This is a genomic window from Bradyrhizobium sp. BR 10289 (genome assembly GCF_019455385.1).
Classification (GTDB): Bacteria; Pseudomonadota; Alphaproteobacteria; order Rhizobiales; family Xanthobacteraceae; genus Bradyrhizobium.
This window is the reverse complement of the sequence record NZ_JACOFR010000003.1, coordinates 113,320-341,715: the sequence shown is the minus strand read 5'-3', so window position 1 is coordinate 341,715 and position 228,396 is coordinate 113,320. Positions and strand designations below refer to the sequence as shown.

208 protein-coding genes, 1 tRNA gene and 1 pseudogene (2 of these 210 cut by a window edge) are annotated in these 228,396 nt (G+C 64.3%); 106 read left to right on the top strand and 104 right to left on the bottom strand.

Going from position 1 to position 228,396, the window contains the following annotated elements:
- Window positions 1-494 carry the 3' portion of a hypothetical protein gene (locus HYH08_RS08215; protein ID WP_220009259.1) on the top strand. The gene continues 721 nt to the left of window position 1, outside the view, so 494 of the gene's 1,215 nt are visible here — the last part of the coding sequence; the start codon falls outside the window, past its left edge; its stop codon occupies window positions 492-494.
- A gap of 149 nt (window positions 495-643) precedes the next feature.
- Here the strand turns inward: HYH08_RS08215 and HYH08_RS08210 are convergent, their stop codons facing one another.
- Window positions 644-943, bottom strand: coding sequence for a hypothetical protein (locus HYH08_RS08210; protein WP_220009397.1), 300 nt, complete (start codon window positions 941-943; stop codon window positions 644-646).
- A gap of 194 nt (window positions 944-1,137) precedes the next feature.
- Between HYH08_RS08210 and HYH08_RS08205 the strand changes: the two genes are divergently transcribed.
- The 5 genes from HYH08_RS08205 (at window position 1,138) to HYH08_RS08185 (ending at window position 6,294) form a co-directional block, all read left to right on the top strand.
- Window positions 1,138-1,617, top strand: coding sequence for a hypothetical protein (locus HYH08_RS08205; RefSeq protein ID WP_220009258.1), 480 nt, complete (start codon window positions 1,138-1,140; stop codon window positions 1,615-1,617).
- Between the two features lie 182 nt (window positions 1,618-1,799).
- Window positions 1,800-2,747 carry a TAXI family TRAP transporter solute-binding subunit gene (locus tag HYH08_RS08200; protein WP_220009257.1) on the top strand — a complete coding sequence of 316 codons (948 nt, stop codon included), beginning with the start codon at window positions 1,800-1,802 and terminating at the stop codon, window positions 2,745-2,747.
- A gap of 158 nt (window positions 2,748-2,905) precedes the next feature.
- On the top strand, window positions 2,906-5,017 hold the full coding sequence (locus tag HYH08_RS08195) for a TRAP transporter permease (RefSeq protein ID WP_220009256.1): 2,112 nt from the start codon (window positions 2,906-2,908) through the stop codon (window positions 5,015-5,017).
- Window positions 5,014-5,391, top strand: coding sequence for a DUF1850 domain-containing protein (locus tag HYH08_RS08190; protein ID WP_349631405.1), 378 nt, complete (start codon window positions 5,014-5,016; stop codon window positions 5,389-5,391). Before HYH08_RS08195 ends, HYH08_RS08190 begins: the two co-directional genes overlap by 4 nt.
- A gap of 96 nt (window positions 5,392-5,487) precedes the next feature.
- Window positions 5,488-6,294: an SDR family NAD(P)-dependent oxidoreductase gene (locus tag HYH08_RS08185; protein WP_220009254.1), complete on the top strand. Its 807-nt coding sequence runs from the start codon at window positions 5,488-5,490 to the stop codon at window positions 6,292-6,294.
- A 175-nt stretch (window positions 6,295-6,469) separates the two neighbouring features.
- Here the strand turns inward: HYH08_RS08185 and HYH08_RS08180 are convergent, their stop codons facing one another.
- On the bottom strand, window positions 6,470-7,240 hold the full coding sequence (locus HYH08_RS08180) for a hypothetical protein (protein WP_220009253.1): 771 nt from the start codon (window positions 7,238-7,240) through the stop codon (window positions 6,470-6,472).
- Between the two features lie 71 nt (window positions 7,241-7,311).
- The gene (locus HYH08_RS08175; RefSeq protein WP_220009252.1) at window positions 7,312-8,889 is read right to left on the bottom strand and encodes a cation:proton antiporter; all 1,578 of its coding nucleotides are present in this window, start codon (window positions 8,887-8,889) and stop codon (window positions 7,312-7,314) included.
- Between the two features lie 80 nt (window positions 8,890-8,969).
- Here HYH08_RS08175 and HYH08_RS08170 point away from each other — a divergent pair, with 80 nt between their 5' ends.
- The 10 genes from HYH08_RS08170 to HYH08_RS08125 all read left to right on the top strand — a co-directional run bounded on the left by HYH08_RS08170 (window position 8,970) and on the right by HYH08_RS08125 (window position 21,011).
- Window positions 8,970-9,734, top strand: a complete 765-nt coding sequence (locus HYH08_RS08170) for a tetratricopeptide repeat protein (RefSeq protein ID WP_220009251.1) — start codon at window positions 8,970-8,972, stop codon at window positions 9,732-9,734.
- A 247-nt stretch (window positions 9,735-9,981) separates the two neighbouring features.
- On the top strand, window positions 9,982-11,364 hold the full coding sequence (locus tag HYH08_RS08165) for a tetratricopeptide repeat protein (protein ID WP_220009250.1): 1,383 nt from the start codon (window positions 9,982-9,984) through the stop codon (window positions 11,362-11,364).
- A gap of 305 nt (window positions 11,365-11,669) precedes the next feature.
- Window positions 11,670-13,580, top strand: coding sequence for a propionyl-CoA synthetase (locus tag HYH08_RS08160; RefSeq protein WP_220009249.1), 1,911 nt, complete (start codon window positions 11,670-11,672; stop codon window positions 13,578-13,580).
- Between the two features lie 223 nt (window positions 13,581-13,803).
- Window positions 13,804-14,073 carry a hypothetical protein gene (locus HYH08_RS08155; RefSeq protein WP_220009248.1) on the top strand — a complete coding sequence of 90 codons (270 nt, stop codon included), beginning with the start codon at window positions 13,804-13,806 and terminating at the stop codon, window positions 14,071-14,073.
- 180 nt (window positions 14,074-14,253) lie between these two features.
- Window positions 14,254-15,012: an OmpW/AlkL family protein gene (locus tag HYH08_RS08150; RefSeq protein WP_220009247.1), complete on the top strand. Its 759-nt coding sequence runs from the start codon at window positions 14,254-14,256 to the stop codon at window positions 15,010-15,012.
- 307 nt (window positions 15,013-15,319) lie between these two features.
- A complete protein-coding gene (locus HYH08_RS08145) occupies window positions 15,320-15,589 on the top strand; it encodes a GlsB/YeaQ/YmgE family stress response membrane protein (RefSeq protein WP_220009246.1) in 270 nt (89 codons plus the stop codon).
- Between the two features lie 252 nt (window positions 15,590-15,841).
- Entirely contained in the window at window positions 15,842-17,590 is a 1,749-nt protein-coding gene (locus tag HYH08_RS08140) for a type I secretion system permease/ATPase (protein ID WP_220009245.1), read from the top strand.
- On the top strand, window positions 17,587-18,921 hold the full coding sequence (locus HYH08_RS08135) for an HlyD family type I secretion periplasmic adaptor subunit (protein ID WP_220009244.1): 1,335 nt from the start codon (window positions 17,587-17,589) through the stop codon (window positions 18,919-18,921). The genes HYH08_RS08140 and HYH08_RS08135 overlap by 4 nt, the downstream gene beginning before the upstream one ends.
- Window positions 18,922-19,189: 268 nt before the next feature.
- Window positions 19,190-20,659: an AMP nucleosidase gene (locus HYH08_RS08130; protein WP_220009243.1), complete on the top strand. Its 1,470-nt coding sequence runs from the start codon at window positions 19,190-19,192 to the stop codon at window positions 20,657-20,659.
- Window positions 20,660-20,735: 76 nt separating this feature from the next.
- A complete protein-coding gene (locus HYH08_RS08125) occupies window positions 20,736-21,011 on the top strand; it encodes a DUF1488 family protein (protein ID WP_220009396.1) in 276 nt (91 codons plus the stop codon).
- Between the two features lie 167 nt (window positions 21,012-21,178).
- Here HYH08_RS08125 and HYH08_RS08120 read toward each other — a convergent pair whose 3' ends face one another.
- The gene (locus tag HYH08_RS08120) at window positions 21,179-21,661 is read right to left on the bottom strand and encodes a CinA family protein (RefSeq protein WP_220009242.1); all 483 of its coding nucleotides are present in this window, start codon (window positions 21,659-21,661) and stop codon (window positions 21,179-21,181) included.
- A 138-nt stretch (window positions 21,662-21,799) separates the two neighbouring features.
- Between HYH08_RS08120 and HYH08_RS08115 the strand changes: the two genes are divergently transcribed.
- Genes HYH08_RS08115 through HYH08_RS08105 form a run of 3 tightly spaced genes read left to right on the top strand, consistent with a single transcriptional unit; the run spans window position 21,800 to window position 24,406 of the window.
- On the top strand, window positions 21,800-22,858 hold the full coding sequence (locus HYH08_RS08115; protein ID WP_220009241.1) for an amidohydrolase family protein: 1,059 nt from the start codon (window positions 21,800-21,802) through the stop codon (window positions 22,856-22,858).
- Between the two features lie 25 nt (window positions 22,859-22,883).
- Window positions 22,884-23,993, top strand: a complete 1,110-nt coding sequence (locus tag HYH08_RS08110) for an amidohydrolase family protein (RefSeq protein ID WP_220009240.1) — start codon at window positions 22,884-22,886, stop codon at window positions 23,991-23,993.
- Complete coding sequence (locus tag HYH08_RS08105) at window positions 23,993-24,406, top strand: Rieske (2Fe-2S) protein (RefSeq protein WP_220009239.1); 414 nt, start codon at window positions 23,993-23,995, stop codon at window positions 24,404-24,406. The genes HYH08_RS08110 and HYH08_RS08105 overlap by 1 nt, the downstream gene beginning before the upstream one ends.
- A 56-nt stretch (window positions 24,407-24,462) precedes the next feature.
- On the opposite strand, the gene HYH08_RS08100 is transcribed toward HYH08_RS08105, so the two are convergent.
- Together HYH08_RS08100 and HYH08_RS08095 are read right to left on the bottom strand one after the other, a co-directional pair.
- Window positions 24,463-25,797, bottom strand: coding sequence for an MFS transporter (locus tag HYH08_RS08100; protein ID WP_220009238.1), 1,335 nt, complete (start codon window positions 25,795-25,797; stop codon window positions 24,463-24,465).
- A gap of 142 nt (window positions 25,798-25,939) precedes the next feature.
- The gene (locus HYH08_RS08095; protein ID WP_220009237.1) at window positions 25,940-26,839 is read right to left on the bottom strand and encodes a transcriptional regulator GcvA; all 900 of its coding nucleotides are present in this window, start codon (window positions 26,837-26,839) and stop codon (window positions 25,940-25,942) included.
- A 110-nt stretch (window positions 26,840-26,949) separates the two neighbouring features.
- Here HYH08_RS08095 and HYH08_RS08090 point away from each other — a divergent pair, with 110 nt between their 5' ends.
- Both HYH08_RS08090 and HYH08_RS08085 read left to right on the top strand, forming a co-directional pair.
- Entirely contained in the window at window positions 26,950-27,153 is a 204-nt protein-coding gene (locus tag HYH08_RS08090; protein WP_220009236.1) for a DUF1127 domain-containing protein, read from the top strand.
- Between the two features lie 78 nt (window positions 27,154-27,231).
- Window positions 27,232-27,855, top strand: coding sequence for a GNAT family N-acetyltransferase (locus HYH08_RS08085; RefSeq protein WP_220009235.1), 624 nt, complete (start codon window positions 27,232-27,234; stop codon window positions 27,853-27,855).
- Window positions 27,856-27,910: 55 nt separating this feature from the next.
- Here HYH08_RS08085 and HYH08_RS08080 read toward each other — a convergent pair whose 3' ends face one another.
- Window positions 27,911-28,741 (bottom strand): enoyl-CoA hydratase, encoded by an 831-nt coding sequence (locus HYH08_RS08080; protein WP_220009234.1) that lies wholly within the window; start codon window positions 28,739-28,741, stop codon window positions 27,911-27,913.
- 117 nt (window positions 28,742-28,858) lie between these two features.
- Entirely contained in the window at window positions 28,859-29,560 is a 702-nt protein-coding gene (locus tag HYH08_RS08075) for an SDR family NAD(P)-dependent oxidoreductase (RefSeq protein ID WP_220009233.1), read from the bottom strand.
- A gap of 231 nt (window positions 29,561-29,791) precedes the next feature.
- On the opposite strand from HYH08_RS08075, the gene HYH08_RS08070 reads away from it, so the two are divergent.
- Both HYH08_RS08070 and HYH08_RS08065 read left to right on the top strand, forming a co-directional pair.
- A complete protein-coding gene (locus tag HYH08_RS08070) occupies window positions 29,792-31,576 on the top strand; it encodes an acyl-CoA dehydrogenase family protein (RefSeq protein WP_220009232.1) in 1,785 nt (594 codons plus the stop codon).
- Window positions 31,577-31,757: 181 nt separating this feature from the next.
- A complete protein-coding gene (locus HYH08_RS08065; protein WP_220009231.1) occupies window positions 31,758-32,846 on the top strand; it encodes a Zn-dependent alcohol dehydrogenase in 1,089 nt (362 codons plus the stop codon).
- A gap of 112 nt (window positions 32,847-32,958) precedes the next feature.
- Here HYH08_RS08065 and HYH08_RS08060 read toward each other — a convergent pair whose 3' ends face one another.
- From HYH08_RS08060 to HYH08_RS08015, 10 genes are all read right to left on the bottom strand, one after another.
- Window positions 32,959-34,431 carry an amidase gene (locus HYH08_RS08060; protein ID WP_220009230.1) on the bottom strand — a complete coding sequence of 491 codons (1,473 nt, stop codon included), beginning with the start codon at window positions 34,429-34,431 and terminating at the stop codon, window positions 32,959-32,961.
- A 90-nt stretch (window positions 34,432-34,521) separates the two neighbouring features.
- Complete coding sequence (locus tag HYH08_RS08055; protein WP_220009229.1) at window positions 34,522-35,052, bottom strand: cytochrome b; 531 nt, start codon at window positions 35,050-35,052, stop codon at window positions 34,522-34,524.
- A 29-nt stretch (window positions 35,053-35,081) separates the two neighbouring features.
- Window positions 35,082-35,261, bottom strand: coding sequence for a hypothetical protein (locus tag HYH08_RS08050; protein ID WP_220009228.1), 180 nt, complete (start codon window positions 35,259-35,261; stop codon window positions 35,082-35,084).
- Between the two features lie 45 nt (window positions 35,262-35,306).
- Window positions 35,307-36,278, bottom strand: coding sequence for an iron exporter MbfA (gene mbfA / locus HYH08_RS08045; RefSeq protein WP_220009227.1), 972 nt, complete (start codon window positions 36,276-36,278; stop codon window positions 35,307-35,309).
- Window positions 36,279-36,346: 68 nt separating this feature from the next.
- The gene (locus HYH08_RS08040) at window positions 36,347-37,489 is read right to left on the bottom strand and encodes an alpha/beta hydrolase (protein ID WP_220009226.1); all 1,143 of its coding nucleotides are present in this window, start codon (window positions 37,487-37,489) and stop codon (window positions 36,347-36,349) included.
- 116 nt (window positions 37,490-37,605) lie between these two features.
- Window positions 37,606-38,475 carry an MBL fold metallo-hydrolase gene (locus HYH08_RS08035; protein ID WP_220009225.1) on the bottom strand — a complete coding sequence of 290 codons (870 nt, stop codon included), beginning with the start codon at window positions 38,473-38,475 and terminating at the stop codon, window positions 37,606-37,608.
- 23 nt (window positions 38,476-38,498) lie between these two features.
- Window positions 38,499-39,683, bottom strand: coding sequence for a serine hydrolase domain-containing protein (locus HYH08_RS08030; RefSeq protein WP_220009224.1), 1,185 nt, complete (start codon window positions 39,681-39,683; stop codon window positions 38,499-38,501).
- Window positions 39,684-39,707: 24 nt separating this feature from the next.
- Complete coding sequence (locus tag HYH08_RS08025) at window positions 39,708-40,319, bottom strand: glutathione S-transferase family protein (protein WP_220009223.1); 612 nt, start codon at window positions 40,317-40,319, stop codon at window positions 39,708-39,710.
- Window positions 40,320-40,471: 152 nt separating this feature from the next.
- Window positions 40,472-41,314 carry a fumarylacetoacetate hydrolase family protein gene (locus HYH08_RS08020; protein WP_220009222.1) on the bottom strand — a complete coding sequence of 281 codons (843 nt, stop codon included), beginning with the start codon at window positions 41,312-41,314 and terminating at the stop codon, window positions 40,472-40,474.
- A gap of 241 nt (window positions 41,315-41,555) precedes the next feature.
- The gene (locus tag HYH08_RS08015) at window positions 41,556-42,404 is read right to left on the bottom strand and encodes an MBL fold metallo-hydrolase (protein ID WP_220009221.1); all 849 of its coding nucleotides are present in this window, start codon (window positions 42,402-42,404) and stop codon (window positions 41,556-41,558) included.
- A 123-nt stretch (window positions 42,405-42,527) separates the two neighbouring features.
- Here HYH08_RS08015 and HYH08_RS08010 point away from each other — a divergent pair, with 123 nt between their 5' ends.
- Window positions 42,528-42,959, top strand: a complete 432-nt coding sequence (locus HYH08_RS08010) for a DUF3775 domain-containing protein (RefSeq protein ID WP_220009220.1) — start codon at window positions 42,528-42,530, stop codon at window positions 42,957-42,959.
- A 182-nt stretch (window positions 42,960-43,141) separates the two neighbouring features.
- On the opposite strand, the gene HYH08_RS08005 is transcribed toward HYH08_RS08010, so the two are convergent.
- The 4 genes from HYH08_RS08005 to HYH08_RS07990 form a co-directional block, all read right to left on the bottom strand.
- Window positions 43,142-43,924, bottom strand: coding sequence for an SDR family oxidoreductase (locus HYH08_RS08005; protein ID WP_220009219.1), 783 nt, complete (start codon window positions 43,922-43,924; stop codon window positions 43,142-43,144).
- 204 nt (window positions 43,925-44,128) lie between these two features.
- On the bottom strand, window positions 44,129-44,641 hold the full coding sequence (locus tag HYH08_RS08000; RefSeq protein WP_220009218.1) for a CvpA family protein: 513 nt from the start codon (window positions 44,639-44,641) through the stop codon (window positions 44,129-44,131).
- Window positions 44,642-44,890: 249 nt separating this feature from the next.
- Window positions 44,891-46,471 carry a GMC family oxidoreductase gene (locus tag HYH08_RS07995; RefSeq protein WP_220009217.1) on the bottom strand — a complete coding sequence of 527 codons (1,581 nt, stop codon included), beginning with the start codon at window positions 46,469-46,471 and terminating at the stop codon, window positions 44,891-44,893.
- Between the two features lie 129 nt (window positions 46,472-46,600).
- On the bottom strand, window positions 46,601-48,058 hold the full coding sequence (locus HYH08_RS07990; protein ID WP_220009216.1) for a coniferyl aldehyde dehydrogenase: 1,458 nt from the start codon (window positions 48,056-48,058) through the stop codon (window positions 46,601-46,603).
- Between the two features lie 303 nt (window positions 48,059-48,361).
- Between HYH08_RS07990 and HYH08_RS07985 the strand changes: the two genes are divergently transcribed.
- Window positions 48,362-48,438 (top strand) — tRNA-Met (locus HYH08_RS07985).
- A 188-nt stretch (window positions 48,439-48,626) separates the two neighbouring features.
- Here the strand turns inward: HYH08_RS07985 and HYH08_RS07980 are convergent.
- Window positions 48,627-49,373: an SDR family NAD(P)-dependent oxidoreductase gene (locus HYH08_RS07980; protein WP_220009215.1), complete on the bottom strand. Its 747-nt coding sequence runs from the start codon at window positions 49,371-49,373 to the stop codon at window positions 48,627-48,629.
- A gap of 160 nt (window positions 49,374-49,533) precedes the next feature.
- On the opposite strand from HYH08_RS07980, the gene HYH08_RS07975 reads away from it, so the two are divergent.
- Both HYH08_RS07975 and HYH08_RS07970 read left to right on the top strand, forming a co-directional pair.
- Window positions 49,534-50,103: a TetR/AcrR family transcriptional regulator gene (locus tag HYH08_RS07975; RefSeq protein WP_220009214.1), complete on the top strand. Its 570-nt coding sequence runs from the start codon at window positions 49,534-49,536 to the stop codon at window positions 50,101-50,103.
- Window positions 50,104-50,406: 303 nt separating this feature from the next.
- Window positions 50,407-50,985, top strand: a complete 579-nt coding sequence (locus tag HYH08_RS07970; RefSeq protein WP_220009213.1) for a hypothetical protein — start codon at window positions 50,407-50,409, stop codon at window positions 50,983-50,985.
- A 222-nt stretch (window positions 50,986-51,207) separates the two neighbouring features.
- Here HYH08_RS07970 and HYH08_RS07965 read toward each other — a convergent pair whose 3' ends face one another.
- Window positions 51,208-51,618 carry a hypothetical protein gene (locus HYH08_RS07965; RefSeq protein ID WP_228747627.1) on the bottom strand — a complete coding sequence of 137 codons (411 nt, stop codon included), beginning with the start codon at window positions 51,616-51,618 and terminating at the stop codon, window positions 51,208-51,210.
- A gap of 247 nt (window positions 51,619-51,865) precedes the next feature.
- Complete coding sequence (locus HYH08_RS07960) at window positions 51,866-52,360, bottom strand: hypothetical protein (RefSeq protein ID WP_220009212.1); 495 nt, start codon at window positions 52,358-52,360, stop codon at window positions 51,866-51,868.
- 276 nt (window positions 52,361-52,636) lie between these two features.
- On the opposite strand from HYH08_RS07960, the gene HYH08_RS07955 reads away from it, so the two are divergent.
- The 3 genes from HYH08_RS07955 (at window position 52,637) to HYH08_RS07945 (ending at window position 57,708) form a co-directional block, all read left to right on the top strand.
- A complete protein-coding gene (locus tag HYH08_RS07955; protein WP_220009211.1) occupies window positions 52,637-55,693 on the top strand; it encodes an ATP-binding protein in 3,057 nt (1,018 codons plus the stop codon).
- Between the two features lie 288 nt (window positions 55,694-55,981).
- Window positions 55,982-57,187, top strand: a complete 1,206-nt coding sequence (locus tag HYH08_RS07950; RefSeq protein ID WP_220009210.1) for an OpgC domain-containing protein — start codon at window positions 55,982-55,984, stop codon at window positions 57,185-57,187.
- 32 nt (window positions 57,188-57,219) lie between these two features.
- Window positions 57,220-57,708 (top strand): DUF2059 domain-containing protein, encoded by a 489-nt coding sequence (locus tag HYH08_RS07945; RefSeq protein ID WP_220009209.1) that lies wholly within the window; start codon window positions 57,220-57,222, stop codon window positions 57,706-57,708.
- On the opposite strand, the gene HYH08_RS07940 is transcribed toward HYH08_RS07945, so the two are convergent.
- From HYH08_RS07940 to HYH08_RS07925, 4 genes are all read right to left on the bottom strand, one after another.
- Entirely contained in the window at window positions 57,705-58,817 is a 1,113-nt protein-coding gene (locus HYH08_RS07940; protein WP_220009208.1) for an ABC transporter permease, read from the bottom strand. The two genes, HYH08_RS07945 and HYH08_RS07940, sit on opposite strands and share 4 nt — an antisense overlap.
- Before the next feature lie 2 nt (window positions 58,818-58,819).
- Entirely contained in the window at window positions 58,820-61,594 is a 2,775-nt protein-coding gene (gene rbbA / locus HYH08_RS07935; protein ID WP_220009207.1) for a ribosome-associated ATPase/putative transporter RbbA, read from the bottom strand.
- Window positions 61,591-62,658 (bottom strand): HlyD family secretion protein, encoded by a 1,068-nt coding sequence (locus HYH08_RS07930; RefSeq protein WP_220009206.1) that lies wholly within the window; start codon window positions 62,656-62,658, stop codon window positions 61,591-61,593. The genes rbbA and HYH08_RS07930 overlap by 4 nt, the downstream gene beginning before the upstream one ends.
- A gap of 196 nt (window positions 62,659-62,854) precedes the next feature.
- The gene (locus HYH08_RS07925; protein WP_220009205.1) at window positions 62,855-64,060 is read right to left on the bottom strand and encodes an ABC transporter substrate-binding protein; all 1,206 of its coding nucleotides are present in this window, start codon (window positions 64,058-64,060) and stop codon (window positions 62,855-62,857) included.
- A gap of 156 nt (window positions 64,061-64,216) precedes the next feature.
- Between HYH08_RS07925 and HYH08_RS07920 the strand changes: the two genes are divergently transcribed.
- Window positions 64,217-65,830 (top strand): acyl-CoA synthetase, encoded by a 1,614-nt coding sequence (locus HYH08_RS07920; protein ID WP_220009204.1) that lies wholly within the window; start codon window positions 64,217-64,219, stop codon window positions 65,828-65,830.
- Between the two features lie 48 nt (window positions 65,831-65,878).
- Here the strand turns inward: HYH08_RS07920 and HYH08_RS07915 are convergent, their stop codons facing one another.
- The gene (locus HYH08_RS07915) at window positions 65,879-67,075 is read right to left on the bottom strand and encodes an MFS transporter (protein WP_220009203.1); all 1,197 of its coding nucleotides are present in this window, start codon (window positions 67,073-67,075) and stop codon (window positions 65,879-65,881) included.
- Window positions 67,076-67,282: 207 nt separating this feature from the next.
- Between HYH08_RS07915 and HYH08_RS07910 the strand changes: the two genes are divergently transcribed.
- The 4 genes from HYH08_RS07910 to HYH08_RS07895 all read left to right on the top strand — a co-directional run bounded on the left by HYH08_RS07910 (window position 67,283) and on the right by HYH08_RS07895 (window position 71,754).
- Complete coding sequence (locus HYH08_RS07910) at window positions 67,283-68,086, top strand: MBL fold metallo-hydrolase (protein ID WP_220009202.1); 804 nt, start codon at window positions 67,283-67,285, stop codon at window positions 68,084-68,086.
- Between the two features lie 158 nt (window positions 68,087-68,244).
- Entirely contained in the window at window positions 68,245-69,261 is a 1,017-nt protein-coding gene (locus HYH08_RS07905) for an alpha/beta fold hydrolase (RefSeq protein WP_220009201.1), read from the top strand.
- Window positions 69,262-69,276: 15 nt separating this feature from the next.
- Window positions 69,277-70,242: a fatty acid desaturase gene (locus tag HYH08_RS07900; RefSeq protein ID WP_220009200.1), complete on the top strand. Its 966-nt coding sequence runs from the start codon at window positions 69,277-69,279 to the stop codon at window positions 70,240-70,242.
- 285 nt (window positions 70,243-70,527) lie between these two features.
- Window positions 70,528-71,754, top strand: a complete 1,227-nt coding sequence (locus tag HYH08_RS07895; protein WP_220009199.1) for an EAL domain-containing response regulator — start codon at window positions 70,528-70,530, stop codon at window positions 71,752-71,754.
- Between the two features lie 56 nt (window positions 71,755-71,810).
- Here the strand turns inward: HYH08_RS07895 and HYH08_RS07890 are convergent, their stop codons facing one another.
- Together HYH08_RS07890 and HYH08_RS07885 are read right to left on the bottom strand one after the other, a co-directional pair.
- Window positions 71,811-72,050: a hypothetical protein gene (locus HYH08_RS07890; RefSeq protein ID WP_220009198.1), complete on the bottom strand. Its 240-nt coding sequence runs from the start codon at window positions 72,048-72,050 to the stop codon at window positions 71,811-71,813.
- A gap of 138 nt (window positions 72,051-72,188) precedes the next feature.
- The gene (locus tag HYH08_RS07885) at window positions 72,189-73,172 is read right to left on the bottom strand and encodes a helix-turn-helix transcriptional regulator (RefSeq protein WP_220009197.1); all 984 of its coding nucleotides are present in this window, start codon (window positions 73,170-73,172) and stop codon (window positions 72,189-72,191) included.
- Between the two features lie 85 nt (window positions 73,173-73,257).
- Between HYH08_RS07885 and HYH08_RS07880 the strand changes: the two genes are divergently transcribed.
- Window positions 73,258-73,902 (top strand): glutathione S-transferase family protein, encoded by a 645-nt coding sequence (locus HYH08_RS07880; RefSeq protein ID WP_220009196.1) that lies wholly within the window; start codon window positions 73,258-73,260, stop codon window positions 73,900-73,902.
- 207 nt (window positions 73,903-74,109) lie between these two features.
- Here the strand turns inward: HYH08_RS07880 and HYH08_RS07875 are convergent, their stop codons facing one another.
- From HYH08_RS07875 to HYH08_RS07860, 4 genes are all read right to left on the bottom strand, one after another.
- Window positions 74,110-74,895, bottom strand: coding sequence for an enoyl-CoA hydratase/isomerase family protein (locus HYH08_RS07875; RefSeq protein WP_220009195.1), 786 nt, complete (start codon window positions 74,893-74,895; stop codon window positions 74,110-74,112).
- 12 nt (window positions 74,896-74,907) lie between these two features.
- Window positions 74,908-76,017, bottom strand: coding sequence for a cyclic nucleotide-gated ion channel (locus HYH08_RS07870; RefSeq protein WP_220009194.1), 1,110 nt, complete (start codon window positions 76,015-76,017; stop codon window positions 74,908-74,910).
- 153 nt (window positions 76,018-76,170) lie between these two features.
- Window positions 76,171-76,389, bottom strand: coding sequence for a hypothetical protein (locus HYH08_RS07865; RefSeq protein WP_220009193.1), 219 nt, complete (start codon window positions 76,387-76,389; stop codon window positions 76,171-76,173).
- A gap of 118 nt (window positions 76,390-76,507) precedes the next feature.
- A complete protein-coding gene (locus HYH08_RS07860) occupies window positions 76,508-77,956 on the bottom strand; it encodes a TAXI family TRAP transporter solute-binding subunit (protein ID WP_220009192.1) in 1,449 nt (482 codons plus the stop codon).
- 418 nt (window positions 77,957-78,374) lie between these two features.
- On the opposite strand from HYH08_RS07860, the gene HYH08_RS07855 reads away from it, so the two are divergent.
- Both HYH08_RS07855 and HYH08_RS07850 read left to right on the top strand, forming a co-directional pair.
- Window positions 78,375-78,722 (top strand): DUF3307 domain-containing protein, encoded by a 348-nt coding sequence (locus HYH08_RS07855; RefSeq protein WP_220009395.1) that lies wholly within the window; start codon window positions 78,375-78,377, stop codon window positions 78,720-78,722.
- Between the two features lie 315 nt (window positions 78,723-79,037).
- Window positions 79,038-79,436, top strand: a complete 399-nt coding sequence (locus tag HYH08_RS07850; RefSeq protein ID WP_220009191.1) for a hypothetical protein — start codon at window positions 79,038-79,040, stop codon at window positions 79,434-79,436.
- Here the strand turns inward: HYH08_RS07850 and HYH08_RS07845 are convergent.
- A complete protein-coding gene (locus HYH08_RS07845; protein ID WP_220009394.1) occupies window positions 79,433-79,747 on the bottom strand; it encodes a YkgJ family cysteine cluster protein in 315 nt (104 codons plus the stop codon). The genes HYH08_RS07850 and HYH08_RS07845 overlap by 4 nt on opposite strands.
- A 17-nt stretch (window positions 79,748-79,764) precedes the next feature.
- Window positions 79,765-80,463 carry a helix-turn-helix transcriptional regulator gene (locus HYH08_RS07840; RefSeq protein ID WP_220009190.1) on the bottom strand — a complete coding sequence of 233 codons (699 nt, stop codon included), beginning with the start codon at window positions 80,461-80,463 and terminating at the stop codon, window positions 79,765-79,767.
- A 113-nt stretch (window positions 80,464-80,576) separates the two neighbouring features.
- On the opposite strand from HYH08_RS07840, the gene HYH08_RS07835 reads away from it, so the two are divergent.
- Together HYH08_RS07835 and HYH08_RS07830 are read left to right on the top strand one after the other, a co-directional pair.
- Complete coding sequence (locus tag HYH08_RS07835) at window positions 80,577-80,837, top strand: hypothetical protein (RefSeq protein WP_220009189.1); 261 nt, start codon at window positions 80,577-80,579, stop codon at window positions 80,835-80,837.
- Between the two features lie 33 nt (window positions 80,838-80,870).
- Window positions 80,871-81,599, top strand: a complete 729-nt coding sequence (locus HYH08_RS07830) for a glutathione S-transferase family protein (RefSeq protein ID WP_220009188.1) — start codon at window positions 80,871-80,873, stop codon at window positions 81,597-81,599.
- A 201-nt stretch (window positions 81,600-81,800) separates the two neighbouring features.
- Here the strand turns inward: HYH08_RS07830 and HYH08_RS07825 are convergent, their stop codons facing one another.
- The 9 genes from HYH08_RS07825 to HYH08_RS07785 form a co-directional block, all read right to left on the bottom strand.
- The gene (locus tag HYH08_RS07825) at window positions 81,801-82,952 is read right to left on the bottom strand and encodes an ABC transporter substrate-binding protein (RefSeq protein WP_220009187.1); all 1,152 of its coding nucleotides are present in this window, start codon (window positions 82,950-82,952) and stop codon (window positions 81,801-81,803) included.
- Between the two features lie 77 nt (window positions 82,953-83,029).
- Window positions 83,030-83,449, bottom strand: coding sequence for an acyl-CoA thioesterase (locus tag HYH08_RS07820; protein WP_220009186.1), 420 nt, complete (start codon window positions 83,447-83,449; stop codon window positions 83,030-83,032).
- Window positions 83,450-83,632: 183 nt separating this feature from the next.
- Entirely contained in the window at window positions 83,633-84,394 is a 762-nt protein-coding gene (locus tag HYH08_RS07815; RefSeq protein ID WP_220009185.1) for an SDR family NAD(P)-dependent oxidoreductase, read from the bottom strand.
- Window positions 84,395-84,419: 25 nt separating this feature from the next.
- On the bottom strand, window positions 84,420-86,303 hold the full coding sequence (locus tag HYH08_RS07810; RefSeq protein WP_220009184.1) for a feruloyl-CoA synthase: 1,884 nt from the start codon (window positions 86,301-86,303) through the stop codon (window positions 84,420-84,422).
- Window positions 86,300-87,109: a crotonase/enoyl-CoA hydratase family protein gene (locus tag HYH08_RS07805; RefSeq protein ID WP_220009183.1), complete on the bottom strand. Its 810-nt coding sequence runs from the start codon at window positions 87,107-87,109 to the stop codon at window positions 86,300-86,302. Before HYH08_RS07805 ends, HYH08_RS07810 begins: the two co-directional genes overlap by 4 nt.
- Window positions 87,110-87,315: 206 nt before the next feature.
- A complete protein-coding gene (locus HYH08_RS07800; protein ID WP_220009182.1) occupies window positions 87,316-87,777 on the bottom strand; it encodes a DUF3237 domain-containing protein in 462 nt (153 codons plus the stop codon).
- Between the two features lie 12 nt (window positions 87,778-87,789).
- A complete protein-coding gene (locus tag HYH08_RS07795) occupies window positions 87,790-89,109 on the bottom strand; it encodes a TRAP transporter large permease (RefSeq protein WP_220009181.1) in 1,320 nt (439 codons plus the stop codon).
- A 2-nt stretch (window positions 89,110-89,111) separates the two neighbouring features.
- Window positions 89,112-89,621, bottom strand: coding sequence for a TRAP transporter small permease (locus HYH08_RS07790; protein ID WP_220009180.1), 510 nt, complete (start codon window positions 89,619-89,621; stop codon window positions 89,112-89,114).
- Between the two features lie 298 nt (window positions 89,622-89,919).
- Window positions 89,920-90,936 carry a TRAP transporter substrate-binding protein gene (locus HYH08_RS07785; RefSeq protein ID WP_220009179.1) on the bottom strand — a complete coding sequence of 339 codons (1,017 nt, stop codon included), beginning with the start codon at window positions 90,934-90,936 and terminating at the stop codon, window positions 89,920-89,922.
- Window positions 90,937-91,190: 254 nt separating this feature from the next.
- Between HYH08_RS07785 and pobA the strand changes: the two genes are divergently transcribed.
- Entirely contained in the window at window positions 91,191-92,360 is a 1,170-nt protein-coding gene (gene pobA / locus HYH08_RS07780) for a 4-hydroxybenzoate 3-monooxygenase (RefSeq protein ID WP_220009178.1), read from the top strand.
- 218 nt (window positions 92,361-92,578) lie between these two features.
- Window positions 92,579-92,998, top strand: a complete 420-nt coding sequence (locus tag HYH08_RS07775; protein WP_220009177.1) for a PaaI family thioesterase — start codon at window positions 92,579-92,581, stop codon at window positions 92,996-92,998.
- 123 nt (window positions 92,999-93,121) lie between these two features.
- On the opposite strand, the gene HYH08_RS07770 is transcribed toward HYH08_RS07775, so the two are convergent.
- Window positions 93,122-94,006: a LysR family transcriptional regulator gene (locus tag HYH08_RS07770; protein WP_220009176.1), complete on the bottom strand. Its 885-nt coding sequence runs from the start codon at window positions 94,004-94,006 to the stop codon at window positions 93,122-93,124.
- Window positions 94,007-94,127: 121 nt separating this feature from the next.
- Here HYH08_RS07770 and HYH08_RS07765 point away from each other — a divergent pair, with 121 nt between their 5' ends.
- Window positions 94,128-94,751 carry a pyridoxamine 5'-phosphate oxidase family protein gene (locus tag HYH08_RS07765; RefSeq protein ID WP_220009175.1) on the top strand — a complete coding sequence of 208 codons (624 nt, stop codon included), beginning with the start codon at window positions 94,128-94,130 and terminating at the stop codon, window positions 94,749-94,751.
- A 201-nt stretch (window positions 94,752-94,952) separates the two neighbouring features.
- Here HYH08_RS07765 and HYH08_RS07760 read toward each other — a convergent pair whose 3' ends face one another.
- From HYH08_RS07760 to HYH08_RS07750, 3 genes are read right to left on the bottom strand one after another with little or no spacing between them, the layout of a single operon-like run.
- A complete protein-coding gene (locus HYH08_RS07760) occupies window positions 94,953-95,684 on the bottom strand; it encodes an ABC transporter ATP-binding protein (protein ID WP_220009174.1) in 732 nt (243 codons plus the stop codon).
- Window positions 95,681-97,450 (bottom strand): branched-chain amino acid ABC transporter ATP-binding protein/permease, encoded by a 1,770-nt coding sequence (locus HYH08_RS07755; RefSeq protein ID WP_220009173.1) that lies wholly within the window; start codon window positions 97,448-97,450, stop codon window positions 95,681-95,683. Before HYH08_RS07755 ends, HYH08_RS07760 begins: the two co-directional genes overlap by 4 nt.
- Before the next feature lie 7 nt (window positions 97,451-97,457).
- Window positions 97,458-98,498, bottom strand: coding sequence for a branched-chain amino acid ABC transporter permease (locus HYH08_RS07750; protein WP_220009172.1), 1,041 nt, complete (start codon window positions 98,496-98,498; stop codon window positions 97,458-97,460).
- A gap of 178 nt (window positions 98,499-98,676) precedes the next feature.
- Between HYH08_RS07750 and HYH08_RS07745 the strand changes: the two genes are divergently transcribed.
- Window positions 98,677-99,198, top strand: coding sequence for a MarR family winged helix-turn-helix transcriptional regulator (locus HYH08_RS07745; protein WP_220009171.1), 522 nt, complete (start codon window positions 98,677-98,679; stop codon window positions 99,196-99,198).
- Window positions 99,199-99,328: 130 nt separating this feature from the next.
- Here the strand turns inward: HYH08_RS07745 and HYH08_RS07740 are convergent, their stop codons facing one another.
- The 9 genes from HYH08_RS07740 to HYH08_RS07700 form a co-directional block, all read right to left on the bottom strand.
- Window positions 99,329-100,612, bottom strand: a complete 1,284-nt coding sequence (locus tag HYH08_RS07740) for a glycerate kinase type-2 family protein (RefSeq protein WP_220009170.1) — start codon at window positions 100,610-100,612, stop codon at window positions 99,329-99,331.
- A gap of 190 nt (window positions 100,613-100,802) precedes the next feature.
- Window positions 100,803-102,032 carry an ABC transporter substrate-binding protein gene (locus HYH08_RS07735; RefSeq protein WP_220009169.1) on the bottom strand — a complete coding sequence of 410 codons (1,230 nt, stop codon included), beginning with the start codon at window positions 102,030-102,032 and terminating at the stop codon, window positions 100,803-100,805.
- 348 nt (window positions 102,033-102,380) lie between these two features.
- Window positions 102,381-103,607 (bottom strand): ABC transporter substrate-binding protein, encoded by a 1,227-nt coding sequence (locus tag HYH08_RS07730; RefSeq protein ID WP_220009168.1) that lies wholly within the window; start codon window positions 103,605-103,607, stop codon window positions 102,381-102,383.
- Between the two features lie 125 nt (window positions 103,608-103,732).
- A complete protein-coding gene (locus HYH08_RS07725) occupies window positions 103,733-104,962 on the bottom strand; it encodes an ABC transporter substrate-binding protein (RefSeq protein ID WP_220009167.1) in 1,230 nt (409 codons plus the stop codon).
- A gap of 29 nt (window positions 104,963-104,991) precedes the next feature.
- Entirely contained in the window at window positions 104,992-106,011 is a 1,020-nt protein-coding gene (locus tag HYH08_RS07720) for a branched-chain amino acid ABC transporter permease (protein ID WP_220009166.1), read from the bottom strand.
- A 2-nt stretch (window positions 106,012-106,013) separates the two neighbouring features.
- The gene (locus HYH08_RS07715; protein WP_220009165.1) at window positions 106,014-106,892 is read right to left on the bottom strand and encodes a branched-chain amino acid ABC transporter permease; all 879 of its coding nucleotides are present in this window, start codon (window positions 106,890-106,892) and stop codon (window positions 106,014-106,016) included.
- A gap of 222 nt (window positions 106,893-107,114) precedes the next feature.
- Window positions 107,115-107,828 (bottom strand): ABC transporter ATP-binding protein, encoded by a 714-nt coding sequence (locus tag HYH08_RS07710; RefSeq protein ID WP_220009164.1) that lies wholly within the window; start codon window positions 107,826-107,828, stop codon window positions 107,115-107,117.
- Complete coding sequence (locus tag HYH08_RS07705; RefSeq protein ID WP_220009163.1) at window positions 107,825-108,622, bottom strand: ABC transporter ATP-binding protein; 798 nt, start codon at window positions 108,620-108,622, stop codon at window positions 107,825-107,827. Before HYH08_RS07705 ends, HYH08_RS07710 begins: the two co-directional genes overlap by 4 nt.
- 66 nt (window positions 108,623-108,688) lie before the next feature.
- Complete coding sequence (locus HYH08_RS07700; protein WP_220009162.1) at window positions 108,689-109,555, bottom strand: IclR family transcriptional regulator; 867 nt, start codon at window positions 109,553-109,555, stop codon at window positions 108,689-108,691.
- A 129-nt stretch (window positions 109,556-109,684) separates the two neighbouring features.
- Here HYH08_RS07700 and HYH08_RS07695 point away from each other — a divergent pair, with 129 nt between their 5' ends.
- The 6 genes from HYH08_RS07695 to HYH08_RS07670 all read left to right on the top strand — a co-directional run bounded on the left by HYH08_RS07695 (window position 109,685) and on the right by HYH08_RS07670 (window position 118,294).
- Window positions 109,685-111,781 carry a 3-hydroxyacyl-CoA dehydrogenase NAD-binding domain-containing protein gene (locus HYH08_RS07695; RefSeq protein ID WP_220009161.1) on the top strand — a complete coding sequence of 699 codons (2,097 nt, stop codon included), beginning with the start codon at window positions 109,685-109,687 and terminating at the stop codon, window positions 111,779-111,781.
- 145 nt (window positions 111,782-111,926) lie between these two features.
- Window positions 111,927-113,609: a dicarboxylate--CoA ligase PimA gene (gene pimA / locus HYH08_RS07690; protein WP_220009393.1), complete on the top strand. Its 1,683-nt coding sequence runs from the start codon at window positions 111,927-111,929 to the stop codon at window positions 113,607-113,609.
- The gene (locus HYH08_RS07685; protein ID WP_220009160.1) at window positions 113,606-114,793 is read left to right on the top strand and encodes an acetyl-CoA C-acyltransferase; all 1,188 of its coding nucleotides are present in this window, start codon (window positions 113,606-113,608) and stop codon (window positions 114,791-114,793) included. Before pimA ends, HYH08_RS07685 begins: the two co-directional genes overlap by 4 nt.
- 49 nt (window positions 114,794-114,842) lie before the next feature.
- Window positions 114,843-116,033, top strand: a complete 1,191-nt coding sequence (pimC, locus tag HYH08_RS07680) for a pimeloyl-CoA dehydrogenase large subunit (protein WP_220009159.1) — start codon at window positions 114,843-114,845, stop codon at window positions 116,031-116,033.
- Between the two features lie 191 nt (window positions 116,034-116,224).
- On the top strand, window positions 116,225-117,367 hold the full coding sequence (gene pimD / locus HYH08_RS07675; protein WP_220009158.1) for a pimeloyl-CoA dehydrogenase small subunit: 1,143 nt from the start codon (window positions 116,225-116,227) through the stop codon (window positions 117,365-117,367).
- A gap of 153 nt (window positions 117,368-117,520) precedes the next feature.
- Window positions 117,521-118,294 (top strand): SDR family NAD(P)-dependent oxidoreductase, encoded by a 774-nt coding sequence (locus HYH08_RS07670; RefSeq protein ID WP_220009157.1) that lies wholly within the window; start codon window positions 117,521-117,523, stop codon window positions 118,292-118,294.
- A 104-nt stretch (window positions 118,295-118,398) separates the two neighbouring features.
- On the opposite strand, the gene HYH08_RS07665 is transcribed toward HYH08_RS07670, so the two are convergent.
- Window positions 118,399-119,280: an SGNH/GDSL hydrolase family protein gene (locus HYH08_RS07665; RefSeq protein ID WP_220009156.1), complete on the bottom strand. Its 882-nt coding sequence runs from the start codon at window positions 119,278-119,280 to the stop codon at window positions 118,399-118,401.
- A gap of 2 nt (window positions 119,281-119,282) precedes the next feature.
- Entirely contained in the window at window positions 119,283-120,641 is a 1,359-nt protein-coding gene (locus HYH08_RS07660; RefSeq protein WP_220009155.1) for an MBOAT family O-acyltransferase, read from the bottom strand.
- Window positions 120,642-120,841: 200 nt separating this feature from the next.
- Here HYH08_RS07660 and glpK point away from each other — a divergent pair, with 200 nt between their 5' ends.
- Complete coding sequence (gene glpK, locus HYH08_RS07655; RefSeq protein ID WP_220009154.1) at window positions 120,842-122,344, top strand: glycerol kinase GlpK; 1,503 nt, start codon at window positions 120,842-120,844, stop codon at window positions 122,342-122,344.
- 235 nt (window positions 122,345-122,579) lie between these two features.
- Window positions 122,580-123,173, top strand: coding sequence for a GNAT family N-acetyltransferase (locus tag HYH08_RS07650; protein WP_220009153.1), 594 nt, complete (start codon window positions 122,580-122,582; stop codon window positions 123,171-123,173).
- A 219-nt stretch (window positions 123,174-123,392) separates the two neighbouring features.
- Here HYH08_RS07650 and HYH08_RS07645 read toward each other — a convergent pair whose 3' ends face one another.
- Window positions 123,393-123,806 (bottom strand): DUF6636 domain-containing protein, encoded by a 414-nt coding sequence (locus HYH08_RS07645; RefSeq protein WP_220009152.1) that lies wholly within the window; start codon window positions 123,804-123,806, stop codon window positions 123,393-123,395.
- 148 nt (window positions 123,807-123,954) lie between these two features.
- Between HYH08_RS07645 and HYH08_RS07640 the strand changes: the two genes are divergently transcribed.
- Complete coding sequence (locus HYH08_RS07640) at window positions 123,955-124,584, top strand: glutathione S-transferase family protein (RefSeq protein ID WP_220009151.1); 630 nt, start codon at window positions 123,955-123,957, stop codon at window positions 124,582-124,584.
- Between the two features lie 82 nt (window positions 124,585-124,666).
- On the opposite strand, the gene metH is transcribed toward HYH08_RS07640, so the two are convergent.
- A complete protein-coding gene (gene metH, locus HYH08_RS07635) occupies window positions 124,667-128,524 on the bottom strand; it encodes a methionine synthase (RefSeq protein WP_220009150.1) in 3,858 nt (1,285 codons plus the stop codon).
- 6 nt (window positions 128,525-128,530) lie between these two features.
- Window positions 128,531-129,451, bottom strand: a complete 921-nt coding sequence (gene metF, locus HYH08_RS07630) for a methylenetetrahydrofolate reductase [NAD(P)H] (RefSeq protein WP_220009149.1) — start codon at window positions 129,449-129,451, stop codon at window positions 128,531-128,533.
- 394 nt (window positions 129,452-129,845) lie between these two features.
- Here metF and HYH08_RS07625 point away from each other — a divergent pair, with 394 nt between their 5' ends.
- Window positions 129,846-130,859 carry an LLM class flavin-dependent oxidoreductase gene (locus HYH08_RS07625; RefSeq protein ID WP_220009148.1) on the top strand — a complete coding sequence of 338 codons (1,014 nt, stop codon included), beginning with the start codon at window positions 129,846-129,848 and terminating at the stop codon, window positions 130,857-130,859.
- A 126-nt stretch (window positions 130,860-130,985) separates the two neighbouring features.
- Here the strand turns inward: HYH08_RS07625 and HYH08_RS07620 are convergent, their stop codons facing one another.
- Together HYH08_RS07620 and HYH08_RS07615 are read right to left on the bottom strand one after the other, a co-directional pair.
- Entirely contained in the window at window positions 130,986-131,843 is an 858-nt protein-coding gene (locus HYH08_RS07620; protein WP_220009147.1) for a prephenate dehydratase, read from the bottom strand.
- A gap of 21 nt (window positions 131,844-131,864) precedes the next feature.
- The gene (locus HYH08_RS07615) at window positions 131,865-132,605 is read right to left on the bottom strand and encodes a 3-deoxy-manno-octulosonate cytidylyltransferase (RefSeq protein WP_220009146.1); all 741 of its coding nucleotides are present in this window, start codon (window positions 132,603-132,605) and stop codon (window positions 131,865-131,867) included.
- 236 nt (window positions 132,606-132,841) lie between these two features.
- On the opposite strand from HYH08_RS07615, the gene HYH08_RS07610 reads away from it, so the two are divergent.
- The 6 genes from HYH08_RS07610 (at window position 132,842) to HYH08_RS07585 (ending at window position 141,335) form a co-directional block, all read left to right on the top strand.
- Window positions 132,842-133,399 carry a c-type cytochrome gene (locus HYH08_RS07610; protein WP_220009145.1) on the top strand — a complete coding sequence of 186 codons (558 nt, stop codon included), beginning with the start codon at window positions 132,842-132,844 and terminating at the stop codon, window positions 133,397-133,399.
- 211 nt (window positions 133,400-133,610) lie between these two features.
- Complete coding sequence (locus HYH08_RS07605) at window positions 133,611-135,512, top strand: extracellular solute-binding protein (protein ID WP_220009144.1); 1,902 nt, start codon at window positions 133,611-133,613, stop codon at window positions 135,510-135,512.
- A gap of 13 nt (window positions 135,513-135,525) precedes the next feature.
- Window positions 135,526-137,400 carry an extracellular solute-binding protein gene (locus HYH08_RS07600; RefSeq protein WP_220009143.1) on the top strand — a complete coding sequence of 625 codons (1,875 nt, stop codon included), beginning with the start codon at window positions 135,526-135,528 and terminating at the stop codon, window positions 137,398-137,400.
- A gap of 2 nt (window positions 137,401-137,402) precedes the next feature.
- Window positions 137,403-138,512, top strand: a complete 1,110-nt coding sequence (locus HYH08_RS07595) for a microcin C ABC transporter permease YejB (protein WP_220009142.1) — start codon at window positions 137,403-137,405, stop codon at window positions 138,510-138,512.
- The gene (locus HYH08_RS07590) at window positions 138,512-139,690 is read left to right on the top strand and encodes an ABC transporter permease (RefSeq protein WP_220009141.1); all 1,179 of its coding nucleotides are present in this window, start codon (window positions 138,512-138,514) and stop codon (window positions 139,688-139,690) included. Before HYH08_RS07595 ends, HYH08_RS07590 begins: the two co-directional genes overlap by 1 nt.
- Before the next feature lie 7 nt (window positions 139,691-139,697).
- Window positions 139,698-141,335, top strand: a complete 1,638-nt coding sequence (locus HYH08_RS07585; RefSeq protein ID WP_220009140.1) for an ABC transporter ATP-binding protein — start codon at window positions 139,698-139,700, stop codon at window positions 141,333-141,335.
- A 680-nt stretch (window positions 141,336-142,015) separates the two neighbouring features.
- On the opposite strand, the gene HYH08_RS07580 is transcribed toward HYH08_RS07585, so the two are convergent.
- Window positions 142,016-142,858: a C40 family peptidase gene (locus HYH08_RS07580; RefSeq protein WP_220009139.1), complete on the bottom strand. Its 843-nt coding sequence runs from the start codon at window positions 142,856-142,858 to the stop codon at window positions 142,016-142,018.
- Window positions 142,851-144,224: a leucyl aminopeptidase family protein gene (locus HYH08_RS07575; protein ID WP_220009138.1), complete on the bottom strand. Its 1,374-nt coding sequence runs from the start codon at window positions 144,222-144,224 to the stop codon at window positions 142,851-142,853. Before HYH08_RS07575 ends, HYH08_RS07580 begins: the two co-directional genes overlap by 8 nt.
- Window positions 144,225-144,418: 194 nt before the next feature.
- Between HYH08_RS07575 and HYH08_RS07570 the strand changes: the two genes are divergently transcribed.
- The 3 genes from HYH08_RS07570 (at window position 144,419) to HYH08_RS07560 (ending at window position 147,318) form a co-directional block, all read left to right on the top strand.
- Window positions 144,419-144,622, top strand: coding sequence for a hypothetical protein (locus HYH08_RS07570; RefSeq protein WP_008132239.1), 204 nt, complete (start codon window positions 144,419-144,421; stop codon window positions 144,620-144,622).
- A gap of 293 nt (window positions 144,623-144,915) precedes the next feature.
- Window positions 144,916-146,406: a metallophosphoesterase family protein gene (locus tag HYH08_RS07565; protein ID WP_220009137.1), complete on the top strand. Its 1,491-nt coding sequence runs from the start codon at window positions 144,916-144,918 to the stop codon at window positions 146,404-146,406.
- Window positions 146,407-146,493: 87 nt separating this feature from the next.
- Entirely contained in the window at window positions 146,494-147,318 is an 825-nt protein-coding gene (locus HYH08_RS07560; RefSeq protein ID WP_220009136.1) for a tetratricopeptide repeat protein, read from the top strand.
- A 54-nt stretch (window positions 147,319-147,372) separates the two neighbouring features.
- Here the strand turns inward: HYH08_RS07560 and HYH08_RS07555 are convergent, their stop codons facing one another.
- The 10 genes from HYH08_RS07555 to HYH08_RS07510 form a co-directional block, all read right to left on the bottom strand.
- Window positions 147,373-148,347 carry a type II secretion system F family protein gene (locus HYH08_RS07555; protein WP_220009135.1) on the bottom strand — a complete coding sequence of 325 codons (975 nt, stop codon included), beginning with the start codon at window positions 148,345-148,347 and terminating at the stop codon, window positions 147,373-147,375.
- Window positions 148,348-148,356: 9 nt separating this feature from the next.
- Window positions 148,357-149,334, bottom strand: coding sequence for a type II secretion system F family protein (locus HYH08_RS07550; protein WP_220009134.1), 978 nt, complete (start codon window positions 149,332-149,334; stop codon window positions 148,357-148,359).
- Window positions 149,335-149,350: 16 nt separating this feature from the next.
- Window positions 149,351-150,814, bottom strand: a complete 1,464-nt coding sequence (locus tag HYH08_RS07545; protein WP_220009133.1) for a TadA family conjugal transfer-associated ATPase — start codon at window positions 150,812-150,814, stop codon at window positions 149,351-149,353.
- Window positions 150,815-150,835: 21 nt separating this feature from the next.
- A complete protein-coding gene (locus HYH08_RS07540) occupies window positions 150,836-152,104 on the bottom strand; it encodes a CpaE/TadZ family protein (protein WP_220009132.1) in 1,269 nt (422 codons plus the stop codon).
- Entirely contained in the window at window positions 152,101-152,835 is a 735-nt protein-coding gene (locus HYH08_RS07535; RefSeq protein ID WP_220009131.1) for a CpaD family pilus assembly protein, read from the bottom strand. Before HYH08_RS07535 ends, HYH08_RS07540 begins: the two co-directional genes overlap by 4 nt.
- Before the next feature lie 20 nt (window positions 152,836-152,855).
- The gene (locus HYH08_RS07530) at window positions 152,856-154,331 is read right to left on the bottom strand and encodes a type II and III secretion system protein family protein (RefSeq protein WP_220009130.1); all 1,476 of its coding nucleotides are present in this window, start codon (window positions 154,329-154,331) and stop codon (window positions 152,856-152,858) included.
- 11 nt (window positions 154,332-154,342) lie between these two features.
- Window positions 154,343-155,140 carry a Flp pilus assembly protein CpaB gene (cpaB, locus tag HYH08_RS07525; RefSeq protein WP_220009129.1) on the bottom strand — a complete coding sequence of 266 codons (798 nt, stop codon included), beginning with the start codon at window positions 155,138-155,140 and terminating at the stop codon, window positions 154,343-154,345.
- 126 nt (window positions 155,141-155,266) lie between these two features.
- Window positions 155,267-155,791, bottom strand: coding sequence for an A24 family peptidase (locus tag HYH08_RS07520; protein WP_220009128.1), 525 nt, complete (start codon window positions 155,789-155,791; stop codon window positions 155,267-155,269).
- 104 nt (window positions 155,792-155,895) lie between these two features.
- The gene (locus tag HYH08_RS07515) at window positions 155,896-156,042 is read right to left on the bottom strand and encodes a hypothetical protein (protein WP_220009127.1); all 147 of its coding nucleotides are present in this window, start codon (window positions 156,040-156,042) and stop codon (window positions 155,896-155,898) included.
- A 70-nt stretch (window positions 156,043-156,112) separates the two neighbouring features.
- Window positions 156,113-156,277 carry a Flp family type IVb pilin gene (locus tag HYH08_RS07510; protein ID WP_220009126.1) on the bottom strand — a complete coding sequence of 55 codons (165 nt, stop codon included), beginning with the start codon at window positions 156,275-156,277 and terminating at the stop codon, window positions 156,113-156,115.
- A gap of 268 nt (window positions 156,278-156,545) precedes the next feature.
- Between HYH08_RS07510 and HYH08_RS07505 the strand changes: the two genes are divergently transcribed.
- From HYH08_RS07505 to HYH08_RS07490, 4 genes are all read left to right on the top strand, one after another.
- Window positions 156,546-157,373 carry a sterol desaturase family protein gene (locus HYH08_RS07505; protein ID WP_220009125.1) on the top strand — a complete coding sequence of 276 codons (828 nt, stop codon included), beginning with the start codon at window positions 156,546-156,548 and terminating at the stop codon, window positions 157,371-157,373.
- 150 nt (window positions 157,374-157,523) lie between these two features.
- On the top strand, window positions 157,524-158,021 hold the full coding sequence (locus HYH08_RS07500; RefSeq protein WP_220009124.1) for a pilus assembly protein N-terminal domain-containing protein: 498 nt from the start codon (window positions 157,524-157,526) through the stop codon (window positions 158,019-158,021).
- Window positions 158,022-158,251: 230 nt separating this feature from the next.
- Window positions 158,252-158,830 carry a TadE/TadG family type IV pilus assembly protein gene (locus HYH08_RS07495; protein WP_220009123.1) on the top strand — a complete coding sequence of 193 codons (579 nt, stop codon included), beginning with the start codon at window positions 158,252-158,254 and terminating at the stop codon, window positions 158,828-158,830.
- A 15-nt stretch (window positions 158,831-158,845) separates the two neighbouring features.
- Complete coding sequence (locus HYH08_RS07490) at window positions 158,846-159,469, top strand: TadE/TadG family type IV pilus assembly protein (RefSeq protein ID WP_220009122.1); 624 nt, start codon at window positions 158,846-158,848, stop codon at window positions 159,467-159,469.
- 196 nt (window positions 159,470-159,665) lie between these two features.
- Here HYH08_RS07490 and HYH08_RS07485 read toward each other — a convergent pair whose 3' ends face one another.
- From HYH08_RS07485 to HYH08_RS07475, 3 genes are all read right to left on the bottom strand, one after another.
- Window positions 159,666-159,875 carry a cold-shock protein gene (locus HYH08_RS07485; RefSeq protein WP_220009121.1) on the bottom strand — a complete coding sequence of 70 codons (210 nt, stop codon included), beginning with the start codon at window positions 159,873-159,875 and terminating at the stop codon, window positions 159,666-159,668.
- 275 nt (window positions 159,876-160,150) lie between these two features.
- Window positions 160,151-160,441 carry a translation initiation factor IF-1 gene (gene infA, locus HYH08_RS07480; protein ID WP_220009120.1) on the bottom strand — a complete coding sequence of 97 codons (291 nt, stop codon included), beginning with the start codon at window positions 160,439-160,441 and terminating at the stop codon, window positions 160,151-160,153.
- Between the two features lie 23 nt (window positions 160,442-160,464).
- Window positions 160,465-162,063 (bottom strand): DEAD/DEAH box helicase, encoded by a 1,599-nt coding sequence (locus tag HYH08_RS07475; RefSeq protein WP_220009119.1) that lies wholly within the window; start codon window positions 162,061-162,063, stop codon window positions 160,465-160,467.
- Between the two features lie 480 nt (window positions 162,064-162,543).
- Here HYH08_RS07475 and urtA point away from each other — a divergent pair, with 480 nt between their 5' ends.
- The 15 genes from urtA to HYH08_RS07400 all read left to right on the top strand — a co-directional run bounded on the left by urtA (window position 162,544) and on the right by HYH08_RS07400 (window position 176,525).
- Window positions 162,544-163,866, top strand: a complete 1,323-nt coding sequence (gene urtA, locus HYH08_RS07470; RefSeq protein ID WP_220009118.1) for an urea ABC transporter substrate-binding protein — start codon at window positions 162,544-162,546, stop codon at window positions 163,864-163,866.
- Between the two features lie 84 nt (window positions 163,867-163,950).
- Entirely contained in the window at window positions 163,951-165,558 is a 1,608-nt protein-coding gene (gene urtB, locus HYH08_RS07465) for an urea ABC transporter permease subunit UrtB (protein WP_220009117.1), read from the top strand.
- Entirely contained in the window at window positions 165,555-166,715 is a 1,161-nt protein-coding gene (gene urtC / locus HYH08_RS07460) for an urea ABC transporter permease subunit UrtC (RefSeq protein WP_220009116.1), read from the top strand. Before urtB ends, urtC begins: the two co-directional genes overlap by 4 nt.
- A 4-nt stretch (window positions 166,716-166,719) precedes the next feature.
- On the top strand, window positions 166,720-167,481 hold the full coding sequence (urtD, locus tag HYH08_RS07455; protein WP_014498216.1) for an urea ABC transporter ATP-binding protein UrtD: 762 nt from the start codon (window positions 166,720-166,722) through the stop codon (window positions 167,479-167,481).
- A 3-nt stretch (window positions 167,482-167,484) separates the two neighbouring features.
- Complete coding sequence (gene urtE, locus HYH08_RS07450; protein WP_220009115.1) at window positions 167,485-168,180, top strand: urea ABC transporter ATP-binding subunit UrtE; 696 nt, start codon at window positions 167,485-167,487, stop codon at window positions 168,178-168,180.
- Between the two features lie 36 nt (window positions 168,181-168,216).
- Window positions 168,217-169,047, top strand: coding sequence for an urease accessory protein UreD (locus HYH08_RS07445; protein WP_220009114.1), 831 nt, complete (start codon window positions 168,217-168,219; stop codon window positions 169,045-169,047).
- Between the two features lie 36 nt (window positions 169,048-169,083).
- Complete coding sequence (locus HYH08_RS07440; RefSeq protein WP_007605424.1) at window positions 169,084-169,386, top strand: urease subunit gamma; 303 nt, start codon at window positions 169,084-169,086, stop codon at window positions 169,384-169,386.
- Window positions 169,387-169,395: 9 nt separating this feature from the next.
- Window positions 169,396-169,701, top strand: a complete 306-nt coding sequence (locus HYH08_RS07435; RefSeq protein WP_220009113.1) for an urease subunit beta — start codon at window positions 169,396-169,398, stop codon at window positions 169,699-169,701.
- 57 nt (window positions 169,702-169,758) lie between these two features.
- A complete protein-coding gene (locus HYH08_RS07430) occupies window positions 169,759-170,298 on the top strand; it encodes an HD domain-containing protein (RefSeq protein ID WP_220009112.1) in 540 nt (179 codons plus the stop codon).
- 34 nt (window positions 170,299-170,332) lie between these two features.
- Window positions 170,333-172,048: an urease subunit alpha gene (ureC, locus tag HYH08_RS07425; RefSeq protein ID WP_220009111.1), complete on the top strand. Its 1,716-nt coding sequence runs from the start codon at window positions 170,333-170,335 to the stop codon at window positions 172,046-172,048.
- Window positions 172,049-172,228: 180 nt separating this feature from the next.
- On the top strand, window positions 172,229-172,528 hold the full coding sequence (locus tag HYH08_RS07420) for a putative quinol monooxygenase (protein WP_220009110.1): 300 nt from the start codon (window positions 172,229-172,231) through the stop codon (window positions 172,526-172,528).
- 14 nt (window positions 172,529-172,542) lie between these two features.
- The gene (gene ureE, locus HYH08_RS07415) at window positions 172,543-173,184 is read left to right on the top strand and encodes an urease accessory protein UreE (protein ID WP_220009109.1); all 642 of its coding nucleotides are present in this window, start codon (window positions 172,543-172,545) and stop codon (window positions 173,182-173,184) included.
- Window positions 173,165-173,893: an urease accessory protein UreF gene (locus tag HYH08_RS07410; protein WP_220009392.1), complete on the top strand. Its 729-nt coding sequence runs from the start codon at window positions 173,165-173,167 to the stop codon at window positions 173,891-173,893. The genes ureE and HYH08_RS07410 overlap by 20 nt, the downstream gene beginning before the upstream one ends.
- 39 nt (window positions 173,894-173,932) lie before the next feature.
- The gene (gene ureG, locus HYH08_RS07405) at window positions 173,933-174,556 is read left to right on the top strand and encodes an urease accessory protein UreG (protein ID WP_220009108.1); all 624 of its coding nucleotides are present in this window, start codon (window positions 173,933-173,935) and stop codon (window positions 174,554-174,556) included.
- 310 nt (window positions 174,557-174,866) lie between these two features.
- Window positions 174,867-176,525, top strand: coding sequence for a CHASE domain-containing protein (locus tag HYH08_RS07400; protein ID WP_220009107.1), 1,659 nt, complete (start codon window positions 174,867-174,869; stop codon window positions 176,523-176,525).
- Between the two features lie 110 nt (window positions 176,526-176,635).
- Here HYH08_RS07400 and HYH08_RS07395 read toward each other — a convergent pair whose 3' ends face one another.
- Together HYH08_RS07395 and HYH08_RS07390 are read right to left on the bottom strand one after the other, a co-directional pair.
- Complete coding sequence (locus tag HYH08_RS07395) at window positions 176,636-177,244, bottom strand: TetR/AcrR family transcriptional regulator (protein ID WP_502787555.1); 609 nt, start codon at window positions 177,242-177,244, stop codon at window positions 176,636-176,638.
- A gap of 178 nt (window positions 177,245-177,422) precedes the next feature.
- On the bottom strand, window positions 177,423-178,565 hold the full coding sequence (locus tag HYH08_RS07390; protein WP_220009105.1) for an OpgC domain-containing protein: 1,143 nt from the start codon (window positions 178,563-178,565) through the stop codon (window positions 177,423-177,425).
- A 377-nt stretch (window positions 178,566-178,942) separates the two neighbouring features.
- On the opposite strand from HYH08_RS07390, the gene HYH08_RS07385 reads away from it, so the two are divergent.
- From HYH08_RS07385 to HYH08_RS07375, 3 genes are read left to right on the top strand one after another with little or no spacing between them, the layout of a single operon-like run.
- Window positions 178,943-181,264 (top strand): TonB-dependent siderophore receptor, encoded by a 2,322-nt coding sequence (locus HYH08_RS07385; RefSeq protein WP_349631404.1) that lies wholly within the window; start codon window positions 178,943-178,945, stop codon window positions 181,262-181,264.
- A gap of 5 nt (window positions 181,265-181,269) precedes the next feature.
- Entirely contained in the window at window positions 181,270-182,484 is a 1,215-nt protein-coding gene (locus HYH08_RS07380) for a PepSY-associated TM helix domain-containing protein (protein WP_228747624.1), read from the top strand.
- Window positions 182,481-182,663 (top strand): hypothetical protein, encoded by a 183-nt coding sequence (locus HYH08_RS07375; protein WP_220009103.1) that lies wholly within the window; start codon window positions 182,481-182,483, stop codon window positions 182,661-182,663. Before HYH08_RS07380 ends, HYH08_RS07375 begins: the two co-directional genes overlap by 4 nt.
- Window positions 182,664-182,674: 11 nt before the next feature.
- Here HYH08_RS07375 and HYH08_RS07370 read toward each other — a convergent pair whose 3' ends face one another.
- From HYH08_RS07370 to HYH08_RS07360, 3 genes are all read right to left on the bottom strand, one after another.
- The gene (locus HYH08_RS07370; protein ID WP_220009102.1) at window positions 182,675-183,130 is read right to left on the bottom strand and encodes a hypothetical protein; all 456 of its coding nucleotides are present in this window, start codon (window positions 183,128-183,130) and stop codon (window positions 182,675-182,677) included.
- Window positions 183,131-183,206: 76 nt separating this feature from the next.
- Complete coding sequence (locus HYH08_RS07365) at window positions 183,207-183,578, bottom strand: ElaB/YgaM/YqjD family protein (protein ID WP_220009101.1); 372 nt, start codon at window positions 183,576-183,578, stop codon at window positions 183,207-183,209.
- Window positions 183,579-183,657: 79 nt separating this feature from the next.
- The gene (locus tag HYH08_RS07360; protein WP_220009100.1) at window positions 183,658-184,770 is read right to left on the bottom strand and encodes an AI-2E family transporter; all 1,113 of its coding nucleotides are present in this window, start codon (window positions 184,768-184,770) and stop codon (window positions 183,658-183,660) included.
- Window positions 184,771-184,975: 205 nt separating this feature from the next.
- On the opposite strand from HYH08_RS07360, the gene HYH08_RS07355 reads away from it, so the two are divergent.
- Together HYH08_RS07355 and HYH08_RS07350 are read left to right on the top strand one after the other, a co-directional pair.
- Window positions 184,976-185,761, top strand: a complete 786-nt coding sequence (locus HYH08_RS07355; protein WP_220009099.1) for a L,D-transpeptidase — start codon at window positions 184,976-184,978, stop codon at window positions 185,759-185,761.
- Between the two features lie 29 nt (window positions 185,762-185,790).
- The gene (locus tag HYH08_RS07350) at window positions 185,791-186,426 is read left to right on the top strand and encodes a DUF2865 domain-containing protein (RefSeq protein ID WP_228747621.1); all 636 of its coding nucleotides are present in this window, start codon (window positions 185,791-185,793) and stop codon (window positions 186,424-186,426) included.
- Between the two features lie 221 nt (window positions 186,427-186,647).
- Here HYH08_RS07350 and HYH08_RS07345 read toward each other — a convergent pair whose 3' ends face one another.
- Window positions 186,648-188,741: a methyl-accepting chemotaxis protein gene (locus HYH08_RS07345; RefSeq protein WP_220009097.1), complete on the bottom strand. Its 2,094-nt coding sequence runs from the start codon at window positions 188,739-188,741 to the stop codon at window positions 186,648-186,650.
- A gap of 201 nt (window positions 188,742-188,942) precedes the next feature.
- Window positions 188,943-191,036: pseudogene (locus HYH08_RS07340) on the bottom strand (methyl-accepting chemotaxis protein).
- Between the two features lie 274 nt (window positions 191,037-191,310).
- Here HYH08_RS07340 and HYH08_RS07335 point away from each other — a divergent pair.
- Window positions 191,311-191,466, top strand: a complete 156-nt coding sequence (locus tag HYH08_RS07335; RefSeq protein ID WP_008546817.1) for a Thivi_2564 family membrane protein — start codon at window positions 191,311-191,313, stop codon at window positions 191,464-191,466.
- A gap of 68 nt (window positions 191,467-191,534) precedes the next feature.
- Here HYH08_RS07335 and HYH08_RS07330 read toward each other — a convergent pair whose 3' ends face one another.
- Window positions 191,535-193,700, bottom strand: coding sequence for a malate synthase G (locus tag HYH08_RS07330; RefSeq protein WP_220009096.1), 2,166 nt, complete (start codon window positions 193,698-193,700; stop codon window positions 191,535-191,537).
- A gap of 215 nt (window positions 193,701-193,915) precedes the next feature.
- Entirely contained in the window at window positions 193,916-195,193 is a 1,278-nt protein-coding gene (locus HYH08_RS07325; protein ID WP_220009095.1) for an MFS transporter, read from the bottom strand.
- An 80-nt stretch (window positions 195,194-195,273) separates the two neighbouring features.
- Between HYH08_RS07325 and HYH08_RS07320 the strand changes: the two genes are divergently transcribed.
- Window positions 195,274-196,275, top strand: coding sequence for an AraC family transcriptional regulator (locus tag HYH08_RS07320; RefSeq protein WP_220009094.1), 1,002 nt, complete (start codon window positions 195,274-195,276; stop codon window positions 196,273-196,275).
- A 123-nt stretch (window positions 196,276-196,398) separates the two neighbouring features.
- On the opposite strand, the gene cysC is transcribed toward HYH08_RS07320, so the two are convergent.
- A complete protein-coding gene (cysC, locus tag HYH08_RS07315; protein ID WP_220009093.1) occupies window positions 196,399-198,321 on the bottom strand; it encodes an adenylyl-sulfate kinase in 1,923 nt (640 codons plus the stop codon).
- Between the two features lie 19 nt (window positions 198,322-198,340).
- Window positions 198,341-199,135 carry a sulfate adenylyltransferase subunit CysD gene (gene cysD / locus HYH08_RS07310; protein WP_220009390.1) on the bottom strand — a complete coding sequence of 265 codons (795 nt, stop codon included), beginning with the start codon at window positions 199,133-199,135 and terminating at the stop codon, window positions 198,341-198,343.
- 235 nt (window positions 199,136-199,370) lie between these two features.
- Here cysD and cysG point away from each other — a divergent pair, with 235 nt between their 5' ends.
- The 12 genes from cysG (at window position 199,371) to HYH08_RS07250 (ending at window position 210,603) form a co-directional block, all read left to right on the top strand.
- Complete coding sequence (gene cysG, locus HYH08_RS07305; protein ID WP_220009092.1) at window positions 199,371-200,795, top strand: siroheme synthase CysG; 1,425 nt, start codon at window positions 199,371-199,373, stop codon at window positions 200,793-200,795.
- Window positions 200,792-201,109 carry a DUF2849 domain-containing protein gene (locus HYH08_RS07300; protein WP_220009091.1) on the top strand — a complete coding sequence of 106 codons (318 nt, stop codon included), beginning with the start codon at window positions 200,792-200,794 and terminating at the stop codon, window positions 201,107-201,109. The genes cysG and HYH08_RS07300 overlap by 4 nt, the downstream gene beginning before the upstream one ends.
- A gap of 11 nt (window positions 201,110-201,120) precedes the next feature.
- Window positions 201,121-202,776 (top strand): nitrite/sulfite reductase, encoded by a 1,656-nt coding sequence (locus tag HYH08_RS07295; RefSeq protein ID WP_220009090.1) that lies wholly within the window; start codon window positions 201,121-201,123, stop codon window positions 202,774-202,776.
- A complete protein-coding gene (locus tag HYH08_RS07290; RefSeq protein WP_220009089.1) occupies window positions 202,763-203,278 on the top strand; it encodes a DUF934 domain-containing protein in 516 nt (171 codons plus the stop codon). The genes HYH08_RS07295 and HYH08_RS07290 overlap by 14 nt, the downstream gene beginning before the upstream one ends.
- Window positions 203,275-204,006: a phosphoadenylyl-sulfate reductase gene (locus tag HYH08_RS07285; RefSeq protein WP_220009088.1), complete on the top strand. Its 732-nt coding sequence runs from the start codon at window positions 203,275-203,277 to the stop codon at window positions 204,004-204,006. Before HYH08_RS07290 ends, HYH08_RS07285 begins: the two co-directional genes overlap by 4 nt.
- 112 nt (window positions 204,007-204,118) lie before the next feature.
- On the top strand, window positions 204,119-205,132 hold the full coding sequence (locus HYH08_RS07280; RefSeq protein ID WP_220009087.1) for a sulfate ABC transporter substrate-binding protein: 1,014 nt from the start codon (window positions 204,119-204,121) through the stop codon (window positions 205,130-205,132).
- 37 nt (window positions 205,133-205,169) lie between these two features.
- The gene (cysT, locus tag HYH08_RS07275; protein WP_220009086.1) at window positions 205,170-206,006 is read left to right on the top strand and encodes a sulfate ABC transporter permease subunit CysT; all 837 of its coding nucleotides are present in this window, start codon (window positions 205,170-205,172) and stop codon (window positions 206,004-206,006) included.
- Between the two features lie 10 nt (window positions 206,007-206,016).
- A complete protein-coding gene (gene cysW, locus HYH08_RS07270) occupies window positions 206,017-206,940 on the top strand; it encodes a sulfate ABC transporter permease subunit CysW (RefSeq protein WP_220009085.1) in 924 nt (307 codons plus the stop codon).
- Window positions 206,930-207,967 (top strand): sulfate/molybdate ABC transporter ATP-binding protein, encoded by a 1,038-nt coding sequence (locus HYH08_RS07265; RefSeq protein WP_220009084.1) that lies wholly within the window; start codon window positions 206,930-206,932, stop codon window positions 207,965-207,967. Before cysW ends, HYH08_RS07265 begins: the two co-directional genes overlap by 11 nt.
- A gap of 92 nt (window positions 207,968-208,059) precedes the next feature.
- The gene (locus HYH08_RS07260; RefSeq protein ID WP_220009083.1) at window positions 208,060-208,560 is read left to right on the top strand and encodes a CAP domain-containing protein; all 501 of its coding nucleotides are present in this window, start codon (window positions 208,060-208,062) and stop codon (window positions 208,558-208,560) included.
- Window positions 208,561-208,637: 77 nt separating this feature from the next.
- Window positions 208,638-209,813 carry a DUF3734 domain-containing protein gene (locus HYH08_RS07255; RefSeq protein WP_220009082.1) on the top strand — a complete coding sequence of 392 codons (1,176 nt, stop codon included), beginning with the start codon at window positions 208,638-208,640 and terminating at the stop codon, window positions 209,811-209,813.
- Window position 209,814: 1 nt separating this feature from the next.
- On the top strand, window positions 209,815-210,603 hold the full coding sequence (locus HYH08_RS07250; protein WP_063694203.1) for a 3-hydroxybutyrate dehydrogenase: 789 nt from the start codon (window positions 209,815-209,817) through the stop codon (window positions 210,601-210,603).
- A gap of 54 nt (window positions 210,604-210,657) precedes the next feature.
- Here the strand turns inward: HYH08_RS07250 and HYH08_RS07245 are convergent, their stop codons facing one another.
- From HYH08_RS07245 to HYH08_RS07225, 5 genes are read right to left on the bottom strand one after another with little or no spacing between them, the layout of a single operon-like run.
- Window positions 210,658-211,362, bottom strand: a complete 705-nt coding sequence (locus HYH08_RS07245; protein ID WP_220009081.1) for an ABC transporter ATP-binding protein — start codon at window positions 211,360-211,362, stop codon at window positions 210,658-210,660.
- Window positions 211,349-213,226, bottom strand: coding sequence for a branched-chain amino acid ABC transporter ATP-binding protein/permease (locus tag HYH08_RS07240; RefSeq protein WP_220009080.1), 1,878 nt, complete (start codon window positions 213,224-213,226; stop codon window positions 211,349-211,351). The genes HYH08_RS07245 and HYH08_RS07240 overlap by 14 nt, the downstream gene beginning before the upstream one ends.
- Window positions 213,223-214,098 carry a branched-chain amino acid ABC transporter permease gene (locus HYH08_RS07235; RefSeq protein ID WP_220009079.1) on the bottom strand — a complete coding sequence of 292 codons (876 nt, stop codon included), beginning with the start codon at window positions 214,096-214,098 and terminating at the stop codon, window positions 213,223-213,225. Before HYH08_RS07235 ends, HYH08_RS07240 begins: the two co-directional genes overlap by 4 nt.
- Window positions 214,099-214,107: 9 nt before the next feature.
- On the bottom strand, window positions 214,108-215,427 hold the full coding sequence (locus HYH08_RS07230; protein ID WP_220009078.1) for a substrate-binding protein: 1,320 nt from the start codon (window positions 215,425-215,427) through the stop codon (window positions 214,108-214,110).
- A gap of 33 nt (window positions 215,428-215,460) precedes the next feature.
- Window positions 215,461-216,483, bottom strand: a complete 1,023-nt coding sequence (locus tag HYH08_RS07225; protein ID WP_220009077.1) for a carbon-nitrogen hydrolase family protein — start codon at window positions 216,481-216,483, stop codon at window positions 215,461-215,463.
- Between the two features lie 137 nt (window positions 216,484-216,620).
- On the opposite strand from HYH08_RS07225, the gene HYH08_RS07220 reads away from it, so the two are divergent.
- Window positions 216,621-217,595 carry a LysR family transcriptional regulator gene (locus tag HYH08_RS07220; protein ID WP_220009076.1) on the top strand — a complete coding sequence of 325 codons (975 nt, stop codon included), beginning with the start codon at window positions 216,621-216,623 and terminating at the stop codon, window positions 217,593-217,595.
- 6 nt (window positions 217,596-217,601) lie between these two features.
- Here HYH08_RS07220 and HYH08_RS07215 read toward each other — a convergent pair whose 3' ends face one another.
- Window positions 217,602-218,978: an oligosaccharide flippase family protein gene (locus tag HYH08_RS07215; RefSeq protein WP_220009075.1), complete on the bottom strand. Its 1,377-nt coding sequence runs from the start codon at window positions 218,976-218,978 to the stop codon at window positions 217,602-217,604.
- Between the two features lie 226 nt (window positions 218,979-219,204).
- Window positions 219,205-220,044 (bottom strand): protein-disulfide reductase DsbD domain-containing protein, encoded by an 840-nt coding sequence (locus tag HYH08_RS07210; RefSeq protein ID WP_220009074.1) that lies wholly within the window; start codon window positions 220,042-220,044, stop codon window positions 219,205-219,207.
- Window positions 220,045-220,186: 142 nt separating this feature from the next.
- On the opposite strand from HYH08_RS07210, the gene HYH08_RS07205 reads away from it, so the two are divergent.
- Entirely contained in the window at window positions 220,187-220,831 is a 645-nt protein-coding gene (locus tag HYH08_RS07205) for a YqgE/AlgH family protein (protein WP_220009073.1), read from the top strand.
- 166 nt (window positions 220,832-220,997) lie between these two features.
- Here HYH08_RS07205 and HYH08_RS07200 read toward each other — a convergent pair whose 3' ends face one another.
- Window positions 220,998-221,885 (bottom strand): TauD/TfdA dioxygenase family protein, encoded by an 888-nt coding sequence (locus HYH08_RS07200; RefSeq protein ID WP_220009072.1) that lies wholly within the window; start codon window positions 221,883-221,885, stop codon window positions 220,998-221,000.
- A gap of 115 nt (window positions 221,886-222,000) precedes the next feature.
- Window positions 222,001-222,780 (bottom strand): SDR family NAD(P)-dependent oxidoreductase, encoded by a 780-nt coding sequence (locus HYH08_RS07195; protein ID WP_220009071.1) that lies wholly within the window; start codon window positions 222,778-222,780, stop codon window positions 222,001-222,003.
- Between the two features lie 99 nt (window positions 222,781-222,879).
- Here HYH08_RS07195 and HYH08_RS07190 point away from each other — a divergent pair, with 99 nt between their 5' ends.
- Together HYH08_RS07190 and HYH08_RS07185 are read left to right on the top strand one after the other, a co-directional pair.
- The gene (locus HYH08_RS07190) at window positions 222,880-223,617 is read left to right on the top strand and encodes an SDR family NAD(P)-dependent oxidoreductase (RefSeq protein WP_220009070.1); all 738 of its coding nucleotides are present in this window, start codon (window positions 222,880-222,882) and stop codon (window positions 223,615-223,617) included.
- Window positions 223,618-223,719: 102 nt separating this feature from the next.
- Complete coding sequence (locus tag HYH08_RS07185) at window positions 223,720-224,094, top strand: CsbD family protein (protein WP_220009069.1); 375 nt, start codon at window positions 223,720-223,722, stop codon at window positions 224,092-224,094.
- A gap of 157 nt (window positions 224,095-224,251) precedes the next feature.
- Here the strand turns inward: HYH08_RS07185 and HYH08_RS07180 are convergent, their stop codons facing one another.
- Together HYH08_RS07180 and HYH08_RS07175 are read right to left on the bottom strand one after the other, a co-directional pair.
- On the bottom strand, window positions 224,252-225,943 hold the full coding sequence (locus HYH08_RS07180) for an SGNH/GDSL hydrolase family protein (protein WP_220009068.1): 1,692 nt from the start codon (window positions 225,941-225,943) through the stop codon (window positions 224,252-224,254).
- A gap of 149 nt (window positions 225,944-226,092) precedes the next feature.
- The gene (locus tag HYH08_RS07175; protein WP_220009067.1) at window positions 226,093-227,478 is read right to left on the bottom strand and encodes a lytic murein transglycosylase; all 1,386 of its coding nucleotides are present in this window, start codon (window positions 227,476-227,478) and stop codon (window positions 226,093-226,095) included.
- 205 nt (window positions 227,479-227,683) lie between these two features.
- Here HYH08_RS07175 and galU point away from each other — a divergent pair, with 205 nt between their 5' ends.
- Window positions 227,684-228,396: the 5' portion of a UTP--glucose-1-phosphate uridylyltransferase GalU gene (gene galU, locus HYH08_RS07170; protein WP_220009066.1), read on the top strand. It continues 166 nt past the right edge of the window; the window shows 713 of its 879 coding nt (coding positions 1-713); the start codon lies at window positions 227,684-227,686; the stop codon falls past the right edge of the window.

Here is a 228,396-nt window from a genome sequence, read left to right as displayed (position 1 = left end):
ACAAGGTTGCGAAGACCTCAGGCCCGCCGCGGCAGGCACTCGAGCACAAGCTCGCCGTGCTGAAGAAGATGGTGGCGCATGCCAAGGCGGTGCCCGACACCTGGTCGGAGCACGAGAAGATCGGCAACACCGCGCAGGGCTGGGCCATGCATGCGATGGTGCTCGACATCGACATCGGCCCGATGCTGCAGACCCACAAGCTCTTGACATCGGTGCTGTTCGCGCGCGCCAAGGGTTACATGCGCCCGCTCACCGCCGCCGAGCTCGAGATGATGAACCTCACCGGCGACGGCACCGGGCTCGACATGGTGACGATGCCGCAGGCGATGCGCGAGCAGGTGCCGACCTCAAACTTCTTCCAGCGCGGCGGCTACGAGCGCAACCCGGTCGCGATCCGCCACAACACGGTGGCGAAGCTGCTCGCGGTGACGGACGAGCGGATGGACTTCAACAGCAGCAAGCCCGGCGCGAAGGAACTGACGGCGGCGTTTTAGCCCTTCGCCCTGCCAAATCCTCCGCCGTCATGCCCCGGCTTGACCGGGGCATCCAGTACGCCGCGGCTTCTCGGTTCAATCACAACGGCCTCTGGAATACTGGATCGTCCGCCTTCGCGGACGATGACACCGAGAGCGTGGCGCTCTTGCTAATTCGACCCGAACTTGAACGTGCCGTCGCCTTCGAGATACGGGCCGCTGCGCATGTAGAGCTGGCCGTTCTGGCCGATGAAGAACAGCGTGCCCTTCGGCACCTTCTTGGCGCCCTTCAAGAGATCGCCGGCATTGTTGGTGCCCATCTTGTAGGAGAAGGTCTTGCCGTCCTTGTCATAGGCATAGCCGGTGTCGGGCTTGAGCTCCCAGGGCGTCGCCTGGGCTTGCGCCGATGCAGGAGCCGCGAATGCGCCCAGCACCAATGCGAGTGCAAATGTCTTCGTTGAAAATGCCATCATCCATCCTCCCCGCCATTGCGGCTTCCCGCCTTGAACAAATCACGAACGATGTTTCCGGGTCAATTCGCAAAACGCCGCAGCGCTTCACGTCTTGCCTCACAGTTTGTGATTTTCCCTTCGTCCCCTCGCGACTATGTTCCGCTTTCCGTCTAGAACGCAATTCGACAAAAAGATTGGTAGGGGCGATTCGAATGATCCATGTCATTAAAACCTGCTGGGCTGCCGCGCTGCTGTGCATGGCGCTGGCGCCCGCGGCCAGGGCAGATGATTACCAGCTCAGCCACAACCAGCGCATTTCGTGCAGCCGCGGCCTTGCCCCGGGCAAGCTGAACACCGCGACCTGCAAGTCCTACACTTATCTCTTCAACACCAGGACCTCGGAATATTTCCGCTGCCAGGTCTCGCTGGCGCTGACCCGCGACAACAAGGAAGTCATCAACGTCCAGACCGACGGCGGCTGCACCAAGAAGCCGCGCATCTTCGAGACCGACGGCCATTACGACTTCGACGCCACCGAGACCGAGCCGCCGAACACCAATTCGTTCTTCGGCCCCGGCGGCTACTCGATCTGGGCCGCCGACATGGCCGCGCAGAAGATCCGCGGCTGCATCACCATCTCCTCCGGCCTCGGCTCCGACATCTCCAAGTGCCTGGACATGACGTTCCAGTGATGGCTTGCCGGCGACGGCGAGGTGCGCGCCGCGGCTTGACTGCGCCACCTCGCCGCACCCGTGGGGTTCCAAAAGTCGAGCCGCGACAGCCGTTTACCGCAGTCCTGTTTTGACTATTGGACGGGTTGACCCGCATCCCTCATCCGGCCAATTTCGCCGCCGGTTTGGGGAGTAAAACAACCATGAAACGGACGATTTTCGGCGTGGCCGCGGCGCTTGCCCTGGCGGCGTCGGCACCTTGCGCGCAGGCGCAATCCTTCATCAACGTGCTGACCGGCGGCACCTCCGGCGTCTACTATCCGCTCGGCGTCGCGATCGGGAAGATCTACGGCGACAAGATTCCGAACGTGAAGACGCAGGTGCAGGCCACCAAGGCGTCGGTCGAGAATCTGATCCTGCTGCAGCAGGGCCGCGGCGAATTGGCGTTCACGCTGGGCGACTCGCTCAAGGCCGCCTGGGACGGCGAGGAGGAGGCGGGCTTCAAGACCAAGCTCGACAAGCTCAGGACCATCGGCGCGATCTATCCGAACTACATCCAGATCGTTGCGACCACTGAGTCCGGCATCAAGACGCTGGCGGACCTCAAGGGCAAGAGCCTGTCGGTCGGCGCGCCGAAGTCGGGCACCGAGCTGAATTCCCGCGCGATCCTCGCCGCCGCCGGCATGAGCTACAAAGACCTCGGCAAGGTCGAATATCTGCCGTTTGCCGAATCCGTCGATCTCATGAAGAACCGCCAGTTAGGGGCGACGCTGCAATCGGCCGGCCTCGGCGTCGCTTCGTTGAAGGACCTCTCGACCTCGAGCCCGATCACGGTGGTGTCGGTGCCGAAGGAGACCGTCGACAAGATCGGCCCGCCCTTCATCTCGGCGATCATCCCGGCCAACACCTATACCGGCCAGGACAAGGACGTGCCGACCGCGGCTGTCGTGAACTATCTCGTGACCAGCTCCGCCGTCTCCGACGACCTCGCCTATCAAATGACAAAGCTGGTCTATGAGTCGCTGCCGGAACTGCAGAACGCGCACGCCGCCGGCAAGGAGATCAAGCTCGAGACCGCCGCCACCGGCAGCCCGGTTCCGCTGCACCCCGGCGCGATCCGCTATTACAAGGAAAAGGGGCTGATCAAGTAAGATCGGCTTCCTTCGTATCGTCATGCCCGGGCTTGTCCCGGGCATCCACGTTCTTGGAGACACCGTAAGCCGTGGATGGCCGGGACAAGCCCGGCCATGACGTGTGCGGAGGCGGCGTCGGTGTTATGTTTGCGCTTACGGGGCTGAGGACGATTAAGATGCTGGAAAAGGCAGAGGGCACCGCAGAGCCCATCAAGGTCGAGTTCGACAATTTCGAGCACGGTTTCCCCGAGGGGTTCGGCCCGGGCTGGTGGGGCGCGCTCGCCTATTGGATCGGCATCGCCTTTGCGACCTTCCAGCTCTATGTCGCCGCCTTCAACTATCTGCCGAGCCAGGTGGTGCGCGGCGTCCATGTCGGCTTCCTGGTGCTGCTCACCTTCGGCCTGATCGCGAACTTCACCGCGAAGAGCAACGCCGGCCGTGCGCTCGGCTGGGTGATCGGCGCGGCCGGTTTCTTCTGCGGCCTCTACCAGTGGATCTTCTATGCAGACCTGATCGCGCGCGACGGCGATCCGACCAGGCTCGATCTCGCCGTCGGCACGCTGCTCGCGGTGCTAATCTTCGAGGGCACGCGGCGCCTGATGGGCGCGGCGCTGCCGCTGATGTGCGGCGCCTGCCTGCTCTATTGGTTCTTCGGCCAGTACCTGCCGTCGCCGCTGAATCATCGCGGCTATGATTTCGACCAGATCGTCACGCATCTGTCGTTCGGCACCGAAGGCTTCTACGGCGTGCCGATCTACGTCTCGGCGACCTACATCTTCCTGTTCATCCTGTTCGGCTCGTTCCTGGAGCGCGCCGGCATGATCCAGCTCTTCACCGACGTTTCTCTCGGGCTATTCGGCAGGACCCGCGGCGGACCTGCCAAGGTCGCGGTGTTCGCCTCGGGCATGATGGGCACGATCTCGGGTTCGGGCGTCGCCAACGTCGTCACCGTCGGCCAGTTCACCATTCCCCTGATGATCAGGTTCGGATATCGCCGCGCCTTCGCGGCGGGTGTCGAGGCCACCGCGTCGATGGGCGGCCAGATCATGCCGCCGGTGATGGGGGCGGTCGCCTTCATCATGGCGGAGACGCTCGGCGTCCAGTATTCGGAGATCGTCAAGGCCGCGGCGATCCCTGCAATCCTCTATTTCGCCTCCGCGTTCTGGATGGTGCACCTCGAAGCCGGCAAGCACGGCCTCACCGGCATGAAGAAATCGGAGACGCCGAGTGCCTGGCGCGCGCTGGTGAAGGGCTGGTATCTCGTGCTGCCGCTCGCGGCGCTGGTCTACATGCTGTTCGAAGGTTTCACGCCGCTCTATGCCGGCAGCATGGGCCTCGCGCTGACGGTGGCGCTGATCCTTGGCACCGCCATCACGACGGGGGCCTCCTCGATGGTCGTCCGTTCCATCTTCTGGGTCGGGCTCGCCCTGGTGGTCGCCGCATTGTCGCGTGACGGTCTCCAGATCGTGCCGGTCGCGAGCGTCGTCGTCGCCCTGATCGTGATCACCGCGTTCGTCCGCGGCGGCATCAAGGCCTTGCGCGACTGCCGCGATGCGCTCGCCGAAAGCGCAAAGTCCGCCATCACCGTCGGCATGGCCTGCGCCATCGTCGGCGTCATCATCGGCATGATGTCGCAGACCGGCGTCGGCACCATCTTCGGCGGCTGGGTGATCGGGCTCGGCGAGAAGAGCCTGTTCCTGGCGCTGATCATGACCATGCTGCTGTCAATCCTGCTCGGCACCGGCATTCCGACCATCCCGACCTACATCATCACCGCCGCGCTGGCCGCGCCGGCGCTGGCGAAGTTAGGGGTACCCCTGATCGCGAGCCACATGTTCGCGTTCTATTACGGCATCATGGCCGACCTCTCGCCGCCGGTCGCGCTCGCCGCGCTCGCGGCGGCGCCGATCGCGAAGGAGAACCCGGACAAGATCGGCTGGGAGGCGATGCGCATCGCGCTCGCCGGCTACGTCATTCCCTTCATCTTCGTCTATTCGCCGGCCTTGATGCTGCAGGCCGGCGATCCCATGGCCGTTAAACTCGGCTTCTACGGCGCGGTGGCGCTGGCGAGCTTCAAGGCGCTGGTCGCGATCGCGCTGTTCGGCATGGTCGCGATCGGCTTCCTGTTCACGAAGCTGACGCTGCTCGAACGCGCCGTTGCGCTCGGTGCTGCGTTCTGCCTGCTCGGCGACTTCGCCTTCAGCGACACCGCGGGCTTCGTGCTCGCGGCAGCGCTGGTGCTGTGGCAGTGGCGGCAGCGTCCGCCGGCCGTCGCCGAAGCCGCGTGAGCCTCTGCTTCGCAACGATGGGAGGCGTGAAGGCGCTGTCGCTCACCGCCTTCACGCTGGTCTGGACGCATTCGATCGCGAAGGTGGACTGGCAGGAAGACTGGCGCGTCACGCCCGCCGGTCTCGAACTGGTCGCTGCCCGCGTCAAGGGCACCGGCCCCGGCATGGAGCCGCCGCCCGAGGCGCGGCTGGTCGATGGCTGGTTTCAATGGCAGCCGCAGCGCGCGCCGATGCCGGAGGTGGTGCTGGGGAATTCCGGCGAGGCCGGCGAATGGCGATTATGTCACGATGGGAAGTGCCAGACGCTTTCGGAGATTGTCGGGCATCCCGTCGGTGCTAACGTCACCACGATGAAGATTTGTAGCGATCCGTAGCCCGGATGGAGCGAAGCGTAATCCGGGACCACTGCCCCCGGATTGCGCTGCGCTCCATCCAGGCTACAAGAAGAACAACAACACGGGAGACACGCGATGGATCGGCTCAAGGGCAAGGTTGCGATGGTGGTGGGGGCCGGCTCGATCGGACCCGGCTGGGGCAACGGCAAGGCCACGGCGGTGACCTTCGCGCGCGAGGGTGCGCAGGTATTTTGCGTCGACCGCAACGGCACCGCGGCCGAAGAGACCGCGAAGATCATCACCGGCGAAGGCGGCAAGGCGACCGCGTTCACGGCCGACGTCGCGCGACATGCCGAGATCGAGGCGATGGTGGCGGCGTGCCTGAAGGCCTATGGCCGCATCGACGTGCTCGACAACAACGTCGGCATCGCCGAGATCGGCAGCGTCGTCGATCTCGACGAGGAGCGCTGGGACCGCGTCTTCACCGTCAACCTCAAGAGCGCTTATCTCGCCATGAAGCACGTCATTCCGGTCATGGTGAAGCAGGGCGGCGGCTCGATCATCAACATCTCCTCGATCGCGTCGATCCGCCATGTCGGTATTTCCTATGTCAGCTACAACGCCAGCAAGGCGGCGATGAACCAGCTGACGCGCTCCACCGCGATCGAGTTCGCGAAGAACCATGTCCGCGTCAACGCGATCCTGCCCGGCCTGATGAAGACGCCGATGGTCGAGCATTCCGCTGGACTTGCCAACAGCTACGCCAAGGGCGACGTCGAAGCGATGTGGCGCGCCAGGGATGCGCAGGTGCCGATGGGCCACATGGGCGAGGCCTTCGACGTCGCGAATGCCGCGCTGTTCCTGGCGTCGGACGAGTCGAGATATGTCACGGGGATTGAGCTCGTGGTGGACGGTGGGATCACGTGCAAGGCAGGGGCTTGATACGCTGTGAGACCCGTCATCCTGAGGTGCGAGTGACGGGGCGCAAAGCGCCCCATCGGGAGCCTCGAAGGATGAACGGCCGAGATGCAGCCGGGCCGTCGCCCTTCGAGGGCCGCTGAAGAAGCGGCCACCTCAGGGTGACGGTCTTTGCGCTGGTGTTTCCGCTACAGATAGTTCACTGCGCCAGCGCCAGAATCCCTCCGGCGAACGAATGCCACGCCGCCGTCTCGCTGATCGGCCAATTCAAAAACTTCACCGCCAGCAACGCAAGCGTGCCGTAGATATAGACCGGATGCACGCGGCCTTCGCTGCGCCAGTCGCGCACCATGGCGACGACGAGCAGGAGCGAGGCGACCACGGCCGGGGCGATCGTCACCGGCACCGGCGGCGGGCCGGGCGGTCCAGGAGGGGCGAGGAAGGTGAGAAACCAGCGCGCGATCGCGGCGTCGAGGATCGAGACCGCGGCGAGCACCATCAGGCGCTTGTGAGTCTCGGGCTTGCGCGCGTTCATGATCGCGAGCACGAATACGACTGCAAAGAACGCGATGCCGCTCATCGGCACGATCGAGAAGGCGATGCCGGCCTCTTTCTGCCCGAGTGCGGCGGAATGCTGCATCACATGCACGGAGGCGAGGAAACCGAAGATGGTCATCGCGGTCGCGAGCGAGACGCCGGCGATGCCGAGTGCGCGGTGATTGACCAGGCGGCCCGAGGCCGCGAGCCAGGTCTGGATCACGAAATAGATTGACCAGCTGAAGAACAAGAGTCCGTGAAAATGAATCACCGGGCTTGCAGACAAGGTCCGGTGAGCGAGCGGCACGAAATAGGTCGGTGCGAAGCCGAGAAACGCCGTGGCGGCGCAGGCAAGGGCCATGTGCAGATAAAAATATCGTGCAGGCGACGCATCACGCGCGCGGACACGACGGTCGTCGATCAAGGTTGTCATCAGGGGTGAGTCTATGAGCAAACGATCCGGTTCACCCCCTGGACAGTCTTGTGTGACCTAGCGCACGTAACTCATCCGCCAGCGCTCAATTCCGCGAGATCGAGCTCGCCCTCGAGCCGGTGAAACGCATCGTCGCCGATCACCTCGGTGGCGCGGAGGTGGAAGATCGATTTGCGGGCGGCCGCGATGGCGCGGCGGCGCAGCGGATCGGCGGGCAGCTCGCCATTGGTGATGCCGCCATGGGGATCGTCGTCCGCCTGCATCAGGATGGCGCGATATTCGAGCCGCAGGATCTCCGCTTCCTCCGACGGATCGTCCTCGATTGCATCGAGCGCCGCGCGATAGGCGATGGCGCGGGCCCGCGCCACCTCGATGCCGACCGGGTCATCATCCTTCAGACCGAAGGCGAGGATCAGCGGCCGCAGTGTCAGGCCCTGGACGATCAGCGACCCCAGCACGACCGCAAACGCGATGAAGACGATGAAGTCGCGATAGGGAAAGTTCTCGGGCAGCGCGAAGGCGGTGGCGAGCGTGACGAGGCCGCGCATGCCGCACCAGGCGATGACGAAGCCGCCCTTCGGCGAGACGACGGCCTTCGGATCCTTGGGGTGATAGAGGTCGCGTGCGATCAGCACGCGCAATATGGTGCGATAGAACATGATCCAGAGTATGCGCACCAGCACCACCGTGAGCAGGATCCATGCCGCGGCCACGCAATATTCCCAGCGCACCTCCGCATCCAGCCTTGTCCAGATCGGCCGCATCTGCATGCCGATCATCATGAAGGCCAGCACGTTGAGCACGAACACCGTCGTCTCCCACACCGCATAGGACGGCACCCGCAGCCTGGCCGGCATGCGCTCTCCTGCCGTGCGCGCAAGGGTGATCGCGTAGACGACGATGGTGAGGATGCCGGAGAGGCCGAGATGCTCGGCGGCGATCCAGATCACGAAGGTGGTGCCGAACTGCACGATGATGGCGCTCGGTGCCTCCGTCACGCGTTCCAGAAACAGTGGGATGATGCGTGCGGCGAGAAGTCCGGCAAGCACGCTGCCGACCAGCCCGAGCGCGATCGTCGGCGCGACCTCGCTCCATTTCAGGTGCTCCATCACCACGGCGCCGACGGCGATGCGATAGATCAGCAGCGCGCTGGCGTCGTTGAGCAGGCTTTCGCCCTCGAGCACCTTGACCATGCGGTAGGGCAGCTTGACCTGGCTGAGGATCGCGACGGCGGCCGCCGCATCCGGCGGCGCCACGATGGCGCCGAGTGCAACCGCAGCGGCCCAGGGCATGTCGGGCATCAATCGGTGCGCGACATAGGCAACGCCGGCCGCGGTCAGGCCGACCGCGACGACGACCAGGGTCGAGACCGGAACCCAGTTTTTGCGCAGGTCCCGCAGCGAGGTGTCGAACGCGGCATCGAGCAGGACCGGTGCGACAAAAAGCGCCAACGCCAGGTCCGGCTCCAGCGTCCAGGTCGGGCTATCAGGCACGAAAGCGATCAGCGCGCCGCCGATGGCGAGAAAGGTCGGGTATGGGACCTTGATCCGCCGCGCCAGCGCCGATAATGCAACGGCGCCGAGCAGCAACGCGATGATCCATTCGAATGTCGACACGATAGTCCCCGAAACCGATTTTGGCCTTGCCACACGCTAGCACCAATCGGGCCGTATGATGGATAGTGCAGCCCCAAGGCAAGAGTGAAGAAGACTTTCCGACCGCAGCCAGCATGCGTTTTCAAAAATTCATTCGATTGTCGGGGGCCGTGGTGTTCTCCGCGCTTTCGCTCCAAGCGGCCCATGCGGCGACCGGCGGCGAGCCCGCCGCCGTCGTGCAGGTCGATATCGCGCCGTGCCTCGCCGCGACCGCGGCCGACGACATCGACAAGGCCGCCACCGCCTGCGCCACCGTGATCGACAATGAGAAGACGGCCAAGGCGGAGCTGGTCAAGGCGCTGATCGCGCGCGGCGCGCTTTATGCGCGGCACGATCAGGTCGACCGCGCCATCGCCGACGACAGCCGCGCTCTTTTGCTCGATCCCGGCCTTGCGGATGTCTTCAACGCGCGCGGCGAGCTCTGGCTGAAGAAGGGCGACAAGCCCAAGGCGGTGCAGGATTTCGGCGCGGCGTTGAAAATCGATCCCAACCATGAGAAGGCCAGGGCCAATCACAAGGCGATGGCGCGCGAGCTGGAGCGGATCGGCGCGCAGATGGCGGTCGCCGGCAAGCCCAGCTTCAATTGCCGGAGTGCGGCCCGTGCCGTGGAGAAGGCGATCTGCGGCAATCGCGAGCTCGCCGATCTCGACCGCGAGATCTTCGGATCGAATGCGCGGGCGATCCGCGAGGCGCGCAATCCCGCGGAAGCCAGGGCGCTTCAGCGCGAGCAGGACGAATTCATCGCCCGCCGCAATGCCTCCTTCGGCCGGCCGGGATACGACCTGAAGAAGGCGATGCAGGAGCGCCTGCAGAAGATCAACGGCGTCGAAGGGTATTGAGTTCTTCGCCTCTCCCCGCGTGCGGGGAGAGGCCGGAGCGCATCGGAGATGCGATCCGGGTGAGGGGGAGTCTCCGCGAGTCCATCTCTCACCGTCTCCCGCGGAGACTCCCCCTCACCCCACCCTCTCCCCGCAAGCGGGGCGAGGGAGTGCAGGCACCGTCCGCCCCTCACATCAAACCCGAAATTGAACCGATCCGCTCGCGCCCGCGACAATGGTGAAAACCTGATGTCACGGAGCCTTCCCGATGTGCGGCACGCGTTCTTCCGCGCAAATGTTCCCGTTTGCCAAAATCCCGCTGCGCGCCTTGCTGCTCAGCGCCGCCATGAGCCTTGTTCTCGCCGCTCCGGCCTCGGCCGCCGATTGTGTCTCCGGCAGCAAGGCTGCTCCCGCCGAACTGATCGCGGCATGCAGCGCCGTCGTCGACCAGACCTCGAATTCGCCGTCGGATCGCGCCGCGGCGCTGCTGCTGCGCGCCGACGCCCATGCGCGGACCTCGGGCGGTCTCACGCAGGCGCTGCGCGACATCGACCGGGCCATCGCGCTCGACGGCAAGAACGCAAAGGCCTGGCGCCTGCGCGGCGACCTCTTGCGCGAGGCCGGCGGTGATCTCAGCCGTGCAGCGGCGGACCTGACCAAGGCGATCGAGCTCGATCCTGAGGATTCGGAGGCCTATGAGTTGCGCGGCGTCGTCTACACCAATCAGCGCCGGCTCGACCGCGCGCTGGCCGATTACGATCGGGCCATCAAGCTGAAGCCGGATGATGCGCAAGCCTGGTCCGACCGCGGCGTCACCTATTATCTCGGCGGCGATAACGAGAAGGCGATCCGCGATCTCAGCGAAGCCTTGCGGCTCGATCCGAACCGGGCGCGCAGCTACACCAATCGCGGCGCGGCCTACAAGAAGCTCGGCCAGCTCGACAAGGCGGTCGCCGATGACGGCGAGGCGATCAGGCTCGATCCGAAGGTTCCCGAATATTATGACAATCGCGGCCTGACGCTGGCTGCGATGGGCAAGTACGACGAGGCAATCGCCGATTACGACCAGGCGCTGCGGCTGGCACCGAAGCCGAACTTCTTCACCAACCGCGGCGATTCCCATCAGCTCAAGGGCGAGCTCGGTGCCGCGCTGAGCGACTACGAGGCTGCACTGAAGCTCGACCCGAATTTCGCGCAGACCTACAACAACCGCGCCGTGCTCTACAAGAAGATGGGCGAGCGCAGGAAGGCACTGGCCGATTACGAGGCCGCGCTGAAGCTCGATCCCGGCAACGACAACGCGGCGGGCGGCCGCCGCACCATGATCGCGGAGATCGCGAAATTCGGCGATGAGCCGCGGCGCCCGCTGGCCGCCAATTCCGGCAACGGTCCGTCCTTCGATTGCGCGACGGCGAGGCGGGAGGTCGAGAAGGTGATCTGCGCCGATCCGCAGCTCGGCGTGCTCGACCGCCAGATCGCGGAGACCTATGAGCGCGTGTTGAAGTCGGCGAGCAAGCGCTCGGCCGGCGATTTGCGCAAGACCCAGCGCGATTTCCTCGCCACGCGCAATGCGAGCTTCGGCCGGCCTGGCTATGATCTCCGGAAGGTCATGCAGGAGCGCTTGCAGAAGCTGAATGCGATAGAGAGCTGATGCGGGAATCTTCGCCTCTCCCCGCCTGCGGGGAGAGGCCGGAATTTGCGCGAGCAAATTCCGGGTGAGGGGGACTCTCCGCGAGTCCAGCTGCCACCGTCTCTGCGGAGGCAGCCCCTCACCCCGACCCTCTCCCCGTAAGAACGGGGAGAGGGAGCAGATAACTTCTTTTCAGCTTGAACCGCGCCCCGATCCCTTCGAAAATACCGCTCAAACAACGCCGGCCTTTGATCCCTGTCATGGCGGGACGCTCGTCCTGTCGGTCAGGTCAAGACCAGGCGAATAAAGGGAACGGGAGCGCGGGAATGAATGTCCAGGGCAAGAGTCTCTATCACGAGGTCCATGCGCGCTCGCTGGCCGACCCCGAGGGCTTTTGGGCCGAGGCGGCGAAGGAGATCGACTGGATCGAGCCGCCGAAAAAGATCTTCGATCCCACGCAGGGCGTTTACGGCCGCTGGTTCGCCGGCGGCGTCGTCAACACCTGCTACAACGCGCTCGACCGCCATGTCGAACGGGGCCGCGCCGACCAGCTCGCGCTGATCCATGATTCGCCACTGACCAATTCGGTCACCAAATTCACCTATGCCGAGCTGCTCGCTGAGGTGCAGGCGCTCGGCGCCATCATGCAGGATTTCGGCGTCGCCAAGGGTGACCGCGTCATCCTCTATATGCCGATGGTGCCGGAGGCCGTGGTCGCGATGCTCGCCTGCGCCCGCATCGGCGCGGTGCACTCGGTGGTGTTCGGCGGCTTTGCCGCCAAGGAGCTTGCCAGCCGCATCGACGATGCCCAGCCAAAGCTCATTCTGTCGGCGAGCTGCGGCATCGAGCCCGGTCGCATCGTGCAGTACAAGCCGCTGCTCGACGAAGCGATCAAGCTGGCGAGTGCGAAGCCGAAGGCCTGTATCGTGCTGCAACGTCCGCAGCTCACCTGCGATCTCACGCCGGGCCGCGACTACGATTGGGCGAGCCTGCGCCGCAAGGCGATGAATGACGGCAAGAAAGCGCCTTGCGTGCCCGTCGCCGCCACCGATCCGCTCTACATCCTCTACACATCAGGGACCACAGGCATTCCCAAGGGCGTCGTGCGCGACAATGGCGGCCATCTCGTTGCGGTGAAATGGTCGATGTTCAACCTCTATGGCGTCAAGCCGGGCGAGGTCTGGTGGTGCGGCTCCGACATCGGCTGGGTGGTCGGCCACAGCTACATCATCTATGGCCCGCTGCTGCACGGCGCGACCTCGATCATGTATGAGGGCAAGCCGGTCGGCACGCCCGATGCCGGCGCGTTCTGGCGCGTCATCTCCGAGCACAAGGCGGTGGCGCTGTTCACCGCGCCGACCGCTTTCCGCGCGATCCGCAAGGAGGATCCGGACGGAAAGTTCATCCGGCAATACGATCTCTCCAAATTCCGCACGCTGTTCCTGGCCGGCGAGCGCGCCGATCCGCCGACGGTGGAATGGGCGGAGCAGCAGCTGAAGGTGCCCGTCATCGATCATTGGTGGCAGACCGAGACCGGCTGGTGCATCGCCGGCAATCCGGTGGGCCTTGGACTGCTGCCGGTGAAGCACGGCTCGCCGACGGTGCCGATGCCGGGCTATCAGGTCGACGTCGTGGATGAGGCGGCAAAGCCCGTCGGTCCCAACACCATGGGCTCGATCGTCATCAAGCTGCCGATGCCGCCGGGCTGCCTGCCGACGCTGTGGAATCAGGATGGGCGCTTCAAGGAAGCTTATCTGAGCGAATTCCCCGGCTATTACAAAACCTCGGATGCCGGCTACAAGGACGAGGACGGCTATGTCTTCGTCATGGGCCGCACCGACGACATCATCAATGTTGCCGGCCACCGCCTCTCGACCGGCGGCATGGAGGAGATCCTGGCCTCGCATCCCGACGTCGCCGAATGCGCCGTGCTCGGCGTCAAGGACGCGATCAAGGGCGAGGTGCCCTGCGGCTTCCTGGTGCTCAAGGCCGGGGTGAAGCGGTCGCCCACCGAGATCGAGAAGGAAATCATCGCGCTGGTGCGCGACAAGCTCGGCCCCGTCGCCGCCTTCAAGCTCGCCATCACCGTGGGACGCCTGCCCAAGACGCGCTCGGGCAAGATTTTGCGCGGCACCATCAAGAAGATCGCGGACGGCGAGAGCTGGACCATGCCGGCCACGATCGAGGATCCCAAGGTGCTCGACGAGATCGGCGAGGCGTTGAAGGGGCGGGTGTGAGGTTTGCTCAGTAACGCGTCGCGCTAGCGTACCAATTACGGTGTCATCACCCGCGCAGGCGGGTGATCCAGTACGCCGCGGCCGGAGTTGTGATCCAATGACCGCCGCGGCGTACTGGATTCCCCGCCTTCGCGGGGAATGACCGTGGGTGCGGGAGCGCCTTCCGGGGACTTACATTCTCCTCATTCCGCGCTAAACAGGGCCGGCCAACAGGGGACCTTGTATGCCACTCGCCACCGCGCCGCGCCTCCTTGCAGTCGTAGCTCTCGCAACCGCTCTCTCCGCCTGCTCGGCGCGCTACCAGACGCCGGTGGCGTTGGGGGGCGATGATGACGATGCGGTGTGCCAGAGCCGCGGCTATGTGGTGGGCTCACAGGAATATGTGGCCTGCCGCAAGGACCGCGACGTCCAGCGCAACGCCGCCACCGCGCGCGCCGACCGCCGTCAGCGCGATCTCGGCGAGTATATGCTGAACCATCCCGAGCGGCCGTAGGCCGCGGACGGTATTATCCGGTGTCATTCACGGGCGCCGGTCGTGACACATCTGCAACGCTTGATCCAAATCGTGTCGCGCCAGTCCTGATTTGATCGAGGTCAAATCCTTCACCATCCCCTTTCTGCTCTGACGCTGATGTCGCGCAACGATGCGCAGATATGGCTGAAGGGGATTGGTATGGACGGAACGATCAGAAATCTGGCGCGGCGCGCGGCGCTTGGAGCGGTTTTCGGCACGATGCTCGCGGGGGCCTTTGCATCAGCGCAGGCCGCGGATCTGCCGGTTTACAAGAAGGCCCCGCCGCCGGTGGAGGCGTTCAATCCGTGGATGATCCGCCTGCGCGCGCTTGGCGTGTTGCCGGATACCGGCGGCAGCACTGTCAATGTCGCGGGCGTGCCCTCGCTGTCGTCGCCGAATTCGGGCCTTTCGATCAGCAACCAGGTCGTGCCCGAGCTCGACATCAGCTATTTCTTCACGAAGAACATCGCGGCCGAGCTGATCCTCGGCGTCACCCGGCATTCGATCAGCGGCACCGGCTCGCTCGCCAATCTGCCGATCGGCAAGACCACGCTGCTGCCGCCGACGCTGACGCTGCAATATCATTTCGATCAGTTCGGCGCGTTCAAGCCGTATGTCGGCGCCGGCGTGAACTACACCGTGTTCTTCAACAATTCCGCGGCCAATGTGCCGGCCGCAATCGCCGGTCCGCCTGCGATCGTCGCCACCACCACGAACCTGCATGTGAGCAACGCCTGGGGCGGTGCCGTGCAGTTCGGCTTCGACTACATGCTCGACCGGCACTGGGGCCTCAACTTCGACGTCAAGAAGCTCTGGCTGCGGCCGGATTATTCCGCGACCGTTTCCGGCCTGCCGGTCACCGGCACCGCGCATATCGATCCGTGGCTGGTCGGCGGGGGCGTGACGTACAAGTTCTGAGGCCGTCGCCTGCCTGCGTGACGTGCCCCCGCGGGGGCACCCACCTCTCATTCCCTCCCCGCAAGGGGAGGGAATGAGAGGAAGCTCGAAAGCGAACGCAGCGCGCCCTTCAGCTGCAATCTCGCGCGTCTTCGAAATTCCTCCACGACAATAGCAGCTTGTCACAGCTCACCGCGCGCCGACGGCTGGGCCCGCTTCTACTGTGCATGGGGTTGTTTTCGACCTTTTAGGTCCGAGCCGGCCATTCAGACCCTATTCATCCCGGTTCCGGTTCCATGGCCCCGTTCATGGAGAGGGACTTCGACTTATGTACATTTCTGGCCAAGGCCTCATCGTCATCCTGTTCGTCGGCCTGGTTGCCGGCTGGCTCGCCGGCAAGGTGGTGCGCGGCAGCGGGTTCGGCATCATCGGCGATATCGTGATCGGCATCGCCGGCGCGTTCGTCGCCAGCTTCCTGTTCCCAAAGCTCGGCATCCATCTCGGCGTCGGGCTGGTCTCGGAGATCATCTATTCCGCGATCGGCGCCATCATCCTGCTTCTGGTGGTCCGCCTGGTCCGCGGCGGCGGACGGCTCTAGCGCGGTCGATCGATCGGAACCTTCGCCTCTCCCCGGAGCCGGGGGGAGGCATCGTTGTCTGCCATAAAAAGCCGCAAAGACTGTGAAATACCGGACTTGCGGATCAGGCCGTCCCGGGTAGATGTGACGGGGCCTGGATTAATTCGATCACGTTGCGCGCGGGGGAGAACCCGATATTAATCCCGGGCGGGTACCCCTCGATTTGCCTTTGAATTCAGGGGCCTTGCCCCTTACCTGAAAGAGATCAGACTGATGGCAGCCATACCCGGCGTCCGCCGCTCGGAGCTCGGTGACGCCTTGCGCGCCTGTCGCATGGCTTTCGTCGGCGTCGGCTTGATCAGCTGCATGATCAACCTGCTCTATCTGACCGGGTCGATCTTCATGCTGGAGGTCTACGACCGGGTGCTGCCGAGCCGCAGCGTTCCGACCCTGGTCGGCCTGATCATCCTGGCAAGCTTCCTCTACATGGCCCAGGGCGTGCTCGACATGATCCGCAACCGGATCTTAGGGCGCGTGGGCACCGCGCTGGACGAGGCCCTCAACAAGCGCGTGTTCGACACCGTCGTGCGCTTGCCGCTTCTGGTCGGCAGCCGCAACGAGGGCCTGCAGCCGCTGCGCGACCTCGACAATGTCCGCTCCTTTCTCGGCGGCATGGGTCCGAGCGCGTTCTTCGACCTGCCCTGGCTGCCGCTCTACCTCGCCATCTGCTTCGCCTTCCACGTCATGATCGGCGTCACCGCGCTGGTTGGCGCCATCATCCTGGTGGGCCTGACGCTGGTCACCGAATTCATGTCGCGCCAGCCGGCCAAGGAGGCGATGGGCCTTGCCGCCCAGCGCAACGATCTCGCCGCCGCCAGCCGCCGCAACGCCGAAGTCATGGTGTCGATGGGCATGGCGGGCCGGATGAACGCACGCTGGAGCGAGGCCAACGAAAAATACCTCGCCGGCAATCAGCGCGCGAGCGACGTCTCGGGCGGTCTCGGCGCGGTGGCAAAAGTGCTGCGCATGATGCTGCAATCGGCCGTCCTCGCCGTCGGCGCCTATCTCGTCATCAACCAGGAAGCGACCGCCGGCATCATCATTGCCGGCTCCATCCTGTCCGCCCGCGCGCTGGCGCCGGTCGATCTGGCCATCGCGCATTGGAAATCCTTCGTCGCGGCCCGCCAGAGCTGGCAGCGCCTCACCCGCCTGCTGGAGCAGATGCCGGCCCAGGCCACGCCGACGCAGTTGCAGGCGCCGACCAGCCGCCTCTCGGTCGAGGGCGTCGCCATGGTGCCGCCGGGCGACCAGCGCCTGATCGTGCAGGACGTCACCTTCGCGCTTCAGGCCGGCAACGGCCTCGGCGTGATCGGGCCGAGCGGCTCGGGCAAATCGTCGCTGATCCGCGCCCTCGTCGGCGTCTGGCACCCCGTCCGCGGCAAGGTGCGGCTCGACGGCGCGGCGCTCGATCAATGGTCATCCGATAGCCTCGGCCGCCACATCGGCTACCTGCCGCAGGACGTCGAGCTGTTCGGCGGCACCATCGCGCAGAACATCAGCCGTTTCGATCCCGAGGCGACGTCCGACGCCATCATCGCTGCGGCGAAGGAAGCCGGCGTGCACGAGATGATCATCAAGATGCGCGAGGGCTACAACACCCAGGTCGGCGAGCAGGGTACGGCGCTCTCCGCAGGGCAGGCCCAGCGCGTGGCGCTGGCGCGCGCGCTGTACGGCAATCCGTTCCTGGTCGTGCTCGACGAGCCGAATTCCAATCTCGACACCGAAGGCGACGAGGCGCTGACCCGCGCCATCCGCAGCGCCCGCGAGCGCGGCGCCATCGTCATCGTGGTGGCGCACCGTCCGATCGGCGTCGAGGCGGTCGACCAGATCCTGGTGCTGCGCGACGGCCGCATGCAGGCCTTCGGTCCGAAGGAGCAGGTCCTCTCCCAGGTGCTCCAGCCGCGTGCGACCCCGCCGGCACCGATCAAGGTCGTCAGCGAAGGCGGAGTGGCAAAGGCATGAGCACGATGGCGATCGGCGGCGGCAAGCCCGCTGCAAAGAAGACCGTGCGGGACTCCATCAGGTTCCATCTGATCCTCGGCATCGCGATCGTGCTGGTCCTGGCCCTCGGTCTCGGCGGCTGGGCCTCGACCGTGCTGATCTCGGGCGCGCTGATCGCGCCGGGCCAGATCGTGGTCGAATCCAACGTCAAGAAGGTGCAGCATCCGACCGGCGGCGTGGTCGGCGAGCTGCGCGCCCGCGACGGCGACGTGGTCAAGGCCGGCGACATCGTGGTGCGGCTCGACGACACCGTCACCAAGGCGAACCTCGCCATCGTCGTCAAGAATCTCGACGCCGCGCAGGCGCGCACGGCGCGGCTCCAGGCCGAGCAGCGCGGTCTCGACAAGATCGAGTTCCCGCAAGCCCTGCTGGATCGCGCCAGCGATCCCGACGTCAAGGCGCTGATCGATGCCGAGACCAAGCTGTTCGAGGTCCGCGTCAACGGCCGCGCCGGCCAGAAGGCGCAGCTGCGCGAGCGTGTCCTCCAGCTCAACGAGGAGATCGAGGGCCTGTCCGCGCAGGAGAAGGCCAAGGACAAGGAGATCGCGCTGGTCCAGAACGAGCTCACCGGCGTCCGCGACCTCTACGACAAGCGCCTTGTGCAGATCTCGCGCCTGACCCAGCTCGAGCGCGACTCGGCCCGCCTCAACGGCGAGCGCGCGCAATACATCGCCTCGCGCGCACAGGCCAAGGGCAAGATCACCGAGACCGAGCTTCAGATCATCCAGGTCGACAAGGACATGGTGAGCGAGGTCTCCAAGGATCTGCGCGAGACCACCGACAAGATGGGCGAGCTGATCGAGCGCAAGGTCGCCGCCGAGGACCAGCTCCGCCGCGTCGACATCCGCGCGCCGCAAGACGGCATGGTGCTGCAATCGACCGTGCATACCGTCGGCGGCGTCGTCACCGCCGGTGATGCCTTGATGCTGATCGTGCCGCAGGCCGACGACCTCCAGGTCGAGGCCAAGGTCAATCCGGTCGACATCGACAAGCTCCAGATCGGCCAGAAGACGCTGCTGCGCCTGTCCGCCTTCAACCAGCGCACCACGCCCGAGCTCAACGGCGTCGTCAGCCGCGTCTCGCCGGACGTCACCACCGACCAGCGCACCGGGCAGAGCTACTACACGATCCGCGTCTCGCTGCCGGCAGAGGAAGTCGCCCGCCTCGGCGCATCCAAGCTGATCCCCGGCATGCCCGTCGAAGCCTTCGTCCAGACCGGCGACCGCACCATGCTGTCCTACCTGATGAAGCCGCTGCACGACCAGCTGATGCGCGCGTTCAGAGAGAAGTGACGCGCGAAAGCGCGGCATTCCGGAGCGCACTTAGCGCGCATCCGGGATCTCGGGCGGCATACTCGCTGTCATCGCCCGGCTTGACCGGGCGATCCAGTATCCCAGAGACGTCAGTGATTGAACCGAGAGGCCGCGGCGTACCGGATGCCCCGGTCAAGCCGGGGCATGACAGCGGTACGTGGGGCGTACGAATCTGCACTTCGCTGACGCGTCTCCCTGTTCTTGCTATAGTTCGACTTAAAGCTCCAGCTCATCCGGCGGTCGAACCATGCAATCTCCTCCCACCATCGCCACAAAGTCCTTCACTGACGCGGGCCTTGCCGTCGCGCGGCTCGAAGAGATTTATGAGCGCAACACAAAATTCCTGCGCGACCGGTTCGAGGCCTATGTCAACGGCGAGGCGGTCACGACGCGGGTGCGGGCCTATTACCCGTTCGTCCGCCTCACCACCGCGACGCATGCGCGGCTGGATTCGCGTCTCGCTTACGGCTTCGTCGCAGGCCCCGGCGTGCACGAGACCAGCGTGACGCGGCCGGACCTGTTTCGCGCCTACCTCACCGAGCAGATCGGCCTGCTGATCCAGAACCACGGCGTTCCCGTCGAGATCGGCGAGTCGTCCGAGCCGATCCCGATCCACTTTGCCTATCGCCGCGACATCAACATCGAAGGCGCCATCACCACGAGCGAGAACTCCACGGTGACGCGGTCGCTGCGCGATGCGTTCGACGTGCCTGATCTCGCCACGATGGATGATTCCATCGCTGACGGCACGTTCGAGCTTCAGGCGGGCGCGCCCGAGCCGCTCGCGCTGTTCCGCGCCGCCCGCATCGATTACTCGCTGCGCCGGCTCTATCACTACACCGGCACCGATCCCGAGCATTTCCAGAATTTTGTGATCTTCACCAACTACCAGTTCTATGTCGACGCCTTCGCGCAAGCCTGCCAGCAGCGGCTTCAGGCGGGCGAGGCCGGTCTCGAAGCCTTCGTCGCGCCCGGCAATGTCATCACGCGCAGCGGCGGCACGACGACCGGAGATGCGCCGACGCGCATGCCCCAGATGCCGGCCTTTCATCTGAAGATGCCGGGCTATCGCGGCATCACCCTGATCAATATCGGCACCGGCCCGTCCAACGCGCGCAACGTCACCGACCACGTCGCCGTGCTGCGCCCGCATGCCTGGCTGATGCTCGGCCATTGCGCGGGCCTGCGCAACACGCAGCGCCTCGGCGACTACGTGCTGGCGCATGGTTATGTGCGCGAGGACCATGTGCTCGACCGCGAGCTGCCGCTGTGGGTGCCGATCCCGGCGCTGGCCGAGATGCAGGTCGCGCTCGAGCAGGCGGTCGAGGACGTCACCGGCCTCGAAGGCTTCGAGCTCAAGCGGCTGATGCGCACCGGCACCGTCGCCAGCGTCGACAACCGCAACTGGGAGATCTCGGGCCCGGAGGTGATCCGCCGCATGTCGCAATCGCGTGCGGTCGCGCTCGACATGGAATCGGCCGCGATCGCCGCCAACGGCTACCGCTTCCGTGTCCCCTACGGCACGCTGCTCTGCGTCTCCGATAAGCCGCTGCATGGCGAGATCAAGCTCGCCGGCATGGCCAGCGAATTCTACCGCCGCCGGGTCGGCCAGCATCTCGAGATCGGCCTGAAGGCGCTGGAGCGGCTCAAGCAGCAGGAATCCGAGCGTCTGCACTCGCGAAAGCTCCGCAGTTTCGCCGAAGTCGCGTTCCAGTAGGACGAGGCACCCCTCCGCGGCTGACAGGCCGGGGAATCCCGACATGATCGGCGCGGAGCCGACCGGACCTTCTTCAATGCCGCTCTTGCGCGACAGGATCATCGGCCATGACCGCGAACGGCTGGCCTTCCGCTTCACGATGATGCGTGAAGACGAGGTCGTGCAATGCCAGATCTCCGACGCGGCCATGGATGAGCTGGCGGGCATGCAGGGCACCGAGAGCAGCGCGCGGCAGGCGCAATTCCTGTCCCTGCGCGAGACCATCGAGCGCATCGCGTCGGACCTCTACGACGAGGCGCCGCGGGTGCAGGGATACGTCGTGCGGATATTCATGCGGCATCTGGGAAGGTAAGGCCACCACCCTCTCCGCTGTCATTCCCCGCGAAAGCGGGGAATCCAGTACGCCGCGGCCTAACGGTTCAATTACAGCCGCCTCGGAGTACTGGATCGCCCGGTCGAGCCGGGCGATGACAGCTGTGTTGGTGGATAGATTGCGTCGACTCACTCACACGGCCGCAATCACCCCTCCAGCTTGCCCAGCAACAGCTTCAGCGCCGCCGCCGCGAACACCTGCATGTTCGAAAATCTGTCACTGCTCCCCGTCTCCAGCGTCATCACCTCGGCCGCGGGACCCGCGACCGCCATGCAACTGTGACCCGCGGCATCGCCATAGCGATTGCCGGTGGGCCCCGCCGCTCCCGTCTCGGACAGGCCCCAATCGGAGCTGAAGCGGCTGCGCATCTGTTCGGCCAGCAGCTTTGCATAGGGCTCTGACGAGGAGCGAAAGCCTTTCATTCCTTCGTCCGAAATATCCATCAGCACGCGCCTGGCATCGCGGGTGTAGACGACGGCGCCGCCGAGGAAATAGGCCGACGCCCCGGGCACCGCGAGCAGGCTGGCCGCGATCAGGCCGCCGGTCGAGGATTCCGCCACCGCGATGGTTTGTTTGCGCGCGATCAGTCTGGCCGCGACCTGTTCGGCAATGCCGACGAGCTCTTTCATCCCAACACCCCTTGTTCCCTCGCAACCGAGCTGCGCCTTCCTAGCATATGACGGAAGCGTTGGCCGAGTTGCGGGCGACGGGCAGGCCTGCTTGAATGGCGGCACAAGAAGATCCAGAGGAAACGTGAAGGAGACGTGATGGCGTCCCTGATCGCCGGCGGCATCGATTGCGACGTGCATCCGTCCGTGCCGCATCTGACCAGCCTGCTGCCCCACCTGAACGACTATTGGCGCGATCAGGTGACGACGCGCGGCATGGTCGATCTGGTCTCGCAATCCTATCCGCAGAATTCGCCGATCACGGCGCGGCCCGACTGGCGCCCCGAGAGAGGCAAGCCGGGCGAAAGCCTGGAGGACATGCAGCGCCATGTGCTCGACCCCTTCCAGCTCAACTTCGCCATCTGCAATCCGCTCTACGGCGTGCAAATGGTGTTCTCCGAGGACATGCAGGCCGCGTTCTGCCGCGCGCTGAACGACTGGCTGGCGAAGGAATGGCTCGATCGCGATTCACGCCTGCGTGGCTCGATCGTGATCCCTTCGCAAAGCGTCGAGAAGGCCGTCGCCGAGATCGAGCGCTGTGCGCAAGACGAGCGTTTCGTGCAGGTCCTGATGCTGGTGATGGGCGATACGCCGCTCGGCAAGCGCGCGCTGTGGCCGATCTATGAGGCGGCGGAACGGCTGAACCTTCTGATCGGCGTCCACGCCGGTTCCGCCTATCACAATCCGCCGACCGCGGTGGGCTGGGGTTCCTACCACATCGAGGATTATGTCGGGCAGGCCCAGGCGTTCCAGACCCAGCTCACCAGCCTGATCGTCGAGGGCGTGTTCGCCAAATATCCTGGGCTGAAGATGGTGATGCTGGAATCCGGGGTCTCCTGGATCTCGCCCTATCTCTGGCGGCTGCACAAATTCTGGCGCGGGGTGCGGATGGAGACGCCTTGGGTCGATCGCGCGCCGCTCGAGATTGTGCGAAGCAACATCCGTTTCTCGTTACAGCCATTTGATGCACCGCCCGATTCCGAGACATTAATTCGCCTGTTTGATCATATGCAGTCCGACGAATTGGTCCTATTCTCGACGGACTATCCGCACTGGCAGTTCGAAGGCCAGGATGCGCTGCCCGAGGGCCTGTCGCCCGATCTCGTGCGCAAGATCATGATCGACAATCCGCATGCAACCTATCCCCGACTGACATGAGCCCGCTGCCAAAGGAGGCAAGGCGATGAATATCCAGTTCCGCGAAGGTCTAGAGGCCGCTTCCCCGCAGACGACGAAAACCGCAATCGCGGACTGCGACATCCATCCGGCGCGCGCCACCCGCACCGAGCTCTATCCCTATCTCGCCAAACGCTGGCAGCATCATCTCGAGGTTTACGGCGTCCACGCTTATCAGGGCATGATGGAAGGCCCACCCTATCCGAAGGCCCAGCCCAACGCCTCGCGCCGCGATGCTTATCCGCCGGAAGGCGGTCCGCAGGGCTCCTCGCTCTCCTTCATGCAGAAGCAGCTGCTCGATCCCAACAACGTGCAGTTAGGGGTGCTCAATCCGCTCAACACCGGGCAGGGCATCCGTAATCACGAACTGTCGGCTGCGCTGTGCTCGGCGATCAACGACTGGCAGATCGACAAATGGACCAGCAAGGACAAGCGCCTGAAGGCGTCCATCGTCGTCGGCAATGAGGATGGTCTCTCGGCCGCCGCCGAAATCCGCGAGCGCGCCGGCGACAAGAACTTCGTCCAGGTGCTGCTGCTCAGCCGCAATGTCGAGCCGCTCGGCCAGCGCCGCTATTGGCCGATCTATCAGGCTGCGGAAGAGGCGGGTCTTCCGGTCGGCGTGCACGCTTTCGGCTTCGGTGGCAATCCGATCACGCCCTCGGGCTGGCCGTCCTATTACATCGAGGAGATGGTCGGGCATTCACAGTGCCAGCAATCGGCGTTGGCGAGCCTGGTGCTGGAAGGCGTGTTCGAGCGCTTCCCGAAACTGAAGATGGTGATGATCGAGGCCGGCTTCGGCTGGGCACGGTCGCTGGCGTGGCGCCTGGATAAGGTCTGGCAGCGGCTCAGGAGCGAAGTGCCGCATGTCAAACGGCCGCCGTCGGAATATATCCGCGAGCAGGTGTGGTGGACGACGCAGCCGATGGAGGATCCGGAACGGCGCGAAGACCTGTTCGACGTGATCAAATGGATCGGCTGGGACCGCCTCTTGTTCGCGACCGACTATCCGCATTGGGATTATGACGAGCCGACGCGCGTGCTGCCGGCCGGCGTCAGCGAGGCCAATCGCGAGGCGTTTTATCTCGGCAATGCCAAGAAGCTCTACGGCGTTTCCTGATGGCAAGACACGTGATTGCGCCCGTGGACGAGCTTCCGCCGGGTACACGAAAATTCCTGGAGATCGATGGGCGGCCGATCGCGGTCTTCAACATCAAGGGCGAGTATTTCGGTCTGATGAACCGCTGCCCGCATCAGGGCGCGGCGCTGTGCGAGGGCCCGCTGATCGGCCTCGCGCAATCGCGCGATCCCGGCGAGATCGAATACACCAAGTTGGGCGAGATTATCCGCTGCCCATGGCACGGCTGGGAATTCGACATCCGCACCGGCCAGTCCTACTGCGACCCCCGCCGCTTCCGCGTGAAGGCCTATCCGGCCCATGTCGAGCCGGGTGCAGCCGTGGTGAAGGGCCCGTATGTCGCCGAGACGATTCCGGTGAAGATCGAGAGCGATTACGTGGTGGTGGAGCTGTAAGCCTCTGCCGTCATTCCGGGCTCACCTCTTCGAGGCGCCCCGGAATGACACTGCCCTTAATGCCCCGCCACAGGCTCCGCCGCCGTATCATACGTCGGCACCGCCTTGCCGCCGCCGCGATAGACGATCAGCGCGGCGATGATGCCGAGCGCGGCTGCGAACATCAGCCAGGCGCCGGGCATGGCCTTGTTGCCGGTCTGATCGATCAGCCAGGTCGAGGCGAACGGGGTGAAGGTGCCGAACAGCGCCGCCGCGAGCGCGAAGGCCAGCGAGAAGCAGGTGGTGCGCACATGCGCCGGCACGATCTCGACAAGGGCGCCGAGCATGGTGCCGCTGTACATGCCGAAATAGAACGAGAACATCATCTCGACCGCGAGCAGCTTGCCGAAGGTCGGTGCGGCCACCAGCCAGCTCAGCGCAGGATAGGCGGTGAGCAGCGCCAGGGTGGCGATTCCGATCAGCACCGGCTTGCGGCCGATGCGGTCGGACAGCGCGCCGCCGACCGGATTCCAGATGAAGTTGGTGACAGCGACGAGCAGCGTCACCAGCAGTGCATCCTGCGTCGACAGTTTCAGCACGGTCTTGCCGAAAGTCGGCGTGTACACGGTGACGAAGTAGAACGTCGTCGTGGTCAGGATCGCGATCATCATGCCGAGGATGACGATGCGCCAGTTGGCGAGCGCGGAGGCGAACACTTCACGCGCGGTCGGGTGCTTCTTCATGGCGAGGAAGGCCGGCGTTTCCTCCAGCGTGCGACGCAGGAAGAAGATCAAGGGGATGATCAGGCAGCCGACGAAGAAGGGAATGCGCCAGCCCCAGGACGCGACCGTGTCGGCCGGCATGACTTCGGACAAGAGATAGCCGAGGATCGAGGCGACGAAGATCGCGACCTGCTGACTGGACGACTGGAACGAGGTGTAGAAGCCGCGATTGCCCGGTGTCGAGATCTCCGCGAGATAGACCGACACGCCACCGAGCTCGACGCCGGCGGAAAATCCCTGCAAGAGGCGTCCCATCAGCACGATCACGGGGGCTGCGAGACCGATCGTGGCGTAGCTCGGACAGAACGCGATGACGACGGTGCCGACCGCCATGATGCCGAGCGTGACGATCAGGCCCTGGCGACGGCCGATGCGATCGATGTACGCGCCGAGCACGATGGCGCCGACCGGCCGCATCAACGCGCCGAGCCAGAACACACCAAACGTGTTGAGCAGCGACGCGGTCTCGTTGGTCGAGGGGAAGAACGCCTTGCCGATCGCGGCGGCATAGAAGCCGAACAGGAAGAAGTCGAACTGCTCGAGGAAATTGCCGCTGGTCGCGCGCAGGATCGCGCCGATGCGCGACTTGATGGCGGGCGGATTGGATGAAGCTGCTGCTGGTCCAGCCATGAATTGACTCCCCTGGAAGACGCGGCCGGACCGGAATTCATTTCGCGGCAAGGCGACAGATTGATGCTGTGACAATCTGTCTACCCCTTCCCGCGCGAGACGGTACGAGTCAATCGAATTTGCCGGGGAAGTTGATGATTTTTCAGGCCTTATTTTGCGTTGCAGCAACGATCCATTGTCGGAAGGCAGCGAGTTTCGGCGCCTCACGGCGGCCCTCCGGCGAGACCAGGTAGAAGCCGGCATCGGCCGGCAGCGCGATCTTGAAGGGAACGACGAGCCGGCCCTTGGCGATGTCGTCCTGCACGTAGGAGGTTCGGCCCATCGCCACGCCAATGCCGTCGATCGCGGCCTGGATGGTCATGAAGATCATGTCGAAGGTGATGCCGGGTTGCCGCGCGATGTCGGCCGGCAGGCCCGCCGCGGTCAGCCACAGCCGCCAGTCGTCGCTGTTGGCGTTGGAGGTGTGCAGCAGCGGGTAGCCGCGCAGATCTTCCGGCTGCCGTAGCGGCTTGTCGCCGCGCAGCAGCGACGGGCTGCACACGGGAAACAGCTCATCGGCCATCAGCCAGTCCGCACGCAGCCCCGGCCATTGGCCGCGGCCGTAGCGAATGGCGGCATCGACATCGTCGCGCTGGAAATCGACGAGGCTGGTCGAGGTGGTGATGCGGACATCGATGCCGGGATGTTGCTCTTGGAAATCCGTCAGCCGCGGCAGCAGCCATTTCGCCGCGAGCGAGGCCAGGGTCGAGACGGTCAGCACCTTGTCGTCGTCCTTGCGCAGCAGCCGGTCGGTGGCGAGCCGCAGATCGTTGAAGGCCGCGCGGATGCCGGGAAGGTAGTCGCGCGCCTCCGGCGTCAGTGCCAGCGCGCGGTTCTGCCGGATGAACAGGCGGATGCCGAGCTCCTCTTCCAGCCGCCGGATCTGATGGCTGATCGCAGTCTGCGTCACGTTCAGCTCGCTGGCGGCCAGCGTGAAGCTGAGATGGCGCGCGGCGGCCTCGAACGCCCGCAAGCCGTTCAGGGAGGGCAATCTGGCAGTCATCTGGCAGCAGGATACATGACGTTATTTCATGCGAAAGGGTACAAATTGTCGTTTGTCGCAGCGCACCCGGAGGCAGATACTGGCCGTCAAATTAGCTCCAGGAGCTGAAGATGTCTACTTTGACCCACAATTCGATGACAAATCATCATGCACCGGGCCTCCTCTACCAGATCGGCGAGACCCTTCACGTCTGGCACGAGCGCTACCGGACCCGTCGGGAGCTCGCCCATTGGACCAACCGAGACCTCCAGGACGTCGGCCTGTCCTGGTCCGACATTGCCTTCGAAGCCGAGAAACCCTTCTGGCGGGCCTGATTGGCCGCCAGGCCGGCGCCGCCTGACTTTGGGGCGCCGGCGGTCCCTTTCGCCTTTGATCCCTCTGGGGCACGTGTCATGACCACCATTCGCCTGGAAGATCTGAAGCAATATTCGGACGTGCTGCGGACCCGTGACGGCGAGACGGTGAACGTCCGCTTCATCGAGCCGCGCGACACCGAGGAGCTTCAGCATTATTTCCGTTCGCTCACGACCCGCTCCCGCTACAACCGCTTCTTCGGCGCGATCAGCGAATTGCCGAAGGGCCTCTTGAGCGAATTCCTCGACGTCGGTGCGCGCGAGCGTTTCACCGTGGTTGCGACCAAGATGGTCGATGGTTTTGAAACCATCGTAGCCGAAGCGCGCTATGCGCTCCATGCCGAGACGTCGACGCTCGAGTTCGGCCTGTCGGTTGACGACCGTTGGCAGGGCCATGGCATCGCAACCGCGCTGATGAAGAATCTCGAATGCCGCGCCGCGGCGCTGGGCGCCGAGCACATGTTCGGCGACACGCTGCGTTCCAACGTCACCATGATCTCGCTCGCGCGCAAATCCGGTTTTGCCTTCGTCAACCATCCCGACGACTGGAAGCTGGTGCGCTTCGACAAGGAGATTTCAGTCGCGCCGAACGACATTCCCTGCGCGAGCTGGCGTCTCGCCGCCCTTTCCCGTCAGGCCGAAAGCCCCTCAGCCTCGGCCTGACGCCACTCCGAGCCCGGCCTGGCAAAGCCAGTGCCGGGCACTTTTTTTCTACTTCCTACTTCCCCGTGAACACGGCTTTCCGCTTCTCGATGAAGGCCTGCACTGCCTCCTTGTGATCGGCGGTCGTGGTCAGGCGCACAAGCCGTTCGGCCTCATGATCCCGCGCCGTCTCGAAATCGAACAGCAGGGCCTCGTCGAGATTGTCCTTCATGTAGCGCAGTGCGAGACGCGGGCCTTCGGCGAGGGATTTTGCCAGCGCGAAGGCCTCGGCTTGCAGCTTGTCGTCGGGAACGACGCGGTTGACGAGGCCGATGGCCTCGGCGCGCGAGGCATCGACGCGGTCGCCGGTGAACAGCAGCTCGCGGGCCCGTGCGGTGCCGACGAGGCGCGTCAACAGCCAGGCGATGCCGTAATCGCCGGACAGCGCAATGCGCGCATAGCCGGTGGCGACGAAGGCCGATTGCGCGGCGATGCGGATGTCGCAGGCCATGGCAATGGCGAGCCCGGCGCCGACCGCGGGGCCGGGCAGGGCGGCGATGGTCGGCTTGCGCACCGACACCAGCGCGCCTGTCAGTAGCCGCTGCCGCTCCTGGAGATCGGCGACCTTGTCGTCAAACGACATTTCGAGTTTCTTCGGATCGCGATGCGCGCCCATGCCCTTGACGTTGCCGCCGGCGCAGAATGCTTCCCCGGCGCCGGTGATCAGCAGCGCGCCGACATCGGGGCTCTCGCCGCAGGTCCGGATCATCGTCCGCAGCGCCGGCGTCAGATTTTCCGACAGCGAATTGCGCGCCTCCGGCCGGTTCAGCGTGATCACGGCGACGCGGTCGCGGATGACGCAGAGGAGCTCGCTGGTGCCGGTGTCGATGGTGGTTTCCGTGGTCATTGATCCTCCCTGCTCTGGTCGGGTGGGCAAAACGAAAACGTGCCCACCACCTTTGTTCGCATTCGTGAGATCGTGGGCACGGCGCTTTGCGCCTTTGCCCACCCTACGGCAGCTTCTTCAAAACTTTTCCACCCAGGGCCGCAGCTCCAGCTCCCAGCTCCAGGCGCTGCGCGGCTGCTGCAACACGTTCCAATAGCTCTCTGCGATCGCGTCGGGATCGAGCATCGAATCCGGCTTCTCCGGTGCTTCCGTGCGCGCCGCACTGCGGATGCCGCCATCGATCACGAAATGCGCGATGTGGATGCCCTGCGGCGAGAGTTCGCGCGCCAGGCTCTGCGCGAGGCCACGCAGCGCGAACTTGCCCATCGCGAAGGACGCCGATTGCGCATAGCCCTTGACGCTGGCCGAAGCGCCGGTGAACAGGATCGCGCCGTGCTTGTTCGGCAGCATGCGTTTTGCCGCCTGCTGCGCCACCAGGAAGCCGCCATAGGCGCTGACCGCGATCGCGTTTGCGACGTCGGCCGGAACGAGATCGACGAACGGCCCGCGGGTGCGGCCGCTGGCATTGTAGACGACGATATCAGGCGTGCCGATCTCGCGTTCGATGAGGCCAAACAGGCGCTCGACCTCCTCGGGCTCGGTGGCGTTGCAGGCATAGGCCTTGGCGCCGGTCTCGCTACAGAGCGCGCCAAGCTTCTCGACCTTGCGCGCGGCGAGCGCGACGCGAATGCCTTGCGCGGACAGCAGCCGTGCCAGCGAGGCGCTCAGGCCCTCGCCGGCACCGACGATGAGGGCAATCTTGTATTTTGGATGTTCCATGACGTGATCTCTTGAGACGGGAAGTTGTTGATCTAGGCATCCGCCGCGCCGACAACCAGCCGGCGCGATCACAATTCCGCAGAGCGAATTGCTCCTTCACGGCGATCATGCCTCCCTGACGATTTGCGGCTTTATCGCGCTTCCTGACTGGAGCATGATCGACATCATTCAACGCGGCAAGCGCCAAAACAGCGCAAATGTTCGCGAGGCGAGGAAACGAAGAGGACGATCATGCACAAGCCGGTCACAGCGCAGCCGAAACATGGCGCGGCCGAGCAGCCGGGCCTGCTGGCGCCCGATACGTCAGGCATGAATTTCTACCGCGCCGATCCGGCGCTGACGGATCTCTTGCGCATCCATCTGCCGGACAATCTGTTCCGTCACATTGAGCCGCATCTCGATCGCCTCGGCGAGCTCGCCGGCGGCCGTCTCGACGAATGCGCGCGGCTCGCCGACCGGCATCCGCCGGTGCTGCACCAGCGTGACAAGTTCGGCCGCGACGTGCAGTCGATCGAATATCACCCGGCCTATCGCGAATTGGAGAACGCCGCCTTCGGCGAGTTCGGCATCCACGCGCTCTCGATTCGGAAGGGCATCATGGGCTGGCCGGACAAATATCCGGTCGTGGCCAAGCACGCCTTCACCTTCCTGTTCAACCAGACCGAATTCGGCATGGGCTGCCCGATCAACGTCACCGACGGCTGCGCAAAACTGCTGGCGAATTTCGGCGACCAGGCGCTGAAGGCAAAATATCTGGACGGTCTGACCTCGACCGACATGAGCAAGCTGACCCAGGGCGGCCAGTTCATGACCGAGAAGGAAGGCGGCTCCGACGTCGGCACCCTGACCACGCGCGCGGTGCAGGAGGGCGACCATTGGCGCCTCTATGGCGAAAAATGGTTCTGCTCGAACGCCGACGCGAAAGTCTTGATGCTGCTGGCGCGTCCGGAAGGCGCCGGCCCCGGCACGCGCGGCATCGGCCTGTTCCTGATGCCGCGCTTCCTCGACGACGGCGCGCAGAACCACTACCGGATCGTGCGCCTCAAGGACAAGCTCGGTACGCGCTCGATGGCCTCGGGCGAGATCAAGCTCGAAGGCGCGATCGCCTACGCCGTCGGCAAGCTCGACCGCGGCTTTGTGCAGATGGCCGAGATGGTGAACTCCTCACGGCTGTCCAACGGCGTCAAATCCACCGCGCTGATGCGCCGCGCCTATCACGACGCGATGACGGTGGCGAAAAACCGCGTGGTGTTCGGCAGCCGCATCATCGATCTGCCGCTTGGACGACGGCAGATGCTGAAGATCATGCTGCCGGTCGAGCAGGCGCTGTCGATGAGCTTTCTCACGGCCGATGCGCTCGACCGCGCCGAGGCCGGCAGCCAGGATGCCGCCGCGCTGCTGCGCATCCTCACGCCCACGCTGAAATTCCGCGCGACGCGCGATGCGCGAAAAGTCTGCGGCGATGCGCTCGAGATGCGCGGCGGCATCGGTTATATCGAGGAATTCGCCACGCCGCGCCTGTTGCGCGATGCGCATCTCGGCTCGGTCTGGGAAGGCACCGGCAACATCGTTGCCATCGATGCGCTGCGGCGCGCGGTCGGGCGCCACGGCGCCGAAGCCGCGCTCGCGGCCGATCTGCATGCGCGGCTGGACGACAGTGCGTGCGTTCCGCAGGCCTGGCGCGATCGCTTGCGTGGCCTCGTCGATCGCGCCGTCGGCTTTGCGCGCGAGGTCGCGCGCAAGTCCGAGAACGAAGCCGATGCGCGGCGGGCGACGAGCCTGCTCTATCATGTCGCGAGCGCCGTCGCGCTCGCCTGGGAGGCGCATCGCATCCACGCCATGCGCGGCGATGCGCGCCGCCTGCTGCTCTCGCGCCTCGTCATCGACCATCGGGTGTCGCCGGGCGATCCGTTCCGGCTGACGGAAAATGCCGTGCAAGCGAAGATCGCGGCGCTGCTGCTCGGCGACAGCTCAGCCGGCATGAGCGAGGTTGGCGAACTGGTTCTGGCAGCGTAGGGTCTCTTCACCTCTCCCATAGGGAGAGGTCGGATCGCGCGAGCGATCCGGGTGAGGGGTTGCGCTCTATTGGGGATCTAATCCCCTCACCCGGAATCGCATCTTCGATGCGCTTCCGACCTCTTCCTTCGGGAGAGGTGCAGACCGCGCCAACGAAAATCATAACAACGAGGAAACACCGATGAAGGCCGCCGTCCTCTATGAAGTCAACAAGCCGCTGGTCATCGAGGATGTCAGCCTGCCGAAGCCGGGCCCGCGCGAGGTGCTGATCCGTACTGCGGTCGCCGGCCTCTGCCACTCCGATTTGCATTTCATGGAAGGTCTTTATCCGCACCCGCTGCCCGCGGTGCTCGGGCACGAATCCGCAGGGATCGTCGAGCAGGTCGGCTCCGACGTGACTTATGTCAAGCCGGGCGATCACGTCGTCACCTGCCTCTCCGTGTTCTGCGGCACATGCGACAATTGCACCACCGGCCGCACCGTGCTCTGTACCGACACCACCGTGAAGCTGCTGCCGGGCGCGTCGAACCGGATGCAGTGGAACAGGCCGGAGAAGCTGAACCAGTTCCTCAACCTGTCGTCCTTCGCCGAGCAGATGCTGGTGCACGAGAACGCGATCGTCAAAATCCGCAAGGAGATGCCGCTCGATCTCGCCGCGCTGATCGGCTGCGGCGTCATCACCGGTTACGGTGCGGTGGTGAACACGGCGAAGGTGACGGCGGGCGAGACCGTCGCCGTGATCGGCTGTGGCGGCGTCGGCATGGCCGCGATCAACGGCGCGCAGATCGCGGGTGCCGGCCGCATCATCGCCATCGACACCAATCCGGCAAAGCTTCAGCTCGCGACCAAGCTGGGCGCCACCGACATCATCAACCCTGCCGACGGCGACGTGGTGAAGCAGGTCCGCGACCTCACCAATGGCGGCGTGCAGCATTCCTTCGAGGTGCTCGGCCGCAAGGAAACCGCCGAGCAGGCCTTTGCCATGCTCGCCTCAGGCGGCACCGCCACCATCGTCGGCATGATCCCGTTCGGGCAGAAGATCGAGCTGCACGGCTTCGACTTCCTGCGCGAGCGCCGGATCCAGGGCTCCTCGATGGGCTCGAACCATTTTCGCGTCGACATGCCGCGGCTGGTCGATTTCTATCTGCGCGGCCGGCTGCACCTCGAGGACTGGATCTCGGCCAAGCTGAAGCTCTCCGAGATCAACGAGGGCTTTGCCAACATGAAGGCCGGCAAGACGCTGCGGAGCGTGATCGTGTTTGATAGTTGACTGCAGCAATTTTGCTCCGTCCTTGTGAGGAGCTCTTGCGACGAAGCAATCCAGACTGTTTCTGCGGATACATTCCTGGATTGCTTCGCTTCGCTGGCAATGACGGCGACGGCTAATCGTCGAACATCTTCGGCGGCACGAACCCGCCGAACTCGCGCTCGATCAGCTCTGCGAGCTTGAGCGGCGTACGGTCCTCCAGCCACGGTCCGACGATCTGGACGCCGACCGGCAGGCCGTCCGGCGCAAAGCCGGTGGGAATCGCGGTCGAGGGCAGGCCGGGCAGCGTGGCGATGCCGGGCCAGGCGAGCTGGTCGGGATAGACATGCTCCTTGCCGTCGATGGTGATGCGGCGTTTCTCCTGTTCCGGTGAATGATCGTGCGGATAGGCCGCCGTCGGCATCACCGGGCAGATCACCGCGTCGAAGGTCTTGAACAGCTCGCGCCATTGCGCCCGCAGCCGCGTGCGTCCGCCGTTCGCCATCTGCCAGTCGCGATGGCTGAGCGCGATGCCGCGCAGCCGTTCCGCGGCGAGGCTGTTGTCGCTCTCGGGCAGCGCGGCCGCGGCTGCTTTCGCGCCGGCGTAGACATCGGGCGCGAAGCTGGCGGCGAGGAACGACATCAGCATGCGCATGTACAGCCGCGAGGAGGCCGCGAAATCCGGCAGCAGGGGAGAGCTGCGCGCGATCTTCACGCCAGCCTTGGCGAGGTTGTCGGCGAGCGTGTTGATGGTGCCGCGCACGGCGGTATCAGTCGGCAGCACCGGATCGGTGTCGATCACCAGCACGCGGAAATCCTTGAAGCTCGTGTGCCGCGCCGCGGGAAGATCGAGCTTGTAGGCAATGCCCGCCTCGATCGGATCCGGCCCTGCCATGACGTCGAGCACGAGCGAAAGATCAGCAGCGCTGCGCGCCATCGGGCCGATCACCGAGAGGTCGCGCTCGAACGGCAAAGGCGGCAGCGGCGGCGGTGTGTGGCCGCGCATCGCCACGAGATTGAAGGTCGGCTTGTGCGCATAGACACCACAGTGGAACGCCGGCACGCGTAGCGAGCCGCCGATGTCCGAGCCGATCGAGAGCGGACCATAGCCGGCAGCAAGCGCCGCCGAGGAGCCGCCGGACGAGCCGCCCGGGGTGCGGCCGAGATCGTAGGGATTATTGGTGGTGCCGTAGATGTCGTTGTAGCTCTGCCAGTCGCCGAGCCCGAGCGGCACGTTGGTCTTGCCGACGATGACGGTGCCGGCGTCCTTCACCCGCGTGACCGGCAGCGCGTCTTCGGTGGCGATGAAATCCTTCTGCGCGGGAATGCCCCAGGTCGTGGGAAGGCCGGCGATATTGTAAGATTCCTTCACCGTCATGGGCAGGCCGAGCAGCGGCTTGCGCTCACCGCGGGCAAGTGCCGCGTCGGCATCGCGCGCCGCACCGAGCGCGCGATCGAAATCCCGCACGCAGATCGCGTTGATCTTGCCGTCGTGGCGTTCGATGCGGTCGATCGCATCCTGCGTGAGTTCGACCGCGGAGACCTTCTTCGCGCTCAACGCGGCCGACAGCTCGACCGCGCTCTTGAAACTCCATTCCGATTTCGCCACGGCATGCTCCTGTTCTCACTGCGCGAGATGATGCGCAGTTTGACCTGAGATCGCAACTGCCGTTTGACGGCTTTTATCCTGTTACAATTGCTACCGGTGTAGCATTCGCTGCATCACGCCGTCCCGATAGACGAATACGTGCGCAAGCGCGGCAGCGATGTGGATGCCGATGGCGAGGAGCAACGCCCATTCCGTCGCCTGGTGGAGACCGTCGATGGTCCTGCCGGCGCCTGCGTTGCCGGAGGCCAGCATCGGCAGCGGCACGAGATAGAAGAACGAAAGCGACCATCCGCGGAAGGACGCAAACAGCCAGCCCGAAATCGTCGTGGCCAGCACCAACACGTAGAGCAGCCAGTGGACGGCCTCTGAGGACAGGCGCTGCCAGGCAGGGAGTGAGCTTTCAGGCGCGACGGGGTGCGTAACGCGCCAGAGCAGGCGGAATGCCGTCAGGACCAGGATCGCAATTCCAATCGACACGTGAAAAGACATGCTGGCACCCGGGCTCATGCCGGGGTGGATATCGGGCATGAGCCAGCCGATCGGGTATTGCACGGCCAGCAGCGCGACGATGAGCCAGTGGAAGATCTTGGCAGGGGTGCCGTATTGAAGGCGAGTGGTCATGAGGATCCCGGCGTTGAGGTCCGCGTTGGTCAGGGCTGCAAGGTTCGCGTTGCGGCGTGGATGAACGGATTGACGGGGCCGCTGCTCATCCCCGTGTTGCCGTCCGGTTTCTGTCCGGGCACGGGAAAGGCGTAGCCGCCGGCGCTGTAGACCTGGATCTCGTCGGTGGCGTGTGCGGTCGATCCAAGCAGGATCAATGCGCCGGCCATGCTCGCGGCTGCAGCGGTGTTTGAACAATACCGCTTCATCGTCGCCTATGCCGCCCCGATCAATATCCCCACCGCCAGCACGATTGCGCCGCCGAGCACGATCTGGAACACGGCCTGCAGGAACGGCGTGTCCATGTAGCGCGAGCGGATGAACGCGATCGCCCAGAGCTCGAAGAACACGACGACGCCGGCGATGGCAGTCGCGATCCAGAATGCATTGGCCCAATGGTCCGGCACGAGATAGGGCGCGGTGTGGCCGAGCCCGCCGAGCGTCGTCATCGCGCCACAGGTGATGCCGCGCAGCCAGGGCGAGCCGCGCCCGGTCAGAGAGCCGTCGTCCGAGAGCGCTTCGGCAAAGCCCATGCTGATGCCGGCGCCGATCGAGGCGGCGAGGCCGACAAGGAACGTCTGCCAGTTCTGGTGCGTGGCAAATGCCGCGGCGAACAGCGGCGCCAGCGTCGAGACCGAGCCGTCCATCAATCCGGCGAGGCCCGGCTGCACATATTGCAGCACGAACATCCGCCGCCGCGTGCGGTCTTCTTCCGCGCGCACGTCAGGTTTCAAGATCTCGTCGGTGAGCTTTGCGGCGGTCTGCTCGTGGCCCTTTTCGGCTTCGGCGAGATCGCCCAGCAGCCGGCGAACATTGACGTCCTCCGCCTGCTCGGCAGCCTTCGCGTAGAAGCGCTCGGCCTCGAGCTCCATGGTCTCGACCTCCTTCCGGATCGTGTCGAGCGGCAGGTTCTTGGTCAGCCAGATCGGTCGGCGGCGCAGGAAGCCCTTCACATCCTCGCGTCGGATCGGCGGCAAATGCTGGCCGAAGCGCTGCTCGTAGATTTCCAGCAGCATGTGACGATGGCCGCGCTCTTCTTCGGCCATCTGCTCGAACAGCTTGGCCGAATCCGGATAGCGTTCCTTCAGATCCTCGGCGAAGGTCATATAGATGCGGCTGTCCTCCTCCTCGGAGGAAATCGCGACCGCAAGCACCTCGCGTTCGGTCAGATCGGCAAAATTCTTCACGACGGCCCTGTTTTACTCAGTTTAGAATGATTCTAAACTATATAGGCCGCCGCGCCTCCCGGGTCAAATCACGCGGTTTCCGCGAGGAATTCCAGCAGCAGCCGGCTCACCTCGGCCGGCTGCTCCTGCTGGACCCAATGGCCGGCGCCGTCGACGAAATGGCATCCGAGCATCCTGGTGCAGCCGCGCCCCTGCATCGCCTCGAACACGCCGGGCCGCTGATGGGTGCCCCAATCCTGCCTGCCCGAGATGAAGCAGGAGGGCACGTCGATGCTGCGTCCTGCAAACAGCTGCATCTCGCGGTTGAGCATGCCCGACGTGCCGTAGCGGTACCATTGCAGCCCACCCTGGAATCCGGTGCGGCTATATTCGGCGCTGTAAAAGGCAAGGTCACTGTCCGGCAGCCACCGGTTGGCGGCGATTGCGGCGGGCGAGGGCATCTCCTTGGCGACCGTCTCCGGCATGGTCTCGCCAGCGTCCATCACGTAGTAGGTCGGCATCTTCGCGAGCTCACTCGCCGACCACGAAGCCAGCGGATACGGCTTGTTGTCGGTCCAGTCCGCACTCTTGTGATGATAATAGGCGCGCAGGAAATCATGTACGCCCTGGGGCGCGTGCTGCATGTCGGCATTCGCGGAGCGCGTCGCGTAGTACCATTGGTAGTGTTTGCGCGGACGCGGCAGCGCGGCGAGTTCGCGATGCACCGGGTCTTCGACCGCAGGCTTCGCGGGATTGTCGACCGTGTTGAAGGGCATCGGCGGCGCGCCGCCGAACGGAGCGCTCATCAGCGTTACCGAACGAAACACATCGGGACGGATCAGCGCGCACCAGGCCGCGACCGGGCTGCCGAAATCATGCCCGGCGAGATCGACCTGCCTGTAGCCGAACGCCGACACCAGTGCGAGCGCATCGCGCACCAGGTTCGGAAGCGAGAACGGCGTGAGATCGTCGTCGTAGTCGGCGGTCCATCCGGTGGTGCGGCCGTAGCCGCGCTGGTCCGGCGCCAGCACGTGATAGCCGGCCGCAGCGAGTATCGGCATCACCTTGCGCCAGGAGAAGGCAAGCTCCGGAAAGCCGTGCAGCAGCAGGATGCAGCGGCGGCCCTTGGTCTCGAAGCCGGCTTCGAGCACATGCATGCGCAGGCCGTTGATGCCGTCGACATAACGCGAGCGGATGCCGGCGGGCAGGGGGATATCGGGAAGTGTGATCATAGTGTTTCCTCGTCATGGCCGGGCTTGTCCTGGCCATCCACGTTCTTGGTTTGACGTTGATTGTAAGAACGTGGATGCCCGGGACAAGCCCGGGCATGACGGAAAGGAAGGGCGCGCTAAATCGGCTCACATACGAACGCATTGCCCTTGCGCCTGATCTTCCCCACCGACGGTGACGGAAAATGCGCGGTGCAGCACAGCGTGTCGGTGTCGCAATAGCGCTCCAGGAAACTGCGGCGCGTTTTCGCGGCGGCAGCCGGATCGGCGTCGAACTTGATCGACAGCTCCGGATACAGCGTTTGCAGCGGCGAGTGCATGAGGTCGCCGGAGAACACCGCGTCATCCTTGCCGCGGCCCATCGTGATGGCGATATGGCCTGGCGTGTGACCCGGTGTCGGCAGGATGCGGACGTGGTCGCCGATCTGGTGATCGTTGCCGACGAGCTCGTGGCGCCCGGCCTCGACCACGGGCAGCACGCTGTCGACGAAGGGCGGGACCTCCGTCTTCGCGTTCTGCGCGAACCAGTGATCGTATTCCTGCTTGGCGAACACATAGCGCGCGTTGGGGAAGGTCGGCACCCAGCGGCCGTTTTCCAGCCGCGTGTTCCAGCCGACGTGATCGACATGCAGATGCGTGCACATCACGAAGTCGATGTCGCCGGGCGAGAATCCGGCGGCGTCGAGGCCGCGCAGATATGTGTCGTCGGTCTTCATGTTCCATTTCGGCCGCTGCGGCCGCGGCTTGTCGTTGCCGATGCAACTGTCGACCAGAATGGTGTGGTGCGGCGTCTTCACCACATAGGACTGAAAGCATAAGAGCAGCACGTCCTGGTCGTCCAGCGCCTTGGCTTGTCGCATCCAGGCCCGGTTCTCGGCGAGCACCTCGGGCGTCAATCCCGGCAGCATCTCCAGCGCCGGGACGAACGAAGTCTCCTGCTCGATGACGCGGTGGATGGTGAGGTCGCCGACGGAATATTTCAGACTCATGCTCGCTTCCTTCGTGATCAGTGCTATTCGCGCACCGATGGAATGAGGATATTGGAGAGGATGTCGATCGCGGCCAGGCCTTCCTTCGGTTGGCCGTATTGCGCGGCGGTGGTCATCATGACGAGATCAAGGTCGGGCACGATGAAAATGCGTTGTCCGCCCCAGCCGAAGGCGCCAACCCATTTGATTTCCTTGCCGCCGGCGAGCGAGCGGCCCATCCACCATTGATAGCCGTAGAACAGCGTGCCGCCGAAATAGCCGACCGCCTGGAAGCGCGGCGCGATCGATTGCGCGATCCAGTCGGCCGGGACGATCTGCTGCCCGTTCCACCGGCCGCGATTGAGCACGAGCTGGCCGATCTTCGCCGCATCGCGCGGCCGCAAGCGCAGGCCCGCCGCCGCCGCGATCTTGCTGTTCTTGTAGGCCTTCCATTCGATATCGGAGATGCCGAGCGGCTGGAACAGCACCTCGCGCGCGAACACCTCCAGCGACTGTTTCGAGGCGCGCGCGATGATGTTGCCGAGCAGCTCGGTGCCGCCGCCATTATAGGTCCATAGCGTATCGGGCGGTGCTGCGATCGGCCGCGACAACACGTAGCCAAGTGGATCCGGCTCGGTGACGAGATGCGGCTCGTCGTTGTCAGGATCGGTCCAGGCCCGCGCCTCGTCCCATTTGAAGCCGGAGGACATCGTCAGCAGATGGCGCAGCGTGATGGCGTCCCATCCCGGCTGCTTTACCGCGGCAAAGTCGGGGAAGAATTTCAGGACGGGCTCATCGACGCCCGCGATGAGCTTGCGGTCGATCGCGATTCCGACCAGCAGCGAGGTCACGCTCTTGGATGCCGAGCGCATGTCGTGCTTGGTCGTTGCGTCGAATTCGTACCGGCCGTCAGGCTGTCCCCAGGGTTGGTCGTAGCCAGGGAAATATTGCTCGAAGACCAGCTTGCCACGCCTGACGACGACGACGGAATGGACGGCGGTTGCCCGTTGTGCGAGGCGCGCCGCGATCGTGCAAAGCTGCGCGCCGTCCATGCCGACACTGTCGGGCGAGGCGATCTCCCAGCCGTCGTCAATCCCTGCAGGCGTTCCGCAGGCCTGTTTGGTCTGTCCCGGCGACATGCTCTCGGCCCGCAGATGAGTGGCTGAGACCAACAACGCGAGCACGAGGCTCGCGCCGAGGATTGTGAACCGGGAGGATCGATTGTGCATCGTCATTCTCCCGGCCTATTTTCCCTAGGCCGCGGGCGGAACCGAGATCTTCACGGAGGGCCGCTCCAGCATCTTCTGGTGGAAGGCGTCGAGCTTCGGATAGGCCTTGCGCCAGCCGCAATCGGCGAAGCGGAAGTCGGCATAGCCAAGCACGCAAACAAGGCCGATCTGCGAGATGTCGAACGGGCCGTTCAGCACGTCGGGCATGTTCTCGAAGCGCGCCATGCCGGTCCAGGCCCGGTTCCAGTGGTCGTCCGACCAGGCCTGCCACTGCAGGCCCTGCGGTCGCACCATCTTCTCGTAGCGGCACAGCAGCATGGAATCGAGCATGCCGTTGATGAGGGAATGATTGGTCTTGGCCTTCCAGCGCCGCGGGCCGTAATCCGGGATCAGGCTGCCGCCGGCCATTTCGTTGAGATATTCGACGATGACGTAGGAGTCCAAGATCACGTCGCCGTCATTGGTGATCAGCACCGGCAGCTTCTTCAGCGGCGTGATCTTCGAATAGTCCTCGTTGGCCGTGCCCGGCGCGACGGTCGCCGGCGTGAACTCGATCTTGTCGATCAGCCCGAGCTCGATCGCGGCGATGCGGACCTTGCGGGCAAAGGGCGAGGCGGCGGAGAAGGAGAGTTTCATCTGACGATTTCCTGCGGTCAGTCTTGAGCGAACGGTGTCTCCTCCGTCATGGCCGGGCTTGACCGGGCCATCCACGCGTTTCCAAGTGGCGAGACTGCGAGACGTGGATGCCCGGGACACGCCCGGGCATGACGACAAGTGGTGATCGCAGCTTACGCCGCCACGATCTCCTGACGCTGCTCGCCGAGGCCCTCGATGCCGAGCGTCACGACGTCGCCGACATTGAGGAAGGTCGGCGGCTTCATGCCGAGGCCGACGCCGGGCGGGGTGCCTGTCGTGATGATGTCACCCGGCAGCAGCGTCATGAACTGCGAGACATAGGAGACGCACTTGGCCATCGAGAAGATCATGGTCTGGGTCGAGCCGGTCTGGCGACGCTGGCCGTTGACGTCGAGCCACATCGACAGGTTCTGCACGTCCTTGATCTCGTCCTTGGTCGCGAGCCATGGGCCGACCGGGCCGAACGTGTCGTGCGACTTGCCCTTGGTCCACTGACCCAGGCGCTCGATCTGGAAGGCGCGCTCGGAGACGTCGTTGCAGACGCAATAGCCGGCGACGTAATTCAGCGCGTCGGCTTCGGAGACATATTTGGCGCGGGTGCCGATGATGCAGGCGATCTCGACCTCCCAGTCGAGCTTGGTCGAGCCACGCGGCTTTTCGACGTTATCGTTCGGGCCGGACAGCGAGGTGTTGGCCTTCATGAAGATGATCGGCTCGGTCGGGATCGCTGCTCCCGTCTCCTTGGCGTGGTCGCTGTAGTTGAGGCCGATGGCGACGAATTTCGAGATCCCGGTGACGGGCGCGCCGAAGCGCGGCTTGCCGGAAACGGCGGGCAGCGAGGCGGGGTCGATGGCCGCCAGCTTCTTGAGCGACTCCGGCGAATAGGCCTCGCCCGTGAGGTCCTTCACATGCGCCGACAGGTCACGCAACTGGCCGGATTTGTCGATCAGGCCGGGCTTTTCCGCACCCTTTTCGCCGTAACGAACAAGCTTCATTCTCGTTTCTCCCTTGGGATGGACTGATCGGTTAAATAGCTTCATGGAACAGCGCGGCGGGAAATTCAACCGCGGAAAACGGGGCGCATTGCAGGCTTCTGGATTCGGGAGGTGACGGCGTGTCCCGGACGCGACGCAGCGCGAAGCGGTACGGCGCAGAGCCGGGACCCATGTCGCGGCATTCTCGTGTCCCGGCTCAGCGGCGCAACGTTACACGTTGCACCGCGTCCGGGACACAAGATCATTCCAGCGCCACAAACCTGAACACATCCCCGTCCCGCCTGATGTGCCCGCCCGAATAATGTCCGCCGATTACCAGCGTCGGGGTGTCGGCAAAGCGCGAGAACAATTTGCGCCGGGACTCGGCGGATTGGGCGGTGTTGGTGTCCACGACCGAGCACCAGTCGAGATGGGCCATCTGGCAGGGGTGATGGGCGACGTCGCCGGTGAGCAGGGCCTGCTCGCCATCGGACTCGATCAGGACGCTCATGTGCCCGGGGCTGTGGCCCGGAGTCGGGATCAGGCTGATCTCCTCGCAGAGCCGGTGATCGCTCGGGATCAACTCGGCGCGACCGGCATCGACGACCGGTTTCACGGAATCCTCGAACACCGCGACCTTGTCGGGCTCGGCCCTGTAATCGCGCCAGTAGTCGTACTCGGTCTTGCCGAACAGATAGCGCGCATGGGCGAAGGTCGGCACCCATTTGCCGTCCACCAGCTTCGTATTCCAGCCGACATGATCGACATGGAGATGCGTGCACAGCACGGTGTCGATGCTGTCAGGCGGAAAGCCAGCTTCCGTCATGGTCTCCAGAAACGGCGTGCTGCGGTTATTCCAGACCGGGACGCCGCGGCCCTGCTTGTCGTTGCCAAGGCCGGTATCGACCACGATGCGGCGTGTCGGCGTCTCCACCACCAGCGAGTGGATCGACATTTTCAGCCGGCCCTCCTCGGTGGCGAAATGCGGGATCAGCCAGGGCAGCTTGCGGATCTCGTCATTGGTCGCGGCCGGCAGGATGAAGCGGGTCGAGCCGACCGTCTCCATTTCGACCAGCCTGGTGATCCCGACTTTGCCGACCTTCCATTGCATCGGGCGTTTTCCCATTTACATGCTTTCGCGAAAGATGCGGGTTTCCGCCATCGAACACAATGGATCATCTGCTCCGATGTCGCGTTATCGGAGGAACCCGGCAACAGTTTTAGGGGCAAACCCATGCCAGAGCTTGCGATTTCTGCCGACAAGGTCGCCTTCATCATCGAGAAGGCCCGCGAATTCGACGTCAAGGAAGCGGCTTCCGATTCCGACTCGGGCTCCAATCCGTCCGACGATGACGAGATCGACGTGCTCGAGGACACGGCGTCCGATCCGGTCGCTGCCGAGCTCTCCGGCTTCATTCATGCGCTGAACGAGGACGAGCAGCTCGATCTCGTCACGCTGATGTGGCTCGGCCGCGGCGATGGCGATGTGGAGGAGTGGGACGATCTGCGCGGTCGCGCCGTCGAGGCGCGCGGCGAATACAAGAATCCGCGCCGCGAAACGGTGCAGTATCTGCTGGGCGAGCCGATGCTGGGCGACCTGTTGGCCGACGGCATGGACGAACTCGGCATCGACTGGAGCGACGAGCGGACGACGCCGGTTTCCTAAAGCGCGTTGTATTGAATCGATCGGTCCGCGGCGTCGGTGCAACCCCTCCCGCTTGCGGGAGGGGTTGGCGCGTAGCGCCAGGTGAGGGGCTACGCTCTCTCGTATTGCAGCACCCCCTCACCCGATTTGCTGGTGCAAATCGACCTCTCCCCGTTGGGGAGCGGTGAGGAGCGTCGCCGCCCTCACAGCGTGCCGGGGAAAGCACCACCATCGAGCAGGATGTTCTGGCCGGTGATGAAGCCGGCCTTGGCACCGCAGAGGAAGGCGCAGGCATAGCCGAACTCGTCCGGCTGGCCGAAGCGGCCGGCCGGATTGAGTTTTGCGCGCTCGGCCAGGATCGCCTCCGGCGTCGTGCCGCGCTTGTCGGCCTCGGCCTTCGCGGTGCCGGTCAGGCGATCCGTCTCGAACGGGCCCGGCAACAGGCCGTTGATGGTGACGTTGTTGATCACCGTCTTGCGCGACAGGCCGGCGATGAAGCCGGTGAGGCCGGCGCGGGCGCCGTTGGAAAGGCCGAGAATGTCGATCGGCGCCTTCACCGCGGCCGAGGTGATGTTGACGATGCGGCCGAACTTGCGCGCCATCATGCCGTCCACGGTCGCCTTGATCAGCTCGATCGGGGTGAGCATGTTGGCGTCGATCGCCTTGATCCAGTCGTCGCGGGTCCAGTTGCGGAAATCGCCGGGCGGCGGGCCGCCGGCGTTGTTGATGAGAATGTCGGGCTCGGGGCAGGCCTTCAGCACGGCCTCGCGGCCGGCCGGCGTCGTGATGTCGCCGACGATCTCGGTGACCTTCACATCAGGATAGGCTTTGCGGATCTCGTCCGCCGTCTTCTTCAGCGCCTCGGCGCCGCGCGCGGTCAGCGTGACGTCAACGCCGGCTTCCGCCAGCGAGATGGCGCAGGCGCGGCCGAGGCCCTTGCTGGATGCGCAGACGATGGCGCGGCGACCTTTGATCCCAAGATCCACTGTTTCACTCCCGAAAATAGCAGGCAGGTTTTGGATGGGGCGCACTCTAGCCAACTGTGACGCCGCTGATAAGGGAGGGGCCCGCGTCAAAATGCATGGCGCGGGCTGCGGCGATGCAAATGCGCGGGCATGATCCGGACCCAAAGGGCGCGTTAGCGAAAAGTGTGCAGCGGTTTTCCGAAAAGATCATGCCCAGCCAATAAGCTAAATATGCCGCTCCTGCTTGAGACGGTCGATCGCGGACGTCGCCTCCGGCGGCAATGACTTGAATCCCATCTGGCCCGCCGCCGAGAACAGCGGTCGCAGATGCGAGCCGGCGAGGAACGGCGGCTGGCGGTTGGCCGGCACGATCTGGTCGAACACCAGCACCAGCGTGGTGGCGACGAGGCAGACCCTGACCGCGCCGAGCGCGGCGCCGCCAAGCCGGTCGCCGATGCCGGCGTCGCGGATGGTGTCGTTCAAGGCCAGGCGGCCGATATATCCGAGCAGCATGCCGACCACCACGAAGATGCCGAAGAACCAGATCCAGTTCTGCAGCAGCGGCGGATTCGGATTGCTGGCGAGCTGCGGCACGATCAGCGGCATCAGCGCAACCGCGATCGGGGCGGCGAGCAGATAGGCGAGGATGGTCATGGCGCTGCCGAGCAGGCCGGTCCTGAACCCGAAGCCGATCGCGATGGCGAGTGCGGCATAGACAGCAAGATCGAAACTGTTCATGAGCGAAACCCTGCCGATGGAACGAATGGAACCCCGAACCGATCGATCCGGTTTCAGATCGATAAAATCGTCCGTATTTTTGTCGCTCCAGTGGCTGGAATGCTGCGCCCGCTCCATGACTATTCAACGTCAGTAAAGAAAACATCGTCGCGGTTGCGAGGTTGTCGCCGGCTTGAACTCCGCTGTCGTCCCGGATCTGCGCTTACGCTTGTCCGGGACGACAGCGGAGTTTGCAGAGAGAGATTTGCGCTACCTTATCTCCGCCCGGATCATATCGGCCGCCTTCTCCCCGATCATGATCGTCGGCGCGTTGGTGTTGCCGCCGATCAGCGTCGGCATGATCGAGGCATCGACGACGCGCAGGCCCTCCACGCCATGCACCTTCAGCTTCGGATCGACCACGGCCATCGCGTCCGTGCCCATCTTGCAGGTGCCGACCGGGTGATAGACGGTGTCGACGCGGCCCCGCAAGATGGCGCGGATGTCGTCGTCTGTTTTCACATCGGACGTGAACATATCCTTCTTCTGCAACGCGCGCAGCGCAGGCGTCTCCATCAGCCGCCGCGTGGTCTTGAAGCCCGCGACCATGGACTCGAGATCCTCCGCCTCGCCCAGAAAATTGGGATCGATCATGGGCGCGGCGAGCGGGTCGGCGCTTTTCAGCCAGACGCTGCCGCGGCTGTTCGGCCGGAGCAGGCAGACATGGCAGGAGAAGCCCGCTTCCTTGTGCTTCTTCCGGCCATGGTCGTCGAGCATCGCGATGACGAAGTGCAGCTGGATGTCGGGCACTTCGAGGTGGGCCTGCGTCTTCAGGAAGCCGCCGCATTCGGCGAAATTGGTGGTCATCAGGCCGCGTCGTTCCCGGCGGTAGCGTTGGATGGCGCGGAGCAGCGACGGCAGCCGACCGAGCGAGGCGTGCACGAAGTGCGGATAGTCGGAGGCAAAGACGAACACGAAATCCGGATGGTCCTGCAGATTGCGCCCGACACCCGGCAGATGACGCACGACGCCGACGCCGTGCTTGCCAAGCGCATCGCCATCGCCGATGCCCGACAGCATCAAGAGCTGCGGTGACTGGAAGGCGCCGCCGGCGAGGATCACTTCGCGGCGGGCGCGCAGCTGCTTCTTTTGCCTGCCCTGCACATAGTCGATGCCGACGGCGCGCCCGCCTTCGAACAGGATCTTCGTCGCCTGTGCTCCCGTCTCGACGCGCAGGTTCGCGCGGGGCTGCAGATAGGCGCGCGCCGCGCTCCAGCGCTCGCCTCTGTGCTGCGTCACCTGGTAGCTGCCGAGCCCTTCGTGGTCCGCTTCATTGAAATCCTCGCGGATGCGGAATTGCGCCTCGCGTGCGGCCTGATGGAAGATGTCGTGGACCGGATTGTCCGACCGCAGCCTGTTGACATGGAGCGGCCCGTCCTTGCCGTGATATTCGCCGTCGAAATCGGAATTGTTCTCCGACCGCTTGAAATAGGGCAGCACGTCCGCATACGACCAGCCTTGATTGCCGAGCGAAGCCCAATGGTCGTAGTCCCATTTGTGACCGCGGATATAGACCATCGCGTTGATCGCCGACGAGCCGCCGAGGCCCTTGCCGCGGGGCTGATAGCCGATGCGGCTGTTCAATCCTTTCTGCGGCACGGTCTCAAAGGCCCAGTTGGCCGCTTTGTACGGCAAGGCCAGCCCGAACGGCGTGGTGATCCGCCAATTGTCGTTGCGCCCGCCCGCGTCGAGCAGCGCCACGGATGTCCCCGCATCCTCCGACAGCCGCCCCGCCACCGCGCACCCGCCGGAGCCCGCGCCCACGACGACGAAATCGAATGTGTCAGTCACTTGTGCTTCCCTCTAGTGAGTCTTTGTATTGTTTTCGTCATTGCGAGCGCAGCGAAGCAATCCAGAATCCCTCCGCGGTGGCAGTCTGGATTTGCTTCGCTGCGCTCGCAATGACGGTGCTCGTAGCAGCTACGACATGAACCGCATCATCTTCTCCAGCCGCGCGATCTTGCCGCCATAGGGCGGATAGAGATCGGCGAGGCGATTGAATTTTGAGCGATAGAACACCGGCTTCAACTTGCTGAAGGTGCGAAAACCCCATTCGCCGTGATAGGCGCCGGTGCCGGATGCGCCGACGCCGCCCATCGGCTGGTTCACTTGCGCAAAATGGAACAGGCAGTCGTTGATGGTGACGCCGCCGGAGATGGTGCGCGACAGCACCTCGTCGCGCGCGCTGCGGTCCTTGCCGAACCAGTAGAGCGCCAGCGGCCGGTCGCGGCCGTTGACGAAGGCGATCGCCTCGTTCGCATCGCGCGTGCCGAGCACAGGAAGCACCGGCCCAAAGATTTCCTCCTGCATCACCGCCATCGCCTCGTTCGCGCCGAGGATCAGCGTCGGCGGGAATTTGCGATGCGCTTTCCAGTTGGGATCGTCAGGCCTGGCCGGTTGCAGAATCCTTGCGCCGTGTCGGGCGGCATCCGCAACGAGCTCCTCCAGCCGCGCGTAATGCCGGTCGGAAATCACGGACGTATAATCCTTGTTGGAAGGATCGGTGCCGAACATGCGCCGCATCTGCGCGCGCACTTTTTCGGCGAAGGCCTGCACCAGGTTCTCCGGCGCCAGCACATAGTCCGGTGCGATGCAGGTCTGCCCGGCATTGAGCAGCTTTCCGTAGGCGATGCGTTCGGCCGCCTCATTGAGATCGGCCGAAGCATCGATGATCGCCGGCGACTTGCCGCCGAGCTCGAGCGTGACAGGCGTCAGATTGCGCCCCGCGGCCTCCGCGACCAGCCGGCCGACCCGGGTCGAGCCGGTGAAGACGAGATGATCGAAGGGGAGGTTCGCAAACGCCTTTGCGACCTCCTCCTCAACGCCGGTGACCAGCACTTCCGTGGCATCGAACCTTTCGGCCACCGTCTCCTTCAGCAGCGCGGAGAAATGCGGCGAGAGCTCGCTCGGCTTGATGATGACGCGGTTGCCGGCGGCCATCGCGCCGATCGCCGGCGCCAGCGTGAGCTGGAGCGGATAATTCCAGGGCGCGATGATGCCGACGACGCCGAGCGGCTGCGGGATCAGCCGGTTTCGCGCGGGCAGGAATTGCAACGCGGTGGCGATGCGCTGCGGCGCCATCCAGCTCTTCAGGTGTTTTGTCGCGTGCCGGATCTCGCCATAGACCATCATCGCCTCGGCGATGGTGGTCTCGACCGCCGAGCGGTGGCCGAAATCGGCCGAGATCGCTTGCCGGAAACGTTCTTCGTTGTCGGCCACCACTGTGCGTAACCGAGCCAGCCGGTCGAGCCGCCCGGCGAGGTCGGGCGCCGCCTCGGCCCGCGACCGCGCGATCATGGCATGGAAGGCGTCTGCGAGGGCGTGACACGCCGCGCTCGCCGGGAATCGGTCCGGGGTCTGGTCCAAAGCGCGGTCCATGCCATCCTCCCAAGATAGGCGTCTGCCCCCGAGTTTTATTGCCGCAAGCTGGCCGTTTGTGGAACTTCTGGCAAGAGTGCGGGAAACCGGCCGGAAATCCGCCCGCAGGGCTGTCATAAAGTCGAAAAAAACGTTCCCGCAGCCCTTTCCAAAGCCACCCCGTGTTGATACATACGCCCCGCACCCGACGGGCTTTGCGCCGGGGTTGCCTTCCAAGGAAGTCTTTGGGACGGACCAAGCAAGCCACGCGCACCGCGTCGGCCAACCGTCCCCGGCACTCCGGCGAAGGCGTGCACAAGTTAACGCGGGGTGGAGCAGCCCGGTAGCTCGTCAGGCTCATAACCTGAAGGTCATAGGTTCAAATCCTATCCCCGCAACCAAATTCGGATTTCACCGGATCCGATGTGAAAATGGCCCGCGAAAGCGGGCCATTTTTGTTCGGGGCGATGGTCGCTGAGCTGAGTTGGACTCTGGTCGCCGGTGAATTGAGTGCACTGTCGCCACGTTGCGAGAGGGGCTGACGCATCGAAGCGTGAGAGCTCGCAATCTCCAGCCTGTAGCGGGCGAATCAAATCTGGTTCGCGCCCCCATCGACGTTAAGCTCGACGCCGTTGACAAAGCTGGCCTCGTCGGAAGCAAGGAACAGTGCGGCTTGCGCCACCTCGCGCGGCGAGCCAACACGACCGAGAGGAACGGTGCCGGAGAGATGGCCGAGGAAGCCGTCCTTGTGATCGGCGGGAACGAGGCCGGTTAGACCAGGCGTTTCGGTTGGGCCAGGGCTCACGACATTCACGCGAATTTTGCGGGCCTTGAGGTCCATCAAAAATGTGCGCGCAAAACTGCGGATGGCCGCCTTGGTCGCGCTATAGACGCTGAAGTTTTCGAGACCTTTGTAACCGGCGCCCGATGACGTCAGAATGATCGAACCACCATCTCTGAGGAGCGGTAGCGCTTTTTGGACGGTGAACAGCGTGCCCTTAACATTGATGTCGAAGATGCTGTCGTAGTGGTCTTCGGTCACAGCTGAAAGCGGGCGGAATTCCGCAATACCCGCGTTCGCGAATACGACATCGAGGTGGCCCGCTTCCCTCTGGATACGGCTGTAAAGCGCGTCGAGATCGGAAAGTCTGGAGATGTCGCAACGGACGGCGACAGCGCCGTGAGCGATCGTTTTGACCGCCGCGTCAAGTTCGGCTTGACGACGCCCGGTGATGAACACCTTTGCACCCTCTTCGGCAAATAGCTTGGCCGACGCGAGCCCGATGCCGGTGCTGCCGCCCGTGACCAGGGCGACTCTGTTTTGGAGCTTATTCATTTCACTACCTTCCATTTGTTGTCGGCCGATCGCGGCCCATCAATTGTCATCCTCATCCGAGCGTGATAATGATGATGACCAACATTGATACGGCCAACAATGATGATCATCATCATTATTGTCAAGGGCTGTCCAACTGGAATTCGTGGGAGTCCTGGCTGTGCGTTTGACCAAGGAAAAAGCTGAGCAAAATCGTGCTGTTATTCTAGAAACAGCGTCCCGGCTGTTTAGAACGCAGGGCATTCAGAACGTCTCTGTTGCCGACATCATGCAGGCGGCAGGCTTTACCCATGGCGGTTTCTACAACCACTTCGCATCAAAGGAAGAGCTTGCCGCCCAGGTCGTCGCCAGTTCTTTCCACAACGCGGCAAAACATCTCTCGGATAAAATCACTATGGGGAGTGAGAAGGGGTTGAAGACCGCAATTTCGGAGTATCTCAGCCCTACGCATCGCGACGCGTGTGCGGGCGGATGTCCGGCGTCCGCTCTCCCCGTTGACGCCGCAAGGAACGGTGAGGACGTTCAGGGGGCTTATGCGGATGGTATCGAGGCTTACATTGATATTTTTTCAGCCCAGATGAACGGCGACAAAAAACAAGCGCGCCAAGAGGCCATCGCCGTGCTCAGCGGTATGGTGGGAGCGATGGTCCTCGCTCGGGCGGTGAGGAAAAGCGAGCCGAAATTATCTGACGAGCTGCTGAGCGCTGCTCGCAAACATTTCGCGAAGTAGACGGCAATGTGCGAGCACGTAACCTGCTACGTTGCTGCTCGAAGGTGCCGCTAGGAAGATTGTCTTCGAGACCCGGGCCTGACGCCTTTCAAGCGAGCACAGGGGGGAACTTCCCCCCAACTCCGCAAGGCTGCGCGCGAGCAAGCAGCCACCGCTTCAACGAACGACGCCGATCGGGCCCATACCTTTCCCTCATTCCATCGGAGGACGACGTGTGCGCTGCGTCACGGATGTCCGCGTCGCGCCCGGCTATCACTCATCCCACGACGACAATCTGCTGCAAAACAAACAAACAGGTGGACCATGACGAAGACGGCGATGATCACGAAGATGGCGGCCGCGATGGTGTTGGCGAGCGTGGCTGCAGGTATCACGAGCAACTCGGCCCAGGCCGGCTGGGGCTCGGAAGGACAGTATGGCAATGCGCCCCAGGGCCGCCCTCAAATCGGTCCCCACTTCGGCGGCTATGGCGGCAACGGCGGTGTGCGCCCTGCCATCCTGGTTCCCGCTCCGCGGCCGATGCCGCCGCAGGTCGCGGTCTATCCGCGCCCCGCACCGCCCCCGGTGTATGTGCCGCCGCAGGTGGTCGTCAGGCCGGTGCCCGTGCCGGTCGTCGTCAACAAGCCGGTGTATGTCCCGACCGCGCCGGTGGTGAAGGAGACGGTCGTCGTCCAGCGGCCCGCGACCGTGGTTGCGAGCACGCCGGCGCCCGTCGTGGCGGCAGCCCCGGCGCCGGTCGTCAACAACAATTGCAACTGCCTCGTGAAGGAATATCCCCAGGCCGGCGTCGTGGTGTTCAGGGATATCTGCACCAAGGAGAGCGCGACCTACAGCAACCTGCCGCAGCAGACCTCGCAGGTCGTGCTGCCGCCGACCCAGTAATCCCCAAAAGGTCGCAAGCGATCACGACGAACGCGGCAACACCTGTTGCCGCGTTCAACTGACTCACCAGCACCCTTGGCCGCTTCTGCAGGCGTCCACCGTCGAGGTGAAAGTGCACTCGCCAGCCTGCAGCGCTCAGGAGCTCGTCAAGTGCACAGCCGTCGTATGCAAAAATGGCCCGCGCTACGCGGGCCATTTTTCTTTTTGACGGTTCGCGCAGCCCTAAAACGCCTTGATCGGTGTCCCAGCCGCCCCGACCAACGTCGACGGCGCTTCGCCGAACACCAGCCCATCCGGCTGAAACTTGATCGTCTTCCCGCCCTCGACGAGCTCGGCAAAATTCCTTGGCGACGCCGAGTGCACGCCATTCTCCAGGAAGTCGTCGGTCTCGTAGCAGGTATCGGGCTTGCCGCCGGAGCCCTCGGCCAGAAACTTCTCGAAATTCTGGCTCGTGATCTTCGCCTTCTTGCGCGCGGACCAGTTGGTGTAGCGGCGATAGAGCTTTGGCAGGATCACCGCGCCCTTGTCGGTCGCGAGCACATCGGTCTCGCCCGCCTTGGGTTCGCGCAAGTCGAAATTGAAGGCCCCGATGGTCTTGGCAAAGCGGATCGCATCGGGCGCGACTGTCGCCACGACGTTGGAGATATCGGCATCCGACCGGCCCTCCGGCCAGAACTGTCGACTTCGATCGTGCCTTCGAGCTCCAGCAGTCCCACGGTCATCGGCCGCTCCTGTTAACGGCGCGGCCCGCGATATAGTGCAACGCGGCCTTCGAGAGGGGCGGGGCGGCGAATGATCGGTCCGTCGTGCAACGTATGCTGTGGCGACGACGGACCATCCTCGATTGGTGCGGAAGCTTCCGCGTTGCTCCCGCTCGGAATCAGGGTCGATACGGACAGACCATCGTCAGGCGAAGCAGCGTCGGCGGCTGGTCCTCGCCGTTGTCGTATTCCCACTCCAGCCGGATTTCGTGCCGGTCGGCATAGGCGTCGCTCGCCGCGTGGGTGATGATGTTCGTCTTCATCGGGATCGGCGGCTCGGAATTAAAGCATTTCCGCACGCAGGCATCGAGCAACGCGCATCGCGTCAGCGGGATCACGCCGGGCTCGTCCTTGGACAGCGGGACCGTGTTCAACTGCGTGGTGAGGTCGACGCGAGCCCGTCCCTTCTCCTTGTGCCAGTACGCCGCGCTCCCGTCCGGCCATTTGTCCGCCGGCGTCAGGATCAGGTGGTACTGGCCGTATTCCAGGGTCGGCAAGTGGATGTCCGGCGACGCCTTGAGGATGTCCACGCTCCTCTTCATGTTCTCCAGAGGGAAATAATTGTCATTCATCAAATCTTTGAATGGCTCTTCGTTGTAAACCCTAGCGCCCATCGTCCTAATCCTCCAAAATCCGGCTGCCAGCCGGGCGTAATATTCGGCTGTCGTGCTGGTCGATCAGAAAAAACACCCACCCAGCCACCGCGTGGCGTAGAATCAAACTACCACCCAGAAGTGTATTCCGTCCATCCGGGGATCGTTCTTCAACGGCGATCTGTCGAGCGTGGTTGGCGCGCCGATTGCTTAGCAACGTCCATTGAGTAATCTTACATTTCGTTGCTAGCGGCCCATTGCTCGAACAGGGGCCGAGCCCCTTTTGAAGGCGCCGGAATGCAGTGCTTCACTTGCCAGTCGACCATCACTCTGGGTGATAGCTGGTGCGCCAAATGCGGGACGCCCGTGAGCCAACGCGTCGATCCCGACAGCGAGCGAAGGTTTGTGACGATCCTTCGCGCAGACGTGGTCGACTCTACCGGTCTTGTTGCCGACCTGGAGCCGGAGGAGGCGGTGTCCCGTCTAGAGCCGGCTTTGGCCGCCATGAGGGGGGCCGTGCGTCAGTTCGGCGGCATCGTCAGCAAGGAGCTGGGCGATGGGTTGGCCGCGGTGTTTGGGGCCCCTATCGCGGACGACAACCATGCGCCGCTGGCCTGTCATGCCGCCATTGAGCTCGTTCGGCGCGTTGGAAGCCTGGGCGATCCCGGGCTTCAAGTCCGGGTCGGCCTCCACTCCGGCCACGTCGTTGCCTATATGGTCGCCAGCGAATTCTCCAAAGTCTACGAGATCGGTGGCGCTGCCCAGCATCTGGCCGCCCGGCTTGAATCCGTTGCTGGCGCAAATCAGATATTCGTATCGGAAGCTTGTCAGAAACTTGCTGATGGGCACGTTCGCTTCGAGTCGATCGGCCGGAAATCTCTGCGTGGCTTCGGTGAGCCGCTGCCGATCTATCGGATCGTAGGCGCGAGCGACCTTTCCAGCTGGCGGGTGCGACGCGCGCGCAGCATCTCCCGGTTCGTCGATCGGACGACCGAGCGAGCGCTGTTGAGGCGCGCGGCGGCGAGTGCAGGGACCAGCCGGCAAACCGTTCTATTGTTGGGCGATGCCGGCATCGGAAAGTCGCGCCTTGCGCATGAGTTTGCCCAAGACCTCAAGGCCGAGGGGTGGCGATTGATCGACGCTGAGTGCAGCCCGAATTTAGAGGGAGCGTCGTTCAGTGCGCTCAAGCGGTTGCTGCTTTCAATTTTGGAGATGGCCGCAAAAGATCCGGGTAGTGCGGGCGATCTGCGAAGGGAATTGCCGACGATTCAACGGTGTGCCATCGATGCGGTGCTGGATCTGTCGATATCCGACCCGCGATGGGACGAACTCGAGCCTCATGCGCGCGGACGCGCCATTTCCGACGCAAGCTGCGCGATCGTCGAGAGCGTGGTACGTGGTCAACGCACCGTGCTGCTCGTTGAGGATTTGCACTGGATTGATCGAGCAAGCGATACAGTTGTGGCCGCCCTTGCGGGGCTGCAGGTGCCAAATCTGCTCGTGCTTCTCACGGCCCGTCCCACTGGCATGCCCGTTTGGATAGCGCGCTGCCACGCGGAAATTGTCGCGATGCGTCCTCTTGACGACGATTCCGGACGGACCATGCTCGCCGATATGCTCGGCCCGTCCGACAATAACGCGGATCTCAAAGACCGGATCATCTCTCATACAGCCAACGTACCCCTGTTCATCGAGGAAGTCTGCCGCAGCCTGAAGGATAGCGGGATGCTTCGCGGTCAATGGGGCGATCTTGCCCTTATACGGCCCGTTGAGGAACTTGGAATCCCTACCAGTATCCAGGGGGTGATTGCCGCGCGCCTGGACCGTGTGTCGAGGAATGAACGACTGGTCTTGCAGATTGCAGCCGCTCTGGGTCCGCGATCGAGCGAAGCCATACTGCGGAAAGTTGCGGTACTGCCGGAGGAAATCTTCGTGGATTGCCTCGCGATGCTGGATCGTGCCGAGTTGCTCGTGAGGATCGATAGCGAGTTGGAGGATGCACTCGCGTTTCGGCACGAGATGGTCCGGCAGGTGACCTATGATTCGATGGTCGAAAAGGTACGTGAGAGCATCCATGCGCGCGTTCTTTCGGCCTTGGAAGGTAGCGAAAGCGCCGCCCACGATCCCGACAAGCTCTGCTATCACGCTACCAGAGCGAAGGATTGGGACAGGGCGTTCACCTACGGCAGAGCCTCGGCCCAGAAATGTCTGGCCCGTTCTGCATTTTGCGACGCGGCCAACTATTTCGAGACCGCGATGAAATCGTTGGACATGATGCCGGCAACCCAATCAAGGGAGGCTCGTGCGGTGGATATTCGCATTGAGGCGCGCTCGGCGTTTATGGCGTCCGGCCAGATTGCCGAATGGTTCGAGCTCGGAAAGGAGGCCGAGCGGCGCGCCAATGCCATTGACGATATAGGGCGAAAGATTGCCGCCATGACTGTCAGGGCGGCTGCGCAGAACTTCTACGGCACCCCGATAGAAGCGGTGGCCATCGGCGAGCAGGTCGTCGATCTCGCGGAGAAGGGAGGCGAGGCAGGTTGGCTCAACGTTGCGCAATATGGTCTGGGACAGGCCTATTTCCTGGCGGGACGCTATCAGGAGGCCGGGCAGGCATTTGCCCATGCCTGTTCTCGTCTGATGAGCCCCAATGCCGAAGCTCCCAGGAGTACGGCCCCCAAGTATGTGCTCCTCCTGTGTTGCATGATGAAGAGCTTCACCCACATCGTCATGGGCGAGCTCGATCGCGCCGCGCAGCTCCAGCAACAGGCCGCTGCGATCGCGGAGGAGACCAATCGACCCTATGACCGCGTCGCCGCGGCCTATAGCGGCGGCTGGCTGAAGCTCGGCCAGGGCGATCCGGCGGCGGCCGCGTCCATTCTCGAAGACGGCTTCGTGCTGGCGCAGAAGCACGGCATCCGGCTGTTCGTGCCGGTGCTGGCCTGCCACCTCGGCATCGCCTATCTGGAGCAGGGGCTGTTCGACCGCGCGCGCGGCATGCTGAGCGAGGCGCGCGAGGAGGCGAAGGCGGTCGGCTATACCTCGGCGGTGCTGCGCTCATCGATCTATCTGGCGCTCGCCACCCACCGCCTCGGCGACGTCCAGGCCGCGCAGAACATGTTGCGCGAGGCGCGCAATACCGCCCGGCAGCAGGGCTTTGCCGGGCTCGAGGCCGAGGCCCTGTTCGGCGAGGCCGTGGTGACGCCGCCGACGGATGCGGCGAACAAGGCCGCGATCATCGTCGCCCTGCGCGCCGCCATCGCAATCGCCTCCGACAGCGGCGCGCGACCGCTCCAGTACAAGGCCGAGGCGATGCTGAACGAGGCGCTCGCGAAGGGCGATCAGCTGACCTGAGCTTGAGTGCGGGAGGCGCGCCGTTGGACTGGTTTCTGCCCGACGGGCCGTTTGAATTTCCTAGGGAAAGCAATAGCTTACAAATGCGGTTCTACTGTGCATGGGGTTGTTTTCGAACTTCGATGGGGAGCTCGTCTCGCCGATCGTGATGACGAAGCCCTTGCACGGCGTCCAAGGTTGGCTACCGTTGTCACTAGCCTGAAGGTCAGGTGACTTTTGATCCACATTTTTTAGCATCCGATTTTTCGGCGCCGCATTGGCGCGACGCCCACCACAAGAGGCGGGGCCATGATCACACGGGACCAGTCAGCGTTGCTCGCACCGGTCGAGCGCGATTTGCGGCTCGATCTGTTTCGCGGCATCGGGTTGTGGATGATTTTCCTCGATCACATCCCGCACGACGTCGTGGCCTGGCTCACCTTGCGCAATTACGGCTTCAGCGACGCCGCGGAGTTCTTCGTCTTCATCTCTGGCTACCTGGTCGGCTGGATCTACGGGCCGATCGTCGCCGGCGGTTGGTTTCTCGCCGCGCTGAAGCGGCTGTGGCGGCGCGCGGGCGAGATGTATGTCGCCCACATCATGCTGTTCCTCCTGTTCACCGCGCAGATCGCCCGCACCGCGCGCCGCTTCGACAATCCGATGTACGAGCACGAGTTCAACGTGTTCAATTTCCTGTCGCATCCGGACGAGCTGATCGGGCAGGCGATCGTCCTGAAGTACAAGCCGGTCAATCTCGACGTGTTGCCGCTCTACATCACGCTGGTGTTGGCCTCGCCGTTCATCGTCTGGTGCCTGGTGCGGCGTCCAAACCTGACGCTGGCGGCGTCCGTGGTGCTCTATATGCTGTCGCGCTGGTTCGACTGGAACATCGCCTCCTATCCGCCCGGCACGACCTGGTACTTCAACCCGTTCTGCTGGCAACTGATGTTCGTGTTCGCGGCCTGGTGCGGCATCGGCCAGATCGCGAAGATCGCGGCATGGGTATGGTCGAAGGCGGTGATGAGCCTGGCGGCCGCCTGGCTGGTCTTCGCGCTCATCATCGTGATGACCTGGCACATTCCCCCGCTCGAGGCCTTGATCCCGAAATGGATGATCAAGCTGATCTACCCGATCGACAAGACGGACCTCGACATGCTGCGCTTCACCCACTTCCTGGCGCTGGCGGTCTGGGTGACCCATTTCGTCTCGCGCAAATGGTGCGCGCTGCATGCGCCCTGGATGCGGCCCGTTATCCTCTGCGGCCAGCATTCACTGCCGATCTTCTGCCTTGGCGTGTTCCTGTCGTTCTCGGCGCATTGGATCCTGACCCAGTACACCAAGGGCGTCTGGGAGCAGCTCGCCGTCTCCGTCGTCGGGATCGTCATCATGATCGGCGCGGCCTGGCTGCTCGGTCGCGTCGAACGGGTGCCGAACCTGTTCGTGAAGGTGACCGAGGTCGAGGAGGCCGATACGGCATTGGACCGCGCGCCGGCAACCGTGCCCGCAAGGCCCTAAGCATGCCAGCCATCACCCGCATGGAGAGGCTCATGTCCAGACGTTTGCTCACGATCGCCGGCGCCCTCCTGCTGCTGGTTTGCACGGCATCAGCGCAGGCGCCGTCACCCGAGGCGATGGCGGCGGCGCGCGAGCTCGTCGTCACCTTGAAGATCGCCGACCAGTACCGCGCGCTGCTGCCGCAGCTGCTGCTCAAGCTCCGGCCGGTGGTCGCGCAGGACAGGCCGGAGATCGAGCGCGACTATGATGTGATGACAGCGCCGGGCGCCGAGATCTATGCCCCATATCTCGCCGCGATGACCGACCAGATCGCGGCGAGGTATGCCCAGAGTTTTACCGTCGATGAGCTGCGTCAGATCAAGTCGTTCTATGCCGGGCCGGCGGGCCGGAAGTATCTCGAGAAGTCCTCCGAGCTGGCGCAGGCCGCTGCGCAAGTCAGCCAGGACGTCGGCCAGCAGGCCGCCGACGAATTGAAGCAGCGCCTGATCGAGTCGCTCAGGCAGAAGGGGCACAAGCTCTAGGCCAGGAACGCGCGGAAACGCCGCAGCGCGATCAGGAAGAAGACGACGCCGATCAGCGTCAGCGCGGCGAGCTGCGGCCAGACCGCCTCGAGGCCCGCGCCGCGGAACAGGATGGCCTGCGCCAGCATCACGAAATGCGTGTTGGGCGCGGCCAGCATGATGTCCTGGACGAATTGCGGCATGCTCTCGCGCGGCGTCATGCTGCCCGACAGGGTCTGCAGCGGCAGAAGGGTCATGATCAGCAGCAGCCCGAATTGCGGCATCGAGCCGGCGACGGTGGCGAGGAAGATGCCCATGCTCGTGGTGGCAAACAGCTGCAGCGCCGCGCCGACGAGGAACAGCGCCACCGATCCGTCGATGGTCACCGCCAGCCATCCCTTGACCACGAACAGGATCGACAGCGCGGATGCGATCAGCACCACCGCACCCATCGACCAGATCTTGCTCACCATGATCTCCAGCGGCGTGACCGGCATCACCAGCAGGTGCTCGATCGTGCCGTGCTCGCGCTCGCGGATCAGCGCCGCGCCGGTCAGGATGATCGAGAGCATGGTGATCGAGGTGATCACGTGGTCGATGGCACCGAACCAGGATTTCTTCAGCTCCGGGTTGAACCGGGCGCGCAGCGCCAGGTCGATCGGCGCGGCCTGCGCATCGCGCGTGCGGGCCAGGAACTCGGAGATCTCCGCGCCGACGATCTGCTCGACATAGCCGCCGCCGTTGAAGGCCTGCGAGATCCGCGTCGCATCGACGTTGAGCTGGATCTCCGGCGACTTCCGCGCCAGCAGGTCGCGCTGGAAGTCCGGCGGGATGTCGAGCGCGAATGTGTCGAGGCCGGCGTCCATCCTGCGGTCCATTTCGTATTGCGAGATCAGGCGCGGCACGGAGAAATAGGGCGCGGTGAACGCCATCCCGATGCGGGTCGAGACCTGAGAATGATCCTCGTCGACGATGGCGATCGCGGCGCGGTTCAAGGTTTCCGGCAGTGCCCTGGCGCCGGCATAGACCGCCAGGGTGAAGGAATAGACGATGAGCACGAGCAGCATCGGGTCCCGGACGAGACCGCGCAGTTCCTTGATGCCGAGCTGAAGCACGTTGTCGATGCGCATGGTCAGCGGGCCTGTTTCTTCAGCAGCATGGCCCCGGATGCCACCAGCACCGGGACCATGATGGCGAGGGCCAGAAGGTCGTTGTGAAGGGTCTCGAAACCGAGGCCCTTGGAGAAGGTGCCGCGCGAGATCGTGACGAAATAGGTGGTGGGATAGAGCTGCCCGATCAGAGCGCCCAGTCCCTGGAGCGATGAGACCGGATCGATCAAGCCGGAATACTGGATGGCCGGGATCAGCGTGATCAGCACGGTGCCGAACAGGGCCGCGATCTGGCTATTCATGAAAGCGGAGATCACTAGGCCCATGCCGGTCGTGGCCGTGACATAGAGCAGCGCGGCCAACGCATAGGTCGGAAAGCTGCCGGTGAAGGGCACGCCGAACACAGTGAGGGCGAAGGCGACCAGCAGGAGGAAGTTTCCGAATGCCAGCACGACATAGGGCAGTTGCGTGCCGAGCAGGAATTCCAACCGCGTCACCGGTGTCACATAGAAATTGACGATCGAGCCGAGCTCCTTCTCACGCACCACCGCGAGCGCGGCGAGCACGGCCGGAATCATGATCAGCAATAGCGGGATAATTCCGGGCGCCATCGCGACGACGCTCCTGACGTCGGGATTGTAGCGGTAGCGCAGTTGGAGCTGGTAGGAGCCGGCGATCGCCGCCTCGCCATAGAGCTCGCGGCCCTTCTGCGCCAGCCAGGTGGCATGGATCGCCTGGGCATAGGAGCGCAACGTCTCGGCGCGGGTCGGATTGGCGCCGTCGACCCAGGCGCCGATCTCGACATGGCGGCCGTGGCTGACGTCGCGACCGAAACCGGGCGGCAGCTCGATGGCGAGACCGATCTCGCCGGCGCGCATGCGGCGATCGAGGTCGGCATAATCGGTGATCGGCGACTTCTGGGTGAAGTAGCGCGATCCCGCGATCTGAAGACTGTAGTCGCGGCTGATGGCGGTGTCGTCGCGGTCGAGCACGGCGAAAGTCAGGTTCTCGACGTCCATGCTGATGCCGTAGCCGAGCACGAACAGCAGCAGCACGCTGCCGAGGATCGCGAGCGTGGCGCGGATCGGATCGCGCTGCAGTTCGAGCGCCTCGCGGCGGGAGTAGGCGAGCATGCGCGTCGGACTGAGTGAGGCGCTCCGCCTGCGCGGGACCGCGGCGGTCCCTGCCGCAGTCGCAGGCGAGACAATCGCAGGCTGGACGGTCGATACTCCGGTGTCGGCGATCGCCTCTTCGAGGTAGGCGATGAAGGCCTGCTCCAGCGTGGCGGCGCCGCGCGCGGCCACGATCGCCGCCGGCGCGTCCGACGTCAGCACCTTGCCTGCATGCATCAGCGAAACGCGGTCGCAGCGCTCGGCTTCGTTCATGAAGTGGGTCGAGACGAAAATGGTGACATTGTCCTTGCGCGAGAGCTCGGCGAGGATCTGCCAGAAGCGGTCGCGGGCCACCGGATCGACGCCGGAGGTCGGCTCGTCGAGGATGAGGATGTCGGGGGCATGGATCATGGCGACCGCGAGCGACAGCCGCTGCCGCAGCCCGAGCGGCAGCGCCTCGGGCATGGAATCGGCGACGCCGGCGAGATCGAACCGAGCGATCATCTCGTCAATGCGCGTGGCAATGGTGTCCGCCGGCAGCTCGAAGAGCCGCGCGTGCAGGTCGAGATTTTGCGTGACTGTGAGCTCCGAATACAGCGAGAAGCCTTGCGACATGTAGCCGATGCGCCGTCGCACCGACATGTCCGCCGCGTCGATCGGCTTGCCGAACAGCCGCGCGGTGCCTTCGCTGACCGGCAACAGGCCGGTGAGCATCTTCATGGTCGTGGTCTTGCCGCAACCGTTCGAACCGAGGAACCCGAAGATCTCGCCCTTCCTGATGCGGAAGCTGACGTCGTTCACGGCGACGAAGTCGTTAAAGCGCCGGGTCAGGTGGTCTGCCTCGATCGCGATCTCGTCGTGCTCCGCGCTGCGCGGCGGAATGACGACACCGGTATGATGGCTGCGATCGGTCTCGGGCAGCAGGCGAATGAAGGCGTCGTCGAGCGTGTCGGCGCCGGTCTGCCGCTTGAGCTCGGCCGGCGTTCCCGTCGCCAGCACGCGGCCGGCGTTCATCGCGATCAGGGCGTCGAACTGCGCGGCTTCTTCCATATAGGCGGTCGAGACGATCACGCTCATGCCCGACCGGGTGTGGCGGATCGAGGTGATCAGCTCCCAGAACTGACGCCGTGAAAGCGGGTCGACGCCGGTGGTCGGCTCGTCCAGGATCAAGAGTTCGGGATCGTGGATCAGGGCGCAGCACAGGCCGACCTTCTGCTTCATGCCGCCGGAGAGATTCGCCGCCGGCCGGTCGGCAAAGGGCGCGAGCCCGGTGTCGCGCAGCAGGCCGGCGATCCGCCTCGTGCGTTCCGCCTTGTCGTGTCCGAACAGGCGGCCGAAGAAGTCGATGTTCTCGAACACCGACAGCGTTGGATACAGATTCTTGCCGAGCCCCTGCGGCATGTAAGCGATATCCGGGCAGACGTTGCGCCGGTGGCGCGCGCTCGCCATGTCGCCGCCGAGCACATGGATGCGGCCTTCCTGGATCGCGCGCGCGCCGGAGATCAGTGCGAGCAGGCTGGATTTGCCGACGCCGTCGGGGCCAATCAGTCCGACCATGCAGCCCGACGGCAAGTCGAGCGTGATGGCATCGAGCGCCCGGGTCTTGCCGTAGCTCAGGCCCACGCCGTCGAGTTGCACGACGCTGCCGGCGGCGGCCGGCGCATCGGCTGTGGCCGCCGTGCTCATCGGGTCAGCTTGATCTTGAGATTGTCGGGCCATTGTGCGGCAGGATCGAGCTGCACATAGGCCATTCCAGGCAGACCGGTCTTCACATGCTCGATGTGCTGGCGCAGCAGCTCGGGCGCGATATGGGCCTTGATCCGGAACATCAGCTTCTGGCGCTCCTCCTCGGTCTCCACAGTCTTGGGCGTGAACTGCGCGACGTCGGCGACGAAAGTGGCCTTGGCGGGAATTACATATTGCGGGATGGCGTCGAGCACGAGGCGGACCTCGGAGCCCATCGCGACGCGTCCGGCATCCGCCGTCGGCAGGAAGAACGTCATGTAGACGTCGCCGAGATCAACCATGTTGAGGACGCGGCCTCCGGCGGCGAGCACCTCTCCCGGCTGCGACACGCGATATTGCACGCGGCCTTCGCGCGGCGCCTTCAGCACGCTGTCGTTGAGATCGGCGTTGATGCTCTCGATCGCGGCCCTGACGGCGTCGACCGCAGCCCCGGCGTCGATCACCATGGCGCGGGCGGAACTGATCGCGGCCTCCGATGCCGCGACCTGCGCTTTCGAAGCGGCAAGCGCCGCTTTCGCCGTGGCGTTGGCGGAGCGGTCGTCGTCCAGTACCTGCTGCGACACCGCGCTCGTCCTGATCAACTGCTCGGAGCGATCGAGCTTGCGGCTCGTCGTATCGAGCTGGGCGAGCCGCTGGTCGACCACGGCCTCGGCGGCCGTGCGCTCAGCCTCGCGCTGGTTCACCAGGCTCTTCGCGGTATCGACATTGATCGACGCGCGCTGCAGCTGTGCTTCGGCTTGGCGGTGCTGGGCCTGCAATTGCTCGGTGTCCATGCGCGCCAGAATCTGGCCTGCGCGCACGAAGTCGCCTTCGTTGACCAGGATCTCGCGGATCCGGCCCGGCGTCTTGGTGGCGATGTCGATCTCGACCGCCTCGATGCGGCCGTTGCCGCGGGCGAAGCCCGCCGGCAGCGGATTGGAATCGCGATGAGTCCAGTAGTAATAGCCGCCGCCCGCAAGCAAAATGACGATCGCGCCGATGACGCGACCCGGAGAGAGATTCATCTGTTCATTACGCCGTGCAGCGGCGCCCGCATGTTGAGACACGAACGCCCGGCCGCTCTTTGCACGGACGGGCAGGCTCAACATTGCCGCGATTTTTGCATCGCAACTTGATACAGATCAGATCGCGGCGCGAGGCTTCGCTGCCCAATTGCGAGGCATCGCGTCGCTTTTTCTCCGTTGGCGGCCGGGACGGGCCTCACTTCACCAGCGGGCAGCCACCATCCTTGAGCGGGCGGAACGCCTGGTCGGCCGGCACTTCGGCGAGCAGCTTGTAATAGTCCCACGGGCCCTTGGACTCCTCGGGCTTCTTCACCTGGAACAGGAACATGCTGTGCACCATGCGGCCGTCCTCGCGTAAGGTCCCGTTGTCTGTGAAGGCATCCTTCACCGGCATCTCGCGCATCTTGGCCATGACTGTCTTGGTGTCCTTGGTGCCGGCGGCCTGCACGGCCTTGAGATAGTGCAGCGTCGCGCTGTAGGTCGCGGCCTGGTTCATCGTCGGCATCCGCTTGATACGCTCCTGAAAACGCTTGCCGAAGGCGCGGGTCCTGTCGTTGAGGTCCCAATAATAGGCCTCGGTGATGATCAGGCCCTGCGCGAGCTTCAGCCCCAGGCTATGCACGTCGGAGATGAACATCACGATGGCCGCGAGGTTCTGGCCGCCGGCGACGATGCCGAACTCGCCGGCCTGCTTGATGGCGTTGATGGTGTCGCCGCCGCCATTGGCGAGGCCGATGATCTTGGCCTTGGAGGCCTGCGCCTGCAGCAGGAAGGACGAGAAGTCCGCCGTGTTGAGCGGATGCTTGACGCTGCCCAGCACCTTGCCGCCGGCCGCCTTCACCACGTCGCCGGTGTCGCGTTCGATCGAATGGCCGAACACATAATCCGCGGTGAGGAAAAACCAGCTGTCACCGCCGTTCTTGACGATGGCGCTGCCGACGGTGTGGGCGTTGGAATAGGTGTCATAAGTCCAGTGCGCGGTGTAGGGCGAGCAGGACTTTCCGGTGATGTCGGAGCTCGCCGCGTCGGTGACGATCATCACCTTCTCGTACTGCTTCGACAGCTCCATCACCGCAAGCGCCGTTGCCGAGGTCGGCAGGTCGATGATCATGTCGACGCCTTCGCTCTCCCACCATTTGCGGGCGATGGTGGAGGCGACGTCGGGCTTGTTGAGCACATCGGCCGAGACCATGTCGATCGGCTTGCCGAACATCTGCCCGCCAAAATCCTCGATCGCCATCTTGGTGGCTTCGACATTCCCCTGGCCACCGATGTCGGAATAGACCGAGGAGAAATCGGAGAGCACGCCGATTTTGAGCGGGGTTTGCTGGGCGGATGATGGATGGATGAAAAACGCAGACAGCAGCCCGGCCGCCAAGGCGGCGTGCGCGATCCGAGACATGACACTTCCCCCGGTTTTTATAGTTGGTGCACCGGCCCAGATTTGCCCCGGCGAAGTGGCAATTCTTGCGTCATGACGCCGGCGCGCCGTCGATTTGACGCGGCCGGCAGCGCCGACTACGGTTTGCGAAAATTGCAAATCCCGGGGGGAATGGAAATGTCGAGCGACATCGCAGCAACCATCTCGAAAGCGCGCGAGCATTCCATCGGCGATCTCTTGCGCCGCTCGGCAGGCCGTGAGCCGAACAAGCTTGCGGTGAGCTGTGGCGACGTGAGCTGGACCTTTGCCGAGATGGATGCGATCTGCAACCGGCTCGGCCGCGGCCTGCTGGGCCTCGGGGTGAAGAAGGGCGACCGCCTTGCGGTGCTCTCGCGCAATTCGCACGCGTTTGCCGCGCTGCGTTTCGCGGTTGCGCGGATCGGCGCCGTGCTGGTGCCGATCAACTTCATGCTCAATCCGGATGAGATCCATTTCATCCTCAAGAGCTCCGGCGCAAAGCTGCTGGCGACCGGACCCGACTTCGTCGAGCCTGCGAAGGCCGCGAGCGCCAGGGATTGCGCGGTCGAGAAGATGATCTGGCTGCCGGGCGAGGATCGCGCCCCCGGGCCTGCGGGCCTCACCACCTTCGACGATCTCCTTGATGCCTACGGCTCGTTCCTGGAGGCGTCCGTCGACAGCCGCGATCTCGCGCAGATCGTCTACACCAGCGGCACGGAATCCCTGCCCAAGGGCGCGATGCTGACCCATGAAGCCGTGATGTGGCAATATGTCAGTTGCATCATCGACGGCGGCATGAGCATGGACGACAAGTTCTTGCACGCGCTGCCGCTCTATCACTGTGCGCAGCTCGATGTGTTCCTCGGCCCGCAAATCTATCTCGGTGCCTCCGGCGTGATCACGGGCAAGCCTACCGCCGACAACATCCTGGCCCTGATCCAGGCGCACAAGATCACATCCTTCTTCGCGCCGCCGACGATCTGGATTGCGATGCTGCGCTCGCCGAATTTCGACAAGACCGATCTGTCGACGCTCCAGAAGGGCTATTACGGCGCCTCCATCATGCCGGTGGAAGTCCTGCTCGAGCTCCAGCGCCGGTTGCCCAATGTCAAGTTCTGGAACTTCTACGGCCAGACCGAGATCGCGCCACTGGCGACCGTGCTGCGGCCGGAGGATCAGCTGCGCAAGGCCGGCTCGGCCGGCAAACCCGTGCTGAATGTCGAGACGCGCGTGGTCAACACCGCGATGGAGGACGTGAAGGTCGGCGAGGTCGGCGAGATCGTGCACCGCTCGCCGCATCTGCTCTCCGGCTATTACAACGATCCCGTCAAGACCGCGGCGGCGTTCACCGGCGGCTGGTTTCACTCCGGTGATCTCGCCACCGTCGATGACGAGGGTCACATCACCGTGGTCGATCGCGTCAAGGACATGATCAAGACCGGCGGCGAGAATGTCGCCAGCCGCGAGGTCGAGGAGATGGTCTACCGCATCCCCGCGGTCTCCGAGGTTGCGGTCGTCGGCCTGCCTGATCCGCGCTGGATCGAGGCGGTGACCGCGATCGTGGTGGTCAAGACCGGCGAGACGCTCGACGAGGAGGCTGTGGTGAAACACTGTGCCGGCCAGATGGCGCATTTCAAGGTGCCCAAGCGCGTCATCTTCGTCGACAGCCTGCCGAAGAACCCGAGCGGCAAGCTGCTCAAGCGCGAGCTGCGCCAGCGCTTCGTCGGCGGCGAGACGCTCGACAAGGCGGTGCAGAAGAGTTTTGGCACCTGAGCTCCTCGGCCTCTCGTCATTCCGAACGGTTCGGTTGCCAGGTGCGCCTCAGTACTTCTTCACCGCCGCCCCGAACGCCAGCCACAGCGCGATTGACGCGAGACCGAAGCCGCCGAGCAGCAGGAAGGTCGGGCCGTAGCCGATCCACTGGGCGATCCAGCCGCCGAGCGCGGGACTGAGGCTCGCGCCGACGCCTTGCACGGTGATCACCGCCCCCTGACCGAGATTGATGCGGCCGGTGCCGTCCAGCGACCGTGCGACCATGCCGGGGACGGCAACCGTCTGCAAGCCGGTGCCGATGCCGTCGAGTACCTGCATCGGAACCACGCCCCACCATCCCGTCACGAAGAACGCGAGCACGCCGCGGACCGGCAAGAACATGAAGGACACCAGGATCACCGGCCAGTAATTGCGCTTGCTCGCGGCCTTCATGGCGACCAGCGAGGTCACGACCATGACGCCCTGCGCGATGACGACAGTGGTCGCCACGAAGCTCGGTCCGTTGGCCTGTCCCTCGGCCACCGCCGCAAGGCCATAGAGCGGGACGATCGCGGCATTGCCGAGATGGAAGATGGCGAGCGCGAGCGCCAGCACCAGGAGCGGCTTGTGCTTGAGCAGGACGGTCATGGCTACCGGCGGATTCTTGCTCTCGTCCTCCTTGCTGCCGCGGGCCTGGCGATCGTCGATCGACTTGGCCGGGATCATCAGCACGCAGGCGATCGCGATGGCGCCGAAGACGGCCGCCAGCACGAACACCGCGACATAACCGAACTTGTAGCCGAGATAGCCCGAGAGCGCCGCGCCGACCATGTTGCCGGCGTGGTTGAAGGCCTGGTTCCGGCCGTTCAGCGCGTTGAAGCCTTTTTGTTTGGCGATGCCGAGCGTGATTCCGGTGACGGCCGGAACGATCGCGGCGCTCGCCAGCGATTGTGCCACTTGCGAGAACGTCACCGCCCAGAAATTCTGCGAGACCAGGATGATCGCGGAGGCCAGCACCACGCAGATGCCGGGAATGACGACCCACAGCCGCTTGTTGCGGCTGGAGTCGATGAAGCCGCCGATCGGCGTCGTCACCAGCATCCCCGCGACATTGCCGATTGTCAGCGCCGTGCCGATCAGTCCCGTCGCCCAGCCCCGCTCCTGCAGGAACACGCCGACGAACGGCCCGATGCCCGACTGCATGTCGGCCATGAAGAAATTGACGCCGTAGAGAGGCCAGATGCGGGAAGGGGAGCGCGATGTCATCGAGACGCTGAACGACTTCCGGCAGAAGGGTCTCGTTCAGGCAGGGCTGACAAGACGGGCTGACAAGACGGGCTGACATGACCGGCCAACTGGCGCGGGAGCGGACCCGAGACTAACATGCACGCATCGCGTTGGTTCCTCCAGACCGCCGATGGGGCGCCGCGATGTCACCTGGTGAGTGTCCGCTCTTCTTTTCGGATCATGGCCATGCCTCTCTGGACCTGCGAAACCTGCGGCGCCCAATTTCCGGACAGCGAAAAGCCGCCGGCATCCTGTCCGATCTGCGAGGACGAGCGGCAGTTCGTGAACTGGAAGGGGCAAACGTTTCTCGCGCGCGAAGCACTCGCGGAGCGCCACCGGCTGGTCTGGCGCGACGATCTCGGCCTCACCGGCATCGCGCTCGAGCCGAGTTTCGCGATCGGGCAGCGCGCGCTGCTGATCCCGCTGGCAGACGGCTGCATGATGTGGGACTGCATTCCCCTGGCGACACCGGAGGCGATCGCGCATGTACGTTCGCTCGGCGGGCTGAAGGCGATCGCGATTTCGCATCCACATTACTATGGCGCGCTGGCCGACTGGAGCGAGGCGTTCGGCGGTGCGCCGGTCTATCTGCATGCCGACGATCGCCAATGGGTGACGCGTCCGCATCCCTCCATCCAGCACTGGACCGGCGATCGGCAGCGCATCTCCGATGATTTGCTGCTGCTCCGCACCGGCGGCCATTTCAACGGCGCGACCATGCTGCACCATGCGCGCGGCGCGGACGGCAAGGGCGCGCTGCTCACTGGTGACATCGCCCAGGTGACGATGGACCGCCGCTTCGTCAGCTTCATGTACTCCTATCCCAATTACATGCCGCTCGGTGCTGCCGCGGTACGCAGGATCGCGGCGGCGGTCGAGCCGCTCGCCTTCGACCGCATCTATGGCGCCTGGTGGGGCCGCAACATCACTAGCGGCGCCAAGGCCGCGTTCGCGGCCTCGGTGGAGCGGTACATCGCGGCCATCAGTTGACGCGGAGGGGGCGGAATTCCCGTTGCCTACCACAAATAACTGTACTATAAGTACAGTTATTGAGCGCGGCGCAATGGGGCGTTAGCCGGTCCGGCATGATCGATGCATCGTCGTTGCGGCGGTCGCATGCTGCGGCCGCGTGGGTGGGAATTGGGTTCATGGCGACGGAGCGTGATTACGAGATCTTCGAAGCCGGCGACGTCACGCTTCAGTCCGGCGCCGTCTTTCCGGCGATGAAGCTCGCCTACAAGACCTACGGCACGCTCAGCCCCGCCAAGGATAACGTCATTCTCTATCCGACCTCCTTCAGCGCCCAGCATATCGACACCGAGTGGCTGATCGGGCCGAACGGCGTGCTCGATCCCACGCGTTACTTCATCATCATCCCGAACCTGTTCGGCAATGGCCTTTCGTCCTCCCCGTCCAATACTGCGGGCTGGTTTCCTGAAATCAGCTATCACGATGCCATCTCGGTCCAGCACTGGCTGCTCACCGAACGCTTCGGCATCTCAAAACTCGCGCTGGTCTATGGCTGGTCGATGGGCGGCATGCAGGCCAATCACTGGGCAGCGCTGCACCCCGACATGGTCGAGCGCGCCGCCGTGGTCTGCGGCAGCGCGCGCTGCGCGCCTTACAATTACGTTTTCCTCGAAAGCGTGAAGGCGGCTCTCACAGGCGATCCAGCCTTCCGTAACGGCCGCTTCGTCGAAAAGCCCGTTGCCGGCTACCGCGCCATGGGCCGCGTCTATGCCGGCTGGGCGATGTCGCACGGTTTTTATCGTGACGAACTCTGGCGCGAGGCCGGATTTACATCGTTGGAAGACTATCTGGTCCGTGCATGGGACACGGTGTTCGCCAAGCGCGATGCCAACGATCTGCTGGCACAGATCGGCATCTGGCAGCGCGGCGACATCAGCTCCTGTGTCGCATTCGGCGGCGATCTCGATCGCGCGCTCGCCGCGATCAGGGCGCATATGCTGCTGATGCCCGGCGCGACCGATCGCTATTTCGACATCCGCGACAATGAGGCCGAGCTTCCCAGGCTGGTCAATGCGCGCTCGGCCGTGCTGCATCCGATCCCCTCGCTGCACGGCCATCGCGCCGGCAATCCCATCAGCATTCCGCGCGATCAGGCCTTCCTCAAGGCCGAGATCGCGGAGCTGCTTCGCAAGTAGGACAGGTACCCGATCATGACTGACGCGACCGTTTCAGAGCCCGGCCACCGTCTGAAGCCGCTGACCCCCGCCATGCTGCGCGAATTGTCGGTCCGCTCCAATCTCCGCGGCGCGATGCAGAGCCTCGGCCATTACGGATTGATCGGGCTGCTCGGCGCGCTGATCTGGCTGGTGACGTCCCGCTATGGCGTGCTCTGGGCGTTGCCGCTGATGGTGGCGCAGGGTTATCTCGTCGCCTTCCTGTTCATGGCGGTACACGAGACTGCGCACAAGACGGCCTTCAGGAGCCGCGGCCTCAATCTCGCGGTCGGCTATCTCTCGGCTTTCATCATCGGATTGCCTTACGAATATTACTGCCTGTTCCACTGGGATCATCACCGCTACACCCAGGATCCCGACAAGGATCCCGAGCTGATCGTCGGCGTGAAGCCGAAATCCGACACGCAGCTCGCAATCGCCTATAGCGGCCTGCTCCAGGTCGCCGGCCGCCTCCGGCTGATGCTTGGCCATGCCGTTACCGGCAAGGTGGTCGTGCCCTGGATCCCCGCGAACAAGCGCGGCGTCATCGTGACCGAGGCGCGAACCTATGTGGCGCTCTACGCGCTGCTGCTCGCGCTCTCGCTGTGGTTCTCCTCCGCGCTGCTGCTCTGGGTCTGGATCGTGCCGCTGATCATCGGGCAGTTCTTCCTGCGGCCTTATCTCTATGCCGAGCACACCGGTTGCGACCATACCCGCAGCGCGTTCCAGAACACGCGCACCACCTATACCGGCGCGCTGGTCAAGTGGTTCGCGTGGAACATGCCCTACCATGTCGAGCATCACGCCTATCCCTCGATCCCGTTTCACGCGCTGCCGAAGCTGAACGAGATCGTCGACGGCGAGATCGTCTATCGCGGCCAAGGCTACATCCGGACGACGCATGAGACCTGGAGCTGGTTTCGACGGCATCTGAGCGGCGGTTCGCCAAAGGTGCCGGAGTAGAGGTTCATTCGAAGCCCGTCGTCCGTCTGCCGACTTTCGATAGCCCGCTTTACGACGCGTTCATCGCATGCGCCGATGGCGCGGATCACTCCGGTACCGTCCGGCCGCGCCGCCCGGCGCGGCGTGGAAACATCAATCGAAATCAATCGCTTGGCCGCAGATGGAACGTGGCTAACGAATCCTTGCCGATCGAGACAGTTTTAGCAGTCTTGTATTCACGACGAGGTGAGCCGTCCGCCTTAGCTCTGCGCGCATCAACGCCGCGAACGTGAGGAGAGGTTGGCAATGAGCGCGACGAGAAGCCGTCTTCTGGTGGTCGATGACGATCTGGTGCAGCGGGTTCTGATCAGCAAGATCGCAGCGAAGCTCGGCTACGACAGCCTCGTTGCTCCCTCGTTCGAGGCTGCAACCGAGCTGCTGGCGCGTGAGGCCTTCGAGATCATGGTGCTCGACCTGTCGCTCGGCGAGCGGGACGGTGTCGAGCTGATGCGCTTCGTTGCCGAACGGAACCTCCGCGCGATGTCGATCGTGATCATCAGCGGCTGCGATGATCGCATCTTGAAGGCAACGCGCCGGGTCGCGACCGGCCTGAAGCTGTCGATCGGCGGTTGTCTGACCAAGCCGCTCGATCTCAACCGGCTGCGCAGCGCGCTCGAATTGCCTGAGCGGTCGCAGCTCGCGACGGCCTCCGCCTCGCCCCTGCTTCAGATCACGCCGGACAGAATCGCGCGTGGTCTCGCTGACGGCGAGTTCTTCGTCGAATTCCAGCCGAAGATCGCGCTTCAGACCGGAAAGGTCGTCGGCGCCGAGGCGCTCGCCCGCTGGCAGACGGCTGAATTCGGCATGATCTCGCCGCTCGTCTTCATTCCGATTGCCGAACAGGCCGGTCTGATGCGCGAGGTGACCGATTGCGTCCTGTCGTCGGCCCTGTCGCAGGGCCGCAAACTGATCGAGCGCAATCCGGGCTTCACCATCGCGGTCAACATCTCGGGATCGTTGATGTCCGATCTGACCCTGCCCGAGCGGATCGAGGAGATCTTGCGCCACGAGAACGTGCCGCCCTCGGCGCTCACCGTGGAGATCACCGAGACCATTGCGATGGCCGACGTCGATCGCGCCAACGACATCCTGGTGCGACTGCGGATCAAGAAGATCGGCGCTGCCATCGATGATTTCGGCACGGGTTATTCGTCTCTGGCGGCGCTGGCGCGGCTGCCGTTCAGCGAGCTGAAGATCGATCAGTCCTTCATCAAGGGCTGTGAAAGCGACGAGGACATGATGAAGATCGTCGATGCTTCCGTCGCACTGGCGAAGGCGTTCAACATGAAAGTGGTAGCCGAGGGCGTCGAAAGCCCGGAGGCGCTCGAGATCATTCGCCGGATCGGTTGCGATGTCGCGCAAGGCTTCTTCTTTGCACCCTCGCTGCGGCGTTCGCGCGCGGAGCGATGGATTTCGCAGCGCAATTCCAGCGTGGACGAACAGGCCGCAACGGCGGCGGCCCTCGCGAGCTGAGACGACGAACCCCGGCCGCGCGGCGGCCGGGGTTGCGCCAATCAGCGGAGCCGGGCTCAGTAGATCCCGTAGGCGCAGACGTTCACGACGCGGACACGCAGGCCGTGGCGGGTCTGGACGACGCGCTCCTGGTAGCAGTTGCTGACGCCGGTGTTGACGTAGAGGCCGCCGTAACCGAAGCCCCAGCCGGGACCCCAGTGGTGGTGGAAGCCGTGAGCCGAAGCGGCGGTGGGCACGAGAGCGGCAGCGCCGAGCGAGGTGGCGGCGATCAGACCAAGAGCAAGCTTACGAAACATCGTCATTCTCCAGTGTGGCGCAAGGGCCGTTGTTGTGTCCCTGCTTCTCGGTCGGGTCGACGCGTGATTACGTTCACACGGGGTGATGAGAATCGTGTTTCAGGATTGTTTCGTGCGCCGTGGTGGGACGCGCCAATATCAGGCTTTCCGCGCCGCGACGCGATAGCGCGCGGCCATCGCCTGAATCATCTCGGCCATCTTCTCGCGGAGATCGGCGGGCTCCAGCACTTCCACCTCGGAGCCGAGCCGCAGCAATTCGGACGCGGCGTGCCATGAAGTCTTGCCGGTCGGCACTCTCGCGATCCGCCAGCCGTCGGCATCCGTGATGTCTTCGATCTCGGTGCGCGCCTTGACGTAAGGCTGGCTCAATGCGTCGAGCAGCTTGACGCCGACCGGCGACAGCCGCACGACCGCGACATTGGGATGCATCTCCGCTTCGAGGCGCAGCGTTGCATCGCGCCAATAGGTGGCGAGATCGAAATCGACGGGACGATCGAAACGGTCGTCGAGCGCGGCGCACTCGAGCACGCGCGCGACGCGATAGGTGCGCACGCTGCCGTCGACTTGGCCTGCGAGATACCAGCTGCCGCCCTTCAGCACGAGCCCGAGTGGCGCGAGGCGTCGCTGCTTCTCGGCGCGCCAGCTCTGATAGCGGATCTTGATCATTGTCCCGCGCAGGGCCGCCCCGGCAATGGTGCGCAGATGTTTGGGCTCCTCCGCCTCGCCGAACCAGCCGGGCGCGTCGAGGTGGAAGCGCTCCTGCATCCGCCCGGCATCCTCGCGCAGATTTGCCGGCAACGCGGCCATCAGCTTGTTCTGCGCGGCGATCATCGCCGCATCGAGGCCGAGCGCGGCGGCCGGGCCGGGAAGGCCCGCGAGGAACAGCGCTTCTGCCTCGCTCTGCGACAACCCGTTCAGCCGCACCCGATAGCCGTCGAGGAGGCGGTAGCCGCCCTCCGCGCCGCGGTCGGCATAGACGGGGACGCCGGAGGCCGCGAGCGCGTCGATGTCACGATAGATCGTGCGCACCGAGACCTCGCAGGCGGTAGCGAGCTCGGGAGCAGTGACCTGCCCTCGTGCCTGCAGGGTGGTGAGGATCGACATCATCCGGCTCGCGCGCATGATCCCTTAAACCATACCTGACACAGGATGTCAGGTATGGTCCGCTACAAGTTGCCATCGCCAGCCGGCCAGATGGAGAAGAGCCATGACCGACCAAAACCGCATCACGCTGTATTATTCGCCGCAGAGCCGCGCCACCGGCACGCGGGTGCTGCTGGAGGAGCTGGGGGCGCCTTACGATCTCCATGTCCTCAACATGAAGGCCGGCGAGCAGCGCAAGCCGGCCTATCTCGCCATCAATCCGCTCGGCAAGGTGCCGGCGGTCCATCACCGCGGCGAGCTCGTGACCGAGCAGGTCGCCATCACCATCTTTCTCGCCGATCTCTTCCCGCTGGCCGGCCTGACTCCCGCCCTGGACGATCCGCTCCGCGGCCCGTACCTCCGTTGGATCGCCTATTATGGCGCATCCTTCGAGCCGGCCCTGATCGACAAATTCATGCAGCGCGAGCCGGCGCCGATCACGCAGTCGCCCTATGCCGATTACGACACCATGCTCGGCGCACTGGAGACGCAGCTGTCGAAGGGGCCGTATCTGCTCGGCGAGCGCATGACGGCCGCGGACGTGTTGTGGGGCGTCGCGTTCAGCTGGACCATGATGTTCGGCATCGTGCCAAAGAAGGAGGTGTTCGTCCGCTATGCCGAGCGAATGACGGCGCGGCCGGCGTTCCAACGGATCACTGCGGCGGATGACGAGATGGCCGCGCAGCATGCCAAGGCGGTTGGGGGCTGAGCGAGCGCCTCAATGTCCGCCGTCGTCCCGGGCAAGCGTCAGCGCAGACCCGGGACCCATAGCCACAGGGAGGAGTTTTGCGGAGATTCGGAGTTACCAGCTCTGCCTCATACCAACGCGCTGTGGTTATGGGTCCCGGATCGGCGCTCCGCTTCGCTGCGTTTGTCCGGGACGACACTGAATGTGGGGCTGATCCCTCCAAACCCATCAAAACCGCGGCGGCCGCTTCTCCGCGAACGCCTTGATGCCTTCCTTGATCTCATCACCGCGCATGCTGTCGCGGTGGCGCTGGTCGGCGGCCGCTTCATCGAGCTCGCCGCGGGCGAATTCGTTGATGGCGCGCTTCATGCCGGCCATCGCGCGCGGCGCGTTGCCGGCGAGGATGGCGGCGAGCTTGTCGACCTCTTCGTCCAGGAGCTCCTCCGGCACCATGGCGGTGAGATAGCCGATCCGCAACATCTCCGGCGCGCTGATCTTCTGCGCGGTCAAGAACAGCTTTTTCGCATTGTCGAGGCCGAGCCGGGTGACGTAGCGCTTGATGCCGCTCCGGTAGTAATGCAGCCCCAGCCGCGCCGCCGGCATGAACATCTCGGCGGTGTCGACGCCGATGCGGAAGTCGCAAGCGAGCGCGAGGTCGGTCGAGCCGCCATAGACGCCACCATTGAGCCGGCAGATCGTCGGCACGCCGAGATCTTCCAGCCGGTTGACGACGACCTCGAACGCCGAGCCCGCGCTCTGCTGCTCGTTCGCGCTGACCGCGCGTTCGGCCACCGAATTCAGGTCGTAGCCCGCGGAGAAAGCGCGCCCGGTACCGGTCAGCACCAGCACGCGGATGGCGGGATCGGCTTCGACCGCGTCGAACAAGTTGACCAGCTCACCGAGATCCTCGGCCTGCAGTCGGTTGAGATGTTTGGGCCGGTTGAGGCGGATGGTGGCGCGGGCACCGTTCATTTCGAGCAGGGGGCTGGATGCCGCATCGGCTGTGTCGGACATTCTTGTCTCCTTTTATTTGTTTTCGAGCGCGCGGCGTTTTGCTTCCGCATCGATGGTCTCGGCGAGATCGGGATGCCGTGCCATCAGCACCCGGAAATCGACGAGATCGAGCACCAGCAGCCGCGACACTTTCGTGGTCGAGACATTGGCGCCGCGCATGTTGTTGCCGAGCAGCGCCATCTCGCCGAAGAAGGCGCCTTCGCCGAGCTGCACCTTCTTGCCGGGCAGATCGACCTCGACCGCCCCGGCGGCGATGAAATACATGCAGTCGCCCTGTGTGCCCTTGCGGATGATCATGGTGCGCGCCGGCAGCTCCATGGTGCGCAGCATGTGGGTGACGTCGGCGATGGCGGCTGGGCCCAGCGCCGCGAAGAACGGCACCTTGCTGACCGATTCCCAGGTCTTGAGGAAATTGTCGCGCCGTGTCTCGGCGGCAAAGCCGGTCGCCAGAATACCGGTCCAGAGGCCGAACACGCCGAGCCCGGAGATCATCACCAGCGCCGCCACCATGCGGCCGAGCGGCGTCACCGGCACGACATCGCCATAACCCGTGGTGGTCAGCGTCACGACCGCCCACCACAGCGCGGCGGGCACGCTGCCAAAGGTTTGCGGCTGCACGTCCCGCTCCAGGAAATATTCGGCGACGGACGCGAGGAAGACCACCATCAGGAAGATCACGAGCACGCTGACCAGGGGCCCCGATTCCAGCACCAGCACGCGGCGGAGCTGGCGCAGGCCCGGAATGCCCGGCACCACTTTCAGGACCCAGAGCACGCTCAGCAGCCAGGCGGTCCGGGATTCGATGCCGAGAAGCAGCGCGACCGGCACGGCCAGCGCTCCGATCGCGTCGACGATGCCGGCGGCTGAGGACATGTAGAGCGCAAGGCGGCCCGTTCGCGCCATGTGGCGCAGCCGAACGACCCATTCGAACACGAAGTAGGCGAGGCAGGCCCAGAGCAGGATATCGACCCAGCGATGCGCGGCCTCATAGGCCGGGCCAATGGTCAGCAGCACCATGCTGAGCACGCCGACGCTTACGGCGATATAGGCCGCCTTGGTCATGTTGCGGCCGGCCGTAGCGGCCACGAACTGGGCCAGAGCGGAGATCAGCGGCTGGGACATGGGGGAGGGCAGCTCGGTCGAGGGTCTCGCGGTCCCGGCTGGGACCTCGCCCCAAAGTGCCCGCCCGGGCAGGAGCCGTCAACGACGGCTGCGGCTCGCCGGTCATGCCGTCGAAGGGGAACGCGGACGCCCGGTGCAGGATCGGCCGGGTCGCTACCTGAAATGCGGGGGCTCGTCGTAGCCGCGGCGGCTGCTGAAAAACAGCAGCATCATCAGGCCGATACCAACGAGGATGGAGAACCCGGCCCCCAGAGCCAGTGCCACATAGCCCTCCGTCGGGATAGGCTCGCCTTCGACAGCAAATGCGGAATAGGCAAAGTAGCCGGCGGCGGCCAGCATCCCCACGAGGACGATAATGAGGAGTGTGCGCATGGCGCGTTCTCCGATTGTATCGGAAACCAACGGTTGCAGATGGGCAGGGTTCCTGCGTTCCGTCCGTCGATCAATCCGGAAGACAGCCGTCGGCCTGGAGGGTGCTGGCCGGGGCGGGTCAGGCGCTTTGCGCGGTCTTCACCACCACGACGTTGCTGTCCTCGGGCGGAGGGAGGGCGGCAGGAGCGGGGATCGTCTCGGCCTCGCTGCAATGGCGCTTGAGATAGTCACGGCGCATGGCGACCTCGTCACGGACGAACTCGTAGCCGAGCTTGAAGGTGTCGAGCCCGTCGGTGCTGATCGTGCCGTCCCTGAGGCCGATGACGGCGCCGCGCAAAATGCCCTCCAGCTCGTCCTGCAGACATTCGAGCTGGTCCAGCGAATGCGCGTGCTCGATGCGCTCGCCGATGTCGAGCACGGCGGTGGACAACTCGCCGGCCTTCTCCGGTGCGATCCGCGTGATCTTGGCGTAGATGGCGGCGAAGATCGAGCCGATGACGCTGAGCGCGGCGGCGCCCAGATACATCATGTCGCTGTACTTATCCATGAACGACTTGGTGTCGTCGTTGATGTAGTCGGCCGCGCCCTGGTGCGCCATCACGAAGGCGTCCTTCTCGACCGAAGCCGGCTCGATCCTGGTGGCAAAGCCGTTGTCGAGCCCGAGCGCGGGCTTGTTCTCGTAGACGATGCGCGCGAGGTCTCCGGCGGTAGTTGCCGACATCTTCGACTGCGCGACCAGCAGCCATTCGAGCCCGATCGTCTCGAGATCGTCGTCGGGAATTTCAGGCGAGGCCGACAACGTACCCGCCGTCAGCGTCTCGTCGGAAATACCCGGGAATTTGCGCGCCAGCGCCTTGGTCTCGTCGATCGCGTTCAGTGTGAAGCCGCTGCGCCTGGCGACCTGCTCATAGGCCTTGTCGCGCACCGCCTTGGAGGCGTGAACGATGGCGATCACCGCGCCGAAGCCGCTCGCCGGAGCGAACAGCTTGTCCAGCGTTGCGCCCTGCGGCGCCATCTGGATCATCTTGGCGGCATCCGGCCCGTCGGGAATGTCGAGGATGCTGCGCACGAAGGCGAGCGAGGAATCGTTGTCGGCGAGGACGGCGACCTTCTTCTTCTTGAGCTCGGCGAGCGACTTGATCTTCTTGTTGCCGGGGCCGAGCAGCAGCACCAGATCGTGCTCGAGGATCGCGAGCGCGCGTGCCTTCAGCGGCACCTTGGCGTCGGTGCGCAGCACGGCGAGATCGGCCTGCTTGCGGTCGAACTGCGCCAGCGCTTTGGCGTTGTCGGGGTTGTTGACGACCTTGATCCGGAAGCGCGAACCGTTGGTCTTGAGCAGCGTGGCGAGCTTGGCCGCGAACAGCGCCTCATCGCTGTTGGCCGCGCCGACGGCAAAGGTCAGCGTCTCCGAATTGTGCAGCCAGGTGCGACCGCCCCACACGGTGGCGAGCGACAGCAAAAGGGTCAGCACGACGTAGAGAAAGACCTGCTGCTGATTGGTCTTGATCACCTTGGGGCGCCGCGGTGGCGGCTCGATCGACGATAGCGAGGGGCCCTCAGTACTCATGGCAGCACTCTTGGCCTTATTCCTGGGTGACTGGCGGCTCGCGAATGTGATCGCGGCGAGTGCCCATGTAATTCGTAAACGTCTGAAAAAAGAACGATATTCTCTGCCGTCGATGATACCGCGACGATCACGGAATGCAAATTTCGAGCCGAAGGTAACCTTACTCGGCTCGGTCGCGTCGTTTGGTCATCCTATCACCGGTTAGCCACAGTTGGCGATTTTCCGGTTCCCCCCGGCTGCATTCCGCCGCGGGAGATGTCATAAATCGCAGGTCCCGGCGATTTGACCGGTCCAAGAACTGGTCCAAGAAGAAGTTGCGCTGAACGCTCCAATCTTTCTTGTCACGTCAATGAGGGCGTCAGCTTTGTCGTTTCCACCCTTGTCATCGGCGGTTCCGGTCGAGGCGCTCATTGGCTGGATGTTGCTGCTCACCTTCAAGCACATCATCGCCGATTTCGTTTTGCAGACTGCCTGGATGGCGCAAGGCAAGGATCAGAAGCACGGCTGGGCCCTGCCGCTTCTGGTGCACTGCCTGATCCACCTTGCGGTCGCTCTGCCGCTGATCCTGATCGTCGCGCCAAAATTCTGGTTCGTGGCGTTCATCGATTTCGTGATTCACATCACCATCGATCGCGCCAAGGGACTGGTCTCCGCCAATTTCGGTGTCGACCTGCATCATCCCTGGTTCTGGACCCTGATCGGTGTCGACCAGGCGCTGCATCATCTCACTGGGTTCGGCCTCTCCATCTTCATGGCGGCGAATTAAGGCCTCCGATTCCGTAGCCCGGATGGAGCGAAGCGTAATCCGGGATTCTTTGCCACACGGACGGTCGACCGATGCGACTGGTCCGGCCCCGGATTGCGCTTCGCTCCATCCGGGCTACGCAGCTTCACCGGAAACAAAACCTCATCCTGAGAAGCCCGCCGCAGGCTGGCATCTCGAAGGATAGCTGGGGGAAAGCTACGTGCGGCACACTGATTCGCGGATACCGCGCAAGCACCCCGGGTGACTACCGCCCAGGGTGGTTAACCTTTCGTTAGAGAATTGCGCTGCATCTTCCCGACACGAGGGAGAACTGCAATGTTTTCAAGCCGTGACGCCTTTGAAAGCGATTTCTGCCCGGTCCAGGACGAGCTCCTTGGCGAGATGTACCGCGCCAGCGAGAGTGGCCTGCCGAGGCTGGTTGAGAGTGTTTCCCCTGACGCCCGCGCCAAGCTGGCGCTGTTTTGCTATCGCCGCAGCCACCTGCATTCGCTGGCTGTCGCGATCGCAGCCAGTTGCAGCGAGCGCGACCTGATCGAGAACGGAGGCCGTGTCGGCTCCACGCTCTACGCGCTGTCGCGCGAGGGCTCGGCCAAATCGTCGCCGTCGCTGTCGGGGGGCCGCAAGCCGATCACATTGTCGACCAAGCCGCTCTCGGTGCTCGCACCGATTGACGACGAGATCGACGACGACATCAGCGAAGCCGTTCTTGCCTAGATAGACTCGATCACCGGCAGCCCGAACTTCCGCCGGGCCATCGCGCATTCGGCGTCGCCAGGCATGCAGGTGCGGCACACCTCCGGCCGCACCGCGTAGATGCCGCACGCGGTCGCCTCGCCGATCTCTCCCTGCAACGCCGAACAGCGATCGCCCTCGCAGCGCATGCCGGATTGGCGCGCGTTGACGAGCGCCTCAGGGATGGCTGCAAGCTCCTCGTCGCTCTCGATCGAGAAGCGCGGCCAGTTCTCCGAATAACCGCAGCAGGCGCCGCAGCTCTGGCAGCAGCTCGACAGGTCGATCTCTTGCATCGTCGTCACGTGTCCATTCACGTATCCTTGGGCGGACCCCAGACCAGGCTTTGCCGCCATCGCGCGCGCAGCACGTCGCGCCTCTCCGGATATCTTTCGTCGAGATAGGTCGCGTCGACGACGCGGTCGGTGCGGAAGCTGCGAAAATCGCTGCGCAGCTCGCACCAGGCCGCGAGCAGGCGCACGGCTTCGAGATAGCCGACCGAGATCGGCCAGATCATGCGCTCGCTCGGGCGGCCCTGCTCGTCGCGATAGCGCAGCATGATCTTCTTGCCCTCGTGGATCTGGGTGCGCGTGCGCGCCATGTCGAGGCGATCCGGCTCCCTGTTCCAGCTCGGTCGCGCCCGGCTTGCCGGCTCCAGCACAAAGGGGCGCAGGCGCTCGGGGACCGTGTCGGCGATCTTGGCCATCAGATCTTCGGCCGCGCGCGCTAGCGCGGAATCGGCGTGACCGGCGACCCATTGCGCGCCCAACACCGCGGCTTCGATCTCGTCGGGCGTCAGCATCAAGGGCGGCAGGTCAAAACCCTTTTCCAGGATGTAGCCCATGCCGGCTTCGCCGCGGATCGGCACGCGCTGGCCGATCAGGGTTGCGATGTCGCGATAGATGGTGCGCTTCGATGTCTCGAGCTCGGCGGCGATCGCGTCCGCCGTCAGCGGCTTCCGCGTCCGCCTCAGCACCTGGATGATCTGAAACAGCCGGTCGGCGCGTCTCATGACAATTCTCTTCTCGAACGACGGATCAGAAATCGGCGCGCGGCTGCTGACAGGATGTTGGCAGCAGCAGGGTTCTATACCGGGACAACACATCGACTGAAGAGGGTTTGTCCATGATCACTCCACTCCATCTCGGCCTGGCCGGCCCGCTATGGCGGGCGCAGCTTTGGAACGCCTTCTCGTCTGGCCGCCTCGTTCCGCTCGATTTCATGGCCATTGATCTCCGATTTGCACTCGCAAGCGTGGTGGCACGCTCGCTGACCCGGACCGCGGACGCTGTGGTCCGCCATGTCATGAGCCGGGCCTGGCGAGGGGCCCGTTTCGCAGAAGATATCACGGCTGCTGCCACCATGGTGGCAGCAGCCCGGCACTAGGTTCCATCAAACCGCAGGTTCAGGAGAGCTCGCATGATCACGCTTTACGGCTTTGGCGCCGGCTTCGGCCTGCCGGAAATCAGCCCCTTCGTCACCAAGACCGAGGTGCAGCTCAAGATGGCAGGATTGCCCTACCGGAAGGAGCGGGCGATGCCACCGGCCTCCCCCAAGGGGCAGCTGCCGTTCATCGACGACGGCGGCGAGGCGGTCGCCGATTCCACCTTCATCCGCGCCCATATCGAGCGCCGCTACGGCTTCGATTTCGATGCCGGCCTGTCCTTGCAGGAGCGGGCACAGGCCTGGGCGTTCGAGCGCATGATCGAACATCACGTCTATTGGGCGCTGATCGGCGCGCGCTGGGTCGATCCGGACAATTTCGCCAAGGGGCCGGCACATTTCTTCGATGGCGCGCCGGAGCACAATCGCGAGAAGCTGCGCGAGGACGCGCAATTCCGCGTCGCCGAGAACTATCTGCTCTCCGGTCTCGGCCGCCACGCGCCCGATGATGACGTCGATCTCGCGGTACGCTCGCTGTTCGCGCTCTCGGTGCAGCTCGGCGACAGGGCGTTTCTGATGGGCAACAAGCCCTGCGGCGTCGACGCCACCGCCTTCGGCGCGCTCGCCGGGATTCTGACGCCGTTCTTCGAGTCCGGACTGCGGCAGCGTGCGGAAGATTTTGGCAATCTCACCGCTTATGTCGACCGGATGATGGACAGCTATTATCCGGAATTCGCCTGGACTCCGCTACGGCAGGCGGCTTAATGCGCTCATCCGTTGCCAGCGTGTAGGGCACCGAGCTTCCACACGTCATGGCCGGGCTTGTCCCGGCCATCCACGCCTTGCCGCACGGTTCGAAGAACGTGGATGCCCGGGACAAGCCCGGGCATGACGATCTGAGAGTTTGGAGCAAAAGAGCCGGCCCATTGGGCCGGCTCTCCTGGTCTCAAAACTTGTCGCCGCGCCCTACTTCACCAGCGTGTACTTGCCGTTCTTCACCGTCAGCAAAATGCGTGAGCGGTCGTCGAGGCCGTAGCGGTCCTTTTCGGTGAAATTGTAGACGCCCTGGCTCGCCGCCAGCTCCTTCTCCGACAGCAGCGCCTGACGGATCGCTTCGCGGAATTCCGGCGTGCCGGGTTTTGCGGTCTTCAGCGCCGCCGGGATGACGCGCTTGAGGATCTCGAACGCATCGTAGGAATGTCCGGCGAATTGGCTGCGGCTGTTCGGGCCGTACTTGGCTTCATAGGCCGAGTTCAGCGCGAGGCCCGGCTTCTTGGTGGCGGCTTCGTCCGGCTGGTCCTCGGGGTCCATGACAGGGCCCGAGGCCATCAGCACGCCCTCAGCCGCTTTGCCGGCGATGCGGATGAAGTCCATGCTGGCGGCGCCATGGGTCTGGTAGATCAGGCCCTGATAGCCGCGCTCGCGCAGCTCGGTCTGCGGCAATGCGGCCGCGGTGCCGGAGGCGCCGACCAGGATGGCGTCGGGATTGGCGGCCACGAGCTTGAGCACCTGTCCGGTCACCGACGTATCGGGACGGGCGAAGCGCTCCTCGTCGACGATGGTCATGCCCATCGGCACGGCCTGAGCTTTCAGGTCGTTGAACCAGAGGTCGCCATAGGAGTCGGAATAGCCGATATAGCCGAGGGTCTTGATCCCCTTCGACTTCATGTGATCGTACAGCACCTTGCCGACGATCGGGATCGGCTGTGGCATCGCCACCGACCACTTCATGCGCTCCGGCGTGATCGGGAAGGGTGCGAGGCCGAAATGCGGAATGCCGGCTTCGTTGGCGACGTTGGAGACCGCAATGGTCGGCGGCGTCAGCGCCGAGCCCATGATGATGTCGGCCTTCGACTCCGTCACGAAGCGGCGGGCGTTGGTGGTCGCCGTGGTGGGATCGCCGCCGTCGTCGAGCACAATCACCTTCAACGGCACGCCGCCGATCTCCTTCGGCACGAACTCCAGCGCGTTGCGCTCGGGGATGCCGAGGGCGGCACCCGGGCCGGTCGTGGTGGTGGTGATGCCGATGGTGATTTCGGCGGTCTGGGCCAGCGCGGGCAGGGCCGGCAGCGCCAGCACGGCCGTGGTGATGGCGGCGGTCAAATAAAAGCGTTTCATATGTTCCTCCCTTGACGTGTTTCTTTGAAAGCAGAAATCGGGGGGTAATTCAGCCCCCTCTTTTGGTGATGCGGCGATTAGCTTCCCGTGAATTTGGCGACCATCTCCGGCGGGAACGGTGCCGATTTCAGCCTGTCGGGGTTGTTGGGATCGCGGCCGACCAGAACGCGGGTCTCGAAACCTTCGATCGCCAAGGCCTCGCCCTTGTAGACGTTGTGCTTCACCTCGAAGCTCGAGCGCTTGATGCTCTCGATCCTGGTCTCGATGGTGATCCAGTCGCCATAGGTCGAGGGGATGTAGAATTTTGACCGCGTGTCGACCATGGGGATACCCACCAGGCCATATTTGCGGACCAGGTCCTGCTTGGAGAAGCCGGCGACCTCGAACAGCGTCGAGGTCGAATCGTCGAACATCGCGAAATAGCGCGGGTAGTAGACGATGTTGGCGGGGTCGCAGTCGCCCCACTGGATCTGGACCTCGCGCCGGTTCACGAACATGCGATTTCGAGCCTCCGGTGCCGCTTCCCACCTCTCCCGGAGGGAGAGGTCGAATTGCGCAGCAATTCGGGTGAGGGAGTACAGTCCCTCGATAAACCAGAACCCCTCACCCGGCGCTTCGCGCCGACCTCTCCCAACGGGAGAGGTAAGCTCGAGATCGCTGCTGTCATATCGAGCATCAACCTACTTCGGGGCCATGCGCAGCGAGCCGTCGAGGCGCACCACTTCGCCGTTCAGGTAGGAATTCTCGACCATGTGCAGCGCGAGCGCGGCGAACTCGTCGGCATTGCCGAGCCGGCGCGGGAAGGGGATGGCGGCGGCGAGCGAGTCCTGGGCTTCCTGCGGCAGATTGGCGAGCAGCGGCGTCAGGAACAGGCCGGGCGCGATCGTCAGCACACGGACGCCGAACTGCGCCAGCTCGCGCGCGATCGGCAGGGTCATGCCGACGATGCCGCCCTTCGAGGCCGAATAGGCGGACTGCCCGATCTGGCCGTCATAGGCGGCCACGGAGGCGGTGTTGATGATGACGCCGCGCTCGCCGGTCGCCTGCGGCTCGAGCTTGGACATCTCGGTTGCGGCAAGCCGCAGCATGTTGAAGGTGCCGATGAGGTTGACCCTGATCACCTTGTCGAAATCGGCGAGCGCCATCGGGCCGTCGCGGCCGACCACGCGTTTTGCAACGCCAATGCCGGCGCAATTGACCAGCACGCGCGGCGCGCCAATGGCCTTGGTCGCCTGCGCGATCGCGGCTTCAGCCGAGGCGGCGTCGGAGACGTCGCAGGTCACGGCAACGCCCTTGATCTCGGCGGCAACGCTCTCCGCCAGCTTGGCATTGAGGTCGAACACGGCGACTTTGGCGCCCTGCGCCGCCAGTTTTCGCGCGGTCGCCGCGCCAAGTCCCGATGCGCCGCCGGTGACGATGGCTGCCTGATCCTTCAACAACATGGCGTTCTCCTTTGGCGATGACTTCTTAGCCGACCGATATCACACGGTCCGACGGATTGGCAGCGTAGAGCTCGTCGATCAATTCGGCGCGATGCTCCAGCACCGCGCGCTGGTTGACCGAGCCCTTGTCGGTGACCTCGCCCTTGTCGATCGACAGCGGCGCATCCAGCAGGATCGCGCGCGTGATCCGCGTCGAGGATCCCGTGGCCTGGCCGAGGAAGCGGGTCAGGCGCTCGCGAAACGCTTCGCGCACCAGCCGGTCGCGCGCGGTGACGGTGAGATTGTCGGCCGGGAGCGTCGGGTTGATCAGGCGGCAGCCGTCGAGATCGAGCAGCACCAGCGCTGAAATCTCGTCGCGGTTGATGCCGGCGATGACCACGTCGCGCACCAGCGGCGCGCAGGCCGCGACGAACCGCGCGCGCAGCGGGCCGACGCTGACCCAGGTGCCGCTGCCGAGCTTGAAATCCTCGCTGACGCGGCCGTCGAAATCGAAGCCGGCGTTGAGATCGTCGGGGTCGGAGGGCTTGAGCGCGTCTCCCATGATGTAGAATCCTTCTTCGTCGAAGGATTTTGCAGTGATCTCCGGCTGACGCCAGTAGCCGGGCATCACGTTCGGCCCCTTGGCGCGCACCTCCAGCTTGCCGTTGTTCGGCACCAGCTTGGCCTCGTTGCCCGACACGGGCAGGCCGACATGGCCGGAGCGGCTGGTGCGCGGATTGACCGACATGAAGAACGGCGCGGTCTCGGTGGCGCCAAGCCCGGTCAGCATCGGCACGCGATAGCCCTTCTCCTTCACCGCGAGCTCGTCGAGGCTGTCCCAGATGAACGGCGAGAGCGCCGCGCCCGAGAAGAACATCGCATGCAGCCGGTCGAAGAATTTTGCGCGCAGGCCCTGGTCGTCGCGCAAGTACGGCAGTAGCGATTCATAGCCCTTCGGCACGTTGAAATAGACCGTCGGCGAGATCTCCTGGAGATTGCGCACGGTCTCCTCGATGCCGCCGGGCACCGGCTTGCCGGCGTCCAGATACATCGAGCCGCCATTGTAGAGCGTCAGCCCGATATTGTGGTTGCCGCCAAAAGTGTGATTCCACGGCAGCCAGTCGATGATGACGGGCGGCTCGTCCTTGAGGAAGGCGAGCGTCTCGCGCAGCATCACTTGGTTGGCGCAGATCATGCGCTGGGTGTTGATCACGGCCTTGGGATTGCCGGTCGAGCCCGATGTCAGCAGGAATTTCGCGATGGTGTCGGGGCCGATCCTGTCGTGCACCGCATCGAGATCGTCGCGGATCGGCGTCGCCATGAGATCGGCGAGCAAGGTGACGTCGCGGCCCGGCACATGGCCATAGGACGCGGCGATCTCGGTGCCGAGCGAGACGTTTGCGGCCAGCGCATCGGCGAACTTGTCGGCGTCCTCGGCGAAGACGAGGCCCGGCGTCAGCAGCTTCATCAGGTATGAGAGCTTGCCGTAATCCTTCGACACCAGCGAATAGGCCGGTGACACCGGGCAGAACGGCACGCCCGCATAGAATGCGCCGAACGCCAGCAGCGCATGGTCGATCGAATTGCCGGAGAGGATGACGACGGGCCGATCCGCCGACAGGCCGCGCTGGATCAGCGCGGAGGCAATGTGCCGGCTCGCGGTGAGCAGCTCGGCATAGGTGATCTTGCGCCAGCCGCGGCCGCCCTCACGCTCCGCCATGAAGATGCGGTCCGGCGTCGTCGTCGCCCAATGATGCAGGCGAACGGTGATGCGGGCGGGATAATCGCCGAGCGGCTGCTTCGGCCGCAGGTAGATGGTGCCGTCGTCGCGGCGCTCGATGTCGACGACGGGATCGCCGAACGAAATGGGCCGCAGCGGGGAAGTGCTCGCGCCGCGCTCCATGCTGGAAGAGGACGGCTGCGCGCTCATGACTTCGGCTTTACCTTCGCGGTCTTGTGCTCGAGGAATTCGCGGATCCTGCGCTTGGCCTCTTTGTCGCTCTGCGCCACAGTCGCCATCAGCGATTCCATCAAAAGGCCGGTCTGCGGATTGGCCTCCGCGATCATCGGCAGCGCCTGCAGCACGGCGAAATTGGTCAGCGGCGCGTTGGAGGCGATCTTGGTGGCAAGCTCCAGCGCCTTGCCTAGCCCGTTGCCGGCCTCCGTCAGATATTGCGCAAAGCCGTAGGAGGCGCCTTCGGTGGCGCTGTAGACGCGCCCCGTCAGCATCATGTCCATCATCCGGGCGACGCCGATCAGCCGCGGCAGCCGCACCGAGCCGCCGCCGCCGACGAAGATGCCGCGCTGCCCCTCCGGCAGCGCGAAATAGGTCGAGGGTTCGGCGACGCGGATATGCGCCGCACAGGCAAGCTCCAGCCCGCCGCCGATCACCGCACCCCGGAGCGCCGCGATCACGGGGACGCGGCTGTACTGGATGCGGTCGAACACCCGGTGCCACATCTGGGAATGCAAGAGGCCGCCGGTGGCGTCATGGTCCGTGAGCTCGGACAGATCGAGGCCAGAGGAGAAATGATCGCCGATGCCGTGAATGACCACCGCGCCGACGTCCTCGGGCAGTGACGCAAAACATTCGCCGATTTCCAGGATAATGCCGTCATTGAGCGCATTGCGCTTGGCCGGCCGGTTCAGACCCACGGTCAGAACCCGGTCCGCCCGCTCGATCCTCAAAAGCCCGGAGGCCCCCGCCTCAGCGGTCTCGGCGTTTCCCTGTGTCATTTGCGTCCTTATCAGAATAGTTATGTTGTATAACGAATTTGGGCGGAGTCAAGGAGGTGGTGGAGCAGGACGGTTAAATGGATTGTGGAGCGCAACTGTTGCAGCATATCTCGTCATTGCGAGCGGAGCGAAGCAATCCAGGATTTTCCCGCGGAGGGACTCTGGATTGCTTCGCTGCGCTCGCAATGACCTGGGATGGATCGGTCTTACACCACCTGGTGCACGTCGATCACCACGCGGTCCGCATGCCGCGCGGCCGAGCCGACGAAGATGTGCTCCATCAGCCAGCGATAGTTTTCGTGCCCGGTCTCGAACTTCGGTACCGTGCGGAAATAGATCAGTTTTGGATCGACCGGCTCGCCGCGCTTGAGCTTCTGCAACAGTTCGACCGGGCCGAAGCGCATGCCCTTGTTCTCGACATAGACGGTCGCACCATCGTCGGTCTCGAAGGCGTATTTGGCCTCGAGATCGATCAGCTCGTTGGGACGGATGGTCTGGAAGTCGGCGCCGAACGGCAGCACCTTGCCTGATATCGCACCCTTCACCTCGCCGCCAATGATCGGGATGATGCGACGGACGCCGATCCCGGTCTCGCCGACGGTGACAACATCGCCAATGCGGGCGGTGATGGTGAAGACGTATTTGGTCTCTAACGTCGGTATGGTCATCGCGTCACCTCATCAATGCGCCATCATCCTTGTCGGCAGCCAGGTCGCCAGCAACGGGAAGGCGATCAAAATCACCAGCCGCACCAGGTCCGTTGCCACGAACGGAATCACGCCCTTGAAGATGGTGGAGAACGAGACGTCCTTCACCACGCTCTTGATGACGAAGACATTCATTCCAACCGGCGGATGGATCAGGCCGAGTTCGACCGTCATCACGATGATCACGCCGAACCAGATCGGGTCGAAGCCGAGATGCGTGATCACGGGGAAGATGATCGGCACGGTCAAAATGATCATCGCCATCGCGTCCATCAGGCAGCCCAGCACGAGATACATCACCATGATCAGTGCCAGCACGCCGTAGGGGCCGAGGCCAAGGCCGGTGAGGAACTCGGTCACCTTCTGCGGCGTCTGCGTCACGGTGAGGAAATAGCCGAAAATCAATGCGCCGATCAGCACGGTGAACACGGCGGCGGCGGTGCGGGTCGCCTGCAGCAGCGAAGCCAGAATCTTCTCGCGGTCGAGGCGCCGCGTGACCACGCCGATGATGAACGCGCCGGCGGCGCCGACGCCGCCGGCCTCGGTCGGCGTGAAGCGCGGCAGGAAGGGCAGGCCGTAGAGGCCGCCGATCACGAACACGAAAAGCAGCACCGGCGCCCAGATCTCCTTGAGACCCGCAAAGCGCTCGCGCCACGGCATCACCTTGCCCTTGGGCAGGAAGTCGGGCCGGAAATAGCCGATCAGGAAGATGGTGATCATGTACATGGTCATCGCCAGCAGGCCCGGGATGATGCCGGCGATGAACAGCTTGCCGATGTCCTGCTCAGTGATGATGCCGTAAACCGCGAGCACGGTGGAGGGCGGCAGCATCGCACCCAAGGTGCCGCCCGCCGCGATCACGCCGGTGGCGAAGGACTGCGGATAGCCGAACCGGCGCATCTCGGGATAGGCGACGGCTGAGAAGGTCGCGGCGGTCGCGACCGAGGAGCCGCAAATCGCGGCAAAGCCGCCGCAGGCGCCGACGGTCGCAATGCCGAGCCCGCCGCGCAAATGGCCGACGAAGCCGTTGGCGGCGCGGAATAGCTCGCGGCTCATGCCGGAATTGGACACGAACGAGCCCATCAGCAGGAACATCGGGATGACGCCGAACGTGTAGTCGGTGACTGTGCGCATCGAGGTTTGGCCGACCAGCTTCAGCGCCGCTGTTCCGTTGACGAGATAGGCGAAGCCCGACACGCCGACGAGGCCCATTGCCATGCCGACGGGGACGCGCAGCAGCATCAGGACAAACAGGGAGACGAAGCCGATTAAGGCGACGGCATCGGTGCTCATGGTTACTCCGTCGCCTTCAACTTGGGATCGTGCATGTCTTCGGGATGGAAGATCAGGCGGTAGGTGCGGATCGCGATCAGCAGCACGGCCGAGGCGTCACCGACCCAGGCGACCGCGAAGAACGGCCAGGTCGGCATGTGCATGTCGAAGGTCTGGACGTTGTCGTTGTAGGTGCCGCGCACCTTGTCGAACAGCGTCCAGGTCTGCACGGTCACAACGAACAGCAGCACCAGGGTCGCGAACACGTCGATCCAGCGCTGGTAGCGCGGCCCGACATTGCCCCAGACGAGATCGACCGTGATGTGGGTACCGCGGTAGGAGGTCGCCGCGATGCCCCAGAAGATCAGGATGCCGAGCAGCATGCGGCCGATGTCGAACGAGTCGGGGATCGAGTAGTTCAGCGTGTTGCGCAGCAGCACCGACAGGAAGATGTCGAGCGCGACGATGCCGACGAAGCCGGCCGCGATCCATTCGATCGTGTCGATGATGCGGTCCATCCAGGAGCGCTTCATGGGGTGGTCCTTAATGATGTCATCTTCGTTCTCGATCCGGCGTGCTCTTCGCCTCTCCCCGCATGCGGGGAGAGGCCGACACGCGAAGCGTGGCGGGTGAGGGGGACTCTCCGCGAGTCCGACTGTCACCGCCCTCGCGGAGACTCCCCCTCACCCCAACCCTCTCAGCGCGAGCGAAGCTCGTCGCGCCCCCGCAGGCGGGGAGAGGGAGAATAAGCACCGCGCGCTCCGGACAGCGCGCTGGGCAGGACAACGGCGGCGAGATGCCCCTCGCCGCCGCCTTTCGCGCGACAGAAGGCTACTCCGCCAGCGCGTTGTACTTCTTCAGCGAGGCCTTCAAATCCGCCAGCGCCGCGTCCGGATCGGCGCCGGCCTTCTTCGCGCCGTCGCCCCAGGTCTTGACCAGCGGCTCGGATGCCTTCTTCCAGGCGGCGGTCTGCTCGCCCGTCAGCTTGTAGACGTCGTGATCGGTCTCCGCCTTCACCTTGTCGACGCCCGCGTCCTCGAACTTGCCCCAGTGCTCGCCGACCACGCCCGCCATCTCGACCGAGCAGTTCTTGTCGATCGCAGCCTTCTGCTTGTCGGACATCGCGTTGTACTTGTCCTTGTTGATCACGAACACGAAGGTCGTTGTGTAGAGCGGCGCCTCCATGTCGTACTTGGTCACCTTGTCGATGCCGAACAGCACCAGGGAGCCCCAGGGGAAGGTGACGCCGTCGGCGACGCCGCGCTCGATGATGTCGCGCACTTCGGGCGCGGAGGACTGCACGTTGGTGCCACCCAGCGCGGTGACGAAGTTCGCCATGGTGGCGTGTGCGGGGCGGATCTTCAGCCCCTTCACGTCCTCCGGCATCACGATCTTCTTGGTCCTGGAATGGAAAGAGGAGGGCGAGTGGACAAAGGCAAGGCAGTATTTGACGTCCTTCATCTCCTTCTCGGCATACTTCCGGTACCAGGCGTCCAGCCCCATCGAGCCGCCCTTGGCGTCGGAGATCAAAAACGGCAATTCGCCGGCGCCGATCACCGGGAAGCGGCCGGGCTGGTAGCCGGGATTGACGTAGGTGACGTCGGCGATGCCGTCGCGCGCCATGTCGTAATGGTCGAAGGCCTTGCCGAGCTGCTGGGCGGGAAACACCTTGCCGGTGATGGTGCCGCCGGAATCCTTGTTCACCGCGGCCACCCAGTCTTCCAGCGACTTCTGCAGCGGATGCGACGCCGGCACCCAGTGCGAGACCTTCAGGTCGACGGTCTTGTCCTGCGCCAGCGCAGGCGTCACGCTTGCTGCGAGCAGCAAAGCCAGACAGGCCTTTCTCATCACGCGTCTCTCCCTCTTTGTGACTGCGGGCTTCGATGGCCCGGTCGCATTAATTAACATGTTATCTAATTGGCCGGCGCATTCAAGCCGGAACTGGCGTGACATCTAAGTCAGCCATGTCGCATGGATTTGTCGCTGCTGGTGCGACGCCAACTCCCCCTTTTGCCCAACCGTTATATGATATAATTAACTTGCGTGGACCCTCGCGACAAGCGAGCCGCGACGAAAGCCTACAGGATCGGGAGGAGCAAGTATTGCGGACAAAAGTCGCAATCATCGGGGCGGGACCGGCTGGATTGTTGCTTGGGCAACTTCTGCACCGATACGGCATCGACAATGTCATTCTGGAGCGGCAGAGCCCGGATTACGTGCTCGGACGCATCCGTGCGGGCTTGCTCGAGGAAGGAACCGTCGCGCTGCTCGACCAGGTCGGCGCCGGCGCACGGGCGCATGCCGAAGGCCTCGTGCATGAGGGTATCGAGCTCGCCTTCGCCGGCCGCCGCCACCGCATCGACATGAAGGCCGCGACCGGCAAGACGGTGATGATCTACGGCCAGACCGAGGTCACGCTCGACCTGATGAATGCGCGGAAAGCCGCCGGCCTCACCACCGTCTACGAGGCCAGGGACGTGCAGCCGCACGATTTCGACGGTGCTCACCCGCGCGTCACCTACGCCAAGGACGGCGTCACCCACTCGCTCGATTGCGATTTCATCGCCGGCTGCGACGGCTTTCACGGCGTCAGCCGCGCCAGCGTGCCGGCGTCGGCGATCGAGCAGTTCGAGCGGGTCTATCCGTTCGGCTGGCTCGGCATCCTCTCGGAGACGCCGCCGGTCAGCCATGAGCTGATCTATTCCAACCACGCGCGTGGCTTTGCGCTCTGCACCATGCGCTCGATGAAGCGCAGCCGGCATTACGTGCAGTGCTCGCTGGACGACCATGTCGATCAGTGGCCGGACGACCGCTTCTGGGACGAATTGAAAAGCCGGCTCGACCAGGAGGCGGCCGACAGCCTGATCACCGGCCCGTCGATCGAGAAGAGCATCGCGCCACTGCGCAGCTTCGTCGCCGAGCCGATGCGTTTTGGCAAGTTGTTCCTGTGCGGCGATGCCGCCCACATCGTGCCGCCGACCGGCGCCAAGGGCCTGAATCTCGCGGCCAGCGATGCGCATTATTTGTCGAGCGCGCTACGCGAATTCTACGACGAGAAATCCAGCGCCGGTATCGACGCGTACTCCGCCAAGGCGCTGGCGCGGGTCTGGAAGGCCGTGCGCTTCTCCTGGTGGATGACCTCGATGCTGCACAAATTCCCCGACAACGGCAGCATCGGCGCGCGGATCCAGATCGCCGAGCTCGACTACGTCACGCAGTCGCAGGCCGCGATGACGTCGCTGTCGGAGAACTACGTGGGGCTGCCGTTTTAGGGCAGCGACTTTGCCACATATTCGTCATTGCGAGGAGCCCTCGCGACGAAGCGATCCAGGCTGTTCCCGCTGAGGGATTCTGGATTGCTTCGCTGCGCTCGCAATGACGGCGCCGCCCGTTTCAAACACCCGCGCAAATCCCGTTTAAAACTTTGTAGGCGGTGAAACCGTCATCGACATCGCGTTGAATGCCGCCAGCGCAGCAACGCGAGACAGCCATGACCTCCACCGACATCCCCGCCGGCTTCGAGCCGCTCTTCCGCAAAAGCCCGCTCACCGAACCCTGGGAGCCGCTTTACTCCAAGAACACCGACAAGGCGGTCATCATCGGCTTGCGGCTGGCGAGACCGCACACCAATGGCCGCGGCCTGATTCATGGCGGCCTCATTACCGCGCTCGCCGACAACGCCATGGGCTATAGCTGCGCGCTGCTGACGAACTGGACCATTTCGTTCGTGACGGTTTCACTCTCGATCGATTTCGTCGGCTCGGCCGAGATCGGCCAGTGGTGCGCGATCGAGAGTGACGTGATCAAGACCGGCAAGACGATCTGCTTCGCGCAGTGCCTGATCAAGGCCGACGACGTCGTGATCGCAAGAGCGAGCGGCACGTTCCGGGTGGTGCCGAAGAACGGCTGATGCTCTCGTGTCCCGGACGCGGTGCGGCGCGAAGTGCCGCTCCGCAGAGCCGGGACCCAGCCGGCGTGGGCCCCGGCTCTGCAGCGCATCACTATGTGCTGCGCTGCGTCCGGGGCACGAGACCTACCCAAACCGCCAATCCGCCGTCTCCACCACGAGATCGACGAACGCCCGCACTTTCGCGGAGAGCAGGCGCGAGGTCGGATAGACGATGTGGATCGGCAGCGCCGGCTGCTCGTATGCCGCCAGCACGATTTTCAGCCGTCCGCGCTTCAGGCCTTCGGCGGCCTGATAGGCCAACACACGCGTGATGCCGCCGCCGCTCTCGGCATATTGCAGGGCGGCGTCGGCGCTGTTGCTGGTGAAGCGTGGCGTCGGCGTGATCTCGATCTCCTGGCCTTCACGCAGGAAGCGCCACGCGATCGAAGGCCCGAACGCGATGGTCTGGTGCTCGCGCAGCGCTTCCGGCGTCTTGGGCTCGCCGTGGCGTTTGAGATAGCCCGGGGTTGCTACCGTGATCCGGCGCATCTCGCCGACCTGGCGCGCGACGAGAGAGGAGTCCGCGAGGTGGCCGATGCGCACCGCGGCGTCGACGGCGTCGTCCACCAGATTGACGAGGTTGTCCGAGAGCCTGAGCTCGGCGGCGACCTCGGGATAGCGCTTGAGATAAGCGGTCATGACCGGGGCGACATGCAGCCGTCCGAAGCCGACCGGCGCCGACACAACCAGCCGTCCGCTCGGCCGGTTGCGCTCCTCTCGTGCCGAGCCGTCGGCCTCCTCGACATCGGCGATGATGCGCCGGGCGCGTTCCAGATAGCGCGTGCCGACGTCGGTCAGCCGCACCTGCCTCGTGGTCCGTTGCAGCAGCCGGGCACCGAGATGCTCCTCCAGCGCCGCGATCAGCCGCGTCACCGCCGAGGGCGAAAGCCGCAATTTTCGCGCCGCCGGCGCAAAGCCGCGCAGATCGGCGACGGTGACGAAGACGTGCATGGCTTCGAGGCGGTCCATTCTATTATTGCATATACTGCAATGATGAAGTGTCAAGAAGGCCGATTGTTTTAGACGTAGGAAGGTCCATGTTGAACAGCGAGAGACGCAGCAATGCGCCGGAATTCCAGGAGATATTCCGATGACGGCAACCCATACCTATGCCAGCGATGTGGCCTTCTCGCCGGCGGTGAAGTCGATCCAGGCCCGAAAGGGATCGCGCGAAGGCTATGCTCATGCCGAGCAGCGGGGATGGCGCACCGAGGTCGACGAGAACCTAGCCGCGTTCCTGGCTGACGCCAACAGCTTCTATTTTGCGACGGCCTCGGCCGACGGCCAGCCCTACATCCAGCACCGCGGCGGCCCGAAGGGTTTTTTGAAGGTGCTGGACAAGCAGACGCTGGCCTTCACCGACTATTCCGGCAATCGCCAGTACATCACGCAAGGCAATTTGTCTGAGAATCCCAAGGCCTACATCTTCGTGATGGACTATGCCCATCGTCGCCGGGTGAAGATCTGGGGCGAGGCACGTGTGGTCGAGGACGACGAGGCGCTGACGACATCGCTGATGCCGAGAGGTTACCGCGCGAGGCCGGAGCAGGTGATCCTGTTCAACATCGCCGCATGGGACACCAACTGCCCGCAACACATTCCGCAGAAGTTCGACGCGAGCGATGTGGCGGCGGCGCTGGCGGCGAGGGATACGAGGATTGCTGAGCTGGAGGCTGAGCTCGCGGCGTTGAAGGGAAAGAAGGCTGCGGATTAATTTCGATCCGCGCAATCGGTCGACCCTCTCCACTTGTGGGAGAGGGTGGATTCGATGCGAAGCATCGAATCCGGGTGAGGGGTTCTCTCCTCACGAATACTGTCGTAAGTGGAAAGAACCCCTCATCCGGCGCTTCGCGCCACCTTCTCCCACAAGGGGAGAAGGAAAGGAGATGCCGTCGTGGCGTCTGCAGTCGCGGAATCAGATCACACTCGCGCCTTCATGCTGAAATCCGAGATAGCTCGCCGCGACCCGCTCATTCGCCGCGATCTCGCTCGCCTTGCCGCTCAGCACGAACTCGCCGAGCTCCATCACATAGGCCTGGTCGGCGATCTTCAGCGCGGCCTGCGCGTTCTGCTCGACCAGCAGCACCGAGACGCCGCTGGCGCGCAGCTCGGTGACGATGCGGAAGATGTCGGCGACGATGATCGGGGCGAGGCCGAGGCTCGGCTCGTCCAGCATCAGCAGCTTCGGCTTGCCCATCAGCGCGCGTCCCATCGCGAGCATCTGCTGCTCGCCGCCGGAGAGCGTGCCGGCGAGCTGCTTGCGGCGCTCCTTCAGCCGCGGAAAAAGCGCGTAGATCTTCTCCATCGAGGCCTTGGCTCTGCTGCGCTCGATGCGGAATGCGCCGAGCTCGAGATTGTCCTCGACATTCATGGTCACGAACAATTCGCGGTGCTCCGGCACGAGACCGAGCCCCATCGCGACGCGGTCCTCGATATCGAGCCGGGCGAGATCCTGGCCGGCGAAGGCGACGCGGCCCTTCAGGGGCAAAATGCCCATGATGGCTGACAAGAGCGTGGTCTTGCCGGCGCCGTTGGCGCCGACGATGGTGACAATCTGGTCGGCGCCGACCTCGAGCGAGACCGAGCGCACCGCTTCCACCTTGCCATAGGCGACATGGGCGTCGGTGACGGACAACAGCGTGTTCATGCCGCCACTCCGAGATAGGCCTTGATCACTTCGGGATTGGTCTTGATCGTGGCGGGCGTGCCTTCCGCGATCTTGGTGCCGAAATCGAGCACCACGATGCGGTCGGCGAGGTTCATCACGAAGCCCATGTCGTGCTCGACCAGGAGCACGCTCATGCCGCCGTCGCGCAACTCGCGCAGCAGTGTTGCGAGCCGCTGCTTCTCCATGTGGCGCAGGCCCGCGGCCGGCTCGTCGAGCAGCAGCAGCATGGGGTCGACACATAGCGCACGCGCGATCTCGACGATGCGCTGCTGGCCGAGCGAGAGCGAGCCTGCGAGCTGGTGCATCTGGTCGGCAAGGCCGACGCGCTCGATCTGCCGGGCGGCTTCCGCGAGCAACTTCGCCTCGTCGGCACGGTCCAGCCGCAACATCGAGGAAATCGGTCCGGAATGGCCGCGCAGATGCGCGCCGATCGCGACATTCTCCAAAACCGTCATGTCAGGTACCAGCTTCACGTGCTGAAAGGTCCTGCTGATGCCGAGCTTGACGATCTCCTGCGGCGGCGCGTTGTCGACCTTCTTGCCGAGCACGGAAATCGAGCCTGAGGTTGCCGACAGCACGCCGGTGATCAGGTTGAAGGTGGTGCTCTTGCCGGCGCCGTTCGGTCCGATCAGCGCGACGATCTCCCTGGCCTGGACGTCGAAAGAGACGTTGTTGACCGCGACCACGCCGCCGAACTGTTTTCGCGCTTTCTCCACCTGGAGCAGGACGCCGGATTGAACGGGCGAGCGGGTGCGCTGCTCCAGCTTCAAGGACGTATCCGGCTTCCTGCCGCCGGTCCGCTCGGGCAGGAACGAGATCAGCCAGGGCCAGAGGCCGCCGGGCGCGAGCTGCAGCAGGGCCACCAGCATGATGCCGAACACGATGGTCTCGACCTGGCCGGAGCCGGGCAGGATCAGTGGCAGATAGCTCTGCAGCACCTCTTTCAGCACCACGACGATGGCAGCGCCGAGCACGCCGCCCCAGACATAGCCCGCGCCGCCGACCACGGCGATGAAGAGATATTCGATGCCCGCCTGCGCGCCGAACGGCGTCGGGTTCACCGCGCGCTGAAGATGCGCGTAGAGCCACCCTGAAAGGCCGGCGAGCACGGCGGCGTGAATGAACACCAGCAGTTTTGCGCGCGGGGTGTGCACACCGAAGGCTTCGGCGGCGACATGGCCGCGGCGCAGTGCACGGATGGCGCGGCCGGTGCGGGAGTCCAGCAAGTTCATCGTCAGCAGGGCCGAGAGGATCACCGCGACCCAGATCGCGTAATAGATCGAGCCGGGCGAGAGCATCTTGAAGGACCCAATCGACAGCGGCGGGATCGCCGAGATGCCGTCGTTTCTTCCCAAGAATTCCAGCTTGCTGAAGAGATAGAACAGCCCGAGCCCCCAGGCGAGCGTGCCGAGCGGCAAATAGTGGCCGGAGAGGCGGACGGTGACGAGGCCGAGCAGCACCGCCAGCAATCCGCTGACCAGCAGCGATAACGGCAAGGTCAGCCACGGCGACAGGCCATAGGCCGTCGTCAGCACCGCCGTGGTGTAGGCGCCGAAGCCGACAAAGGCGGCCTGGCCGAACGAGGTCAGGCCGCCGACGCCGGTCAGCAGCACGAGGCCCATCGCGACCAGCGCGGCGAGGCCGATATTGTCGAGCAGCACGATCCAGAACGGCGGCATGCCAGGCAGATGCGGGATCGCCGCCATGAGAGCTGCGAAGACGAGGATGGGAAGCCGGCTCTGCATCTTCGCCTCAGTCCTTCTCTTCTTCGACGGCGGGCGCGGCGAGCGAGCGCAGCAGCAGCACGGGGATCAGCAGCATGAAGACGATCACCTCCTTGTAGTTGGAGGCATAGAAGGACGAGAACGCCTCGACGATCCCGACGAACAGCGCCGCGATCGCCGTGAGGGGATAGCTGACGAGTCCGCCGATGATGGCGGCAACAAAGCCCTTCAGGCCGATCAGGAAGCCTGAATCGTAATAGAGCGTCGTGATCGGCACGATCATGATGCCCGACAGCGCCCCGATCACGGAGGCCAGCAGGAAAGCGATCTGGCCGGACAGCGTGGTGCGGATGCCGGCGAGCCGCGCCCCGAGCCGGTTCACGGCGGTCGCGCGCAGCGCCTTGCCGTACAGCGTCAGCCCGAAGAACAGCCAGAGGCCGACGATGAAGGCGATGGTGATGGCATAGACGGTGATGCTCTGCCCGGTGAAGCGCAGCGCGCCGGCGGTGAATGCGCCCGACAGCACCGCGGGTCCGCGCTGGCCTTCGGCGCCGAAGAACAAGAGGCCGAGACCCTGGAGCGCGAGATGCACGCCGACCGAGGCGATCAGCAGCACCAGCACCGAGGTGTGCGCCAGCGGCTGGAACGCGACGCGGTAGAGATAGAGGCCGATCATCGCCACGATCACCAGCGACAGCGCGATGCAGATCGCGACCGGCGGCTTCTGGGCGGCGAAGTAAATCGTCAGCGCCAGCACGATGCCCGGCAGCACGACATTGGTGAGGACGCTGCGCAGGATCAGGCGGCCATGCAGCGACTTGCGCGCCACGAACAGATCGAAGGCGAAGGCGCCGATGCCGAGCGCCAGCGCCAGCTTGGCCGTGCCCGGCATCTGGCCGGCGGCGAGCGAGGCATAGGTCAGCGCGCCGTAGGTGACGAATTCGCCCTGGGGAATGAGGATGACGCGGGTGACGGCGAACACCAGCACCAGCGCCAGGCCGAGCAGCGCGTAGATCGCGCCATTGGTGATGCCGTCCTGCACCAGGAACAGCATGATGGTGGTGTTCAAGACCCGACGCTCCCCCTCAAGATTGCGGACCGGTCTCCGCAATTGCGGTGGATGGTCCGCTCACAGCCATTGTCATACGACGGCAATATTTGGTATGGTCCATAACAATTATAAGTCATAACATCAAGAGTGGGGGAGCGACCCGCCCCGATTTTAGCGGGATCACGAGCACGAGGCGATGAACGTTTCCAAAACCGCTGAAAAGTCCTCTGAAAAACCCGGCGACGCGGCCAAGGGCCGCAAGGACGTAGCCGAGGTGCTACCGGAGGCGCTCCAGCTCGGCGAATTGTCCGAACAGCTCGGCTATGTCCTGAAGCGGGCGCAGCTCAAGGTGTTCGAGAATTTCCTGCGCTGCATGGCCTCGCTCCAGCTGACGCCGGCGCAATTCTCGGTGCTGCTGCTGGTCGAGAAGAACCCCGGCCGTAACCAGACCGAAATCGCCTCCACCCTCGGCATCCTCAGGCCGAACTTCGTGGCCCTGCTCGACAACCTCGAGAGCCGCGACCTCTGCGCGCGGATCCGCTCCACCAACGACCGCCGCTCGCACATCCTGGTCTTGACCGACAAGGGTAAGGCGGTCCTGGCGCGCGCCAAAAAGCTCGTCGCGACCAAGCACGAGGCACGGCTGAACGAACTGCTCGGCCAGGCCAACCGCGAAGCGCTGCTGGAGATGCTGTCAAAGATCGCGAACGAGTTTTGAGGCCCGGCTGTCATCGCCAGCGCAGGCGGGCGATCTAGTATTCCAAAGACGTCAGTGGGATACGGAGAGGCCGCGGCGTACTGGATTCCCCGCTTTCGCGGGGAATGACAGCGGAGTACGGGCCGCGCTCTCAATCCACCAGGATCACGCGGATATCGTTCACATTCGTCAGCGTCGGGCCGGGCTGGAGCAGATCGCCCGTCGCTTCGAAGAAACTCGTCGCGTCGTTGTTGTCCAGATAGGCCTGCGGCTGAAGCCCTAGCGCCTTCATCTTCGCGAACGTCGCAGCATCGATCAGCGCGCCGGCGGGATCGGTGGGATGGCCGGCGCCGCCGTCGGCGCCGTCGGTGTCGCCGGCGAGCGCCGAGATGTCAGGCGTATCCTTCAACAACGAAGCCAGCGCCAGTGCGTATTCCTGGTTGGGGCCGCCACGCCCCTGGCCGCGCACGGTCACCGTGAGCTCGCCGCCGGAGAGGATCGCGAGGCGCTTGCCTTGCGCGCGCGCCTCCAGCGCCAGCTTCGCATGGCTGGCTGCGACCTCGCGGGCCTCGCCCTCGAGATCGGCGCCGAGATCGATGGTCTCGTAGCCGGAGTCCCTGGCGAGCTTCACCGCGGCGTCGAGCGACTGTTTCGGACGCGCGATCAGCTCGAACGACGCGCGGGCGAACGCGGCTTCGCCCGGCTTGGCGCTCTCATTGGCGGGATTGTCGAGCGCGCGGGCCACGGCCTCGTCGATGGCGAGCTTGTATTTCGCGACGATCGCGCGCGCATCGGCCAGCGTGGTCGGATCGGGCACCGTCGGGCCGGAGGCGATCGCGGAAGCGTCGTCATGCGGCACGTCAGAGATCGCGAGCGTCACGATCTCCGCGGCGTTTTTGCCGGCGCGGGCCAGACGGCCACCCTTGATCCGCGACAGATGCTTGCGCACGACATTCATCTCGCCGATCGGCGCGCCCGAACGCAGCAGCGCCTTGTTGACCGCCTGCTTCTGCGCGAAGCTGATGCCGTCCACCGGCGCGATCCAGTTGGCCGAGCCGCCGCCGGTGAGCAACACCAGCAGGAGATCGTCAGGGCCGGCTTCGCCCGCGAGCGCGAGCGTGTCGGCGGCGCCCTTGAGGCCGGCCTCGTCTGGCACGGGATGGCCGGCTTCGACGACGCGGATGCGGCGTGTCGGCACGCCATAGCCGTGGCGGGTGGTGGCGATGCCGACGAGGCGCTCCGGCGCGAGCTTCAGCGTGTCGAGATAATGCCGCTCGGCGGCCGCGGCCATTGCGCCCGCGCCCTTGCCGGCAGCAAGGCAGATCACGCGCCCCTTCGGCACGGGCCGCAAATGCGGCGCCAGGATCGTGCTCGGATGGGCGGCGGCAACGGCGGCGTCGTAGAGCGCGCGGAGCAGGGGACGGCGGTCGGTCATGACGATGACTTTCGGCAGACGGAACAGACTGGCGGCACATGCGCCGGGTCACATGCCTAGCGCATCGGGCGCCAAAGCGTAAGCAGGCTTTACCATCATTCGATTGTGCAATCGCGTAACCATAATCGCGCAAGCAAAAGCCCCCTGCGATCATCTCGCAGGGGGCTCGCTATTGCGGACGCGCGCGTGGCTAACCGCCGGCGTCGGCGCTGATCACGTCGCCGAACAGTTCCCAGCGCTCGCCCTTGAACCGTTCGAGCTGAAGCTGGCTGATCGGCGCAAAGTCGGTCGGGCCGGTGTTGATCTGGATGCCCGGCAGCAGCGCCTCGGTGCGGAAGTTCTTCAGGCTGGCAGCCTGCTTCATGATGTTCTCGCGCGTGAGATCATCGCCGCATTGCTTCAGCACCTGGACCAGCGTCTGCGCCACGGCGTAGCCGACGATGGTACCCTTGTCGAGCTTGTCGCCCTCGGGAAAGTATTTGGTCATGAAGGCGAGAAATTCCTTCATGCCGGCGTCGTCCTTCCATGCGGGATCCGACACGTCCTTGAGATAGTCGGCCGAGATGATGTCCTTGCCGTTCTCGAAGCCGGCGGGCTTCATCACGCTGCCGACCGAGGCCGAGACGTTGTTGAGGAAATGCAGCGGCTTCCAGCCGATCTCGGCGACCTTCTTGATCGCCTGCGCGGCGAATTTCGGCGTCGTGATGTTCATGAACACGTCGGCGCCGGTCGATTTCAGCTTGACGATGTGGCTGTCGATCGTCGGCTCGGAGGTCTCATAGCTCTCCTCGATGACGATCATCGAGGTGGCCTTGGCGCCGAGGCCGTCCTTCAGGCCCTTGAGATAATCCTTGCCGTAGTCGTCGTTCTGGTAGAGAACGGCGATCCTGGCGTCGGGCTTGTTCTTCAGCAGCCACTTCGCATAGATCTGCGTCTCGCTCTGGTAGTTGGGCTGCCAGCCCATGGTCCATGGGAAGTTCTGCGGATCGTTCCATTTGGTGGCGCCGGTGGCGACGAACAGCTGCGGCACCTTCTTCGAGTTCATGTATTTCTGGATCGCCGAGTTCGGCGGCGTGCCGAGCGAGTTGAAGATGAACAGCACCTCGTCGCTCTCGACCAGCTTGCGCGCCTGCTCCACCGTCTTCGGCGGCGAATAGGCGTCGTCATAACTGATGTAGTTGATCTTGCGGCCGTTGATACCGCCTTCGTCGTTGATCTTCTTGAAATAGGCGGCTTCGGTCCGCCCGATGATGCCGTAGGCGGAGGCCGGTCCGCTGTAGGGCATGATGTTGCCGATCTTGATCTCGGTGTCGGTCGCGCCGGTATCGTATTTCTTCTGGGCCGAGGCGATGGAGGTCGAGGCCGCAATGAGCGCGAGCGCCAGTGACGCGGCCGCAAACTTGCCGGTGACAGCGGGCATTCCTATCTCCCTATTTTCTTGGTGTGTGTCCGTCCCTTTTCTTGTCTTGCTTGTTTTTGGCGACGCGACCGCAATTCAATACGATTTGCCAGGTGCCTTCAACAGAAAGCCCCTGCGATGGCGTCGCAGGGGCTGCTTCTTTAGTAGTCAAGGACGTAGCGCGGTCTCGTGTGCGAGTGCGAGAAGATGCGCTGCCTTTGATTGACGAATGTACTGAGCTCAATTCCCGGTTTCGTAGTTTTGTAGGATGGGCAAAGGCGCGCTCTTCGCGCCGTGCCCACGATTTGTCTCCATCGGATAGAGATCGTGGGCACGCTTCGCTTTGCCCACCCTACGAGTCATCGCTCGTCAATGTCCTATCTCGCTCGAGATGATGTCGCCGAACAGCTCCCATTTCCGGCCCTTGAAGCGCATCATCTGGAGTTGCTCGATCGGGGCGAAATTGTCCGGTGCGGTGTTGACCTTGATGCCGGGGAGCAGCGTGTCGGGCTCGAAATCCTTCAAGCTCGCGGCCTGCTTCATGACGTTGTCGCGGGTGAGGTCGTCGCCGCACATCTGCAGCACCTTCACCATGGTCTGGGCAGCGGCATAGCCGAACACCACGCCGGCATCGAGCTTGTTGGCCTTGGGGTCGTACTGCGCGAGGAAGTTATAGAATTTCTTCATGCCGTCGTCGGCATTCCATTGCGGGTCAGAGCCGTCCTTGGTGTAGCTCGCCGACAAAATGCCTTGCGAGATCTCGATCCCCGCGGGCTCCAGCACGCCGCCGACCGAGGCCGAGACGTTGGAGATGATGTGGACCGGATGCCAGTTGATCTCGGCCGCCTTCTTGATCGCTTGCGCCGCGAATTTCGGCGTGGTGATGCTGATGAAGACGTCGGCGCCGGCGGCCTTCAGCTTGACGACGTGCTCGTCGATCGCGGGCTCGGCGGTGTCGTAGCCGTCTTCCATGACGATCATCGACGCCTTGGCGCCGAGGCCGTCCTTCAATCCCTTCAGATAGTCCTTGCCGAAATCGTCGTTCTGGTAGAGCACGCCGATTCTCGCGTCCGGCTTCTCCTTCATGATGTACTTGGCGTAGATCTTCGCCTCGCTGGCGTAGCTCGGCTGCCAGCCCATGGTCCATGGATATTGCTTCGGGTCGTTCCACTTCGAGGCGCCGCTCGCCACGAACAATTGCGGCACCTTCTTCTCGTTCATGTATTTGCGGATCGCACCATTGGTGGAGGTGCCGAGCGAGCCGAAGATCAGGAGCACGCCATCGCTCTCGACCAGCTTCCGCGCCTGCTCCACCGTCTTCGGCGGCGAATACGCATCGTCATAGGAGATGAACTTGATCTTGCGGCCGTTGATGCCGCCCTCGGCATTGACCTTGTTGAAATAGGCTTCCTCGGTCTTGCCGATCACGGCATAGGCGGAGGCCGGGCCGCTATAGGGCATGATGTTGCCGATTCTGATCTCGGTATCGGACGCGCCGCTGTCGTATTTCTTTTGCGCCAGTGCCGGGCTGGCCACCGCAGTGCACAACGCGAAGGCGGCCGTAAAGGCCACAACCTGACAACGAACGGCGATCATTGTTCTCCTGCCCCGGCTGGATCGGTTGGATCGGCTGCATTGAACAAGATTGACGTCGGACGTCAACAAAAAGCCCCCGCAATCGCTTGCGGGGGCTTCGTGTTTCGGATCATTGCGTCAGCCGGTCACTCGGCGGCGACGTCACCGCTGATGATCTCGCCGAACAGTTCCCACTTCTCGCCCTTGAAGCGCTGCATCTGAAGCTGCGCGATCGGGGCGAAGTCGGTAGCGCTGGTGTTGATCTTGACGCCGGGCAGCAGGGTGTCCGGTGCAAAGTCCTTGAGCGAGGCGGCCTGCTTCATGATGTTGGCCCGGGTGAGATCGTCGCCGCTCATCTCCAGCACCTTGGCCAGCGTCGATGCTGCGCCATAGCCATAGACCATGCTGGTGTCGGACTTGTCGGCACCGGGCATGTACTTGTCGACGAATTCGTTCCACCTCTTCATGCCGGGGTCGTTGGCCCATTGCGGGTCCGTGGAGTCCTTGGCATAGGCCGCCGACAGCACGTTCTGCGAAGCTTCGAAGCTCGCCGGCTTCATCACGCTGCCCACCGAGATCGACACGTTGGTGAGGATCTGCAGCGGCTTCCAGCTCAGTTCGGCGGTCTTCTTGATGGTCTGGGCCGCGAACTTCGGGGTCGCGTAGATCAGCAGCACGTCGGGATTGGCGGCCTTGATCTTGACGATGTGACCGTCGATCGACGGCTCGGACACTTCATAGCTCTCTTCCATGATGATCATGGATGCGCCCTTGGCGCCGAGGCCGTCCTTGGTGCCCTTGAGGTAGTCTTTGCCGAAATCGTCGTTCTGATAGAGGATCGCGACCTTGGCGTCGGGCTTCTCCTTCATCAGCCACTTTGCATAGATCTGCGCTTCGCTCTGGTAGGAGGGCTGCCAGCCCATGGTCCAGGGGAAGTTCTTCGGGTCGTTCCACTTGGTAGCGCCGGTGGCGACGAACAGCTGCGGGATCTTCTTGGCGTTGAGGTACTTCTGGATCGCGCTGTTGGAGGGCGTGCCGAGCGGGTTGAACACGACGAGCACCTCGTCGCTCTCGACCAGCTTGCGGACCTGCTCGACCGCCTTCGGCGGCGAATAGCCGTCGTCATAGGTGACGAAGTTGATCTTGCGGCCGTTGATGCCGCCCTTGTCGTTGACCATCTTGAAATAGGCTTCTTCGGTCTTGCCGATGATGCCATAGGCCGACGCCGGACCGCTGTACGGCATGATGTTGCCGATCTTGATCTCGGTATCGGTCGCGCCGGTGTCGTATTTCTTCTGAGCGAGTGCTGCGCCGGAGGTGAGGGTTGCGACCGCCGTTACCAGCGCGGTGGTTCGCAGTATTCTTGCAAGAAACAAAATGAAGTCTCCTTCCTTGATGAGTGTTTTCAGTTCTTCCTGAGCTTACCGGCGAGTTGTTGGCCCAGGATCGCGACTTGCCTTGCGCCATGCGGCACCAGGTAGATGACGAGGAACAGCAGCACGCCGAACACGGCGCCGGAGAGGCCCTTGGAGATGCCCTCCGCGATGTTCGGCACGAAGATGATGAAGGCGGCGCCGACGATCGAGCCGGGCAGCCAGCCCACGCCGCCGACGACCATGCCGAGGAACAGCGAGATCGCGAGCGTGATGGTGTAGCTGTCGGGCGCCACGAACTGCACCGCGATGGCGCCGAGCGAGCCGGCGATGCCGGTGATCGCGGCGGAAACGCCGAAGGCCAGCGTCTTGTACAGCGCGACGTCGACACCCATGGCGGAGGCTGCGATCTCGTTGTCGCGGATCGCCATGAAGGCGCGGCCTGAGCGGGAGCGCAGCAGGTTCACCGCGAAGATGTAGATCGCGATCGTCACGACGAGCGTGAAGTAGTACAGCCACATGTCTTGCGACATCTTGAGGCCGAACGGGGCGTCCGGTTTTGTCACCACGAGGCCCTGCACGCCGCCGGTCCAGTGCTCCAGGAAGTTCAGCTTGAGCAGCTGCGGCATGGCGGTGGCGAGCGCGAAGGTCGCGAGCGCGAGATAGACGCCGGAGAGCCGCAACGCCGGCTGCCCGAACAGGAAGCCGAAGCCGAAGCAAACCACGCCGGCAATGGGTAATGTCAGCGCGTAATTGACGTTGAAGTGCTCCATCAGCACCGCGGTCGTATAGGCGCCGACCGCGTAGAACGCGCTCTGACCGAGCGAGAACTGGCCGCTTCCGCCGGTGAGGATGTTCAGCGCCAGCACCGCCAGCCCGTAGATCAGGAGCATCGTCATCTGGAAGATGATGAAGTTCTTGACGAACACCGGCGCGATGATCAGCGCGGCGAGCACCACCAGCGAGGTGCCGGTGCCCAACGTCATGGCCCGCTTCGGAACGGCCTCGACCGCCTCGTGGCCCTCTGCAACGACTTCTTCTGCAGCGCTCATGATCAAACTCGCTTGACGATGTGCCGGCCGAACAGGCCGGCGGGTTTGACGACCAGGACGGAGATGATCAGCGCGAGCGCGATCGGAAGTTTCAGCTCGTTGCCGACGCCGGGAATGTAGGTGCCGGCGAGGTTCTCGAAGATGCCGACCAGGAAGCCGCCGACCACCGCGCCGAACGGGCTGGTGAGGCCGCCGAGCACCGCCGCGGCAAAGCCGTAGATCAGCACGCCGCCCATCATGTTGGGCTCGAGGAATACGACCGGAGCGATCAGCATGCCCGCGATCGAGCCGATCGCGGTCGCCATGCCCCAGCCGAGTGCGATCATCCAGGAGGTGTTGATGCCGACCAGCCGGGCCGATTCAGGCACCGACGCGGCCGCGCGCATCGCAAGGCCGATGCGGGTGTACTGGAAGAAGAAGTAGAGGCCGAGCAGCAGCAGCACGGTGACGCCGATCATGCCGGCCTGGTGGGTCGAGATCAGCTGGCTGCCCAGGAACGGCGCGGAACCGAACGGGGTCGGGTACTGCTTGATGGTGAAGTCCCAGATCAGGCCCGCCGAGGAGTTGATGATCGCGAACAGCGCGATGAAGCCGGCGACGTTGGTCAGCACCGGTGCCTTCGCCAGCGGCTTGAACAGGATGCGCTCGATTGCGATGCCGGCAACGAAGGAGAAGGCCAGCGTGATGATGAAGGCGGCCCAATAAGGCACGCCCCACTGCATCAGCTGCCAGGAGATGAAGGTCGAGAACATCGCCATCTCGCCCTGCGCGAAGTTGAGATGGTCGATCGCCTGGTAGATCATGACCACGGCGAGCGCCATGCAGGCATAGATCGCGCCCGTGGCGATGCCGGCCAGGACCTGGTTGGTAAACAGCTCCATTGTCCCGGCTCCCTAAAACTTGCCTGATTGGGTTTGAAGTGCGGCTGCGTCGGCGGTGGTCCACCTCTCCCCAGCGGGGAGAGGTCGATTTGCGCAGCAAATCGGGTGAGGGGGCGCAGCCCCGATCTGAGACCGTAACCCCTCACCCGGCGCTACGCGCCGACCTCTCCCGAAGGGAGAGGTGAAGCGAGCGCGTGGACAGATCGAATCCATCATCTCACCTCAGTAACCCAGATAGGATTTGCGGATTTCTTCGTTGTTCGCGATGTCTTTGGCATTGCCCGACATCACGATGCGGCCGGTCTCGATCACATAGGCCTGGTCGGCGAGCTCGAGTGCGAGCTGGGCGTTTTGCTCGACCACCAGGATCGACACCTTGTCCTCGCGATTGATCTTGCCGAGGATGCTGAACAGGTCGCGTACGACCAGCGGCGCGAGGCCGAAGGAGGGCTCGTCGAGCAGCATCAGGCGCGGCCGCAGCATCAGGGCGCGGGCGACCGCTAGCATCTGCTGCTCGCCGCCGGAGAGCGTGCCGGCCTGTTGGGTGTGGCGCTGCTTCAGCACCGGGAAATGCGCATACATGCGCTCGATGTCGGAGACGATGCCGGCGCTGTCCTTGCGGGTGATGGCGCCCAGCTGCAGGTTCTCCTCCACCGTCATGGTAGTGAATGTGCCGCGGCCCTGCGGCACATGGGCGATGCCGAACCGCACGATGCTCTCGGTCGATTTATTGTTCAGCGGCTTGCCATCGAACTCGATCCCGCCGGTGGAGCGCACCATGTTGCAAATCGCGCGCAGCGTGGTGGTCTTACCGGCGCCGTTGGCGCCCAGCAGCGTCGTCAGGGAGCCCTCGTTGAGCGAGAAGGACAGGCCATGGAGCGCCTGGACCTGGCCGTAATAGGCGCGCAGGTCCTTGACGTTGAGCAGCGTCGTCATTGGTCCTTGCTCCCGAGATAGGCCTTGATGACGTCGGGGTCCGCCTGCACCTGGCTCGGGGTGCCTTCTGCGAGCTTCTTGCCGAAATTCAGCGCGACGACGTGGTCGGCGATCGACATCACGAGGCCCATATGGTGCTCGACCAGCAGCACGGTCATGTGGCGCTCGTCGCGGATGCGGCGGATGAGGTCGCCGAGCACGTAGACTTCCTCGTGGTTGAGGCCGCCGGCGGGCTCGTCGAGCAGCAGGATCTTCGGATCGGCCGCAAGCGCACGCGCCAGCTCGACGCGCTTCTGCGTGCCGAAGGGCAGGCCGGAGACCGTGGTGTGGGCAACATCCTCGAGGTCGAGATAGCTGAGGATCTCGTGCACCTTCCTGTTCATGTCGGTCTCGCTTCGGCGAACCCAGGCGAGACGCAGCGAATCGCTGATGATGTCGGAGGAGGTGCGGGCATGCGTGCCGACGCGGACATTGTCCATCACCGACAGGTTCGGAAACAGCGCCACGTTCTGAAAGGTGCGGCCGATGCCGATCTCGGCGATCCGGTGCGGCGGCCGCCTCAGGATGCTCGCGCCTTCCATCAGGATGTCGCCGGACGACGGCTGATAAAGCCGCGACAGACAGTTGAAGAGCGTGGTCTTGCCGGCGCCGTTGGGGCCGATCAAGCCGAGGATCTGGCCCTTGTGCATGTCGAAGGATATGCCGTTGAGCGCGACAATGCCGCCGAACACGACGCTGACGTCGCGAACCGCGAGCAGGGGCGATGTTCCCTGCGCGAGCTGTGCCTGCGTCATCTCGTCTCGCCCACATCAGTCAGCGGGCGACGGGGCGATACGAACCGCTCCTGATGATGACTAAGGCTATCTGATCCCCTCGGCCACACGAGCAACTTTTCCTCCTGATTTCAGCTTTTTGCTGATGTCTTTTTTGGATTGCGGCATCAGTCCCCCGAGTGCCGCTTCGATGTTCCTTACCATCGCAAGCAGACGCGGTCCAATGTCGTTGATCAAACGCTCTTCCGTGAAGCGGAATGCGGGCGCGCCGCAATTGAATGCGTAAGGTCCGGTTCCGTCGTTGAGCCTGAGCGCGACGCCGGCTGCGCCGATGTCATCGTGCCAGTCGCCGACCGAAATCGCAAAACCGTATTTCGCGACGGTCTCGCCGGAGCGCTCGAGGCCGTCGCGCATCTTCGGCCAGCGGCTGCCGTAATGTTCGCGCAGAAGACGCGACAGCTCGGCGCGATCCTCGTCGTCGAGCGCCCAGAAATAGGCGCGACCCATCGCGCTGGTTGCAATCGGCACGCGGGAGCCGACGTCCAGTTGAACGCCGACCGTCTCGCTGCCGCGGCTTTGCCCGAAATAGATCATGCTGTGACGGTCGCGGCCGCCGATCGCGACCGCGCCGCCGGTCGCGCGCATCAGTTCCTCGCGAAACGGTTCGGACAAATGCCGAACGCCGAGATTGGAGAGTGCCGCGTATCCGAGCGCCATTGCTGCGGGAGCGAGCTGATACTTCTCGAAGCGGGGAACCGGCGTCAGATAGCCGAGCTTGGTCAGCGTGTAGGTCAGCCGGGACACGGTCGGCTTCGGCAGGTTGGTGCGCGCTGCGATTTCCTGGTTGCCGAGCAGGCCGTCGTTGGGCTGGAATGCGCGCAATACATCAAGTCCGCGGGAAAGCGCGACGACGAAATTCCGATCGGTCGCGGTCTTCTTTCCTGTACGCTTCATCCCTGATCTGCTTCTTGCGCGGAGTCGTTGACAACGTCCGTGCTTCAAAATAACCCTGCCGTCAAGATGCGGAATTAAATTCCGCACCGCGAAATCGAACAAAAGTAATCCCCACCAAGGAGGGAAACCGTGAGCGAAGTGGTCAAGCTTGAGCGTCATGACGAAGTCGGGATCGTCACGGTCAATAGCCCTCCGGTCAATGCGCTGAGTGCCGCAGTCCGCGGCGGTATTCTGGAATGCATCAAGGCCGCGATTGCCGATCCCGCAATCAAGGGCATCGTGCTGACCTGCGCCGGCCGCACTTTCATTGCCGGTGCCGACATCACCGAATTCGGCAAGCCGCCGAAGCCGCCCGCGCTCAATGACGTCCTTGCCGAGATCGAGAATTCGCCCAAGCCCGTGGTCGCGGCGATCCACGGCACCGCGCTCGGCGGGGGCCTCGAAGTCGCGCTGGCGTGCCACTACCGGGTTGCAGTGAAGGAGGCCAAGCTGGGCCTGCCCGAAGTGAAGCTCGGCCTCTTGCCCGGTGCCGGCGGCACCCAGCGCCTGCCGCGCGCGGTCGGCCCTGAGCTTGCGGTGAAGATGATCGTCGGCGGTGACCCGATCGGCGCCGCTGAAGCGCTCAAGGCCGGCCTGATCGAGGAGATCATCGAAGGTCCGGCCTCGGGCGGCGAAGCCTTCGTGCGCAAGCTGATCGCCGAGAACCGTCCGCTGCGCCGCCTGCGTGACGACGATTCCAAGATCGCGGCTGCGAAGGCCGATCGCTCGATCTTCACCAATGCCGTTGCCGCCATGACCAAGAAGTCGCGCGGCCTGGAAGCGCCGTTCGCGGCGGCCGACGCCGTCGGCTATGCCATCGACCTGCCGTTCGACGAGGGCCTGAAGAAGGAGCGCGAGGGCTTCCTCAAGCTCGTCGCCAGTGACCAGTCCAAGGCGCAGCGCTACGCGTTCTTCGCGGAGCGCGAGGCCAACAAGATCGCGGGCGTGCCCGAAGGCACCAAGGCGCGGCCCGTCAACCGTGTCGCCATTCTCGGCGCCGGCACCATGGGTGGCGGCATCGCGATGTCGTTTGCCAATGCCGGCGTGCCCGTCACCCTGATCGAGACCGGCGAGGAACAGCTCAAGCGCGGCATGGGCATCATGCAGAAGAACTGGGAAGCGACCGCGGCACGCGGCGGCATCCCGGCTGACGCACCGGCCAAGCGCATGGCGCTGATCAACGGTGTCGTCGGCATCGAGAATGTCGGCGATGCCGACCTCGTCATCGAAGCCGTGTTCGAGACCATGGCGGTGAAGAAGGAAGTGTTCGGCAAGCTCGACCAGTACGCCAAGCCGGGCGCAGTGCTCGCCTCCAACACCTCCTATCTCAACATCGACGAGATCGCGAAGTCGACCAAGCGCCCGCAGGACGTGCTCGGCATGCACTTCTTCTCGCCGGCCAACGTCATGAAGCTGTGCGAGATCGTGCGCGCGGAGAAGACCGCGCCGGACGCGCTGGTGACCGCCGTCTCCATCGCGCGCAAGATCGCAAAAGTGCCGGCCGTGGTCGGCGTCTGCGACGGTTTTGTCGGCAACCGCATGCTGGCCCAGCGCGGCAAGCAGTCCGAGAAGCTCTTGTTCGAGGGCGCGCTGCCGCAGCAGGTCGATGCCGTGGTGACGAAGTTCGGCATGCCGATGGGGCCGTTCGCGATGAGCGATCTCGCCGGCCTCGACATCGGCTGGCGCTCGCGCAAGGACCGCGGCATCAAGTCGGAGATCGCGGACGCACTGTGCGAAGCCGGCCGGTTCGGCCAGAAGACCGGCAAGGGCTACTACAAGTACGAAGCCGGCTCCCGTGCGCCGCTGCCCGATCCCGATGTCGAGAAGCTGATCGATGAGACGCTGCTGCGTCTCGGCCGCAAGAAGCGCGTCGTCAGCGACGATGAGATTCTGGAGCGCATGATGTACCCGATGATCAACGAGGGCGCGAAGATCCTCGAAGAGGGCATCGCGGCGCGGCCCTCCGACATCGACGTGGTCTGGCTCTATGGCTATGGCTGGCCGATCTACCGCGGCGGCCCGATGTTCTGGGCCGACAGCGTCGGCCTCAAGCACATCGCCGATCGTCTTTCCTTCTACGCCAAGGAGACCAACGATCCGAGCCTCGAGCCCGCACCGCTGCTGAAGAAGCTCGCTGCGGAGGGCAAGACCTTCGCCTCGCTGGCGGCCGAGTCGAAGGCGGCTTGATGGAGGCGGCCTTTCCGCATGTCGTTCCGGGATGGCCCGAAGGGCCAAGCCCGGAATCCATTTCTCCTCTGAGCGCGCGGCCTGATGGATTCCGGGCTCGATGCTTCGCATCGCCCCGGAACGACGACTGAATGTGATGCAGAAAATGATCCATCCCGGTGAACAGTTTTACCCCGAGGGCGTGCATTGGGACGATCCCATCGCCCAAGGCACGCTGCCTGACCTGCTGTCGAATGCGGCCGCGAATTACGGCCCGCGTACCGCGCTGGAATTCCGCGATCGTCCGATCACCTATACCGAGCTCGCCGCGATGGCCGAGCGCGCGGCCGCGGCATTCCTGCGTGCCGGCATCGGCAAGAACAGCTCTGTCGCACTGTTTCTCGGCAACACGCCCGACCATCCCGTCAATTTCTTCGGCGCGCTGAAGGCCGGCGCCCGCGTCGCGCATCTGTCGCCGCTCGACGGCGAGATCGCGCTGACGCACAAGGTCTCCGATTCGGGCTCGCGCCTGCTCGTCACCTCCAACCTCGCCGCGCTGCTGCCAACCGCGCTGAAATTCCTGGAGAAGGGCCTGATCGACCGCCTCGTCGTCTGCGAGGACGACAATTGGGGCAAGGTCGGCACGCCGCAGGCGGTGATCCCCGACGACCCCCGCATCGTCACCTTCAAGACTTTTGTCGAGGGCGCAACAGCGCCAGTGGAGTGGCCGAAGGTCACGGCCGACGACGTCGCGCTGCTGCAATATACCGGCGGCACCACCGGCCTGCCCAAGGGCGCGATGCTCACGCATGGCAATCTCACCTCCGCAGTGTCGATCTACGACGTCTGGGGCAAGCCGGCGCGCGCGAGCCGCGGCGACGTCATCGAGCGCGTGATCTGCGTGCTGCCGCTGTTCCACATCTACGCGCTCACCGTCGTGCTCTTGTCCTCGCTCAGCCGCGGCAACCTCATCTCGCTCCATCAGCGCTTCGATGTCGAGGCCGTGATGCGCGACATCGAAGTCAAGCGCGCGACCTATTTCCCGGGCGTGCCGACGATGTGGATCGCGATCGCGGCACTTCCCGATCTCGACAAGCGCGACTTCTCCTCGCTGGCGACGATCGGCTCCGGTGGCGCGCCGCTGCCGGTGGAGATCGCCAATTTCTTCGAGCGAAAGGTCGGCAAGAAGCTGCGCAGCGGCTGGGGCATGACCGAGACCTGCTCGCCCGGCACCGGCCATCCGCCTACGGGGCCTGACAAGCCCGGCTCGATCGGGTTGATGCTGCCCGGCATCGAGCTGGATGTCGTTTCGCTGACGGACCCGTCCAAGGTGCTGCCGCCGAACGAAGTCGGCGAGATCCGCATCAAGGGCCCGAACGTCACCAAGGGTTACTGGAACAAGCCGGAAGGGTCGGCTGACGCCTTCGTCGACGGCCGCTTCCTCACCGGCGACATCGGCTATGTCGACAGCGATGGCTATTTCTTCCTGGTCGACCGCAAGAAAGACATGATCATCTCCGGCGGCTTCAACGTCTATCCGCAGATGATCGAGCAGGCGATCTACACCGTTCCTGGCGTGCACGAGGTGATCGTGCTCGGCATTCCCGACCCCTATCGCGGCGAGGCCGCCAAGGCGTTCATCAAGCTGAGGCCGGACGCAAAGCCGTTCTCGCTCGACGAGCTCCGCGCGCAGCTCGCCGGCAAGGTCGGCAAGCACGAAATGCCTGTCGAGGTCGAATTCGTCGACGATCTGCCGCGCACGCCGGTCGGAAAACTGTCGCGCCACGAATTGCGCCAGCAGCGCAAGCCATCACAATCCATCCCACTCGCATCAGGAGGTCGCCCTTGACCGACGCCGTCATCGTTTCCACCGCCCGCACCCCGATCGGCAAGGCCTATCGCGGCGCACTCAACGCTACCGAGGGCGCGACCCTGCTCGGCCACGCCATCGGCGAAGCCGTCGCCCGAGCAAAAGTCGATCCGAAAGAGATCGAGGACGTCGTGATGGGCGCAGCGCTCCAGCAGGGCGCGACCGGCGGCAACATCGCGCGCAAGGCGCTGCTCCGTGCCGGCCTGCCCGTGACCGTCGCCGGCACCACCATTGACCGGCAATGCGCCTCCGGCCTTCAGGCCATCGCGCTCGCGGCACGCTCGGTGATCTTCGATGGCGTCGAGATCGCGGTCGGCGGCGGCGGCGAGTCGATCAGCCTCGTGCAGAACGACAAGATGAACGGTTTTCACGCGCAGGATCCGGCACTGCTCAAGATCAAGGGCGAGGTTTACATGCCCATGATCGACACGGCGGAAGTCGTCGCCAAGCGCTACGGCATCTCGCGCGAGAAGCAGGATGAGTATTCTCTCGAGAGCCAGCGCCGCACGGCCGCCGCGCAGCAGGGTGGCAAGTTCAAGGACGAACTCGCGCCGATCACGACGCAGATGGCGGTCACCGACAAGGCGACCGGCACTGTCTCGATGAAGGACGTCACGCTGTCGCAGGACGAAGGCCCGCGTCCCGAGACCACGATCGAAGGTCTCGCCGGCCTGAAGCCCGTCCGCGGCGAAGGCTTTTCCATCACCGCCGGCAATGCCAGCCAGCTCTCCGACGGCGCCAGCGCTTCCGTCATCATGAGCGACAAGGAAGCCGCAAAGCGCGGCCTCAAGCCGCTCGGCATCTTCCGCGGCTTCGTCTCCGCCGGCTGCGAGCCGGACGAGATGGGCATCGGCCCGGTCTTCGCGGTGCCGCGCCTGCTCAAGCGCCACGGCCTCACCGTCGCCGACATCGGCCTGTGGGAGCTCAACGAAGCCTTCGCAGTCCAGGTGCTGTATTGCCGCGACAAGCTCGGCATCGACCCCGACAAGATCAACGTCAATGGCGGCGCGATTTCGGTCGGCCATCCCTACGGCATGTCGGGCGCGCGCCTCACCGGCCACGCCTTGATCGAAGGCCGTCGCCGCAAGGCGAAGTATGCGGTCGTCACCATGTGCGTCGGCGGCGGCATGGGTGCGGCGGGACTGTTCGAGGTGTTGCAATAACGGCCGTCGCCACAACGACAACATAAGAAATCGCTCACAGGAGGATCCGATGGATCTCGCATTCACGAAGGAAGAGCAGGCGTTTCGCGAGGAAGTGCGGGCATTCTTCCGCGACAACGTGCCGCCGGATACGCGGCGCAAGCTGGTTGAGGGCCGCCATCTCACCAAGGACGAGATGGTGACGTGGTGGCGCATCCTCAACAAGAAAGGCTGGGGCGTCAGCCATTGGCCCAAGCAATATGGCGGCACGGGCTGGACCTCCGTGCAGCATTACATCTTCAACGAGGAGCTGCAGTCCTACCCGGCGCCGCAGCCGCTCGCCTTCGGCGTCAGCATGGTCGGCCCTGTCATCTACACATTCGGCAACGAGGAGCAGAAGAAGAAGTACCTGCCGCGCATCGCCAATGTCGACGACTGGTGGTGCCAGGGCTTCTCCGAGCCGGGCTCCGGCTCCGACCTCGCTTCGCTCAAGACCAAGGCCGAGCGCCGTGGCGACAAGTGGATCATCAACGGCCAGAAGACCTGGACCACGCTGGCGCAACACGCCGACATGATCTTCTGCCTCTGCCGCACCGACGCGTCTGCCAAGAAGCAGATGGGCATCTCCTTCATCGTGTTCTCGATGAAGTCGAAGGGCGTCACCGTGCGCCCGATCCAGACCATCGACGGCGGCCATGAGGTCAACGAGGTGTTCTTCGACGATGTCGAGGTGCCCTACGAGAACTTGATCGGCGAGGAGAACAAGGGCTGGGATTACGCAAAATTCCTGCTCGGCAACGAGCGCACCGGCATTGCCCGCGTCGGCGTCTCCAAGGAGCGGCTGCGCCGCATCCGCGATCTCGCCGGCAAGGTCGAATCCGCTGGGCGGCCGATCATCCAGGACGCCGCGTTCCGCGAGAAGCTGGCGGCCTGCGAGATCGAGCTGAAGGCGCTGGAGCTGACGCAGCTGCGCGTCGTGGCCGATGAAGGCAAGCACGGCAAGGGCAAGCCCAATCCGGCGTCCTCGGTGCTGAAGATCAAGGGCTCCGAGATCCAGCAGACCACTACCGAATTGTTGATGGAAGTGATCGGCCCGTTCGCCGCGCCTTACGACGTGCACGGCGACGACGGCTCTAACGAAGCCATGGACTGGACCGCCCAGATCGCGCCGAGCTACTTCAACAACCGCAAGGTCTCGATCTACGGCGGCTCCAACGAGATCCAGCGCAACATCATCGCCAAGGCGGTGCTGGGATTGTGATGCTCTCTCCTCTCCCTCTCCCCGTCCTTACGGGGAGAGGGTCGGGGTGAGGGGCCTCTCCGAGCAATGATCGTCGCGAGAGCGGTACCCCCTCACCCGACGCGCTTCACGCGTCGACCTCTCCCCGCAAGCGGGGAGAGGTGAAGAGGCACCCCGCGCAACGCACACACTGATGACTTGAGGAAACAGAAATGGATTTTGATCTGAGCGAGGAGCAGCGGCTTCTCAAGGACAGCATCGACGGCCTGCTGACCGATTCCTACGATTTCGAGAGCCGCAAGAAATACATGAAGGAGAAGGGCGGCTGGAGCAAAACCGTCTGGCTCAAGCTCGCCGAGCAGGGCCTGCTCGGCCTGCCCTTCAGCGAGGCCGATGGTGGCTTCGGCGGCGGCGGCGTCGAGACCATGATCGTGATGGAAGCGCTCGGCAAGGCGCTGGTGCTCGAGCCGTATCTGGCAACGGTCGTGATCGGCGGCGGCTTCCTGCGCCACGCTGGCAGCGACGCGCAAAAGGCCGCGCATGCGCCCGGCATCATCGACGGCAGCAAGACGCTGGCGTTCGCCCAGCTGGAGAAGAACTCGCGCTATGATCTCTTCGACGTCGCCACGACCGCGAAGAAGAAGGGCGACGGCTGGGTCATCGACGGCGAAAAATTCGTCGTGCTGAACGGCGAGAACGCGGACACGCTGGTCGTCACGGCGCGCACTAAGGGCGACCGCCGCGACAAGACCGGCGTTGGCGTGTTCCTGGTGCCCGCGAACGCCAAGGGCGTGACCAAGAAATCGTATCCGACCCAGGACGGCCTGCACGCAGCCGACATCAGCTTCACCGGTGTTGAGGTCGGCGCGGATGCGGCGATCGGCAATCCCGACGATTCACTCGCGTTGATCGAGCGCGTCGTGGACGAAGCCCGCGTCGCGCTCTGTGCCGAGGCCGTCGGCCTGATGGATGAGTCGCTCAAGACCACCGTCGAGTACATCAAGACCCGAAAACAGTTCGGCGTCGCGATCGGCTCGTTCCAGTCGCTGCAGCACCGCGCCTCCGACATGTTCGTCGCGACCGAGCAGGCGCGCTCGATGTCGATGTTCGCGACCATGGCGAACGATTTCGAGAACGCCAAGGAGCGCAGCAACGCCATCGCCGCCGCCAAGGTGCAGATCGGCAAGTCGGCCAAGTTCGTCGGACAGCAGTCGATCCAGCTCCACGGCGGCATCGGCATGACCATGGAGGCCAAGATTGGCCACTACTTCAAGCGTCTCACCATGATCGAGAACACGTTTGGCGACACCGACTACCACCAGCGCCGCGTCGCCGATGCGGGCGGGTTGATCTGATCGTCGTATCGCGAGGCGTCAGCCACACAAAGATCGTCATGCCCGGGCTTGACCCGGGCATCCACGTCTTAACGGTACGAAGAACGTGGATGGCCGGGACGAGCCCGGCCATGACAGCGGGGCGAGCACGAAACACAAGAGGGAGCCATTAGGATGAAAAACACCCCGTTCGATCTCACCGGAAAAGTCGCCGTCGTCACCGGCTCCAGCCGCGGCATCGGCCGCTCGTCGGCCGAACTGCTCGCAAAACTCGGCGCCAAGGTCGTCGTCTCCTCCCGCAAGGCCGACGCCTGCAAGGAAGTCGCCGACGGCATCAACGCTTCGGGTGGGGACGCCACCGTCATCCCCTGCAACATCGCGCGCAAGAACGAGGTCGAGGCGCTGATCTCGGGCGCGACGAAGCATTACGGCAAGATCGACATCCTCGTCTGCAACGCCGCGGTGAACCCCTATTACGGCCCGCTGCTCGACATCACCGACGAGGCCTTCGACAAGATCATGGGCTCAAACGTCAAGAGCAACATCTGGCTCTCCGCGCTCGCGATCCCGCAGATGGCGGAGCGCGGCAACGGCTCCGTCGTCATCATCTCCTCGATCGGCGGCCTGCGCGGCTCGACGGTCATCGGCGCCTACGGCATCTCCAAGGCCGCCGATTTCGCGCTGTGCCGCTCGCTCGCCGGCGAATGGGGCCCGAAAGGCGTCCGCGTCAATTGCATCGCGCCCGGCCTCGTCAAAACCGATTTCGCCCGCGCCCTGTGGGAAGACGAAGCTCTGCTGAAGCGCCGCACTGCCACCACGCCGCTGCGCCGCATCGGCGAACCCGACGAAATCGCGGGCGCGGTCGCGTATCTGGCTTCGGATGCCTCGAGCTTCATGACCGGCCAGACCATCGTCATCGACGGCGGCGTCACGACGGCGGCGGTGTAGCCGCCAGAGCATGATCCGGAAAAATGCGCAGCGGTTTTCCGGAAAGATCATGCTCGAACAATAACCCAAAGGCGCGATGACTATGCATCCTGATCGCATCGCGCTTAGCGGCCGCGCTCTGCCAAGGCGTTCTCGATGGCACGCGCGATAAGCAGGGCGGATCGCTCGTCGAGATGCACGCCATCGGCCCAGCGCAATTCGTCCAGCCGCGGATGGATCGTCAGCCAGCTCGCGGGGTCCGGGAAGGCTGCGTGGATGATCGCCTTGCTCGTCCTGACCATGCGCGAGTCCTCGATCTCGGTTGCGAAGGGAATCTCGAGCAGGAAGGCGCTTGATCCTCGGCGTTCGAGGTCGTCGATGAGCGCCCGGATCCGCGCCGCGTTCGCGTTCGTCGGAGCGGTCGGGTCCTCGTCGTTCATCTGCTCTACGGCCCGATCGAGATAGACCTTGTTGTCGAAATTGCTCGGCGGCTCGCCGAGCAGGCGATCCCGTCCGGCGCGCGCCTCTGCGGAATCGGGCGGAGCGTGATTCCACGTCTCGTAGGCGGCAACCGCCGTTCGCACCGGCCGCAGGAATAGCGCCTCGTTTCCCGCGCCGCCGGAGAATTTGCTGACCAGCGCCGGGTCGGGCAGGCGCGTGAGAACATTGGTCTCGATCAGGACGATCTTCGGCACGCTTCTCTGCTTCGCGATGATCTCAAGGCCGGTGACGGGGGAGCCGCCGGCGAGAGCAAGATTGCGGACGCCTGGCCGCGAGAAATAGTCCTCTTTTACACGCCAGGCGACCGAGCTGCCGACCAGCACGAGGTCGGGCGCGGGCTGCTTGATGTAGCGGTTGAGCGTGACGATGGAGCCGTCGCGCGTCGTGACGGTTGGCTGTTGGAGCGCGGCGCCGAAGCGCGCCGTGGCAAGGCCGCATGCAAGCAGCAGCACTGCCGCGGCGCCCGCGCATCTGATCAGCCATGGGAAGCCGGAGATCTCTGCCATCGTCAGAACTGGAAATAGATGAAGGCGGCATCAGGCCCGGCTTCGAGCCAGGCCATCGCCGCGAGTGCGCCATAGAGATACGGCTCCCACCGCCGCAATTTGCCGTCGAGCAGCGCGCCGATGCCGAGGTGCTGGATCAGGACAGGGAGGGCATAGAGTAGGGCCATATTGCGGAACAGTTTGGTCGGATTTGGATTGTCCGTCGGGGCGAACATGCCCGAGAGATAGCCGAGCGCGTGATCGAAGTTCGGCAGCTTGAAGAAGATCCAGAGCATAGTCACGCAGAAGAACACGGCGCTCATGCGGAGGACCCGCACAGCGGGACCGGCTTCGCCCAGCACCTTCAGGAACGGCCGCTCGACGACGAGCAGCAGGCCATGCAGCATGCCCCACAGCGCGTAGCTCAGGCTCGCGCCGTGCCAGAGTCCGCCGAGCGTCATCACGATCATCAGGTTGAGGCAGGTCCTGACAGGCCCATTTCTGTTGCCGCCGAGCGGGATGTAGAGATAGGTCCTGAGCCAGGTGGACAATGAAATGTGCCAGCGCGTCCAGAACTCGGAGAACGATGTCGAGATGTAGGGCAGGTTGAAGTTGACGGGCAGGCGGTAGCCGAACAGCAGGGCGAGGCCGAGCGCGATGGCCGAATAGCCGAAGAAGTCCGCATAGATCTGGTAGCTGTACAGGAACAGCAGTAGCCAGCGGTCGGGCGTGGCCACCGTCTCATAGAGCGGATAGTCCATGTAGGACGTCATTTCGTTGAGATTGTTGGCCACGTACAGCTTGAAGAAATAACCGGTCAGGACCCACTTGGCCGCCTCGACGAAGTCGACGTCGGCAAGCCGCTTGGGTGCGATTTGCGGCATGAACTGGCCGGCGCGAGTGATCGGTCCGGATACGAGCTGCGGAAAGAAGATGATGTAGAGGAACACGTCCCGCAGCGGCGGCGGCCGCTTCTCCCGCGTCAGGTCGACCAGCATGCTGATGTTGTGAAACACGAAGAACGAGATGCCGATCGGCAGCGGCAATCGCAGCAGCACGTCCAGCGGCGCTAGGCCGGTCGGGTGCATTGCGGCCGGATCGATGAACAGCAGCTTGTATTTGAAGAACGCCAGCAGTGCGAGGTTGAAGGCGATGCCGGCAGGCATCCACACCGCGCGATTGTCGAACGCCAGCACCAGGCAGAGATGGGTTCCGAGCACGGCGAGCAGCAGCAGCGGCAGCAGAGTCGGCTGGCCGGAGCCGTAGAACACCAGGCTTGCAAGCACGAGCAGCTGGACCTGGAAGCGGCGCAGTGGCGGCCAATAATAGGCGCCGAACACGACCGCAACGAACACGCCGAACTGAAAGGAAGTGAATGTCATGCCGAACCGAACTGCCGTCCGGCATGTACCATCTTCGCCGCCGCTCTCCTAGTCTCCCGGGTTGAACTGGACGTGTGCCGCCCACCCGGTTCGCCCTCCTCAACCTCCACCTTGACCTTCCGCCTCCAATCCGCTCCCTTTGGCGCGACACAATGATCCCCTCCAGGGGAAACACCGAAAAAACGCCAAGGTAAGCCACCATGTCTTTCGTCCTCGCCATCGACCAGGGCACCACCTCCTCGCGCGCGATCGTTTTTCGCAGCGACATCTCGATTGCGGCCCGCGCGCAGCAGGAGTTTCCGCAGCATTTTCCGGCTTCGGGCTGGGTCGAGCATGAGCCGGAGGACATCTGGACCTCGACGGTGATGGTCTGTCGCGAAGCGATCGAGCAGGCCGGCATCTCCGCCAAGGACATCGCCGCGATCGGCATCACCAATCAGCGCGAGACTACCGTGGTGTGGGACCGCGCCACCGGGCAGGCCGTGCACCGCGCCATCGTCTGGCAGGACCGCCGCACCGCCGATATCTGCGCAAAATTGAAAGCAGACGGCCGCGAGCCTGTCATCTCCGAGAAGACCGGCCTGATCATCGATCCCTATTTCTCTGGGACGAAAGCCGCCTGGATCCTCGACCACGTTCCCGGCGCGCGGGGCCGTGCCGCGCGCGGCGAATTGATGTTCGGCACCATCGACTGCTACCTGCTCTGGCGCCTCACCGGCGGCAAGGTGCACGCCACCGACGCCACCAACGCCTCGCGCACGCTGCTGTTCAACATCCACACCGGTGAGTGGGACGACGAGCTGCTGGAGATCATCGGCGTGCCGCGCTCGATGCTGCCCGAGGTGAAGGATTCCTCGGCCCGCTTCGGCGAGAGCACGCCCGATCTGTTCGGCGGCACTATTTCCATCTCCGGCATCGCCGGCGACCAGCAGGCCGCGACCATCGGCCAGGCCTGCTTCCGCCCGGGCATGATGAAATCCACCTACGGCACCGGCTGCTTTGCGCTGCTCAACACCGGCACGACGCCCGTCGTGTCCAAGAACAAGCTGCTCACCACCGTCGCCTACCAGCTCGATGGCAAGCGCACCTACGCGCTCGAAGGCTCGATCTTCGTCGCAGGCTCGGCGGTGCAGTGGCTGCGCGACGGTCTCGGCATCATCAAGCACGCCGCCGAGACCGGGCCGCTCGCCGACCAGTCGGACTCCCTGCAGAGCGTCTATCTGGTGCCTGCCTTCGTCGGCATGGGCGCACCCTACTGGAATCCGCGGGTTCGCGGCGCGCTCTTCGGCCTCACCCGCAACACCGGCCCGGCCGAGCTCGCCCATGCCGCCCTGGAAAGCGTCTGCTACCAGACCTTCGACCTCTGGGCTGCGATGCGCGCGGACTGGCCGAGCTCGGAGGGGGCGAGCGTCGTGCTCCGCGTCGACGGCGGCATGACCGCATCGGACTGGACCATGCAGCGTCTCGCCGATCTCCTCGACGCCCCGGTCGATCGTCCCGTGATCCAGGAGACCACGGCACTCGGCGCGGCCTATCTCGCCGGCCTGAATGCCGGCGTCTATCCCGAGCCGACCAAATTCGCCGACAATTGGCGCCTCGAGCACCGCTTCAAGCCGAACATGAGCCAGGCCACGCGCGAGCGGAAGCTGGCGGGCTGGGCGAGGGCAGTGAAGGGCGTGCTGGCGAGTGATGAGGGGGAATAGCAAGCAAAAAGCCTCCTTCGTGTAAGGTGCGCACGAACGTCCGGCTCCCTCTCCCGCTTGCGGGGGAGGGCTGGGGTGGGGGTCTCTCCGCGGCGGGATGGTCGAGAAATGCCGAGAATGTCCCTGGGTGGCGAGAGCCCTCACCCGCCGCGCTCTGCGAGCGCGTCGGCCTCTCCCGCAGGCGGGAGAGGCAAAGAAGGCAGACTTGGTCGTTTCAGTGAGTGGGCCACATCGCATGATCCTCCCCGACGGCTATTCCGATATCCCCGCCGGCAAGATCGCCGCCGTCGTCACCCATCTGGAGATGACCGCACCTCCCGTGGGGCGCGATGATCCGCCAGGCAGCTGGTCCCTGCGCAAGGTCGATACACCCGCGCTCCCCTGGTACCGCGACCTCTTCCGCCGCGTCGGCGAGGAGTGGTTGTGGTTCTCGCGCCCGCGTATGAATGACGCGGCACTCGCCGCCATCATCCACGCGCCTGACGTGGAGGTCTACGCGCTGACGGTTAACGGTCGCGACGAAGGCCTGCTCGAACTGGATTTCCGCGAGCCCGGCCAGTGCGAGCTGGTCTATTTCGGCGTCACCGCCGGCCTGATCGGCACCGGCGCCGCCCGCTTCCTGATGAACCGCGCGCTGGAGCGCGCATGGTCCGGCGACGTCCGTCGCGTCTGGGTGCACACCTGCACCTTCGACCATCCCTCAGCCGTCGCATTCTACCAGCGCTCCGGCTTCCGCCCTTTCCGCCGCCAGATCGAGGTGGCCGACGATCCGCGCCTCGACGGCACGGCGCCGCGCGATGCGGCGCGGCATGTGCCGATCATCGAATAGTGCGCCGCTGCCTCTCCACCGTCATTGCGAGAGCTCTTGCGACGAAGCAATCCAGGCTGCCTCCTCACGCCCCGCCGTCATCCTGAGGTGCGCGCTCTTGCGCGTCTCGAAGGATGGCTGCAAGCGCATTTGGCCCATCCTTCGAGGCTCCCCTTGCAATGCTCGCGCATCGCAAGCCTCGCACCTCAGGATGACGGTCGAGTCTGTGGCAACGATCCCTCAAAACACCTTCTGCTCCGCCCGCGCCAGCGAGAACCCCTTCTGCATCGCGTTGAAGCACGTCAGCCCCGTCTGCTCCGACCGGCACGTGAATCCCGCCCGCTGCCACACCTCGCCATAGGCCAGCACCGGCAATGACGGGTCCATCACGGTGTCGCCGGCACAGATGCGGCCTGCGCTGCCCTTGGCGCTCATCTCGAAGGCGTGGCCGTAGTCGAGCTCGCAATCGGCGGGCCGGCCCGGGCGCGTCTCCATGTTCATGATGTCGCAGCGAAGCACGCCCTGGCCATTCTCGGTGTAGAACTGGCAGGCGATGTTCTTCGACGGCGTCTGGAAGCCGATCGGCCGGTCCTGGGCGTGGGCGAGGCTTGCCACGGCGAGCAGGACGAGCACGGCGAATGATCGCAACGGCATGGCAGGCTCCGGACTGGATGGCCGCATATTGATTCCGCGTTGTTGTGGGATGCGCAATCTCTCCTTTCGAGATTTTTGTTGCGCGCGGCGCGCATTGACGATGAACTGGACGGCCCTGCCGGGCCTCTCATCGAGACGAGCGACAACCATGTTCCTGATCGGCCAATACGACTCCCCCTTCGTCCGCCGCGTCGCGATCGCGCTGCGGCTCTACGGGCTCGCCTTCGAGCACAGGCCGTGGTCGACCTTCGGCGATGCCGACAAGATCGCGCCGTACAATCCGCTGCGCCGGGTGCCGACGCTGGTGCTCGACGACGGCGAGGCGCTGATCGAGAGCACCTTCATCCTCGATCATCTCGACGAGCTCGTGGGCGAGGCCAAGGCGATGCTGCCGCGCAGCGGCGCCGAACGGCGAAAACATCTGCGCATCTGTGCGCTCGCCTCAGGTCTCGGCGACAAGGCGGTCAGCCTGCTTTACGAGCGGGTGCTGCGGAAGGAGCAGCTCGCGCTGTGGGTCGAGCGTTGCCAAGCGCAGATCGGCGACGTGCTGAAGGTGCTCGAGGCCGAGCGCGCCACGGTGACGACGCCGTACTGGCTCGGGATGCGCATCGGTCATGCCGACATCGTTGTCGCCTGCGTCGTCCGCTTCACCCGCGAAGCGCATCCGCAGCTGTTCGACGAAGCGCGCTATCCGGCGCTGAGCGCCCATGCCGATCGCTGCGAGGCGCTGCCACCGTTCCAGGAGATCGTGCAGCCACTCGCGCCGCCGAAGGGGTGAGGGCGCGCCCTCGTGCCCCGGCTCTGCGGCGCGGCACTTCGCGCCGCACCGCGTCCGGGACATGAGACTGACGGCCGCGGCTCTACCCCGCCCCCGCGCGCTTCTTCTGCCAGACCAGATGCACCGCGCAGGTGCAGCCCGGCGGATGCGAGGCCAGATCCTTCGAGCTCAGGTCCTTCGAGGTCTCGTCATTCGCGGGCGTCGCCGCGAAGGCGGCCTCTCGCGACGGGATGTAGTTCAGCACCGGCGCCAGCCAGCGCTCGGCTTCCGCCACCGTCATGCCCTTGCGCGCGGCGTAGTCCTCGACCTGGTCGCGCTCGATCTTGCCGACGCCGAAGTAATAGCTCTCGGGGCTGGCGAAATAGAGCCCGGAGACGCTGCTGCCCGGCCACATCGCAAAGCTCTCGGTCAGCTTGACGCCGGCGGTCGCTTCCGCATCGAGCAGTTCGAACAGCGTCGCCTTCTCGGTGTGATCGGGCTGCGCGGGATAGCCGGGCGCGGGGCGGATGCCCTGGTACTTCTCCAGGATCATCTCGTCGTTGGAGAGCGCCTCGTCGGGTGCGTAGGCCCAGAACTCGCGGCGCACGCGGGCATGCATGCGCTCGGCGAAGGCTTCCGCAAGACGGTCAGCCAGCGCCTTGCACAGGATCGACGAGTAGTCGTCATTGGCCTTCTTGAAGCGGTCTGCAACTGCATCCTCGCCGATCCCGGCGGTGACCACGAAGCCGCCGACATAGTCCGGCGTACCCGCGGGCGCGATGAAGTCGGACAGCGCGGCGTTGAAACGGCCCTCGCGCTTCTCGAGCTGCTGGCGCAGCGTGTGCAGCGTCGCGATCTTCTTGGTGCGGCTGTCGTCGGCATAGAGCACGATGTCGTCGCCTTGCGCATTGGCCGGCCAGAAGCCGATCGTCGCGCGCGCCCGGAACCATTTCTCCTTGACGATGGTGTCGAGCATCTTGCGCGCATCGTCATAAAGCGAGCGCGCGACCTCGCCGACCTTCTCGTCCTTGAGGATCGCGGGAAAGCGCCCGGCCAGCTCCCAGGTCTGGAAGAACGGCGTCCAGTCGATATAGGGCACCAATTCGGCAAGGTCGTAGTCGTCGAAGCTGCGGGTGCCGAGGAAGGTCGGCTTCACCGGCTTGTTCTTCGCAAAGTCCACCGGCACGCGGTTGGCGCGGGCATCGGCCAGCCTCAGCCGCTTCTTGTCGGCCTGAGCCCGCAGATGCGCCTCCGAGATTTTTGCGTATTCGGCACGCACCTCGGCGGCATAGGCTTCGCGCTTCTCCGGCGACAGCAGCGAGGAGGCAACGCCGACAGCGCGGCTGGCGTCGTTGACGTGCACGACCGGACCGGCGCGATAGCTCGGGTCGATCTTCACGGCGGTATGCACGCGGCTCGTCGTGGCGCCGCCGATCAGGAGCGGCAGCTTGAGGCCCTCGCGCTGCAATTCGCCGGCGAAGAACGCCATCTCGTCGAGCGAGGGCGTGATCAGGCCGGAGAGCCCGACGATGTCGGCCTTCTCCGCCTTCACGGTCTCGACGATCTTGGCGGCCGGCACCATCACGCCGAGGTCGATGACCTCGAAATTGTTGCACTGGAGCACGATGCCGACGATGTTCTTGCCGATGTCGTGGACATCGCCCTTGACGGTCGCGAGCACGATCTTGCCGGCGGACGAAGAGGCCTCCGTGCCGACGCCGTTCGCGGCGTTGCGCGCCTTCTCTTCCTCCATGAACGGCATCAGCCAGGCCACCGCCTGCTTCATCACGCGCGCCGACTTCACCACCTGGGGCAGGAACATCTTGCCGTCGCCGAAGAGGTCGCCGACCACGTTCATGCCGGCCATCAGCGGGCCCTCGATCACGTCGAGCGGACGCGACGAATTCTTGCGGGCTTCTTCCGTGTCGACTTCGATGAACTCGGTGATGCCATGGACCAGCGAATGCGACAGCCGCTTCTCCACCGGCCATTCGCGCCAGGCAAGATCAGCTTCCTTGCTCTCGGTCTTCTTGCCGCGGAATTTTTCGGCGAGCGCCAACAGGCGCTCGGAAGCCCCGGGATCGCGGTTGAGGACGACGTCCTCGCACACCTGCCGCAGCTCCGGATCGATGTCGTCATAGACGATCATCTGACCGGCATTGACGATGCCCATGTCCATGCCGGCCTTGATGGCGTGATACAGGAACACCGAGTGCATGGCTTCGCGCACCGGCTCGTTGCCGCGGAACGAGAACGACAGGTTCGACACCCCGCCGGAGATATGCGCGCCCGGCAGGTTCTGGCGGATCCAGCGCGTCGCCTCGATGAAGTCGACGCCGTAATTGTTGTGCTCCTCGATGCCGGTCGCGATCGCGAAGATATTGGGATCGAAGATGATGTCCTCGGGCGGGAAGCCGACCTTGTTCACCAGGATGTCGTAGGCGCGCTTGCAGATCTCGGTCTTGCGCGCGAACGTGTCGGCCTGGCCGGCCTCGTCGAACGCTATCACCACCACCGCCGCACCGTGGCGGCGCGCGATCTTCGCCTCGTGAATGAATTTTTCCTCGCCTTCCTTCATCGAGATCGAATTGACGACCGGCTTGCCCTGCACGCATTTCAGACCGGCCTCGATCACGGAAAACTTCGACGAGTCGACCATGACAGGGACCCGGGCGATGTCGGGCTCGGCGGCGACGAGGTTGAGGAAGGTCACCATCGCCGCTTCGGAGTCAAGCAGGCCCTCGTCCATGTTGACGTCGATGATCTGCGCGCCGTTCTCGACCTGGTCACGCGCCACTTGAAGAGCGGCGGTGTAGTCGCCGTTGGTGATCAGCTTGCGGAAGCGCGCCGAGCCGGTGACGTTGGTGCGCTCGCCGACATTGACGAAGGGAATGGCATCCGTCAGCACGAACGGCTCGAGGCCGGAGAGACGCAAGCGTGGTGCGATCTCGGGCACGATGCGCGGCTTGTGCGGGGCAACCGCAGCGGCGATCGCCGCGATATGCTCCGGCGTGGTGCCGCAGCAACCGCCGACGATGTTGACGAGGCCATCCCGCGCGAATTCGCCGACCAGGCGCGCCATGTACTCAGGCGTCTCGTCATATTGGCCGAATTCGTTGGGCAGGCCGGCGTTCGGATAGGCGCAGACCAGCGTGTCGGCGACGCGGCCGATATCGGCGATGTGCGCGCGAAGGTCTTCCGCGCCGAGCGCGCAGTTGAAGCCGATGGTGATGGGTTTTGCGTGCCGCACCGAATTCCAGAACGCTTCCGGCATCTGGCCCGACAGCAGGCGACCGGATTTGTCGGTGATGGTGCCTGACACCATCACCGGCACGTCGATGCCGCGCTGCTCCGTGATCTCGGCGATCGCATAAAGCGCCGCCTTGGCGTTCAGCGTGTCGAAGATGGTCTCGACCAGCAAGAGATCGACGCCGCCGTCGAGCATGCCGTTGATCTGTTCGCCATAGGATTTGCGCAGGTCGTCGAAGGTGACGGCGCGATAGCCGGGATTGGACACGTCGGGCGAGATCGAGGCGGTGCGGTTGGTCGGGCCGATGGCGCCGGCGACGAAGCGCGGCTTGCCGTCCTCGGCCTCGACGCGGCGGGCGGCGTTGCCGGCGAGGCGGGCGCCTTCGCGCGCCATCTCATAGACGATGTCGGTGAGATCGTAATCGGCCTGCGCGATCGAGGTCGTGGAGAAGGTGTTGGTCGCGATGATGTCGGCGCCGGCGCGCAAGTAGGCTGCGTGGATGTCCTCGATCGCCTGCGGCTGGGTCAGGATCAAGAGGTCATTGTTGCCGCGCAGGTCGCGATGAAAATTCTTGAAGCGCTCGCCGCGGAAGGCGGCTTCGTCGAACTGCAGATTCTGGATCATCGTGCCCATGGCGCCGTCGAGCACGAGGATGCGCTCGCGTGCGGCATTGAGAAGGGCAGTTCGCTTCGGAGAGATGGAAACGGTCATGTCGTCTTACGCCGCCTTCTGCACGCTCTTGGCGCGAATGCCGAGCAAATGGCTGATCGCGAACACGAGATCGGCGCGGTTCATGGTGTAGAAATGGAAGGTGTCGACGCCGTGCTTGGCCAGCTTCTGCACCTGGCCGGCGGCAACCGTCGCGGCCACCAGCTTGCGGGTCTCGGCATCGCCGTCGAGGCCCTCGAATTTCGCGGCGAGCCAGTCGGGCACGCTGGTGCCGTTTCGAGTGACGAAATTGCGCGCCTGCTTGAAATTGTGCATGGGCATGATGCCCGGCACGATCGGGATGTCGATGCCGCGGGCGCGGACGCGGTCGAGATAGCGGAAGTAGAAGTCGTTATCGAAGAACACCTGCGTGATCGCGCGCGTCGCACCGGCATCGACCTTGGCCTTCAGCGTGTCGATATCGGCATCGAAGTCGCGCGCTTCGGGATGCTTCTCGGGATAGGCGGACACGGACACTTCGATATCGCCATGGCGCTTCTTGATGCCGGCGACAAGCTCGGCCGAGCTCTGATAGCCGTCGGGATGCGCGGCGTAGGGCGTGCCGATGCCGCCGACGGGATCGCCGCGCAAGGCCACGATGTGGCGGACGCCGACCTCGTGATAGCGGTCGACGATCTCGTCGATCTCGCCGCGCGAGGCGCCGACGCAGGTCAGGTGCGCCGCCGGCAGCAGCGCGGTTTCCTTCAGGATGCGCGCGATGGTGGAATGGGTGCGCTCGCGGGTCGAGCCGCCGGCGCCATAGGTCACCGAGACGAATTTCGGATCGAGCGGGGCCAGCCGGTTGATGGTCTCCCAGAGACTGCGTTCCATGTCTTCCGTCTTGGGCGGAAAGAACTCGAACGAGATCGCAGGCCGCTTCAGGTGCCCGTCTTGCCCGTCGCTGTGGGCAGGCGTCGTCAACTCGGTCATGGCACCACTCACTCCAAGGGCCTGCCAGATTTTGGCGGCCGGCGGTCAGGTCTAGATGGGAGAGCCTAAGATAGGGCAAAAGCGGGCTTCTCGACAGCCCATCGGGCGTGGGAAGTGGCCCACTACGCCCGTCGAATGGCAAAATATCGCGTCAGACACTCGGCTGGTGGGAAGGTGACGGCTGAGATATTATCAAGATATAACAACATACTATTCGTAGTTTGCCGCTCGGATGAGCTGGATCTCGGTAGTGGGCAATATGAATCCAATATTATCTATCGATCCTCCGTCCCAACTGCCTGAGCCCAGCGGCCTGGAAGGGGCCGGCCGGCGCGCGCCAGATCTGCGCTGCCGGGCATTGCCGGCGGGCGGGCCTCCACTACGTTAGCGCACCATGATCCCGCTTTCAGTCCTCGACCTCTCCGTCGTCACCACAGGCACAAAGCCGGCCGCGGCGCTGCGCAACAGCATCGATCTGGCGCGGCATGTGGATGGGCTCGGCTATGTCCGCTACTGGCTCGCCGAACACCATAACCTCGCTTCCGTGGCGAGCCCGGCGCCCGACGTAATGATCGGGCAGATCGCGGCAGTGACGAAGCACATCCGCGTCGGCTCCGGCGGCGTGATGCTGCCCAACCACGCGCCGCTGGTGGTGGCCGAGCGCTTCAAGATGCTGGAGGCGCTGTTTCCCGGCCGCATCGATCTTGGCCTGGGACGCGCGCCCGGCACCGACGGTGCCACGGCCTATGCGCTGCGCAGCCGGCTCGACCGCCGCGAGGGCGACGACTTTCTGGAGCGGCTGCACGAATTGATCTTGTGGCAGACGCGCGAATTCCCCTCGGGGCATCCCTATAACAACGTCGTCGCGATGCCCGACGACACGCCGCTGCCGCCGATCTGGCTGCTCGGCTCCAGCGATTATTCCTCGGAGCTTGCCGCCCAGGTCGGCATGGGCTTCGGCTTCGCGCATCATTTTGCCTCCCACGATGCGGTCGATGCGATGGTGCATTACCGCAACCATTTCCAGCCCTCGGCCTGGAGCGCCAGTCCGCATGCCATCCTCGCGGTTGCCATCATCGCGGCAGAGACGGACGAGGAGGCCGAGAAGCTTGCGACCTCATTCGACCTCAACCGCCTGCGTCGCGACCGCGGTCAATATCTGCCGCTGCCGAGTGTCGAGGAGGCGCTGGCCTATCCTTACACCGACGCCGAGCGCGCCTCGATCAAGCGCAATCGTTCGCGCCTGTTCGTCGGCAATCCGGCGACGGTGCAGCAAAAGCTCCAGCCGCTGATCGATGCGAGCAAGCCCGACGAGTTGATGGTGATCACCGCCGTGTATGACCACGAGGCGCGGAAAAGGTCGTATTCGCTGCTGGCGGAGGCGTTCGGACTTCGCGCAGCCGCGTAAACCGCTCTCGTGCCCCGGACGCAGCGCAGCGTGAAACGATGCGCTGCAGAGCCGGGGCCCATTGCGATGCCGGATTTCGCGGCCTTCTGGGTCCCGGCTCGCGCTGCGCACGTCCGGGACACGACATCAATCCTGTGCTTCGCTGAACGTCGCGCGGAACGGATGTCCCGGATACACGCCGACGATGCGGAATTCGCGCGAGAAGAATTTCAGTTCCTCGATGGCAAACGCCAGGCCCTTGTCCTCGGGATGGCCGTCGACGTCGGCATAGAATTGTGTGGCGAAGAAATTGCCGTCGACCATGTAGCTTTCGAGCTTGGTCATGTTGACGCCATTGGTGGCGAAGCCGCCGAGCGCCTTGTAGAGCGCTGCGGGAAGGTTGCGCACCCGAAATACAAAAGTGGTGACCAGCGGGCCCGAGCCCTGCGCGGCCCATTTCGGCTCGCGCGCCAGCACGACGAAGCGCGTGGTGTTGTGGGCCTCGTCCTCGATATCCTCGGCGAGAATGTCGAGGCCGTAGATCTTGGCGGCGAGGCGCGAGGCGATCGCAGCGACTGATTTGTCGTTGCGCTCGGAGATGTCGCGGGCGCTGCCGGCGGTGTCGGCGTGCACAACCGGCTTGATGCCGAGCTTGCGGATGATGCGCCGGCACTGGCCGAGCGCATGCACATGGCTCTCGACGCTCTTGATGTCTTCGAGCTTGGTGCCCTTGATCGCCATCAATTGATGGCGGACCGGCAAGAACCATTCGCCGATGATGAAGAGGCCGGAGGCCGGCAGCAGATGATGGATGTCGGCGACCCGGCCGGCGACCGAATTCTCGATCGGGATCATGCCGAGATCGGCCTCGCCCGACGAAATCGCCGACAGCGCGTCTTCAAAAGTGGCGCAGGGCAACGGCTCGGCGTCAGGATAGGCCTCGACGATGGCGATGTGGGAATTGGCCCCAGGCTCGCCCTGGAATGCGATTTTCAGCTTGCTCATGACGGGCCTTGTAGCAGCGGCTCAGGATTTGGAAAGGATGCTGCGGGCGGTTTCGAGATCCGCCGGTGTGTCGACCCCGCGGGGCACGCTGTCGACGATGGTGAAGTCGATCCGCATGCCCGCCTCCAGCGCCCGGAGCTGCTCGAGCTTCTCCTGCAATTCCAGCGGCGAGGGCGGCAGAGAGACGTATCGTTCCAGCGCGGCGCGGCGATAGGCGTAGAGGCCGATATGATGATACCGCGGTCCCTCTCCGGTCGGCGCGGTCGCGCGGGTGAAATAAAGTGCGCGCATGCGCCTGCCCCCCAGCGAGGTGCCGATCGCCTTCACGACGCTCGGAGCGAGGTCCTCCTCCTGGGTGTGGATCTGCGAGGCCAGCGTAGCGATGTCCACGGCCGGATCTTCCAGCGGGGGCAGCACTTCGCGGATGTTCTCGATCGTGATGGTCGGGAAGTCGCCTTGGAGATTGACCACGATCTCCGCCTTCCCTGCGGGATCGAGCTTCTGCATGGCCTCGTGGATGCGATCCGAGCCAGAGGGGTGGTCGGTGCGGGTCATCACGGCCTCGCCGCCATGGGCCGTCACCACCGAGGCGATCTCGGCGGTATCGGTTGCCACCGCGACCCGGCCGATGCCGGCGGCCTCGGCGCGGCGCATCACATGCACGATCATCGGCAGGCCCGCGATATCGGCGAGCGGCTTGCCGGGCAGGCGGGTGGCGGCCATGCGGGCCGGGATCAGCACCAGTATGCGGGGATCGATCATCGGTTCAAGGGGCTTGAGTTTAAGAGCCTGGAAACGGAGCGTTTTCCGCGCCGAGAAATGGGGTGGGGACGGGTTCGAAGCCGGGTCGCTTATACGGGTTGCCAGACCCCGGGCAAACCGATATCTCAATGGCAAAACTCGGGGAAACAATAAGGAACGTTCTGATTCTCCCGAGGCTCGTCCTGGCGGCCGCTTGGGCCGCTAATCCTTCTCAGCGGTGTGGGGCCTGGCCGGAAATGGACTCTTTCGAACTGAATAAGATTCTCGGTGCCGTGCTCGGCACCTGTCTCATCCTGCTGGTGACCAGCTTCACCGCCCAGGCGCTGTTCTCGCCGAAGCTGCCGGAAAAGCCGGGTTTTGAGATCGCCGTGAAGGAAGAGGCCGGCGGCGGGAAGGAAGGCGGCGGCGCCGCTGCTGCGTCGTCCGAACCGATCGAAAAGCTGCTCCAGACCGCGTCCGTCGAGAAGGGCGCCTCCGCCGCCAAGAAGTGCGGCGCTTGCCACACGTTCGAGAAGGGCGGCCCGAATCGCGTCGGTCCGAACCTCTACGGCGTCGTCGGCGACCATGTCGGCGAGGGTCGCAATGGCTTCAACTTCTCGGCTGCGATGAAGGCCAAGGGCGGCACCTGGGATTTCGATGCGCTCAACAAGTTCATTGCCAACCCGAAGGCGGCCGTTCCCGGCACCGCGATGGGCTTTGCCGGCATCCCCAAGGATAGCGAGCGCGCCGACGTCATCGCCTATCTGAACAGCCTCTCCGACAGCCCGAAGCCGCTGCCGACCGCGGCGAAGTAAGGCCTGAAAATTCTGTCTTGAAAGACGCGGCCAGGCTCAAAAGCCTGGCCGTTTCGTTATCCCGGCCTCGCGGTGACGTTATCGGGGCTTTTGGCCGCATCTGACAGGCAGTTTGGCCGTCCAAGATGAGGAAAAAGCAACATGTTCCGTCGAAACCTCGCCTATATTGGGAACTTAAAGGAGTAGCCTCCTTCAAGACAGGACGATTGATTTGGCCATTACCCGACGCGACCTCCTGCTCACCGGCACTGCTGCCGCAGCGCTCCCCGCTCTTGGTTCCGTGGCGGGCGTTCCCGTCATCGGTGCGGCCGAGGCGCAATCGGCCGGCGAGCTTCCTTGGCGCCATGCCTTGTCGCTGTTCGGGAAGGTCAAGTACCCCGCCGACTTCAAGCGCTTCGATTACGTCAATCCGGACGCGCCCAAGGGCGGCGTCGCGCGCCAGATCGCCATCGGCACCTTCGACAATTTCAACATCGTCGTGTCAGGCGTGAAGGGCCAGGTCTCCGGAGCCGTCGCGTTCGTCTATGAGTCGCTCCTGACACCCGCGCTCGACGAGGTCTCGACCGAATATGGCGCGCTCGCCGAAGCCGTCAGCCACCCCGACGATTTTTCCTTTGTGACCTATCGTTTGCGCGCCGAGGCCAAATGGCACGACGGCAAGCCGGTCACCGTGGATGACGTGATCTTCTCGCTCGATTCCTTCAAGAAGCACCATCCGATGTACTCGGCCTATTACAGCCATGTGGTGAAGGCCGAGAAGGTCGGCGAGCGCGACGTGAAGTTCGTGTTCGACGCACCGGGCAATCGCGAGCTGCCGCAGATCGTGGGCCAGCTCACGGTGCTGCCGAAACATTGGTGGGAGGGCACCGACGCGCAGGGCCGCAAGCGCGATGTCTCCGCCACCACGCTCGAAGTGCCGCTCGGTTCCGGGCCCTACAGGGTCAAGGAATTCGTTGCCGGGCGCTCGATCGCGCTGGAGCGCGTCAAGGATTATTGGGGCCGTGACCTCGCCGCCAACGTGGGGCGTAACAATTTCGACGAGCTGCGCTATGAATATTTCCGCGATGCCACGGTGGCGATCGAGGCTTTCAAGGCGGATCAGGTCGATTGGCGCACCGAGAACAGCGCGAAGAACTGGGCGACGGCCTACGATTTCCCGGCCGTGAGCGAAAAGCGCGTGATCCTCGAGGAGTTCGCCAATCGCAGTTCGGGAGTCATGCAGGCCTTCGTGCCGAACCTGCGCCGCGCCAAGTTCAGCGATCCCCGCGTGCGCCGTGCGCTCAACTATGCGTTCGACTTCGAGGAGATGAACAAGCAGATCTTCTACGGTCAGTACAAGCGCGTCAGCAGCTATTTCGACGGCATCGACGAACTGATGGCGACCGGGTTGCCGCAGGGAAAGGAGCTCGAGATCCTCGAGACCGTCCGCGCCGAAGTGCCGCCCGAAGTCTTCACCACAGCCTATACCAATCCCGTCGGCGGCAGCCCCGAAGCCGTGCGGGACAATCTGCGCGAGGCGCTGCGGCTGTTTAAGGAAGCCGGTTACGAGGTGCGCGACCGCAAGCTGATCGACGTCAAGACGGGCGCCCAGTTCACCCTGGAATTGCTGAATTCGGATCCGAGCTTCGAGCGGATCACGCTGTTCTACAAGCCGTCGCTGGAACGGCTCGGCATTGCCGTCAGCGTGCGGACGGTCGATCCGACCCAATACGAGAACAGGACCCGCGAGTGGGATTTTGACATCGTCACCAACTCATGGGGCGAATCGCAATCGCCGGGCAACGAGCAGCGCGAATTCTGGTCGTCGAAGACGGCCGACATCGCCGGTTCGCGAAATATCGCGGGCATCAAGAATCCGGCCGTCGACAAGCTGATCGAGCGGGTGATCTATTCCAAAGATCGCGACGACCTCGTTGCGGCCACCAAGGCGCTCGACCGCGTGCTGCTATGGAATCACTACGTCGTGCCGCAATGGACCTATACCAAGGTGCGCACGGCGCGCTGGGATCGCTTCGGCCGGCCGGCGGAATTGCCCCGATACGGCCAGTCGGGCTTCCCGTTCATCTGGTGGTACGACGCGGACAAGGCGGCGCGGATCGCAAAGAAGTCGTGAAGGACATCCCAGCATGACGCAGCTTTCACGCCGGCATGTGCTGGTCCTGGGTGCCGGAGGGGCGCTCGGCGCTGCCCTGCCGCGCGGTGCCATGGCGTCGGAAGTGGTGGCCGAAGCCCACGGCATCTCGGCGTTCGGCGATCTCAAATATCCCGCCGACTTCCACCATTTCGACTACGTCAATCTGGATGCACCGAAGGGCGGCCTGTTCTCGCTGATCCCGTCGGTGCGCGCCTATAACCAGTCCTACCAGACTTTCAACTCGCTCAACGCCTACATCCTGAAGGGCGACGGCGCGCAGGGCATGGACATGACGTTCGTGCCGCTGATGGTGCGCGCCAATGACGAGCCCGACGCAATGTACGGGCTTGCCGCCAAATCGGTGCAGATCTCGCCGGACAAGCTCACCTATCGCTTCACGATGCGGCCGGAGGCGAAGTTTCATGACGGAACGAAGATTACGGCACACGATGCCGCGTTTTCGCTGACGTCGCTCAAGACCAAAGGGCATCCCCTGATCATCGTGCAGATGCGTGACATGGTCAGCGCCGAGGCTGTCGACGATGCGACGCTGGTCGTCACCTTCGCCAAGGGCCGTGCGCGCGACGTGCCGCTCTATGTCGCGGGCCTGCCGATCTTCTCGAAAGCGTATTACGCCGCGCGCGCCTTCGATGAATCGACGCTGGACATCCCGCTCGGCTCCGGCCCGTACAAGGTCGGCAGGTTCGAGGTCAACCGCTACATCGAATACGAGCGGGTGAAGGACTGGTGGGCGGCCGATCTGCCGGTCTGCCGCGGCAGCTATAATTTCGACGTCGTGCGCTACGAGTTCTACCGCGACCGCGATGTCGCCTTCGAGGGTTTCACCGGCAAGAACTATCTCTTCCGCGAGGAATTCACCTCGCGCATCTGGGCGACGCGCTACGACTTTCCCGCGGTGAAGGATGGACGCGTCAAGATGGAGGTGGTCCCGGACGACACGCCGTCCGGCGCCCAGGGCTGGTTCATCAACACAAGACGCGACAAGTTCAAGGACCCCCGCGTGCGGGAGGCCCTGATCAACGCCTTCGACTTCGAGTGGACCAACAAGACCATCATGTACGGTGCCTATGCCCGCACGGTGTCGCCGTTCCAGAACTCGGACCTCATGGCCAGCAATGGGCCTCCCTCGCCGGAAGAGCTGAAGCTGCTCGAACCGTTTCGCGGCAAGGTCCCTGACGACGTGTTCACGGCGCCGTTCACGCCTCCGGTCTCGGATGGATCGGGACAGGATCGCAGCCTGCTCCGCAAGGCGCAGCAATTGCTGAACGAAGCCGGCGTGCCGATCAAGGACGGCAAGCGCGTGCTGCCGAACGGCGAAATCTTCAAGATCGAGTTCCTGCTGGACGAGCCCTCGTTCCAGCCGCACCATGCGCCCTACGTCAAGAATCTGGGCACGCTCGGCATCGAGGCGAGCGTGCGCGTCGTCGATGCCGTGCAGCACAAGGCGCGCCAGGAAGATTTCGACTTCGACATGACGATCCAGCGTTTCAGCATGTCGGCGACGCCGGGCGATGCCATGCGCGCGTTCTTCTCCTCGCAGGTCGCGAACACCAAGGGTTCCTACAATCTCGCCGGCGTTGCCAGTCCGGCCATCGATGCCATGATCGAGAAGATCATGGCCGCGGAGAGCCGCGAGGAGCTGACTATCGCCTGCCGCGCCTTCGACCGCCTGTTCCGCGCCGGCCGCTATTGGGTACCGCAATGGTACAACAAGACCCACCGGCTCGCTTATTGGGATCAGTTCAGCCATCCCGAGAAGCTGCCGCGCTATGCCAACGGCGTCGGCGCGCCCGACATCTGGTGGCATGACAGTGCCAAGGCGGCCAAGCTCGAGCAGGCCAAATAATCATGAGCGCCTATATCGCCCGCCGCATCCTGCTGATGATTCCGACCCTGCTCGGGATTCTCTTCGTCTCCTTCGTCGTCGTGCAGTTCGCGCCGGGTGGCCCGGTCGAGCGCGTCATCGCGCAGCTTTCGGGGGCCGACACCGGCGGCACCTCGCGCATCTCGGGCGGCGGCGATTTTGCGCAGCGCGCGCCTGGGCAAGTCGGCGCCGGCGGCGACGCCATCAATTCCAAATATCGCGGCGCCCAGGGGCTAGATCCCGATTTCATCAAGAAGCTGGAGGTACAGTTCGGCTTCGACAAGCCGGCCCCGGAGCGCTTCGCGCTGATGGTGTGGAATTTCGCGCGCTTCGATTTCGGCAAGAGCTATTTCCGCGACGTCAGCGTGGTGCAGCTGATCAAGGAGAAGCTGCCGGTCTCGATTTCGCTCGGCATCTGGCTGACCCTGATCACTTATCTGATCTCGATTCCGCTCGGCATCCGCAAGGCGGTCAAGGACGGCTCGCGCTTCGACACCTGGACGTCGACCGTGCTCGTGCTCGGCTATGCGATCCCGGGCTTCCTTTTCGCGATCCTGCTGATCATCCTGTTTGCCGGCGGCTCGTTCTTCAACTGGTTTCCGCTGCGTGGACTGACGTCGGACGGCTGGTCGCAATTTCCCTGGTACTGGAAGATCGTCGATTACTTCTGGCATCTGACGCTGCCCCTGATCGCCATGGGGCTCGGCGCGTTCACCACCATGACGTTTCTGACCAAGAATTCGTTCCTGGACGAGATCCGCAAGCAATATGTGATGACCGCGCGCGCCAAGGGCTGCAGCGAGAGCCGTGTGCTCTATGGCCACGTCTTCCGCAATGCGATGCTGATCGTCATCGCCGGCTTCCCCGGCACCTTCATCCACGCCTTCTTCTCGGGCTCGCTTCTGATCGAGACGATCTTCTCGCTGGACGGTCTCGGGCTGCTTAGCTTCGAGAGCGTTCTCAACCGCGACTATCCGGTGGTGTTCGGTACGCTCTTCATATTTTCGCTCGTCGGCCTCGTGATCAACTTGATCTCCGACCTGACCTACATGTGGATCGACCCGCGGATCGATTTCGAGGCGCGGGAGGTCTGATGACATTGACCGCTCCCACCCCGATCGAGACCACCGCGAAGTCACCGCTCGGTGACGCCGTGCCGATCACGCGCAAGCCGTTCGCGCCGTCGCCGCTCAACCGGCGGCGCTGGCAGAATTTCAAGGCGAACCGGCGCGGCTATTGGTCGTTCTGGATCTTCATGATCCTGTTCGTGGTGTCGCTGTTCGCCGAGCTGATCGCCAACGACCGGCCGTTCCTGGTCAAATATGACGGCCACCTCTATTGGCCGGCCTTCGTCACCTATTCCGAAACGACCTTCGGCGGTGACTTCGAGACCGCGGCCGATTATCGCGATCCCTATTTGCAGAAGCTGATCAAGGACAAGGGCGGCAGCGTCGTCTGGCCGCTGATCCGCTACTCCTACGACACCCATAATCTCGATCTGCCGACGCCGGCACCGTCGCCGCCGACTTGGATGCTGACGGAGGCGCAGTGCAAGCCTGTCGTCGAGAAAAAGGGCCTGAAGAGTTGCCGCGACCTCGAATACAACTGGCTCGGCACCGACGATCAGGGCCGCGACGTGGTGGCACGACTGATTTATGGCTTCCGCATCTCCGTGCTGTTCGGCCTCTGCCTCACCATCGTCTCCTCGGTCGTCGGCATCGCAGCCGGAGCGGTGCAAGGCTATTTCGGTGGTTGGGTCGACCTGCTGTTCCAACGCTTCATCGAGATATGGACCGCGATCCCGTCGCTCTATCTCCTGCTGATCCTGTCGTCGGTGCTGGTGCCCGGGTTCTTCGTGCTGCTCGGCATCCTGCTGCTGTTCTCCTGGGTGTCATTGGTCGGGCTCGTGCGGGCGGAATTTCTGCGCGGGCGCAATTTCGAGTACATCCAGGCGGCGCGTGCGCTCGGCGTGTCGAACAAGGTCATCATGTTCCGGCATCTGCTGCCGAACGCGATGGTCGCGACGATGACGTTCCTGCCGTTCATCGTGTCGAGCTCAGTCATGACGCTCACGGCCCTCGACTTCCTGGGCTTCGGGCTGCCGCCCGGCTCGCCGTCGCTCGGTGAGCTGTTGTCGCAGGGCAAGTCGAACGTGCAGGCACCCTGGCTCGGTTTTTCCGGATTCTTCTCGGTCGCGATCATGCTGTCGCTCCTGATCTTCATCGGCGAAGCCGTGCGCGACGCCTTCGATCCGCGCAAGACGTTCAGGTGAGGGCGTGATGGACGCGATCAACCAGCCCCTGCTTGCCGTACGTGATCTCTCGGTGGCCTTCCACCAGGGCGGCGCGACCACGCTCGCGGTCGACAAGGTGTCGTTCCAGATCAAGCGCGGCGAATGCGTCGCGCTGGTCGGCGAATCCGGCTCCGGCAAGTCGGTCAGCGCGCTTTCGATCCTCAAGCTGTTGCCGTATCCGAATGCGTCGCATCCCTCGGGCAGCATCCGTTTCAAGGGGCAGGAGCTGATCGACCGGTCGGAGCGAGAGATGCGGGAGATTCGCGGCAGCGACATCTCGATCATCTTCCAGGAGCCGATGACCTCGCTCAATCCGCTGCACACGATCGAGGCGCAGATCGGCGAGATCATCCAGCTGCACAATCCGACCAGCAATGCGCAGGCGCGCAAGCGCACGCTGGAGCTGCTGACCCAGGTCGGTATCCCCGAGCCCGAGACGCGGCTGAGCAGCTATCCGCACCAGCTCTCCGGCGGCCAGCGCCAGCGCGTGATGATCGCGATGGCGCTCGCCAACGAGCCCGATCTCCTGATCGCGGACGAGCCGACCACGGCGCTCGACGTCACCGTGCAGGCGCAGATCCTGGCGCTGCTCGCCGAGATCCGCAGCCGGCTCGGCATGAGCCTGCTGTTCATCACCCACGATCTCGGCATCGTGCGCCGCATCGCCGACCATGTCTGCGTCATGAAGGGCGGCGAGATCGTCGAGCAGGGGCCGGTCGAGCAGGTCTTCAGGACGCCGAAGCATCCATACACGCGTGATCTTCTTGCCGCCGAGCCCAAGCCTGATCCGGCGCCGCCGCAGCCGGATGCGCCGGTGGTGATGTCGGCGAGCGATCTTAAGGTCTGGTTTCCGATCAAGCGCGGCCTGATGCGCAAGACGATTGGCCACATCAAGGCGGTCGACGGCGTCAGTATCGCCGTGCGCAAGGGCGAGACGCTCGGCGTCGTCGGGGAATCCGGCTCGGGCAAGACCACGCTCGGGCTGGCGCTGCTGCGCCTGATCTCCTCGAACGGGCGCATCGTGTTCCTGGGCAAGGATATCCAGGGCCTGCGTTTCAAGGAGATGCGGCCCTTCCGCCGCGACATGCAGATCGTGTTCCAGGATCCGTTCGGCTCGCTTTCGCCGCGCATGTCGGTGGCCGACATCATCGCCGAAGGCCTCTCCGTGCACCAGCCAAAGCTGTCGCGCGAGGAGCGCGAGGCGCGTGTCGTCAAGGCGCTGGAGGACGTCGGGCTGAAGCCCGATACTCGCTTCCGCTATCCGCACGAATTCTCCGGCGGCCAGCGCCAGCGCATCTCGATCGCGCGTGCGGTCGTGCTGGAGCCCGATTTCGTCGTGCTGGACGAGCCGACCAGCGCGCTCGACATGCTGTTCCAGGCGCAGATGGTCGATCTGCTCCGCGAGCTTCAGCGCAAGCGCGAGCTCACCTACATGTTCATCTCGCACGATCTGCGCGTCGTCGCCTCGCTCGCCAGCCACCTCATCGTGATGCGCGGCGGCAAGGTGGTCGAGGAAGGCCAGGCGGCCGAGCTGTTCAAGAACCCGAAGACGGATTACACGCGGGCGCTGTTCGCGGCGGCGTTCAGGCTGGAGACGGCCGGGAACGGGTCGGTCGCGACGTAGCCCTGCCGCAAAACTGCCCGTCGGGCAAAACACCTGCGACCTCGTCAATCCCTATGCGCAAAAATATTCCACTTTACCGAAATTCGGAATTACGGCATATATGACGGCGGCCCGGCCCACGAAGAGGGGCGGTTCGCGAGTCGTTCGAAGCGCGGGCCGGGTTGCGGTGGACGCGGCAGCGTCGGCGCGGAAGGTGCGGGCAGGGCGGGTAGTCCCTGTGAGCTCGTGGCCGCGTGCAGACGAACGGCGCCGAAGTCCGGCGAAGCCTCTTGGCGAAGCCGGATGAGCTGCGTACGGCAAAACCGTGTGGTCCTGGCCGTCGTTGCTACGGTCAAGCTCTTGCGGAGATGTGCGCGAGCCCAACCGGGCGGACGGCATCGTCAATTCGCGGGGCGAGGGAGGCCAGAGGAAAGGTCGGCTCCCGGGAGAGCACGGCATAAGCCGTCCGACCACTGCGCAGGGAAGGCCGAGTGTTCGGCACCACCTGTATGCTGCTGTGCGGTTTTTCTGCGCTACGTTTTGCGCAGCAGACCGCGGGTGCGATGTCGGCACCCTGGCCTTCCCTGCGCCCTCCATGATCGGAGAGCGAAGAGTTCAAGCAAAGCTCGGGCGAAATCAGCCGCGAGAGCGTAAAGCCGCGTCTGCAGAACCGGGCGCTCGACCCCTCCTATGATCTGTCGCTAAAGTCGCTTGATCGCGACGACGTCGCTGCCGGCCGCCTTGATCCGCGCAATTGCCGGCTCGATCGGCTCGATCACGGTTGCCATGTGATGCGCATTGGCGTGAACCATGGTGGCGGCATCGCGGACGATGGCGACGTGGCCCTTCCAGAAGATCAGATCGCCGCGCTGGAGCTTGCTCCGCTCATGCGGCTCGAGGGCACGTCCGAGGCCGCCCAATTGCATGTCGCTGTCGCGCGGGCAGCCGATGCCGGCGGATGTCAGCGACACCTGCACCAGGCCCGAACAGTCGATCCCAAAGCTGCTCTTGCCACCCCACAGATAGGGAGTCCCGACGAAGCGCTCGGCCACAGCGACGAAATCCGGCTCGCGGTGATCGAGCGGGGCGAGATGCGTCTTCGGCAGGAACGCTCCGTCGCGCGTCACGGCGAAGCTACCGTCCTCGCGCGAAATCGCAACCCTCGAGCCCAGCACCAGCGTATCGGCCGGCGGCAGCTTGATCGAGGGGCCGGGGAAGGCAAAGGTCCGCAGTGCGCTCACCTTGTGCGTCGGCGCGGCCGCCGGCTTCGTCAGTGCGGCGTCCGGCAACCAGCCGACATAGCCGTCGCCGCCCAGCTGACCCCAGGCCCAGCCTTCGCCGTTGCGATCGTAGATCGTGACGCGCTCGCCGCGCAGCGCTTCGGTCATCAGCATCGCGTTCGATGAGGGCTGCTCGCGCACGGCGGCGATCGGCGCGGTCACCTCGAAGTCCTCGCCGGTGACGAAGCGGTCGGCTTCCACCTGGCCTTCGAGATATTTGGCGGCGAGGTCGCCCCGCGCCGGCGTCAATCGCGGATCATGCATAGCGCTCGCTCAGCAGGCTGTAGATGGCACGCGCGGCCTGGCATTCGCCGCCTTCGGGGCGTGCCGGCTTCGACGACGGCGTCCAGCCGTAGATGTCCACGTGAAGCCAGCTCTTGGCCTGCTCGACGAAGCGCTGCAGGAACAGCGCGCAGATCACCGAGCCGGCAAAGCCGCCGGAGGGGGCGTTGGTGATGGTGGCGGTCTTGGAATCCAGCCACGCATCGTAAGGCGGCCACAGCGGCATGCGCCACAACGGATCGTTTTCCTTCGCCGCGCAGCGCGCGACGTCGGCGGCGAGCCGCTCATCATTGGTGTAAAAGGGCGGTAAATCCGGCCCGAGCGCGACGCGGGCAGCGCCCGTCAACGTGCCGAGATCGATCAGAAGCTCCGGCTTCTCCTCGTCGGCGAGGGCCAAAGCGTCGGCGAGCACGAGCCGGCCTTCCGCATCGGTATTGCCGATCTCCACCGTGATGCCCTTGCGCGAGGTGAAGATGTCGAGCGGGCGGAAGGCATTGCCGGCGACGGCATTCTCGACCGCGGGAATCAGCACGCGCAGCCGCACTTTCAGCTTCGCGTCCATCACCATGCGCGCCAGCGCCAGCACGTTGGCGGCGCCGCCCATGTCCTTCTTCATGATCAGCATGCCGCTCGACGGCTTCAGGTCGAGCCCGCCGGTGTCGAAGCAGACGCCCTTGCCGACCAGCGTCACCTTGGGATGATCAGGATCACCCCAGCCGATGTCGATCAGCCGCGGCGCGCGGGTCGAGGCCATGCCGACGGCGTGGATCAGCGGAAAATTCGTCTTCAGATCCTCGCCGATGGTGCACGCAAAGCTCGCACCGAATTCGCCGGCAAGCGCCTGCGCGGCCGCGGCGAGTTCCTCAGGACCCATGTCGTTGGACGGCGTGTTGATGAGGTCGCGCGCCAGCATCGCAGCGTCCGCAATGCGGCTGATCTCGGCTGCATCGACGCCATCCGGCGGCACCAGGCGGACGTCGGGACGATCGGCCTTGCGGTAGCGGGCAAAGCGGTAGCACCCCAGTGCAAAGGCGAGCGCGGCCAGTCGTGCATCGTGGGGTGCATTGGCAAAGCGATAGGTGCCCGGCGGCAGCAGGCCGGGCAGGGCGCCCGGCCGGAACAGATCGCGCGATCTTGCGCCGTCGTCCTCGAGGCCGAACAGCACCTGTGCGATCGCGCCGTCAGGCGTGGGCAGCGCCAGATAGCCGCCGGGCTTGCCAGCATAGCCGTTCGCGGTGGCGAATTGGCGTTGCGCCGGCGGCAGCGTCTCGGCAACTTGATCCCAGCTCGACTTGGTGACGAAGGTGATCGGGATGGCGTCGGGCGAGGTTTCGAAGACAGAGGGCATTGGCGGGTCCGGACCGTCAGATCAAGCGAATGGAGCAGACTTCGCAGAGTTTTGCTGCGCCTGCAATCGGCTTTGCTGTCACCGTCCCGCGAGCCGCTACTCGCAACTGAGGGGCCATGCTAGGTTCCGGAAGACGGCCGTCGAACGTGAAGATCGCGGGCGGCCGAACACGAAGCCTGCCGGGAGAGTATTCAATGGAATTTGTGTGGAGCGTGGTCACGTTCATCGGACAGGCCGTCGAGGCGATCTTCGGCTATGTCGAGCATCACCATTGGATCTTCGCGTTCCTGGCCGGTGGTTACGTCTTCTATCTCCACGATCGCTCCGTCCACGCCCGCTTCGATGCGCTCGACAGGCGCATCGACGAAATCCGCAAGCGGCTGGCCATCGAATATTGATCGAGTGAGACGAAACTATCGGCGTCCGAATCTCGTAACATTGCAGGCTGAGAACGCCGTTCAAGAGAGCGCGGCCGCAGGGCTTTACTAGCGCTGCGGTTGTGGCATGATTGAGGAATATTTTAAATTGTTCGGTGCGGCACTGCACGCATCGCGTGCGACAACGCAGGGGCACACGATTGATACCTGCCCGGGGCGAGGCTGACCCGGGTCGAGACCGGCCTGAATCCTCTCGTTGAAGGCATTTCTCAGATCGTTTGGGCGACGCAGCATTCGCAAATGAGCGGCGCAAAATGGATAGATCATTCGTTATTGCGCAGATATCCGACCTGCATCTGGACGGGTCAGGGCGGTTGCTTGCAGCGATCGAGGCCCTCAGTGCGGCCCTGCGCGAGAGAATGGCGGAGTTTGCCGATGTTCCCGATCGTATTCTGCTGATCACGGGCGACCTCGTCGATGACCCGACGCCGCGCGCGCTCGACGAAGCGCTCGCCGTCATCGCCTCGTTCCGGCAGACCGGGCTGTTCACCGACATCCAGGCGGTTGCGGGCAACCACGACGTCAAGCGGCCGAGTCAGCGGGGCGGCCGTCACGACGTCTATGATTACCTGCATCTGCCGCGGACCTCGAAGAGCGTCTATTACCGCCAGGCCGGCCTCGATCTGGTGCTGCTGGATTCCAACCGTGCGAGCCTCACGACGCTTGCGAGCGGCAATGTCGATGCGAGCACCTATCATGCGCTGGTCGTGGATTCTGCCCGGCTGAGCGTCGAGCTCGCGGGCAGCATGGGGGCCGCGGGGCGGGCTGATTATGCCGAGCCGGCGGAAAACCTGGTGCGGGTGCTGGCGCTGCACCATCATCCGCTGCCTCAGGCGACGGGCGAAGGCAAACGGTTTCTCGGTGCGCCGGACGAGCCGCTGATGTACCTCGCCGCGCCCGCGACGTTCCTCGAAGCCGCCACCTCGCTCAACGTCAATCTGGTGCTTCACGGTCATCGCCACGTCGAGGGATTGACCCGCTATTCGATTCCCGACCCGCGCGCGACGCGGAGCGATGGCAACGAATCGTTCTGGCGCACGATCTACGTGCTGTCCTGTCCGTCGTCGACCGGGCAGGCCGGCGATGATGCCGGCTTCAACATCGTCCATTTCGGGCCAATGTTTAGGACTGACGATGCCGAATATGGCTTTGCGATCGCGCGCTATTCGCGGTCGCGCAACAATGGTGGCTTCCACCTGCTTGATTCGAACCTGCCGGATGGTGTGATCCGGCTGCCCGCAGGACGAGATTATTCCCGCGATCCGGCTGTCCAGGTGGCGATCGAGATCGCGTCATCCGCGGCGCTGACGCGGGATCAGGTCGCGGCGCTGCTCCGCCGCCTGCTGACGCGCCGCGCCTTCTATGCAGACGGCGAGCCGGACTGGGCGAATGCGCTTCACACCTATCTCGTCACCTCGCATGCTCTGGCTGATCTCGAAGGCGGGCTCGCCAGATCCGGGCGCAAGCGTGAAGTTGCGGCGCTCAGCGCCGCGGCAGGTCTGGTGCGCCAGTTGATCGCGCAATGCGCCGGGGCGCTCGGCATCGATCCGTCGCAGCTCGACGAGCTCCTCGCGAGGCGCCTGTTCAGCCGCGAGGACCTTCGGCGCGAATGGCCGGGGATGCCGCGCACCGGGTTCGATGTTGCGGCACAGACGGGGCAACGGTTGCAATTGCTGCACGATCTGAATGCGCAGCTGAAGGCGCTTGGCCTCGATCTGGGGCTCGGAGGGGAAGCACCGCCCTGAGGGAGACCGGCGTTAACCGGCCATTAGGGTTAACAGTCTATTGCTGACGCGTTCGGCTCGATCCATCCGCTCGAGAGTCAAAGCGTCATGCGTCAACGGTTCAGTGCTGCCCGGCTTCTCGCGTCTGCCTCGCTTGTTGCGCTGGTGGCTTCGAGCCTCGGCGGCTGCACGGCAATGTCAAAGCTCTCCGACGTCACCGGCTCGATCGGGTCGTCGCGTGCGGATGCCGCTCCTGCCACCCCCACCGATCCCGCGCGCGCCGTCGAAGTCTATGGCGAGCGCTATCGCGCCAATCCCAAGGACGCCGAGGCCGCGCTCGCCTATGGCCAGGCCTTGCGTGCCAATGGCCAGCGCGCCCAGGCTGCCGCGGTGCTCGAGCAGGCGACGATCGCCAATCCCGGCAACAAGACGCTGCTCGCCCTTTACGGCCGCGCGCTCGCCGACAACGGCAATTTCCAGCAGGCTTTCGACGTGCTGTCGAAGGCGCATTCGCCCGACAATCCGGACTGGCGTCTGCTCTCGGTGCAGGGCACCGCACTCGATCAGATGGGCCGTCATGACGAGGCGCGCGCCTATTATGCGAGCGCGCTGAAGATAGCGCCGGGTGATCCCGGCGTGCTCTCCAATCTCGGCCTGTCCTACATGTTGTCGCGGGACCTGCCCAAGGCCGAAGAGGCGTTGCGGCAGGCCTACGCCTCGCCGCGCGCCAGCAGCCGGGTGCGGCAGAATCTCGGTCTCGTCGTCGGCCTCCAGGGCCGCTTCGCGGAAGCCGAGACTATCGTGAAAGCGGACCTGCCGCCGGACCAGGCTGCGGCCAACGTCGCGTACCTGAAGGAGATGCTGAACCGCAACGAGGCTCCGCGCGGCGCATCGAAGCGGACGCCGGTCGCCTCGCTCAACCAGCCCGACTGATTGGATTTGATTGTCGGCGTTGCGTGGCGGACCACTTGCGGTCCGCCTGCCGGATCATTGCAGCTCGGAGATCTTGATGCCGGTCGGTCCGAGAATGACGACGAACAGCACCGGCAGGAAGAACAGGATCATCGGCACCGTCAGCTTCGGCGGCAGCGCGGCGGCCTTCTTCTCGGCCTCGTTCATGCGCATGTCGCGGTTTTCCTGCGCCATGACGCGCAGCGAATGTCCGAGCGGGGTGCCGTAACGCTCGGCCTGCTGAAGCGCCAGACACACCGATTTGACGCCTTCGAGCCCGGTGCGCCGTGCCAGATTCTCATAGGCCACCTTGCGGTCCTGCAGATAGGACAGCTCGGCCGTGGTCAGCGTGAATTCCTCCGAGAGCGCGATCGACTGTCCGACGATTTCGGTGGCGACCTTGCGGAACGCCATTTCGACCGACATGCCGGACTCGATACAGATCAGCAGCAGGTCGAGCGCGTCCGGAAAGGCGCGCTTGATCGAAAGCTGGCGCTTGGAGATCGCGTTCCGGAGGAACAGCATCGGCGCCTGAAGGCCGAGATAGGCGGCGCCGATGCAGATGCCGATCTTGACGGGCATCGGCTTTTCCATGTGCGCGATCAGGAACACGTAGACGACCGAGCCGACGAACAGCACGATCGGGGCGACCATGCGGGCGAACAGGAAGGTGATATAGGGCGCCTGGCCGCGGTAGCCGGCCATGATGAGCTTGTCGCGCGCGGCTTCCTGCGCGAGCCATTTCGTCAGGTTGAAGTCTTCGACGACCTTGGAGACGATCTGCTTCGGCGTCTGGCGCAGCGAGACCTTCTCGCTCTTGTTGAGGCGGTCGCGCTCGCGCTGGCGGATGCGCTCACGCTCGCTCGCCACCGCCTTCATGCGCTTGGAGAGGCCCTCGCCGGCGAACAGCGGCATCACCAGCGTATAGACGGTGGCGCTGGCGGCAATGGCCGCCAGCAGCATGGTCATGAAGTGGACGTCGTGCAGTTTCGTAACGAGGAGCTCGACCATATTGCACCGTCAGAAGTCGAAATTGATCATCTTCTTCATCACCATGATGCCGACCGACATCCAGACGACGCAGCCGACCAGCATGAGCTGGCCGGTGGGATGAGTCCAAAGCAGAGAGATGTAATGCGGCGTCGTCAGGTAGACGAGGAACATGACGATCGGCGGCAGCGAGCCGATGATGCCGGCCGAAGCCTTGGCTTCCATCGACATCGCCTGGATCTTCTCCTTCATCTTCTTGCGGTCGCGCAGCACCTTGGAGAGGTTGCCCAGCGCTTCGGAGAGGTTGCCGCCCGACTTCTGCTGGATCGAGATGACGATGCCGAAGAAGTTGGCCTCCGGCAGCGGCATGCGGTCGTAGAGCCGTGAGCAGGCCTCGCCGAGCGGCATGCCGATCGCCTGGGTTTCGATGATCGCCAGGAACTCGCTGCGCAGCGGCTCCGGCGCGTCGGCCGCGACGACCTTGATCGATTCGAACAACGGCAGGCCGGCCTTGATGCCGCGGACGATGACGTCGACGGCATCGGGCAGGGCTGCCAGGAATTTGGCCTCGCGACGTTTTTTCAGGTAACCCAGCGCCCAGCGTGGCAAGCCCAGCCCGCCGGCAAAAGCCAGGCCCGCAGCGCCGAGCAGGCCGCCGCCGGCGAACATGGCGCCTGCGAAGAACACGCCCGCGACGACTGCGGATACGATCCAGAATTTTCGCGGCTCCCAGTCGAGTCCCGCCTGCGACAGGCGGACCGAGAGCGGTACGCTCTTTTCCTGGGCGCGCCGTGCCTCAAGATCCTTCAGCGAGTTCTCGACCTGCTCGCGGCGCGACCGCTGGGTCTTCTCGGTCTGCTTCGCAGCGGGCGCATCGGCGCGTGCGATCGAGGCGCGGCGGCTCTCGGCCTTCCGCTCCCCGGACAGCAGCGGATAAAGAAAGACCCAGGCGATGCCGCCGACGGCGGCGGTGGCGAGGAAGGCGAGGGCGAGGACCTGCACGTTCATGGTTGCGCCGATCCCATCATGACTTCGGCGAGACTTCCGCCGCATCGAGTGCGGCGGCAAGGCGCTTCTCCTCGCCGTAATAGCGGGCGCGTTCCCAGAATTTCGGACGGCCGATGCCGGTCGAGCGGTGCTTGCCGATGATCTTGCCGTTGGCGTCCTCGCCGACCATGTCGTAGAGGAAGATGTCCTGGGTGATGATGGTGTCGCCTTCCATGCCCATCACCTCGGTGATGTGGGTGATGCGGCGCGAGCCGTCGCGCAGACGCGCGGCCTGGACGATGACGTCGATCGAGGCGCAGATCATCTCGCGAATTGTTCGCGAAGGAAGCGAAAAGCCGCCCATCGTGATCATGGATTCGCAGCGCGACAGGGCCTCGCGAGGATTGTTGGCGTGCAGCGTGCCCATCGAGCCGTCATGGCCGGTGTTCATGGCCTGGAGGAGGTCGAAGGCCTCCGGGCCGCGGACTTCGCCGACGATGATGCGTTCGGGACGCATACGCAGACAGTTGCGCACCAGCTCGCGCATGGTGACCTGGCCCTCGCCCTCGATGTTGGGCGGGCGGGTTTCCAGACGGACCACGTGAGGCTGCTGGAGCTGGAGCTCGGCGGCGTCCTCGCAGGTGATGACGCGCTCGTCGTGCTCGATGTAGTTGGTGAGGCAGTTGAGCAGCGTGGTCTTGCCCGAGCCGGTACCGCCGGAGATCAGCACGTTGCAGCGGACGCGGCCGATGATCTGGAGGATCTCGGCGCCTTCCGGCGAGATCGCGCCGAACTTGACCAGCTGATCGAGCGTCAGCTTGTCCTTCTTGAATTTGCGGATGGTGAGTGCGGGGCCGTCGATCGACAGCGGCGGCACGATGGCGTTGACGCGGGAGCCGTCGGCGAGGCGCGCGTCGCAGATCGGCGAGGATTCGTCGACGCGCCGGCCGACCTGGCTGACGATGCGCTGGCAGATGTTGAGCAGCTGCTGGTTGTCGCGGAAGCGGATGCCGGTGCGCTGGATCTTGCCGTTGACTTCGATGAAGACCGTGTTGGCGCCGTTGACCATGATGTCGGCGATGTCGTCGCGCGACAGCAGCGGCTCGAGCGGACCGTAACCCAGAACGTCGTTGCAGATGTCGTCGAGCAGCTCTTCCTGCTCGGCGATGGACATCACGATGTTCTTGATCGCGATGATCTCGTTGACGATGTCGCGGATTTCCTCGCGGGCCGATTCCGAATCGAGCTTGGCGAGCTGGGCGAGGTCGATGGCCTCGATCAGCGCGCCGAAGATGGTCGCCTTGACCTCGTAGTAATTGTCGGAGCGGCGGGCCTCCATGGTCGGCGCGGGCTTCGCCGGGGCAAGCGAGGGCGAGGCGACGACCGGCGGGGGCGGGGCGCGCGATACCGTCGGCGCCGGAGCCGAGGCAGGCTCTGGCGACACGGCGCCGGGCTTGGGAGCCCTTGTATCGGTGTCTGTTCCGCTACGCTTACCGAACACTTAACAACTCCATGCGGCGGCTTATTTTCCCCGTAACTTCTCAATCAGGGGTGAAAGCAAGGACGACTTTTGTTTCTTCGTCTCGCTGCGGCCGGTCAGGCGCTGGGCGATCTGGAGGAACATCTCGATCGACTTGTGGTTGGCGGAAATCTCCGCGATCATCTGGCCGTTGTTGGCGGCCGAGCCGAAGATCTGCGGCTCGAACGGGATCGAGACCACCGGCTGGCTCTCGATCGCCTTCGCGAACTCCGCGGCGGCGATTTCGGGCCGTTTCGGGACGCCGACCTGGTTCAGGCAGTACAGCGGGGGCCGGTCGTTCGGGCGCGAGGCTTTCAGGAGGTCGAACAGGTTCTTGGTATTGCGCAGATTGGCCAGATCCGGCGCCGCCACGATCAGGATGTCGTCGGCCCCGATCAGGGCCCGCTTGGTCCAGCCCGACCATTGGTGCGGGATGTCGAGCACGATGCAGGGCATGGTCGAGCGCAGCGTATCGAACACGGCGTCGAAGGCGTCGGTGCCGAAATCATAGACCCGGTCGAGCGTTGCCGGCGCCGCCAGGAGGCTCAGATGGTCGGTGCATTTCGACAGCAGGCGGTCGATGAAGGCGGTATCGACGCGATCGGGCGAGAACACGGCGTCCGCGATGCCCTGCGGCGGGTCCTGGTTGTAGTCGAGGCCGGCGGTGCCGAAGGCGAGGTCGAGATCGGCCACCACCGCGTCCATCGCGAGGTCGCGCGCGATCGCCCAGGCGACGTTGTGGGAGATGGTGGAGGCGCCGACGCCGCCCTTGGCGCCGACCACGGCGATGATGCGGCCGACGGCCTTGGCTTCCGGCGCCGAGAACAGGTTGCAGATCGAGCGCACGACGTCGATTGCGCCGACCGGAGCAAGCACATAGTCGCTGACGCCGCGGCGCACCAGCTCGCGATAGAGCGTGACGTCGTTGATGCGGCCGATCACGACCACGCGGGTGCCGGCGTCGCAGACGGTGGCGAGATGGTCGAGCCCGCCGAGCAGGTCGCTGCGGCCGTCGCTCTCGAGCACGATCACGTTCGGCGTCGGGGCCGAGCGGTAGGCTTCGATCGCGGCCGCCATGCCGCCCATCTGAATCTTCAAATGGGCCTTGCCGAGCCGGCGATCCTCGCCGGCTGACTGCACTGCGGCTGCAGTCTCCACGGTCTCGCAGAAGGCCTGCACCGAAACGCGCGGCGCGGGAGCAATATGCTCCTCGACCGGCGGAGGCGGCGCCTCCGGCTGCTCTTCGTGTGTCTGGCGAGCGTAACTGATCATTTGCCGGTGTCGCTGAGTTTGGCCTTGTCGGCGTCAGGATAGGTGACCGAGGTCGGATTGCCCTTGCGATACTTCTCGAAGGCCGCGGTGCGCCGTGTCGTATAGGCCGGCGTTTCGGAGCGCGGCTGCTCGAGATCCGACGGATTGTCGATCATGGCCGCCATGTTGCGCTGATAGGCGCAGCCGTAATTGTAATAGTCCTTGTTTTCGAACCAGCTCTTGTTCTTCATCGAGGGCCCGATATCCTCCGGCCACAGGCCGCAGGGGCCGGCGACGGCGGCGATCTTCGAGTAGGTCAGCCGGATCGGCGGCAGGAAGCGCTTGTCTTCGGGCTGGTAGGGGCGAACGATGACGCCGCGCGGCGGAACGCCCGCGGCGGCCAGCATCGCCTGGATTTCACGCATCGTCTCTGCGACCGGGCGCGCGTTGGGCGTGCCGGACGGGGTATCGATATGGATGGCGCCGGTGCCCTCGTGCATCCAGGTCGATGCCAGGCCCATCACGTCGGCGCGCTGGGCGGCGCTGAGGCCCCCGCGGGCATGGCCGACGAAGACGACGATCGAGCGGTTCTGCTCCTCGATCGCGATCGGATGACGTTGCTTGTAGTCGTCGGGAATGGAGGCGGTCGCGACCTCGTCGTGCTGGCAGCCGCCGAGTGCAAGCGCGATGCCGACGAGCGCGCCGCCGAGGGCGATGGCGCGTTTGCGAAGCTGGGGTGGTCTTGTGGTCATCGTGGAGTCCCCGTTCCGCTTCAATCGGTGATGAAACCGTAGGTGCCGCGGTAGTTGCGTGCCGGCTCGGTCTTGCCGGGCACGCCGTAGATGCGGTTGATGTTTCCGATCAGCTCGACCTGCGGATCGGCGGGCGCGGAGAAGCCGTCATCCGGCCGCGACAAGTCCTTCTGCGCCACAGCGCGAACGATGAAGGGCGTCACGATCACGACCAGCTCGGTCGCGTTGTTGACGAAGTCGCGGCTGCGGAACAGCGTGCCGAGGACCGGGAGCTGCATCAGTCCCGGCAGTCCGCTGATCGCCTGCTTGGTCTGCTGCTGGATCAGGCCGGCCATCGCCATCGCGCCGCCGGAGGGAATTTCCAGCGAGGTCTCGGCGCGGCGGGTCCGGATCGAAGGTACCGTCACCGAGTTCACCGAGGTCGAGGTCACGGCCTGCGACAGCGTGATCGCATTCTCATTCGACAGTTCGGAAACCTCGGTCATCACCCGCAGGCTGATCTTGCCTTCGGTGAGGACGACGGGCGTGAAGTTGAGCGAGATGCCGAACTTCTTGAAGCTGATCTGGGTGGTACAGACATGCGTGGTCGGATCGCACGCATAGCCTGCCGGCACCGGGAATTCGCCGCCGGCGATGAAGGTCGCGGACTCGCCGGAGATCGCGGTCAGGTTCGGTTCGGCCAGCGTGCGGATCACGCCCGCGGTCTCCATGGCGCGCAGGGTGGCCTGCACCGACGGCCCGCCGCCGAACTTGGTGGTCAGATTGTTGCCATCGACGAGGTTGTGGCCGAGCGCGGTGAACGGATTGGTGTTGGAAAAGGTCACCACCGAGGTGCCGTAGTTCAGGTTTGCGGACAGGTCGATGCCGAGCTGCTTGACGATGTTGCGCTGGACTTCGGCGACCGTCACCTTGAGCATGACCTGGTCGCGGCCGCGGACGACGATCGAATTCATCACCTTGCCAGCGTCGCCGGTGAGGCGTGCGGCGAGCTCGTTGGCCTGCTGCGCCTCCATCGGGTTTGCCGCGGTGCCGCTCAGGACGATGCCGTCACCGAGCCCGTCGATCTGGATGTCGGAATTGGGCAGGATCTGCTTCAGCGCCGCCCGCACGCCATTGAGGTCGCGCTTGACCGCGATGTCATAGGCCGCGATCTGCTGGCCGGTGGAATCGAAGAACACAATGTTGGTTTGGCCGACCGAGGCGCCGATGATGTAGGCGCGCTGCGACGAGCGCACCACGGCGTTGGCGATCTTGGGATCTGCGACGAGCACGTCCTTGATGTCGCGCGGCAGGTCGATGACGATCGACTTGCCAACGCCGAGCGAGAGGAAGCGTGCGTTCATCTGGCCGTCGGCGGCAACCTGCGTTCCCGGACGGTAATCAGCGGCCACCACAGGGGTCAGCGCTGGATTGAGCACCAGCGCAAGGGCGGCCGAGAACGACAGGGCGCGGACCACGGAGGTTCGCATCGTCGCCAGATCTGCCCTGCATTTCATATCGACAGTCCTCATCGTGCCTTCGCCGTCGAGCTTGGGATGCCGTACCGAATGATCGAAACGCCATCGCGCTTCTGTGCGGAATCGTCGAGCGTGATCTCGGTCATCTTGACGTCGGCGATGCTGCGGAGCGCCAGCGACAGCGTTCCGGCCTGGCGGCCGGACGTGAGCACCTGCGTCTGCGACGGATTGAGCTCGAGGGTCACGGTCTTGCCGACCACCGCGTTTTGGCCGTCCTTCTCCTTCGGAGCCTGGTCGATCGCGAGCACGCGGACATTGGTCAGGATGATCTCTGAGGTGACGACGTCGGGGGCGCCGCCGCTCTGGTCGGGGTTCTTGAGGCGGCGGGTCAGCAGGACGTCGACGCGATCATTGGGCAGGATGAAGCCGCCGGCGCCGGTCTCGGGCGAGATCTCGGTCGAGATCGCGCGCATGCCGGTCGGCAGGATGGCCGCCATGAAGCCGGAGCCCTCGGGCTTGACCAGCTTCTGGTCGCGGATCGGCTCACCCTGGATGAAGGGGGAGCGCACGATCGAGCCGGTCACCTGGGTCACGCCTTCAGGGCGCTCGTTGCGACGGATGAAGGTGGCGCTGGCGGTTGCGGCCGGCCAGGTCTGCCATTGCACGTCTTCCGGCTTGACGGTCTGGCCGAGGCCGATGTCGTTCTTGGCCACCAGCACGTCGACGGTGGGAAGCTGCGCGACCGGAGCCGGAGGCGGCGCAGAATTGTCCGAGCCGCTCGCCAGATACGCGGCGACGCCGCCGGCGCAGATGGCGACCGTCAGGACGACTATGCGTGCCCTATTCATACGCTTCACTTTCCACAGAACGCCGCGACGCTGCCGCCGCCGTAATCGGCAGTTGACCAGCTATTCGTCAAAGCATGGTTAATGAGGCGTATCTAAATCGCCTTAACGCCGGGTTTACCGGTGCGTTCAGCGCAGTGCGAGGTGGGCGAGGTCGATCGCCTTCACCCATTCGGTTTCGGGATAGACCATCAGCGCGCCGAGCGTGAGCGCGATGCCGTAGGGGATGCCACTCTCCTTGTCGTGCAGCCGTGCCAGCCAAGCCTGGCCCGCCAGCCCGTAAGGCAGCGGCCACTGCCGGAACTGGAGCAGGAGCAGCGTCAGCGCGCCGCCGAACAGCGATGCGTAGAGCAGGAAATCCATCAATTGGGTGAAGCCGAACCAGAGCGCGACGGATGCCGCGACTTTGGCGTCGCCGCCGCCCATCCAGCCCATCGCGAAGCAGCCGAAAGCCACGACCAGGAGCAGCGCACCGGCGCCGACATGGTTCAGCATCTCGTAAGGGGCCATGCCACCGGCGAAGGCGAGCACGAAGAAGCCCGCGACCAGCGCCAGCGAGACACGGTTCGAGATCGTCATTGTGAAGAGATCGCTTGCGGCGGCGAACGCCATCAGGGCGGGAAACAGCAGAAGGCGCGCAAGGTCGAGGATCATGGGCTGCGTCTTGAGGCCTGAGTTTGCCGCGGGATCTGGCGTCGGGCGATGCTAGCCGGCAGTGCTAAACAAACCGACAACGGCGAACATCGGCGCAGGCATACCTACCAGAGGCTGGCAATGCGCACGGCGAGCACGACCGTCGCAACCAGCAAGGCAAGGCAGACCCAATAGGCCGGCGAGCCGGTCGGCACCGTCTCGGCCTTGTTCGCCGCAACCGCGGCATCGGTCCTGTACTCACGCAACGCCACTGGAACTCGCCGTGCTCTAAAAAACAAAGGCCCCGGAGGTCCGGGGCTTTTGCCGTCGTTGGTCGATGGCTTACTTCAGCGAGGAGCTGATCGAGCCGAACTTGGTGTTCAGCGTGCTGCCGAGGTTGTTGACGACGGTGATGATGGCCAGCGCGATGCCGGCGGCGATCAGGCCGTACTCGATGGCGGTGGCGCCGGACTCATCCTCGGCGAAACGCGCAATCAGGTTCTTCATGAACTTAACTCCATCTGGGTTGGATCGCCTCGTTCGGCGCTGTCTTTGACGCCCTGACCATGTGAGCCCAGCTCTTTCGGTGGAGTTAATTCGATCGTGCAAAGCCGCGGCCTGAGCGATGCTTTTGCCCAGAGTGAATTTCGCCTTAAGGCGCACCTTGCAATTCCTTCCGGTTCCGGATCCGCCGCAAGCGCGTCACAGGGTTCACCCTCCCTTAAATTTCGCGGAGTAGGCGTTAGAGCTCCAGCTGCTTTGAAGAGAGGCGACGATGTCGAGCCTGCCCATGCAAGTCGCCCTCATGCTCGGCGAGACCATTGCCAAAGTGGTCCCCGTTACCTTCGTGCTCGCGATCATCTTCACGGTGCTCGAGCATTTCTGGGCCTGCAATCCCGGTGTTCCGTGGTGGCGCAAGCGGGAGATCGTCACCGACATCTGCTACTGGTTCTTCGTTCCGGTGTTCGCCCGCACCATGCGTATCGGGCTCTTGATCGTCGGTGCGAGCCTGCTCTTCAACATCCACGACGCGGACGGCCTGATCGCCTTCTACGACAACGGCCACGGCCCGCTGGCGCAATTGCCGCTCTGGATGCAGGCCGTGCTGTTCCTGGTGCTGTCCGATTTCATGCTGTACTGGCTCCACCGGTTGTTCCATGGAGGTGAGTTCTGGAAGTACCACGCGATCCATCACTCCTCGGAGGAGATCAGCTGGATTTCGGCGGCCCGCTTCCATCCGGTCAATCTCGTGCTCGGCACCATCGGGGTCGACGTCGTGCTGCTGATCGCCGGCATCTCCCCCAACGTCATGGTCTGGGTCGCCCCGTTCACGACCTTCCATTCGGCCTTCGTGCACGCCAACCTGAACTGGACCTTCGGGCCGTTCAGATACGTGCTGGCGACGCCGGTGTTCCACCGCTGGCACCACACCCCGCTCGAGGAGGGCGGTGACACCAATTTCGCCGGCACCTTCCCGATCTGGGACGTGCTGTTCGGCACCTTCCGCATGCCGGAGGGCAAACTCCCGCAGGACTACGGCAAGGACGAAGCGGCCATGCCGAAGGAGATCGCGGGCCAGCTCGCCTATCCATTCCGCCGCTAGCGTAGCTCGCGGAAAACGCCAGTCCGTTCAAACAATAGTCGGCGAATTTGCGGAACGTTCACGAATTAAGGGCAGGTTAGCGGGGTCGGGCACCGGCTCCGCTGTTATCTGATCGCTTCTGCCGGTTTGTGACGTCCCGGGGGTAAGAGTATGCGTAAAGAACTGCTGCGCCGCCATGCGCGCGTCTGTCTTCTGGTTGCGGCCGCGGCGCTGGCATTGCCTTCTGCCGGCCTTGCCGAGCCCGGCGCGGATACCATCGCTGTCAATGTCGACCAGGCCAAGCTGGTCCGCCTTCCGGGCAAGGTTGCGACCATCGTGGTCGGTAATCCCCTGATCGCCGACGTCACGCTCCAGCCCGGCGGCATGATCGTCGTCACCGGCAAGGGCTACGGCGCCACCAATTTCATTGCGCTCGACCGGGGCGGCGAGATCCTGGTGGATCGCCAGATCCAGGTCGAAGGTCCGAGCGACCGGCTCGTCACCGTCTATCGCGGGGTCGAGCGCGAGTCCTACAGCTGCGTGCCGCAGTGCCAGCGTCGCGTGACGCTCGGCGACAGCGACAACTATTTCAACACCACGATGAACCAGGCCGGGTCGCTGAGCAGCAGTGCCAGCGGCGGCGCCGGTGCGGGCGCCAAAACGAACTAGCAGGACCTGTCAGCGGATCCGACCGGGCTGGATCGCATGAACCGGTCCGGAGACGCGCGCGATGAAAGGCCGGCTTTCGAGCGCCACTCGTCTGCGCACTTCGGATCTTTCGTGGTTAACGCATCCTTGACGGCGCGGTCCGCCGGGTGCGGATCGCCCGAAACACTTAAACAATCAGTTTCCGTTATTGAACGAGGCAGATGATTGCCGCTGCCGGGGAATTAGACGCGATGCCGTCGCCTGCACCTCAGAGATTCACGTTTCTCGCCGCGATGCGGCGGTTTCGCGGCAACCGCCGCGGCTCCGCCGCCGTCGAGTTCGCGCTGGTTGCGCCGATCTTCTTCGCGCTGCTGTTCGCGATCATCGAGACGGCGCTCATGTTCTTTGCGGGCCAGGTGCTCGAGACCATCACGCAGAACTCCGCACGCGTGGTCCTGACCGGGCAGGCGCAATCCGGTTCGGTGACGGCCTGCGCAGTCAACTCGGTGAGCACGCCGTGCACCCAGGCGACGTTCAAGGCTTATGTTTGCAGCCAGATCCCGGCACTGTTCGACTGCAACAGTCTCGTTGTCGACGTCGCGAGCTACAGTTCTTTCAGCGCAATCAGTCTTGCCAACTTCAACGCCTGCAACTTCGATACCACCAATATGGGGTACAACCCCGGGACGTCAGGACAGGTCGTCGTGGTGCGGCTCTATTACAAGTGGCCGCTGTTCGTGACGGGGCTCGGTTATAATCTCGCCTGCAGCAGCAGCAACAGCACGCGCCTCCTCGTTGCCACGGCGGCATTCCAGAACGAGCCCTATTAGGATTGAGCAGAAACCATGCAGGCGATCGAGAGAATCTTGCGAGCCGGCCGAACCTCTGCAAGCGAGTTTCTCGCCGATAGCAGAGCGCTTGCCGCCACGGAATTTGCAGTCATCGTGCCGCTGATGCTCGTGATGTTCTTCGGCACCGTCGAGTTCTCATCTGCGGTCGCTATCGATCGCAAGGTCACGCTGATTGCACGAACACTGTCCGATTTGACGTCGCAGTCGGCGGGGACGGTGACCGACACCAATCTCCAGAACACGTTCACCGCGAGCATGTCGATCATTTCGCCCTACGACCGCACGCTCGTGAACGGCACCCTTGTTCAGATCTATATCGACGCGAACAGCGTCGCCAAGATTCAATGGAGCAAGTCGGCGATCATTTCGAGCGGGGCGACGCAGGCGACGTTGACGACGCCGCCTCCGTCGCTGTCGGCTGGGACCACGGTGACCTCGATGATTCCATCGACGCTCTTGCTGCCGTCGACTTATCTCATCTTCAGCCAGGTGAGCTACGTGTACACACCTTCCGTCGGATACGTTCTGAAGTCGGGTATATCGCTGAGCGATGTTTCCTACACGCGGCCGCGCCAAGCCACCTGTATCGCTTACAACGGCGTGCCGTCGTCCTGCTGAAATCGAAGATGGCGAACCGGGATCGCCTGTACCAAAGGAACGGACTGCAATTGTAGCCTGTAGAGGCGTTTCGAGGGGCGGATCGTTTGGCCGCCCGTGCGATGCCGATGCGCCGCCCAACAAAAAAGGCCGCGCATACCGCACGGCCTTTTCTATCTGCTTGGCTGCTTCGTCCGGGCCAGTGCCCGGCGAACCCTCAGGCCGAGCGAAGGTTGTCCGCGGCCGACTTGCCGGAACGGCGGTCGGCGACGATCTCGTAGGAGAGCTTCTGGCCTTCGCGCAGCGTGCCGAGGCCCGCACGCTCCACGGCGCTGATGTGAACGAACACGTCCTGGCCGCCATCGTCGGGCTGGATGAAGCCAAAGCCCTTGGTCGCGTTAAACCACTTCACGGTTCCCATGCTCATGGGGTAGTCCCTTCTCAAATACACAATGTCAGAGCCCGCTTGCGCAGGCAGGTTAGATCGAATTTTTGGAAGGGTCGTCAGCGTGTCTGAACCGGCTGTACCGGTGGATGCTAATGTCGTCCGGCCGAAAATCGATGAACTCATTTTATTGGAAACACGGCCTCGAAACAATCCGGACGTGCACGATTTTTTGATCCGCCGCGATATCAGCGGCGGATCAGCATACAGGTCGGAATTTTAGTTCCGCGCTAGCGCACGAATGGATCGATCGCCGCTTAGCGGCGGCGGAACTGGCCGCCGCGCTGCGCGCCACCCCGCGGCGGACCGCCGGCTGTTGCGGGACGTTCGTCCTTGTGGCGGAAAATCAGCCGGCCCTTCTCGAGATCGTAGGGCGACATCTCCACCGTCACGCGGTCGCCCGCGAGCGTCTTGATGCGGTTCTTCTTCATCTTGCCGGCGGTGTAGGCGACGATCTCGTGTCCGGCATCGAGCTGCACGCGATAGCGCGCGTCGGGGAGGATTTCGGTGACCAGTCCTTCGAACTGGATCAGCTCTTCCTTAGCCATTGATATCTCCAGGTCGTGGACGGCTAGTGCGAGGGTTTGCGGGTTGATTGGCCGTTCGGCCGACTCTCGCGGCGCAAAAAGGCAACGCCTTGTATCCCATCAGGCTTGCCGGCGCTATGCGCGGGACGCTGTTCCGACCGATCGGTTTGCGAATGTCCCATCTTATTAGCACCGGAGCGGCGACGGCGGCGAGACCCCTTCGAGGCGTTCTGGCCGTCATTGTATCGTCCGTCGGCGTGCCTCGCATCGGCGTGCCGGCCTTCACCGGGCCGTCCTTCGCCCTGCTTGCTGGCGCTGTAGTGACGTCCGTCGGAATGCCTGTCGTCGGCCCGTCGTCCGTCGCCATGGCGTCCTTCACCAGGTCTTGCGCCCTGCGGACGCTGGTCCGGACGACCGCCACGGCCCTGCCGTTGCTGCGGCGCGGGAGGACCCGCATCGCGGCGGCCGGCATCGGTCCGCAGATCTTCGCGCGGCAGCGCCACCTTGATCAGCCGCTCGATGTCGCGGAGATAGCTGAGCTCCTCGCCTCCTGCGACCAGCGAGATCGCGGTGCCGTCGGCGCCGGCGCGCGCAGTACGGCCGATGCGGTGCACGTAGGTCTCGGGCACGTTGGGCAGGTCGTAATTGATGACGTGGGTGATGCCGTCGACGTCGATGCCGCGGGCGGCGATATCGGTGGCAACCAGCGTGCGGATCTCACCGGAGCGGAACTGCGCCAGCGTGCGCTCGCGATGGTTCTGCGACTTGTTGCCGTGGATGGCGCTGGCGGGGATGCCGGCCTTTTCGAGCGTCTTCACGACCTTGTCGGCGCCATGCTTGGTGCGGGTGAAGACCAGCGCGCGGTTGATCGGCTCGTCCTTCAGGAGCTTGGTCAGGAAGCCGGGCTTGGCCGTGAAGTCGACCTGGAGGATGCGCTGGTTGATCCGCTCGGCGGTCGAGGAGACCGGGGTCACCGCGACGCGGGCGGGGTCGCGCAGCATGGAATCGGCAAGCTCCGCGATGTCCTTCGGCATGGTGGCCGAGAAGAACAGCGTCTGCCGCTTGATCGGGAGTTTGGCGACGATTTTGCGGATGTCGTTGATGAAGCCCATGTCGAGCATGCGGTCGGCCTCGTCGAGCACGAGAAATTCGACGCTTCCGAGCTTCAGCCCGTTGCTCTGCACCAGGTCGAGCAGGCGGCCGGGGGTAGCGACCAGAACATCCACGCCCTGCATCAGCGCGCGGACCTGTCGGCCCATCGGCACGCCGCCGATGGCGAGCGTCGAGGACAGGCGAATGTGGCGGCCATAGGCGTTGAAGCTGTCGAGGATCTGGCCGGACAGCTCGCGGGTGGGCGAGAGCACCAGGACGCGGGCCGTCTTGGGCTGCGGCTTGATGCGGTTCTCGAGCAGACGGTGCAGGATCGGCAGCGCGAAGGACGCGGTCTTGCCGGTGCCGGTCTGGGCGATGCCGACGACGTCGCGGCCGGTCAGCGCGGTCGGGATGGTTTGGGCCTGGATCGGGGTGGGAGTGACGTAGTTCTCTTCGGAGAGAGCGCGGGCGATCGGTTCGGCGAGGCCGAAGTCCTGAAACGAAGTCAAAAGATGGGTTCTTTCCATGTCAAAAGCGAACGCCCGGCGCATTCAGCGCGGCGCGCGCAAAAGGGTGTCGAGAAGACACCTGCGTGTTTGGGGTGTCGGATGGCTTGGGAGCTGATGGGGCAAGCCAGAGGCCCGGAAGGGCTTAAGAACACGCGGCTCGCTACGCCCACTTGATTCGCAAGTGGTCTCGAATGTTCATATGGAACATCGAGGGGGCGCTTTCAAGGCAAGTCCGGCCCAAACCGCGATTGCGGTGCAAAAATAGTTATGCCGGAAATTTAGACAGAGGTGCTTTTTTGCCTATAAAATAACCCATCTGCCGTATTGGTACACATTTTATTCGCCCAAATTTTGAGCAGTCAGACTGCGGCGAAACTTGGATTGCGGCGAGATTATCTAATCAAACCAGTAGGTTGGCATGTGCTCTGCCCATGGCATGGTTCTTGCGATTCCGTTAATCGCAGGCGGCCGTGGGGCCGTTTCGCAGCGTTTTCACGCCTGCGTCAGGGAGACGAGACACTCATGTTTAACAAATCCACTCACGATATAGCGGCGTCATTTAGCCGCCGCGGCGTACTCGCCGCGACCGCCGGCCTGATGCTTGGCCTGGCTTCCATTTCCGGTGCGAAGGCCGCGGACGACACCATCAAGGTCGGCGTGCTTCACTCTCTCTCGGGCACCATGGCCATCAGCGAAACCACGCTGAAGGACACCATCCTCTTCCTGATCGACGAGCAGAACAAGAAGGGCGGCGTACTCGGCAAGAAGCTCGAGGCCGTCGTCGTCGATCCCGCCTCGAACTGGCCGCTGTTCGCCGAAAAGGCGCGCGAGCTGATCACCAAGGACAAGGTCTCGGTCGTGTTCGGCTGCTGGACCTCGGTGTCGCGCAAGTCGGTGCTCCCGGTGTTCAAGGAGCTCAACAACATCCTGTTCTATCCCGTGCAGTACGAGGGCGAAGAGTCCGAGCGCAACGTGTTCTACACGGGCGCTGCGCCGAACCAGCAGGCGATCCCCGCCGTCGACTATCTGATGAAGGACGAGAAGGTGAAGCGCTGGGTGCTCGCGGGCACCGACTACGTCTATCCGCGCACCACCAACAAGATCCTGGAAGCCTATCTGAAGTCGAAGGGTGTCGCCCAGGAAGATATCATGATCAACTACACGCCGTTCGGTCATTCCGACTGGCAGACGATCGTGGCCGACATCAAGAAATTCGGCTCGGCCGGCAAGAAGACCGCCGTGGTCTCGACCATCAACGGCGATGCCAACGTTCCCTTCTACAAGGAGCTCGGCAACCAGGGCATCAAGGCCAAGGACATCCCGGTGGTCGCGTTCTCGGTGGGTGAGGAAGAACTCGCCGGCATCGACACCAAGCCGCTGGTCGGCCATCTCGCCGCCTGGAACTACTTCGAGTCGATCAAGAACCCTGCGAACGAGAAGTTCATCAAGGACTGGCAGACCTACACCAAGAACCCGAAGCGCGTGACCAACGACCCGATGGAAGCGCACGTGATCGGCTTCAACATGTGGGTGAAGGCCGTCGAGAAGGTGAAGTCGACCGATCCGGACAAGGTGATCGACGCGCTTCCCGGTATCGAGGCGCCGAACCTGACCGGCGGCGTGTCGAAGATGCTGCCGAACCACCACATCACCAAGCCGGTGTTCATCGGCGAGATCAAGGCGAACGGCCAGTTCGACGTGGTTTGGAAGACCCCGAGCCTCGTGCCGGGCGATGCCTGGTCGAAGGAACTCGACGGCTCCAAGGACCTGATCGGCGACTGGGTTGGCAAGAAGTGCGGCAACTTCAACACCAAGACCAACAAGTGCCTCGGCTCGGGTTCCTGATCCGGACCTGATGCCCTCCATGCACGACGGGAGGAGGCGGCTATTCCGCCGCCTTCTCCCCCACTTCTGCCGGGGTGATCCAAAGTGCCAACCAGATTGTCCGCTCGTCTTTGTAGCTTTGTCCTCTCGCTCTTCCTGATCGCGTTTGCGCTGCCGGCCTTGGCCGGTCCGTTCGAGGATGCGGTCGCCAAGTTCGCGAACGATGATTATTCCGATACGGAAGAGGCGATCGGCGTCGTCGCGAGCAGCGGCAACAAGCTGGCCTTCCCCATCATCAGCGCGCTCCAGGACGGCCGCCTGATGGCCGATCCCGATAGCAAGAAAGTTTACATCACCGGCGCCGACGGCAAGTCGGTCGATGCTGCGACCGGCGAAGCTGTCGCCAGCGTTCCCGATAGTGCGAGCGCGGTGCGTCTTAACAACCGCCTGCGCCGCAGTGTTGACGCCGCGCTCGGCAGCCTGACGCTGCAGTCGCCGGACGTGACGACCCGCCTCCAGGCCGCGCAATCGGTCTTCAAGTCGCACGAAGAGACCGCGCTCGAGGCCGTCGATGCTGCGCTCGCCAAGGAAAGCAACAGATCCGTCAAGGCCGCGCTCGGCGAAGCCCGCGCAGCGATCCTGCTGTTCAAGTCCGACGCTACCGAGGTCGAGAAGCTCGAGGCCGTCGCCACCCTCAAGGCGCGCGGAGACCAGGAGGCCATGGCGCTGCTGACAGGCATGGGCGACCAGCCGGCCACGGTGACCAAGGCGGCCGCGAGCGCCATCAGCTCGATTCAGTCTTCGCTCGCGGTCTGGTCCACGGTGCAGAACGCCTGGTACGGTCTCTCGCTCGGCTCGGTGCTGCTGCTCGCGGCAATCGGCCTTGCCATCACCTTCGGCGTGATGGGCGTCATCAACATGGCCCATGGCGAGATGGTGATGTTAGGGGCCTACACCACCTTCGTGGTGCAGGAGGTGATCCGCACCCGATATCCCGCTTTGTTCGACTATTCGCTGCTGATCGCCGTGCCGCTCGCCTTCCTCGTCGCCGGCGCCATCGGCGTGCTGATCGAGCGCAGCATCATCCGCTTCCTTTACGGCCGGCCGCTGGAAACGCTGCTCGCGACCTGGGGTCTGTCGCTGGTGCTGCAGCAGGCGGTGCGCACCATGTTCGGCCCGACCAACCGCGAGGTCGGCAATCCCTCCTGGATGAGCGGCGCGTTCGAGCTCGGCCAGATCACCATCACCTATAACCGGCTCTGGATCCTCGTCTTCACGCTCGCTGTGTTCGCGATCCTGCTCGCGATGCTGCGCTACAGCGCGATCGGCCTCGAGATGCGGGCGGTGACGCAGAACCGCCGCATGGCGGCCTCGATGGGCATCGCCACCTCGCGCGTCGACGCGCTGACCTTCGGCCTCGGCTCGGGCATTGCCGGTATCGCCGGCGTGGCGTTGTCGCAGATCGACAATGTCAGCCCCAATCTCGGCCAGAGCTACATCATCGACAGTTTCATGGTCGTGGTGTTCGGCGGCGTCGGTAATCTATGGGGAACGCTGGTGGGCGCCTTCACGCTCGGGATCGCCAACAAATTCCTGGAGCCGGTCGCCGGCGCGGTGCTCGGCAAGATCGCGATCCTGGTTCTCATCATCCTGTTCATTCAAAAGCGGCCGCGCGGCCTGTTCGCGCTCAAGGGCCGTGCGGTGGAAGCATGACCCCTCACATGCTGACGCGATCGCTCGACCGCGGCGCGACGATCTTCCTGCTGGTCGTCGCAGCGCTCGGCGTGCTGATCCCGCTGTCCAACCTGTTGTTGCCCCAAGGCTCGTTCCTGCAAGTGCCGACTTATCTCGTCGCGCTCTGGGGCAAATATGTCTGTTACGCCATCCTGGCGCTCGCGATTGATCTGATCTGGGGCTATTGCGGCATCCTCTCGCTCGGCCACGGCGCCTTCTTCGCGCTCGGCGGCTACGCCATGGGCATGTACCTGATGCGGCAGATCGGCACCCGCGGCGTCTATGGCAATCCGGTTCTGCCCGACTTCATGGTGTTCCTGAACTATTCGAAGCTGCCCTGGTACTGGCATGGCTTCGACATGTTCTGGTTCGCGGCCTTGATGGTGCTGTTCGTGCCCGGCCTGCTCGCTTTCTGCTTCGGCTGGCTCGCCTTCCGCTCCCGCGTTACGGGCGTCTATCTGTCGATCATCACGCAGGCGATGACCTATGCCTTGCTGCTCGCCTTCTTCCGCAACGATTTTGGTTTCGGCGGCAATAATGGCCTGACCGACTTCAAGGACATCCTTGGCTTCAACGTGCAGGCTGAAGGCACTCGTGCCGCGTTGTTCGCGCTGAGCTGCCTGGCGCTGATCCTGAGCTTCCTGATCTGCCGCTCCGTGGTGTCGTCCAAGCTCGGCAAGGTGCTGATCGCGATCCGCGACGCGGAATCGCGCAGCCGGTTCCTCGGCTACCGCGTCGAATCCTACAAGCTGTTCGTGTTCACGCTGTCCGCCTGCATGGCCGGCGTCGCCGGTGCGCTCTACGTGCCGCAGGTCGGCATCATCAACCCATCCGAATTCGCGCCGGGCAACTCGATCGAGGCGGTGATCTGGGTGGCGGTCGGCGGCCGCGGCACGCTGGTCGGCGCGGCGCTCGGCGCGGTCGTCGTCAACTACGCCAAGACGTTCTTCACCTCCGGCGTGCTTGCGCCGTACTGGCTGTTCATGCTGGGTGCGCTGTTCATCCTGGTGACGCTGCTGCTGCCCAAGGGCATCGTCGGCACCTTCAATGCCTGGCGGGATCAGTCGAAGGAGAAGCGCAACACCGTGAGTGCTGCGGCCGAAGACGGCGTCGCCGCCGCGAAGATGGCGGAGTAACGCAATGAACGTCATGGACACGCGCGCGACTTCCGCGATGCTCTATCTCGACGGCGTGCACGTCTCGTTCGACGGCTTCCACGCCATCAACAATCTGTCGCTGACACTGGCCCCCGGCGAGATGCGCGCCATCATCGGCCCGAACGGCGCAGGCAAGACCACGATGATGGATATCATCACCGGCAAGACCAAGCCCGACGAGGGCACCGTGCTGTTCGACGGTGTCACCGATCTGACGCGGCTCGACGAGACCCGCATCGCCGAGCTCGGCATCGGCCGCAAATTCCAGAAGCCGACCGTGTTCGAGAGCCAGACGGTGCAAGACAACCTCCTGCTCGCGCTCAATGTCGACCACAGCGTCAAGGGCACGCTGTTCTGGCGCGGCAGCAGGGCGGAGTCCGAACGCATCGATAAGGTGCTGGAGACGATCCGCCTGACCGACGCTCGCAACCGTCTCGCCGGTAGCCTCAGCCACGGTCAGAAGCAGTGGCTGGAGATCGGCATGCTGCTGGCGCAGGATCCGAAACTGCTGCTCGTGGACGAGCCCGTGGCCGGCATGACCGACGTCGAGACGCATCTCACCGCCGAACTCCTGAAAGAGATCAACAAGACCCACACCGTGATGGTGGTCGAGCACGATATGACGTTCGTGCGCGAGCTCGGGGTCAAGGTCACCTGCCTGCACGAGGGTACGGTGCTCGCGGAAGGGACCATCGACCAGGTCTCGTCCAACGAGCGGGTCATCGAAGTCTATCTGGGACGCTGAGCGATGCTTGAGGTCAAGGACATCAACCTGTTCTACGGCGCGGCGCAGGCGCTGCGCGGCGTCTCGATCGCGGCCGAGCCGGGCAGGGTGACGTGCGTGCTCGGGCGCAACGGCGTCGGCAAGACCTCGCTGCTGCGCGCCATGGTCGGGCAATATCCGATCTCCTCGGGCGCGATCGTGTTCGACGGCAACGACATCACCGGCCTCAAGCCTTACGAGCGCGCCCGCAAGGGCATCGGCTTCGTGCCGCAGGGCCGCGAGATCTTTCCGCTGCTGACGGTCGAGGAGAACCTCAAGACCGGCTTCGGCCCGCTCAAGCGCGAGGACAGGAATATCCCGGACGACGTGTTCTCGCTGTTTCCGGTGCTGCAATCCATGCTCGGCCGGCGCGGCGGCGATCTCTCGGGCGGCCAGCAGCAGCAGCTCGCCATCGGCCGCGCGCTGGTGATGCGGCCAAAGCTCCTGCTGCTCGACGAGCCCACCGAGGGCATCCAGCCCTCGATCATCAAGGACATCGGCCGCGCCATCTCCTATTTGCGCAACCTCGGCAACATCGCCATCGTGCTGGTCGAACAATATCTCGACTTTGCCTGCGAACTCGGCGACAGTTTCGCGGTGATGGATCGCGGCGCGGTGAAGTTCACCTGCGACCGCACCAATCTCGACCCGGCCGAAATCAGCCGCCAGATGGCGCTGTAGGCCGAAAAATCCTGCCGCGACCGGCTGGGGAGACGGATGCGCAGCGACGCTTTGGCGACATCTTCGGTATTCGAGGCCAACCGCGCCCGCGGCGCGGTGCGCTTCGACGTGCACGCCCGCGACGGCGTGACGCGGCGCGGCGCGTTGCATGAGTCCGGCTCGCTCCGTGTCCGCTTTCCCTCGCCGGAAGACGGCGGCCTGTCCGGCGTGTTCGTCAACACGGCCGGCGGCGTTGCCGGCGGGGATCGATTCGACATCGAGATATCGGCCGGGGATAGCTCGCGCCTGACATTGACGACGGCGGCCGCCGAAAAGGTCTATCGCACGCCCGGCGCGGCGGCGCAGCTCAACATTTCCCTGAAGGTTGCCGCCGGCGCGCATCTCGGCTGGCTGCCGCAGGAGACCATCCTGTTCGATCGCGCCCGGATTCATCGCCGCTTCGACATCGAGCTCGATGACGCAGCCTCGCTCCTGCTGTGCGAAATCGTCGTGTTCGGCCGCACCGCCATGGGCGAGCGGATGGAGCAGGGCGAATTCGTCGACCGCTGGCGGCTGCGTCGTGGCGGCCGGCTGGTGTTCGCTGAGACCGTCCGGCTCGACGGCCAAGTCGGTGAAAAGCTCGCGCGACCGGCATTTGCCAGGGCGGGTGCTGCGATCGGCACGGCCCTGATCGTGCCCGGCGATGAGGCGCTGGTCGAGCGCATCCGAGAGGCGTCGGACTCATTCTCCGGCGAGGTCGGGATATCCGCCTGGAATGGCTTTGCAATGGCGCGGTTCTGTGCCCAAGATGCGGCGCGTCTGCGCGCCGACATGATGGCCGTGCTGGCGCGCACCGGCGCGGCGCTGCCGCGGCTCTGGCTGAATTGACTGGCTGAATTGACGAGTTGAACGAAGAGATTCTGCATGAACCTGTCTCCCCGCGAAAAGGACAAGCTTCTGATCTCGATGGCGGCGATCGTCGCCCGCCGCCGGCTGGACCGCGGCGTCAAGCTCAACCATCCCGAGGCGATCGCGATCATCTCCGATTTTATCCTCGAAGGCGCCCGCGACGGCCGCACCGTCGCTGAGTTGATGCAATCCGGCGCGCAGGTGCTGACCCGCGATCAGGTGATGCCGGGTATCCCTGAGATGATCCACGACATCCAGGTCGAGGCGACGTTCCCGGACGGCACGAAGCTCGTCACTGTGCACGAACCGATCAGATAGGAGAGCGACATGATCCCCGGCGAACTCTTCATCCAGGACGGCGAGATCGAGCTCAATGTCGGTCGCAAGACCGTGACGCTGACGGTCGCCAACACCGGCGACCGCCCGATCCAGGTCGGCTCGCACTACCATTTCTTCGAGACCAATCCCGCGCTGAAGTTCGACCGCAAGAAGTCCCGCGGCATGCGCCTCGACATCGCCGCCGGCACCGCCGTCCGCTTCGAGCCCGGCCAGACCCGCGACATTCAACTCGTAGCGCTCGCTGGCAAAAAGACCATTTACGGCTTCCGTGGCGATGTGATGGGGAAGCTGTGAGGCGCGCAGGAACGAGCATGGCGTGGCATGGTTGAGGCGGAAAAGGAGCTATCCGCCATGCTGTCACCCGTCCGCCTCATCTCCGAAGCCGCCGACCTCGCCGCGCGCCGTCACAACGGCATGGCGCGCAAGGGCCGCGGCAACGAGCCCTGTATCAATCACCTCGCCGAGGTCGCCAATCTGCTCGCCACTGCGACTGATGGTGCCGACGCCGAGCTCGTCGCCGCGGGTTGGCTGCACGATACCATCGAGGATACCGACACCACGCGCGCGGAGCTCGCGCAGACGTTCTCCGAGCGTGTTGCTTCCCTCGTCGTCGAATGCACCGATGACATGAGCCTGCCGAAGGCCCTGCGGCGACGGAAGCAGATCGAGGATGCTCCACACAAATCCCCGGGCGCAAAGCTGATCAAGATCGCCGACAAGATCAGCAATACAGGGGGGCGTATTCAAACCGATCCGAGTGCCGAGGAGCGTGACGATCTCGCCGATTACGTTGAATGGGCCACGCAGGTCGTTGCGGGCTGCCGCGGCGGCAATGCGTGGCTCGACGAGAAATTCGATGACGCCGTGAAAGCAGCAAGGGCGTTGCTGTGACCCACCAAACATTCAAACGCAAACGGGGCTTCTGATGTCCGTCAAAATAAAGCGTTCCGTCTATGCCGATATGTTCGGCCCGACCACCGGCGACAAGGTCAGGCTGGCTGACACCGATCTCATCATCGAGGTCGAGAAGGATTTCACCATCTACGGCGAGGAGGTGAAGTTCGGCGGCGGCAAGGTGATCCGCGACGGCATGGGCCAGTCGCAGGTGACGAACAAGCAAGGCGCGGCCGACACCGTCATCACCAATGCGCTGATCGTCGATCACTGGGGCATCGTGAAGGCCGATGTCGCCATCAAGGACGGCATGATTTCGGCGATCGGCAAGGCCGGCAATCCCGACATCCAGCCCGGGGTCACCATCGTCATCGGCCCCGGCACGGACGTGATCGCGGGCGAAGGCAAGATCCTCACTGCCGGCGGCTTCGACAGCCACATCCATTTCATCTGCCCGCAGCAGATCGAGCACGCGCTGATGAGCGGCGTCACCTCGATGCTCGGCGGCGGCACCGGTCCCTCGCACGGCACCTTCGCTACCACCTGTACGCCGGGGCCGTGGCACATGGGACGGATGATCCAGTCCTTCGACGCCTTCCCGGTCAATCTCGGCATCTCCGGCAAGGGCAACGCCTCGCGGCCCGCCGCGCTGGTCGAGATGATCAAGGCCGGCGCCTGCGCGCTGAAACTGCACGAAGATTGGGGCACCACGCCGGCCGCGATCGACAATTGCCTGTCGGTGGCCGATGACTACGACATTCAGGTCATGCTGCATTCCGACACGCTGAACGAATCCGGCTTCGTCGAGGACACCATCAAAGCCTTCAAAGGCCGCACCATTCACGCTTTCCACACCGAAGGCGCCGGCGGTGGTCATGCCCCTGACATCATCAAGGTCGCTGGCCTGAAGAACGTGCTGCCGTCCTCGACCAATCCGACGCGGCCCTTCACCCGCAACACCATCGACGAGCATCTCGACATGCTGATGGTGTGCCACCACCTCGATCCCTCGATCGCGGAAGATCTGGCGTTCGCCGAAAGCCGGATCCGCAAGGAGACGATCGCGGCCGAAGATATCCTGCACGATCTCGGCGCGCTCTCGATGATGTCCTCGGACTCCCAGGCCATGGGCCGTCTCGGCGAGGTCATCATCCGGACCTGGCAGACTGCCGACAAGATGAAGAAGCAGCGCGGATCGCTGCCCCAGGACAAGGGCAAGGACAACGACAATTTCCGCGTCAAGCGCTACATCGCCAAGTACACGATCAATCCTGCGATCGCGCACGGCGTGTCAAAATTGATCGGCTCGGTTGAGAAGGGCAAGATGGCCGATCTCGTGCTGTGGTCGCCGGCCTTCTTCGGCGTCAAGCCGGACTGCATCGTCAAGGGCGGCACCATCGTTGCGGCGCCGATGGGCGATCCCAACGCTTCGATCCCGACGCCGCAGCCGGTGCACTACCAGCCGATGTTCGGAGCGTTCGGCAGGGCGCGCACCGCGTCCTCCGTGGTGTTCACCTCGAAGGCCGCTATCACGGGAGGTCTCGCGCGAAAACTCGGGATCGAGAAGAAGCTCTATGGGGTCCAGAACACCCGCAGCAAGATCTCGAAGAAGAGCATGATCCACAACGACGCCACGCCCAATATCGAGGTCGATCCGGAAACCTATGAGGTGCGCGCCGACGGCGAGCTTTTGACCTGCCCGCCCGCCGAGGTGCTGCCGATGGCGCAGCGATATTTCATGTACTGAAATAGCGCCTCAACGCATGTCCTCAACGCATGTCCTCAACGCATGTCCTCAACGCATGTCCTCGGCGTATGTCTCAATGCATGTCCGGGTACGGCTTTTCCGGTTTTGCGTTCGATCCCGGCTGGTCTAATGTCCCGCCCGGTATCTAACCCTTGAGAAGAAAAGCCGGGAGGATTTCTCGTGATTTACGTCGTTGCCACCCTGACCATCAAGCCCGAGACGCGTGCCGAATTCATTGCAGCCGCCACCGCCTGCATCAAGGAGACGCGGAAGGAGCCCGGCAATATCGCCTATGATCTGCACGAGAGCGTCACCGATCCCACCAAGATGGTGTTCGTCGAGCAGTGGGAAAATGCCGAGGCGCTGGTGCCGCATCGGACCCAGGAGCACATGAAGATTTTCGGCCGCGTCGCCGTAAAGTGCTTCACGGCGCCGCCGAAGATCGAGGTGATCACGCCCGAGAAGGTCGAAGTACGGTAACAGGATAACAGCGAATGATCCGGGCAACGCAGGTCAAGGGACAGCACCGCTTCACGGACACGCCGGCGGATACGGTCGTGCTCGATTTCGACGACCGGCACCGCCGCCGCATGGCGATGACGGGGACTCGGGGGCTCGAATTCCTGCTCGACCTGGAGAACGCCGTCGCGCTGCGCGGCGGCGATGCGCTGGTGCTGGAGGACGGAAGGCTGGTCGAAGTGGTCGCTGCGCCCGAGCCGCTGCTCGAGATCCGCGGCCGCGATCCGCACCACCTCATCCGCGTCGGCTGGCACCTCGGCAACCGTCATCTGCCGACGCAGATCATGGCCAAGAGCCTGCGCATCCGCCGCGACCACGTCATCGAGGCCATGGTGAAGGGCCTCGGCGCGCGCGTGATCGAGATCGAGGCGCCGTTCGATCCTGAAGGTGGCGCCTACGCCGATGCCGGTCACGCGCATGGTCATGATGACCATGCGCACCACGATCATGCCCAGCATGATCACGGCCATCATCACCATGATCATGGTCATGACCACCATGATCATGCCGCGCATGACCACGGCCACAGCCACAGCCACGATCACCATCATCACGACGAGCATTGCGACCACCCCGACCATCACCACGGCCACCAGCATGCTCATGACCACAAATGAGCAGGTCGGTGCCGGCGACCTCGCCGAGCGCGAGGCGGCGGCGCTGTACCGGCTGATGACCTGGTTGTCGCCGGCGTTTCCCGTCGGCGGTTTCTCCTATTCCAGCGGCATCGAATGGGCGGTTGAGGCGGGCGACATCACCGACATCGCAACGTTGGCCGACTGGCTCGATGCGATGCTCGGCGACGGCTCCGGCTTGTGTGACGCGACGTTTCTGGTCCATGCCTATCGCGCCGCTGAAGACGGCGACGACGCCAGCCTGAGCGAGATCGCCGAGCTTGCGAGCGCCTTCGTGCCCTCGCGCGAGCGGCAGCTCGAGACCACCTCGCAGGGCCGCGCCTTCATCGACATCTCCCGCGCCGCGTGGGATGCGGAAGGTCTGGATGCCATGGTCGCGGCATGCCGCACGCCACTGGTCTATCCCGTCGCTGTCGGCGTGGTCGCAGCTCAGCATGGCGTGCCGCTGGCGCCGACGCTGCACGCTTTCCTGCATGCGCTGGTCTCAAACTGGATTTCCGCGGCGAGTCGCCTCATTCCGCTCGGCCAGACCGACAGCCAGCGCGTGCTGGTGAAGCTGGAGCGGGCGGTTGCCGCGACCGCCCATCGTGCGCTGGATGCGACACTGGACGATCTCGGCAGCGCGACGTTCCGCGCCGATCTCGCCAGCCTCAGGCACGAGACGCAATATACGCGGCTGTTTCGCTCGTGAGCGATGCGGCCTTCAACTGATCAAGAGAGAGCAAGTCACATGTCGAAATCTCACGGTCCCCTGCGTGTCGGTGTCGGCGGCCCGGTCGGATCGGGCAAGACGGCGCTGATGGACCTGCTCTGCAAGACCATGCGCGAGCGCTACGACATCGCCGCGATCACCAACGACATCTACACCAAATGGGATGCGGAATTCCTGGTGCGCTCCGGCTCGCTGACGCCGGACCGCATCGCCGGCGTCGAGACCGGTGGCTGTCCGCACACCGCCATCCGCGAGGACGCCTCGATGAATCTCGCGGCTGTCGCCGACATGCGCGCGAAATTCCCCGGCCTCGACCTCGTGCTGATCGAATCCGGCGGCGACAATCTCGCCGCCACGTTTTCCCCTGAACTGGCCGACCTCACCATCTACGTGATCGATGTCGCCGCCGGCGACAAGATCCCGTCCAAGGGTGGCCCCGGCATCACTCGCTCCGACCTCCTCGTCATCAACAAGATCGACCTTGCCCCCCATGTCGGCGCCTCCCTCGAAAAGATGGAGACGGACGCAAAGCGCATGCGCGGCGAGCGTCCCTTCGTCATGACCAATCTGAAGAAGAGCGCCGGGCTCGACCGCATCGTCGGTTTCATCGAGGCCAAAGGCGGCTTGAAACGGGCGGGCTGACCGACGCGACGACTTGGCGCAGGCGTTTTTCGCCGTTAACACCTGAGGCGGAGCCCCGGCAGCGGAACAAATTTCCGACACGGCGATTGTTTACCTCCGGTGCCCGGGGCAGAGCCGTCTTGTAAGTCGATTTGGCCGGACCATCGGCCGGGCGGATTAAGCTTTTCAGGCGACCCAAGTTGCGTAGCGATGTCTCCTCCTTCATTATCTCTGCCACTGGGGTCCACCCTGTTTCGGCACATGGCCGTTCGAGCGGCGTTGATATGCTCCGTGTTTATTGCCGACCTCCTGCTTTCGCCTGAGTAGTCGCGTGGTCCGGCTGGGTTTCATCATCGGCTTTATTGCTCTGCTCGGAGCCTTGCTCTCCGGGCTTGCGGCTTACCGCGTCCACGACCAGGAGCTGGCGCTGGACCGGATCGCGCTGGCGCGCGCCATCGATGTCCATGCGAGCCTGGTCCAGGACCGCTTGACCGAGCGCGAGCTGCTCGCGCGTGTCGCCTCAGGCCTGTTCCGCGCGCCGTCGGTGCTCAAGCCCAACATGCTGGAGCCGCTGCGCTCGGCGATCTATGCCTTCAAGACCGACTTCGTGGTGGCCGGCTGGGTCGCCCGGCTGCAGCCCAGCGAGATTGCGGCAGCACAGGCGGCGATCGCGGCCGCCGGCTTCCCCAAGTCGCAAATCCGCGACTACGGCGACAAGCCGATCGATACCGCGAGCCTGACCCACCCGATCGACGTGCTGATGGACCTCGAGCCGCGCAGCGACGAGACCAAGGCGTTGCCCGGCCGCAGCTATGACCAGGACCCGGTCCGCAGCGCGATGCTCGCGCGGGCCCGGATCGAGAAGCGGTCGGTCGCCTCCGACCCGGTGCCGCTCACGCGCGCAAATGGTGCGATCGGCGTCATCGTTGCTGCGCCCGTCATCCCTGAAGGTGCGACCGAGCCCGTCGGCTTCATCACGTTTTCCTACGAGCTCGCCTCGCTGATGCTGACCAACGACGATCTGTCGTTGTTCTCCGTCGCACTCAAGGACCCGCGGAAGGAAAATAGCGAACTGATCGCCAACGATCAGGGCGTCGTTTCCATGCGCATGACGACACCGGACGGACCGGCGCCATCGGCGATGCGCACGGTGAGCTTCGGCGGCCGCGACTGGCAGCTCGGCTATTACGCCAAGAGCAATTCGGCGCGGCGTGCCGAGCAGACAGCGATCATCGTCGCGGCGATCGGCCTGGCCATCACCGCGATGGTGTGCGGCCTGTTTGGCTATGTTGCCTATAACAACTTGCGGCTCAGCCGGGAGATCCAGGTGCGGATCGGCTTCGAGCGCCGGCTGACCGCTGTGATCGACGAGCTGAATCATCGCGTGAAGAACATCCTGGCGGTGATCCAGTCGATCGTGACGCGCACGCTGCGCCACGGCTCGGACATCGACGTCGCGCGCGAGCTCTTGATCGGCCGCATTCACGCCATGTCCAACGTGGTCTCGCTGCTCAGCGAGAGCCAGTGGCAGGGCGTCAAGCTGAAGGGCCTGTTCGAGGCGCGCGCCATCCCGCATGCGGACCGCATCGCCGTCACCGGCCCCGATATCGCCGTCAGCGCGCGCGCGGCGCAGAGCCTGTCGCTGCTGTTCTTCGAGCTGGCCTCGCATTCCGACGAGGGCCTCTCGCTGGTCGGCAAGCACCCGCACATCACCGCGAACTGGACGGTGACCGGCGAGGGGACCGAGGAGGTCTTCCATTTCCGCTGGGAGGAGTTCAACACCAGCGAGGCGACGCGCCGGCCGGATTCGGATTTTGGCCTGATCCTGCTCGACCGCGTCGCGCCCGAGGCGCTCGGCGGCACCGCCAAGCGTTACTTCACCGAGGTCTCCTATGTCTATGAATTGACCGCGCCGATGGAGACGGTGGTCGACATGACCGAGCGCGATCGAACCGACAAGATCTCGGCGCCGGTGCGGCCAGCACGATAGAAGCGGCGACTATAGCGCGATGAGATTGGGATGAATCGTCATCGCGCTATAGGTTATTGTTTGAGCATGATCTTTTCGGAAAACCGCTTCGCACTTTTCCGGATCATGCTTTAGTTCTTCGGCCGCAGCACCATGTCGACCAGATTGCGCGCATAGGCCGCCGTGACCGGCGCAATGCCGAAGACATAGCGGTAGAACAGGCTGCCATAGATCGCGTCGTAGAGATCCTCCGGCGCGCCCTCGGCGAGGACGCTGCCATCCTTCTGGCCCGCTGCGATCATCTCGACAAGTGCGTCGCGGCGGAACTGCAAATAGCGCGCGTAGAACAGCTCGGCCGAGCCGGTCTTGGAGATGCATTCGGAGATCACCGCGAGCTGCACCTTGCCGAACTCGCTCTGGAGCGCCTCGGCATAGGCCGCGGCATGGCGGCGCGCGCGTGAAGCGGCCGTGCCGGTACTCACCGGCGGCAGCGGCAGCATCTGCGCGGCGTGGTGCAGGAAGGCGTCGATCAGCAGTGCTTCGCGTGACGGCCACCATTTGTAGATCGTCATTTTGGAGACGCTGGAGTGCCGCGCCACCGCGTCGATGGTGGTGGTGGCGAGACCCGTGGTGGCCATCAGAGCATAGGCGCTTTCCAGAATGGCGTTGGTGGTCTCGATCGACCTCGGCCGCCCGCGCCTCGGCGCGCCGTCAGCCTCGTCACCCCCGTCTTTCGCCATCGTCACGCCGTCTCCACGCAAAGCTACTCGGCATAGCGCAGGCTCGCCATCGGGCCTAGCAGAATCGCACGAATATTTGGCGAGAGCGTTTTCGAGTGAAGTGGATACCGGCTCGCGTCGAGAAAATGCGTCAAAACAAGAATTGGGAGGCCCGTTCCGATTCCATCGGAACAGGGTTTTAGGCCTGCTGCCGCAGCGCCGCTGGCAGGTCCTGCCGCTTCGACCATGCGATGTAATAGGCGACCGCCGTCATCGCCGCGAAGCCAATGATGCTCACGGCGATCTGCATCACTACCAGGTTCGCACCGGTGATCAGGATGATGTGGCCGGCCAGCGACAGAAACACGGCGACACAGAAGACCGCGAGCCATTCCTCGCCGCATGTGATCACAGCCTGAAGCGGCCGCCATGTCAGGCCGGGGTGATCGGCCGGAATGAAATAGGTCGCGAGGAAGGCGAGCGCGAGGAAATGGATCACGCGATAGGGCGCGAGGTTTTCCTTGTCGGTCGGCGCGATGCCGTTGAGGAGGACGTCCGGCAGGTAAGCGGACAGCGCCGGCGAATGCCGCATCAGCGTGATGGCCATCGCGAGGATGAGATAGACGCCGGCGACGATCCGCAGCCAGGACGTCCCGTGCAGCGCGCGTCCGGGTGCGCCTGTGACGGCGAACCAGCCGCCCAGCACCATCAGCATCTGCCAGCAGAATGGATTGAAGGTCCATTCCTGGTCGGGGTAGACGTGAAAATTCCAGCCGAACCACCGCGCGGCGAAATACAGCGCGACCGACATCGCCAGCGTCAGGTTCGGACGGCGCAGCAGACCCCACAATGCGAACGGGAAGAACGCCATCAGCGGGATCATCAACTGCAGCAGGTCGAGGTTGAGCGGCTCTTCCTGGAGCAACAATCCCTGGATCAGGATGCGCAGCGGGTGCTCGAGAATTCCCGAGATGTTGTATTCCTGGATGAGCTCCGGCGCCATCGACTGTGAGGCGACATAGGCGATGGTGTCGATATAGATCACGAACAGCACCACATAGGCGGCGTAGAGCCGCCAGACCCGGCGAAAGATCCGCGTCGCCGCGACGACGTAGCCGCGCTCGAGCGTCATCCTGCCGTGGATGATGGCGACGCCATAGCCCACCACGAACACGAACAGGTCGGCTGCACCGCTGAAGCCGAAATTGCGCAGCGTCAGCAAATTGACAACGTTGTTCGGGATGTGGTCGACGAACACCGACCAGTTGGCGATGCCGAGCGTCAAATAGAGCCTGGCGTCGTGACGAAATGCGGCGAGGTTCGCCTTGACGGACGGTTTCATTGAGTAAAATAGGTTTGTGAATCAGGGTGATGTTTTTACCGGCAATCTCGTGCCTGTCCGAGTAGCATTTGCGTGAGACCGGCTCGATTTGTCTCCAGTGGCGAAAAATTACGCAGAACGTGTGCCGGCACGCTGGTACAGCCCCGTGTAGCCGGCCTCCGACGCAACTTTCAGAAACAGAGCCGGTCCGCCCGCAGTGGCGTATCGCCAGTACAGGCGCGCGACGGCACGGCTCTGCGCGTGGTTGCAGCGTCTCTGTACCTTGGAAATAGTAAAGCTCCAGTTTGGAGGGCCTCTAGCCCGCAACGTTGAACCGCCGCGGTAACTCCTAGCTCCGGCTGCAGATGCGCAGCCGTTGGAAGTTGGGGAAGTGGCAAGTGGGCATCTTGGAAGTGGGGCGCTGGCGGCTCGCAGGGGCCGTTAGCTCAGTCGTTCTGACCATCGTGAGTGGAGGGGCAGCGGCACAATCATCGGCGGCAGGTTCGACCGCTGGCGCGGGTACCGAGCTCGTCCCTGTCATCGTTCAGGCCAGCGCGGCTCCGAAGCGGATCAATACGTCCTCTGCACGCAGCCGCAACGCAGCCCGTGCGCGTGCCGCCGCCCGCGCGAGTGTGGCCGCGAGCGCCGCCGCCGCGGCTGCAGCCGGGGCTGGCGCCGGCGCCGGCCGCAAGGAATCGGCTTTCGGCCATGTCGACGGCATGGTCGCTACCCGCAGCGGCACCGGCACCAAGACCGATACGCCGCTGATCGAGACGCCCGTCGCGATCTCCGTCGTGACCCAGGACCAGATCCAGGCACAGGGCGCGCAGAGCGTCTCGCAGGCGGTGCGCTACACCTCGGGCGTGCGGGCCGAAGCGCAAGGGGCCGATGCACGCTTCGATCAGATCTACATTCGTGGTTTCCTCGCCGATCAGTATCTCGACTCGCTCAGGCTGATGAATGCGAGCATCTTTGCCTATCCGATCATCGAGCCGTTCAATCTCGAGCGCGTCGAGATCCTGCATGGTCCGGCCTCGGTTCTGTACGGCCAGGCGTCACCCGGCGGCGTGGTGGACCTCGTTTCCAAGCGACCGACGCTCGAGCCCTATCACGAGATGTTCGTCTCGACCGGCAGCTATGGTCGCGCCCAGGCGGGCGTCGATCTGTCCGGGCCGATCGACAAGAACAAGGAGTTTCTCTACCGCTTCACCGCGTCCGGCTTCGATGTCGGCAGCCAGGTCAACCATACCGGCTATCAGCGCGTCTCGATCGCGCCGTCGCTCACCTGGCGGCCGGACAACCAGACTACGTTCACGGTTCTCGGCACCTATCAGCGCGATCCCAAGGCCGGCTTCTTCAACCTGCTGCCGGCCAATGGCACGGTTTTTCCGGCCGCCGGCGGGGCGAAGATTCCGACCAGCTTCTATTCGGGCGAGCCGGGCTTCGACAAGACCGATCGCACCGTCGCCTCCATCGGCTACCTGTTCGAGCACCGCTTCAACAACGTGCTCACGGTGCGGCAGAACCTGCGCTACATGGACAATTCCACCGATTTCGCGGTGGTCTCGCCGACGGGGAGCAACCCGTTCAGTCTGTCACGCGGCGTCTACACGACCTATGAGACGCTGCGCTCGCTCGCGCTCGACAACCAGGGCGAATTCAAGTTCAAGGCCGGCCCGCTCGATCATACCGCGTTGCTTGGCATCGACTATCGCAACTCGGTCGATACCGCGCTCAACCGCGGCACGACGACGGGTGTGCCTGCGATCAATGCTTTCGATCCCGTCTACGGCCTGCCGCTCCCGACCCCGCCCGTCACCTCTTACAACCGTCAGAGACTGGAGCAGGTCGGATTCTATGGCCAGGATCAGGTCAAGCTCGGCGGCTTCGTCGCGCTGCTCGGCTTGCGCTACGACCAGGCCGACCTCAACACCGACAACCTTCTGGCCAGCACGACCGCGCCGAAATCGGACGGCGCACTGACCAAGCGTGCGGCGCTGCTCTACAAGTTCGACAATGGCGTCGCGCCCTATGTCCAGTATACCGAATCGTTCCAGCCGCGGCTCGGCACCAACTTCTTCGGCCAGGCATTCAAGCCGACGCGAGGCCAGCAGGAGGAGGTCGGCGTCAAGTACCAGCCAGATCCGAAGACCCTTCTGACCCTCGCGGCCTTCAACCTCGAGCAGCAGAACGTGCTGACGCCCGATCCCGACCCGACCCACATCATCGGAGGCGTGCGCTCCAACGTGCAGACCGGCAAGGTGCGTTCGCGCGGCGTCGAGCTCGAAGGCAAGAGCGAGATCAACCGCAATCTCACCATGCTCGGCGCCTACACCTATACCGAGCTCGTCAATACCGAGTCGAATACGACGAACCTCGGCAAGCGCGTTCCCGGCATTCCGCTTCACGCCGCTTCGCTGTGGGCGGACTACACCTTTCATGGCGGCGCACTCGACGGCTTCGGCCTGTCGGGCGGGGTCCGCTATCTCGGCGCCGCGCCGGGCAATTCGCTCAATACGTTCGACGTCCCTGCCACGACCTTGTTTGATCTCGGCATGCATTACGACCTTGCGGCACTTGGTCCGCAATTCAAGGGCTTCCTCGCCAGCGTCAATGCCACCAATCTCTTCGACAAGACCTATGTGGAGGTCTGCCAGGATACCGGCTGCTATTACGGCCTTCGCCGCAATGTGATTGCGACGCTGCGCTATAAATGGTGACGGACATGAGCGCGCAAATGGCCTTCGGCGATCGGGCCTATGAACGAAAGCCCGCGCTGCGGCGCTGGCTGTTCGTGCATAAATGGTCGAGCCTCGTCTGCACGCTGTTCCTGCTCCTGATCTGCGTCACCGGCCTGCCGCTGGTGCTGCGCGACGAGATCGACGGGATGCTCGACGACGCCTTGCCCTATGCGCAGGTGCCCGAAGGTACGCCCAATGTCAGCCTCGACCGGGTCGTCGACGCCAGCCGGAAGCTGTACCCGGGCGAGACCATCATCTCGGTGTTCGTCGACGACGACGAGCCCAAGATCATGGTGTTCATGGCGAGCTCCTGGGAGGCGTTCACTGCCAACCGCAAATCGCTCCACTCGATCCGGTTCGACGCCCACACCGGCGACGTGCTGAAGCAAACCAAGCCGTTCGGCGAGGACGGGCTCACCTTCGTGCAATTGATGCTGTCGCTGCACCGCGACCTCTTCATGGGGCTGTCGGGCGAGCTGTTCCTCGGCGCGATGGCCCTGCTGTTCATCGCGGCGATCGTCTCCGGCATCGCGATCTACGGGCCGTTCATGCGCAAGCTCGATTTCGGCACTGTCCGTGCGGCCCGGTCGCGGCGGCTGAAATGGCTCGACCTGCACAATCTGCTCGGCGTGGTCACGCTCGGCTGGGCGCTGGTGGTCGGCGCCACCGGCGTGATCAACGAGCTCTCGACGCCGCTGTTCGCGCTGTGGCAGCAGACCGACGTACGCGCGATGCTGGCGCCGATGCGCGGCAAGCCGGTGCCGCGGACCTCCGAACTGTCATCACCGCAGGCGGCCTATGATGCCGTGAAGCTGGCATTCCCCGACATGGTCACGACAAGCGTGGTGTATCCGGGTTCCCCGTTCGGCTCGCCGTTCCACTACCTGGTCTGGACCAAGGGCAAGGAGCCGCTGACTTCCCGGCTGTTCAGCCCGGTGCTGGTCGATGCCAGAAGCGGTGCCGTGGTGTCGGCGGTGATGATGCCCTGGTATTTGCGGGCGCTGGAGCTGTCGCGTCCCCTGCATTTCGGCGATTACGGCGGCATGCCGCTGAAGATCATCTGGGTGCTGCTCGACCTCGTCACCATCGTCGTGCTCGGCAGCGGGCTGTACCTCTGGCTCGCGCGGTCGCGGGCCGCGAGGATGCAACGGCGGTCCCCCGCAGCGATGCCGCTGTCGTCGCCGGGAGCCGCAGAATGACCAATCGTTCGCCGAGCCTGATCTGGCGTTGGCCGGCCTTGCTCGCTTGCTTCAGCATTTTGGGCCTGCTGTCGGCCCTGCTGGGCCAGACCGGACTATGGCTGCCGCTGTCATGGATCGCGCTCGCCGTACCGCTGGTGGTGGCCGCGGTCTGCATCGTCCGCAGCCGGACTGATTGAGCTTTCCGCCGTTACTCGGCCGGTTCAGCCGCCGCCTCGTCGGGCACGCCGGCGCGGCTTGCCATGATTCCGAGGGCGACGCCGCCGATCGCCAGGATGGGCAGAAGCCGCTTGACCCCGATCGCGCGGACGATTTGCAGCCCGGTGGCGAGCAGCATGGGATCGGCGAGCATGCTTTGCGACGTCGACTTCGCGGCGCGCTCGGCGGCGATGTGAGCCGCTTTGCGCAACTGCCGTTTATAGGCCCAATAGCTCACCGCTGCGGTCAGGGTCAGCAGAAAGAAAACGCCGGCACCCGCGAGGCAGGCCTGCACGGGTCCATATTTCTGGAGGACCGAGATGAAGGCGGCGGCGCAAAGGAAGCAGGTTGTGATGAACAGCGCAAAGGCTGCGCCTGCGGCAAGGGATGTCAGCCGTACAGTCGTGCCGGTCGAGGCACTGATCCCGTCGATGATACGCTGAAACATCGCCTTGCTCCTCAAATCGCCACGAGCCAGCGACGGCGCCTCTCGCGCCGCCGTTCCGCTTTTCGTCCTGCTACTTTCAGCGGCGCCAGGCCGCGCCGATCAGGAAGCCGATACCGAGCGCGAGCCCGACGGTCGCGAGCGGCCGTTGCGTGATCGCATCTTCCAGCGACTCCTCGATCGAGCCGTAGGCGTCCTGCGCCGCGCCCATCATCGCGCTGCCGCGCTCCGACCAGTCGTCCATCGCTGAATCCATGTTTTCGCGCGCCTGCTTGTAGCCCCGGCGGGCCTGCTTGCCGGTGGAATTGGCAAACGTGTTGAGGGCGTCGGTGATCTGGTCGGTGAGGGTGGCGATATCGCTTTTCACGGCTGCTACATCCTTCTCGAGGCGGTCTCTGGTGGCTTTGTCGGTCCAGTCTCTCATCCCGGCTTCGGCATTGCTCGTCGACATCTGCGGCTCCGAACTGTTGGCGGCTGAGACAGCCGGAAAACGTTTCCTCGCCGGGTAAGTTCCGTTCCGAGGAAACCGGTCAGGCCTGCGGCAGCTGCGGCGAATTCTCCGGCATCAGATGCTCCTTCAGGATCAATCCGACGATCAGGAGCGGCGACGACAGGAACGCGCCCATCGGCCCCCACAGCCAGGTCCAGAATGCCAGCGCGACGAAGACGGCGAGCGCATTCAGCGCCAGCCTCCGGCCGATGATCATCGGCGTGACGAAGTGTCCTTCCAGGAAGGTGATGCCGCCAAAGGCGAGCCCCGCCATCAGTCCGCCGCCCAGCGTCGGGAAGGCCACGAGTCCCACCACGATCAGGACGACGAACATCGCGACCGGCCCGATGATCGGGATGAAGTTGAGCGCCGCCGCCAGCGCGCCGAGTCCGGCCGGATTCGGCATGCCGGTGACGGCGCAGACGATGCCTGTCGCGACGCCCACGCCGATATTGATGACGGTGACGGTCAAGAGGTAGTTGCCGAGATGGACCTCGATCTCGTTGAGGATCCGCAGCGTGCGCAGCCGGGCGTCGTGATCGCCGAAGGTCATGATCAGCGCCCGCCGCAGATCCCGCCAGCTCGCGATGAACAGGATCAGGGTAGCGAAGAACAGCAGGAACTCGGCAAAGGTCGGTGACAGGAATTCAAGCGTCGGCTGCACCCATTCGAATTTCGGCAGTTGCAGGCTCGGCAGTTCTTCCGAGCCGCCGACCATGGTTTGCAGCTCCCGCCACAGCGCCAGCGGCCGGTCGAAGACATGCAGCTTGTCCTTCAATTGTGCACCGAGTTCGGGAAGGCGCGAGCTCCACGCCATGGCCGGCGAGGCGATCAGCGCGACGACGAAGGCGACCACGGTCGTCACCGCTAACACGATCAACACGGCACCGAGGGCGCGCGGAACGTGACGGCGCTCCAGGAAAGAAGCGGCCGGCGACAGCATGGTGCCGGCGACAACGGCCATCACGATCGGGAGGAAGAACGCTTTGGCCACGTAGAGGACCGCAACGATAGCGATCAGGAGCAGGCCGGCGAGCGCAAAGGCGACGAATTCGGTGCGGCGGATCACCGGCGGCAGCTCGGCGTGGCTGCCGGGAAGCGGATCACCTTCGCTGCTGCCGGGAATCAGACGTTCGCTGGGTAGGACGCGCACAATCATTCTCCCGCACGGAAGTCTCCGCGCGCCCGTTGATGAGCGTAAAACGACCGAGATGCGTCCAGGTTCCATCGCGGCTTCGTGAACTTGCGCTCGCTTGACTGTGACCTCGCAGCCGCATCACCGGGCGGAACTCGAATCGCCTCGTCTGCGTTCGTTGGGAAGCGCATCACCCAGATGCAGACATCTCACGGGGCAGCACATGACAAAGTTGTCTTCAGTCCGTCGCAGCTTCTCGCCGCGCGCCGTCACCGCTCTTGCCTTCGCGACCGCATTGTTGGCCTTGCCGTTCGCGGCACAGGCCCAAACGCTCGGCTACGCGCCGATGCAGCCGCAGGCCTATCCGCAGGATCCCACCTATTCGCAGGGTTACGCCAACCAGGGCTATGTCAATGACGAGGCGCAGGCCGCCGACGAGGATGCCGCGCTGCCCGACCGGCTCCGCAAGCAGATCGTCAGCTTCGACCGCAGCGAGCCCGCCGGTACCATCGTAATCGATACCGCAAACACCTATCTCTATTACGTGCTCGGCAATGGCCGCGCGATCCGCTACGGCGTCGGCGTCGGCCGCGAAGGTTTTACCTGGTCGGGCGTCCAGAGCATCAGCCGCAAGGCGGAATGGCCGGATTGGCATCCGCCGGCAGAGATGATCGCGCGCCAGCCTTATCTGCCGCGCTTCGTCGCCGGGGGCCCCGGCAATCCGCTCGGCGCGCGCGCCATGTATCTCGGCACCAGCGAATACCGCATCCACGGCACCAACGATCCCACCACGATCGGCAAGTTCGTGTCGTCCGGCTGCATTCGCCTGACCAATGAAGACGTCAGCGATCTCTTCAATCGCGTCACTGTCGGCACCAAGGTGGTGGTGCTGCCGAAGAACGCGCCGCTGATGGCGAAGGGCGGCGATCCCGCACGCAAGCGCCCGGCTGTGACGACCCTGTCCTCGGGCCGGCAGGCGCTGAACATCCCGGCGTCGACCGTGAATTAGGAGTCGGGTGAGGTCAGATGAGACGTTCAATGAGCAAGCTGACCGCTGGTGCGGCGACGGTCTTCGCCGCCGCTTCCTTCGGCCTCGTGCTGGCGCCGTCGGCCCAGGCGGAGGATTTCTTCTCGGCCTTGTTCGGCGGCTTCGGAAGGCGGCCCCCGCCGCAGATCCAGATGCCGTTCGCGAACGACGACATGCCGCGCTATGACGCGCCGCGCCAGCGCACCTATGGCGGCGGCACCGCCTATTGCGTGCGTGGCTGCGATGGTCGCTATTTCCCGGCTCAGGGAAATGACGCCGAGAGCAAGGCGCAATCCTGCAAGAGCTTCTGCCCGACGTCGGAGACGTCGCTGGTCTATGGTGGCAACATCGACGACGCCACGACGGACAAGGGAAAACCCTATTCCGATCTGCCGAACGCGTTCCGCTACCGTAACGAGATCGTCGCGGGCTGCACCTGCAACGGCAAGGATCCGGTCGGTCTCGCCCAGGTCAAGGTCGAGGACGATCCCACCTTGCGCAAGGGCGATATCGTTGCCAGCAGCGACGGTCTCGTCGTCGCCAACCGCAACGCCAATGACCGTCGCGGCGTCGCAATGAATTTTTCCCCATTGCCGGACTCGGTGCGGGCGCGATTCCGCCAAGTACCCGTGGTGGCGAAGGAGTAGGGTGGCTGAGTTGGCCATGCCCGCGACCCAATGAAGACTGTCGTCCCGGACAAGCGCAGCGAAGCGGAGCGCAGATCCGGGACCCATCACCACAGCGAGCAGTTTGGCGAAGTCTCGGAGTTACCGCCGTCGCCCCAAACTTCTCCCTGTGGTTATGGATTCCCGCGTTCGCGGGAATGACACAGAGGGTGGCGCTGCAGCTTTCCGTTCCAACCCGCCTCTTACGCCGCCCTGATCTTCCCCAGGAAATCACTCACCTGCTGGCCGAGTTGCCGGCTCTGCGTCTCCAGCGTCTCGGAGGCCTGCTTGACGTTTTCCGCGGCATCGGCGGCGGTGTCGGCGTCGGCCTTCACGCCGGTGATGTTGTCCGACACGTTCTTGGTGCCCTGCGCCGCATATTGCGTGCTGCGGGTGATCTCCTGCGTCGCCGCGCCCTGTTCCTGCACGGCGGCGGCAATGGCGGTGGCGACTTCGTTGACCTCGCCGATGATGCCGCCGATCGCCTGGATCGCGTTGATGGCATCGCCGGCGACCTTCTGGATATCGGCGATCTGCTCGGAGATTTCGTCGGTCGCCTTCGCTGTCTGGCTGGCCAGCGACTTCACTTCGGATGCGACGACGGCAAAGCCGCGGCCCGCTTCGCCGGCGCGTGCGGCTTCGATCGTGGCGTTCAAAGCGAGCAGATTGGTCTGGGCCGCGATCGTGTTGATCAGGCCGACCACCTCGCCGATACGGCCGGCGGATTGCGCGAGCCCCTGCACGGTGCTGTCGGTCTCGCGGGCCTGGCTGACGGCGCGGCTGGCGATGCCCGCGGCGTGCGCGGCCTGCTGGCTGATGTCGTTGATGGAGGCCGAGAGCTCCTCAGCCGCGGCCGCAACGCTCTCGACGCTGGAGGAGGCCTCGTTCGAAGCCCTGCCTGCAACTTCGACGCGCTCATTGGTCTGGCGCGACACGGCAGAGAGGTCGGCGGAGGTCTTGCGCATCTCGCCGGAGGCCTCGCTCAGCTCGCCCAGCGATTTGTGCACCACGCCCTCGAACTCGCCGACATAGGCCTCGATCGCACGCTGGCGCGCGGCGGCGCCGGCATTGCGCTCGCGCTCCTGCGCCTCGATCTTGAGCTTGTCGATCGCCTGCTGCTTGAATGTCTCCAGCGCACCGGCAAGCGAGCCGATCTCGTCATGACGCTCGAGATAGCCGCTGTCGACGGCGAGGTCGCCGCCGGCGACCTTGAGCATCGCGTCGCGGATCCGGTGCAGCGGCGTGATCACGCGGCGGCTGATCGCCAGCATGGCGGCGCCGGTCAGGACGATGGCTGCGATCAGCAGCGCGATCTGGACCAGCAGCGATTGCAGCGCGCCGGCCCGTTGATTGACGGCATGTTCCTTGGCGGCGGCGAGCGCTACGTCGGCAAGCTTGATTGCCGTCGCCATCTTGCCGACCGAAAAGGGGCTCCATTGATTGGCCGTCATCGGCGGCTTTTCGCCTTTGGCGACCGCAGCGACGATGCCGTCGCGTGTGGACGCATATTGCGGATCGAAATAGACCGACTTCGTTTCGGCCATGACCGCGGAAAGCGCCGGCGGCAGCTGCATTCCGGTCGCGGCAAGCTCGATCGCGTTCCAGGCAGCCTCCGTGCCGCCGATGAACTTGGTGAAGGCAAGCTGCGTCTCCGGCGCCATCTTGCCGCTGCTGATCGCATTTCCGACGATCACCGAGTACTCCCCGGCCGTGTTGCGCAGCAGCCACGCCATCTGCTTGATCATCAGCAGCTGATCGATGGTGGCATCCTCATGATTGACGCTGGTCGCCAGCACCGGCGATAGCTTCTCGAGGATCTTCATGAGCTCGTCTTCGCTATCGAGATACTCCCTGGCAAGTGCAACGCGGCGCGAGGCTTTGGGCTTGGCGGTCTCGGTCCAGAACTCGGCTTGTTGCGCGAGCAGCGCCTTGTTCAACCGCGCAAGATCCGCAACGATCTTGTCTCGTTCCGGGATATCGATCGCGGGCAGGATGTCGATGGCCCGCGCAAGCGCCGGCATCAGCTCTTCGCGAATGCCGCGGATGTATTTCTCGGTCTCCGGATCGATCTGGGTATCGCCGACCAGCTGGCGGTTGGTGGTCGCGCGGTCGGCCCGGATGTTGGCCATCGCCTTGAACACGTCGGCCGAGGCCGCCGAAACCGCGACGATCCGGTTGGCTTGCTGCAGCCGCCCCCAGGAATTCCATGCGCTGATCGAGAAGCCGATGACGACGACCAGCGCCGTGGACAGGATCACCGCTTTCAGCAGTGTGGATACGGACAGGCGATTGAGCATCGGACACCCCGGGTACGCATTTCGAAGTTCGTGGCCCCAAAACGGCAGCCCCCCACGAACTTCCAACGACCGACAGGGATGCGCGCAATAGACACGCCTGCATTCAGCAGACGCATGCGCGCATTTGGCCTGAAAAGGGTAAATACTTAGACAGTGTTCCAGCCGTAAAATTACGGGTGAGTTGGAGCGCTGCCGCTCCAATTACGCCGCGCGGATCTTGCCGAGGAAGCCGGTGACGTCCTCGCCGAGCTGGCGGCTCTGGCTCTCCAGGACCTCGGAGGCGCGCTTGACATTGTCCGCGGCCGCAGCTGCGGCATCTGCATCGGCTTTGACGCCGGTGATGTTGTCCGACACGTTCTTGGTGCCCTGCGCGGCGAACTGTGTGCTCCGGGTGATCTCCTGCGTTGCCGCACCCTGCTCCTGCACGGCGGCGGCAATGGCGGTAGCGACCTCGTTCACTTCGCCGATGATGCCACCGATGGTCTGGATCGCGTTGATGGCATCGCCTGCGACTTTCTGGATGTCGGCGATCTGCTCGGAGATCTCCTCGGTTGCCTTCGCGGTCTGGCTCGCCAGCGACTTCACTTCGGACGCGACGACCGCAAAGCCGCGGCCGGCCTCGCCGGCGCGTGCAGCCTCGATGGTGGCGTTGAGGGCAAGCAGATTGGTCTGCGCCGCGATGGTGTTGATCAGGCCGACGACCTCGCCGATGCGTCCTGCCGACTTCTGCAGGCCCTGCACGGTACCGTCAGTCTCCCGCGCCTGGCTGACGGCGCGGCCGGCGATGCCGGCGGCATGGGCGGCCTGCTGGCTGATGTCGTTGATCGAGGCCGAGAGCTCCTCGGCGGCGGCGGCCACGCTGTCGACGCTCATCGAGGCGTCGCTGGAGGCCTTGCCGGCAACCTGCACGCGGTCGTTGGTCTGGCGCGATACATTCGAGAGATCGCCCGAAGTCTTGCGCATCTCGCCGGAGGCTTCGGTCAGTTCACCGAGCGTCTTGCGCACCGCGCCTTCGAATTCGCCGACATAGGCTTCGATCGCGCGCTGGCGTGCGGCGGCATCGAGGTTGCGCTCGCGCTCGTGCTCTTCGATCTTGAGCTTTTCGGTCGCCTGCTGCTTGAAGGTTTCCAGCGCGCCGGCCAGCGCGCCGATCTCGTCCTTACGGTCGAGATAGCCGCTGTCGACGGCGAGGTCACCGCCGGCCACCTTCAGCATGGCATCGCGGATGGTGTTGAGCGGGGTGATGACGCGGCGGCTGACCAGCATGGTCGCGCCGGCCGCAAGGCCGATGGCGAGCGTCAGCAGCACGAGCTGCACGATCAGCGCGCGCCGTGCGGTACCGCGCTGCTCCTGCGTATGGGCCTTGGCGGCGTCGAGGGCGGCTTCGGCCACAGCGACCGCGCTCGCCATGCGGCCGACCGTGAGCGGGCTCCACTGGTTGGCGGTCATCTCGGCCTTCTCGCCCCTGACCAGCGCGTCCGCGAGACGGTCGCGCAGCGCCAGATATTGCGGCTCGAAATAGGCCGTCTTGGCCGCTGCCATGGCTGAGGCGAGCGCCGGCGGCAGTTGCATGCCCGAGGTGGACAGGTCCAGCGCCTTCCACATCGCAGCTGTGCCGCCGACATATTGGGTATAATTGTAGCGGGCCTCAGGCGTGATCTTGCCGGCCGCAAGGCCGGTCGAGACGATCAACGACGCCTCGCCGGCGGTGTTACGCAGCAGCCAGGCGTTCTGCTTGATCGACAGCAGCTGGTCGATGGCGGCGTCCTGATGGTTGACCGTGGCCGCGAGCGTGGTCGAGAGCTTGTCGAGCACATCGAGCAGGCCCTGCGTCGTCTCCAGGTATTCCTTCGGCAGGCCCGCGCGGCGCTGGTCCTTTGGTCTGGCAACGTCCTCCCAGAACTGTTTCTGCTCTTCAACCAGCAATTTGTAGAGGCGCGACAGCTCCGGCACGAGCGTGCCCGATTGCGGGAAATCCATGGCCGGCAGCAGCTCGAGTGCGCGCGCCATCGCCGGCATCTGCGCATCGCGCAGGGCGCGCAGGTATTTATCCATCTCCGGATCCAGCGGTTCGGTGGCGTTCAGGAGCCGCGTCGTGGTCGAGCGGTCGGTGCGCAGATTGTGCATCGCCTTGAACAGGTCGGCGGAGGCGTCGGCGATCTGCGAGATGCGATTGGCGGTCTTCAGCCGATCCCAGGACTCCTAGGCGGTGAGCGAGAGTGCGATCACCACGCAGACCGACGTAATCGCGATCACCGCTTTCAGCAGCGCGGACACGGTCAGACGATTGAGCATCGAAGTCCCCCCAAAATTCCCATTTCAAAGTTCGTAAAGGGCGCCCGGCAACATCGACAAAAGGGGGCGCGGCAGAATCGGCAATCGCATGCCGTTTGCGGCTCGGAGCCCAAACGGCTCCTGCATCTGAAATGAAAAGGGTAAAGTTTTAGGCAGCCAGCCGGACGGTAGAATTACGTATTTACTAGAAGTTGCAGTGGGTTGCGCGGATGGAACTGGCGCGAGGGACGGGCGTTAAGACATCGTTGGCAATTTGCCTGAAGGGGGTCCTGCAATGCTGGTTGGCGTCCTCGTCACCTTCCTCGTCGTCATTCTCGTGCTCTATCTCATCAACATGCTGCCGATGGACGGCCGCGCCAAGCAGATCGCGCGGGTGATCGTCATCATTATCGGCATTGTCTCGCTGCTGAAATATCTGGCGGTGTTCTAGCGACGGTATCGTAGTCGACAAAAAAGCCCCGGCGCGAGCCGGGGCTTTTGAAGTTCGCGTGTTCGCGCTCAGCCGGCCGCCTTGGCCTCGCGGCGGCGGGCGGTGAGGATGTACTCGGTGTAGCCGTTCGGCTGCTCGCGCCCCTTGAAGATGAGGTCGCAGGCGGCCTTGAAGGCGACGCCGTCGAAGGCGGGCGCCATCGGCTTGTAGATCGCATCGCCCGCGTTCTGCTTGTCGACGACGACGGCCATGCGCTTGAGCGACTCCATCACCTGCGCTTCGGTGATCACGCCCTGGTGCAGCCAGTTGGCGAGATGCTGGCTGGAGATGCGCAACGTCGCGCGGTCTTCCATCAGGCCGACGTCGTGAATGTCAGGCACCTTGGAGCAGCCGACGCCCTGGTCGATCCAGCGTACGACATAACCCAGAATGCCCTGGCAGTTGTTGTCGATCTCCTGCTTGACGTCGTCGGGCGCCCAGTTCGACTTCGACACCGGAATGGTGAGGATGTCGGATAGCTTCGCCCGAGGCCCGCCTTTGGTCAGCTCCTGCTGGCGCGCGATGACGTTGACCTGGTGGTAGTGCAGCGCGTGCAGGGTCGCGGCTGTCGGCGATGGCACCCAGGCGGTGGTGGCGCCGGCCTGCGGATGCGCGAGCTTCTGTTGCAGCATGTCCGCCATCTTGTCGGGCGCGGCCCACATGCCCTTGCCGATCTGGGCATGGCCGGGCAGACCATCGATCAGGCCCATGTCGACGTTCCAGTCCTCATAGGCCTTGATCCAGGCCTGCGCCTTCATCTCGTTCTTGCGGATCATCGGACCCGCCTCCATCGAGGTGTGGATCTCGTCGCCGGTGCGGTCGAGGAAGCCGGTGTTGATGAACATGATGCGCTTGGAGGCGCGCTGGATGCAGGCCTTGAGGTTGACGGTGGTGCGCCGCTCCTCGTCCATGATGCCGACCTTGAGCGTGTTCTCGGGAAGGCCCAGCATCTTCTCGACGCGATCGAAGATCTCGCAGGTCAGCGACACCTCGTCCGGGCCGTGCATCTTCGGCTTGACGATGTAGGCCGATCCCGTGCGGCTGTTCTTGACCTTGGAGTTGCCTTTCAGATCATGAATGGCAAGAAGCCCAGACACGGCGGCATCGAGCAGGCCCTCCGGCACTTCCTCGCCGGCCTCGTCCAGCACCGCGTCGGTGAACATGTGGTGACCGCAATTGCGCATCAGGAGCAGGCTGCGGCCGTGCAGCTTCACCTCGCCCTTGCCGTCAGGCGTCTTGTAGGAACGGTCGGCGTTGAGCGAGCGCGTCAGCGTCTTGCCACCCTTCTCGAAATCGGCCGACAGGGTCCCGTTCATCAGACCGAGCGTGTTGCGATAGACCAGCACCTTGTCCTCGGCGTCGACCGCGGCGACGGAGTCTTCCATGTCGAGAATGGTCGAGACCGCGGCCTCCATGATCATGTCGGCGACGCCGGCCGGATCGTCCTTGCCGATCGTGCTGTTGCGATCGATCTTTACCTCGACATGCAGGCCGTTGTTGACGAGCAGCACCGCTGATGGCGCAGCGGCATCGCCCTGGAAGCCGGCGAATTGCGCGGCGTTCTTCAGCGCGGTGGCATTGCCGCTCTTCAGCTTCACTGCGAGCTGGCCCGCAACGACGCTATAGGCGGTGACGTCGGTGTGGCTGCCGGTCGCGAGCGGCACGGCCGCGTCTAGGAATGCCTTGGCCTTGGCGATCACCTTGTCGCCGCGCGCCTTGTTGTAACCCTTGCCGCTTTCGGATGGATCATGCGGGATCGCGTCGGTGCCGTAGAAGGCATCATAGAGCGAGCCCCAGCGCGCATTCGCCGCGTTCAGCGCGTAGCGCGCGTTGGTGAGCGGCACGACCAGCTGCGGGCCGCAGATCTTGCCGATCTCCTCGTCGACATTGGCGGTCTCGACCTCCTGCGTCGCCGGCTCGGGGACGAGATAGCCGATCTCTTTCAGGAACGTGGTATAGGCGTCGAGGTCGAACGCCTTACCTTTGTTGGCGCGATGCCAGTCGTCGATCTTGGCCTGGAGCGTGTCGCGCACCGCCAGCAGCGCGCGGTTCTTCGGCCCCAAATCCTTGATGATGGCGGCAACGCCGGCCCAGAACGCATCCGGCGCGATCCCGGTTTTCGGGGCCGCTTCCTTGGCGATGAAGTCAAACAGGACAGGGGCGATCTTCAATCCATGGGCATCGACACGAGTCATGATGGGCTTTCTCAAAGAAATGGGCGTTTCGGAGCTGTTTTCGAAGAAATCAGCAAAAAACGCGCCAAAAGGGCCGCGTTCACGGCCCTTTTAGCCCTAAAGGCACGGCTCTGAGAAGGCCCCCTTTCCCGTACCACTTGGTTACGGTCATACGCCTCGCTCTGGGCCGCCGCGCGGAATTTGCGAACGCCGGAGCCAATCTCTCCGAGGCGAGGTCAGAGGGGCCTGGTCCGTACTTTGGCGGCGATCAGCAATACAGCGATCACCAAGGGAATTGCGCCCGCCACAAACACGGCCGGTGCGCCCACCACATCGAGGACAAGTCCGCCGCCGGCTGCGCCCATTGTGATGCCGAGGAAGATCGAGGCCACCGTCAAGCCGGTCCCGCTTTCGGTCTCGTCGGGCACCATGCGGGTGATCCATGTCGTCGTCGCCACCGGTACGCCGCTGAAGGCGAACCCCCAGAGTGCGACCAGCGCGAGAGCGGGAATGACGGCAGCACCAAAGACCGAGAGCAACAGACCGAGCACGCTGATCATGAGCGGCATCGCGATCAGCGTGAGCTTGAGATTGCGCTCGGCCATCAGCCCGCTCACGAAGGAGCCGAGGTAATTGGCGATGCCGAAGGCAAGCAACGTCACCGCCACCCCGGCCGCACCAAGGCCGGTCACGCTTTCAAGGAATGGACGGATGTAGCCGAAATAGCCGAAATGCCCGGTGAAAACCAATGTCGCCGCTAATATGCCGGCGCCGATCCCCGGTCGAGCGAGGATGTCGATCAGAGTGCCGAGCCCGGCCTCGCCCTTCGGAGCCAAACGCGGCAAGACCATCGCCTGGACGACGAACACCGCCGCGCCAAATGCGGTTGCCAGCAGGAACACGGACCGCCAGCCCGCGACCTCGCCGAGATAACTGCCAAGGGGAACGGCTATGATCATGGCGGCGGGAATGCCGCTCATCACGATCGACAAGGCCCGTGGAACCAGCGATGGCGGCACCAGCCTGATCGTCGTCGCCGCCGCCATCGCCCAAAAGCCGCCAATGGCGAGGCCGAGCACGATCCGCGCCGTCAGGAGGAACGTGATGTTCGGCGCCAGCGCCACCAGCAGATTGGATATGACCAGCAGAATCGAAAAACTGAGCAGCACCGGCTTTCGATTGAAACTACGTGTCAGTGTCGGCGTGAACAATGCGCCGACCAGCCCGGCCAGCGAGGTCGCCGTCACCGCCTGACCGGCAAGGCCCGGACTCACGCCGAGATCGCGCGCTATCGGCGTCAACAGGCCAGATGGCAGGAACTCCGCCGTCAGAAGGGCGGTGACGCCCAGCATCATCGCGGTCACTCCGCGCCAGGAAGGTTCTAACAGCGCGGGGTTTTCGAGCGTGGGTTGTTCCGGCTTGACGGGCTGGTCAATGGCCGTCAGCGCGACTTCGCCCGGCAGCAGCGTCACCACATCGGTGTGCGCCAGAACGGGGTTCACTTCTTGATCCATGGACCGAAACTTCCATCTTATGCTGCACTGCCGCAGACATAGGCTGGAGGCTTTGGACAATCTATGCCATAAACGCCCGAATGTTTGATCGTTCGTCCAGATCGCCTGCCGCCGATACGACAGACCCTGCGGTCGACCTCGTGAGCGAATTGTTGCTCGGCATGCGGCTGGAGGGGGTTCGCTATCGTCGGGTCGAGGCGCGGGCACCCTTTGGTCTGCGGTTTGAAACGCCACATGGACGCGCGCAATTCCACTTCGTTGCGCATGGCACGGCGCTCCTGCGCTACGCCGATGCGATGCTGCTTCCCCTTGGATGCGGTGACGCGATTTTCCTGCCGCGCGGCGGCGCGCACGATCTCGTCTCGGCTCCGGATGAGCCGAGCTGCGACGTCGACCGTTTCGAGACCAAGACCCTGTGCGGCAATGTCGATGTGACATCGGCCTGTCCTGCAGGATGCCCGCATGACGAGTCGGTTCTGGTCTTCAGCGCCTGCATGAATTTCGATCTTGGCGGCATGCGTCCGCTCATCGCCTTGATGCCCGAAGTCATGCGGGCCGATACATTGCTTGCGCGGCAGCCGGAAATCGAACCGATGCTGAAAGCCATGGAGCGGGAGACTTGCACACCGCGAACCGGTTCGGTTGGCGTCATGGCGCGGCTCGCCGATGTGCTCGCCGCGTCAATCGTGCGTGGCTGGGTCGAATGCGGCGACAACAATGCCGCCGGTTGGTTCGGGGCGTTACGTGATCCGCGTCTCGGCCGCGCCATCGGTGCGCTGCATCGCGCGCCTGGCCGTAACTGGACGGTGGCCGAATTGGCGGCGGAGGCAGGGTGCTCACGCTCGCTGTTCGCCGAACGCTTCCAGACAACGACCGGGCAATCGCCCTTGCGCTATCTTGCCGAACTGCGCATGCGCCTCGCGACACAGTGGATCGAGCATGAACGTCAACCGATCGATGTGATCGCCCAACGGCTTGGCTATGCGTCACAGGCAGCGTTCAGCCGCGCGTTCAAGCGCGTCACCGGGCAGTCGCCGGGGATGGTTCGGCAAGCGATCGGGAGCCGACGCGCGGCGGAATAGCCGGCCGACACCGCCGTCATGCCCGCTTCAAGCGGGGACGTCCGGTACGCCGCGGCCCATCGGCTCGATCACGGCTGACTCTGGAACACTGGAATCCCGGCCTTCCGGGCGATGACAGGTGAGTCAGATATTCGCGGCGAGGTCGGTCAGTTCGTCGAACAGAACGCCGGTCGCGGCCAGCATCCGCTCGATCTCGTCGGTGGCATCACTGACCGAGCGGTTCGAGGTGTCGATGGTCAGTTCGTTGCCGGTCGGCGGCTGGTAGTCATTGGTGATGCCGGTAAAGGACGGCAATCCGCCCGAGCGAGCCTTGGCGTAGTGGCCCTTGGGATCGCGGATCTCGCAGACCTCGGCCGGGGTCGCGACGTAGATTTCGCGGAATGCGCTGTCTGCGATGCGGCGGGCTGCCGCACGGTCGGCGGCCGACGGGGACACCGCGGCGACGATCGCGATATGGCCGTTGCGCGCGAGATGGGTCGCAACCTCGGCGAGGCGGCGGATATTCTCGGCGCGATCCTTCGGCGAGAAGCCGAGATCACTGTTCAGCCCGGCGCGCAACGTGTCGCCATCGAGCAGAATCGGCGAGCCGCCATTGCCGAACAGCCGCCGCTCGAGCGCCCGCGCCAGCGTGGACTTGCCCGAGCCGGGCAGGCCGGTCAGCCAGACCACCGCGCCGTTGTGGCGATAGCGCGCCGAGCGCTCGTCCGGCCGCAGCGCGGATTCCACCGGCACGATGTCGACCGGCACGGCGCGCTGGCCGGCATCGACCGACAGCACAAGGCCGCCGCCGGCGATACGCCCGGAGACCTCGATCACCAGGCGGCCGGTGCGCGGATTCTCGGTGTAGGGATCGGTCGCGATCGGGTTCGACAGGGAGATGTCGATCTCGCCGACATGGTTGCGGCCGATCGCCTTGTTCTCGCTGCTGGAGAGTTCACCTGGATCAACCGCCTTTTCGATGGCGACGACGGTGGCGCGGCTTTCCTTCGGCCCGCAGCGGACCAGCAACTGGTCGCCCTTGGCGAGCGGCTTGTCGTGCAGCCAGAAGATCCGCGCGCGCAGCCGCCGCGTCTCGCGCGGGGCGGCGTCGGCATGCGCGATGATGTCGCCGCGCTCGATGAACAATTCGCGGTCGAGCGTGATGCCGACCGAGCGGCCCGCTCCTTGCCGGCTCGCGACCGGAGTCTCCGGCCAGCTCTCGACCGTCTTGATCCTGGCGATCTTGCCGGCCGGCATGATCACGATCTCGTCGCCCGCGACGAGGCTGCCGGATTCGATCCGGCCGGCAACGATGCGGCGGTCGTCGAACTTGTAGATCGCCTGCACCGGCAGCCGCAGCGCCAGCGCCTCCAGCGGCCGCGCGGGCTCGAGCCGATCAAGCGCCTCGATCACCGTCGATCCCTTGTACCAGCCGGTGCGGCCGGTGTGCTCGGCAACGCCGTCGCCATCGCGCGCGGAAATCGGGATCACAGCCGTCGGCTTCACGCCGAGGCCGTTGAGATGCGCGGAAATCTCGTCGCTGATCTCCTTGAACCGATCGGGGGAGAAATCGACGCGGTCCATCTTGTTGACGACGACCGCGACCTGCTTCACGCCGAGCAGATGCAACAGATAGCCATGCCGCCGCGTCTGGTCGCGCACGCCTTCGAGCGCGTCGATGATCAGCACCGCGCCATCGGCCTGCGACGCCCCGGTGATCATGTTGCGCAGGAATTCGGCGTGGCCGGGCGCGTCGATCAGCACGATGTCGCGCGAATTGGTGCGGAAGCGGATCTGCGTGGTGTCGATGGTGATGCCCTGGTCGCGCTCGGTCTGCAACGCGTCGAGCAGGAACGACCATTCAAACGGCATGCCGCGCCGCGCGCTGACGGCTTTGAGCATTTCGAGCTTGCCGTCGGGCAGGCTGCCGGTCTCATGCAGCAGGCGGCCGACCAGCGTCGACTTGCCGTGGTCGACATGGCCGACGATGACGATGCGGACCTGCGGTCGCGTTGTGCCATTTGGCATAGACGCGGAGGGCGAAGTGGGAGTGACGAGCATGTTCATGACCGCGATGCGTCCTTGATCAGAGATAGCCGGCGACGCGCAGGCGCTCGAAAGCGTCCTCGGTCTCGTGGTCGAGCGCGCGGCCGGCGCGCTCCGGCACCTTGGTCTGCTCGAGCTCGGCCAGGATCTCGTCGATGGTCGATGCGTTTGACGCGACCGGATTGGTGATGTCCTGGTCGCCCAGCGAGCGATAGCGCTTGCCGTCCTTGGCCAGATAGAGGGGGATGATCGGGATGTTCTCGCGCTTGGTGTAGGCCCAGATGTCGGCCTCGGTCCAATGCAGGATCGGATGGATGCGTAAATGCGCGCCCTGCGGCGGCGATGCGTTGAAATGATCCCAGAACTCCGGCGGCTGGTCGCGCACGTCCCAATTGCCTTCGAGGCCGCGCGGCGAGAACACACGCTCCTTGGCGCGGGTGGCTTCCTCGTCGCGGCGAATGCCGGCGATCAGGCCGTCAAAGCCGTACTTGCCGAGTGCCATCTTGAGCCCTTCGGTCTTGCGCGCGGCGGAACGGGCAGCCGGCGGCAGCGTTGGGTCGACGGCATCGATGGGCGGGCAGGGCTCGACGCGCAGGTCGAGATCCCACTCCTTCCCGTAATGATCGCGGAAGCGGTACATCTCGGGAAACTTCTTGCCGGTGTCGACATGGAGGGCCGGGAACGGCACGCGGCCGAAGAAGGCTTTCCGCGCCAGCCAGATCATGACGTTGGAGTCCTTGCCGAGCGACCACAGCAGGGCGATCTTCTTCAGACGGGCAAAGGCCTCGCGCAAGATGTAGATGCTCTGCGCCTCAAGTTGGTCCAGATGGTCCATGCTGGGGGCGGTCAGCCCGACCGGAATTTGCTCGGAAACGGGCGCGCGGGAGTCCCGTCCATCTGCACCGGAATTGCCCTCGAGAAGATGCATCTCTGCCACTTTGCGTTTGGAGGCGAATTTTCTATAGTTGCGGTGCAGAAGAGAAGAAAAAATTTTCTCTTTGCGCGCTCGAAACGACACATATATAGAAAATAATTCCAGTCAACCCCGGATGTGGGGAAACGAGTATCGCATGCGGTTCTTGCCCGTGTTCCTCGATCTCAAGGCCGGTCCGGTGGTCCTCATCGGCGCGGGTGAGCTGTTGCGCGCAAAACTGCGCGTGCTCGCCGCTGCCGGCGCGCGCCTCCGCGTGCATGCGATCGACGGCAATCACGATCTGGGTCTTGGCGCCGAAGACGCCGCGCGTATTGAGATCACGGCCGCCGATCCGCTGACCGCTGATCTCTCGGGCGTCATTGCCGTCGTTTGCGCGGGCGCGGGCGATGTCGGCGTGGCGATGTCCGCGCGGGCAAAATCGCTCGGCCTGCCCGTCAACGTCATGGACGACCTCGAACACTCCAGCTTCATCTTCCCGGCCATCGTCGATCGCGGCGATGTCGTCGTCGCGATTGGCACCGGCGGCACCTCGCCGGTGGTGGCGCGTCGCGTGCGCGAGAAGATCGAGGCGCTGCTGCCGGCGCGCATCGGCGAGCTCGCCGAGTTCATCGGCGGCTTCCGCAAATCCATCAACGAGCGCATCGCCGAGTTTCCGCTGCGCCGCCGGTTCTGGGAGCGCGTCATCGACGGCCCGATCGGGGCTGCCGTGCTCGCGGGGCGCAAAGGCGAGGCGGACGCTGCGCTCAAGGCGATTGCCGATCCCTCGGATTTCGCGCGCGCGGACAAGCCGGAAGGTTTTGTCGCGCTGGTCGGCGCCGGCCCCGGCGATCCCGATCTTCTCACCATCAAGGCGCTGCGCGCGTTGCAGGATGCCGACATCGTCTTCCATGACGAGCTGGTCTCGCCCGAGATCCTAGACCGCATCCGCCGCGACACCACGCGCGTGCCGGTCGGCCGCCGCGTCGGCAAGCCCGGCATCGGCCAGGACGCCATCAACAAGCGCATGATCGAGGCGGCGCAAGCCGGCCAGCGCGTCGTGCGTCTCAAGGGCGGCGACCCCTTCGTGTTCGGCCGCGGTGGCGAAGAGGTGGAAGCGCTGCGCGCCGCCGGCATCGCCTATTCGATCATTCCCGGCATCACCGCTGGCCTCGGCGGTGCCGCTGATTTCGAGGTGCCGCTCACCTACCGTCATGAAGCGACCCGCATCACCTTCCTCACCGCGCACAAGGCGCGCGACGCGCAAGCCGTGGACTGGTCGTCGCTGACCGACACCAGAATGACCGTCGTGGTCTACATGGGCATGACCGCTGCGCCCGCGATCCGGGAAGGCCTGTTCGCCGCCGGCCGCTCGCCGGAGACGCCGGTCGGCGTGTTCGCCCGCGTCACGCGTCCGGAGGCGCAAGGCGCGATCGGCACGCTGCGCGACCTGCCTGAACTGGTGCGACGGACCCATGGTGGTCCCGCCATCCTCATCATCGGCGACGTGGTCCGGCATGCCGGTTCGCTTCGCCGCCAGACACCCAAACACATCATCTCTGACCTATTGGATGCAGCCGAATGACCTCCCCGCTCGAACAGAAGAAGATCAAAATCGCCGGTCCCTCGGTCGTGACCGCCAACCGCACCTGGGACGGCATCGTGGTGTACCGCACGGCTGCCAAGAGCTGGTCCGCGGACCTCTCGGAAGCCGCGATCGTGCGCAACTCCGACGAAGCCAAGGCGTTGCTTGCGGAGTCGGTCGCCGATGACGTCGGCGCGATCGGTCCTTATATCGCCCCGGTGCAGGTCGGTGCGGACGGCAAGATCGAACCCGGCAATCTGCGCGAACAGATCCGCCGCACCGGCGTGACCATCGGTCAGTCGGCCCAAGTTTAAGGCATTCGCTGATGTACGCTTACGACGAAATCGACCGCACGCTCGTCAACGAGCGCGTCTCGGAGTTCCGCGACCAGGTGAAGCGCCGCCTTTCCGGCGAGCTCACCGAGGATGAGTTCAAGATCCTGCGCCTCCAGAACGGTGTCTATCTGCAACTGCACGCCTACATGTTCCGTGTCGCGATTCCCTACGGCACGCTGGCGACGAACCAGTTGCGGGCACTGGCTCATGTCGCGCGCAAATACGACCGCGGCTACGGCCATTTCACCACGCGTCAGAACATTCAGTTCAACTGGATCAAGCTCGCCGAGCTGCCGGACGCGCTGGAAGATCTTGCCAAGGTCGGCATCCATGCGATGCAGACCTCCGGCAACAACATGCGCAACGTCACCTCGGACCAGTGGGCCGGCGTCGCGCCCGGCGAGATCGAGGATCCCCGCATCTGGTCGGAGCTGATCCGCCAGCACACCACGCTGCATCCGGAATTCTCGTTCCTGCCCCGCAAGTTCAAGATCGCGATCACCGCGTCGGACCATGACCGCGCCGCGATCAAGATCCACGACATCGGCCTGAAGCTTATCAAGGACGAGAAGGGCGAGACCGGCTTCGAGGTGCTGGTCGGCGGTGGTCTCGGCCGCACGCCGTTCATCGGCAAGACCATCAAGCACTTCGTGCACGGCCGCGATATCCTCAGTTATATCGAGGCGATCCTGCGCGTCTACAATCAGTATGGCCGCCGCGACAACATCTACAAGGCGCGCATCAAGATCCTGGTGCACGAGCTTGGCATCGAGAAATTCTCGCGCGAGGTCGAGGAGGAGTGGCAGCAGATCCGCAACTCCTCGCTCCAGATCGACGATGAAGTGATCGAGGACATCCGCTCGCGCTTCACCTATCCCGCTTACGAGAAGCTGCCGCACATGCCGGACGAGCTGCGGCAGGCCGCCGCAGACGCGGACTTCGAGGCATGGCGCAAGAACTCGGTCGCGCCGCACAAGGTGCAGGGCTATTCCATCGTCACCATCTCGCTGAAGCCGATCGGCAAGCCTCCGGGCGATGCCACCGCTGAGCAGATGGACGCGCTGGCCGATCTCGCCGACAAATATTCGTTCGGCGAAATCCGCGTCGGCCACGAGCAGAACCTGGCGTTGCCGCACGTCGCCAAGCGCGATTTGCCGGCGCTGTGGAAGGCGCTCGACAAGCTCGGCCTGGCGACGCCGAACGTCAATCTGATCACGGACATCATCGCCTGCCCGGGTCTGGACTATTGCTCGCTGGCCAATGCGCGGTCGATCCCGATCGCGCAGGAGCTGACGCGGCGTTTTGCCAACCACGAGCTGGCCAATCTGATCGGCCGCCTCCACATCAACATCTCCGGCTGCATCAATGCCTGCGGCCACCACCATGTCGGCCATATCGGCATTCTCGGCGTCGAGAAGAACGGCGAGGAGGTCTACCAGATCACCATCGGCGGTCGTGCCGACGAGGGCGCCGCGCTCGGCAATCTGATCGGCCCCGGCGTCAAGTTCGACGAGGTCGCCGACGTCATCGAAGACGTCGTGGAGGCCTATCTTGCTCTGCGCGAGCGGCCCGAAGAGCTGTTCATCGACACGGTGAAGCGGCTCGGCGTCGAACCCTTCAAGGAGCGCGTCTATGCCACTCGTTAACGGCGGAAAAATCGTCGACGATAGTTTCGTCAAGCTGGCCGTCGACACGCCGCTGCCTGAGAGCGGTGACATCCTGGTGCCGGCCGAGCGCTTCCTGAGTGATGCCGAGGCATTGCTCAAGCGTGCCGGCAAGGTCGGCGTGATCTGGCCGAACAACCGCGACATCGCCGAGCTCGTGCCGTATCTCGGCAAGGTCGCCGCGGTCGCGCTGGTGTTCCCGAGCTTCCGCGACGGACGCGCTTATAGCCAGGCGCGGCTGCTGCGCGAGCGTTACAACTACCGCGGCGAGCTGCGCGCGACCGGGCAGGTGCTGCGCGACCAGTTCGTGTTCATGCTGCGCGCCGGCTTCGATTCCTTCGAAGTCAAGAAGCAGGCTGACGCGGAAGCCTTCATGCAGACCGCGAAGCGCTATTCGGTGTTCTACCAGCCGACCGGCGATGGCCGCATCACGGCGCTGCACCGGCGCATGCAACTGCGTCACTCCGAAGGTGTCGGCACGTGAACGCCATCGCGCCTCAGGTTTCGTCGACGCCGGTCGCTACGCTGCCTTCCGCGGCGGAGCTTGATCGCGCCTTGCGCGATGCTTCGCCCGCAGAGATCATCGCCGCGGCGCTGAAGACGGTCGGGCGCGAGAAGCTGGCGCTGGTGTCGTCGTTCGGGACGGAATCGGCGACGTTGCTCAAGGTGATGACGGATGTCGATCCCGCGATCCCCGTGATCTTCCTCGACACCGGTTGGCTGTTCGAGGAGACGCTGGCCTATCGCGATACCCTGATCGAGGCGCTCGGCCTGAAGGACGTTCGCTCGATCAGGCCGGCGGAGGAAACGCTGTCGCGCGAGGATCCCGATCGCGACCTCTGGTTCTCCGATCCCGATGCCTGTTGCCGTATTCGCAAAGTGGAGCCGCTGGCGCGTGCGCTAAAACCGTTCGATGCCTGGCTCAACGGCCGTAAGCGCTTTCAGGGCCATGCGCGCACCGATATTCCCGTGGTCGAGGAAGATGGTGCGCGGCTGAAGTTCAATCCGTTCGCCAATGTCTCGCGCGAGGAGCTCGAGGCGATCTTCGTCCGCGCCAAATTGCCGCGTCATCCGTTGGCTGCGTCCGGTTTCCTGTCAGTTGGGTGTATGCCTTGCACGAGCAGAACAGCCGAGGGCGAGGATGCGCGCGCAGGTCGCTGGCGCGGCCGGGCGAAGACAGAATGCGGCATCCACACGATGAAGACTTCGTAGCACAGTCTGGTTGCGCGCGTTCAAACAAGAAAATCCGGTTCCGTTGACTTGAACGCGTTTCACCTTGAGTTATGCGCGCAGGCCATCGACGACGCTGAAGTCGTCGAGGCGAATGGAGATGGACATGATGCGCCGTATCGTTCCGCTCGCGGCAGGATTGCTCGTGACAGGCTTGCTGGCAAGCTCGGCTCTCGCCGCTGACATCAATCTTTTGAACGTGTCGTATGATCCGACGCGTGAGCTCTATGTCGACTTCAACAAGGCATTCGCAACCGCCTATCAGAAGGAAACCGGCAAGAGCGTCGAGATCAAGCAGTCGCATAACGGTTCGGGCGCGTCCTCGCGCAGCGTCATCGACGGCCTGCCGGCGGACGTGGTGACGCTCGCGCTCGCTTACGACATCGATGCGATCGCGGCCAAGGGATTGACCGCGGCCGACTGGCAGAAGCGCCTCCCGCAGAATTCGTCGCCCTATACGTCGACCATCGTGTTCCTGGTCCGCAAGGGTAATCCGAAAGGCATCAAGGACTGGGATGACCTGATCAAGCCGGGCGTCGCCGTCATCACGCCGAACCCGAAGACATCAGGTGGCGCGCGATGGAATTATCTCGCGGCCTGGGGCTACGCTGAGAAGAAATTCGGTTCGGCCGACAAGGCCAAGGACTTCATCGCCAAGCTCTACCAGCAGGTGCCGGTCCTCGACACCGGCGCGCGCGGTTCGACCGTGACGTTCGTCGAGCGCGGCGTCGGCGACGTGCTGCTGGCCTGGGAGAACGAGGCCTACCTCGCCTTGAAGGAATTTGGCCCGGAGAAGTTCGAGATCGTCGCGCCGCGCCAATCCATCCTTGCGGAGCCGCCAGTTGCGGTGGTCGACAAGGTCGTCGACAAGAAGGGCACCCGCGGCGTGGCTGAAGCCTATCTCCAGTTCTGGTATACCAAGGAAGGGCAAGAGATCGCCGCGCGCAATTTCTATCGCCCGCGCGACGCCGAGATCGCCAAGAAGTATGAAAATTCCTTCGCCAAGGTCGAACTATTCACCATCGACGACGTTTTTGGTGGTTGGACCAAGGCGCAGAAAGAGCATTTCGCCGATGGCGGTGTCTTCGATCAGATCTACAAGAACTGATCGGGCGCTGTCTTAGGCGGCTTTAGCAGGGGGCCTGGTGAGCGCAATCGCAGCACGACGCCGGACATTGCCGGGCTTCGGTCTCACGATGGGACTGACGCTGTCCTGGCTGTCCGTCATCATCCTGATTCCGCTCGCCGGGCTGTTCTTGAAATCGCTCGAGCTCAGTCCCGAGCAGTTCTGGAACATCCTCTCCAGTCGCCGCACCCTGAACGCGCTGCGAGTCTCGTTCGGGCTCGCCTTCGCGGCGGCCTGTGTCAATCTGGTGATGGGCAGCATCATCGTCTGGGCGCTGGTGCGCTACCGCTTTCCCGGCCGGCGCATCTTCGATGCCATCGTCGACGTGCCCTTCGCGCTGCCGACGGCGGTTGCAGGCGTCGCGCTGAGCTCGCTGTTCGCCGAGAAGGGTTGGCTGGGCGCACCACTGGCCGCGCTCGGCATCAAGGTGGCGTTCACGCCGGTCGGCATCTTCGTCGCCATGATCTTCATCGGTATCCCCTTCGTGGTCCGCACGGTGCAGCCGGTGCTGCAGGATCTCGACCCCGAGATCGAGGAGGCCGCGGGCAGCCTCGGCGCCAGCCGCTGGCAGACCATCATCCGCGTGATCCTGCCCTCGCTCGCGCCGGCGCTGCTCACGGGGCTTGCGCTCGCCTTCGCCCGCGCGGTCGGCGAATACGGTTCGATCATCTTCATCGCGGGTAATCTGCCGAACGTCTCGGAGATCGCGCCGCTCTTGATCGTGATCCGTCTCTCCGAATTCCGCTACGCCGATGCGACTGCGATTGCGGTCGTGATGCTCGTCGTCTCCTTCGTCATCATCTTCGCCGTCAACCGGCTCCAGCGCTGGGCGCAGAGCCGGATTCCGGCGCGCTGAGGGGGATGCAATGACGATGCAGATCGCAGATTCCGTCTCGCTCTCGGCCTCCGACGCTGAGGCACGTGCAAAGGCACGCGCGCATGCGGCGGCCGCGCGGAACAATCTCCGTACCGAACCGCGTGCGGTGCGCATCACCATCATCACGCTGGCGGTGCTGTTCCTCACGGTCTTCGTCGTGCTGCCGCTGGTGGTCGTATTCGCGCAGGCGTTTTCGCGCGGCATCCTTGCCTATTTCGCCGCACTGGCCGATCCGGAAGCATTGTCCGCGATCCGGTTGACGCTGCTGGTTGCCGCGATCTCGGTCGGCCTCAATCTCGTCTTCGGCCTTGTCGCCGCATGGGCCATCGCCAAATTCGAATTCCCCGGCAAGACCTTCCTGATCACGCTGATCGATTTGCCATTTTCGGTGAGCCCGGTGATATCAGGCCTCGTCTTCGTGCTGCTGTTCGGCGCGCAGGGCTATTTCGGCGGCTGGCTGAGGGATCACGACATCCAGATCCTGTTCGCGGTACCCGGCATTGCGCTCGCGACGACCTTCGTGACCTTCCCCTTCGTGGCGCGCGCGCTGATCCCGCTGATGCAGGAGCAGGGCACGCAGGAGGAGGAGGCCGCGATCTCGCTCGGCGCCTCGGGTCTGCAGACCTTCTTCCGCGTCACGCTGCCCAACATCAAATGGGGCGTGCTCTACGGCGTCCTGCTCTGCAATGCGCGCGCGATGGGCGAATTCGGCGCGGTCTCGGTCGTCTCCGGCCACATCCGCGGCGAGACCAACACGATGCCGCTGCTGGTCGAGATCCTCTACAATGAGTACCAGTTCGTTGCTGCTTTTGCGATCGCCTCGCTGCTCGCGATGCTGGCGCTGATCACGCTGATTGCGAAGACCATCCTCGAACGTCACCTCGACGAAGGACACGACGTCAATGACAATTGAAGTCAAAAATCTCGTCAAGAAGTTCGGCAGCTTTGCCGCGCTCGACGGCGTCGATCTCAAGGTCAATGACGGCGAGTTGCTCGCGCTGCTCGGGCCCTCGGGCTCCGGCAAGACCACGCTGCTGCGCATCATCGCCGGCCTCGACTGGCCGGACGCGGGCGAGGTCTCCTTTAACGGCGAGGACGCGCTGGCGCAGGGCGCGCGCGAGCGCCATGTCGGCTTCGTGTTCCAGCATTACGCGCTGTTCCGCCACATGAGCGTGTTCGAGAATGTCGCCTTTGGTCTGCGCGTGCAGCCGCGCGCCGTTCGCAAAGACGAGGCGACGATCCGCGCGCGCGTCAAAGAGCTGCTCGATCTCGTCCAGCTTGACTGGCTCGCCGACCGCTATCCGAGCCAGCTCTCCGGCGGCCAACGCCAGCGCATCGCGCTCGCCCGCGCGCTCGCGATCGAGCCGCGCATTCTCCTGTTGGACGAGCCCTTCGGCGCGCTCGATGCCAAGGTACGAAAAGAGCTGCGCAAATGGCTGCGCTCGCTGCATCACGAGATTCACGTCACCTCGATCTTCGTCACCCACGACCAGGAGGAGGCGCTCGAAGTAGCCAACCGCGTCGTGGTGATGGACAAGGGCAGGATCGAGCAGATCGGCTCACCTGACGACGTCTACGAGACTCCGGCGACCGCCTTCGTCCACGGATTCATCGGCGAATCCATCGAGCTGCCGGTCCAGGTCGAAGGCGGCGTCATCAGGCTCGGCGACCGCCCCCTCAATCTTGCAGCAGACGGCCTGGCGCCTGGCGCGTCAAAACTATTCGTGCGGCGACATGACATGCTGGTCGGCCCGCCCGGCAGCGGCGCCTTGGAGGGCGCGGTCCAGCATGTCCGCAATTTCGGTCCGGTGCAGCGCGCCGAGGTCGCCCTGTCAGGCGGCGAAACCATCGAGATCGACGCCCCCCGCGACAGGGAACTGCGCGCCGGCGATACGATCGGCCTCAATCCCCGCCGCTACCGGATATTTGCGGGCGCCTGAGCGGCCTCCGACAGCTCGAATTTTCCTCAAAATTCACCTTTCAGCCACGGTTGGTATGCAACAACGGCCCCTCATTTGGGGGGCCACTCAACATGCGCGCTGCGGCCGCAATTCTCATCACTTTGCTGCTCGCCGGCTGCGCCGGCAGTGAGCCGCCGGTCCAGCAGCCGTCGATGTATGCCGACATGTCCATCCCGGGCTCCAAGCTCGATGCGCCGGCGGCGGCGATCATGATTTCGCAGTACCGCCAGAACAACGGCCTCGGCACTGTCGTGGTCGACCCCGATCTGATGCGCCTCGCCGAATCCCAGTCCAATGCCATGGCCGCCGCCAACAAGATGGACCATGACGTCCGCGCGCCCTTGGCCAAGCGGCTTGCCGCCGGCGGCTATCCCGCGACGGTTGCGGTCGAGAACATTTCGGCCGGCTATCATACGCTGGCGGAAGCATTTTCCGGCTGGCGCGACTCGCCTCCGCACCGGGCTAACATGCTCAAGGGCGGTGTCACAAAATTGGGCATTGCGGCGAGCTATGCTCCGGGCACCAAGTACAAGGTGTTCTGGACCATGATCCTGGCCTCGACGGAGCGATAAGCCAGACTTGATCCCGGGATGCATTGACGCCGCGGCAGGGTGTCGCCACGGTGGCTCGGCATTGCTATTGTTCCCCGATGACAGATCATAGCCCGGAATCTCCCAGCGTCCCCGCGAATGCGCAGCGCGTCCTCGTTCTTCAGGGCGGCGGCGCGCTCGGCTCGTACCAGGCCGGTGCGTTTCAGGCGCTGTGCGGCTACGGCTTCGAGCCGGAATGGGTCGCCGGCATCTCGATCGGCGCGGTCAACGCCGCCATCATCGCCGGCAATGAGGGCCACACCCGCGTCAAGCGGCTCAAGGAATTCTGGGAGATGGTCTCCGCGCCGGTGCCGTGGAAGCCGATCGGCAAGAGCGACCACAGCCGCGAGCTGTTCAACTCCACCAGCGCGGCGCTGATCGCGACCTTCGGCGTCCCCGGCTTCTTCGTCCCGCGCGTGCCGCCCGCGCCGATGTGGCCGCCCGGCAGCCCGCAGGCCGAAAGCTATTACGACACCTCCCCGCTGAAGAAGACGCTGGAGCGGCTGGTCGATTTCGACCGCATCAACGACCTCAAGACGCGCTTCTCCGTCGGCGCCGTCGGCGTCACCTCGGGCAATTTCAAATATTTCGACAATTACGAGTTCAAGAAGCTCGGCAAGAAGATCGGCCCCGAGCACATCATGGCCTCCGGCGCGCTGCCGCCGGGCTTTCCGTCCGTTGTCATCGACGGCGAGCATTACTGGGACGGCGGCATCGCCTCCAACACACCGCTCGACTATGTGCTGGATGCCGAGCTCGATCGCGACATGCTGATCTTCCAGGTCGACCTGTTCAGCGCCCGCGGCGACCTGCCGAACTCGCTGCTCGAGGCGACCGAACGCGAGAAGGACATCCGCTTCTCCAGCCGCACGCGGATGAACACCGACAAGAACAAGCAGCTCCACAACGCCCGCCGGGCGGTGCGCGACCTGATTTCCAAATTGCCCGATTATCTCAAGAACGACCCTTCCGTCGAATTCCTTGCCAAGGCATCTCGTGAGAGCACCGTCACGGTGGTGCACCTGATCTACCGCAGCAAGAACTACGAATCCTCGTCCAAGGACTACGACTTCTCGCATGTCGCCATGGTCGAGCATTGGGAAAGCGGCGTGCGCGATGTGCATCTGTCGATGCGCCACAAGGACTGGCTCGAACGGCCGCAGTCCGGCGAGACCATGGTGACCTACGATCTCACGGGGGACGTCACCGCACCCCCGCCAAAAAGGAGCGAATAAGATGGGTACTCTGTCAGGCAAGAACGCCGTCGTCACAGGTTCGACCAGCGGCATTGGCCTTGCCTATGCGCGCGCCTTCGCGGCCGCCGGCGCCAATGTCGTCATCAACGGTTTCGGCTCGCCGGAGGACATCGAGAAGGAACGCGCCAAGATCGAGTCCGATTTCGGCGTGAAGGCGGTCTACTCGCCCGCCGACATGACCAAGCCGGCCGAGATCGCCGGCATGATCGCGCTCGGCGAGAAGAGCTTCGGTTCGGTCGACATCCTCGTCAACAATGCCGGCATCCAGTTCGTCTCGCCGATCGAGGAGTTTCCGGTCGAGAAGTGGGACCAGATCATCGCGATCAATTTGTCCTCGGCCTTCCACGCCATTCGCGCCGCCGTACCCGGCATGAAGAAGAAGGGCTGGGGCCGCATCATCAACACGGCCTCGGCGCACTCGCTGGTCGCCTCGCCGTTCAAGTCGGCCTATGTCTCGGCCAAGCACGGCATCGCCGGTCTCACCAAGACCGTGGCGCTCGAGGTTGCGACCCACAAGATCACCTGCAACTGCATCAGCCCCGGCTATGTCTGGACGCCGCTGGTCGAGAAGCAGATCCCGGATACGATGAAGGCGCGCAACCTCACCCGCGAGCAGGTCATCAACGACGTGCTGCTCGACGCGCAGCCGACGAAAGAGTTCGTGACGTCCGAGCAAGTCGCGGCATTGGCGCTGTTCCTGTGCGGCGACGATGCCGCGCAGATCACCGGCACCAACCTGTCGATCGACGGCGGCTGGACGGCGGAGTAGTTCGGCTCGCTGCATTGTGCGTGGTGAGGCTTGTCCTCCCGCGCACGATGCGCGTCAGGCGCCAACGCCGAGGAAATCCCGTGCCAGGTCAGGGTTGGCGGTGAGCTCGGCCGAGGTCCCTTCGAACACCACATGGCCGTTGTTGAGGCCATAGACTCGGGTGGCGAAGCTGAGCGCCGCCGCGACGTTCTGCTCCACCACGATCATGGTGCGCCCCTCGCGGGCGAGGCCGGCGGCAATGTTGACGAGGTCCCGTACGATCAGCGGCGCCAGCCCCTCGAACGGCTCGTCGAGCAGGATGATGCGGGCGTCCCGGATCAGCGCGCGCGCGATGGACAGCATCTGCTGCTCGCCGCCCGAGAGTGTCCGTCCAAGCGATTTGCGGCGCTCCTTCAAACGCGGGAAAACCCCGTAGATGCGCTCGAACGACCACGCGTTCGGAGCGGTCAAGGCCGCGATGCGCAGGTTCTCCTCCACCGTCAGCCCGCCAAAGATCGCGCGCTCTTCGGGAACGAGCTGCACGCCCATATTGGCGATGGCCGAAGGGGCGAGCCCGTTGATCGGCGTTCCGTCGAGGCGGATCGTGCCGTTCTTCGGCGCAAGCACGCCCATGATCGAGCGCAGAGTCGTGGTCTTGCCCGCGCCGTTGCGGCCGAGCAGTGCCACGACCTCGCCTTGCTCGACCCTGATCGACAGGTCGAACAGCACGTGGGAATCGCCATACAGGGTGTTGATGCGCTCGACTTCAAGCAGGCTCATGTGCGTGAAGCCCTCCGAGATAGGCGTCCTGGACCTGCTGGTTGCCGCGAATCTCGTCGGCGGAGCCGTCGGCCAGCAGGCGGCCCTCGTAGAGCACGGTGATGCGCTCGGCGAGGCCGAAGATCGCGTCGAGGTCGTGCTCGACGATCACGATGGTGCAGGTCTGTGCGATGTCGCGGATCAGCGCGCAGGTCGCGGCGCGCTCCGACGGGCTCATGCCGGCAAGCGGTTCGTCGAGCAGCAGCACCTTCGGGCTCGTTGCCAGCGCCATGCCGATCTCGAGCCGCCGTTTCTCGCCATAGGCGAGGATGTGCGCCGGCGTGTCGGCGCGTGCGGTGAGGTCGAGCAGCGCCACGATGGCATCGATCTGCGCCTCCACCTCCGGCAGGCTGTCCGCGGCACGCAGCAGGTCGATGCGCAGTGGGCCGCGGCGGCGCGCAAGCGCGGCAATGCGCAAATTCTTCCGCACCGTGAGGTTCGGGAACAGCTGGTTCAACTGGTTCGATTTCGCGATGCCGAACTGCGCGGCGCGGCTGACGCCGTGGCCGGTCACATGGGCGCCGAACAGCAGCACATGGCCCGAGGTCGGGCTGACCTCGTCGAGCAACATCTTGAACAGCGTGCTCTTGCCTGCGCCGTTCGGCCCGATCACGGCATGGATGGAGCCGCAGCGCACCTTGAAGGAGACGCCATCGACGGCCTTCAGGCCGCCATAGTGCCGGGCGAGTCCGCACGCTTCAAGCGCAATGGCGCTGTCGCCGGTGACGGGCGATGCCAGCGGCAGCGTAGCGTCGCCATTCCGGCTCGCTGCCGTCTTTGTGGCGCTCCCGCCCGCTTCGATCGCCTCGGTCACGGCTTCCGCCGCCTGCCGCAAGCCGAGCGTCCGGCGCTCCATCCACCAGTGGATGATCTCGCCGCAGATGCCGCGGCGCAGGCCCACGACCAGCACGATGAAGGCGATGCCGAGCACCAGCTTCCACAGCGTGGTGAGGCCGGGAATGAGCTGCAGATTATCGCGTAGCCACAACCAGACCGCGGCGCCGACCAACGGCCCTATCAGGGTGTTGGCGCCGCCGACGATGGTCTGGACCACGAGCTGGCCCGATGTCTCCAGCGAGAACGCATCCGGCGGCATGTAGCTCTGGAAGGAGCCGAGCAGGCCGCCGGCCAGCCCTGCATAGAGCGCGGCGATGACGAACGCGGTGAGCTTGTAGGCCGGCACGTTGTGGCCGAGCATGGCGACGCGCGCCGTGTTTTCCTTGATCGCGAGCAGGATCGCGCCGACCGGCGAGCGGGCGATGCGGCGGGCCAGCACGTAAGCAGCGAAGAAGATCACCGCGAACAGCACATACATCGGCATCCCCGCGCCGATCCTGATGGCGTGCCCGCCAAGGCCCAGCACCGGCACCGGCACGCCGGGAATGCCGTTCTCGCCGCCGGTGTAATGAGACAGCGGCGAATTCTCGATGAAATAGGCCATCTGGCCGAAGGCAAGCGTGATCATGGTGAAATAGATGCCGATCCGGCGCACGGCGAGCCAGCCGACGACGAGGCCGAAGACGCCCGCCGCGATCGTGCCGGCGACGAGCGCGAGCCACACGCTCGTCAGTGCTCCCGACACCAGCAGATACGCCGTGACGAAACCGCCGACGCCGTAGAACGCCGCCTGGCCGAACGACAGGAGGCCGGCGAGGCCGAACAGGATATCGAAGCCGAGCCCGAACAGGCCCCAGTTCAACACGCGCGTCAGCATGTCGACCGAGAAGCCGAGATGTGGCAGCAGAACGGGCGCCGCAATCAGCGTGCAGAGAATCGCAAGCTCCGGAATGTGGCTCTGCGGCCCGCCCGATCGCGCCTTGCTCATACCCGACCTTCCGAGCCGAACAGGCCCTGCGGGCGCAGCACCAGGAGCAGCGCCATCAGCGCATAGAGCATCACCTCCGAATAGGAGGAGTTGAACGCGCTGGTGAGGCTGACGATCTCGCCGGCGATCAGGCCGCCGACCACCGCGCCCGGAAACGAGCCGAGGCCGCCGAGCACGATCACGACGAAGGATTGCGCCATGAAGTTGGCACCCATGTCGGGCGTGACCGCGACGACGGGCGCGTAAAGCATCCCGGCAAGCCCGACCGCGACGACGCCGATCGCGAACACCAGCAGGAACGTACGGCGCAGATTGATGCCGAGAATGCCGACCATGCGCGGATTTTCGATTCCCGCCCGGACGACGAGGCCCATCGAGGTGCGGTAGAGCACCAGATAAAGTCCGGCCAGCAGCATCGCGATGATCGCGATCAGCTGGAGACGGTAGGTCGGATAGATCAGGAAGCCGAGCTGGGTCGCGCCTTGTCCCCATGACGGCGTCGGCACGCGTTGCGCGTTGCCGCCGAAGATGGCTCGCACGCACTCGACAAGCACGATGCCGACGCCATAGGTCACGAGGATCTGATCCTCATGCGGCCGGTCGTAGAACAGGCGGATGATGACGCGCTCGAGCAGGAAGCCCAGCACCAGCATGAAGCCGCAGCCGATCACGATCGCGACCAGGAACGACTGGGTGTATTGCAGAAGCACGAAGGCCGCGTAAGCGCCCACGGCGAACAGCGCGCCGTGAGCGAAATTCAGCACGCCGAGCGTGCCCAGAATGATGGTCAGTCCGCTGCTGACGAGCGCCAGCAGCGAACCGAGGGCGAGGCCGTTGAAGGCCTGCGAGGCGAGGGCGGGCCAGCTCGGCATGGTCGCGGCTCAGGTATAGGGGCCGAGCTTGCAGCCGAACAGGTCCGGCGGGTTCATCACGCTTTCGCCCTCGGCGACGTCGACGATTTCGTAATAATCCTCGGGCCCCTTCATGTCGGCTGGCGCTTTGCCGCGCAGGATCGGGATCGGACGCACCATCTGGTGATCCTCGGCGCGGAAATAGACCTTGCCGATCGTGGTCTCGTAGGGTTGCTCCTTCGAGGCCTCCATCGCCTTGATGATTTCGACCGGGTTGAAGCTCTTCACCCGCTCGACCGTCAGCGCCCAGAGATAGGTCTGCATGTAGCCGATATGCGCGCCCCAGCGCGGATGATATTTGTTCTGCGCGACGAAGGCGTCGACGAAAGATTTCGCCAGCGGATAACGGTCCGACAGCGTCCACCAGAAGTCGCAACTCCCATAGACGCCCTGCATGATCTCGGCGCCGAGCTCCTTGTCCTGGAACGAGGACAGGTTCGGCACGACCAGCTTCATCTTCTTCAGAACGCCGAACTGCTCGGCCTGCTTGGTCGAGGCGACCGCATCGGCACCGAAGGCGATGTTGACGAACACGTCGGCGCCGCTGTTGGCGATGTTGAGCAGCGCCGAGGAATAGTCGGTTGTGCCGAGCGGGACCACTTCCTTGGCGACCTGCTGCCAGCCCTGCTCCTTGGAGAATTTTGCGAAGCTGTCATACACCGTGTGGCCGTAGGTGTAGTCGGGCACCAGGAACGCAGTCTTGGCGCTCTTGCCAAGTGCCTTGGCAACGACGGGCGCAAGCGCCTTCGCGGCCATGTAGGCGTTCTGCTGCGAGCGGAAGCCGTAGCGCTGGCAGTTCTTGCCGGTGATGTCGTTGGAGCCGGCGATGCCGACCATGTAGAGCACTTTTTCGCGCGAGCCGAGTTCTTCCAGCGCGATCGCGCTGGCGCTCGACACCGAACCGGCCAGCATGATCGCCTTGTCGCGCTGGATGAATTGCGTCGCGCTCTGCACGTCGAGATTGGGCTTGCCTTCGGTGTCGGACACCTTGTAGCGGATCTGCCGGCCGAGCACGCCCTTGCCTTGCAAACCCCACTTCTTTGCGGCGTCGCTGCCCGCGTTGATTTCTGAAATAGCAAGCTCGTAGCCGAGCTTGAGGTCGCCGCCGTCGCCCGAGAACACGCCGGTGAGCGGAATGGTCAGCCCGACGAACACGGAGTCCGCGGTGACGCCGTCCGGGAAGGTGCCGATGCTGGCCGGAGTCTGGGCCCATGCTGTGCTGGTTGGAAGCATCAGACCGGCGGCGGCGCCGGCGCTTCCGAGCAGGATCTGACGACGGTCAAACTTCATGACTCACCTTCCATGGTTGGAGACAGGCCAGGCTCACAGGCCGGCATCGATGTGATCGCTTGCCGCGTCCGGCTGTGTCGCGGCGCCCCCGGTGAACGACACCGGGTTGAGCCGGCGGCGGTCGACCTTGAGATCGAAAATGTCAAAACGGTTGTAGTAGCCGACGACGTCGTGAAACTGCTTCGGCTCGACACAGCGGTTGAGGTCGATGTCGGCGTAGAGGATGCCTTCGTCGTCGCGCAGGCTGTCGCCGATCTGCTCCCCGGTCGGATCGAGGAAGAAGGTTTCCGCGCGGGGTGTTGCGTCCAGTACCGCGGCGGTGGACGAGTCACGCGCCACCAGCATGTCGCGCGCGGCCTTGTCGAGCACGCCCGCGGTGACGAGGCCGAATACCTTGGCTTCGAAGCAATGCGCGGCGGCACGGATTCGGGTTGCGGCGGCGATGTGGTAGTTGCCGCCGCCGGCCGGCCGGCGCGTTGGCCACACCGGCGGCCAGCTCGAAATGTGTAACTGCTCACCCTGTGCCATCAGCGAATAGCGTGCCAACGGGTTGGTGTTCTCGCCGCAGATCAGCTGCCCGATCCTGCCGAGCTTGGTGTCGACGACGCGCAGGCCCGCGCCGTCACCGCTGGCCCAGATCAGTTTCTCGTAGAAGGTCGGCACCAGCTTGCGATGGTGGTTGAGGATCTCGCCGTCCTCGCCGATCAGGAGGTTGGCATTCCAGATGGCGCCGACGCTCGCCGGCGACTTCTCGCTGATGCCGATCGACACGACGATGCCGAGCGCGCGCGCTTCGTCGCGGATCGCCTTGATCTCGGGGCCATCGACCAGCACCGACTGGTCGGCCATGCGCACGAACAGATCGTGATTGTCGATCGGAGCCCAGAGCGCAGCCCACACCGGGAAGGCGGGAATGAACGTCTCGGAAAAGGCCACGATTTCCGCGCCGGCGGCGGCTGCCTCACGGATGAGCGAGATTGCCTTTTTTGTGGTCGCCGAACGGTCGAGAAACACCGGCGCGGCGTGCACCGCGGCGGCCTTGAAGCGGGGAAGCATGGCTTTGTCCTTGGTTCAGGACAGGCTAATGGCGCCCCCAACACCCCGATACAGAGAATCCTGCAAGACGGCTTGCAGAGGGCGACAATCCGTCCCACCGTGCCTTGCTGGCACAGCGCTTGCTGTCTGGAGGGGCCATGCAGGAGTTCAATTCGCTCGACTGGGACGATCTCAAGATCTTCCTTCACGTGGTGCGCGGCGGAAGCCTTGCCAGCGCGGCCAAGCGGCTACGGGTCGACCAATCCACCATCAGCCGGCGGATCGCGCATCTCGAATGCACGCTCGGTGCGACATTGTTCGAGCGGTCGCCGCAGGGGTTGCGGGTCAACGAGGCCGGCGAGCGGTTGCTCTGCCATGCCGAGCGGATCGAGAGCGCCGTCATCGCGATGCATCAGGACGTGCAGCGCGGCGGCAGCCGGATGGCGGGCCGGGTCAGGCTTGCGACCATGGAAGGCATCGCCTCGCTCTATCTCGCGTTCCGCTTCGCACCGCTGCGGCAGCGTTATCCCGATCTCACCGTCGAGCTTCTGACCTCCCCGCAGGCGGTCTCGGTCAACCGGCGCGAAGCCGATCTCTTCCTGAGCTTCTTCCGACCGCCGGGGCAGGGCATGGTGTCGGAGCGGCTCGGCTGCTTTCAGCTTGGCCTCTACGGTTCGCAGGATTATCTGGCACGTGAAGGCATGCCCGAGCGGCCCGCGGACCTCGCCCGCCACAGTTTTGTGACCTATATCGACGATCTGATCCAGCTCGATTCCGTGCGCTGGCTCGATGATGTCGTCCGCAATCCGCCGGTCAGCTTCCATTCCAACAGCATGATCGCGCAGATGAACGCGGCGGCCGGCGGCATCGGCCTCGTGCTGCTGCCGAGCTTCGCAGTGGCCGGCCGCAGCGATCTGGTTCCGGTGCTGCACGAGAAAATGTCGACGACGCGCGACGTCTGGATCAACGTCCACGGCGATCTCCAGTTCGTGCCGCGGATCCGCGCGGTCTCGAGCTATCTCAAGGCGATGTTCAAGGCCGATCCGCTGATGCAGGCGGACACGTCGGGCCGCAAGATGCTGGATGCGCTGCTGGTCGCAGATGCCGGGACCGTGGCGTTGCAGAACGGCTGACCTGCGTCAGTCGGTGCGCCTTCCGAACGCCAGCACGTGCAGGCCGAGGCGCTGGCGCACGATCCAGAACAGCAGCACGGTCTCGAAGCTGAGCGAGATTGAGGTCGCCGCCGCCGCGCCATGGCCGCCGTAGCGCGGCACCAGCGCGATGCAGAGCACGACGTTCATCACGAACGCCAGCGCGTAGGCGAGCGCGCAGATCTTCTGCTGACCCAGCATGTTGAGCAGCCGCTCGACGGGTCCGATCGCGGAGCGCACCACGAGGCCGATCGCGGCGACGAACATGATGTCGTAGCCGACCGTGAATTGCGGCCCGAACAGCCAGAGCAGCGGCTTGCCCAGTGCGAGCAGCACGATGGTCGCCGCCAGTGACGGCCAGAACGTCCAGTTGATGGCGTATGCGACATAGGCCGATAGCCGCGCCTTGTCGCCGGCCGCGTTGTATTCGGCAAAGCGGTGCGCGGTCGTTGCCGACATCGCGTAGTGGATGAAGGAGACCAGCGCCAGCGTCTTCACCACGGCGAAGTACACGCCGACCTCGCCGGACGGACGGAACTGCTGCAGCACCAGCACGTCGGTGTAGGAGAGCAGCAGGTAGAAGCTCTCGACCAGCAGGATCGGCAGAGACACCGCGAGCCAGCCGCTGATGTCGTAGGCCTTCACCCCCGGCGCGATGTGATCGGCCAGCTTGCGGTTCAGCACGACCATTTGCCCGGTCATCGCGATCCAGACGGCGCCGGCGCTCGCGACCATCGCGGCGACCGCGCCGAGATGATAGCCGAGCAGGAAGGCGATAGCCGTGATGCCGATGATCAGCGCCTGGCGAATGATGAATTGCGGCATCAATCCGAGCTGCATCCAGTCATGCGAGCGCGCGATACCATCCTGGGTGTTGGCGACGACGAAGGCCGGCAGCGTCATGCAGCCGATATAGAGGGGCAGCTCTTCGGCCGGATCGACCCAGGGCGACAGCAACCTGACGAGGCCGGCGAGGGCGAGTGAGACCAGCGCGGAGACGGCAAAGGTCAGCCAGCGACTGCCAGAGAGAAAGCCGCGCAGCAGCGCCTGATCGCCGCTGCTGCGGTACTCCGGAATGATCTTTTGCGCGGAGGCCGAGATTCCGAAATCCATCATGCTGCCGAGCAGCAGCACCCAGGTCCAGACATAGACATAGATGCCGTAATCGGACGTCCCCATCCAGCGCGCCAGCAGCACCTGCGAGACGTAGGCAAGGCCTGCGCTGATGACGCGGATGATGAAGATGGTGCCCGCCAGCCGCCGCGTCAGCGACGCTTCGCTCGAGCCGCCCGCAAGCTTCCCGCGCAGCCGTGCGATGAGGGCCGCAGGTCCGGTCGTTGCAGGTTCTGCATCCACTACAGCCACGAAGAATCCCCAGGGCAATCCGCACGCTGCGGCAGGCTTGATGCGGTCGCCCTTGGACTAGCAACCATTCGTTAAGATTCGGTTGGATGGCGGGCTGTGGCTCCAACCAACAGTGTCGTCCCGGACAAGCGTCAGCGCAGATCCGGGACCCATACCCGACAGCTGGATTGGAGGCGAGGGCAGTACAGCTCACTCCGCGCGGTCCCGGCTGCCGCGCAAGCTCGCCTCACTCCAAATTCGTATTGAACTCGTACGACTTCTCCGGACCGACCAGCGTGAACTTCAGCGCCGCTCCCTCGGGCTTGGCGCCCGGCGGCAGCCCATCGAGCTCGAACGAAAACCGCCTCACGCCAGCCGGGCTCTCCTTGACCGGCTCCGGGATCGGCAGCGCCCAGTCGAGCGTCGGTCCTTCCACGAACAGATTGACGTTACGGCTGTCTGGCACGACCACGTCGACCACCACGTTCTTCGGCCCGTCGCGCTTGACGTCGCGGATGGTCAGCGGGTTGGGATCGCCGATATTGGCGGGCTTGGGCACGGTGTCGAGCGCGGCACGCAAATTGGCGTCTTCGGTCGAGGCGACGCTGTTGAAGCCGAGCTCGGCATTGGCCTCGACGGGAATGCAGAGCTTTTCGCACACCGCGTAATTGATCTCGGCGCGCAAGGTCACCGGCTTGTCGGCGGCCTTGGGCACGATGCGCAAGGGTAGCACGATCTGGTCGTGATAGCCGATCGAATGGCCGCCCGCGCCGTCGTCGAATTTCAGCGGCGCCGGCCACATCACTGTCACCGCCTCGACATTGTCCGACTTCGAGAAGTCGAATCGCGGCGGGACGCCGGAATCGCCCGGCATGCGCCAATAGGTTTTCCAGCCCGGCTGCAGCTGGAAGGCGATGCCGCCGAGCAGCACCGCGCCGCTGCGCGAGCCCGCCAGCAACCGGACCGCGGAATGCCCGTCGCGCTGCCAGGGCGAGCTATCGTCGGCACGGGCCGCGATCGCCAGCGACGACGCAAGCAGGGTTGTCGCGACGCCAAGCACCGCACGCAGGGGAACTTGTGTGAGCATGGCACGTCTTTACAGGGTCACCCCGGGCCAAACCATTGAATTGCTTGTGATGGATGCACTGGAATCAGGTCCCTGCAAGCCTTGATTTGACACCAGCCCGGCCCGACATCAGGATAGGAATTGAAACCGGAGTGCTTCAACGATGGCTCCCACAGGCAAGAGGACGGGCGAAAGCACCCGCGGGGCGGGCCCCGCGCTGCCCAACTCGGCCGGTTATCTCGACGGCCGGCTGCTGATCGCGATGCCCGTGATGGGCGATGCGCGCTTCGAGCGCTCGGTGATCTATCTCTGTGCCCATTCGGCCGAAGGCGCCATGGGCATCATCGTCAATCATCCGGCCGGCAGCATCGACTTCCCCGAACTGTTGCAGCAGCTCGGCATCATCAAGAAGGGCGAGCACATCAAGCTGCCCGGGAACGCGGAAACCATGAAGGTGCTGCAGGGCGGTCCCGTCGATACCGGCCGCGGCTTCGTGCTGCATTCCAGCGATTTCTATATCGAGAATGCGACGCTGCGGATCGACGATGGCGTCTGCCTCACCGCGACCGTCGACATCCTGCGCGCCATCGCCAACGGCTCCGGCCCCAAGCACGCCATCCTCGCGCTCGGCTATGCCGGTTGGGCGCCAGGCCAGCTCGAGACCGAGATCCAGAGCAACGGCTGGCTGCATTGCGATGCCGATGCGGATCTGATTTTCGGCGACGACGTCGACGAGAAGTACGGCCGGGCATTGCGGAAGATCGGCATCGATCCCGGCATGCTGTCGAACGAGGCGGGGCACGCGTAAGCGGCCTCTCTGCTGTCTTAGCATCACCCACTGCTGTCATGCCCCGGCTTGACCGGGGCATCCAGTATGCCGCAGCCCATCGGCTCCATCACAACCGTCTCGGAGTACTGGATCGCCCGGTCAAGCCGGGCGATGACATCGTTTGCTGAGCCGCGCTGTGCCGCCCCTACTCCGCCGCCTGCTGCTGCACCGTCGGCTCCGTCCCCGCCACCGTCGCCCGGCGCATGTCGCGCGGTTGCGACTGGTCGTAGCGGCGGACGCGGTGCATGGTCTGGCGGTTGTCCCACATCACGAGGTCATGCAGCTTCCATTTGTGGACATAGACGAACTCGGGCTGCGTCGCGTGCTCGGTGAGGTCGCGCAGGAGCAGCCGTCCCTCCGGCACGCTCATGCCGACGACCTTGCCGGCATGCGATGACAGATAGAGCGACTTGCGGCGATGTACCGGGTGCGTCCGCACCAGCCGCTGCAGCACCGGCTTGAACATCTGCTTCTCGTCCTCGGTATATTCGGTGAAGCCGAGCGATCCCCGCGAATACATCAGCGAGTGCTCGCAGACGAGGTCGTCGATCTCCGCCTTGGTCTCGTCGTCGAGCGCGTCATAGGCCGCGCGCATGTCGGCGAATTCGGTGTTGCCGCCCTTCGGGTTCACCACCCGCGCCGACAGCAGCGAGAATTTTGCCGGGATCGGCCGAAACGAGCTGTCGGAATGCCACAGGCAATTGCCGAGGTTGAACAGATGCGTGCGGCTGTCTTTGGCCAGCGGCTTGCCGTCCTTGCCGAGATTGGAGACGTCGTTGAGGCCCGACTGGAGCCGGTAGTCCTTCTCCTTGGTCACGGTGCCGCCGCGCGCATCCTCGCGCTGGCCGAAATTGAGCGCAAACGCCATCTGCTGCTCGTCGGTGATGTCCTGGTCGTGAAAGACGAGCACCGCGTACTTGTCCATGGCGGCCTCGACCTCGCGCGCCTCGTCCGGCGTGAGCGGCTTGCGCAGATCGAGGCCCGACACCTCGCCGACAAAATGTTTGTGAAGCTGCCGAATGGCGATCGTCATGGCGTTTCTCCCGGGCGTGCGAGCGGTTGGTCCCGCTCTGTCGGTAAAAAAGCTACTCCCGCTCTTGGCATTGTCAACGCTCGCTGCGCATGGCTGCCCGTAGTCCGGATGCTGCTTAGGCGTTTCGCGCCATCAGCCCGCCATCCACCGGGATCACAGCACCGGTGAGGAAGGACGCGGCCGGCAGGCAAAGGCTCAGTGTCATGTGCGCGACTTCCTCGGGATCGCCGTAACGGCCGAGTGCAGTGCGGCGCTTGGCGTAGATGGTCTTGTGCTCCTCCGAGATGCGGTCGGTGATGGCGGTGCGGATCGGCCCCGGGCAGATGCAGTTCACCGTGATGCCTTCGCGGCCAAGCTCCACCGCGAGCGAGCGTGTCAGGCTGGCAACGCCACCCTTTGCCGCGGAATAGGGGCTGTGCAGCGCAGTCGCACCGAGCGCTTCGGTCGAGGCAATGTTGACGATGCGCGGGTTCTTGGACTCGCGCAGATGCGGCAGCGCGGCGCGGATGATGCGCGGATGCGCCGTCAACATCACCGCGATGCCTCTGGCCCAGGCGTCTTCATAAGCCTCGTCATCGATTCCGACGCGCACGGAGATGCCGGCATTGTTGACGATGATGTCGAGCCCGCCGAAATGAGCCGCGACATCACCGACCACGCGCTTGATCTCGCCGCTATCGGCGACGTCGAGCTTCCAGGCCTCCGCCAAACCGCCGCTCGCCGCGATCTCTCTGGCGACCGCATGCGCGCCTTGCGCGTCATGATCGGTGACGGCGACGTTCGCACCCTCGGCCGCGAACACGCGCGCGGTGGCCCGGCCCATGCCGCTGGCCGCGCCCGTGACGAGAACGGTCAGCCCCTTCACCGACCTGCTGAGCTGCTTGAACTCGGACATGCTGTTTCCCCGCGGCGTCTTGCTTGTTGTTATGAGCTTGACAAGGCTGGCATCGATCCGCAGACAGGTCAAACAAGCAAGACAAATGGGGAGGCCGCGATGCCTAACGAGCTGGATTTCTCAGGCAAGCAGGTGCTGGTCGTCGGTGGTTCCAGCGGCATCGGCAACGGCATCGCGCAGGCCTTTCGCAGCAGGGGCGCAGCAGTCGCGGTTTGCGGCACGCGCGCCCAGCCGGCGGAATATCATGCGGAGGAAGGCTCCGATCTCACCGGTCTTGCTTACGCGCAGCTCGACGTCAGCAACCCCGCTGCGATCGAAGCCTTCAGGCCGTCCTTCGACCGGCTCGATATCCTCGTGCTCGCGCAAGGCGCTGTGATCTATCGTCGCGGTGAGTTCGAGATGACCGGCTTCCGCAAGGTCGTCGAGGTCAATCTGATGAGCCTGATGGCGTGCGCGACTCGGTTTCATTCCATGTTGCGGGATGCGAAGGGCGCGCTGATCATGGTATCCTCGACCGCGGCGTATCACTCCACCATGGGCAACCCCGCCTACAACGCCTCGAAGACCGGCGCGGTCGGATTGACGCGCACGCTCGGCGAGGCCTGGGCCGAGGACGGCATCCGCGTCAACGGCATCGCACCCGGCCTCGTCGACACCAAGATGACGAAGGTGACGATCGACAATCCAAAACGGCTCGAAGGCGCGTTGTCGCGGATCCCGCTGCGGCGATTGGGCACGCCGGCCGACATGGCGGGCGCAGCCCTGTTCCTGGCTTCGCCGCTGTCGTCCTACATCATCGGGCAGACGCTGGTCGTGGACGGCGGGTTGATCTTGTAGGTGCTCCATCTGTGCACCTTCATCCGCCCTACACTTTCGTCATCGCTTGGAACCCCGCCCCTCCTGGTCGGTTACTTGGGCAGACCCCCGAGGAGGAGCACCATGGATACGGATCGGATTGTCGGATCAGCCAAGGATTTCGCTGGACGCGCGGAAAGCGCAGTCGGCGACATCGCAGGTGATGCCAAGACCCAGGCATCGGGCAAGGCGCGCGAGGCCGCAGGAACCGTGCAGAATCTCTACGGCCAGGCGAAAGACGCCGTGCGCGATGCCGCCGACACGGCGACAAGCTACGCCAAGGACGCCTATGACAAGCCGGCGGAAACCTTGCGTGACGGTTCGCAGGCGATTGTCCAGAAGGTGCAGGACAACCCGCTCGGCGCGCTGCTCGTGGCCGGCGGCATCGGCTTTGCGCTCGCCCTGCTGATGTCACGCCCGGCGCGTCGTCCGCCGCCGCGCTGGCGTTATTACGGCTAGTCGTCGCAGCTCGATCTCTCGTGCCCCGGACGCAATGCAGCGTGGAACGCTGCGTTGCTGAGCCGGGGCCCAATCCTTTTGTGATGTTGGTAGGAGCAGGGTCCCGGCTCTGCGCAGCAACGCTTCGCGCTGCGCCGCGTCCGGGACACGAGATCTGCTATCGAACTTCCGCCGAGCGCCCGACATTACCCGGCGGACGCGGGATGCCAGGGTTCGGATTCGGATTGCGCGGCCCTGGCGCCGGCGCCAATTGACGCGGCGCGGGCTGCTGCTGCGGCGAACCGAAACCAAAGAAATTGCCAAACGATGGCTGGGTCTGCGCCGGCTGCTGCACCACCGGCGGCTTCTTCGGTGCAAGCTTCTGCGGGGCGACCGCCGCGGCGGCACCCGGTGAGCCCGGAGCAGCACCGCCGTCAGGCGTCGCGGCCATCGGCGTGTCACCCTTGGCCTGCTCGCGGCCGACTTCGCGGCGCGGCCAGGCGTAATCGTCGGCGCGGCCGGCGGGCGCGGCCAGCGGTTCACCCTTCACCATCGTTCTTGCTGCGAGTGCATCGACGGCGGCGGGACGCGAGCCCGGTCCGCCCAGCAATTGATCGGTCGAGATCGAGGCCGCGACCAGCGGCACGATGGGACCTGCCAGTGGTCGCGGCGCCGGCTTGCCGGGCTCGGCACTGGTGTCGGGTGTCGCCGGCTCGCTCGGCAGCGCGATCGGGCCGGAGCGGCCTGCCAACAGGCGCGTGATCTCGCGCTCGACATAGTGCGCGAGCTTTCGTGCGCCCGGCTTGGTGAAGTAGACGCCGTCGCCGCTGCGCAGCTGGCGAATCTGGCCTTCGAAATCCGGGCCCTTCTGCAGGAAGCGGCCGGCTTCGTCGACAAAGCCGTCCCAGACGTCGACATAGGTGATGCCGGCCTTGGCCGCGCCTTCGCGGTAGAGCGAATCCAGGAACAGCATGTCCGCGGTGCCCTTGGGGCCACGGATCGCGGGCAGGCCGACCCAGAGCACCGGAACGCCCTTGGCTTTGAGAACGTTGGCCAGTTCCTCGATCTTCTTGCCGTAGAGCTCGACCCAGCGCTCATCGCGGAATTCGTAAACGCCATTTGGATTACGCGCAGCCTTTTCGGGCGCGGCCGCCGGCGCGTCGGCGTTATCGGCATCGTCCTGCGGCAGGTCGGTATCCGCCGCCGGTTTGTCGTCCGGCTTCGCGGCGGCGTCCGGCTTCGCGTCAGCCGGTTTGCCTTGCGGCTTGGCCCGCGCGCCCTTGTCGTTCTTCTTCTCTTTGTCCTTGTCCGCCGGCTTGTCGGTGACGGGCTCGCGGATCGAGATGCGGTCATTGAGGCCGAGCATGACGACGATGACGTCGGGCTTCTCGGTCTCCAGAATGCCCTTGGCCGCGGCCGCCCAGTCCGAGGGCTCGCCCTTCGGCTGGTACTTGATCAGGCCGGACGTGGTCTTGTGCTTGCGGATCACGCCCATGTCGGGCTGCTCGGTGTAGGCGTCTTCCAGGCCGTAGGCGAGCCAGTCGGCCATGGCGTCGCCGATCACCAGCACGTTCTTGTCCGGCGTGGTGTCGCGCTTGGCTGGTGCCGGCGCACGCGAAAAATCCTGGCGCGGCGCCTGCGGCTGTTGCTGCTGGAATGGCGCAAAGAAGTCGCCGCCAAACCAGCCGCCACCTCCGCCGTTGCGCGGCGGCGGGGCTTGGCGCTGTGGCGGGCCGCCGAAACCGGGGAAGTTGAAGAACTGAGCCGAGGCGGGTCCCGCGATCCCGACCAGAATCGCAAGCGCCGTCCCCAGCGCGATCAACGGGCCGGTTTCGGTCAGCGCCTTGAAGAACGACTTTGGCTTCGACATGCGATCCCGGGCACGCGCGATGGGGGGCGGAATGAGGCGGTTATAATAACGGAATCGGGCGCCAAACGGGCAAATTCTCTTGCAGATTCTTGGGGCCATACACGGCCGATCGGCCGAAATCGCCGCTCAGGGTTACTTCCGGGCCGTTTTTACCGCCCGCGCAGCCGGTCCAGCACGTCGGAGGAGGCAAATCCGTCCGCGGGGACCCCGATCGAGGCCTGGAAGTTGCGTAAGGCCTCCCGGGTCTGGCCACCGAACTGGCCGTCCGGTGTGCCCTTGTAGAAGCCGCGCTGGGCCAGCAGCTGTTGGAGTTCCAGCCGCTCGGTGCGGGACAGCTCGCGTTCCTGCCGCGGCCACGGCTGCACGAAGGGCTGTCCGCCGCGCAGGCGGTCGGCGAAATGGCCGATGGCCAGCGCATAGGCCTCGGCGGGGTTGTACTTCATGATGACCCGAAAGTTCTGCAGCATCAGGAAGCCCGGGCCCTGCGCGCCCGCCGGCGCCAGCAGATAGGCTTTCTCCGCCGGGTGCGGGAAGGGCTGGCCCGTCGCCCGCTTGAGCCCGAGCTTCTCCCACTGCGCGATCGTCATCGCCTTGGCGCGGTCGGCCAGCATGTAGTTGAATCCCTGGGGCACCACGACCTCAAAACCCCAGGCCTGGCCGCTCTGCCAGCCGTCCTTCTTCAGATTGTTGGCGGTCGAGGCGATCAGGTCGGTGGGATTGTCGACGACGTCGCGGCGGCCGTCGCCATCGCCGTCGACGGCGAAGCGCTTGAACGCGGTCGGCATGAACTGGGTCGGGCCGAACGCGCCGGCCCAGGAGCCGCGCATCTGCTCCGGCCTGAGATCGCCGCGGTTCAGGATCTCCAGCGCCGAGAGGAACTCGTCCTTGAAATAGGCCTGGCGGCGGCCGATGCAGGCGAGCGTCGCGGTCGATTGAAGCACGCTGCGGTCGCCCATCTGCGTCGAGTAATTGGACTCGATGCCCCAGATCGCGGCGATGATATAGCGGTCGACGCCATAGGCCTTCTCGGTGGCGTCGAACTGCGCCTTGTACTTGGCGAGGACCTCCTTTCCCTTGGCGAGGCGGTTGTCGTTGACGAGGATGTCGAGATAGTCCCAGATCGACTTGGTGAACTCCGGCTGCGAGTCCATCAGATCCATGATGCGCAGGTCGGGTGAGAGCCCGGCCGTGAAGCGCTGAAAGTTCTCCTGGGTGATGTTGCGGCGTGCGGCATCGGGCCACATCCCCGCGACGCAATTGTCGAAGTTGGAGGCGGCCTCGCGGATCGCCGCCGCCGTCATCAGCGGATGGCCGGACGCTCCGTCCTCGCCGCTCCAGGGTTGAGCTCCAGGCTGTGCGCCGCCCGGGCCGGGCGGGGCTTGCGAAGGCGCGGGATTGGAGCCGGAGAAAATACCCCCGAACAGGTTCGACAGACCGTTTTGCGACTGGGCGTTCACGGCTGCAGGCAGCAGAAGGGCGGCCGCAATCATCGCTCCGCCGGCGCGCTTCGCCAGTCCTGCAACCGAATTCATCATAACCTCACCCGTCCGGCTAAAAATCCGCCATCAGGAGGCCCTGTCACGGTTGCCAATAGCTTAACAAAGGTGAAATTTTGGTGGCTGATTTTTTCTTAACTCCGTGATCAAGAGGCCCCACATCCGCCTTTGTTAGCGGCTGCAAACAGGCTAGCAAGATGACATTGCTCCCGTCACATATCTGCTCAGGGTATTCGATCATCCCATGAAAATTCGCAAAGCCGTATTTCCCGTCGCCGGCCTCGGCACCCGCGTCCTGCCCGCCACCAAGGCGATGCCGAAGGAAATGCTGACCATCGTCGATAAGCCGCTGATCCAGTACGTCTATGACGAGGCGCGCGAAGCCGGCATCGAGCACTTCATTTTCGTCACCGGCCGCAACAAAAATGTCATCGAAGATCATTTCGACAGGATGTTCGAGCTCGACTCCACGCTCGCTGCGCGCGGCAAGAAGGCCGAACAGGAAATCCTGGCGCAGAACCAGCCGGAAGCCGGCGCCGTCAGCTTCACCCGCCAGCAGGCGCCGCTCGGCCTCGGCCACGCGGTCTGGTGCGCGCGGGACATCGTCGGCAACGAGCCGTTCGCGGTGGTGCTGCCCGATGAACTCGTGCTCAACACGCCCGGCTGCCTGAAGCAGATGATCGAGACCGCCAGCAAGCTCGGCGAGAAATCCAACGTCATCGCGGTCGAGGCGGTGCCCGACCATCTCACCCATCAATACGGCATCTGCGGCGTCGGCAAACGCACCGGCAAGATGTTCGAGGTCGACGGCATGGTCGAGAAGCCGGCCAAGGGCACCGCGCCCTCCAACCTCTCCATCACCGGCCGCTATATCCTGCAGCCCGAGATCTTCAAGATCCTGGAGACCCAGGAGCGCGGCGCCGGCGGCGAGATCCAGCTCACCGACGCCATGATCGG

Bases quoted from the DNA above. Each gene is read 5' to 3' on its own strand.
- HYH08_RS07815 (WP_220009185.1), bottom strand. From the start codon at position 84,394: ATGTTGTTGAAGGATCAGGCAGCCATCGTCACCGGCGGCGCATCGGGA.
- urtA (WP_220009118.1), top strand. From the start codon at position 162,544: ATGTTTAACAAATCCACTCACGATATAGCGGCGTCATTTAGCCGCCGC.
- HYH08_RS08080 (WP_220009234.1), bottom strand. From the start codon at position 28,741: ATGACCACGGAAACCACCATCGACACCGGCACCAGCGAGCTCCTCTGC.
- HYH08_RS08105 (WP_220009239.1), top strand. From the start codon at position 23,993: ATGGCAAGACACGTGATTGCGCCCGTGGACGAGCTTCCGCCGGGTACA.
- HYH08_RS08070 (WP_220009232.1), top strand. From the start codon at position 29,792: ATGCACAAGCCGGTCACAGCGCAGCCGAAACATGGCGCGGCCGAGCAG.
- HYH08_RS07435 (WP_220009113.1), top strand. From the start codon at position 169,396: ATGATCCCCGGCGAACTCTTCATCCAGGACGGCGAGATCGAGCTCAAT.
- HYH08_RS08170 (WP_220009251.1), top strand. From the start codon at position 8,970: ATGCGTTTTCAAAAATTCATTCGATTGTCGGGGGCCGTGGTGTTCTCC.
- HYH08_RS07650 (WP_220009153.1), top strand. From the start codon at position 122,580: ATGATCCTCCCCGACGGCTATTCCGATATCCCCGCCGGCAAGATCGCC.
- HYH08_RS07940 (WP_220009208.1), bottom strand. From the start codon at position 58,817: ATGCGCATCGACAACGTGCTTCAGCTCGGCATCAAGGAACTGCGCGGT.
- HYH08_RS07195 (WP_220009071.1), bottom strand. From the start codon at position 222,780: ATGTCCGAGTTCAAGCAGCTCAGCAGGTCGGTGAAGGGGCTGACCGTT.
- HYH08_RS07290 (WP_220009089.1), top strand. From the start codon at position 202,763: ATGCCACTCGTTAACGGCGGAAAAATCGTCGACGATAGTTTCGTCAAG.
- HYH08_RS07430 (WP_220009112.1), top strand. From the start codon at position 169,759: ATGCTGTCACCCGTCCGCCTCATCTCCGAAGCCGCCGACCTCGCCGCG.
- HYH08_RS07700 (WP_220009162.1), bottom strand. From the start codon at position 109,555: ATGAAGCGTACAGGAAAGAAGACCGCGACCGATCGGAATTTCGTCGTC.
- HYH08_RS07620 (WP_220009147.1), bottom strand. From the start codon at position 131,843: ATGAGCAAGCTGAAAATCGCATTCCAGGGCGAGCCTGGGGCCAATTCC.
- HYH08_RS07840 (WP_220009190.1), bottom strand. From the start codon at position 80,463: ATGAGACGCGCCGACCGGCTGTTTCAGATCATCCAGGTGCTGAGGCGG.
- HYH08_RS07295 (WP_220009090.1), top strand. From the start codon at position 201,121: ATGTACGCTTACGACGAAATCGACCGCACGCTCGTCAACGAGCGCGTC.
- HYH08_RS07835 (WP_220009189.1), top strand. From the start codon at position 80,577: ATGATCACTCCACTCCATCTCGGCCTGGCCGGCCCGCTATGGCGGGCG.
- rbbA (WP_220009207.1), bottom strand. From the start codon at position 61,594: ATGAGCACGGCGGCCACAGCCGATGCGCCGGCCGCCGCCGGCAGCGTC.
- cysC (WP_220009093.1), bottom strand. From the start codon at position 198,321: ATGAACATGCTCGTCACTCCCACTTCGCCCTCCGCGTCTATGCCAAAT.
- HYH08_RS07715 (WP_220009165.1), bottom strand. From the start codon at position 106,892: ATGGAGCTGTTTACCAACCAGGTCCTGGCCGGCATCGCCACGGGCGCG.
- HYH08_RS07260 (WP_220009083.1), top strand. From the start codon at position 208,060: ATGCGCGCTGCGGCCGCAATTCTCATCACTTTGCTGCTCGCCGGCTGC.
- HYH08_RS08210 (WP_220009397.1), bottom strand. From the start codon at position 943: ATGGCATTTTCAACGAAGACATTTGCACTCGCATTGGTGCTGGGCGCA.
- HYH08_RS07970 (WP_220009213.1), top strand. From the start codon at position 50,407: ATGACGAAGACGGCGATGATCACGAAGATGGCGGCCGCGATGGTGTTG.
- HYH08_RS08010 (WP_220009220.1), top strand. From the start codon at position 42,528: ATGCCAGAGCTTGCGATTTCTGCCGACAAGGTCGCCTTCATCATCGAG.
- glpK (WP_220009154.1), top strand. From the start codon at position 120,842: ATGTCTTTCGTCCTCGCCATCGACCAGGGCACCACCTCCTCGCGCGCG.
- pimA (WP_220009393.1), top strand. From the start codon at position 111,927: ATGATCCATCCCGGTGAACAGTTTTACCCCGAGGGCGTGCATTGGGAC.
- HYH08_RS07175 (WP_220009067.1), bottom strand. From the start codon at position 227,478: ATGATGAATTCGGTTGCAGGACTGGCGAAGCGCGCCGGCGGAGCGATG.
- HYH08_RS07625 (WP_220009148.1), top strand. From the start codon at position 129,846: ATGATCCCGCTTTCAGTCCTCGACCTCTCCGTCGTCACCACAGGCACA.
- HYH08_RS07565 (WP_220009137.1), top strand. From the start codon at position 144,916: ATGGATAGATCATTCGTTATTGCGCAGATATCCGACCTGCATCTGGAC.
- HYH08_RS07730 (WP_220009168.1), bottom strand. From the start codon at position 103,607: ATGATCGCCGTTCGTTGTCAGGTTGTGGCCTTTACGGCCGCCTTCGCG.
- HYH08_RS07550 (WP_220009134.1), bottom strand. From the start codon at position 149,334: ATGAACGTGCAGGTCCTCGCCCTCGCCTTCCTCGCCACCGCCGCCGTC.
- HYH08_RS07495 (WP_220009123.1), top strand. From the start codon at position 158,252: ATGCCGTCGCCTGCACCTCAGAGATTCACGTTTCTCGCCGCGATGCGG.
- HYH08_RS08085 (WP_220009235.1), top strand. From the start codon at position 27,232: ATGACCACCATTCGCCTGGAAGATCTGAAGCAATATTCGGACGTGCTG.
- HYH08_RS07370 (WP_220009102.1), bottom strand. From the start codon at position 183,130: ATGTTTCAGCGTATCATCGACGGGATCAGTGCCTCGACCGGCACGACT.
- HYH08_RS07885 (WP_220009197.1), bottom strand. From the start codon at position 73,172: ATGCGCGCGAGCCGGATGATGTCGATCCTCACCACCCTGCAGGCACGA.
- HYH08_RS07860 (WP_220009192.1), bottom strand. From the start codon at position 77,956: ATGAGTACTGAGGGCCCCTCGCTATCGTCGATCGAGCCGCCACCGCGG.
- HYH08_RS07365 (WP_220009101.1), bottom strand. From the start codon at position 183,578: ATGTCGACGAGCAATGCCGAAGCCGGGATGAGAGACTGGACCGACAAA.
- HYH08_RS07325 (WP_220009095.1), bottom strand. From the start codon at position 195,193: ATGGATCAAGAAGTGAACCCCGTTCTGGCGCACACCGATGTGGTGACG.
- HYH08_RS07245 (WP_220009081.1), bottom strand. From the start codon at position 211,362: ATGAGCCTGCTTGAAGTCGAGCGCATCAACACCCTGTATGGCGATTCC.
- HYH08_RS07575 (WP_220009138.1), bottom strand. From the start codon at position 144,224: ATGCCCTCTGTCTTCGAAACCTCGCCCGACGCCATCCCGATCACCTTC.
- HYH08_RS07790 (WP_220009180.1), bottom strand. From the start codon at position 89,621: ATGAAGCGCTCCTGGATGGACCGCATCATCGACACGATCGAATGGATC.
- HYH08_RS07825 (WP_220009187.1), bottom strand. From the start codon at position 82,952: ATGAAACGCTTTTATTTGACCGCCGCCATCACCACGGCCGTGCTGGCG.
- cysW (WP_220009085.1), top strand. From the start codon at position 206,017: ATGACGATGCAGATCGCAGATTCCGTCTCGCTCTCGGCCTCCGACGCT.
- HYH08_RS08025 (WP_220009223.1), bottom strand. From the start codon at position 40,319: ATGAAACTCTCCTTCTCCGCCGCCTCGCCCTTTGCCCGCAAGGTCCGC.
- HYH08_RS08035 (WP_220009225.1), bottom strand. From the start codon at position 38,475: ATGAGTCTGAAATATTCCGTCGGCGACCTCACCATCCACCGCGTCATC.
- pimD (WP_220009158.1), top strand. From the start codon at position 116,225: ATGGATTTTGATCTGAGCGAGGAGCAGCGGCTTCTCAAGGACAGCATC.
- HYH08_RS07230 (WP_220009078.1), bottom strand. From the start codon at position 215,427: ATGAAGTTTGACCGTCGTCAGATCCTGCTCGGAAGCGCCGGCGCCGCC.
- HYH08_RS08050 (WP_220009228.1), bottom strand. From the start codon at position 35,261: ATGGCCGGCGCATTGATCCTGCTTGGATCGACCGCACACGCCACCGAC.
- HYH08_RS07720 (WP_220009166.1), bottom strand. From the start codon at position 106,011: ATGAGCGCTGCAGAAGAAGTCGTTGCAGAGGGCCACGAGGCGGTCGAG.
- HYH08_RS07375 (WP_220009103.1), top strand. From the start codon at position 182,481: ATGACCAATCGTTCGCCGAGCCTGATCTGGCGTTGGCCGGCCTTGCTC.
- HYH08_RS07500 (WP_220009124.1), top strand. From the start codon at position 157,524: ATGCGTAAAGAACTGCTGCGCCGCCATGCGCGCGTCTGTCTTCTGGTT.
- HYH08_RS08195 (WP_220009256.1), top strand. From the start codon at position 2,906: ATGCTGGAAAAGGCAGAGGGCACCGCAGAGCCCATCAAGGTCGAGTTC.
- HYH08_RS08135 (WP_220009244.1), top strand. From the start codon at position 17,587: ATGAGCACGATGGCGATCGGCGGCGGCAAGCCCGCTGCAAAGAAGACC.
- HYH08_RS07595 (WP_220009142.1), top strand. From the start codon at position 137,403: ATGAGCGCCTATATCGCCCGCCGCATCCTGCTGATGATTCCGACCCTG.
- HYH08_RS07875 (WP_220009195.1), bottom strand. From the start codon at position 74,895: ATGTCCGACACAGCCGATGCGGCATCCAGCCCCCTGCTCGAAATGAAC.
- HYH08_RS08075 (WP_220009233.1), bottom strand. From the start codon at position 29,560: ATGGAACATCCAAAATACAAGATTGCCCTCATCGTCGGTGCCGGCGAG.
- HYH08_RS07990 (WP_220009216.1), bottom strand. From the start codon at position 48,058: ATGGACCGCGCTTTGGACCAGACCCCGGACCGATTCCCGGCGAGCGCG.
- HYH08_RS07640 (WP_220009151.1), top strand. From the start codon at position 123,955: ATGTTCCTGATCGGCCAATACGACTCCCCCTTCGTCCGCCGCGTCGCG.
- HYH08_RS07540 (WP_220009132.1), bottom strand. From the start codon at position 152,104: ATGATCAGTTACGCTCGCCAGACACACGAAGAGCAGCCGGAGGCGCCG.
- HYH08_RS07255 (WP_220009082.1), top strand. From the start codon at position 208,638: ATGACAGATCATAGCCCGGAATCTCCCAGCGTCCCCGCGAATGCGCAG.
- HYH08_RS07265 (WP_220009084.1), top strand. From the start codon at position 206,930: ATGACAATTGAAGTCAAAAATCTCGTCAAGAAGTTCGGCAGCTTTGCC.
- HYH08_RS07205 (WP_220009073.1), top strand. From the start codon at position 220,187: ATGGCTCCCACAGGCAAGAGGACGGGCGAAAGCACCCGCGGGGCGGGC.
- HYH08_RS07810 (WP_220009184.1), bottom strand. From the start codon at position 86,303: ATGAGCGCGCAGCCGTCCTCTTCCAGCATGGAGCGCGGCGCGAGCACT.
- HYH08_RS08030 (WP_220009224.1), bottom strand. From the start codon at position 39,683: ATGCACAATCGATCCTCCCGGTTCACAATCCTCGGCGCGAGCCTCGTG.
- HYH08_RS07610 (WP_220009145.1), top strand. From the start codon at position 132,842: ATGGACTCTTTCGAACTGAATAAGATTCTCGGTGCCGTGCTCGGCACC.
- HYH08_RS07795 (WP_220009181.1), bottom strand. From the start codon at position 89,109: ATGAGCACCGATGCCGTCGCCTTAATCGGCTTCGTCTCCCTGTTTGTC.
- HYH08_RS07570 (WP_008132239.1), top strand. From the start codon at position 144,419: ATGGAATTTGTGTGGAGCGTGGTCACGTTCATCGGACAGGCCGTCGAG.
- HYH08_RS08100 (WP_220009238.1), bottom strand. From the start codon at position 25,797: ATGGCTGGACCAGCAGCAGCTTCATCCAATCCGCCCGCCATCAAGTCG.
- HYH08_RS07615 (WP_220009146.1), bottom strand. From the start codon at position 132,605: ATGATCGATCCCCGCATACTGGTGCTGATCCCGGCCCGCATGGCCGCC.
- HYH08_RS07770 (WP_220009176.1), bottom strand. From the start codon at position 94,006: ATGGACCGCCTCGAAGCCATGCACGTCTTCGTCACCGTCGCCGATCTG.
- HYH08_RS07345 (WP_220009097.1), bottom strand. From the start codon at position 188,741: ATGCTCAATCGCCTGTCCGTATCCACACTGCTGAAAGCGGTGATCCTG.
- HYH08_RS07705 (WP_220009163.1), bottom strand. From the start codon at position 108,622: ATGACGCAGGCACAGCTCGCGCAGGGAACATCGCCCCTGCTCGCGGTT.
- HYH08_RS07855 (WP_220009395.1), top strand. From the start codon at position 78,375: ATGTTGCTGCTCACCTTCAAGCACATCATCGCCGATTTCGTTTTGCAG.
- HYH08_RS07915 (WP_220009203.1), bottom strand. From the start codon at position 67,075: ATGACATCGCGCTCCCCTTCCCGCATCTGGCCTCTCTACGGCGTCAAT.
- HYH08_RS07560 (WP_220009136.1), top strand. From the start codon at position 146,494: ATGCGTCAACGGTTCAGTGCTGCCCGGCTTCTCGCGTCTGCCTCGCTT.
- HYH08_RS07210 (WP_220009074.1), bottom strand. From the start codon at position 220,044: ATGCTCACACAAGTTCCCCTGCGTGCGGTGCTTGGCGTCGCGACAACC.
- HYH08_RS08130 (WP_220009243.1), top strand. From the start codon at position 19,190: ATGCAATCTCCTCCCACCATCGCCACAAAGTCCTTCACTGACGCGGGC.
- HYH08_RS07890 (WP_220009198.1), bottom strand. From the start codon at position 72,050: ATGTTTCGTAAGCTTGCTCTTGGTCTGATCGCCGCCACCTCGCTCGGC.
- HYH08_RS07335 (WP_008546817.1), top strand. From the start codon at position 191,311: ATGCTGGTTGGCGTCCTCGTCACCTTCCTCGTCGTCATTCTCGTGCTC.
- HYH08_RS07300 (WP_220009091.1), top strand. From the start codon at position 200,792: ATGACCTCCCCGCTCGAACAGAAGAAGATCAAAATCGCCGGTCCCTCG.
- HYH08_RS07660 (WP_220009155.1), bottom strand. From the start codon at position 120,641: ATGACATTCACTTCCTTTCAGTTCGGCGTGTTCGTTGCGGTCGTGTTC.
- HYH08_RS08065 (WP_220009231.1), top strand. From the start codon at position 31,758: ATGAAGGCCGCCGTCCTCTATGAAGTCAACAAGCCGCTGGTCATCGAG.
- HYH08_RS07920 (WP_220009204.1), top strand. From the start codon at position 64,217: ATGTCGAGCGACATCGCAGCAACCATCTCGAAAGCGCGCGAGCATTCC.
- HYH08_RS08160 (WP_220009249.1), top strand. From the start codon at position 11,670: ATGAATGTCCAGGGCAAGAGTCTCTATCACGAGGTCCATGCGCGCTCG.
- HYH08_RS07380 (WP_228747624.1), top strand. From the start codon at position 181,270: ATGAGCGCGCAAATGGCCTTCGGCGATCGGGCCTATGAACGAAAGCCC.
- HYH08_RS07775 (WP_220009177.1), top strand. From the start codon at position 92,579: ATGACCTCCACCGACATCCCCGCCGGCTTCGAGCCGCTCTTCCGCAAA.
- HYH08_RS07395 (WP_502787555.1), bottom strand. From the start codon at position 177,244: ATGGCGAAAGACGGGGGTGACGAGGCTGACGGCGCGCCGAGGCGCGGG.
- HYH08_RS08180 (WP_220009253.1), bottom strand. From the start codon at position 7,240: ATGACAACCTTGATCGACGACCGTCGTGTCCGCGCGCGTGATGCGTCG.
- HYH08_RS07225 (WP_220009077.1), bottom strand. From the start codon at position 216,483: ATGCTTCCCCGCTTCAAGGCCGCCGCGGTGCACGCCGCGCCGGTGTTT.
- HYH08_RS07850 (WP_220009191.1), top strand. From the start codon at position 79,038: ATGTTTTCAAGCCGTGACGCCTTTGAAAGCGATTTCTGCCCGGTCCAG.
- HYH08_RS07645 (WP_220009152.1), bottom strand. From the start codon at position 123,806: ATGCCGTTGCGATCATTCGCCGTGCTCGTCCTGCTCGCCGTGGCAAGC.
- HYH08_RS08110 (WP_220009240.1), top strand. From the start codon at position 22,884: ATGAATATCCAGTTCCGCGAAGGTCTAGAGGCCGCTTCCCCGCAGACG.
- HYH08_RS07235 (WP_220009079.1), bottom strand. From the start codon at position 214,098: ATGCCGAGCTGGCCCGCCCTCGCCTCGCAGGCCTTCAACGGCCTCGCC.
- HYH08_RS07945 (WP_220009209.1), top strand. From the start codon at position 57,220: ATGTCCAGACGTTTGCTCACGATCGCCGGCGCCCTCCTGCTGCTGGTT.
- HYH08_RS08200 (WP_220009257.1), top strand. From the start codon at position 1,800: ATGAAACGGACGATTTTCGGCGTGGCCGCGGCGCTTGCCCTGGCGGCG.
- HYH08_RS07410 (WP_220009392.1), top strand. From the start codon at position 173,165: ATGCTCATGACCACAAATGAGCAGGTCGGTGCCGGCGACCTCGCCGAG.
- HYH08_RS07520 (WP_220009128.1), bottom strand. From the start codon at position 155,791: ATGATCCTCGACCTTGCGCGCCTTCTGCTGTTTCCCGCCCTGATGGCG.
- HYH08_RS07485 (WP_220009121.1), bottom strand. From the start codon at position 159,875: ATGAGCATGGGAACCGTGAAGTGGTTTAACGCGACCAAGGGCTTTGGC.
- HYH08_RS07745 (WP_220009171.1), top strand. From the start codon at position 98,677: ATGAACGTTTCCAAAACCGCTGAAAAGTCCTCTGAAAAACCCGGCGAC.
- HYH08_RS07280 (WP_220009087.1), top strand. From the start codon at position 204,119: ATGGAGATGGACATGATGCGCCGTATCGTTCCGCTCGCGGCAGGATTG.
- metH (WP_220009150.1), bottom strand. From the start codon at position 128,524: ATGACCGTTTCCATCTCTCCGAAGCGAACTGCCCTTCTCAATGCCGCA.
- HYH08_RS07710 (WP_220009164.1), bottom strand. From the start codon at position 107,828: ATGACGACGCTGCTCAACGTCAAGGACCTGCGCGCCTATTACGGCCAG.
- metF (WP_220009149.1), bottom strand. From the start codon at position 129,451: ATGACCGAGTTGACGACGCCTGCCCACAGCGACGGGCAAGACGGGCAC.
- infA (WP_220009120.1), bottom strand. From the start codon at position 160,441: ATGGCTAAGGAAGAGCTGATCCAGTTCGAAGGACTGGTCACCGAAATC.
- HYH08_RS07600 (WP_220009143.1), top strand. From the start codon at position 135,526: ATGACGCAGCTTTCACGCCGGCATGTGCTGGTCCTGGGTGCCGGAGGG.
- HYH08_RS08055 (WP_220009229.1), bottom strand. From the start codon at position 35,052: ATGACCACTCGCCTTCAATACGGCACCCCTGCCAAGATCTTCCACTGG.
- HYH08_RS07870 (WP_220009194.1), bottom strand. From the start codon at position 76,017: ATGTCCCAGCCGCTGATCTCCGCTCTGGCCCAGTTCGTGGCCGCTACG.
- HYH08_RS07505 (WP_220009125.1), top strand. From the start codon at position 156,546: ATGTCGAGCCTGCCCATGCAAGTCGCCCTCATGCTCGGCGAGACCATT.
- HYH08_RS07250 (WP_063694203.1), top strand. From the start codon at position 209,815: ATGGGTACTCTGTCAGGCAAGAACGCCGTCGTCACAGGTTCGACCAGC.
- HYH08_RS07910 (WP_220009202.1), top strand. From the start codon at position 67,283: ATGCCTCTCTGGACCTGCGAAACCTGCGGCGCCCAATTTCCGGACAGC.
- HYH08_RS07510 (WP_220009126.1), bottom strand. From the start codon at position 156,277: ATGAAGAACCTGATTGCGCGTTTCGCCGAGGATGAGTCCGGCGCCACC.
- HYH08_RS07740 (WP_220009170.1), bottom strand. From the start codon at position 100,612: ATGACCGACCGCCGTCCCCTGCTCCGCGCGCTCTACGACGCCGCCGTT.
- HYH08_RS07760 (WP_220009174.1), bottom strand. From the start codon at position 95,684: ATGAACACGCTGTTGTCCGTCACCGACGCCCATGTCGCCTATGGCAAG.
- HYH08_RS07845 (WP_220009394.1), bottom strand. From the start codon at position 79,747: ATGCAAGAGATCGACCTGTCGAGCTGCTGCCAGAGCTGCGGCGCCTGC.
- HYH08_RS07900 (WP_220009200.1), top strand. From the start codon at position 69,277: ATGACTGACGCGACCGTTTCAGAGCCCGGCCACCGTCTGAAGCCGCTG.
- HYH08_RS07785 (WP_220009179.1), bottom strand. From the start codon at position 90,936: ATGAGAAAGGCCTGTCTGGCTTTGCTGCTCGCAGCAAGCGTGACGCCT.
- HYH08_RS07670 (WP_220009157.1), top strand. From the start codon at position 117,521: ATGAAAAACACCCCGTTCGATCTCACCGGAAAAGTCGCCGTCGTCACC.
- HYH08_RS08090 (WP_220009236.1), top strand. From the start codon at position 26,950: ATGTCTACTTTGACCCACAATTCGATGACAAATCATCATGCACCGGGC.
- HYH08_RS07880 (WP_220009196.1), top strand. From the start codon at position 73,258: ATGACCGACCAAAACCGCATCACGCTGTATTATTCGCCGCAGAGCCGC.
- HYH08_RS07535 (WP_220009131.1), bottom strand. From the start codon at position 152,835: ATGACCACAAGACCACCCCAGCTTCGCAAACGCGCCATCGCCCTCGGC.
- HYH08_RS08185 (WP_220009254.1), top strand. From the start codon at position 5,488: ATGGATCGGCTCAAGGGCAAGGTTGCGATGGTGGTGGGGGCCGGCTCG.
- HYH08_RS08165 (WP_220009250.1), top strand. From the start codon at position 9,982: ATGTGCGGCACGCGTTCTTCCGCGCAAATGTTCCCGTTTGCCAAAATC.
- HYH08_RS08115 (WP_220009241.1), top strand. From the start codon at position 21,800: ATGGCGTCCCTGATCGCCGGCGGCATCGATTGCGACGTGCATCCGTCC.
- HYH08_RS07200 (WP_220009072.1), bottom strand. From the start codon at position 221,885: ATGACGATCGCCATTCGGCAGCTTCACAAACATTTTGTCGGCGAGGTG.
- HYH08_RS07735 (WP_220009169.1), bottom strand. From the start codon at position 102,032: ATGCCCGCTGTCACCGGCAAGTTTGCGGCCGCGTCACTGGCGCTCGCG.
- HYH08_RS07980 (WP_220009215.1), bottom strand. From the start codon at position 49,373: ATGAATAAGCTCCAAAACAGAGTCGCCCTGGTCACGGGCGGCAGCACC.
- HYH08_RS08095 (WP_220009237.1), bottom strand. From the start codon at position 26,839: ATGACTGCCAGATTGCCCTCCCTGAACGGCTTGCGGGCGTTCGAGGCC.
- HYH08_RS08125 (WP_220009396.1), top strand. From the start codon at position 20,736: ATGCCGCTCTTGCGCGACAGGATCATCGGCCATGACCGCGAACGGCTG.
- HYH08_RS08040 (WP_220009226.1), bottom strand. From the start codon at position 37,489: ATGATCACACTTCCCGATATCCCCCTGCCCGCCGGCATCCGCTCGCGT.
- HYH08_RS07180 (WP_220009068.1), bottom strand. From the start codon at position 225,943: ATGTCGAAGCCAAAGTCGTTCTTCAAGGCGCTGACCGAAACCGGCCCG.
- HYH08_RS08205 (WP_220009258.1), top strand. From the start codon at position 1,138: ATGATCCATGTCATTAAAACCTGCTGGGCTGCCGCGCTGCTGTGCATG.
- cysG (WP_220009092.1), top strand. From the start codon at position 199,371: ATGCGGTTCTTGCCCGTGTTCCTCGATCTCAAGGCCGGTCCGGTGGTC.
- HYH08_RS07950 (WP_220009210.1), top strand. From the start codon at position 55,982: ATGATCACACGGGACCAGTCAGCGTTGCTCGCACCGGTCGAGCGCGAT.
- HYH08_RS07925 (WP_220009205.1), bottom strand. From the start codon at position 64,060: ATGTCTCGGATCGCGCACGCCGCCTTGGCGGCCGGGCTGCTGTCTGCG.
- HYH08_RS07220 (WP_220009076.1), top strand. From the start codon at position 216,621: ATGCAGGAGTTCAATTCGCTCGACTGGGACGATCTCAAGATCTTCCTT.
- HYH08_RS07585 (WP_220009140.1), top strand. From the start codon at position 139,698: ATGGACGCGATCAACCAGCCCCTGCTTGCCGTACGTGATCTCTCGGTG.
- urtC (WP_220009116.1), top strand. From the start codon at position 165,555: ATGACCCCTCACATGCTGACGCGATCGCTCGACCGCGGCGCGACGATC.
- HYH08_RS07960 (WP_220009212.1), bottom strand. From the start codon at position 52,360: ATGGGCGCTAGGGTTTACAACGAAGAGCCATTCAAAGATTTGATGAAT.
- HYH08_RS07445 (WP_220009114.1), top strand. From the start codon at position 168,217: ATGCGCAGCGACGCTTTGGCGACATCTTCGGTATTCGAGGCCAACCGC.
- HYH08_RS07895 (WP_220009199.1), top strand. From the start codon at position 70,528: ATGAGCGCGACGAGAAGCCGTCTTCTGGTGGTCGATGACGATCTGGTG.
- HYH08_RS07555 (WP_220009135.1), bottom strand. From the start codon at position 148,347: ATGGTCGAGCTCCTCGTTACGAAACTGCACGACGTCCACTTCATGACC.
- HYH08_RS08020 (WP_220009222.1), bottom strand. From the start codon at position 41,314: ATGAAGCTTGTTCGTTACGGCGAAAAGGGTGCGGAAAAGCCCGGCCTG.
- HYH08_RS08150 (WP_220009247.1), top strand. From the start codon at position 14,254: ATGGACGGAACGATCAGAAATCTGGCGCGGCGCGCGGCGCTTGGAGCG.
- HYH08_RS07580 (WP_220009139.1), bottom strand. From the start codon at position 142,858: ATGCATGATCCGCGATTGACGCCGGCGCGGGGCGACCTCGCCGCCAAA.
- cpaB (WP_220009129.1), bottom strand. From the start codon at position 155,140: ATGAATAGGGCACGCATAGTCGTCCTGACGGTCGCCATCTGCGCCGGC.
- HYH08_RS07190 (WP_220009070.1), top strand. From the start codon at position 222,880: ATGCCTAACGAGCTGGATTTCTCAGGCAAGCAGGTGCTGGTCGTCGGT.
- HYH08_RS07440 (WP_007605424.1), top strand. From the start codon at position 169,084: ATGAACCTGTCTCCCCGCGAAAAGGACAAGCTTCTGATCTCGATGGCG.
- HYH08_RS07590 (WP_220009141.1), top strand. From the start codon at position 138,512: ATGACATTGACCGCTCCCACCCCGATCGAGACCACCGCGAAGTCACCG.
- HYH08_RS07955 (WP_220009211.1), top strand. From the start codon at position 52,637: ATGCAGTGCTTCACTTGCCAGTCGACCATCACTCTGGGTGATAGCTGG.
- HYH08_RS07755 (WP_220009173.1), bottom strand. From the start codon at position 97,450: ATGCAGAGCCGGCTTCCCATCCTCGTCTTCGCAGCTCTCATGGCGGCG.
- HYH08_RS07820 (WP_220009186.1), bottom strand. From the start codon at position 83,449: ATGTTCGTGAACCGGCGCGAGGTCCAGATCCAGTGGGGCGACTGCGAC.
- ureG (WP_220009108.1), top strand. From the start codon at position 173,933: ATGTCGAAATCTCACGGTCCCCTGCGTGTCGGTGTCGGCGGCCCGGTC.
- HYH08_RS07905 (WP_220009201.1), top strand. From the start codon at position 68,245: ATGGCGACGGAGCGTGATTACGAGATCTTCGAAGCCGGCGACGTCACG.
- HYH08_RS07355 (WP_220009099.1), top strand. From the start codon at position 184,976: ATGACAAAGTTGTCTTCAGTCCGTCGCAGCTTCTCGCCGCGCGCCGTC.
- HYH08_RS07865 (WP_220009193.1), bottom strand. From the start codon at position 76,389: ATGCGCACACTCCTCATTATCGTCCTCGTGGGGATGCTGGCCGCCGCC.
- HYH08_RS07805 (WP_220009183.1), bottom strand. From the start codon at position 87,109: ATGACACAGGGAAACGCCGAGACCGCTGAGGCGGGGGCCTCCGGGCTT.
- HYH08_RS07530 (WP_220009130.1), bottom strand. From the start codon at position 154,331: ATGAAATGCAGGGCAGATCTGGCGACGATGCGAACCTCCGTGGTCCGC.
- HYH08_RS07475 (WP_220009119.1), bottom strand. From the start codon at position 162,063: ATGCGCCGGGCGTTCGCTTTTGACATGGAAAGAACCCATCTTTTGACT.
- HYH08_RS07240 (WP_220009080.1), bottom strand. From the start codon at position 213,226: ATGAGCAAGGCGCGATCGGGCGGGCCGCAGAGCCACATTCCGGAGCTT.
- HYH08_RS08120 (WP_220009242.1), bottom strand. From the start codon at position 21,661: ATGAAAGAGCTCGTCGGCATTGCCGAACAGGTCGCGGCCAGACTGATC.
- urtD (WP_014498216.1), top strand. From the start codon at position 166,720: ATGAACGTCATGGACACGCGCGCGACTTCCGCGATGCTCTATCTCGAC.
- urtE (WP_220009115.1), top strand. From the start codon at position 167,485: ATGCTTGAGGTCAAGGACATCAACCTGTTCTACGGCGCGGCGCAGGCG.
- HYH08_RS08140 (WP_220009245.1), top strand. From the start codon at position 15,842: ATGGCAGCCATACCCGGCGTCCGCCGCTCGGAGCTCGGTGACGCCTTG.
- HYH08_RS07390 (WP_220009105.1), bottom strand. From the start codon at position 178,565: ATGAAACCGTCCGTCAAGGCGAACCTCGCCGCATTTCGTCACGACGCC.
- HYH08_RS07185 (WP_220009069.1), top strand. From the start codon at position 223,720: ATGGATACGGATCGGATTGTCGGATCAGCCAAGGATTTCGCTGGACGC.
- HYH08_RS07665 (WP_220009156.1), bottom strand. From the start codon at position 119,280: ATGGCAGAGATCTCCGGCTTCCCATGGCTGATCAGATGCGCGGGCGCC.
- HYH08_RS07765 (WP_220009175.1), top strand. From the start codon at position 94,128: ATGACGGCAACCCATACCTATGCCAGCGATGTGGCCTTCTCGCCGGCG.
- HYH08_RS08145 (WP_220009246.1), top strand. From the start codon at position 15,320: ATGTACATTTCTGGCCAAGGCCTCATCGTCATCCTGTTCGTCGGCCTG.
- HYH08_RS07330 (WP_220009096.1), bottom strand. From the start codon at position 193,700: ATGACTCGTGTCGATGCCCATGGATTGAAGATCGCCCCTGTCCTGTTT.
- HYH08_RS07490 (WP_220009122.1), top strand. From the start codon at position 158,846: ATGCAGGCGATCGAGAGAATCTTGCGAGCCGGCCGAACCTCTGCAAGC.
- HYH08_RS08015 (WP_220009221.1), bottom strand. From the start codon at position 42,404: ATGCAATGGAAGGTCGGCAAAGTCGGGATCACCAGGCTGGTCGAAATG.
- HYH08_RS07800 (WP_220009182.1), bottom strand. From the start codon at position 87,777: ATGACCATACCGACGTTAGAGACCAAATACGTCTTCACCATCACCGCC.
- HYH08_RS07350 (WP_228747621.1), top strand. From the start codon at position 185,791: ATGAGCAAGCTGACCGCTGGTGCGGCGACGGTCTTCGCCGCCGCTTCC.
- HYH08_RS08000 (WP_220009218.1), bottom strand. From the start codon at position 44,641: ATGAACAGTTTCGATCTTGCTGTCTATGCCGCACTCGCCATCGCGATC.
- ureC (WP_220009111.1), top strand. From the start codon at position 170,333: ATGTCCGTCAAAATAAAGCGTTCCGTCTATGCCGATATGTTCGGCCCG.
- HYH08_RS08155 (WP_220009248.1), top strand. From the start codon at position 13,804: ATGCCACTCGCCACCGCGCCGCGCCTCCTTGCAGTCGTAGCTCTCGCA.
- HYH08_RS07930 (WP_220009206.1), bottom strand. From the start codon at position 62,658: ATGAATCTCTCTCCGGGTCGCGTCATCGGCGCGATCGTCATTTTGCTT.
- cysD (WP_220009390.1), bottom strand. From the start codon at position 199,135: ATGGACCATCTGGACCAACTTGAGGCGCAGAGCATCTACATCTTGCGC.
- pimC (WP_220009159.1), top strand. From the start codon at position 114,843: ATGGATCTCGCATTCACGAAGGAAGAGCAGGCGTTTCGCGAGGAAGTG.
- ureE (WP_220009109.1), top strand. From the start codon at position 172,543: ATGATCCGGGCAACGCAGGTCAAGGGACAGCACCGCTTCACGGACACG.
- HYH08_RS07320 (WP_220009094.1), top strand. From the start codon at position 195,274: ATGTTTGATCGTTCGTCCAGATCGCCTGCCGCCGATACGACAGACCCT.
- HYH08_RS07830 (WP_220009188.1), top strand. From the start codon at position 80,871: ATGATCACGCTTTACGGCTTTGGCGCCGGCTTCGGCCTGCCGGAAATC.